The organism is Paenarthrobacter sp. NPDC018779 (assembly GCF_044391085.1).
In the GTDB taxonomy this organism is placed as follows: Bacteria; Actinomycetota; Actinomycetes; order Actinomycetales; family Micrococcaceae; genus Arthrobacter.
Genome location: NZ_JBIRZS010000003.1, coordinates 1 through 220,117, shown reverse-complemented (window position 1 = coordinate 220,117; position 220,117 = coordinate 1). Strand labels below are relative to the sequence as shown.

General features: G+C 61.9%; 197 protein-coding genes, 7 tRNA genes, 6 pseudogenes and 2 riboswitches. Of the genes and pseudogenes, 132 read left to right on the top strand and 78 right to left on the bottom strand.

The window, feature by feature from the left end:
• Positions 1–21 precede the first annotated feature (21 nt).
• The 5 genes from ACH488_RS05505 to ACH488_RS05485 form a co-directional block, all read right to left on the bottom strand.
• A tRNA-Val gene (locus ACH488_RS05505) sits at positions 22–96 on the bottom strand.
• A 24-nt stretch (positions 97–120) separates the two neighbouring features.
• Positions 121–193: transfer RNA gene (locus tag ACH488_RS05500), tRNA-Gly, on the bottom strand.
• Between the two features lie 57 nt (positions 194–250).
• A tRNA-Val gene (locus tag ACH488_RS05495) sits at positions 251–325 on the bottom strand.
• Positions 326–363: 38 nt separating this feature from the next.
• Positions 364–434 (bottom strand) — tRNA-Cys (locus tag ACH488_RS05490).
• Between the two features lie 45 nt (positions 435–479).
• Positions 480–552 (bottom strand) — tRNA-Gly (locus ACH488_RS05485).
• 261 nt (positions 553–813) lie between these two features.
• Between ACH488_RS05485 and ACH488_RS05480 the strand changes: the two genes are divergently transcribed.
• The 15 genes from ACH488_RS05480 to hisF all read left to right on the top strand — a co-directional run bounded on the left by ACH488_RS05480 (position 814) and on the right by hisF (position 12,638).
• Positions 814–888 (top strand) — tRNA-Val (locus tag ACH488_RS05480).
• A 109-nt stretch (positions 889–997) separates the two neighbouring features.
• Positions 998–1,882 (top strand): cytochrome, encoded by an 885-nt coding sequence (locus tag ACH488_RS05475; protein WP_397322769.1) that lies wholly within the window; start codon positions 998–1,000, stop codon positions 1,880–1,882.
• Positions 1,883–1,977: 95 nt separating this feature from the next.
• A complete protein-coding gene (def, locus tag ACH488_RS05470; RefSeq protein ID WP_397322768.1) occupies positions 1,978–2,550 on the top strand; it encodes a peptide deformylase in 573 nt (190 codons plus the stop codon).
• Positions 2,547–3,467: a methionyl-tRNA formyltransferase gene (gene fmt, locus ACH488_RS05465; protein WP_397322767.1), complete on the top strand. Its 921-nt coding sequence runs from the start codon at positions 2,547–2,549 to the stop codon at positions 3,465–3,467. The genes def and fmt overlap by 4 nt, the downstream gene beginning before the upstream one ends.
• Positions 3,464–5,026 carry an RsmB/NOP family class I SAM-dependent RNA methyltransferase gene (locus tag ACH488_RS05460; RefSeq protein WP_397322766.1) on the top strand — a complete coding sequence of 521 codons (1,563 nt, stop codon included), beginning with the start codon at positions 3,464–3,466 and terminating at the stop codon, positions 5,024–5,026. Before fmt ends, ACH488_RS05460 begins: the two co-directional genes overlap by 4 nt.
• 79 nt (positions 5,027–5,105) lie before the next feature.
• Positions 5,106–5,780, top strand: a complete 675-nt coding sequence (gene rpe / locus ACH488_RS05455; RefSeq protein ID WP_397322764.1) for a ribulose-phosphate 3-epimerase — start codon at positions 5,106–5,108, stop codon at positions 5,778–5,780.
• A gap of 79 nt (positions 5,781–5,859) precedes the next feature.
• A riboswitch (FMN riboswitch) is annotated at positions 5,860–6,012 on the top strand.
• 88 nt (positions 6,013–6,100) lie between these two features.
• Positions 6,101–6,793 carry a nicotinamide riboside transporter PnuC gene (pnuC, locus tag ACH488_RS05450; protein WP_397322763.1) on the top strand — a complete coding sequence of 231 codons (693 nt, stop codon included), beginning with the start codon at positions 6,101–6,103 and terminating at the stop codon, positions 6,791–6,793.
• Positions 6,790–7,908: a bifunctional diaminohydroxyphosphoribosylaminopyrimidine deaminase/5-amino-6-(5-phosphoribosylamino)uracil reductase RibD gene (ribD, locus tag ACH488_RS05445; protein ID WP_397322761.1), complete on the top strand. Its 1,119-nt coding sequence runs from the start codon at positions 6,790–6,792 to the stop codon at positions 7,906–7,908. The genes pnuC and ribD overlap by 4 nt, the downstream gene beginning before the upstream one ends.
• Positions 7,908–8,582, top strand: a complete 675-nt coding sequence (locus ACH488_RS05440; protein ID WP_397322760.1) for a riboflavin synthase — start codon at positions 7,908–7,910, stop codon at positions 8,580–8,582. The genes ribD and ACH488_RS05440 overlap by 1 nt, the downstream gene beginning before the upstream one ends.
• Positions 8,579–9,289, top strand: coding sequence for a 3,4-dihydroxy-2-butanone-4-phosphate synthase (gene ribB, locus ACH488_RS05435; protein ID WP_397322758.1), 711 nt, complete (start codon positions 8,579–8,581; stop codon positions 9,287–9,289). Before ACH488_RS05440 ends, ribB begins: the two co-directional genes overlap by 4 nt.
• Positions 9,286–9,984, top strand: coding sequence for a GTP cyclohydrolase II (gene ribA / locus ACH488_RS05430; RefSeq protein WP_397322757.1), 699 nt, complete (start codon positions 9,286–9,288; stop codon positions 9,982–9,984). Before ribB ends, ribA begins: the two co-directional genes overlap by 4 nt.
• A gap of 18 nt (positions 9,985–10,002) precedes the next feature.
• Positions 10,003–10,488 carry a 6,7-dimethyl-8-ribityllumazine synthase gene (gene ribH, locus ACH488_RS05425; RefSeq protein ID WP_397322756.1) on the top strand — a complete coding sequence of 162 codons (486 nt, stop codon included), beginning with the start codon at positions 10,003–10,005 and terminating at the stop codon, positions 10,486–10,488.
• A 109-nt stretch (positions 10,489–10,597) separates the two neighbouring features.
• Positions 10,598–10,861, top strand: coding sequence for a phosphoribosyl-ATP diphosphatase (locus ACH488_RS05420; protein WP_397322755.1), 264 nt, complete (start codon positions 10,598–10,600; stop codon positions 10,859–10,861).
• Positions 10,862–10,972: 111 nt separating this feature from the next.
• Positions 10,973–11,833: an ATP phosphoribosyltransferase gene (gene hisG / locus ACH488_RS05415; protein WP_397322754.1), complete on the top strand. Its 861-nt coding sequence runs from the start codon at positions 10,973–10,975 to the stop codon at positions 11,831–11,833.
• A gap of 28 nt (positions 11,834–11,861) precedes the next feature.
• Positions 11,862–12,638 (top strand): imidazole glycerol phosphate synthase subunit HisF, encoded by a 777-nt coding sequence (hisF, locus tag ACH488_RS05410; RefSeq protein ID WP_364163017.1) that lies wholly within the window; start codon positions 11,862–11,864, stop codon positions 12,636–12,638.
• A gap of 73 nt (positions 12,639–12,711) precedes the next feature.
• Here hisF and ACH488_RS05405 read toward each other — a convergent pair whose 3' ends face one another.
• A complete protein-coding gene (locus ACH488_RS05405; protein WP_397322956.1) occupies positions 12,712–13,356 on the bottom strand; it encodes a TIGR03085 family metal-binding protein in 645 nt (214 codons plus the stop codon).
• Positions 13,357–13,445: 89 nt separating this feature from the next.
• Between ACH488_RS05405 and hisI the strand changes: the two genes are divergently transcribed.
• The 11 genes from hisI to pyk all read left to right on the top strand — a co-directional run bounded on the left by hisI (position 13,446) and on the right by pyk (position 28,685).
• Positions 13,446–13,862, top strand: coding sequence for a phosphoribosyl-AMP cyclohydrolase (gene hisI / locus ACH488_RS05400; protein ID WP_397322752.1), 417 nt, complete (start codon positions 13,446–13,448; stop codon positions 13,860–13,862).
• Between the two features lie 54 nt (positions 13,863–13,916).
• Positions 13,917–15,515: an anthranilate synthase component I gene (locus ACH488_RS05395; RefSeq protein ID WP_397322751.1), complete on the top strand. Its 1,599-nt coding sequence runs from the start codon at positions 13,917–13,919 to the stop codon at positions 15,513–15,515.
• A complete protein-coding gene (locus ACH488_RS05390; protein WP_397322749.1) occupies positions 15,512–16,117 on the top strand; it encodes a Trp biosynthesis-associated membrane protein in 606 nt (201 codons plus the stop codon). Before ACH488_RS05395 ends, ACH488_RS05390 begins: the two co-directional genes overlap by 4 nt.
• A gap of 132 nt (positions 16,118–16,249) precedes the next feature.
• Positions 16,250–16,522, top strand: coding sequence for an HGxxPAAW family protein (locus ACH488_RS05385; RefSeq protein ID WP_397322747.1), 273 nt, complete (start codon positions 16,250–16,252; stop codon positions 16,520–16,522).
• A gap of 2 nt (positions 16,523–16,524) precedes the next feature.
• The gene (gene trpC, locus ACH488_RS05380; RefSeq protein WP_397322746.1) at positions 16,525–17,343 is read left to right on the top strand and encodes an indole-3-glycerol phosphate synthase TrpC; all 819 of its coding nucleotides are present in this window, start codon (positions 16,525–16,527) and stop codon (positions 17,341–17,343) included.
• 108 nt (positions 17,344–17,451) lie between these two features.
• The gene (trpB, locus tag ACH488_RS05375) at positions 17,452–18,828 is read left to right on the top strand and encodes a tryptophan synthase subunit beta (protein WP_397322955.1); all 1,377 of its coding nucleotides are present in this window, start codon (positions 17,452–17,454) and stop codon (positions 18,826–18,828) included.
• The gene (gene trpA / locus ACH488_RS05370; RefSeq protein ID WP_397322744.1) at positions 18,828–19,640 is read left to right on the top strand and encodes a tryptophan synthase subunit alpha; all 813 of its coding nucleotides are present in this window, start codon (positions 18,828–18,830) and stop codon (positions 19,638–19,640) included. Before trpB ends, trpA begins: the two co-directional genes overlap by 1 nt.
• A gap of 21 nt (positions 19,641–19,661) precedes the next feature.
• Positions 19,662–20,816, top strand: coding sequence for a prolipoprotein diacylglyceryl transferase (lgt, locus tag ACH488_RS05365; protein ID WP_397322743.1), 1,155 nt, complete (start codon positions 19,662–19,664; stop codon positions 20,814–20,816).
• A 259-nt stretch (positions 20,817–21,075) separates the two neighbouring features.
• The gene (gene gltB / locus ACH488_RS05360) at positions 21,076–25,689 is read left to right on the top strand and encodes a glutamate synthase large subunit (RefSeq protein ID WP_397322741.1); all 4,614 of its coding nucleotides are present in this window, start codon (positions 21,076–21,078) and stop codon (positions 25,687–25,689) included.
• Positions 25,682–27,139, top strand: coding sequence for a glutamate synthase subunit beta (locus ACH488_RS05355; protein WP_397322739.1), 1,458 nt, complete (start codon positions 25,682–25,684; stop codon positions 27,137–27,139). The genes gltB and ACH488_RS05355 overlap by 8 nt, the downstream gene beginning before the upstream one ends.
• A 55-nt stretch (positions 27,140–27,194) precedes the next feature.
• The gene (gene pyk / locus ACH488_RS05350; RefSeq protein WP_397322738.1) at positions 27,195–28,685 is read left to right on the top strand and encodes a pyruvate kinase; all 1,491 of its coding nucleotides are present in this window, start codon (positions 27,195–27,197) and stop codon (positions 28,683–28,685) included.
• Positions 28,686–28,889: 204 nt separating this feature from the next.
• Here pyk and ACH488_RS05345 read toward each other — a convergent pair whose 3' ends face one another.
• On the bottom strand, positions 28,890–29,495 hold the full coding sequence (locus ACH488_RS05345) for an ANTAR domain-containing response regulator (RefSeq protein WP_397322737.1): 606 nt from the start codon (positions 29,493–29,495) through the stop codon (positions 28,890–28,892).
• A gap of 188 nt (positions 29,496–29,683) precedes the next feature.
• Between ACH488_RS05345 and ACH488_RS05340 the strand changes: the two genes are divergently transcribed.
• Positions 29,684–29,765 (top strand) — tRNA-Leu (locus ACH488_RS05340).
• Between the two features lie 87 nt (positions 29,766–29,852).
• The gene (locus ACH488_RS05335; RefSeq protein ID WP_397322736.1) at positions 29,853–30,983 is read left to right on the top strand and encodes a tyrosine-type recombinase/integrase; all 1,131 of its coding nucleotides are present in this window, start codon (positions 29,853–29,855) and stop codon (positions 30,981–30,983) included.
• 1,006 nt (positions 30,984–31,989) lie between these two features.
• Here ACH488_RS05335 and ACH488_RS05330 read toward each other — a convergent pair.
• Positions 31,990–32,700: a hypothetical protein gene (locus ACH488_RS05330; protein WP_397322735.1), complete on the bottom strand. Its 711-nt coding sequence runs from the start codon at positions 32,698–32,700 to the stop codon at positions 31,990–31,992.
• A 555-nt stretch (positions 32,701–33,255) separates the two neighbouring features.
• On the opposite strand from ACH488_RS05330, the gene ACH488_RS05325 reads away from it, so the two are divergent.
• From ACH488_RS05325 to ACH488_RS05315, 3 genes are read left to right on the top strand one after another with little or no spacing between them, the layout of a single operon-like run.
• A complete protein-coding gene (locus ACH488_RS05325; protein ID WP_397322734.1) occupies positions 33,256–34,098 on the top strand; it encodes a hypothetical protein in 843 nt (280 codons plus the stop codon).
• 7 nt (positions 34,099–34,105) lie between these two features.
• Positions 34,106–35,686 carry an RNA-directed DNA polymerase gene (locus ACH488_RS05320; RefSeq protein WP_397322732.1) on the top strand — a complete coding sequence of 527 codons (1,581 nt, stop codon included), beginning with the start codon at positions 34,106–34,108 and terminating at the stop codon, positions 35,684–35,686.
• Positions 35,683–36,285, top strand: coding sequence for a hypothetical protein (locus ACH488_RS05315; RefSeq protein ID WP_397322731.1), 603 nt, complete (start codon positions 35,683–35,685; stop codon positions 36,283–36,285). The genes ACH488_RS05320 and ACH488_RS05315 overlap by 4 nt, the downstream gene beginning before the upstream one ends.
• 147 nt (positions 36,286–36,432) lie before the next feature.
• Here ACH488_RS05315 and ACH488_RS05310 read toward each other — a convergent pair whose 3' ends face one another.
• Positions 36,433–37,539: a hypothetical protein gene (locus ACH488_RS05310; protein ID WP_397322730.1), complete on the bottom strand. Its 1,107-nt coding sequence runs from the start codon at positions 37,537–37,539 to the stop codon at positions 36,433–36,435.
• 250 nt (positions 37,540–37,789) lie between these two features.
• On the opposite strand from ACH488_RS05310, the gene ACH488_RS05305 reads away from it, so the two are divergent.
• The 7 genes from ACH488_RS05305 (at position 37,790) to ACH488_RS05275 (ending at position 45,577) form a co-directional block, all read left to right on the top strand.
• Positions 37,790–38,479 carry a hypothetical protein gene (locus ACH488_RS05305; RefSeq protein WP_397322728.1) on the top strand — a complete coding sequence of 230 codons (690 nt, stop codon included), beginning with the start codon at positions 37,790–37,792 and terminating at the stop codon, positions 38,477–38,479.
• 852 nt (positions 38,480–39,331) lie between these two features.
• Positions 39,332–40,858: an IS21 family transposase gene (gene istA / locus ACH488_RS05300; RefSeq protein ID WP_397322726.1), complete on the top strand. Its 1,527-nt coding sequence runs from the start codon at positions 39,332–39,334 to the stop codon at positions 40,856–40,858.
• The gene (istB, locus tag ACH488_RS05295) at positions 40,855–41,643 is read left to right on the top strand and encodes an IS21-like element helper ATPase IstB (protein WP_166187864.1); all 789 of its coding nucleotides are present in this window, start codon (positions 40,855–40,857) and stop codon (positions 41,641–41,643) included. The genes istA (ACH488_RS05300) and istB (ACH488_RS05295) overlap by 4 nt, the downstream gene beginning before the upstream one ends.
• A 785-nt stretch (positions 41,644–42,428) precedes the next feature.
• Entirely contained in the window at positions 42,429–42,920 is a 492-nt protein-coding gene (locus ACH488_RS05290) for a hypothetical protein (protein WP_397322724.1), read from the top strand.
• Entirely contained in the window at positions 42,917–43,930 is a 1,014-nt protein-coding gene (locus ACH488_RS05285; protein ID WP_397322723.1) for a hypothetical protein, read from the top strand. Before ACH488_RS05290 ends, ACH488_RS05285 begins: the two co-directional genes overlap by 4 nt.
• On the top strand, positions 43,927–44,382 hold the full coding sequence (locus ACH488_RS05280; protein ID WP_397322721.1) for a hypothetical protein: 456 nt from the start codon (positions 43,927–43,929) through the stop codon (positions 44,380–44,382). Before ACH488_RS05285 ends, ACH488_RS05280 begins: the two co-directional genes overlap by 4 nt.
• 253 nt (positions 44,383–44,635) lie before the next feature.
• Positions 44,636–45,577, top strand: a complete 942-nt coding sequence (locus tag ACH488_RS05275; protein ID WP_397322720.1) for an alpha/beta hydrolase family protein — start codon at positions 44,636–44,638, stop codon at positions 45,575–45,577.
• Here the strand turns inward: ACH488_RS05275 and ACH488_RS05270 are convergent.
• Positions 45,549–45,812, bottom strand: coding sequence for a helix-turn-helix domain-containing protein (locus ACH488_RS05270; RefSeq protein ID WP_397322954.1), 264 nt, complete (start codon positions 45,810–45,812; stop codon positions 45,549–45,551). The genes ACH488_RS05275 and ACH488_RS05270 overlap by 29 nt on opposite strands.
• Before the next feature lie 200 nt (positions 45,813–46,012).
• Here ACH488_RS05270 and ACH488_RS05265 point away from each other — a divergent pair, with 200 nt between their 5' ends.
• On the top strand, positions 46,013–46,516 hold the full coding sequence (locus ACH488_RS05265) for a hypothetical protein (RefSeq protein WP_397322718.1): 504 nt from the start codon (positions 46,013–46,015) through the stop codon (positions 46,514–46,516).
• On the opposite strand, the gene ACH488_RS05260 is transcribed toward ACH488_RS05265, so the two are convergent.
• The gene (locus tag ACH488_RS05260) at positions 46,470–46,793 is read right to left on the bottom strand and encodes a helix-turn-helix transcriptional regulator (protein ID WP_128397298.1); all 324 of its coding nucleotides are present in this window, start codon (positions 46,791–46,793) and stop codon (positions 46,470–46,472) included. The genes ACH488_RS05265 and ACH488_RS05260 overlap by 47 nt on opposite strands.
• Positions 46,794–46,973: 180 nt before the next feature.
• Between ACH488_RS05260 and ACH488_RS05255 the strand changes: the two genes are divergently transcribed.
• Positions 46,974–47,867, top strand: a complete 894-nt coding sequence (locus tag ACH488_RS05255; protein ID WP_397322716.1) for a hypothetical protein — start codon at positions 46,974–46,976, stop codon at positions 47,865–47,867.
• Between the two features lie 760 nt (positions 47,868–48,627).
• A complete protein-coding gene (locus tag ACH488_RS05250) occupies positions 48,628–49,734 on the top strand; it encodes a C40 family peptidase (RefSeq protein WP_397322714.1) in 1,107 nt (368 codons plus the stop codon).
• A gap of 295 nt (positions 49,735–50,029) precedes the next feature.
• Here the strand turns inward: ACH488_RS05250 and ACH488_RS05245 are convergent, their stop codons facing one another.
• Both ACH488_RS05245 and ACH488_RS05240 read right to left on the bottom strand, forming a co-directional pair.
• Positions 50,030–50,689 carry an MAE_28990/MAE_18760 family HEPN-like nuclease gene (locus ACH488_RS05245; RefSeq protein WP_397322713.1) on the bottom strand — a complete coding sequence of 220 codons (660 nt, stop codon included), beginning with the start codon at positions 50,687–50,689 and terminating at the stop codon, positions 50,030–50,032.
• Positions 50,689–51,780 carry a DUF262 domain-containing protein gene (locus ACH488_RS05240; RefSeq protein WP_397322712.1) on the bottom strand — a complete coding sequence of 364 codons (1,092 nt, stop codon included), beginning with the start codon at positions 51,778–51,780 and terminating at the stop codon, positions 50,689–50,691. Before ACH488_RS05240 ends, ACH488_RS05245 begins: the two co-directional genes overlap by 1 nt.
• A gap of 629 nt (positions 51,781–52,409) precedes the next feature.
• Here ACH488_RS05240 and ACH488_RS05235 point away from each other — a divergent pair.
• The 10 genes from ACH488_RS05235 to ACH488_RS05190 all read left to right on the top strand — a co-directional run bounded on the left by ACH488_RS05235 (position 52,410) and on the right by ACH488_RS05190 (position 62,760).
• Complete coding sequence (locus tag ACH488_RS05235) at positions 52,410–53,456, top strand: CBS domain-containing protein (RefSeq protein WP_397322710.1); 1,047 nt, start codon at positions 52,410–52,412, stop codon at positions 53,454–53,456.
• Positions 53,457–53,641: 185 nt separating this feature from the next.
• Positions 53,642–53,956, top strand: a complete 315-nt coding sequence (locus ACH488_RS05230) for a hypothetical protein (protein WP_062096305.1) — start codon at positions 53,642–53,644, stop codon at positions 53,954–53,956.
• 6 nt (positions 53,957–53,962) lie between these two features.
• Positions 53,963–55,372, top strand: a complete 1,410-nt coding sequence (locus ACH488_RS05225) for a type IV secretion system protein (protein ID WP_397322709.1) — start codon at positions 53,963–53,965, stop codon at positions 55,370–55,372.
• Positions 55,365–56,843, top strand: a complete 1,479-nt coding sequence (locus ACH488_RS05220) for an SCO6880 family protein (RefSeq protein ID WP_397322708.1) — start codon at positions 55,365–55,367, stop codon at positions 56,841–56,843. The genes ACH488_RS05225 and ACH488_RS05220 overlap by 8 nt, the downstream gene beginning before the upstream one ends.
• On the top strand, positions 56,840–58,300 hold the full coding sequence (locus ACH488_RS05215; protein WP_397322707.1) for an ATP-binding protein: 1,461 nt from the start codon (positions 56,840–56,842) through the stop codon (positions 58,298–58,300). The genes ACH488_RS05220 and ACH488_RS05215 overlap by 4 nt, the downstream gene beginning before the upstream one ends.
• 11 nt (positions 58,301–58,311) lie before the next feature.
• Positions 58,312–60,090, top strand: a complete 1,779-nt coding sequence (locus tag ACH488_RS05210; protein ID WP_397322706.1) for a type IV secretory system conjugative DNA transfer family protein — start codon at positions 58,312–58,314, stop codon at positions 60,088–60,090.
• The gene (locus tag ACH488_RS05205; RefSeq protein WP_397322705.1) at positions 60,087–60,587 is read left to right on the top strand and encodes a hypothetical protein; all 501 of its coding nucleotides are present in this window, start codon (positions 60,087–60,089) and stop codon (positions 60,585–60,587) included. The genes ACH488_RS05210 and ACH488_RS05205 overlap by 4 nt, the downstream gene beginning before the upstream one ends.
• 85 nt (positions 60,588–60,672) lie before the next feature.
• Entirely contained in the window at positions 60,673–61,818 is a 1,146-nt protein-coding gene (locus ACH488_RS05200) for an ArdC-like ssDNA-binding domain-containing protein (RefSeq protein ID WP_397322704.1), read from the top strand.
• A 52-nt stretch (positions 61,819–61,870) separates the two neighbouring features.
• Positions 61,871–62,374, top strand: a complete 504-nt coding sequence (locus tag ACH488_RS05195) for a single-stranded DNA-binding protein (protein WP_397322703.1) — start codon at positions 61,871–61,873, stop codon at positions 62,372–62,374.
• Positions 62,375–62,478: 104 nt separating this feature from the next.
• Positions 62,479–62,760 (top strand): hypothetical protein, encoded by a 282-nt coding sequence (locus ACH488_RS05190; RefSeq protein ID WP_397322702.1) that lies wholly within the window; start codon positions 62,479–62,481, stop codon positions 62,758–62,760.
• A gap of 69 nt (positions 62,761–62,829) precedes the next feature.
• Here the strand turns inward: ACH488_RS05190 and ACH488_RS05185 are convergent, their stop codons facing one another.
• The 5 genes from ACH488_RS05185 to ACH488_RS05165 all read right to left on the bottom strand — a co-directional run bounded on the left by ACH488_RS05185 (position 62,830) and on the right by ACH488_RS05165 (position 69,879).
• Positions 62,830–63,138 carry a hypothetical protein gene (locus ACH488_RS05185; protein ID WP_397322701.1) on the bottom strand — a complete coding sequence of 103 codons (309 nt, stop codon included), beginning with the start codon at positions 63,136–63,138 and terminating at the stop codon, positions 62,830–62,832.
• Positions 63,139–63,357: 219 nt separating this feature from the next.
• On the bottom strand, positions 63,358–66,918 hold the full coding sequence (mobF, locus tag ACH488_RS05180) for a MobF family relaxase (protein ID WP_397322700.1): 3,561 nt from the start codon (positions 66,916–66,918) through the stop codon (positions 63,358–63,360).
• Positions 66,915–67,235: a hypothetical protein gene (locus ACH488_RS05175; protein WP_397322698.1), complete on the bottom strand. Its 321-nt coding sequence runs from the start codon at positions 67,233–67,235 to the stop codon at positions 66,915–66,917. Before ACH488_RS05175 ends, mobF begins: the two co-directional genes overlap by 4 nt.
• A gap of 191 nt (positions 67,236–67,426) precedes the next feature.
• Positions 67,427–67,654, bottom strand: coding sequence for a hypothetical protein (locus ACH488_RS05170; protein ID WP_397322971.1), 228 nt, complete (start codon positions 67,652–67,654; stop codon positions 67,427–67,429).
• Positions 67,655–69,204: 1,550 nt separating this feature from the next.
• A complete protein-coding gene (locus ACH488_RS05165) occupies positions 69,205–69,879 on the bottom strand; it encodes a metal-dependent transcriptional regulator (protein WP_397322697.1) in 675 nt (224 codons plus the stop codon).
• An 81-nt stretch (positions 69,880–69,960) separates the two neighbouring features.
• On the opposite strand from ACH488_RS05165, the gene ACH488_RS05160 reads away from it, so the two are divergent.
• From ACH488_RS05160 to ACH488_RS05105, 12 genes are all read left to right on the top strand, one after another.
• Positions 69,961–71,061: a multicopper oxidase domain-containing protein gene (locus ACH488_RS05160; RefSeq protein WP_397322696.1), complete on the top strand. Its 1,101-nt coding sequence runs from the start codon at positions 69,961–69,963 to the stop codon at positions 71,059–71,061.
• Complete coding sequence (locus tag ACH488_RS05155) at positions 71,058–72,287, top strand: ZIP family metal transporter (protein WP_397322695.1); 1,230 nt, start codon at positions 71,058–71,060, stop codon at positions 72,285–72,287. The genes ACH488_RS05160 and ACH488_RS05155 overlap by 4 nt, the downstream gene beginning before the upstream one ends.
• An 88-nt stretch (positions 72,288–72,375) precedes the next feature.
• Positions 72,376–72,702 (top strand): ArsR/SmtB family transcription factor, encoded by a 327-nt coding sequence (locus ACH488_RS05150; protein ID WP_397322694.1) that lies wholly within the window; start codon positions 72,376–72,378, stop codon positions 72,700–72,702.
• Positions 72,699–73,541, top strand: a complete 843-nt coding sequence (locus tag ACH488_RS05145; RefSeq protein ID WP_397322693.1) for a cation diffusion facilitator family transporter — start codon at positions 72,699–72,701, stop codon at positions 73,539–73,541. The genes ACH488_RS05150 and ACH488_RS05145 overlap by 4 nt, the downstream gene beginning before the upstream one ends.
• Positions 73,542–73,775: 234 nt before the next feature.
• Entirely contained in the window at positions 73,776–74,471 is a 696-nt protein-coding gene (locus ACH488_RS05140) for a DsbA family protein (protein ID WP_397322691.1), read from the top strand.
• Positions 74,472–74,525: 54 nt separating this feature from the next.
• Positions 74,526–74,792 (top strand): hypothetical protein, encoded by a 267-nt coding sequence (locus ACH488_RS05135; protein ID WP_397322690.1) that lies wholly within the window; start codon positions 74,526–74,528, stop codon positions 74,790–74,792.
• 838 nt (positions 74,793–75,630) lie between these two features.
• Positions 75,631–75,843, top strand: coding sequence for a heavy-metal-associated domain-containing protein (locus ACH488_RS05130; protein ID WP_397322689.1), 213 nt, complete (start codon positions 75,631–75,633; stop codon positions 75,841–75,843).
• Between the two features lie 8 nt (positions 75,844–75,851).
• Complete coding sequence (locus ACH488_RS05125) at positions 75,852–76,811, top strand: heavy-metal-associated domain-containing protein (protein ID WP_397322688.1); 960 nt, start codon at positions 75,852–75,854, stop codon at positions 76,809–76,811.
• Positions 76,812–76,867: 56 nt separating this feature from the next.
• On the top strand, positions 76,868–79,186 hold the full coding sequence (locus tag ACH488_RS05120) for a heavy metal translocating P-type ATPase (protein WP_397322687.1): 2,319 nt from the start codon (positions 76,868–76,870) through the stop codon (positions 79,184–79,186).
• A gap of 87 nt (positions 79,187–79,273) precedes the next feature.
• Positions 79,274–79,552 carry a hypothetical protein gene (locus ACH488_RS05115; protein ID WP_397322686.1) on the top strand — a complete coding sequence of 93 codons (279 nt, stop codon included), beginning with the start codon at positions 79,274–79,276 and terminating at the stop codon, positions 79,550–79,552.
• A 143-nt stretch (positions 79,553–79,695) separates the two neighbouring features.
• Complete coding sequence (locus ACH488_RS05110; protein WP_397322685.1) at positions 79,696–79,956, top strand: YHS domain-containing protein; 261 nt, start codon at positions 79,696–79,698, stop codon at positions 79,954–79,956.
• Positions 79,957–80,339: 383 nt separating this feature from the next.
• On the top strand, positions 80,340–80,669 hold the full coding sequence (locus tag ACH488_RS05105; RefSeq protein ID WP_397322684.1) for a metal-sensitive transcriptional regulator: 330 nt from the start codon (positions 80,340–80,342) through the stop codon (positions 80,667–80,669).
• Positions 80,670–81,051: 382 nt separating this feature from the next.
• On the opposite strand, the gene ACH488_RS05100 is transcribed toward ACH488_RS05105, so the two are convergent.
• Genes ACH488_RS05100 through ACH488_RS05090 form a run of 3 tightly spaced genes read right to left on the bottom strand, consistent with a single transcriptional unit; the run spans position 81,052 to position 86,081 of the window.
• Complete coding sequence (locus ACH488_RS05100) at positions 81,052–82,863, bottom strand: ABC transporter permease subunit (protein WP_397322683.1); 1,812 nt, start codon at positions 82,861–82,863, stop codon at positions 81,052–81,054.
• Positions 82,864–82,872: 9 nt separating this feature from the next.
• Positions 82,873–84,372: an ABC transporter substrate-binding protein gene (locus tag ACH488_RS05095; RefSeq protein ID WP_397322682.1), complete on the bottom strand. Its 1,500-nt coding sequence runs from the start codon at positions 84,370–84,372 to the stop codon at positions 82,873–82,875.
• Positions 84,373–84,401: 29 nt separating this feature from the next.
• On the bottom strand, positions 84,402–86,081 hold the full coding sequence (locus ACH488_RS05090) for an ATP-binding cassette domain-containing protein (protein ID WP_397322681.1): 1,680 nt from the start codon (positions 86,079–86,081) through the stop codon (positions 84,402–84,404).
• Between the two features lie 295 nt (positions 86,082–86,376).
• Here ACH488_RS05090 and ACH488_RS05085 point away from each other — a divergent pair, with 295 nt between their 5' ends.
• Complete coding sequence (locus ACH488_RS05085; RefSeq protein WP_397322680.1) at positions 86,377–87,633, top strand: MFS transporter; 1,257 nt, start codon at positions 86,377–86,379, stop codon at positions 87,631–87,633.
• Positions 87,630–88,040, top strand: coding sequence for an ArsR/SmtB family transcription factor (locus ACH488_RS05080; protein ID WP_397322679.1), 411 nt, complete (start codon positions 87,630–87,632; stop codon positions 88,038–88,040). The genes ACH488_RS05085 and ACH488_RS05080 overlap by 4 nt, the downstream gene beginning before the upstream one ends.
• A gap of 38 nt (positions 88,041–88,078) precedes the next feature.
• Here the strand turns inward: ACH488_RS05080 and ACH488_RS05075 are convergent, their stop codons facing one another.
• The 3 genes from ACH488_RS05075 to ACH488_RS05065 form a co-directional block, all read right to left on the bottom strand.
• A complete protein-coding gene (locus tag ACH488_RS05075; RefSeq protein ID WP_397322678.1) occupies positions 88,079–88,795 on the bottom strand; it encodes a GntR family transcriptional regulator in 717 nt (238 codons plus the stop codon).
• 183 nt (positions 88,796–88,978) lie between these two features.
• Positions 88,979–89,698 carry a GntR family transcriptional regulator gene (locus ACH488_RS05070; RefSeq protein WP_397322676.1) on the bottom strand — a complete coding sequence of 240 codons (720 nt, stop codon included), beginning with the start codon at positions 89,696–89,698 and terminating at the stop codon, positions 88,979–88,981.
• Positions 89,699–89,876: 178 nt separating this feature from the next.
• Complete coding sequence (locus ACH488_RS05065) at positions 89,877–90,962, bottom strand: cation diffusion facilitator family transporter (protein WP_397322675.1); 1,086 nt, start codon at positions 90,960–90,962, stop codon at positions 89,877–89,879.
• A 420-nt stretch (positions 90,963–91,382) separates the two neighbouring features.
• On the opposite strand from ACH488_RS05065, the gene ACH488_RS05060 reads away from it, so the two are divergent.
• The 4 genes and pseudogenes from ACH488_RS05060 to ACH488_RS05045 form a co-directional block, all read left to right on the top strand.
• Positions 91,383–91,553 carry a hypothetical protein gene (locus ACH488_RS05060; RefSeq protein ID WP_397322673.1) on the top strand — a complete coding sequence of 57 codons (171 nt, stop codon included), beginning with the start codon at positions 91,383–91,385 and terminating at the stop codon, positions 91,551–91,553.
• Positions 91,526–92,275, top strand: coding sequence for a hypothetical protein (locus ACH488_RS05055; RefSeq protein WP_397322672.1), 750 nt, complete (start codon positions 91,526–91,528; stop codon positions 92,273–92,275). Before ACH488_RS05060 ends, ACH488_RS05055 begins: the two co-directional genes overlap by 28 nt.
• Positions 92,272–93,306: pseudogene (dmpG, locus tag ACH488_RS05050) on the top strand (4-hydroxy-2-oxovalerate aldolase). Before ACH488_RS05055 ends, dmpG begins: the two are co-directional and overlap by 4 nt.
• Before the next feature lie 114 nt (positions 93,307–93,420).
• A pseudogene (locus ACH488_RS05045) lies at positions 93,421–93,585 on the top strand (alcohol dehydrogenase catalytic domain-containing protein); the annotation flags it as partial.
• Here the strand turns inward: ACH488_RS05045 and ACH488_RS05040 are convergent.
• Positions 93,517–93,663, bottom strand: coding sequence for a hypothetical protein (locus ACH488_RS05040; protein ID WP_397322970.1), 147 nt, complete (start codon positions 93,661–93,663; stop codon positions 93,517–93,519). The pseudogene ACH488_RS05045 and the gene ACH488_RS05040 sit on opposite strands and share 69 nt — an antisense overlap.
• An 88-nt stretch (positions 93,664–93,751) precedes the next feature.
• On the opposite strand from ACH488_RS05040, the gene ACH488_RS05035 reads away from it, so the two are divergent.
• The 3 genes from ACH488_RS05035 (at position 93,752) to ACH488_RS05025 (ending at position 95,556) form a co-directional block, all read left to right on the top strand.
• Positions 93,752–94,333 (top strand): PepSY-associated TM helix domain-containing protein, encoded by a 582-nt coding sequence (locus ACH488_RS05035; RefSeq protein WP_397322670.1) that lies wholly within the window; start codon positions 93,752–93,754, stop codon positions 94,331–94,333.
• A 93-nt stretch (positions 94,334–94,426) separates the two neighbouring features.
• Positions 94,427–94,600, top strand: a complete 174-nt coding sequence (locus tag ACH488_RS05030; protein WP_397322668.1) for a hypothetical protein — start codon at positions 94,427–94,429, stop codon at positions 94,598–94,600.
• 626 nt (positions 94,601–95,226) lie between these two features.
• A complete protein-coding gene (locus tag ACH488_RS05025; RefSeq protein WP_397322667.1) occupies positions 95,227–95,556 on the top strand; it encodes a cupin domain-containing protein in 330 nt (109 codons plus the stop codon).
• 339 nt (positions 95,557–95,895) lie between these two features.
• Here the strand turns inward: ACH488_RS05025 and ACH488_RS05020 are convergent, their stop codons facing one another.
• The 16 genes from ACH488_RS05020 to ACH488_RS04945 form a co-directional block, all read right to left on the bottom strand.
• The gene (locus ACH488_RS05020) at positions 95,896–96,825 is read right to left on the bottom strand and encodes an ABC transporter substrate-binding protein (protein WP_397322665.1); all 930 of its coding nucleotides are present in this window, start codon (positions 96,823–96,825) and stop codon (positions 95,896–95,898) included.
• A 365-nt stretch (positions 96,826–97,190) separates the two neighbouring features.
• Positions 97,191–98,549 (bottom strand): MFS transporter, encoded by a 1,359-nt coding sequence (locus tag ACH488_RS05015; RefSeq protein WP_397322664.1) that lies wholly within the window; start codon positions 98,547–98,549, stop codon positions 97,191–97,193.
• Positions 98,550–98,732: 183 nt separating this feature from the next.
• Entirely contained in the window at positions 98,733–100,094 is a 1,362-nt protein-coding gene (locus tag ACH488_RS05010; protein ID WP_397322663.1) for an aspartate aminotransferase family protein, read from the bottom strand.
• A 26-nt stretch (positions 100,095–100,120) separates the two neighbouring features.
• The gene (locus tag ACH488_RS05005; RefSeq protein WP_397322662.1) at positions 100,121–101,179 is read right to left on the bottom strand and encodes a phosphotransferase; all 1,059 of its coding nucleotides are present in this window, start codon (positions 101,177–101,179) and stop codon (positions 100,121–100,123) included.
• A gap of 97 nt (positions 101,180–101,276) precedes the next feature.
• Entirely contained in the window at positions 101,277–101,951 is a 675-nt protein-coding gene (locus tag ACH488_RS05000) for a GntR family transcriptional regulator (RefSeq protein WP_397322660.1), read from the bottom strand.
• Between the two features lie 47 nt (positions 101,952–101,998).
• Positions 101,999–104,167: a glycogen debranching N-terminal domain-containing protein gene (locus tag ACH488_RS04995; RefSeq protein WP_397322659.1), complete on the bottom strand. Its 2,169-nt coding sequence runs from the start codon at positions 104,165–104,167 to the stop codon at positions 101,999–102,001.
• A gap of 503 nt (positions 104,168–104,670) precedes the next feature.
• The gene (locus tag ACH488_RS04990; protein ID WP_397322657.1) at positions 104,671–105,444 is read right to left on the bottom strand and encodes an amino acid ABC transporter ATP-binding protein; all 774 of its coding nucleotides are present in this window, start codon (positions 105,442–105,444) and stop codon (positions 104,671–104,673) included.
• A complete protein-coding gene (locus ACH488_RS04985; RefSeq protein ID WP_397322655.1) occupies positions 105,441–106,388 on the bottom strand; it encodes an amino acid ABC transporter permease in 948 nt (315 codons plus the stop codon). Before ACH488_RS04985 ends, ACH488_RS04990 begins: the two co-directional genes overlap by 4 nt.
• Before the next feature lie 277 nt (positions 106,389–106,665).
• Complete coding sequence (locus ACH488_RS04980; RefSeq protein WP_397322653.1) at positions 106,666–106,929, bottom strand: hypothetical protein; 264 nt, start codon at positions 106,927–106,929, stop codon at positions 106,666–106,668.
• A gap of 180 nt (positions 106,930–107,109) precedes the next feature.
• On the bottom strand, positions 107,110–107,802 hold the full coding sequence (locus ACH488_RS04975; protein ID WP_397322652.1) for a GntR family transcriptional regulator: 693 nt from the start codon (positions 107,800–107,802) through the stop codon (positions 107,110–107,112).
• Positions 107,803–107,841: 39 nt separating this feature from the next.
• On the bottom strand, positions 107,842–109,296 hold the full coding sequence (locus tag ACH488_RS04970; RefSeq protein ID WP_397322651.1) for an NAD-dependent succinate-semialdehyde dehydrogenase: 1,455 nt from the start codon (positions 109,294–109,296) through the stop codon (positions 107,842–107,844).
• Positions 109,297–109,321: 25 nt separating this feature from the next.
• On the bottom strand, positions 109,322–110,575 hold the full coding sequence (locus ACH488_RS04965) for an aspartate aminotransferase family protein (RefSeq protein WP_397322649.1): 1,254 nt from the start codon (positions 110,573–110,575) through the stop codon (positions 109,322–109,324).
• Positions 110,576–110,654: 79 nt separating this feature from the next.
• A complete protein-coding gene (gene solA, locus ACH488_RS04960; RefSeq protein ID WP_397322648.1) occupies positions 110,655–111,788 on the bottom strand; it encodes an N-methyl-L-tryptophan oxidase in 1,134 nt (377 codons plus the stop codon).
• Positions 111,789–111,792: 4 nt separating this feature from the next.
• Positions 111,793–112,560, bottom strand: coding sequence for an amino acid ABC transporter ATP-binding protein (locus tag ACH488_RS04955; RefSeq protein WP_397322646.1), 768 nt, complete (start codon positions 112,558–112,560; stop codon positions 111,793–111,795).
• Positions 112,557–113,453, bottom strand: a complete 897-nt coding sequence (locus ACH488_RS04950; RefSeq protein WP_397322645.1) for an amino acid ABC transporter permease — start codon at positions 113,451–113,453, stop codon at positions 112,557–112,559. The genes ACH488_RS04955 and ACH488_RS04950 overlap by 4 nt, the downstream gene beginning before the upstream one ends.
• Positions 113,454–113,498: 45 nt before the next feature.
• Entirely contained in the window at positions 113,499–114,419 is a 921-nt protein-coding gene (locus ACH488_RS04945; RefSeq protein WP_397322644.1) for an ABC transporter substrate-binding protein, read from the bottom strand.
• A gap of 343 nt (positions 114,420–114,762) precedes the next feature.
• Between ACH488_RS04945 and ACH488_RS04940 the strand changes: the two genes are divergently transcribed.
• Genes ACH488_RS04940 through ACH488_RS04910 form a run of 7 tightly spaced genes read left to right on the top strand, consistent with a single transcriptional unit; the run spans position 114,763 to position 123,074 of the window.
• Positions 114,763–115,437, top strand: coding sequence for a haloacid dehalogenase type II (locus tag ACH488_RS04940; RefSeq protein WP_364166033.1), 675 nt, complete (start codon positions 114,763–114,765; stop codon positions 115,435–115,437).
• A 25-nt stretch (positions 115,438–115,462) separates the two neighbouring features.
• Positions 115,463–116,740: an NAD(P)/FAD-dependent oxidoreductase gene (locus ACH488_RS04935; RefSeq protein ID WP_397322642.1), complete on the top strand. Its 1,278-nt coding sequence runs from the start codon at positions 115,463–115,465 to the stop codon at positions 116,738–116,740.
• Positions 116,741–116,776: 36 nt separating this feature from the next.
• Positions 116,777–118,309 carry an aldehyde dehydrogenase family protein gene (locus tag ACH488_RS04930; RefSeq protein WP_397322641.1) on the top strand — a complete coding sequence of 511 codons (1,533 nt, stop codon included), beginning with the start codon at positions 116,777–116,779 and terminating at the stop codon, positions 118,307–118,309.
• Positions 118,306–119,439, top strand: coding sequence for a tartrate dehydrogenase (locus tag ACH488_RS04925; protein WP_397322639.1), 1,134 nt, complete (start codon positions 118,306–118,308; stop codon positions 119,437–119,439). Before ACH488_RS04930 ends, ACH488_RS04925 begins: the two co-directional genes overlap by 4 nt.
• Positions 119,436–120,419, top strand: a complete 984-nt coding sequence (locus tag ACH488_RS04920; RefSeq protein WP_397322638.1) for a D-2-hydroxyacid dehydrogenase — start codon at positions 119,436–119,438, stop codon at positions 120,417–120,419. The genes ACH488_RS04925 and ACH488_RS04920 overlap by 4 nt, the downstream gene beginning before the upstream one ends.
• Positions 120,420–120,479: 60 nt before the next feature.
• The gene (locus tag ACH488_RS04915) at positions 120,480–121,994 is read left to right on the top strand and encodes a CoA-acylating methylmalonate-semialdehyde dehydrogenase (protein WP_397322636.1); all 1,515 of its coding nucleotides are present in this window, start codon (positions 120,480–120,482) and stop codon (positions 121,992–121,994) included.
• Between the two features lie 36 nt (positions 121,995–122,030).
• Positions 122,031–123,074, top strand: a complete 1,044-nt coding sequence (locus tag ACH488_RS04910; protein ID WP_397322634.1) for an NAD(P)-dependent alcohol dehydrogenase — start codon at positions 122,031–122,033, stop codon at positions 123,072–123,074.
• Positions 123,075–123,550: 476 nt separating this feature from the next.
• Here the strand turns inward: ACH488_RS04910 and ACH488_RS04905 are convergent, their stop codons facing one another.
• The 8 genes from ACH488_RS04905 to ACH488_RS04870 all read right to left on the bottom strand — a co-directional run bounded on the left by ACH488_RS04905 (position 123,551) and on the right by ACH488_RS04870 (position 131,943).
• Positions 123,551–124,231, bottom strand: coding sequence for a GntR family transcriptional regulator (locus ACH488_RS04905; protein WP_397322633.1), 681 nt, complete (start codon positions 124,229–124,231; stop codon positions 123,551–123,553).
• 96 nt (positions 124,232–124,327) lie between these two features.
• The gene (locus ACH488_RS04900) at positions 124,328–125,464 is read right to left on the bottom strand and encodes an FAD-dependent oxidoreductase (protein WP_397322632.1); all 1,137 of its coding nucleotides are present in this window, start codon (positions 125,462–125,464) and stop codon (positions 124,328–124,330) included.
• A 48-nt stretch (positions 125,465–125,512) separates the two neighbouring features.
• Positions 125,513–126,919: an NAD(P)/FAD-dependent oxidoreductase gene (locus ACH488_RS04895; protein WP_397322631.1), complete on the bottom strand. Its 1,407-nt coding sequence runs from the start codon at positions 126,917–126,919 to the stop codon at positions 125,513–125,515.
• Between the two features lie 28 nt (positions 126,920–126,947).
• Positions 126,948–127,682 carry an SDR family NAD(P)-dependent oxidoreductase gene (locus ACH488_RS04890; protein WP_397322630.1) on the bottom strand — a complete coding sequence of 245 codons (735 nt, stop codon included), beginning with the start codon at positions 127,680–127,682 and terminating at the stop codon, positions 126,948–126,950.
• 61 nt (positions 127,683–127,743) lie between these two features.
• Positions 127,744–128,847: an alanine racemase gene (locus ACH488_RS04885; RefSeq protein ID WP_397322629.1), complete on the bottom strand. Its 1,104-nt coding sequence runs from the start codon at positions 128,845–128,847 to the stop codon at positions 127,744–127,746.
• Between the two features lie 112 nt (positions 128,848–128,959).
• Complete coding sequence (locus tag ACH488_RS04880) at positions 128,960–129,448, bottom strand: RidA family protein (protein WP_397322628.1); 489 nt, start codon at positions 129,446–129,448, stop codon at positions 128,960–128,962.
• 41 nt (positions 129,449–129,489) lie between these two features.
• On the bottom strand, positions 129,490–130,221 hold the full coding sequence (locus ACH488_RS04875) for a haloacid dehalogenase type II (RefSeq protein ID WP_397322627.1): 732 nt from the start codon (positions 130,219–130,221) through the stop codon (positions 129,490–129,492).
• A gap of 234 nt (positions 130,222–130,455) precedes the next feature.
• Positions 130,456–131,943, bottom strand: coding sequence for an NAD-dependent succinate-semialdehyde dehydrogenase (locus ACH488_RS04870; protein ID WP_397322626.1), 1,488 nt, complete (start codon positions 131,941–131,943; stop codon positions 130,456–130,458).
• A gap of 487 nt (positions 131,944–132,430) precedes the next feature.
• On the opposite strand from ACH488_RS04870, the gene ACH488_RS04865 reads away from it, so the two are divergent.
• From ACH488_RS04865 to ACH488_RS04850, 4 genes are read left to right on the top strand one after another with little or no spacing between them, the layout of a single operon-like run.
• Positions 132,431–133,879, top strand: coding sequence for an ABC transporter substrate-binding protein (locus ACH488_RS04865; protein ID WP_397322625.1), 1,449 nt, complete (start codon positions 132,431–132,433; stop codon positions 133,877–133,879).
• A 30-nt stretch (positions 133,880–133,909) separates the two neighbouring features.
• Complete coding sequence (locus ACH488_RS04860) at positions 133,910–134,851, top strand: ABC transporter permease (RefSeq protein WP_397322624.1); 942 nt, start codon at positions 133,910–133,912, stop codon at positions 134,849–134,851.
• Positions 134,835–135,680 carry an ABC transporter permease gene (locus ACH488_RS04855; protein ID WP_397322622.1) on the top strand — a complete coding sequence of 282 codons (846 nt, stop codon included), beginning with the start codon at positions 134,835–134,837 and terminating at the stop codon, positions 135,678–135,680. Before ACH488_RS04860 ends, ACH488_RS04855 begins: the two co-directional genes overlap by 17 nt.
• Entirely contained in the window at positions 135,673–137,250 is a 1,578-nt protein-coding gene (locus ACH488_RS04850) for an ATP-binding cassette domain-containing protein (RefSeq protein WP_397322621.1), read from the top strand. Before ACH488_RS04855 ends, ACH488_RS04850 begins: the two co-directional genes overlap by 8 nt.
• A 66-nt stretch (positions 137,251–137,316) precedes the next feature.
• Here ACH488_RS04850 and ACH488_RS04845 read toward each other — a convergent pair.
• Together ACH488_RS04845 and ACH488_RS04840 are read right to left on the bottom strand one after the other, a co-directional pair.
• A pseudogene (locus ACH488_RS04845) lies at positions 137,317–138,348 on the bottom strand (DUF4192 domain-containing protein).
• A 649-nt stretch (positions 138,349–138,997) separates the two neighbouring features.
• A complete protein-coding gene (locus tag ACH488_RS04840) occupies positions 138,998–140,074 on the bottom strand; it encodes a DUF4062 domain-containing protein (protein ID WP_397322620.1) in 1,077 nt (358 codons plus the stop codon).
• Positions 140,075–141,050: 976 nt separating this feature from the next.
• On the opposite strand from ACH488_RS04840, the gene ACH488_RS04835 reads away from it, so the two are divergent.
• Positions 141,051–141,197 (top strand): hypothetical protein, encoded by a 147-nt coding sequence (locus ACH488_RS04835; RefSeq protein ID WP_397322619.1) that lies wholly within the window; start codon positions 141,051–141,053, stop codon positions 141,195–141,197.
• Positions 141,198–141,253: 56 nt separating this feature from the next.
• On the opposite strand, the gene istB (ACH488_RS04830) is transcribed toward ACH488_RS04835, so the two are convergent.
• The 3 genes from istB (ACH488_RS04830) to ACH488_RS04820 form a co-directional block, all read right to left on the bottom strand.
• On the bottom strand, positions 141,254–142,042 hold the full coding sequence (gene istB, locus ACH488_RS04830; RefSeq protein WP_217377015.1) for an IS21-like element helper ATPase IstB: 789 nt from the start codon (positions 142,040–142,042) through the stop codon (positions 141,254–141,256).
• The gene (gene istA, locus ACH488_RS04825; protein WP_397322618.1) at positions 142,039–143,568 is read right to left on the bottom strand and encodes an IS21 family transposase; all 1,530 of its coding nucleotides are present in this window, start codon (positions 143,566–143,568) and stop codon (positions 142,039–142,041) included. The genes istB (ACH488_RS04830) and istA (ACH488_RS04825) overlap by 4 nt, the downstream gene beginning before the upstream one ends.
• Before the next feature lie 423 nt (positions 143,569–143,991).
• The gene (locus ACH488_RS04820) at positions 143,992–145,227 is read right to left on the bottom strand and encodes a PucR family transcriptional regulator (protein WP_397322617.1); all 1,236 of its coding nucleotides are present in this window, start codon (positions 145,225–145,227) and stop codon (positions 143,992–143,994) included.
• Positions 145,228–145,400: 173 nt separating this feature from the next.
• On the opposite strand from ACH488_RS04820, the gene ACH488_RS04815 reads away from it, so the two are divergent.
• From ACH488_RS04815 to ACH488_RS04735, 17 genes and pseudogenes are all read left to right on the top strand, one after another.
• Positions 145,401–146,933, top strand: a complete 1,533-nt coding sequence (locus ACH488_RS04815) for a flavin-containing monooxygenase (RefSeq protein WP_397322616.1) — start codon at positions 145,401–145,403, stop codon at positions 146,931–146,933.
• On the top strand, positions 146,926–147,858 hold the full coding sequence (locus tag ACH488_RS04810; RefSeq protein ID WP_397322614.1) for an alpha/beta fold hydrolase: 933 nt from the start codon (positions 146,926–146,928) through the stop codon (positions 147,856–147,858). The genes ACH488_RS04815 and ACH488_RS04810 overlap by 8 nt, the downstream gene beginning before the upstream one ends.
• Complete coding sequence (locus tag ACH488_RS04805) at positions 147,842–149,221, top strand: flavin monoamine oxidase family protein (RefSeq protein WP_397322613.1); 1,380 nt, start codon at positions 147,842–147,844, stop codon at positions 149,219–149,221. The genes ACH488_RS04810 and ACH488_RS04805 overlap by 17 nt, the downstream gene beginning before the upstream one ends.
• On the top strand, positions 149,218–149,916 hold the full coding sequence (locus ACH488_RS04800; RefSeq protein WP_397322612.1) for a hypothetical protein: 699 nt from the start codon (positions 149,218–149,220) through the stop codon (positions 149,914–149,916). The genes ACH488_RS04805 and ACH488_RS04800 overlap by 4 nt, the downstream gene beginning before the upstream one ends.
• On the top strand, positions 149,913–151,256 hold the full coding sequence (locus ACH488_RS04795; RefSeq protein WP_397322611.1) for an NAD(P)/FAD-dependent oxidoreductase: 1,344 nt from the start codon (positions 149,913–149,915) through the stop codon (positions 151,254–151,256). Before ACH488_RS04800 ends, ACH488_RS04795 begins: the two co-directional genes overlap by 4 nt.
• 43 nt (positions 151,257–151,299) lie before the next feature.
• Positions 151,300–152,676, top strand: a complete 1,377-nt coding sequence (locus tag ACH488_RS04790; RefSeq protein ID WP_397322609.1) for an aldehyde dehydrogenase family protein — start codon at positions 151,300–151,302, stop codon at positions 152,674–152,676.
• Positions 152,677–152,797: 121 nt separating this feature from the next.
• Positions 152,798–153,910 (top strand): zinc-binding dehydrogenase, encoded by a 1,113-nt coding sequence (locus ACH488_RS04785; protein ID WP_397322608.1) that lies wholly within the window; start codon positions 152,798–152,800, stop codon positions 153,908–153,910.
• A 53-nt stretch (positions 153,911–153,963) separates the two neighbouring features.
• On the top strand, positions 153,964–155,391 hold the full coding sequence (locus tag ACH488_RS04780) for an APC family permease (protein ID WP_397322607.1): 1,428 nt from the start codon (positions 153,964–153,966) through the stop codon (positions 155,389–155,391).
• A gap of 50 nt (positions 155,392–155,441) precedes the next feature.
• Positions 155,442–156,479 (top strand): hypothetical protein, encoded by a 1,038-nt coding sequence (locus ACH488_RS04775; protein WP_397322606.1) that lies wholly within the window; start codon positions 155,442–155,444, stop codon positions 156,477–156,479.
• 49 nt (positions 156,480–156,528) lie between these two features.
• The gene (locus ACH488_RS04770) at positions 156,529–158,058 is read left to right on the top strand and encodes a pyruvate carboxylase subunit B (protein ID WP_397322604.1); all 1,530 of its coding nucleotides are present in this window, start codon (positions 156,529–156,531) and stop codon (positions 158,056–158,058) included.
• A gap of 1 nt (position 158,059) precedes the next feature.
• Entirely contained in the window at positions 158,060–158,608 is a 549-nt protein-coding gene (accB, locus tag ACH488_RS04765; protein WP_397322603.1) for an acetyl-CoA carboxylase biotin carboxyl carrier protein, read from the top strand.
• Entirely contained in the window at positions 158,605–159,960 is a 1,356-nt protein-coding gene (gene accC / locus ACH488_RS04760) for an acetyl-CoA carboxylase biotin carboxylase subunit (RefSeq protein WP_397322601.1), read from the top strand. The genes accB and accC overlap by 4 nt, the downstream gene beginning before the upstream one ends.
• Complete coding sequence (locus ACH488_RS04755; RefSeq protein ID WP_397322599.1) at positions 159,957–161,372, top strand: aminotransferase class III-fold pyridoxal phosphate-dependent enzyme; 1,416 nt, start codon at positions 159,957–159,959, stop codon at positions 161,370–161,372. The genes accC and ACH488_RS04755 overlap by 4 nt, the downstream gene beginning before the upstream one ends.
• Positions 161,373–161,730: 358 nt before the next feature.
• Complete coding sequence (locus tag ACH488_RS04750; protein WP_397322598.1) at positions 161,731–162,927, top strand: acetyl-CoA C-acyltransferase; 1,197 nt, start codon at positions 161,731–161,733, stop codon at positions 162,925–162,927.
• Between the two features lie 31 nt (positions 162,928–162,958).
• Positions 162,959–164,554: a long-chain fatty acid--CoA ligase gene (locus ACH488_RS04745; protein WP_397322596.1), complete on the top strand. Its 1,596-nt coding sequence runs from the start codon at positions 162,959–162,961 to the stop codon at positions 164,552–164,554.
• A gap of 266 nt (positions 164,555–164,820) precedes the next feature.
• Positions 164,821–166,212: pseudogene (locus ACH488_RS04740) on the top strand (flavin monoamine oxidase family protein); the annotation flags it as partial.
• 75 nt (positions 166,213–166,287) lie between these two features.
• Positions 166,288–166,737: a DUF1345 domain-containing protein gene (locus ACH488_RS04735; RefSeq protein ID WP_397322594.1), complete on the top strand. Its 450-nt coding sequence runs from the start codon at positions 166,288–166,290 to the stop codon at positions 166,735–166,737.
• 521 nt (positions 166,738–167,258) lie between these two features.
• Here the strand turns inward: ACH488_RS04735 and ACH488_RS04730 are convergent.
• Positions 167,259–167,726, bottom strand: a complete 468-nt coding sequence (locus ACH488_RS04730; RefSeq protein ID WP_397322953.1) for a DUF4192 family protein — start codon at positions 167,724–167,726, stop codon at positions 167,259–167,261.
• 129 nt (positions 167,727–167,855) lie between these two features.
• On the opposite strand from ACH488_RS04730, the gene ACH488_RS04725 reads away from it, so the two are divergent.
• The 3 genes from ACH488_RS04725 (at position 167,856) to ACH488_RS04715 (ending at position 169,209) form a co-directional block, all read left to right on the top strand.
• Positions 167,856–168,086 (top strand): hypothetical protein, encoded by a 231-nt coding sequence (locus ACH488_RS04725; RefSeq protein WP_397322968.1) that lies wholly within the window; start codon positions 167,856–167,858, stop codon positions 168,084–168,086.
• Entirely contained in the window at positions 168,083–168,808 is a 726-nt protein-coding gene (locus ACH488_RS04720; RefSeq protein ID WP_397322593.1) for a Fic/DOC family protein, read from the top strand. The genes ACH488_RS04725 and ACH488_RS04720 overlap by 4 nt, the downstream gene beginning before the upstream one ends.
• Before the next feature lie 173 nt (positions 168,809–168,981).
• Positions 168,982–169,209 carry a hypothetical protein gene (locus tag ACH488_RS04715; protein WP_397322592.1) on the top strand — a complete coding sequence of 76 codons (228 nt, stop codon included), beginning with the start codon at positions 168,982–168,984 and terminating at the stop codon, positions 169,207–169,209.
• 572 nt (positions 169,210–169,781) lie between these two features.
• Here ACH488_RS04715 and ACH488_RS04710 read toward each other — a convergent pair.
• On the bottom strand, positions 169,782–170,534 hold the full coding sequence (locus ACH488_RS04710) for an AraC family transcriptional regulator (RefSeq protein WP_397322591.1): 753 nt from the start codon (positions 170,532–170,534) through the stop codon (positions 169,782–169,784).
• A gap of 54 nt (positions 170,535–170,588) precedes the next feature.
• Between ACH488_RS04710 and ACH488_RS04705 the strand changes: the two genes are divergently transcribed.
• Positions 170,589–171,791, top strand: a complete 1,203-nt coding sequence (locus tag ACH488_RS04705) for an MFS transporter (protein WP_397322589.1) — start codon at positions 170,589–170,591, stop codon at positions 171,789–171,791.
• Positions 171,792–171,945: 154 nt separating this feature from the next.
• Here the strand turns inward: ACH488_RS04705 and ACH488_RS04700 are convergent, their stop codons facing one another.
• From ACH488_RS04700 to ACH488_RS04680, 5 genes are all read right to left on the bottom strand, one after another.
• Positions 171,946–172,986 (bottom strand): LLM class flavin-dependent oxidoreductase, encoded by a 1,041-nt coding sequence (locus tag ACH488_RS04700; RefSeq protein ID WP_397322588.1) that lies wholly within the window; start codon positions 172,984–172,986, stop codon positions 171,946–171,948.
• Complete coding sequence (locus tag ACH488_RS04695) at positions 172,983–174,380, bottom strand: NtaA/DmoA family FMN-dependent monooxygenase (protein WP_397322587.1); 1,398 nt, start codon at positions 174,378–174,380, stop codon at positions 172,983–172,985. Before ACH488_RS04695 ends, ACH488_RS04700 begins: the two co-directional genes overlap by 4 nt.
• Positions 174,377–175,468 carry an LLM class flavin-dependent oxidoreductase gene (locus tag ACH488_RS04690; RefSeq protein ID WP_397322586.1) on the bottom strand — a complete coding sequence of 364 codons (1,092 nt, stop codon included), beginning with the start codon at positions 175,466–175,468 and terminating at the stop codon, positions 174,377–174,379. Before ACH488_RS04690 ends, ACH488_RS04695 begins: the two co-directional genes overlap by 4 nt.
• A gap of 9 nt (positions 175,469–175,477) precedes the next feature.
• A complete protein-coding gene (locus ACH488_RS04685; RefSeq protein WP_397322585.1) occupies positions 175,478–176,587 on the bottom strand; it encodes an NADH:flavin oxidoreductase/NADH oxidase in 1,110 nt (369 codons plus the stop codon).
• A 39-nt stretch (positions 176,588–176,626) separates the two neighbouring features.
• Positions 176,627–176,737, bottom strand: a riboswitch (SAM riboswitch).
• A gap of 232 nt (positions 176,738–176,969) precedes the next feature.
• A complete protein-coding gene (locus tag ACH488_RS04680; RefSeq protein ID WP_397322584.1) occupies positions 176,970–177,092 on the bottom strand; it encodes a hypothetical protein in 123 nt (40 codons plus the stop codon).
• 343 nt (positions 177,093–177,435) lie between these two features.
• Between ACH488_RS04680 and ACH488_RS04675 the strand changes: the two genes are divergently transcribed.
• Entirely contained in the window at positions 177,436–177,825 is a 390-nt protein-coding gene (locus ACH488_RS04675) for a MerR family transcriptional regulator (RefSeq protein ID WP_397322583.1), read from the top strand.
• Positions 177,826–177,870: 45 nt separating this feature from the next.
• Positions 177,871–178,704, top strand: a complete 834-nt coding sequence (locus ACH488_RS04670; RefSeq protein ID WP_397322582.1) for an NAD(P)-dependent oxidoreductase — start codon at positions 177,871–177,873, stop codon at positions 178,702–178,704.
• Here ACH488_RS04670 and ACH488_RS04665 read toward each other — a convergent pair.
• Positions 178,701–178,955 (bottom strand): annotated as a pseudogene (locus ACH488_RS04665) (hypothetical protein); the annotation flags it as partial. The gene ACH488_RS04670 and the pseudogene ACH488_RS04665 sit on opposite strands and share 4 nt — an antisense overlap.
• A gap of 309 nt (positions 178,956–179,264) precedes the next feature.
• On the opposite strand from ACH488_RS04665, the gene ACH488_RS04660 reads away from it, so the two are divergent.
• Positions 179,265–179,750 carry a DUF805 domain-containing protein gene (locus ACH488_RS04660; RefSeq protein ID WP_397322581.1) on the top strand — a complete coding sequence of 162 codons (486 nt, stop codon included), beginning with the start codon at positions 179,265–179,267 and terminating at the stop codon, positions 179,748–179,750.
• 435 nt (positions 179,751–180,185) lie between these two features.
• Complete coding sequence (locus ACH488_RS04655; protein ID WP_397322580.1) at positions 180,186–181,862, top strand: hypothetical protein; 1,677 nt, start codon at positions 180,186–180,188, stop codon at positions 181,860–181,862.
• An 81-nt stretch (positions 181,863–181,943) separates the two neighbouring features.
• Here ACH488_RS04655 and ACH488_RS04650 read toward each other — a convergent pair whose 3' ends face one another.
• Positions 181,944–182,408 (bottom strand): MarR family winged helix-turn-helix transcriptional regulator, encoded by a 465-nt coding sequence (locus ACH488_RS04650; RefSeq protein WP_397322579.1) that lies wholly within the window; start codon positions 182,406–182,408, stop codon positions 181,944–181,946.
• 78 nt (positions 182,409–182,486) lie between these two features.
• On the opposite strand from ACH488_RS04650, the gene ACH488_RS04645 reads away from it, so the two are divergent.
• On the top strand, positions 182,487–183,662 hold the full coding sequence (locus ACH488_RS04645) for a hypothetical protein (protein ID WP_397322578.1): 1,176 nt from the start codon (positions 182,487–182,489) through the stop codon (positions 183,660–183,662).
• A 116-nt stretch (positions 183,663–183,778) separates the two neighbouring features.
• On the opposite strand, the gene ACH488_RS04640 is transcribed toward ACH488_RS04645, so the two are convergent.
• From ACH488_RS04640 to ACH488_RS04630, 3 genes are read right to left on the bottom strand one after another with little or no spacing between them, the layout of a single operon-like run.
• Positions 183,779–184,351 (bottom strand): flavin reductase family protein, encoded by a 573-nt coding sequence (locus ACH488_RS04640; protein WP_397322576.1) that lies wholly within the window; start codon positions 184,349–184,351, stop codon positions 183,779–183,781.
• 2 nt (positions 184,352–184,353) lie between these two features.
• Positions 184,354–185,400 carry a methionine synthase gene (locus ACH488_RS04635; RefSeq protein WP_397322575.1) on the bottom strand — a complete coding sequence of 349 codons (1,047 nt, stop codon included), beginning with the start codon at positions 185,398–185,400 and terminating at the stop codon, positions 184,354–184,356.
• A gap of 20 nt (positions 185,401–185,420) precedes the next feature.
• Positions 185,421–186,413, bottom strand: coding sequence for a DUF1852 domain-containing protein (locus ACH488_RS04630; protein ID WP_397322574.1), 993 nt, complete (start codon positions 186,411–186,413; stop codon positions 185,421–185,423).
• A gap of 122 nt (positions 186,414–186,535) precedes the next feature.
• Between ACH488_RS04630 and ACH488_RS04625 the strand changes: the two genes are divergently transcribed.
• The 6 genes from ACH488_RS04625 (at position 186,536) to ACH488_RS04600 (ending at position 192,533) form a co-directional block, all read left to right on the top strand.
• The gene (locus ACH488_RS04625) at positions 186,536–187,477 is read left to right on the top strand and encodes a LysR family transcriptional regulator (protein WP_397322573.1); all 942 of its coding nucleotides are present in this window, start codon (positions 186,536–186,538) and stop codon (positions 187,475–187,477) included.
• Between the two features lie 197 nt (positions 187,478–187,674).
• On the top strand, positions 187,675–188,910 hold the full coding sequence (locus ACH488_RS04620; protein WP_397322572.1) for a glycoside hydrolase family 26 protein: 1,236 nt from the start codon (positions 187,675–187,677) through the stop codon (positions 188,908–188,910).
• 417 nt (positions 188,911–189,327) lie between these two features.
• Entirely contained in the window at positions 189,328–190,044 is a 717-nt protein-coding gene (locus ACH488_RS04615) for a GAF and ANTAR domain-containing protein (protein ID WP_397322571.1), read from the top strand.
• A gap of 8 nt (positions 190,045–190,052) precedes the next feature.
• A complete protein-coding gene (locus tag ACH488_RS04610; RefSeq protein ID WP_397322569.1) occupies positions 190,053–190,352 on the top strand; it encodes a hypothetical protein in 300 nt (99 codons plus the stop codon).
• A 123-nt stretch (positions 190,353–190,475) separates the two neighbouring features.
• The gene (locus ACH488_RS04605) at positions 190,476–190,757 is read left to right on the top strand and encodes a hypothetical protein (RefSeq protein WP_397322568.1); all 282 of its coding nucleotides are present in this window, start codon (positions 190,476–190,478) and stop codon (positions 190,755–190,757) included.
• A gap of 645 nt (positions 190,758–191,402) precedes the next feature.
• Complete coding sequence (locus ACH488_RS04600; RefSeq protein WP_397322566.1) at positions 191,403–192,533, top strand: ABC transporter substrate-binding protein; 1,131 nt, start codon at positions 191,403–191,405, stop codon at positions 192,531–192,533.
• 84 nt (positions 192,534–192,617) lie between these two features.
• Here ACH488_RS04600 and mtr read toward each other — a convergent pair whose 3' ends face one another.
• Positions 192,618–194,063, bottom strand: coding sequence for a mycothione reductase (mtr, locus tag ACH488_RS04595; protein ID WP_397322565.1), 1,446 nt, complete (start codon positions 194,061–194,063; stop codon positions 192,618–192,620).
• A 128-nt stretch (positions 194,064–194,191) separates the two neighbouring features.
• On the opposite strand from mtr, the gene ACH488_RS04590 reads away from it, so the two are divergent.
• Genes ACH488_RS04590 through ACH488_RS04565 form a run of 6 tightly spaced genes read left to right on the top strand, consistent with a single transcriptional unit; the run spans position 194,192 to position 198,799 of the window.
• Positions 194,192–194,638, top strand: a complete 447-nt coding sequence (locus ACH488_RS04590; protein WP_397322564.1) for an SRPBCC family protein — start codon at positions 194,192–194,194, stop codon at positions 194,636–194,638.
• 11 nt (positions 194,639–194,649) lie between these two features.
• The gene (locus tag ACH488_RS04585) at positions 194,650–197,052 is read left to right on the top strand and encodes a molybdopterin oxidoreductase family protein (protein ID WP_397322562.1); all 2,403 of its coding nucleotides are present in this window, start codon (positions 194,650–194,652) and stop codon (positions 197,050–197,052) included.
• The gene (locus tag ACH488_RS04580; RefSeq protein ID WP_397322561.1) at positions 197,049–197,510 is read left to right on the top strand and encodes a hypothetical protein; all 462 of its coding nucleotides are present in this window, start codon (positions 197,049–197,051) and stop codon (positions 197,508–197,510) included. The genes ACH488_RS04585 and ACH488_RS04580 overlap by 4 nt, the downstream gene beginning before the upstream one ends.
• 43 nt (positions 197,511–197,553) lie before the next feature.
• The gene (locus tag ACH488_RS04575; protein ID WP_397322560.1) at positions 197,554–197,958 is read left to right on the top strand and encodes a VOC family protein; all 405 of its coding nucleotides are present in this window, start codon (positions 197,554–197,556) and stop codon (positions 197,956–197,958) included.
• Positions 197,955–198,233 carry a winged helix-turn-helix transcriptional regulator gene (locus ACH488_RS04570; RefSeq protein WP_397322559.1) on the top strand — a complete coding sequence of 93 codons (279 nt, stop codon included), beginning with the start codon at positions 197,955–197,957 and terminating at the stop codon, positions 198,231–198,233. Before ACH488_RS04575 ends, ACH488_RS04570 begins: the two co-directional genes overlap by 4 nt.
• A gap of 38 nt (positions 198,234–198,271) precedes the next feature.
• Positions 198,272–198,799: a DUF427 domain-containing protein gene (locus ACH488_RS04565; protein ID WP_397322558.1), complete on the top strand. Its 528-nt coding sequence runs from the start codon at positions 198,272–198,274 to the stop codon at positions 198,797–198,799.
• A 13-nt stretch (positions 198,800–198,812) separates the two neighbouring features.
• Here the strand turns inward: ACH488_RS04565 and ACH488_RS04560 are convergent, their stop codons facing one another.
• Together ACH488_RS04560 and ACH488_RS04555 are read right to left on the bottom strand one after the other, a co-directional pair.
• Positions 198,813–199,562, bottom strand: a complete 750-nt coding sequence (locus ACH488_RS04560; RefSeq protein WP_397322557.1) for an SDR family oxidoreductase — start codon at positions 199,560–199,562, stop codon at positions 198,813–198,815.
• Positions 199,563–199,638: 76 nt separating this feature from the next.
• On the bottom strand, positions 199,639–201,033 hold the full coding sequence (locus ACH488_RS04555) for an MFS transporter (RefSeq protein ID WP_397322556.1): 1,395 nt from the start codon (positions 201,031–201,033) through the stop codon (positions 199,639–199,641).
• A gap of 381 nt (positions 201,034–201,414) precedes the next feature.
• Between ACH488_RS04555 and ACH488_RS04550 the strand changes: the two genes are divergently transcribed.
• Positions 201,415–201,624 (top strand): hypothetical protein, encoded by a 210-nt coding sequence (locus ACH488_RS04550; protein WP_397322554.1) that lies wholly within the window; start codon positions 201,415–201,417, stop codon positions 201,622–201,624.
• A gap of 43 nt (positions 201,625–201,667) precedes the next feature.
• On the opposite strand, the gene ACH488_RS04545 is transcribed toward ACH488_RS04550, so the two are convergent.
• The 5 genes from ACH488_RS04545 to ACH488_RS04525 all read right to left on the bottom strand — a co-directional run bounded on the left by ACH488_RS04545 (position 201,668) and on the right by ACH488_RS04525 (position 206,218).
• Positions 201,668–202,435 (bottom strand): SCO1664 family protein, encoded by a 768-nt coding sequence (locus tag ACH488_RS04545; RefSeq protein ID WP_397322553.1) that lies wholly within the window; start codon positions 202,433–202,435, stop codon positions 201,668–201,670.
• Positions 202,435–202,983 (bottom strand): DUF3090 domain-containing protein, encoded by a 549-nt coding sequence (locus ACH488_RS04540; protein WP_397322552.1) that lies wholly within the window; start codon positions 202,981–202,983, stop codon positions 202,435–202,437. The genes ACH488_RS04545 and ACH488_RS04540 overlap by 1 nt, the downstream gene beginning before the upstream one ends.
• Before the next feature lie 24 nt (positions 202,984–203,007).
• The gene (locus ACH488_RS04535; RefSeq protein WP_397322551.1) at positions 203,008–203,700 is read right to left on the bottom strand and encodes a histidine phosphatase family protein; all 693 of its coding nucleotides are present in this window, start codon (positions 203,698–203,700) and stop codon (positions 203,008–203,010) included.
• 95 nt (positions 203,701–203,795) lie between these two features.
• Positions 203,796–205,070 (bottom strand): allantoate amidohydrolase, encoded by a 1,275-nt coding sequence (locus ACH488_RS04530; RefSeq protein WP_397322549.1) that lies wholly within the window; start codon positions 205,068–205,070, stop codon positions 203,796–203,798.
• Positions 205,067–206,218, bottom strand: a complete 1,152-nt coding sequence (locus ACH488_RS04525) for an FAD-dependent oxidoreductase (RefSeq protein ID WP_397322548.1) — start codon at positions 206,216–206,218, stop codon at positions 205,067–205,069. The genes ACH488_RS04530 and ACH488_RS04525 overlap by 4 nt, the downstream gene beginning before the upstream one ends.
• Positions 206,219–206,338: 120 nt before the next feature.
• Between ACH488_RS04525 and ACH488_RS04520 the strand changes: the two genes are divergently transcribed.
• Complete coding sequence (locus ACH488_RS04520) at positions 206,339–207,223, top strand: LysR substrate-binding domain-containing protein (RefSeq protein WP_397322547.1); 885 nt, start codon at positions 206,339–206,341, stop codon at positions 207,221–207,223.
• A gap of 115 nt (positions 207,224–207,338) precedes the next feature.
• Entirely contained in the window at positions 207,339–207,776 is a 438-nt protein-coding gene (locus tag ACH488_RS04515; RefSeq protein ID WP_397322545.1) for a hypothetical protein, read from the top strand.
• Positions 207,777–207,883: 107 nt separating this feature from the next.
• Here the strand turns inward: ACH488_RS04515 and ACH488_RS04510 are convergent, their stop codons facing one another.
• From ACH488_RS04510 to ACH488_RS04500, 3 genes are all read right to left on the bottom strand, one after another.
• The gene (locus ACH488_RS04510; protein WP_397322544.1) at positions 207,884–208,471 is read right to left on the bottom strand and encodes a dihydrofolate reductase family protein; all 588 of its coding nucleotides are present in this window, start codon (positions 208,469–208,471) and stop codon (positions 207,884–207,886) included.
• 99 nt (positions 208,472–208,570) lie between these two features.
• The gene (locus ACH488_RS04505) at positions 208,571–209,329 is read right to left on the bottom strand and encodes an SDR family NAD(P)-dependent oxidoreductase (protein WP_397322542.1); all 759 of its coding nucleotides are present in this window, start codon (positions 209,327–209,329) and stop codon (positions 208,571–208,573) included.
• 11 nt (positions 209,330–209,340) lie between these two features.
• On the bottom strand, positions 209,341–210,075 hold the full coding sequence (locus ACH488_RS04500; protein WP_397322540.1) for a fumarylacetoacetate hydrolase family protein: 735 nt from the start codon (positions 210,073–210,075) through the stop codon (positions 209,341–209,343).
• A gap of 137 nt (positions 210,076–210,212) precedes the next feature.
• On the opposite strand from ACH488_RS04500, the gene ACH488_RS04495 reads away from it, so the two are divergent.
• Positions 210,213–210,878 carry a GntR family transcriptional regulator gene (locus ACH488_RS04495; RefSeq protein ID WP_397322539.1) on the top strand — a complete coding sequence of 222 codons (666 nt, stop codon included), beginning with the start codon at positions 210,213–210,215 and terminating at the stop codon, positions 210,876–210,878.
• Between the two features lie 46 nt (positions 210,879–210,924).
• Here ACH488_RS04495 and ACH488_RS04490 read toward each other — a convergent pair whose 3' ends face one another.
• A complete protein-coding gene (locus ACH488_RS04490) occupies positions 210,925–211,581 on the bottom strand; it encodes a nucleoside/nucleotide kinase family protein (protein WP_397322538.1) in 657 nt (218 codons plus the stop codon).
• A 328-nt stretch (positions 211,582–211,909) separates the two neighbouring features.
• Between ACH488_RS04490 and ACH488_RS04485 the strand changes: the two genes are divergently transcribed.
• The 6 genes and pseudogenes from ACH488_RS04485 to ACH488_RS04460 form a co-directional block, all read left to right on the top strand.
• A complete protein-coding gene (locus tag ACH488_RS04485) occupies positions 211,910–212,167 on the top strand; it encodes a hypothetical protein (protein ID WP_397322537.1) in 258 nt (85 codons plus the stop codon).
• A gap of 190 nt (positions 212,168–212,357) precedes the next feature.
• Positions 212,358–212,696 carry a DUF1801 domain-containing protein gene (locus tag ACH488_RS04480; RefSeq protein WP_397322535.1) on the top strand — a complete coding sequence of 113 codons (339 nt, stop codon included), beginning with the start codon at positions 212,358–212,360 and terminating at the stop codon, positions 212,694–212,696.
• Positions 212,697–212,961: 265 nt separating this feature from the next.
• Entirely contained in the window at positions 212,962–215,364 is a 2,403-nt protein-coding gene (gene ppsA / locus ACH488_RS04475) for a phosphoenolpyruvate synthase (protein ID WP_397322534.1), read from the top strand.
• 1 nt (position 215,365) lies between these two features.
• Positions 215,366–216,208: a pyruvate, water dikinase regulatory protein gene (locus ACH488_RS04470; RefSeq protein ID WP_397322533.1), complete on the top strand. Its 843-nt coding sequence runs from the start codon at positions 215,366–215,368 to the stop codon at positions 216,206–216,208.
• Between the two features lie 620 nt (positions 216,209–216,828).
• Positions 216,829–218,316 (top strand): APC family permease, encoded by a 1,488-nt coding sequence (locus ACH488_RS04465; protein ID WP_397322531.1) that lies wholly within the window; start codon positions 216,829–216,831, stop codon positions 218,314–218,316.
• A 643-nt stretch (positions 218,317–218,959) separates the two neighbouring features.
• Positions 218,960–220,117 (top strand): annotated as a pseudogene (locus ACH488_RS04460) (tyramine oxidase); the annotation flags it as partial.

Sequence of the window (220,117 nt, the reverse complement as noted above, 5' to 3'; positions counted from 1 at the left end):
AACAAACAAGTTGCCTTGTTTTGGTGGGCGATACTGGGATCGAACCAGTGACCTCTTCCGTGTCAGGGAAGCGCGCTACCGCTGCGCCAATCGCCCGTTGCCGGGTCCTTTGATAAGGAGAGCGGACGACGAGATTCGAACTCGCGACATCCACCTTGGCAAGGTGGTGCTCTACCAGCTGAGCTACGTCCGCACATGTTGTATGCCTGGTTGCTACCGGGCTTCCAACAACAAACAAGTTGCCTTGTTTTGGTGGGCGATACTGGGATCGAACCAGTGACCTCTTCCGTGTCAGGGAAGCGCGCTACCGCTGCGCCAATCGCCCATGCATCCAGAATGACCTGGAAGGCATGGTTTTCACCGAGGTGGGTACGGGATTCGAACCCGTGTATACGGCTTTGCAGGCCGCTGCCTCGCCTCTCGGCCAACCCACCGTGTAAGCAGGATTCCGGGGAATTCATGCCTGACAGTGCCTTGCGAGCGGACGACGAGATTCGAACTCGCGACATCCACCTTGGCAAGGTGGTGCTCTACCAGCTGAGCTACGTCCGCATTGTGGTTCGCTCCGGACCGCCCTTCAGGCATTCCGTCGCTTTCCGACGAGTAAAGACTCTATAGGAGGTTCCAGCAAACTCCAAATCGAGCTCGCCGATTTCCCGGCAATGGGGGCTGGATCCTTGAATTTGCGGGGAATATTGGGACTTTCACTGCTGTAATTCCACGCATGTAGTTCGAACCGGCCAACCCGTTTTGCATTCCCGGCAGCGTGGGCTAGTCTTCTATATGCACCGGGCAGTTGATGCACGAGCACCCGGGCGATTGGCGCAGTGGTAGCGCGCTTCGTTCACACCGAAGAGGTCACTGGTTCGAACCCAGTATCGCCCACCAACGGAACCCCGCCGGACTGGTATCCAGTCCGGCGGGGTTCTTTCGTTCCTCCGGGCGGGTTCCGGGAGTGGGCGCGCATTCTGTCGGTGCTCTGTGTCAGAGTCTTTGTATGACCGCTCCACTGCTTGCCCACGCTACTGACTACGGCCGAATGTACGCCCGTTCCACTACGGAACAGTTTTCGGTGCCTTCCATAACAACTGTCATTGCGCAGCAGGCGCATTCCCTTGACGGCTGGTTCAGTTTCATGGGAGCAAGCAGCCTGGCGGCCGATCCGGAATTGCCTGCGCTCATCGGGAGCCCCGCCCGGATCAGGCAGGCAGTGAACAAGGCATCGAAGGCCGCGGAAACATACCGGGACGAGGCTGCCGCACGTGGGGACCGTGTCCATACGTATTGTGAGCAGGTGGCATTGCGCGCCCTGGGACGCCCGCACCGCATGCAGGAGTGCAGGGACGAACTCGCGGCCAATGGTGAGCAGGCCTTTGCCGCAAGGTTCGACGAATGGTGGGAGCTGTACGGCGTTGAGCCCCTTGCGCCGGAAATAACGGTGTGGAACAAGAGCGTGGGCTACGCCGGGACACTGGACCTGGTGGCCCGGATCAACGGCCGCATTTGCCTGATTGACTACAAGACCAAGGGAACCTCCCGGGACGGCACCGTCAAAGCCCTCGATGACAAGGTAGTCATGCAGTTGGTGGCGGGCATGAAGGCCGAGGAAAGCCTGGTGGATCCCGTGGCGGGGGAGTGGGAGCAATGGAAATTTGGTGAGAATCCCATGCTCCTGGCCGTCGCAATCGGCGAAACGGAGGTCCGACCGCAGCGGGCCAACCCTGAGGTCCTCAAACACCACTGGTGGAAGTTCTGTGCTTTGCGGCGGGTGTGGGAAATGTCCGCCGATGTCTCGGCCGCCGGGCAGGCCCTCCTGCCGATCGCCCCGCCACCCCTTGCCGCCTCCGGCGTCAGGATCGGTGCCGGCGCCGCAGGCAACTAAACCGGACCAAGCTCCTGATCCTTCCTCTCAACTAAACTGGCTAAGGCTCCGCAGCATCCGGACCAGAGGCAGACGATCGTGAGGACAGACAGCAGATGGCAATTTTGAGTATCCGAATCATCGGGGATCCGGTGTTGCGCACCGTGGCGGATCCCGTCACCGACTTCGGACCGGAACTCGCCAAGCTGGTGGCCGACATGATGGACACGATGGAAGATGTTGACGGCGCAGGCCTGGCAGCCCCGCAAGTAGGCGTAAGCCAGCGGGTGTTCACCTACCGCATCGGCGGGGCGGAGGGACACATCATCAATCCTGTCCTGGACAACAGCGAAGACTTCCAACCGGATGAGGTTGAGGGTTGCCTGTCCATTCCAGGACTTGGCTTCCCGGTTCGCCGCCACCGCGCCACCACGGTCACTGGCGTGGACCTCAACGGCAATCCGGTCACGGTGGAGGCCGAGGGAATGCTGGCGCGGTGTTTCCAGCATGAGAACGATCATTTGGACGGAGTCCTGTACACCGATCGTTTGGAAGGTGAGGACCGCAAGGCGGCACTGCGGGCCATCCGCAACGGCAACTACCACGCGGTTACTGAGCAGACCGCTTCCAAGCGGGCCACGTCAGTGGGTTCCAGCTTTGGTGGCGGCAGCTTCGGGATTCCGGAGTGAGGGTACTGTTCGCCGGAACGCCGGCGGTTGCTGTTCCTTCCCTCAATGCTTTGGTCAACACGGGGTTCGATGTTGTGGCCGTACTGACCCGGCCGGACGCTCCGCTGGGACGCAAGCGGGTGCTGACCCCCTCGCCCGTGGCGGCCCGCGCTGAAGAACTGGGCATCGAAGTCATCCGTGCGGCAAAAGTGGACGCCGAGGTCACGGCGAAAATTGCGGCCATCGCACCGGACGTGGCCGCCATTGTGGCCTACGGCGGCATCGTTCCGCGCGCAGCCCTTGACGTTCCAACCCATGGTTGGGTGAACCTCCACTTCTCACTGCTCCCTGCCTGGCGGGGCGCGGCGCCGGTACAGCGCTCCATCATCGCGGGCGACGATGTCACGGGTGCCGCTACCTTCCGCTTGGAAGAGGGTCTGGACACCGGCCCGGTCTTCGGAACCCTGACCGAAACGGTTCGCGACGACGATACTGCCGGTGATCTCCTGGGCCGGCTTTCCGACAGCGGTGCTGTGCTGTTATGCCAGACCCTGTCCGCTATCGACGCCGGCCAAGCCGCTCCACAGGCTCAGTCAGGCGACATCTCCCTGGCACCAAAGCTCAGCCTGGAGGACGGCAAACTGGACTGGCAGCAGCCAGCTCTTGCTTTGCAGCGACGGTCCCGTGGGGTCACCCCCGAGCCGGGCGCATGGACCACCTTGGACGGCCAGCGGATCAAGCTGGAACCGGTGTCCTTGCGTCCCGACGTCAAGGACCTGGATCCCGGCGTGGTCCGGGCTGAAGGTAAGTCTGTCCTGGTAGGTACGGGCTCCCATGCCGTTGAACTGGGCCGCATCCAGCCCGCAGGAAAGAAAATGATGCCGCCGGCCGACTGGGCCCGCGGCTTGGCAGCAGCCGGGAAAGTGGTTTTCGAATGAGTGAGTCAGGCCGCCGAGGCCCCAACAGCGGCGGAAACCGGGATGGCCGCCGGAGCCAAGCCGCCTCCGGGAAACAAGGTCCCCGCGGCGACAGCAAGCGCAACGCCCAAGGCAGGGAACGGAACAGGGGCCCGCAGAAAGGGTTCTCCTCCAGTGCCCCGTCGCAGCGCACCAGACGGGCGGATCCTGCCCGTTTGGTTGCCTTCGAGGTGCTTCGGGCGGTTGCTTCGGAGGACGCCTACGCCAACCTGGTCCTCCCGGCGCGCATCCGCGAGCACCGGCTGGACCGCAGGGATGCCGGCTTCGCTACCGAACTGAGTTACGGGGCCTTGCGGGGCCAAGGCACCTACGACGCCATCCTGGCCCGTTGCGTCGACCGTCCCCTGGAGCAACTCGACCCCGCCATCCTTGATGCCCTCCGGATCGGTGCCCACCAGTTGCTGTCCATGCGTGTCCCGGCCCATGCGGCCCTGGACCAGACGGTGGGCCTGGCCCGTGCCGTGATCGGCGCCGGACCGTCGTCGCTCATTAACGCCGTCCTTCGAAAAGTGACGGCCCGCTCGCTCCAGGAGTGGCTGGACGTGCTGCTGGACCAGGAGGACGATGCGACCAAGGTCGCCGCATTGCGCCATGCCCACCCGGAGTGGATTGTCCGGGCGTTGCGCCAGTCCTTGGTGAACCACGGCCGGCCCGTATCCGAGATCGAATCCCTGCTGGAGGCGGACAACGCCGCGCCGGTGGTAAACCTCGTCGCGCTGCCTGGCGTAGGCAGCCTGGACGAAGCACTTGAACTGGGCGCCACCCCGGGTGAACTGGTGGAAGGCTCCGCGCTTTCGTCCGGTGGCGACCTCGGCAGGCTCGAATCCGTCCGTGCGGGGACCACGCGGGTCCAGGACGTTGGATCACAACTGGTTGCCCGTGCTGTGGCGGACGCCGTTGTGGACACAGGAACGGCCGGGGGCGAGCGTTGGCTGGACCTCTGCGCAGGACCAGGTGGCAAGGCAGCGTTGTTGGCGGCATTGGCCCACCAAGGTGGAGCAACCCTCCTGGCGAACGAACCCGCGCCGCACCGCGCCAAGTTGGTCCAACAGGCTTTGTCCGCCGTTCCCCAGGACTCGTGGACCGTCCGGACCGGCGACGGCAGGGAAGTGGGCTCCGAACAGCCCGGGTCCTTTGACCGGGTGTTGGTGGACGTTCCCTGCAGCGGACTGGGGGCCCTTCGCCGGCGCCCCGAGTCCCGCTGGCGCCGTGCCCCCAAGGATGTGGCCGATTTGGGTCCGCTCCAGCGGGAACTCTTGAACTCGGCCATCGACGCCGTGAAGCCCGGCGGAGTGGTGGGATACGTCACGTGCTCGCCGCACCCTGCGGAAACAACCGCCGTCGTCGGGGACGTCCTGGCCAAGCGCGCGGACCTTGAGTTGCTCGACGCCGGCAGCGCACTTGACGCTGTCAGCCTCACCGGCCACTTGGACGCCGGTCACGAACTGACGGCGCAACTTTGGCCGCATGTACACCAGACCGACGCCATGTTCCTGGCGTTGATCCGCAAGAAGCCGTAGCCGGTTGCTGCAGGCTGCGGACCTCACCGGGTCCGCTGCCCGCACGCGCCCGTCCATTCCTAAATGAAGGGGAAATTCCTTGTCCCAGTGCTGTATCAACCCGAGCATCCTCTCCGCGGACTTCGTCAACCTCGAGGCCGAACTCCAGCGCATCAGCACTGCGGACGCGGTGCACGTGGATGTCATGGACAACCATTTTGTCCCCAACCTCACACTCGGCCTGCCCGTCGTGCAGCGGATCCAGGCCGTCAGCCCGGTGCCGCTGGACGCGCACCTGATGATTTCCGACGCCGACCGCTGGGCACCTGCCTACGCCGACGCCGGTGTTGCCTCGGTGACCTTCCACGCCGAGGCAGCGATGGCCCCGGTGAAGCTCGCGCGCGAACTGCGGGCACGCGGAGCAAAGGCAGGCATGGCGCTGCGGCCCGCTACGCCGGTTGAGCCGTACCTGGACATGCTCAGTGAACTCGACATGCTCCTGATCATGACCGTGGAACCGGGGTTTGGCGGCCAGGCTTTCCTGGATGTCACCCTGCCGAAGATCCGCAGGGCCCGCGCGGCCGTGGACGGCTCGGGCCTCGGCGTAGCCATCCAGGTGGATGGCGGCATCACGGAGGAGACCATTGTGCGCGCTGCCGAAGCGGGCGCCAACGTCTTCGTAGCCGGCTCGGCCGTCTACGGCCACGAAGATCCGGAGGCCGCCATTGACCGGCTCCGGACAGCCGGCTCGAAAGCCGGCCAAGCCACCCGGTGACGTCCGCTTCCGCATGTTACGAAGATGGCCGGGAATAGTCCGGCCATCTTCAAGGTTGTGGCACAATATCAACACACATATACGTGCTCCGGGGTCGGTGTAAGTCCGAACCGGCGGTCATAGTCCGCGACCCGCGCGCCAAGGGAATCCAGCAATGGATACCGGAGGCAGACGGTTGAACCGGTGGAATTCCGGTACCGACAGTTAAAGTCTGGATGGGAGAAGCACGTACAGTCACGCCGTGTGCGTCCAAGGGGACGTTCCGGTCGTGCTCTGTCGTACACCCCCGGAGCCATCGCGGCTGACTGGGAAGGAACGGCATGGATTTCCTGCGATGGCTCTTCGAAGCACAGATACCTGTTGGAGGATCTGCGCTTGTTCTACGCGAAGTGCTTGGCAATATTTTTGGGCTCGCAAGCGCCCTCGGCGGAATGCGCCGTAAAGTCTGGGCCTGGCCCGTGGGCATTCTTGGCAACATCCTGCTGCTGACCGTGTTCCTGGGCAACGTCTTCGGCGCCGCCGCGCCGGCCACCCTCTGGGGGCAGGCTGGCCGCCAACTGATGTTCATCGGCGTCGCCGTTTATGGCTGGTACCGGTGGCAGCAAGGCCGCAACTCCGGCACTGCCGGACGCGCCATTGTCCCCGGATGGGCAAGCCCCAAGGTCCGCATCGCCCTGGTGGGCGCCATGGTGGCCGGTACGGCAGCGTTGACTCCCTTGTTCGACGCCCTGGGTTCGTACCCGCCTGTTTGGGCCGATGCCTGGACGTTCATGGGATCGCTCCTGGCTACCTATGGCATGGCCCGCGGCTGGACCGAGTTCTGGTTGATCTGGGTTGCGGTGGACATTGTAGGGGTGCCCCTGCTGTTCAGCGCGGGTTACTACGCAAGCGCCGTGATGTACCTGTTCTATGGCTTCTTCACCCTGGCCGGATTCTTCGTCTGGTGGCGGGCTGACAAGCGCGAACGCTCAGTAACGCCAAAGATCCAGTCGACGGCAGGAGCGGTGTCATGACCGGTTCCCTTGAATTCAGCGAGGCTGAGCGCACGGCAATGGACGCCGCCCTGGCCGCGGCCTTGGAAGGCCCCCGGGGCGCCAATCCCTTGGTGGGTGCCGTCATCCTCAGCCCGGCGGGAGAGCAACTGGCTGTTGGCTACCACCGGGGCGCGGGGACCGCGCATGCCGAGGCGGATGCCATCCATGAAGCCCGAAAGCAGGGAGTTGACCTGGCCGGGACCACCATGGTGGTCACCCTGGAACCGTGCAACCACGTAGGACGTACCGGACCGTGCGCCCAGGCGATCATCGCGGCGGGCATTGCCCGGGTCATCTATGCCGTCGACGATCCCCATGATCCCGCCGCCGGCGGCGCCCGGACACTTCGCTCCGCCGGAGTGGAGGTTGACTCCGGGCTGGCAGGAGCCGAGGCGCTCCAGCTCAACAGGGAATGGTTCGACGCCGTTGCCGCCAAGCGTCCGTTCGTCACCCTGCACATCGCACAGACATTGGACAGCCGCATTGCGGCGGTGGACGGAACCAGCCAGTGGATTTCGAGCCCGGAATCCCTGGCCGACAACCACGGCTTGCGGGGCCTGATCGATGCAATCCTGGTGGGCACAGGCACGGTCCTGATCGACAACCCCCGCCTCACCGCCCGCGATCCCGACGGTGGCCTCTCCGGCCGCCAACCGCTGCGGGTGGTCATGGGCCAACGGGATGTTCCTGACGACGCAGCGGTCCGGGGCGCCGATGGACGGTTTCTCCACCTGCCCACCCGCGACCCCGCCGAAGCCCTCTCCCTGTTGTTCGAACAAGGCGTGCGGCACGTCATGGTGGAAGGCGGATCGAGCATCCTGAGCACCTTCCTGGCGGCGGGACTGGTGGACGAGCTGATCGTCTATCTGGCCCCCACCCTGCTGGGTTCCGGAACGCCGGCCCTCCACGACCTGGGCATCTCCACACTGGCCGACGCCCAGCACTGGGCCTGGGACGAAGCCGGACGCGGCTCCGTCCGCACCTTGGGCAACGACCTGCGGCTGCACTTGCGGCCAACCCGGCCTGAAGCCAACACCACCCCGAATTTCCGTCCCGGCAGTGAAGCCGCGGAATATGTCTCAGGAGGACACTGATGTTTACCGGAATCGTCGCCGAGCAGGGCACTGTCCTGGCCATCGAACACGAGGGCGAAACCAGCGCCACCCTGCGCTTGAAAGCGCCAAGCACCGCCGAGGGCCTGCCGTTGGGCGGCTCCATCGCCGTCAACGGCGTGTGCCTCACTGCTACGCAGATTGAGGGCCAGGAGTTCAGCGTGGACGTCATGGGGGAGACCCTGGTCCGTACCACGATCGGGCAACTTGTGCCGGGCGACTCCGTCAACCTTGAACGCTGCGTGCCTGCAGGGGGCCGCCTGGACGGACACGTTGTCCAAGGGCACGTGGACGGCGTCGGGGAACTCCGGGAACGGGAAGCCCAAGGCAATTGGGACCGCCTGCGTTTTGGCGTCCCGGCCCCGCTGGCACGGTATATCGCCGAAAAGGGTTCGATCGCCGTCGACGGTGTTTCGCTGACCGTCACCGCTGTCAGCCCTGCCGCGGCGCCGGAACCATGGTTCGAAGTGGGGCTGATCCCCACCACTCTTGAGGAAACCGGCCTCGGCGCGAAGGCCCTCGGAGCGAACGTGAACCTGGAAGTGGACGTGCTGGCCAAGTACACCGAACGCCTGCTCTCCTTCGCCCCGCAGGGGAACCCCGCGCACCGTGCAGGAGACGACACCACAGCAGCAACACAGGAGGCAGCGCGATGAGCACGCCAGCCAAGACCACCCCGGACACCATCCACCGCCAGGGCCTGGATCCGGTCGAAGCAGCCATCGAGGCCATGGCCGCGGGCAAGGCCGTGATCGTGGTGGACAACGAAGACCGCGAGAACGAAGGCGACATCATCTTCGCGGCACAGCACGCCACTCCTGCCCTCATGGGATGGACCATCCGCTATTCGTCCGGGGTGATCTGCGTGCCGCTCGAAGGCGCGCGGGCCGATGCTCTGGCGCTTCCGCAGATGGTGGCCGTCAACGAGGATGCGAAGGGTACCGCGTACACCGTTTCGTGCGATGCCGCCCAAGGCGTGAGCACCGGTATTTCTGCCACGGACCGCGCGTTGACTGCCAGGATCCTCGCAGATCCGGGCAGCACTCCGGCCGCCATCACCCGTCCCGGGCATATTTTCCCCCTCCGTGCGGTTAAGGGAGGAGTGCGTGAACGCCCCGGCCACACGGAAGCGGCAGTGGACTTGTGCCGCCTGGCCGGCCTGGCTCCCGTGGGTGTGATCGCTGAGTTGGTACACGACGATGGCGAAATGATGCGCTTGGACAGCCTGCGCGACTTCGCCGCCGAGCACGGATGTCCCCTCATTTCGATCGAGGACCTGGTGGCATTCGTGGAGGCGGTAGAGTCCGAAGGGGCACTGAATCCCAACGCACACATTTCGGTGGCAGACGAGGAGAAGCGATGACGGCATCCACGACGCGACGCAGCAGCGATTCGGAGCGCGCACCCCATCCGGTGTCCGGTGGGCCCATTGTGCAATTGCCCACCGCTTTCGGTGATTTCGTAGCCCAGGCATGGACGGACCACGAAACCGGTGTTGAGCACCTTGCGGTCAGCTCGCCCAACCCTCCCGCGGACGGGCGTGCGCCCTTGGTCCGGTTGCATTCGGAATGCCTGACCGGTGACGTGTTCGGATCCTACCGCTGCGATTGCGGGGAGCAATTGGCGTTTGCCCTGGAGCTGATCCATGCCGAAGGCGGCACGCTCCTGTACCTGCGCGGCCAGGAAGGCCGTGGCATCGGCCTGGCCAACAAGATCAAGGCCTACGCCCTGCAGGAAGCCGGATTCGACACTGTGGAGGCCAATGAACAGCTGGGCCTTCCCGTTGACGCCCGCTCCTACAACGCTGCCGGCCAGATCCTGGCAGAAATGGGCCTCCACGAGGTCCGGCTGCTCAGCAACAACCCGGACAAGCAGAACCGGCTGGCCCAGGCCGGCGTCACGGTGGTGGAAATGGTGCCTACCGAGGTGCCGTCCCGCGAGCAGAACCTGCGCTACCTGCAGACCAAGAAAGACCGGATGGACCACCTGCTGACGCTCGAAACCGAGCCCGCAGGCAATGGCAAAAACCCCCACGCTTTCGACAACAAACAAGACTGAACGGATTTACGGTAAACAATGAGCGGACACGGCGCGCCCACCATCGACCTCACAACCCTCAACCCCGAGGAAACCTCGCAACTGAAGCTGGCCATTGTTGCGGCCAGTTGGCATACCCAGATCATGGATGGCCTCCTGGACGGCGCCCTCCGCGCCGCCAAGGAAGCCGGGATCGCCGAACCCACGGTGCTCCGGGTTCCCGGGAGTTTCGAACTCCCTGTGGCAGCAGCCAGGCTGGCTCCGCATTTTGACGCCGTAGTTGCCCTCGGTGTGGTCATCCGCGGTGGCACGCCGCACTTCGACTACGTCTGCCAGGCGGCCACTTCCGGACTGACCGACGTGAGCGTCCGCACCGGCGTGCCGGTAGGTTTCGGCGTCCTCACGTGCGACACCGAACAGCAGGGCCTGGACCGTGCCGGGCTTCCCGGTTCCTCCGAGGACAAGGGCCACGAAGCAGTCACTGCCGCCCTGGCCACGGCGGTCACCCTCAAGCAGTTCAGCTAGTTTTGTTTGCTGGCCGGTAGGGGATGTGGGTGTGTGTTCACTCACATCCCCTTCGTCATGCAACGCCCCAACAAGCGGGGCCAGCCACGAAGCAAGTAGTCTGTAGGGCGTGAAGAATTTCGAGACGCTGTTCGCAGAACTGAGTGAGAAAGCAGCGACCCGCCCGGCAGGTTCGCGCACGGTCGCTGAACTGGACTCCGGAATCCATGGCATCGGCAAGAAAGTCGTTGAAGAAGCCGCCGAAGTCTGGATGGCCGCGGAGCACGAATCCGACGAAGCTGCTGCCGAGGAAATCTCCCAGTTGCTGTACCACCTGCAGGTCCTCATGCTCGCCAAGGGCCTCAGCCTGGAGGACGTTTACAAGCATCTCTAGCCACGCCACTCCGCCTGCTTCGCCACCCCTCAACGGGTGGGATACCCCAGCCGGAGCCTCCCGCGTGGCCCATGTGCCTGAAACCTCCCTTCCAAACAGAAAGTCTTTCCCATGCTCCGTGTAGCAGTCCCGAACAAGGGATCCCTGTCAGAAGCCGCTTCCGCCATGTTGTCCGAGGCAGGCTACCGCCAGCGCCGCGACAGCCGCGAATTGGTGATGGTTGATCCCGACAACGACATCGAGTTCTTCTTCCTTCGCCCCCGCGACATCGCGGTATACGTGGGACAGGGAACCCTGGATGTAGGCATTACCGGCCGCGACCTCCTGCTGGATGCCAAGGTGGAAGCCGAAGAGCTGCTTCCTTTGGGCTTTGCCCCTTCCACGTTCCGGTTCGCCGGTCCCGTCGGTGACTTTTCCGGCGTCGAGCAGCTCGAAGGCAAGCGCCTGGCCACCAGCTATGACGGCCTCCTGCGCGACTACCTCGCCGAACGCGGCGTCAACGCCACAGTGGTCCGCCTCGACGGCGCCGTTGAATCTTCGGTACGCCTCGGTGTGGCCGATGCGATCGCTGACGTCGTGGAAACGGGGAACACCCTTAAGGCTGCGGGCATGGAAATCTTCGGCGATCCGATCCTGCGTTCCGAGGCTGTCCTGATCCGCCGCACCGGACCCGGTGGCGCCGCCAACGGCACCGCGAAGGAAATCGACGTCCTTATTCGTCGCCTGCAGGGTGTCCTCGTGGCACGCCAGTACGTGCTGATGGATTACGACATCCGCAAGGACCTGGTGGAAGACGCCGCTGCGCTGACCCCCGGACTGGAATCGCCCACCGTTTCGCCGTTGCGCGACTCCGAATGGGTTGCCGTACGGTCCATGGTTCCGAAGAAGGAAACCAACCGCATCATGGACGAGCTCTACGACCTCGGCGCGCGCGCCATCCTGGTCAGCAGCATCCACGCCTGCCGCATCTGACCCGGCCCGATCACCAGAGGAGCAGCACATGGCTGTAGCCGTACGCGTTATTCCCTGCCTCGACGTTGACGCCGGCCGCGTGGTCAAGGGAGTCAACTTCGAAGGCCTGCGCGACGCCGGGGACCCGGTTGAACTGGCCCACCGCTACGACAATGGGGGAGCGGACGAGCTGACGTTCCTCGACGTCACCGCCTCCTCCGGCAACCGCGAAACGACGTTCGATGTTGTGCGCAGGACCGCCGAGGAAGTCTTCATTCCGCTCACCGTCGGTGGCGGCGTACGTGGCGTGGCCGAAGTGGACAAGCTGCTTCGCTTCGGTGCGGACAAGGCGTCCATCAACACCGCTGCCGTTGCACGCCCGGAAGTCATTGACGAGATCACCCGCCACTTTGGTTCGCAGGTGCTTGTGTTGTCCGTGGATGCGCGCCGTACCCGCGAAGGCGACGCCCCGACGTCGTCCGGTTTTGAGGTGACCACCCACGGCGGGCGTACCGGGACCGGAATCGACGCCATCGCCTGGGCCAAGGAAGCCGCCGACCGTGGAGTCGGCGAGATCCTGTTGAACTCGATCGATGCGGACGGTACCAAGGACGGCTTCGACCTGGAGCTCATCCGCCTGGTCCGCGCCGCGGTCAATATTCCGATCATCGCTTCCGGCGGTGCCGGCGAGCCGGCGCACTTCCCGCCCGCCGTGGAAGCCGGCGCCGACGCCGTCCTGGCCGCCTCCGTTTTCCACTTCGGTCCGGATGACATGATTGCCCAGGTCAAGACCGCCATCCGCGAAGCGGGTTTCGAAGTACGCTAGGCAACAGACAGCAACGCGGGGTCACTTCCGGCCCATCGTCCCTGATGGGCCGGAAGTGACCCCGCGTTGGTGTCTAAAGTCCGATGTCAGCCGACTGCAAGAGGGCGACGGCGTCCGGCTGGCCTTCGAAAGTGACCAGGGCTTGGTTGGTCCTGCCGTGGGCGTGCATCAGCAACTCGCCTGGATCGCCGACGATCGCCACCGAAACGGGTGCCCGCTTGGCAACGTGCCGGGGTCCCGTGGGGCGGACAAGGACGATGCCAAGGTCCACGCCGCGGTACAAGTAGGCAGCCCGCTTGATCAGTTCATCCCACAGCGCATCCGAGTAGGCCTCATCCAGGGCGCGGGGTGCCCAGCGGTCCCCGGCACGGCGGATGTCCTCCGTGTGCACGAAATATTCGATCAGGTTGGAAGTCTCGTCGAGGGCCTTGATCTTCAGGGGGGAGAGTGCCGGCGGGCCTGCCCTGAAGGTCTTCACCAGTTCGGCGTAATCATCAGTGGTTTTAAGCCTTGCCGCCAGTTTGGACGTGGCCTTGTCCGAGGCCTTGCCGAGGCTGGGAATCAGCAGGCCCAGCCCTACTGCCGCCTTGCGTTCGCGCAGGTAAAGGTGCGCGGCGAGATCCCGGGTGAGCCACCCTTCGCAGAGCGTGGGGGAGTCAGGCCCGGCCGCCAGCAGGGTTTCGGCCAGTACTTCACGGGAAGGATCGACGAAATGCATCACTTGTGAAACTAGCACGATCAGGGCTCTGTTGCGCAGTGGAACCGCCGCAGAAACCGGGGTCTCCCAAAGGCACTAGACTTGATCTGATGTCAGAGCAGCCCGCACCCAGTCCAACTCCTGCCGTGGAGTTCCCCAGCGACCCCGCAGGGACCCTTCCAGAGTCGATCTCAGGCGCCCTTAAGCGCGATTCCGCCGGCCTTGTAGCCGCCATCATCCAGCAGCACGACACCAACGAGGTCCTCATGCTGGGCTGGATGGATGACGAAGCACTCCGCCGCACCATGACCACGGGAAGGGTGACGTTCTACTCCCGTTCGCGCCAGGAGTACTGGCGCAAGGGCGACACTTCCGGACACGTTCAGTTCGTGAAGTCAGTCGCCCTTGACTGCGACGGCGATGCCCTGCTGGTCCGCGTGGACCAAGTTGGCGCTGCCTGCCACACCGGGACCCGGACCTGCTTCGACGGGCGCGACTTCACGGTCGTCACGGGTCACCGCGACTAGGCACCCACCCTTTTACTGACGAACCACCTCATACCGAAGGCGGAAAGAATAGCCATGCAGGACCTTGGAATCATCAGCCCGGGCCTGGAAGAGTTCCGCGAACTCGCCGTCCACAGCCGTGTCATCCCCGTCCGACTCAAAGTCCTGGCCGATGCCGAGACGCCGATCGGGCTGTACCGCAAGCTGGCCAAGGGCCAGCCGGGTACCTTCCTCCTGGAATCCGCAGCTGTGGGAGGTGCCTGGTCCCGGTACTCGTTTATCGGCGCCCAGTCGCGTGCCACCCTGACCACCAAGGACGGACAGGCGCACTGGATCGGCGAACCGCCCGTTGGCGTCCCCGTGGGCGGTAATCCCGTTGAAGCGGTGCGGGACACCATCGCCGCCCTGCAGACCGACCGTTTCGAAGGCCTTCCCCCCTTCACGTCCGGCCTGGTTGGATTCCTGGGCTGGGAGGCCGTGCGCCACTGGGAACGACTGACAACGCCGCCGGAAGACGACCTGCACCTGCCTGAAATGGCCCTGAACCTCGTCACGGACATGGCCGTCCATGACAACGTGGACGGCACGGTGCTGCTCATTGCCAACGCCATCAACTTCGACAACAGCACCGAGCGCGTGGATGAGGCGTGGCATGACGCCGTGGCACGCGTGAAGTCCTTGTTGGAACAGGTCAGCACGCCCGTGGCCCAGCCTGTCTCCGTCCTGGAAGCAGCTGCGTTGGACTTCGCGTCCAGCGTGCAGGAACGCTGGGACGAGAACCAGTACCTGGAGGCGATCGACCGAGGCAAGGAAGCGATCGTTGACGGGGAAGTGTTCCAGGTGGTGATTTCGCGCCGTTTCGAAATGGAATGTGCCGCAGATCCGCTGGATGTCTACCGGGTACTCCGGAACACCAACCCGAGCCCTTACATGTACGTCTTCAGCCTGGCAGACGCCGATGGCAGGGAATACTCGATCGTCGGGTCCTCCCCGGAGGCCCTGGTTACCGTCACCGGCGGCGAAGTCATTACCCACCCCATCGCGGGGTCCCGCCCGCGTGGCAAGACTGTGGAAGCGGACAAGGCCTTGGCCACTGAGCTCCTCGCGGACCAGAAGGAACGCGCCGAGCACCTGATGCTCGTGGATCTTTCCCGCAACGACCTCTCCAAGGTCTGCGTTGCGGGAACGGTGGACGTCACCCAGTTCATGGAAGTTGAGCGCTTCAGCCACATCATGCACCTGGTCTCCACGGTGGTTGGTGAATTGGCGCCTGATGCGAAGGCGTACGACGTCCTTAAGGCGACCTTCCCCGCGGGCACCCTGTCCGGCGCTCCCAAGCCGCGGGCCCTGCGCCTGCTGGATGAACTCGAACCGCACCGCCGCGGCATCTACGGCGGCGTGGTGGGTTACCTGGACTTTGCCGGCGACATGGATATGGCTATCGCCATCCGTTCCGCGCTCCTGCGTGAGGGTCGCGCCTATGTACAGGCCGGCGGCGGGATCGTGGCCGATTCCCACAAGCCATCCGAAGCCCTGGAAACTGTCAACAAGGCCGCTGCCCCGCTGCGTGCGGTGCACACGGCCGGGTCGCTGCAGAACATCACAGCGGAAACCGTCCCGGACGCCGGAACAACAGACGCCGGAACCTTCGACGACGGGACGCCCGCCTCATGACGGCCAAGGCACCCGTCAAGGCGGCATCCACCCAACCACGGTGGGCCAGGAAATCCACGCTGGTGCTGGCGACGACAATCCTGGCCTTCGCAGTGTTTGGAACCACCACGCAGACCTGGATCACTGTCCACCTGGATCCCGCCACGGCCTCCACTGCCGATCTCCAGGTGCAGGGGAACAAAGCTGCCACGGCCGTGACTGCGCTTGCGCTGGTCTCCCTGGCGGGTGGGCTGGCGGCGTCCATCGCGGGCCGCATTGCCCGCTGGATCATTGCTGCCATCATCGCGTTGTCTGCCGTGGGCATCATCCTGGCCGCCGTCACCGTATTGGGCGACCCCCTCGGTGCCGCGCAAGGATCCATCGCCGGCGCAACAGGTGTGTCGGGCGGTCAGGCAGAGGTGGCCACGACGTTGTTCCCGGTGGTGGCGATCGTAGCCGGGGCCTTCCTGGGGGTGTGCGCCGTGATGCTGCCCTTGGCCGGACGTTACTGGAAGAGCCGCACCAAGTATGACAAGGCGGGCAGCGGCGTAGCCGGTGGCAGCGGGCCGGTTGACGAGATCGACAGTTGGGACAGCCTCTCCCGTGGGGAAGACCCCACGTAAGCCGCCCAACCCGCTCGCGGACCGGCGTCGTGCAATAAAAGGGCACACGCTCCGCCCTGACGTCGGACGATGTCCCGGCCGCCGTCAATAAATGGCAGAATGTAAGCAGTATTCATCCCGAGGAGATTCCACATGAGCAAAACCACTGTGTCCGCAAACCAAGCAGAGTCCAAGATGGCCAGCCACGCCGACGCCATCGGTCACGGCAACAGCCCGGCTGCCTGGACCTGCGTCATTGTGATGCTCGTTGGCGCCCTGATTTCTTCCATCGCCTTCGTGATCGCCAACACCCCGATCTTCATTGGCGGAATCGTGGTCATGGTCATCGGCCTCATTGTTGGTTGGGCCATGCGCAAAGCCGGCTACGGAGTGGGCGGCAGCAAGCTGCAGAACAACGGCCACTGATCGTGACCGTTCTTGATGACATCATTGTCGGCGTCAAGGAGGACATGGAGGCCCGCCGCCGTCTTGTGTCCCCGGTAGAGCTCAAGGACCGCATCGCAGCAGCGAGCCCGGCCCGTGACGCATGGGCCGCCCTGGGTGGTCCGTCTGCCAGCCGCGATGAACTCAAGGTCATCGCGGAGATCAAGCGCCGCAGTCCCTCCAAGGGTGACCTGGCGCCGATCTCCGATCCCGCATCCCTTGCCGTCCAGTACGCGGATGGCGGAGCCTCCGTGATCAGCGTGCTGACCGAGCAGCGCCGCTTCGGCGGTTCCCTGGCCGACCTCGATGCTGTCCGGGCCGCCGTCGATGTCCCGCTGTTGCGCAAGGACTTCACGGTGGACGAGTACCAGATCCACGAAGCCCGGGCACACGGCGCGGACCTCATCCTGCTGATCGTTGCTGCGCTGTCCGATGCCCAACTGGCGGACTACAGCGCCCTGAGCCACGAACTCGGCATGAACGTGCTCGTGGAGACGCATACGGAACAGGAAATCGAGCGTGCCATCGCGGCTGAGGCACGGATCATCGGGGTCAACGTCCGCAACCTCAAGACGCTCGACGTCGACCGTTCGGTTTTCGGGACGCTGGCAGGACTGATCCCGGCTGAGGCGGTTGTGGTCGCCGAATCCGGCGTGCGCACCGCGGACGACGTCAGCCACTACGCCGCCAGCGGCGCGAACGCCATCCTGGTGGGCGAGGCTTTGGTCAGCGACCAGACGCCCCGCGAACGCATCTCTGAATTCAAGGCAGCTGGAGCTGCCGCCATCGCCGTCAGGAACTGAGGCAGTACCTGAAGCAAGGCGACAGCCATGAGGCAGCCCGGGCAATCGCCCGAGGCTGCCTTGTGGCACGTGAACTACCCAACTAACTGGAACAGGACGGTGAGACTGATGGTGGACGCGCCAACAGCCGGCTCGGAGCAGAATGCGGCCGACGCATTCCTGGCAGGTGGCACCTCGCTGCGCAATGCCGCGGGACCCTACTTCGGCAAGTACGGTGGCCGTTGGATGCCCGAGTCCCTCATCGCCGCCCTTGACGAAGTCCAGGACACGTTCGAGAAGGCAAAGGCCGATCCCGAGTTCCTCGCCCAGCTGAAGGACCTCAACAAGAACTACTCCGGCCGTCCGTCGCTGCTCACCGAGGCCAGGAACTTCTCGAAGCACGCCGGTGGGGCCAGGATCTTCCTGAAGCGCGAAGACCTCAACCACACCGGATCCCACAAGATCAACAACGTCCTTGGCCAGGCGCTCCTGGCCAAGCGCATGGGCAAGACCCGGGTCATTGCCGAGACCGGCGCCGGACAGCACGGCGTAGCCAGTGCCACTGCAGCGGCCCTCCTTGGCCTCGAATGCGTCGTCTACATGGGAGCCGAGGACTGCCGCCGCCAGGCGCTCAACGTTGCCCGCATGCAGCTTCTTGGTGCAACCGTGGTGCCCGTAACCAACGGTTCCCAGACGCTGAAGGACGCCATCAACGACGCCCTCCGCGACTGGGTCTCCAACGTGGAGAACACCCACTACCTCCTCGGCACAGCCGCTGGAGCCCACCCGTTCCCGGCCATGGTCCGGTTCTTCCACGAGGTGATCGGCGAAGAGGCCCGCGCCCAGATCCTGGAGCAGACCGGGAAGCTCCCGGACGCCATCTGCGCTTGCATCGGCGGTGGATCCAACGCAATAGGCCTGTTCCACAGCTTCCTGGATGACGCCTCCGTGAAGATCTACGGCTTCGAAGCCGGCGGCGAGGGCGTGGAAACCGGCCGGCATGCAGCAGCTATTTCCCTTGGCCGCCCGGGTGTGCTCCACGGTGCCCGCTCCTACCTCATGCAGGACGAGGACGGACAGACGATCGAATCCCATTCCATCTCGGCAGGCCTGGACTACCCAAGCGTTGGCCCGGAACACTCCTACCTTGCCGACATCGGACGGGTCACCTACGAGCCCATTACCGATACCGAAGCAATGGACGCCTTCAGCCTCTTGTGCCGCACCGAAGGCATCATCCCTGCCATCGAGTCCTCCCACGCCCTGGCCGGCGCCATCAAGGTGGGGCAGCGTCTCACTGAGGGCAAGGACAATCCTGCCGAGGTTTCCGTGATCGTCAACCTGTCCGGTCGTGGCGACAAGGATGTGGAAACCGCGGCGGCCTGGTTCAACATGCTCGACGATGAGGGGCACGTGCGGGGGACCACCCTGTCCACGCGCAAGCCCAAAGGCCCATCGGAGCGATCTTCCGAGGCAGCCGCAGACGTGAACGGGGACCAGGACTAATGACTGAACAATTCGCCAGCAAATCTGCTGCCGCCATCGACCGTGCCAAGGCCGAAGGACGTGCCGCCCTGATCGGCTACCTGCCCGCCGGATACCCGACCGTGCAGGAAAGCATCGACGCCGGCATTGCCCTGGCGCGCAACGGCGCCGACCTCATCGAGATCGGCATTCCGTACTCTGACCCCGTGATGGACGGCCCCGTTATCCAGGCAGCCACCACGGAAGCCATTGCCAACGGGTTCCGCGTTTCCAACGTCTTCGACGTCGTTGCCGGCATCACCGCGGTTACGGACGCGGCAGTGTTGGTCATGACCTACTGGAACCCGGTGATGCGCATGGGCGTGGACGAGTTCTCGCGGCGCCTCGCTGAAGCCGGGGGAGCGGGCCTCATCACGCCGGACCTCATCCCGGACGAGGCTGACGAATGGTTCGAAGCATCGGACAAGTACGGTCTGGACCGGGTATTTCTGGTGGCGCCCTCCTCGACGCCTGAACGCCTGGACATGACTGTGAAGGCCAGCCGTGGATTCGTTTACGGTGTGTCCATCATGGGTGTCACCGGTGCCCGCCAGTCGGTCAGCAGCAGTGCCGAAGACGTTGTTGCCCGTGCACACGCCGCAGGAGCCGAGCGGGTATGCGTCGGCCTGGGTGTTTCCAACCCGGACCACGTCCGCGAAATCGCCGCTTACGCCGACGGTGTGATCGTTGGAACCGCCTTGGTGGCGGCCCTCCGCGATGGCGGCGTCGACGCCGTCGGGCAACTCACCAAGAACCTCAGCGCCGGTTTGGGCCGCGCAGCTGCAGACGCCTAGGAAAAGGAACAGCAAAGCCCCATGCAGACCGTCCTCCACGCAGCGGCAATGGTCCCCTTGAGTATCCCGAGTCCCTCGTGGTCCGGTTTCGATATTCCGCTGCCGTGGGGGACGTTGCGCATCCATGCGTATGCGCTCTGCATCCTTGCGGGCATCATCGTTGGCCTATGGCTGACGTCCGTCCGCTGGAAGCGTCGCGGCGCTCCCGAGGGCAGCCTGTGGGACATTGCCATCTGGGCCATTCCGTTTGGCATTATCGGCGGGCGCCTGTACCACGTGTTTTCGTCACCGGATGCATACTTCGGTCCTGGCTTCGACGGCACCGGTGACCTTTCCCTGATCCCACAGATCCAGCGCGGCGGCCTCGGTATTTGGGGTGCTGTGGTGTTGGGGGCAGTAGGTGCCTGGATTGGCTGCCGTCGTGCCGGGCTGAAGCTGACGGCGTTCCTCGACGTGGCGGCTCCGGGCCTCTTGCTCGCCCAGGCGATCGGACGGTGGGGCAACTGGTTCAACCAGGAGCTGTTCGGGGCGCCCACCACGCTTCCGTGGGGGCTGCAGATCGATCCTGCCAATGCGAACTTCCCGGCCGGAATGCCTGCCGATACCCTGTTCCACCCCACGTTCCTCTATGAGTCCTTGTGGAACTTGTTGGGCGTTGGGCTGCTCCTGGTCCTGGACCGCAGGTTCCACTTCCGCCGTGGACGCCTGTTCTGGCTTTACGCCATGTACTACACCGTTGGCCGCGTGTGGATCGAAGCGCTAAGGATAGACGACGCCGAGCAAATCACCCTCTTCGGGATCACCACCCGGCTTAATGTTTGGACGAGCATCCTGGTGTTCGTCGTGGCCATGGTGATCTTCCTGATCCTCGGACGCGGTGGCCGACCGGTGCCTGATACCCCGTATTTGGCGGGACGGGAGCCCGAGGCGGCACCCGCCAAAGATGCCGCTTCGGTGACGAGCGTCACCAGTCATGATGTGGAACGATCTGTCTCAGATAGTGGTTCCCGTGATAATCTCCCTGATAACCAAAGCGATCCGGGCCACGTTGACGAGCCGCAGGAAGCAGCAGGGGATTCCGGTAAGGCGGCTCAGGCCACGCCGGGCTCCGAAACTGCCGCGACTGCCGCAAGGAAGGCCCCCGGATCTACGCCGAAGGCTGACGACACCAAGTAGTCGCTTTCGGTAAAGGGGCAACAGAGTCACCGCTCGTAGGGCCCAGTCCACAGCGTCGTGGCACCCCGGAATCCGGATCGCAACATACCGATGTTCACCGGTCTCGCCGGGGCCAGTGGTCTGCGTAACTGTTAGTTTCGCAAGGCTGGCTGGCCTACAATTTCCAATAACTAGCGCTTTGTTGTGCCCATCACAGGCAAGCAAGGTGGGGCCAACGTTGTCCCTTCCATACGCACGATCACGAGGAAGGACGTCTCCCATGACCCATCTTCATAACCCCGGTTGGTCCGAAAACATCGAACCCCAGGGTGCCATGTCTCCGTTCAAGCGCTTCGCTGCGCTTCCGGAGGCCCAGGGGCTTTACAACCCCGATGCGGAGAAGGACGCCTGCGGCCTGGCCATTATTGCCACGCTCCGCGGGGAACCGGGATACGACATCGTGGAAGCGGCACTGACTGCGCTCCGCAATCTCGAACACCGCGGTGCCGTTGGCGCCGATGAGGGCACCGGTGACGGCGCAGGCCTGCTCATGCAGGTACCGGACGAGTTCTTCCGGGCCGTCACCGAATTCGAACTCCCGGCTCCCGGACAGTACGTGGTTGGAACGGCGTTCCTCCCCGCCGAGTCGCGCGAAGCAGCAACAGCAAAGGCCGGCATCGAGTCGTTGGCTGCCGACGAGGGCCTGACCGTCCTGGGCTGGCGCGAAGTTCCTGTGGTGGCCGACCTGGTTGGTGCCATGGCCCGCGCCTGCATGCCTTACTTCTCCCAGCCGTTCTTTGCTTCGGCCACTGGCGAGCAGCTTGAGCGCAACGAACTCGACTCCCGCGCCTGGCGGATCCGCAAGCGTGCCCAGAACAAGTTCGGCGTGTACTTCCCGTCGCTGTCCTCCCGCACCATTGTGTACAAGGGCATGCTGACCACCGCCCAGCTGGAGCCGTTCTACCCGGACCTCTCGGACAAGCGCTTCAAGACCAAGCTTGCGATCGTCCACTCGCGCTTCTCCACCAACACCTTCCCCTCCTGGCCGTTGGCCCAGCCTTTCCGCACCATCGCCCACAACGGCGAGATCAACACGGTCAAGGGCAACCGGAACTGGATGCGGGCACGGCAGTCGCAACTCGCCAGCCCGCTGCTCGGCGACACCCCGGAAGAGCTGTACCCGATCTGTACGCCGGGCGCTTCCGACTCTGCGTCCTTCGACGAAGTAGCCGAGCTCCTCTGGCTCTCCGGACGGCCCATCACGCACTCGATCATGATGATGATCCCGGAGGCGTGGGAGAACCACGCCACCATGGATCCGGCACGCCGCGCCTTCTACGAATACCACTCGCTGCTCATGGAGCCGTGGGACGGTCCCGCAGCTGTTTCCTTCACCGACGGCAACCTCGTTGGCGCCACCCTGGACCGCAACGGCCTGCGCCCGGGACGCTACTGGATCACTGAAGACGGCCTGATCGTTTTCGCCTCCGAAGTCGGCGTCATCGAGGTGGAGCCGTCCAACGTGGTCAAGAAGGGCCGTGTTGCCCCCGGCAAGATGTTCCTGGTGGACACCGAAGCCGGCCGCATCATCGACGACGCCGAGGTCAAAGCCGAGGTTGCTGCCGCCAACCCGTGGGCCGAGTGGCTCAAGGACAACCTGATCGACATCAACGAGCTCCCCGAGCGTGAGCACGTGCTGCATACCGCGGCGTCGGTCAACATCCGCCAGCGGACCTTCGGCTACACCACCGAGGAACTGAAGATCCTGCTTGGACCGATGGCCCGTACCGGAGCCGAGCCCTTGGGCGCCATGGGATCCGACACCCCTGTTGCGGTGCTCTCCAAGCGACCCCGCCTGCTGTTCGACTACTTCGTGCAGTCCTTCGCCCAGGTCACCAACCCACCGTTGGATGCCATCCGCGAAGAGCTGGTCACGTCGCTGAAGTGCGCCATCGGTCCCAACGGCAACCTTCTGGACGGCAAGCAGGTCCGCCAGCCGCAGATCTCGCTGCCGTTCCCCGTGATCAACAACGACCAGCTCGCCAAGATCGCGAACATCGAAAACGCCGACGGCGACCGCATCGCCATGAAGGTGCGCGGTCTCTACCGCCCCGAGGGTGGAGAAGCAGCCCTGCGTGCCCGCCTGACCGAAATCTGCGAGCAGGTTTCCGGCGCCATCAACCGCGGCGTGCAGTACATTGTGCTCTCCGATCGTGACTCCAACGCGCAGTGGGCACCGATCCCATCGCTCCTGCTGGTCAGCGCCGTGCACCACCACCTGCTCCGCAGCGCCAACCGCACCAAGACCGCTTTGGTGGTTGAGGCCGGAGACGTCCGCGAGACGCACCACGTGGCAGTGCTGATTGGTTACGGCGCTTCCGCCGTCAACCCGTACCTTGCCATGGAGTCCGTGGAACAGCTGATCTCCAACGGCGATGTTGTGGGCGTGACTCCCGAAGACGGTGTCTACAACCTCATCAAGGGCCTGGGTAAGGGCGTCCTGAAGATCATGTCCAAGATGGGCATCTCGACGGTTGCTTCCTACACCGGCGCACAAACGTTCGAAGCCCTGGGCCTGTCCCAGGAACTCGTGGACGAATTCTTCTCCGGCACGCACTCCCAGTTGGGCGGCGTGGGCCTGGAAGTCATCGCTGCAGAAGTCTCGGCGCGCCACCAGATGGCCTACCCCGAGGGTGGCATCGAGCACCCGCACCGCCCGCTCCTGGGTGGCGGCGAGTACCAGTGGCGCCGCGACGGCGAGCCGCACCTCTTCAACCCGGAGACGGTGTTCCGCCTGCAGCACGCCACGCGCGAACGCCGCTACGACATCTTCAAGCAGTACACCAAGGGTGTTGACGACCAGTCCGAAAACCTGATGACCTTGCGCGGCCTGCTTAAGTTCAAGGACGGTATCCGCCCTGCGGTCCCGCTCGAGGAAGTGGAGCCGGTCTCCAGCATCGTCAAGCGTTTCTCCACTGGAGCCATGAGCTACGGCTCCATCTCCAAGGAAGCGCACGAGACCCTCGCCATTGCCATGAACCGTTTGGGCGCCAAGTCCAACACGGGTGAAGGCGGCGAAGATGTGGACCGCCTGCTGGATCCGGAGCGCCGCTCCGCCATCAAGCAGATCGCGTCCGGCCGCTTCGGTGTGACCAGCCTGTACCTGACCAACGCCGACGACATCCAGATCAAGATGGCCCAGGGTGCCAAGCCCGGCGAAGGTGGCCAGCTGATGGCGCAGAAGGTCTACCCCTGGGTGGCCCGGACCCGTCACTCGACCCCCGGCGTGGGCCTTATTTCCCCACCGCCGCACCACGACATCTACTCGATCGAAGACCTCGCGCAGCTCATCTACGATGCCAAGCGCGCCAACCCTTCGGCACGGGTGCATGTGAAGCTGGTTTCGGAAGTCGGGATCGGCACCGTGGCGTCCGGCGTGACCAAGGCGAAGGCCGACGTCGTGCTTGTGTCAGGTCACGACGGCGGTACCGGCGCCTCGCCGCTGAACTCGCTCAAGCATGCGGGTGTGCCGTGGGAACTCGGTCTCGCCGAGACGCAGCAGACCCTGATGCTCAATGGCCTGCGCGACCGTGTGGTGGTCCAGGTTGACGGCCAGCTCAAGACCGGCCGCGACGTTGTCATTGCCGCGCTGCTCGGTGGCGAAGAGTTCGGTTTCGCTACGGCTCCGCTGGTGGTTGAAGGCTGCATCATGATGCGCGTCTGCCACCTGGACACCTGCCCGGTGGGTGTGGCCACGCAGAACCCCGAGCTTCGCGCCCGGTTCTCCGGCAAGCCCGAATTCGTGGTCAACTTCTTCGAGTTCCTCGCAGAGGAAGTCCGCGAAATCCTTGCCGAGCTTGGTTTCCGCAGCATCGAAGAGGCAATTGGCCACGCCGAGGTGCTGGACACCCGCGACGCGATCGACCACTGGAAGGCCGACGGCCTGGATCTCGATCCGATCCTGCACGGCCTTGAGTTCGACGACGACGTGCCGCTGCGCAATATGGTGGGCCAGAACCACGAGCTGGACAAGCACTTCGACCAGCGGCTCATCACCATGGCCCAGGAAGCACTCAGCGACCGCATGCCCGTCAAGATCACCCTGGACGTCATCAACACGGACCGTTCCGTGGGTACCATGCTGGGCCATGTGGTGACCAAGACGTTCGGCACCGATGTTCTTGCGACCGACACGATCGACGTCACGCTCAACGGCACGGCCGGTCAGTCCCTGGGCGCCTTCCTGCCCGCAGGCATCACCCTGCGCATGTTCGGCGACTCCAACGACTACGTTGGCAAGGGCCTCTCCGGTGGACGCATCATTGTCCGCCCGGACCGCACCAACGTGTTCCAGGCAGAGCGCAACGTCATTGCAGGCAACGTCATCGGTTACGGTGCAACGAGCGGTGAGCTCTTCCTCCGTGGCCAGGTGGGCGAACGCTTCCTGGTCCGCAACTCCGGTGCCACAGCCGTCGTCGAAGGTATTGGCGACCACGGTTGCGAGTACATGACCGGTGGCCAGACACTCATCATTGGCCGCACGGGCCGCAACTTCGGTGCAGGCATGTCCGGCGGTACGGCCTACGTGCTGGACCTGCAGCCTGAGCGCGTCAACAAGGACGCACTGGACTCCGGCGAGCTCCAGCTCCTTGAACTTGACGCCGAAGACCGCGACATTGTCCACGGCCTGCTCATCAAGCACGTTGAGGAGACCGAATCCGTCCTTGCCGGCCGGTTGCTCGAAAACTTCGACGACACCGCTGCCCGCATCACCAAGGTACTGCCGCGCGACTACGCTGCAGTCCTGCAAACCCGCCTCAACGCCATCGAAGAGGGCCTCGACCCCGACGGCGAAGAAGTATGGTCCCGAATCCTGGAGGTAACCGGTGGCTGATCCACGCGGATTTCTGAAAGTCCGGCAGCGCGAGACGCAGCCACGCCGTCCCGTTCCGGTCCGCATCATGGACTGGAAGGAAGTCTACGAGGCCCAGGAAAAGGGCGTCCTGAAGAGCCAGGCCGGCCGCTGCATGGACTGTGGCGTTCCGTTCTGCCACCAGGGGTGTCCGCTGGGCAACCTCATTCCCGAGTGGAACGACCTCGTCTGGCGGGACAAGGGTGAAGAGGCCATTGAGCGCCTCCACGCCACAAACAACTTCCCCGAATGGACCGGGCGCCTTTGCCCGGCTCCGTGTGAAGCTTCCTGCGTGCTGGGCATCAACCAGCCTGCCGTGACCATCAAGCAGGTTGAGGTTTCCATCATCGATGAAGCCTTCGACAACGACTGGGTCCAGCCGCTGCCGCCGACGCGCCTCACCGGCAAGACGGTAGCCGTGGTTGGCTCCGGCCCTGCCGGCCTTGCGGCCGCTCAGCAGCTGACACGCGTGGGTCACACGGTTGCCGTGTACGAACGCGATGACAAGATTGGCGGCCTGCTCCGCTACGGCATCCCCGACTTCAAGATGGAGAAGGACCAAGTGGATCGCCGCCTGGAGCAAATGAAGGCCGAAGGCACCCGCTTCCGCACCGGCGTCGCCGTCGGTACGGACGTGACGTGGGAGCAGTTGCGTCGCCGCTACGACGCCGTGGTGATTGCCACCGGCGCCACCGTGCCGCGCGACCTCCCCATCCCCGGCCGCGACCTCGACGGCGTGCATTTCGCCATGGATTACTTGGTGCCGTCCAACCGTGTGGTGGCGGGGGAGAACCCCGAAAACCACATCGACGCCCGTGGCAAGCACGTGGTCATCCTCGGTGGCGGCGACACCGGTGCGGACTGCATCGGTACCGCGCACCGCCACCAGGCAGCCTCGGTGACCACCCTGGCGATCGGCAAGCAGCCGCCGCTGGAACGTGCGTCGCACCAACCGTGGCCGACGTTCCCCACCCTCTTCGAGGTGGCCAGCGCCCACGAAGAAGGCGGCGAGCGTACCTACCTTGCGTCCACCGTTGAGTTTGTTGGCGAAAACGGCAAGCTGACCGGTGTCAAGGTTGCCGAAACGGAGTTCGTGGACGGCAAGCGCCTCCCCAAGGCCGGAACCGAGCGCGTCATCCCCGCGGACCTCGTGTTCCTCAGCCTCGGCTTCACCGGCGCCGAGCCGGCAGGCATCACCGAACAAGTAAGTGCAGAGTTTGACGCCCGTGGCAACGTTGCCCGTGATGGCTACTACATGACGAATACCGAAGGCGTGTTCGTTGCCGGCGATGCCGGACGTGGCCAGTCTCTGATTGTGTGGGCCATCGCCGAGGGCCGTGCGTGCGCGGCCGCCGTCGATAAGTTCCTCATGGGAAGCACGATCCTCCCGGCACCGGTCGCCCCCACCGACCGGGCAATCGCGGTCTTATAGCGCCGGCAGGAATGTTCTTTTACTCAATCAGCAGAACACTACTTAGGGTAGGTATATGAGACGCGCGAAAATTGTGGCAACTTTCGGCCCGGCTATCTCCAGCTATGACAACACCCTCGCGGTGCTGGAGGCCGGCGTCGACGTTGCGCGTATGAACATGAGCCACGGGGACTACTCCGTGCACGACAACACCTACGAGAACGTCCGCAAGGCTTCCGCCCAGTTGCAGAAGCCCGTGGCCATCATGGCCGACCTGCAGGGACCCAAGATCCGTCTGGGCCGCTTCGTTGACGGACCGCACGAGCTGGCCGTTGGCGACACCTTCACCATCACCACCGAAGACGTCCCCGGTACCAAGGACATCTGCTCCACCACGCTCAAGAGCCTCACCGAGGACGTCAACGTTGGCGACGCTTTGCTCATCGACGACGGCAAGGTAGCCCTGCGCGCCATTGAAGTTGACGACGTCAAAGTTGTTGCCACCGTTACCGTTGGCGGCAAGGTCTCCAACAACAAGGGCATCAACCTTCCCGGTGTTGCCGTCAACGTTCCCGCGCTGAGCGAAAAGGACGAGGACGACCTCCGTTGGGCCCTCAAGCGCGGCGTTGACCTGGTTGCCCTCTCCTTCGTCCGCGACGCAGCCGACATCAAGCGCGTCCACGAAATCATGGACGAAGAAGGCCGCCGCGTACCGGTCATCGCCAAGATCGAAAAGCCCCAGGCCGTGGACCAGCTCCACGAAATCATCGACGCGTTCGACGCCATCATGGTTGCCCGTGGCGACCTCGGTGTTGAACTGCCGCTCGAAGAGGTGCCGATCGTCCAGAAGCGCGCCATCGAACTGGCCCGCCGCTGGGCCAAGCCGGTCATCGTGGCCACCCAGGTCCTCGAATCCATGATCGACAACCCCCGCCCGACCCGTGCAGAGGCTTCCGACTGCGCCAACGCAGTGCTCGACGGCGCCGACGCAGTAATGCTCTCCGGCGAAACCTCGGTGGGGCAGTACCCGATCGAAACCGTCAAGACCATGGCCCGGATCATCGAATCCACCGAAGAGCACGGCCTGGAGCGCGTACCCCCGCTGGGCACCAAGCCCCGCACCCGTGGTGGCGCCATCACCCGTGCCGCAGTGGAAATCGCCGACCAATTGGACGCCAAGTACATCTGTGCGTTCACCCAGTCCGGTGACTCCGCCCGCCGTCTGTCCCGCCTGCGTCCGGTCAAGCCGGTCTTCGCGTTCACTCCGGTTGAGCACGTGTGGAACCAGCTGGCACTGACCTGGGGCATCCGTCCGGTGCTCGTCTCCATGGTGGGACACACCGACGAAATGACCGCCCAGGTGGACAAGAGCCTGCTGGACATGAAGCTCGTTGAGGAAGGCGACCTGGTGGTCATCGCAGCCGGTTCCCCTCCAGGACAGGCCGGATCCACCAACTCGCTCAAGGTCCACAAGGTAGGCGACCTCGCCGACACCTCGGCCCCCGACTCCTCCCGCAAGGAGCCTGTTGGTCCTTGGCCTGAGAAGAAGTCCAAAGCGAAGGCGTAGTCTTCGTTTTCGATGGGCAGGTCCCGCCGGTTGGCGGGGCCTGCTTTTCGTTTAAGCGTGACGTCCGTTCAGTACGACGGCGGGTGGTTCGCTTTTGTGGGCTGCGCTTCGGTGCGTGGGGCGCACCGGCGAGTTCCGGCGTCGTGGTTTTTGAACGCAGAAGGGCGGCTTCCGAACCGGAAGCCGCCCTTCGTTGGCTTGGTGCTAGTTGACCTGGTTGATGATGGTCTCGGCGACCTCGCGCATGCTGAGGCGGCGGTCCATGGAGGTCTTCTGGATCCAGCGGAAGGCCTCGGGCTCGGTGAGGCCCATCTTGGTGGTCAGGAGGCTCTTGGCGCGTTCCACGAGCTTTCGGGTGGCGAACTGCTCCTGGAGGTCCGAAACCTCGTTCTCGAGGGCCTTGATCTCCTCGTGGCGGGAGAGGGCGATCTCGATGGCGGGGACGAGGTCGGCCGGGGTGAAGGGCTTAACGACGTACGCCATGGCGCCGGCGTCGCGGGCACGCTCAACGAGTTCCTTCTGGCTGAAAGCCGTGAGGAGCACAACCGGAGCGATGCGTGCCTTCACGATCTTCTCAGCGGCGGAGATGCCATCCATGACGGGCATCTTGACGTCCATCAGGACAAGATCGGGCTTCAGCTCTTCGGCCAGTTCAACAGCCTTTTCGCCGTTATCGGCCTCGCCGACGACGTCGTAACCCTCGCCCTTCAGGATCTCGATAATGTCCAGGCGGATGAGCGTCTCATCCTCGGCGACGACAACGCGTCGGGCCGGCTGGGCTGCGGGTGCGGACTCCGTCTGTTCGGTCACGGGATCTCCTTGCAAAGGTTCGGCGGGTTCAAGTCCATCTTAGTGTGGACGCATCCGGGGCAGGTTTTGTTGCAACCGGCGCGCCCGGTTCTTTGAAACAGCCTATCTGCATGTAGAGTAGTTTCGCGTGCTGGGAACGGATCGCGTTGCTCACAGAAATGTAGCTGGTTTCCACCCAGTATCTCCGCGCCCGAGTGGCGGAATTGGCAGACGCGCCGCACTCAAAATGCGGTATCGAAAGGTGTGTGGGTTCGAGTCCCACCTCGGGCACGATGTTGTCGCAGGTCAGGGGCCTATATGGCCCCTGACTGTGTACAAAACCCCTAAAAGTGTGTACAGCGGCGTAGCGTTTTATGCATGGCCAGCATCTCTACACGCACCAAGAAGGACGGTTCTCAGTCCTTTATGGTCCGCTGGCGGGACCCTAAAACTCGTAAGGCGCAGGGGCTGACTTTTGCCTCTCATTCTGAAGCAGAGACCCTCAAACGGTTGCTCGACGCCAACGGCCAGAACTTCGAAGTAGCCCAACACGCGATCCTCGAAAACGCCGAGCGAGTGCCGACTGTTGCCGAGGTGATCCAAGAGCACATCGACCTTCTGGTTCGACCATCCAGCGGCACCGTGAAGACTTACCAGACCATGCTCGACCTTCATGTGAAGAAGGTCATCGGCGGACTGCCCGTCGACAAGCTCGACTACCGGGCCATTGCCTTCTGGGTGAAGTCCATGATGGCCAAAGGCCGATCGCCGAAGACGATCAAGAACGTGCATGGCCTGATCTCGGCGTCCATGAACACCGCGGAGATGCTTGGGTATATCACGCGTAATCCTTGCCGTGGCGTGCAGCTGCCGAGCGTGGAGAAGGCCGAGGACGAAATGATGTTCCTCACCCACGCGGAGTTCGGCCTGATTATGGAAAACATGGGGGAGCGGTACAGGGACTTCACGAACTTTCTGGTGATGACCGGGACTCGCTTCGGGGAAGCGACTGCCTTGACCGTGGCAGACATCGATTTGCTGGGAAAGCCGGCGACCGCACGCATCAACAAGGCGTGGAAGCGAGACGGACAGAATCAGTTCTACATAGGGCCGACGAAGACAGGCGCGGGTAAACGGACGATCGGGCTGAATCCTGCGCTGGTGGAGTTGTTGATTCCGTTGGTGGCAGGTCGGCCAAGCAGCGATCTGCTGTTCACGACGCCTAAAGGGGAGCGGATCGTGCACAAGCTTTACTGGCACCACTACTGGGTGCCCGCGGTGAAGGCAGCCCAGCTTCGGGGCTTGCGAAAGGACCCACGGATTCACGACCTGCGGCACACTCATGCGTCCTGGCTGATCCAGGATGGTGTGCCGATCTTTACGATCTCCCGGCGACTTGGGCACGCGTCCATCAAGACTACTGAGCAGGTCTACGGGCACTTGATGCCAGAGGCGTTGCAGGTTGGAGCGGATGCTACGGAACGGCAGGTCGCAGCGTTCATGCGCTGATGCTGTTCTTGTCTCTTAGGAGACGAGGCGGTTGCGTGCCCTTGTTCCGATAAGTCTCGTGCTGGTGGGATTGTGGAGAGCCTCTGGCGTCGGGTGCGAGGCCGGCAAGATCTCGCTCAGCCGGGCTATCTCTGCGATGTGCTCTGACGTGAAGACGATCTTGCCTTTGCCCCAGCAAACATGCGGAAAGCGACCCGCCGCAGCGCCATCTCGCAGCCATCCTTCACTGCATCGCATGAGTGCTGCAGCTTCCGCAGGTTCAAAAAATGCCAAGTTCATTTCGTTCCGATCTAGGATTATCCCTTGGCAGTTCATGCGCATTTCCCAGTAGGGTACATGACGCCGTGTGGAAACCGTGCTCCTTCCCCGCATGGGCCTAGACTATCCGACTTGCCTGCTCGAACCGTGGGACCGTTCCAGCGGCCGTCGACACTTGAATTATCACCGGACAGACAAAGGCGCATTTCTTTCATGCCTCGCTCCGCGATGGCCACACTTGTCAGGACTCCGTGGTGCCTGAAGTGCTGTTTTGATGGGCCGGTCCCTCTGCAGAAACCATTCGAGAAGGTGACGCGACTCCGTTACGGTGCCTTCCTGCGGAATGCTTTGAAACAGTAATATTGGGAGAGCCTCCGCGTGGGGGAGTGCATAAAAGGATCCTATACCGCGGGCTGAGTTGGCTCACGACGTCGGTTCAGTGTTCCTCGCCGGACTCACCCTCGAGCCACAGTGGGCGGGGCTTAGGCGCTTGATTTGATCACGCGCACCAGGCTCCGGTAGACCGCGTATCCTGAGTCCTTCTCAGTGTTCCTGGCTCGATAGGTTGGTTTAGGGGACTTCTTTCTGGAACTCATACAGACAGCTTCGCAAGGACTCAGCGCTAGCTGGGGGACGAAGGCTGGTGTCGCCTGGGGAGATTCGGCATAGTGTGTTGCGGTCTCGGCCAGGCGCTTAGCGCGATGAGTGGCTGGAATCGTCTAGGCCGTTGTCATGACGACGCCCTTCCTTACTGGCGACCCACGGCACTTGGATGGACCTCAAATCCAAATGTGGTTCCAGCCTCCCCGAGTGCGTGGTTTCGTCCGCAGACGGCAATCATTGTCCACAGGCGTTCGACCGAATCAGCGATGCGTTGGTTGATTGACGTATGAAGGTGTTCCCAGAGTGCGCTATCTAATGGGGACTCTGTAGCGGCCGTGAAAGCGGCTGCTATATGTGGCTCTTGGAGCACTACGTCCTCCATGCGCTGCCAGTATTCCGTCGGGCTCTCCCATGGTTGAGGAGTGGCTCCCAGCCGGTCAAGGTGGTAAAAGCGCCCGGACTGTCCGTATCTTCCTAGCGTGTCAATAAGAGGCACAACTACGGCATCAGCCTCAACCTCCGCCAGTAGGCCCCGCACATATTCGGAGCTGACGGCAGTACGTTTTGAGAGTTCTGTCATGACCATTGAGTGCATGTCGACAAGGTTGTGGCCGAAGTCCTTCATCTGTCTTTTTGTTGGCCAACTCTGGCTGCTGTCCAGGGAGGAAAGCCCGAGCGTAAGCTTGTAAAGCTTCTCGACCCCGATTGAAAGCATCGTAAGGATGGGATCGCGTGTTGTGTCAATGAACGCCGCCGTGCGCACAACTCTTGTGCCATAAGCCAAAAGGTTTCTGGCGGAACTCATCTCTTCGATTAGGGCGAATGCTTTTTCGCGGTCTAAGTGGGGGATCGACATGAGGCCACCCTATCGGCGGACACCGTATGTGCTTTCTTAGCAGCAACCGTGAGTACGTGAGTACAGAGAGCCAGGGAACGGGATATGCCTTCCGACGTGCCGGACGCCCGGCCCCTCATCGTAGTTAGATCTGTCCGGCGAGGAGCACATCGCCTGTCAGCAGTGGCCTGTCTGGACGCTGCTGCGTGGCGGGGCTTGGGCGGAGGGGCGGCTCGGGGAGCACCTTAAGCCGGATTATCATTGGGCCTCTGCCTACAGGCCAGCGCCGCCACAATCGGCGCACAGGTAGGACAGGATTTGTCTGTAGTTAAGTGCTCTGGAGAGGCGGGAGGGCCCGAGTTTCGCCAATGATCGGAGAGGGGGGGTGATCCTTTCGGCAGTTCTTGTGCAGTTTGCAACGAGATGGGACACGCGAATATCCAGTAGTTCCCATATGATCGAGCCATGTCCCTTACGCGCCACCTTCGCGACAAGCAATCGCCGATCCGGCAGTTTGTCTATGACTGCGCCCCAGAGCTCGCTTTAGCGGGCACCCGCGGACGAGAAGGTCAATTGATGGCGTCGGAATTCGGCTTTGACGAAGTTACTGCGCTTAATACTCAGCTTCCCATTCCCGAGGGAGTGAACGAACGCAAGTCGCACGCCATCACGGCAGGCATGGCACTCGACTACCGCATAAGAATGGAGCTGCCGGATTTTGACTTCGCTGACACAATGGCTCAGGCAGGTTTAGACATCCTCGGCATGGATCCGGGTGTCATCCATAGAGGAAAACACATACATAAAACGCTGGAGATGGCTAGTGGCTTCGCCTACCTGACATGGAAAGAGAAGTCTCCCCACCCGCTCAGCCTCGACAGGGCCTCGATTCCATTGGCGTGGTGCGAGAGTATCGCACGAGCGGGACCACAGATAGCACTTTCCGGTGAACTGGGGAAGCGAATCAAACGCGCGAAGGACGCGGTCGAGCTAATGATGGGCATTGATGAGTCGCTTCTTTTTGACGTTTCCTGCATGCGAAACGCAGTGGAGCCGCTCATAGCTGAATGGAACAATGATCTGGAATCCGGCAACATTGACTATGTGCCCAACCCTGACTTTCTTGGAAGCTCTGCAGTAGGAGGGGCAGACGCTGATTGGGTTGTTGGCGACATGCTCATTGAGCTAAAAACGCGGGAGGTAATCACTAACGCTTGGCTTAGGGACGTGCTCTTTCAATTGCTTGGTTATGTACTTCTCGATCTAGATGATTCCTTCGGCATCCAGAGAGTTGGCATCTTGCTCCCCCGACAGCCCTATTTTGCCGTTTGGAGCATCCCTGACCTCCTTCGGCAAGACTCACAAGAGGCCCTTCAAAGTCTTCGAAACGACTTCGCCTCACTGCTAGTTAGGCAATGATGAGAAGGTGAACCTTGCGCCAGAGTTACTTAAACGACTAAATCTGAAGAGTGCTGCGGAGTCGGAGCTGTCAATGTCGAACCGGCTAATGCCGCGGCGCCCGGATCGCATCGCTCTCGCTGGGCAGGCGAGTGAGGTTGTCCGGCTGTTCCGCCCCAAGTATGCCAAGGGCCAGTTCGGTGATCTGGCGGATATCGTATTCGTCGAAAAGAATCGAAGGGGACGACGCCCTATCAGCGAGATGACTCTGAGGGACAAAGTGTTGCTCCGGGCGCTGGTCGATCTCATCGCTGAGTCTCTGCCGGCGCACCTCGTTACCAGGGCATCGCATGACGACTTCAAGAAGTCACCTCTTGTAGGAGACGAGGTGCAATACGTCAGCAAGACCGACGTCACCTCCTACTATGAGTATGTCGATCACGATAGGTTGGCGGACGAACTGGAAGCCCAGACTGGGGAAGCTCCGGCCATTGCTGCGCTCATGGAACTTTTATTAAGGGTGATGGGCCGCCGAGTGGGCCTTCCTCAGGTCCATCGGTCGAGCGACATCCTCGGCGATGCCTATATCGATCCCGTACGACGGCGAATGCGACGCGCTGGTTATCAGGTAACCACATACTCAGATGACTTCCGCATCGCGTCGCCAACGCTTGCTCATGCACGGCAAGCACTCGAAACGTGCGCCCGGGAGGTTCGACAGTTAGGCCTCACTCTAAATGAAGCGAAAACCTACACCTACAGCACGCCAAATTACATAGCCTCTCTCAGCGCTTTCACTGAAGCAGAAAAGCACCTTTTTGAAGAGGGGAGTGGTTCCTCCGAGGATTTACGCCTCTTGTTCCTGGACGGCTATGCAGACGAGATTGACGAGGGTGCATCAGAATCGCCACAGGCTCTGGCCGCCTCGACAGTGCAGCCTGTCCTCGAGGAAGACGCGCTATTTTCTACACCGACCGACGAAGTGGTCATCGATAACCCAGAGCAGATGCGGGCCGCCAAGAAGGCCTGGGACATCTGGGTGAACGAAGCCGAGTCTGACGCGAAGCAGTCAACCACCGATGCCGCCATTACAGAGACTCTTCTTGGACGGGCTCTTCCTATCTTGGGTCGCTCGGGTGTAGTTGAACCCGTCGCTTATCTCTCAAAACTCTTGCGCTTCGAGCCGGCACTAACGCCTCAAATTAGCGCATACATCACCGAGTTGGCGGCCACCGGTCCAGCGGCTAGAACCAAGCTTCGACGCACACTGGATCTACTTGTCGAAGAACAGAACTTCAGTGTTTGGCAAAAAGTTTGGTTGGCTGAAGCTGCTGGGAACATTCGTCCAGCTAAGACCGAGTATAAGCACTATGCATGGCTGCAAGAGTGTGTAACCGGTCAGAACCCGGCCCTGGCAGCGACGTCGGCTGCTGCCGTCGGTAGGCTGAGTCGGGGCGACGTCGGCAAGCTAACCGCTGCGCTAGATCGGGTTGGGCCATCTTGGCGGTCGTTGGTGATATGGGGAATCGCGAAAACGGACCTCCCGACTGCCGAATCGGTGGCCGAAGATCAGTTGGAGCGAGTCTTACTGAAGACGTTCGAATCGTGAGCCTACCAATTGTCCTGGGAGCGCGTGCGGAAGCGGCTTGCCGGCTTCTGAATCAGACACTCGGTCTTCACCGTACCCAAACCATCGATACCCAAAGGGCTAAACCCCTGGCCCGTCTGGCAACCCCGACCTTTGACGGAGTTCAGGTGCAACGCCAAGCGACGTTTCTACGGATGATTTCGATCACCGAGGCTTTCTGTGTGGATCGGCTACTCGATCTGGCCGAAACTGAATTCTCTCCGACAGGAAATAACATCCGTACTCTTGTATGGGACAAAGCGTCAACGTCGGCTGTGAGCACTTGGTCAGGCACGCAGGATGCCTATAAGAGCTGGTATGACATCAGACCAAGTTGGACTCAAATCAACCAGTTGATCGAGGTTCGTAATGCCATAGCCCACGGTCTTGGTAAACTCACTCGCATTCAGCGTGCCAAACGTGCTTCCATCTCAAATAAGATCACGACGGCAAAAATCCGCCTCAGCGGTGACTACATAGTTCTCGAAGAGGCTAACCTCCAGAGCGTCAGAGATGTGTGCGTGGATCTAATTTCTGAAATTGACGGGCTCGTCCAAGGTAAAACCGGCGATGTCAACTAAGGCGGGGTTCCAAAATGCTCAACTCGGCGTATAGACCTGATGTCTCATTTTCGGCAGGTGCCCTAGCGCTGGGCAAAGGAATGGACGCTAGGGAGCCAACTCTGGGGGAACTGACTACTGTGTGGAGGACACTAGCCCTGTGGCCATCTATTTCTGCTGCTGGTCGGCTGCTTCACGGAGTTCTTGCAGGGCGCACAGCACGGACGCCATAAGCATCGCTGCTAGAAGTGCGTTATCGGATGTGTAGTGTTCCGTGCTGGCAACGTGCACTGTGATGTGACGTGATAGTTCGGCAGGTTTTGGTTTATTCCAGTGGGCATACCAGGCAGTGTAAAACAGGCCGATTGGGGCTAACGCGGCTTGGACGCGAACCTTTGTGAAAGGGATGTCGTCGAAGTTGAGATGAACGTCCTTCTTTACCTTGCTGTAGTTGCCACTCATCGTCGCCGCGACAGCTGTTTCTGTGACGGTGACGGCCAGAGCTTGGGCTGGCTCGTCGAAGCCTGCTTCTAGAGCCGAGATAACTCTTCGTGCCAGAGGAAGTTGGTCTTGAAAGCTGGTGTTGGTGATCCGCTTGAGAGCTTCGCTGCAATCTGCCAGCACGGTATCACGATTTTCGATAAGTATCTTTATTCGGGCGGTGCGGTCGGGAGCCTGAAGTAAGAGAGAAACAATTTCCTCTCGGGGTATCCAGACGAGAGGGATTCCTTCTTCATTGAGTATGGATTCGATAAGGTCCAGATCTACTTTGGCCGGCCAATTTGGGGGAAGGACTTGTTCAAGCTTTATGTGTACATCCAGGAGATCTGAGATCCATCCGAAGTCCACTTTGGGCATGTCGAAGAGGCCAGACACACCTGTAAATGCCATCGGATCCGGAGTCTGATTGAAAACTTTAACGATGTCCGGGCTGGGTGCATAGCCCAAATTGGCAATATTCACCTTAGGAAAGATAAAACCAGTGAACCTGGGTATTTCCACTGCAGGAAATATTCTCGAGATATCTGGGGGATCAAATTTGGGGAACAGGCCTGAGAAGTCGGGGAGATCGAATTTAGGGAACAGGGTTGAGAAGTCGAAACCAGGGTAATTGGGCAGGACGAACGCCGTTGGCTGTTCGAGTTCTTCTGCATTATGCCCGGCGTTATCCGGCAAGGACGGTTCCTCTTGCCCGTCACCCTCACGGCCACCGTGCGCCGGATCTTCCCCAGATCCGTTGTCGTCACTGGAAGCGTCGTACTTGCCATCGTTCATGCCATAACCTCATCAGCCGAGTACGGGGTTACTGACAACTTATCTCATGGAAGATGACGGGACCGTGAGGTCCCGTAAGGGTTTCCTATCCGATGACTCTGAGGATTTCGATGGTTGGATGTTCTCCCCATACGGATTTCGCTCGGATGGGTTTAGTGAGGCAGCCGTCACCCAAGGGATGGCATGCCTATTCTGTCCGATCGGCTTGTTATGATGTGGATAGAACGCTAATGGTTGGAGAAAGATTTTGATGAACCCCGCACATGAACTGCTGGAATTGTTTGAGCAGTGGGGGGAGCAACCAGATGGGAATCCCTTGAAGGGTCGTGGATTCCACAAAAATGAGGACGAAGCAGTTGACGACCACCTCCATGCGATGTGCCTGCTGGCAGCGATGAAGAACTGCGTTGATGACCTCGAACGCGGAGGTTACCGCGTCAAGTCATTCAGGCGCAGCTTCCGTCTCTGGACCAAGGCCGTGATGAATTACCCTCACGCCTGGAACACCAACTCCAATAGCGCCATCTTCAGTGTGCACGCTATGGACACGTTGGAGAACCTGGCTGCGGCTATTGACGGGCATCTTCCGACACCGACTCCGGAGCGTATTGCTGAGATTATGTCGTACTTGGACGATGTCGTCTCGTTGCTGGGGGACGACGAATCATTGTCTCCCGAACTTCGACTTCACGTGTCGAAAATCGTCCAGATGATTCGGGGATGCATCGCCGAGGAGAAAGCCTTTGGTGAAACCGACCTGAAGCAGGCCCTGTATGACCTTTGGGTTGCCCTTTACGCGGCGGCAGGCCAATCGGAAGGGGAGGAGCAACGTAGCCGTTGGACTGCGATGGCCGAGGCGATCTACAAGCCGGCTGCCGCTGGCTTTATCGGTTCGATTCCGGGCCTCGCCATTGGTGCTGCTCAACTCGTTCAGGGATAACCCTTCTCCGGTACCCCCGCAGTTATCTGTGGTGACCCACACGCACGTTATGCGTGGGCTACATGTTCGCTGAGGATGCAAACATGGACTGCATGACGAAGCACGGCAGTACTCCACGGTCCGATCTGAAAATCTGGTCGGAAGGGCTCATGTGGGTCGAGGCCGCCGAGATGCAGTGTGCCCGCCTCCGGCGGGCGTCCGCCTTCAACTCCATTGCGCAGATGGACGCGGCGCAACGGTTGTTAACTGGAAAGCAACCACAGATGTGCGGGGATGCGGACGTACCCGCGCTCGTACCCACCGTGGCTCTACAGACGCAGCAGAGAGCTGAACGGACGTTCCTTCTATCGGCGATCAACAATGTGTTCCGTTCTCAGGACCGCCTGACCGAGCTTCCAAAGACCGCCTTTGAAGAAGAGCTAGTGCTGAAGCATCTACGGAACATCTCTGAACATTGGGATGAGTATGGGCGATCGGCGCGGAGCATTATGGAAACAGAGCACGCACGCGAACTCAGAAGATCGCCATCCAGCACAACAGTTGGAGGGCGATCTCCTTTTAAAGCCTTACACGGAAGACTTCGTGCCCCTGCGTTTTGCGGTTCATGCGAATTTTAGTGACTATTAGAGCACCTGGCGGCCGAGGCCGATGGCGATTGTTAGCGGCCATGAAAAACTGCCCATAGGCGGCCACGGAAATGCCCACTGACGGCCAGTAAAACTGCCCAGCGGTGGCCATGAGATCTGCCCACTTCCTTACTGAACCTGCCGCGTCTTAAGCGGCGGGGGCCTCTCCCCGGGATTTGATGACGGTGTCTAGACGCACCAAGTCACCCCCGGGAAGAGGCCCTGTATGAAGCATGACGGAGAAATCATGGAAATTCTTGCTGCCTACGATCTGACCGGATCGTTACGCGCCACCGCCGAACTCACGGGCTGCTCGCACCACACTGTAGCCAGGCATGTCGCCGCCCGGGACGCCGGCCGGCCGATCGCCGAACCCGCGACCCGGCCCCGAGTCACCGATGCCTACCTGCCCAAGATCGAAGAATGGATCGAGGCGTCCAAAGGCAGGATCCGGGCCGACAAGGCCCACGAGAGGCTCATCGCTCTGGGCTATGCGGGTTCGGAGCGGTCCACCCGCCGGGCGATCGCGCAGGTCAAGGCGGCCTGGCGGCTGGGCCACACCCGCGTGCATCGGCCATGGATCACCGAGCCCGGGATGTGGCTGCAGTACGACTTCGGCGACGGACCACGGATCGACGGGGTAAAGACCATCCTGTTCGTGGCCTGGCTGGCGTTCTCGAGGTTCCGGATCGTAATCCCGTTGCGGGACCGGACCGCGCCGAGCGTGTTCGCCGCACCGGACCGGTGCTTCCGGATCCTGGGAGGCGCACCGACCTATGTCCTCACGGATAACGAGAAAACCGTCACCACCGGCCACGTCGCCGGGGTGCCGGTGCGGAACCAGCAAACCCTCGACTTCGCCCGGCATTACGGGATCAGCGTGCTGACCTGCCAGCCGGCGGACCCCGCCACGAAAGGCGGAGTCGAAGCGTCCGTAAAACTGGCCAAGGCAGACCTCGTGCCCACAGACACCAACCTCCGGTCCGACTACAGTTCCTTTGCCGAGCTCGAGGCCGCCTGCCAGGTCTTCATGGACGAGGTCAACAACCGGGAACACCGGGCGACACGGCGTAAACCCGCCGCGGTCCTGGCCGAGGAGCAGCCCCGCCTGCACCCGATCCCGGAGACCGCGCACACGGTCGCGTTCGGACTGGCCCGCACGGTCCCGGAGAACACCCCGATGGTCACCTTCGAGAACGCCCAATACTCCGTGCCCGCGCAGCTGCTCGGAACCCGCGTGTTCGTCCGCGCCCACGGCACCGGACCAGACGAACACGTCATCATCGTCCACCATGGCGACGCCGGTCCCGTCGAGGTCGCCCGCCATCACCGGGCCCGGCCCGGCAGCCCCGCCATCAACGATGAGCACTTCCCCGGGACCAGGAGCAGGATCCCGGGCGACTACCCAGTGAAGGCACGCAACGCCGGTGAGGCCGAGTTCCTGGCCATCGGCGAGGGCGCCAGGACCTGGCTGCTGGAGGCCGCGGCGGCCGGGACGGGGCGGATGAACGTGAAAATGGCTGAGTCCGTGACCCTGGCCAAAATCGCCGGCGCCGAGGCGGTGGACCGGGCCTTGGGCGACGCGGCACTCTACGGCCGCTTCGCCCACGGCGATCTGGCCTCGATCCTGAACGCCAACGTCAAGCGCATCACCACCCACTCCGCAGACGAGACGAGGTCACTGACCCAGGGCACCGGCGCCTGGGCAGGCCTGGGTGCCGGATCCGGAGCTGCGAAGGAGCAGAGCCGATGAGCCCGGTCAGCACCACGAACACCACCGCCCCGCCCTTGCCGGCCGAACTTGAAGCGCTGATGCGGCAGCTGAAAATGCCCCACGCCCGCGCCTTGGCACCGGAACTCATCGCGACCGCCCGCGCCCAGCGCTGGGAACCAGCAGAGATCATCAAGGCCCTGTTCACCGAAGAAGCAGCGGGCCGGGCCCGGTCCATGCTCGCCACCCGACGCAAAGCAGCAGGCTTCCCGACCGGGAAAACCTTCGACGCCTGGGACCCCGGGGTCTCGTCCATTCCCGCGCCGACCCAGCAGGCACTGCGGACCTTGGAATGGATCGGACGGCGGGAGAACCTGGTCGTCTGCGGACCGTCCGGCACCGGGAAAACGTTCTTCCTCGAAGCGCTCGGCCAACAAGCCGTAGAAGCCGGCATGCGCGTGGCCTGGTTCCGGCTCGAGGACCTCGGCGCCCTGATCCGGGCCCACCGCACCGACGACAGCGTCACCCGGGCAGTGGCCAGGATCCTGCGCGCCGAACTCGTCGTGATCGATGACATCGGGCTCCTGCCGGTGGCCACCGACGCCGCCGAAGGCCTCTACAGGGTCGTGGATGCAGCCTACGAAAAGCGCTCCGTCGCGATCTCCTCGAACCTGCACCCGGCCGGCTTTGACGAACTCATGCCCAAAACCCTCGCCACCGCCACCGTGGACCGGCTTCTGCACCACGCCCACGTCTGCCAAACGAGCGGCGATTCCATCCGCCTCACCCAGGCCCTCGCCGGAAAAGGAGTCACCCAACTGAACTGACACGACCCGACGATGGCCAACCCCGCCGAAACCTTCAGTGGGCAGATCTGTTGGCCATCACCGGGCAGTTTTACTGGCCACCAGCGGGCACATTAACTGGCCGCCGGTGGGCAGAAACTAATGGCCATTGACAGGCGATGTCAGTTGTGAAGAACAACGCCATCCACGTCTCCGAAGGCAAAGGGTCCCGACCTCGAGGCTCGCTTCGCTGCCGCGCCCACGAAGTCGACGGCCTGCCAGGCTTCGAAGGGTTCCAGCTCCTGCGCCCGGTTTAAGAGCGAGGAACGCTACTTCCTCGTCACCACCTGAGCCAGCGAGAAGGACTACGAGAACTGGTACGGCGGCCAAGCCGGCGAACACCGCGGCGGTGACCGTGCCCCTGTAGCCACCGGAGCGGACCTCCTCGAATTCGAAACCGACGCGCTGTACACGCGCTTCTGGGAGCCACTGATGGCGGCCACGACCAAAGGAATGGCCGCCACGAGTGCCTCAAAAGGATCGTATGAAACCGAACGCGGCCTGAATCCGAAACGGCCGTTCACGACACAACACCATGGCCCGTGTCCGGGAGCTATGTTCTGCCACGGTCGTTAGTGGATCATCCGTATTTTGGAATGCTAAGAAATTCCAACGGAGTGGCACTTCTATTGAGCCATCCCCTCACGCTCTGGACATGTCCAGAGCACAGGAGTTCAATTGATTCAAGGGTTCGTGCTGCGATCAGAACGTGGCATTTGCCTCTGGCGCGGCCGAACCGAGGGTGATCGGACTACTCGGGATGGCCCATGAACAACAACAGTATCCGCTCGGGTCAATCGCCGGCGAAACGCGCGGTGAGTGCTTTCGACTCCTTGGCCCTCCCGTCCCACCTGAGCCTGGAGCGACTGGTCAAGGTCGTGGAAGATGTCCGGCATCGTCCTATCGAAATTGAGGCCGCGGGATTTCTGAACGATGGGTCGGTGTGCGGACTATGGCTTTCTTCGGACGAAGTCGAAGTCATCTTGCATGCAGTCAGCCCGTCTGGGCTGCACCGGCAGCAGTTCGTGCTTCACGAACTGGGGCATATGGTGTTGCGGCACGATGAGGTCGTCGTTCCGGTGGATTATGTCGGCGTTCTTTTCCCGAACCTTCCGGCAGGTTTCGTCCGTCGTGTTCTGGCGCGTACCAGCTTTAGTGATGAGCTCGAAGCGGCTGCGGAATGTCTCGCAGACCTCTTCGCCGCAGCGATCAGGAACAGCGCGAGAGAGCCAAGGTCCTTCGAGAAGGTATTCGGATGATCCAGGTTGTGGCCGCGGTTGTGATGTGGCTTCTCGTCATTTCTCTATTGCCAGCAACAAGACGGCGGGACCACAGCGTTTTAACTGCCGCCGTCACGATCGCCGTGGCAATGACCCTCAACATCGACCCGCTCTACACGAGCCTTGACGCGGCTTCTGCCGGACGGAACTACGTTGACCTCTTGGCCAATGTCTCCATGGTGGTGGGCATCTACTTTCTCTCGAAGGCGATTATCCGAGCAGCCACCCCAGAAGACGCTGGAGAGCGACGAGACACTCTGGGAGCCGTATTCCTGGGCGTTGTGATCCTTGGACTGGCCTCCAGCTTTAGCTTCATCACCACGCACGGAAGCTCGACGCGTTTCATGCTTGAATACGGCGATCAGTTCCCAGCTGCGTTGTACTCAGCCATCCAGTTCGTGTACATCGGTTACGTGGTCAGTGTCACTGGAGCTACGTGCTTTCGATTCCGTGCCGGCATGTCGACACCCTATTACCGCGTGTCATTCACGTTCATTGGAGTCGGCTGCGCGCTGGCCGTGCTGCTTGTAGCGCTTGTCCTTGTCATGGACACACTGCACTTGCAAGGCCATCTCCATGCTATGCATGCGATATCGCCCGCGTACGACGCTACAGTGATCGCAGCCATGGCGTTCCTTTGCGTGGGCCTGGCGATCCCGCCCGTTGCACGGCGTATTCTTCGTCGCAATAGGGCGGCGACTGAGGACGACTTGGTCCATGGCCTCCGAGGAGTCTGGGACAAGACCGCCGGGTTGCGGCAGGACGTTCGCCTCCCGCTTGGCGTTGAGGCGCTAACTCAGCAGGATCCGGGACTGAAGCTCCATCGGATGCTAGTGGAGGTGCAGGACGCTCTTCTCGTTGAGCCAGGATTAGCGATTTCCTTGGATATCCGCGAGCTTAGAGTATTGAGCGCTGCAGAGAATTATCTGGCTGGACCAACTGACCATGGAACAAGGGCGCGGAAGAGAAGGGGCGAGGGGACGTCATGACGGATAATGGCGCCAACGTCTCCGAGACGCCGCAGTCCAAGTTGGCCCGGAAGCTCAACTTGCTCCTCGATCTCTATGAAGCAGGTAGCACAGAGACCCTGACCTACCCAAAGATCAGTAGGCACATGAGTCAGCGGGGAACCCCTCTATCGCGATCTCGTTGGGCTTACATGCGCAGCGGAGATAGTTCACTGGCTACCGATGCCGCACTGTTAAGAAATCTGGCTGAGTTCTTCGGGGTTGACCGCAACTACCTCCTTGACGATGCTGGGGAGATTCCGCGGCTAGTGGATGCGCAGTTGGAGCTTCTTCGGGCCTTGCGGGAGTCGCGCGTGCGCAATTTCGCCGCCAGACAGCTGCAAGGGATTTCTCCCGAAACATTGGAGAAGCTCCGCCAGGTGATTGACGACCGAAGGAAGCAGAACGGGGAGAACGGTGTCGGCGGCTTATAGGCGGCCGTCCATCGGTGCCGGGCTGACGATGGGTTTGGTCGCGTTGCTTGCGGGTCTCGGTGGATCTGCATACTTTGCGCGCAGAGTAGTCGTACCCAAATTCAGCCGGCGCGAGGACCTTTACATTCGGTCTGTGTATCTCGGTAGCGATGGGCAGCTTTTCATTGAACTGCCGGCAACCACCCACACCAAGGCTGCTGGACGACACAGCTTATGGTTTGCGCAGGGGACCGGCCATGCATGCTTGGGTCCAGTGGTTGAAACCAGCGAGGGCACAGGCTCACTCACCCGCGTGGTGGAGCGCGTGGACTCCGGAAACCTTGCACAAGCGGCGGCAGGGATCTGGAGTGGTTACGTGTACTCCGAACCCGAACAACTAGGCCTGCCATACCGAAACGTTGAGATTACAGTCGACGACGGGGTGGCTCCGGCCTGGAGGTTCGACTCGCCCCATTCTGACAGGGCTGGGACGTGGGCGATCCATATCCACGGAATGGGGGGCCGGAGAGCTGGTTGTCTTCGAGGCATACCAGTCGCCAGACGTCTGGGACTGACCTCGCTGGTTGTCTCGTTCCGAAACGACGGCGACGCATCGCCGTCGTCCGATAAGCGGTACCGACTCGGCGAAACCGAGTGGCGCGACGTCGAAGCGGCTATCAATTATGCCGTTGCCGAAGGCGCAAAGCGCATTGTGATCTTCGGGTGGTCGTTGGGTGCGGCCATAGCACTGCAAGCGGCAGCCCTATCAGCGCACGCTCCTCGAGTAGTAGGGATGGTTCTCGACGCCCCTGTCCTTGACTGGCGCACGACGCTGCGTGCTAATGCAAAGGCGGCTGGGCTGCCTCAGCCTCTCGTGCAGTTGGGCTTCGGCATTCTGGAGTCGAAAACGCTTCGGTGTGTGACAGGGCTCTCCGAGCCGATACGCCTGGACGCCCTTGATTGGCTGGCACGGGCGGAAGAGCTGAAGAAGCCGATCCTCATCCTCCATGGCAGGAAGGATGACACCACCCCATTCGAAGCATCCAAAAGGGCTGCGACGGTGCGGCCCGACCTCGTCAGCTTGGTGGAATTTGAGTCCGTGGGCCACTCACTCGAGTGGAATTTCGACCCCGATGAGTGGGAGCACTCCGTTGAGGACTGGTTCCACGGCCTCGCGTTGGCTGACGCTAGTCCTGAACAAACGGTGGCGTCGTAGGAGGCATTTGCACTGAGTATTGCTCGGCCAACTCGATGAGTTGGCTCTCAATGACCGAGGGCTGGGCGGAGAAGCGCTCGCCGTCCAAATCATTAACGAGGCCGGCTGACTCGAGGAGCTTGAGATGGCGTCGAATGTTGTTTTTGGAAGTCTGGAGCTCGGACGCCAAAACCGTACGGCTGGCCGGCCCGCTCCTTATCAAGATGCGAAGTATCTGGGTGCGTGTTCGGTTCATCAGGACGGATGTCGACATGCAAACCACGGCTCGGGGTGAGAAGGTTAACAGACTGTAGACGGGTCTACAGCAATAGGATACGCCTGCAATCATCCGCACAACAGATTCAGGCTGCGATTGATTGTGTCGGTACCGCGCTCGCGGAATACTGATGGCGAAGGAGCCATATTTTGCGGAGATAGGCGATCGGAAGGTGGAGCATGTCGGCGAAAGACGCTAGCCGCAAGGGCGAGCTACCGCAGGCAACGCTCGCGCGGCGATTAAACCTCCTGTTGGACGTGGTTGTTGCCGAGAGGGGATCGCCGGTTACTTTCAGGGAAATTGAGGCCGGGCTCCAGGCTCGGGGTGTCAAGATCTCACGCGCCAGGTGGTTCTACATGAAGGATGGAACTGGACGTCTGGTCAGCGATCCTCAGTTGCTCACCGCCATCTGTGAGATGTTCGACGTCGATCCTTCCTACCTGCTCAACGGCGTGGAAGGCGACATTCCAGAACGCATCGATTCACAGCTGGAGTTTGTGAAGTCGTTGAGGGCGGCCAGAGTGAAGTCGTTTGCCGTCAGGACGCTGGGGGATGTCTCCCCGGAGACGTTGCGCGCTATCTCCGAGTATCTAAACAAGGACATCGACCTTCACCCGCGTGGAGAAAGGGCAGCAGCTATTCCTCCAGGACATAGCGAAGGTGAGCATCCAGCAGCTCTTTGATGCGAGCCGGATTCGCTGAGTACCGCGGGGAACGGCCGTGGCGGCGCCCGGCCGGAACGTCGACGACGATCGCCCCCACCTGCTCCAGGGCGACCAGATGCTTTGCGACACTTGGTTCGCCAGCGCTCACGGAATCCACGATGTCGCCGCGCGTCGCAGGGCCGAAAGTCGTCAGAAACCTCAGTATCTCGTTCCTAGCCCTGTTTCCAAAGGTGGCCACCGCTGCCTCGACGTCGGGTGACCAGGCGTCGTCGTGAGGCTGCGTAATCCGTGGCATGGCTCAATTCTTGCCGAACAACATGAAAAAAGTAAGAACCGGACTCTTGACGATACTTAAAGTATCTTTGACAATAAATTTTAGATGCTTTGGTTTGTGGCTGAGTCGGCTCGGCCGCGATAACGTCGCCACTCTGCGGCGAACGTTCGAGAACAGTAGCTATGCGAAGCGGTGAGGGCGATGAGCCTAAACGACAAGATTGAGCAGGCCGAACAACTGCAGTCACGTCCCGGAACGGTGGACATCTCGCTGACTGATCCACCGGAGCCGATGTTGTCCGTGTCCATTGACCAGATGATGGGAGCGGTTGAAGGGGTGCGGCGCTACGTCGTTTCGCACTTGGCTCATATCGGGCGGTCATGCGATGTTGACGACGTCCTGCAGGACATCCGTGTGGCTGTCTGGAATGGCGTAGCAAGGGGGAGCTACCGCGCATTGCCTGGTGTCCCTTTTGAAGCATGGGTCCAGGGCGTGACGTCGAACATCTGCGCCGCCCACACCCGCCGCGAGCTCAACCACAAGACGCTGCCTCTGTTGCTCGACCCCACGGGCGACGAGGTTTCGGGTTCATGGGGACGCCTCTCAGCCATCCTCATAGCGCAGGATAATCCCGAAAACCAAGAGATCATCGACCATGAGTGGGCGGTTATGGTCCTGCAGTTGACTCGAGAAGCTGTGCCGGCACCGACGTGGCGGATGGCCGTTGAGAGCCTCACGGGGCCTCGCCAATATGCGCTCCCGACGCCGCGCGACCGCCGTCGTTGGAACGCTGTGACTGCTGTGCGTCAGACGGCGAAGACAGTCAGCCTGGCACTGGATGTCACCCCGGGCAGTGTTGGCGATATTGGTCAGCTCTGTCAGCGTGCGGTTGAGTGCCTCCCAAGTGTCCTCCTTCGTGAGGTCGCCAACGCAATAGTTCTCCCCGACATCCACGGATTGGAACGGCAGGCAGCGATTGCTCGACTGGCCCGGAAACTGGGCGTCACCGATCGCTACGTTGCTGTGCAGATCGGCACGGCGCGGCGGCTCTACCAAACGGCTTGGCGCGTGGTCCGCAGGGCGGCCTCCTTCTAACCAGCTTCCATCCGCAGCTGGCAAACAATGCCTAAGAGGTGGTGATCATGAGCATCCGCAAGGCCAAGGGGGTTCGGGCTCGTTTAGACCGATGGGTCTTGGGGCTGACGATACTTCTCTTTGTTGGCTCATTAGCTCTGCTCATCGCACTGCCGTCCAAGGGGCCAACCACGGGGCCGCCGGCGGCTACTCCCGTAGCTTCGGCCCCCGCGCGGAGCACATCTGCTGCGGCGCCGCGGCCGTCGGCTAAATCTTCTGGAACAACGAAACCGTCGACTGTTTTGCCTGCGCCTAAGCCGACCGACTTTCGCGCAGTTGCCTCTGCCTCTGCAGAGGCTATCTACACCTGGGATACAAGGACCTCGTCCTACTCAGAGGTCTACGGCCAGATGCGCGACCTTTGGGTTTTGCTTCCGGATGGTTCCAATCCTTGGACCGTTCTGGTTCAGCAGTTTGAAGCTACGGGCGTAAACGCTGGATCGTTCGTGGCCTTGGCGGGCCAAGGGGCCTTTCGTGAGGCGAAGTCGGAGTCATTGATGTGCGACGAACAGCTGGTCAAGGTGCGCGAACGGCCCGCTCCGTGGCCAGGGCTGCATGTCTGCACCGTGCGACTCTCTGTCGCGGACCACACATCGACAAGTACCAACTCGTACTCCGCACCCGTCAGTGTCATGGTTAACTGTCCTCCGGCTCCGACAGCACCTGCTGATCGTTGCGTGATGGTCGCGTTCTACGCGTCATCCGACCGAATCGTTTACTGATGCCTCATCCCGGACTTGCGGTCCTTCTCGTGCGACGACGCACCTTTTTTAGGTTGGTCGGGGCTTTCGTGGCGGTGGTCGCGCTCGCATTTGCTGTGGTTGCCAGCGCGGTGGCGGTTGTTTTGGTGGGGGATCGTCCGACGGCGTCTGTCGCCTGTGTCCCTAGCGCTGAGGCTGGTGCTCGTGGCGACCCCGAAGTGCTCGACCTGCCAACCGGCGTTGGAGTCGCCGGCCTGTCGGCGGCCCAGGTGAATGTCGCCAAGGGGTACGTCTTGGTCGGCAAAGGACTCGGCTTGCCGCGAGAGGCACTGGTCATCGCCATCATGATGTCTTTGCAAGAGTCCAGTCTCCGGATGCTTGCCAATACCAACGTCCCCGATTCCTTTAACTACCCACACGATGGAGTCGGCAGTGATCACGACTCCGTCGGCTCGGCTCAGCAACGGCCTGCCGCTGGGTGGGGGAGTGTCCAAGAGCTGATGAACATCTCTTACAATGCTCGAGCCTTTTACGGCGGTCCGACGGGGCCGAACCATGGAAGCCCTCGAGGGTTGTTGGACATCCCTGGGTGGGCCTCCATGAGTAAGGGGCAGGCTGCACAGGCGGTCCAGGTTTCAGCTTTTCCGGAATTGTACGACCGATGGGAGCCGCAGGCGTCGACGATTGTGGATGCACTTAGTGGGAGCCCGCCAGGTCCCTCATGTTCGGACGCCCCCTCTGTGATCACCGACGTCGTCTCGGCTGACGGTCTAAGCCAGATCCGCCAGGACATTCTTCGCTTCACCAAGCTGGGGGTCGGTGGCGCCTACGTTTGGGGCGGTACGGCGTTTAAGGCGTGGGACTGTTCTGGCTTCGTTCAGTGGATCTACCAGCAGGTCGGAATAGAGCTTCCGCGGGTCGAACAGTGGCGAGTGGGGCGAATGACGGAGAACCCGCAGATTGGCGATTTGGTCGTCCAGAATCCTCAGGGGCCAGACAATTGGGGACATGTGGGTATCTACGCCGGCGATGGGCTGATGTACAGTGCGCTGAATCCGTCCGTTGGGACTCTCCTGCACCCTATCGAATGGAACTCGGGAACCGCCTACTTCGACCTCCTGGAATGAAGCGGAAAAGGTGACCTGGTTGACGGACGCTTTCGGCCAAGAGGCTGTTGCAGAGCGAACTTCGCTGCTCGGCTGACTTTGGGCAGCAGCGTTCTCTTACACACAATCAACAGTTTTGTGGATCGCGCGGTTGCTAGCGAAGTCGAAAAGATGTCCCGGATTGTTACGTCATCTGCATGGACGCAGGACAGTGCTGCTCCCTTGTACTCATCAAACTGCCGGTTCTGGCCCGAGTGATTCATTCCGGGCCGCGCGATGGGTTCGAGAAGCCAGTCCACTCCTGAGATTGTCGGGCCTAGTTGCCTTTGACAGCCCCCGTCAGGTGGGCGCTTGTGGAGGCTGCGTTCTTAATATCGTCAGTGAAGAGCTGCAGCAGAGACAACACATTCTCATGAAGTATCAAGAAGTCGTCGGCTCTAAGCTCCATGAACTGTCCGTGGGCGATGGTATTTCGACGATTGACGAGCTCCTCGTCAATCATTTTGGATCGCGTCGAGTACTCCGAACGTAACGGGAGGCCAAGCCGTCCAATCACATCGGACAACACTTTTGAAGAGAGGTTGCTTTGGGTTTGGACAAGATCCTCGGAAAGGCGAGCTTTTCCCTCGAAACCCTCAATAATGAACTTAGCAAACTCGTTATGAACCGCAGGCGTTGAGGCTTGTTCCATGGAAGAAATCTTGGTTTTTAGGGCGTTGCCAAGGAACGCTGCGCTTAGCTCAGAGTAGGTAGGATGCTGCGTGTTCACGTACCTTATGTACAGCTGTGCGACGTTCTTTACCCAGCCCTCCCAGTGGGCGTAAAGAAGGAGCACGCCCGACCTCAGGTTGGCGGTCTGGGTTGACCCAGTTGATTGCTGGACGAGCTTTCGGGCGGTGGTGAGTTCGTGCTTCCGCCATGCCGTTTCTTCCGAAATTGCGTCTTCTAACGCCTCAATCGTGCGTATCTTTGCCATTACGAACTGAGGATCTCGCGTCCTTTGGGAACCATCAACCGCAAGCGAGCTTCAGTAGATTTGCCTGTTGCGAACTTCTTGATCATCTCCGGTTCGTTCCAAAATTCGATCGCTGCGTCGCGTAGATCCGACCTAGACGGCGTGCCTTCCCTGAGTAGGTAGCCGAGGGCGATCGCTAGCGCCTCAAAGGACGTGTTCAGGAAACCTCCTGTGAACTTCTCCTTCTGCGCATCCCATCGTCGGAGGATGTCCTCATCTGCGCTCTGGAGGCGATCGAATGTCTCCGCGAAGGACGCACCAAGTTGATCTTTGACATCATCAGAGAAGGATTGGGCCAAGTCGGCAGAGAACTCCTCTAGCTCGTCTTGGAAGTTCCGGATAGCAAAAATTTCTTCGTTTGACTTTGTGTGCAAAAACAAGAATCGGAGCGCAAGTTCCTCATCATATTTTTTTGCTTTATCAGCGTCGGGCAACCGCAATAGGGAGACGAATGATTCGCGGTTGGCGAGCTCACTTAGCCATGCAACAAAAGTAGGATTTACGCCGACCAGCTGGGCATTGCGTATCTCTTGGTTTGACAGCTTGGATCCGAACGAGTTTAGCCGTTGGAACAGATCGAACTTGGTTTTCGGATCCGAACCTCGCTGTACGATCTTGAGATCAATTTTTGCACGCTTAATATCAAGCCTCTGCGCTGAAGTCAGGGAGGGGCGACTATCCGAATCCCATACTGCACCCTCTAGCGACGGCAGATACTTTGTAGCGCTCAGTTCGAGCGGTGGAAACTCATTAGCGTCGAGTAGGCCTTGGAGCTGCAGAAGAGTACTCACTCGTTGTAACCCGTCGACGAGTTCCCACTTCCCACCTTCATCCTGGACTACGAATATCGATGGCAGCGGTATGCCGATAAGTATGCTCTCGATCAGTCGTGACTTTTGGGAATCGTCCCAGCGAAAGAGCCGCTGGAACGGCGGACTGATGACCAACTCGCCGTCCCGGTACAGATTCGTGAGCTCACCGATGCTCATTGGATAGCCATCCGTGTGAATGGTACGACGGGCGGCCTCGAGTTCCGTATCAAGATTTGTCATTTGAGATGGCTTGCCAATCTTTGACCCAAGTGTCTCTCGGGAGGGGATGAGATGCCTTCGATGCTATCTCACTCCTCGCTGTATGCCGTTGCGTGTGATCGGCCTGCTGCCAGCCTTCGGGCAACGCCGCAGCATCGAGCGTTCACTGCAATGTTTGTCGACATGAGAGGCCATCGCATCCATGGCTGTTGTTTCCGGGGCTGAGTAGCCCCATCCACTTTCTTCGTGGCGGCTAGGAAGACCTGGAAGTGGGGTCGTTACGCGTTCCATGCCATTGTTCTCACGACTAACCCTCTGAATCGGTGAATGACGCATTAGCTCAGCCCGGCAGCACGTTACCCCTGCTTCTCCTGCCAGCCCTGCCGTGTATCTTGGCCGCCGGCATGGTTGCACTCAGGTCGTATTCGTGCACCGTGAGGAGGCCGTCCTTCAGGCGCCAATTAGTCCAGCGTCGAGCTTGCACTCGCCTGCAATGCGACGCGAGTTCCAAGCGTGCACGTTATCTGCCCCATGCGGTTCGACTCGAGGCTTTTCTCCGTTGAGTTGACGCTTGACGAGGTACCGGTCAAGATCGAGTCGGAGGCGCCAAGTAAACCGTCGAAGTGCGCACCAACTTTTAAGGATGGACTATGACCGGGACCCCCGCTTTCGTTGAACCTCAAGAATTTACTGTGGATAAGCTGGAGTCCGGTGAGGTGGGCGGCCTGAATGACTTCTTGGCGCTAGTCAAAAAAGGTACCCCTTGGCGTATTTCGACCGAGCACCTCATACGATTGAATGGCAACAGTAGGCGCGGTAAGATCGTGAATCAGGATATCAATGAGAAATTGAAAAACCGCGGTCTAGTTTGCAAGCCAGCGGTGGATAACGCCGACTACTATGGTCATGTGTTTATTTCAGATCCAAGGGATGAATTACCTGAGCCTGAAACGGTGGCCTCGCTTCCAATTTCCGCATTTCGTGGCGATTGGCCAACCCTGATCTCGTGTGGTCCTGAAATGTCGGCCAAGAAAACACAAACATTTATGATTAGCGATGATCTTTCGCAAATCCCTGTTCTATCCCAGGATAAGAAGACATTGCACGGCGTCGTGACGTGGCGCAGTATCGCGCAGTACCGGGGAAATCTGGACGATGCGAAAGCTAAGGATGTGATGGGTCCACGGAGTCATGTTGCATCTTCATCCGACGATTTCTTGGACCTTGTTGACACCATCATTGCCCAAGAATTCGTCTTATATCGAGCACCAGACGGTTGCGTCGACGGCATCGTGACTGCTAGTGACCTTGCACAAGCTTTCAATGGAACGGCTGGGATATATATCCAGCTGCAGGAGCTTGAAAGTCGGATACGAATTCTCTTGGACAAGTCACCCATTCCGCAACTCAGGGGATACCTCGAGCCCAGGCGGCGAGATATGAGTAAATTCCGCGGGGCGACTGACATGATGTTTGGAGAGTACCTTGCCGCGCTTGAAGACAAAAACATATGGAACGCGACCGGCATTGAACTTGACCAAGGAGTATGCATCAATCTACTCAAAAAAGTCCGCGATGTTCGAAACGGAGTCATGCACTTCAGCTCGGGGCCGGACGACGAGACCGACTTGGAGTCCAGCAATAAGCATGCAGTTACACGAGCCCTCCGTATCCTGAGGGCAACACCGCTCAGCTGACCCACCGAGGTTGGCGATGCCTATGTTGGCGTTTCACCCACACCCCAGAAGAGGAGTTTGCTGTTTTCGCCCCTCATTCCGAGTCATAGGTCGGTTCTTTTCACGAAGCCGCGGGACGAAGGCCACCGTCATGTCGTTGCCGCATTCACCACCCATGAAGTCGTGAGCTCAATCAGCTCATTCCATTGGAAGACGACTGGATGGAGCACCAGATGTTTCTGGCAGCGGTGGATCCTGGGATCACACCAAACGCGAATTTCCCTTTTCTTGAGTCGTTGAAGCAGATCGGCGGGGGCATTCTCGTCGGTGCCTTCATCGTGATCGCTATCGTGGCGATCATCGGAGCCGCGATGCTCCTGGCCGGCAAGCTAAGTCAATCTTCGCGGCTTGCATCCGGCGGTGGTGTGATCCTGCTGTGGACTGGTCCGGTTGCGGCCATCCTCGGTGGGATCAACGGTTACATCCTCTGGTCGCAGACGGCATTCCCGCTCGGTTTCTGAGCAGCCATGCCTGTCGACTGCGACCTCAATGGCTGGTGGCCGCCAGGATGCGGACTTGTTTCCCAAGCGAACGACGGCATCCAAGGCTCCATCACATCCATCTTCGCCAACGTCCTGCAGAACATCGCCTCATGGATGTGGGGCTTCATCACGGGCGCCTTCACCGTCTCCGAGGTTGACGACTCCCAATGGACCGCCATCGGAGGACTGACCAACTGGTGGGTCATCGTCATGATGACCCCGCTCGTCGTGGTGATGATCATTCAGCTCCTGTCTGGGCTGCTCAGCCAACAACCGCGACGACTCTTGCGTGCTCTTGTCGGGGGAGCGGCAGCGGTCCCGCTCGTGGCCGCGGCCGTGTACGTCGTCCGTCAGCTCACCCGAGCCAGCGACCAAGCTTCCGCTGCACTCCTGGAATCGATCGGCACAGACCCCTACGTCGTGTTCATGCGCCTGTTCGGCTTTGAAAGAGCCGCTGCCGGCTCTGACCGTGAATGGAATGTCGTCTCTCTCGCTCCGGGTAATCAGGGCGGCGCCGTCGGCGGAGCCGTAGTCACGGTCATGGCAGTCGTCGTGGTGTGGGTACTGGCGTTCATCCTCATGTGCTCGATGATTTTCCGCACCTTCGCACTCGCAGTCCTCGCCGCAGTAGCGCCCGTCGCCCTCATGATGCTGCCGTGGGAGAAATCCAAGGTGTGGGCCGGACGTTGGTGCGAAATCGTCGTTGCACTTCTCCTGGCTAAACCATTGGCCGCGACTGTTCTGGCAACCGCCATCAAGTTGTTCGCGGACTCGACATCGTTCGCGGGACTCGCTGCTGGCACCGTTGGCATGGTCCTTGCCTGTGGTGCTCCGTTGATGGCGCTCCGGCTCGTCAGCTTCGCGGGTGGGGAACTCGCCGCAGCAGCCCAGACCGCTGGCGGCGGACACGTCCTGTCTCGCGGCAACAACTTTGCCTCGCGACAAGTCAGTCGACAACTCGGTGGGAGAATGACGATCGCATCCATGATGGCCCGCTCCGCAATCTCACGGCCAGTTCCGTCGAGCCGTCGGGACATCCCCACTAGAGCCCTTCCGCCATCCGTGCCGCTGCCGCGGAGTCATTCAAGCACGACGCCGGTACACCGCTCGGGCGGCGATGTCGCCCTTCTGGAGGGGTCGCCGTCGGGCAGTTCCGACTCCAGCACCTCAGTCGTAAGGGGACAGGTGGTCCCTGACTCAAGTGGCTCCGCACCGTCGGCACCCACCAACCGCACTTCCGGGGGCACGGGAAAAGCACCATTCGCCGGTCAACGGCCAACCCCACGGGCGCCCGAAGTGAGGACTCCGAATAGCGCCTTGCCAGCGACAGAGCTGCCGCCGGTCAAGCACAAGGACGCCTACAGGCCACTACCTCCGGACAAGTCCAATGAGTGATGAATCGCGGGCACTGGAACCCGTCAAATTTCCCAGGTACGAACGGCGCGGAATCTTCATGGGGTTGAAGTGGTACCAGCTAGGACTGGTAGCCACAGGCGTTCTCGTGGCGATTATTGCCTCGGCCGCGGGCGGTCCCGGCGGCCTTGTAGTGACAGCGCCGATGTGGGTCTCGTTGGTCCTGATCGGTGTGCTCCAGTACTCACGGATTCCGTACCCGATTTGGGGCAGCCTTATCGTCTTGTTCTTCGTGCGGAGTGTTCTAGGGCAGACTCGCTATCTGGCGCGGCCAGAGCGCCCGGTCAAAGCCGGAAAGCTTGCTCTGCCCGGGGGTCTGGGCAACCTCAAAGTTCAGCCGCTTTCACGTGGGGAATGCGTGATCCTGGATGCCCCGGGCAAGGAGGCCGTTGTCGTGCTCCGTTGTAGTACCCGTTCCTTTGCTCTTCTCGACGACGATGACAAAGCTTGGGCTGCTCAAGCGTGGTCCCGAGTGCAAGCGGGGCTGGCCCAACGATCTGACATCGCCCGGATCGCTGTTCAGGACTATACGGTGCCGTACCCGTCGTCAGCGCTTCAAGATTTCTACGATCGGACAGTCACAGTTGCAGACGGCGAGCGCAGCTCGTGGGGGCAAGTTGCGTACCAAGATCTGATCTCTGCGGCCGGGTCTGCGATGAGTCACGATGTGTTGCTGTCGCTGGTAATTGATACGTCCAAGTCGCGACGACGTATCAAGGAGTCGGGCGGCGGGAAGAACGGGCTCGAACGCTTGCTGCGTCTTGAGGTCGGTGCGATCACGACGTCCTTGGCGACCCACGGTGTCAGGGTTGAGGAATGGTTGTCTGAGCCGAGGCTCCTCGACGTTTTCCGTGGAGCCTTCGATCCCGAGACCATCGCACGCGGGTCCTCGAAGTCCGAGCGTCAGCCCAGAGATGAGATACAGCCACTGCGTCAGAGTTCCGGCCCCATGGCTGTCGAGGAACACTGGACCTATCTCCGAAGCGACTCCGGATTCCACCAGACGTTCTGGGTCGCTGAATGGCCGCGACAAAAGGTGTATCCGGGCTTCCTTCACCCGCTCGTCTACGTTGGCGACTTCCGGCACACGGTAACGCAGGTCATCAGAACCGTGCCGACCATCGAAGCCCTGCGAGACATTCGCTCCGCCCAGGAGGCACACGAAACACGACGGCGGATCAACACACGTTTCGATCGACCCACGACGCGGGAGCAGCGTGCGGAGGAAGAAGAGGTCTCCCAACGGGAAGAAGAGATTGTCGCGGGACACGGTGATGTTCGGCCTACGGCTTTCGTCACCATAACCGCCGAGTCGTTGGAAGACCTGGCCCGGCATCGGCATGAACTCGAATCAGCGGCGGCTGGTGCGTTCGTTGAACTGCGGTTGCTTGCGGGCCAGCAGTGGGCCGCTTTCATCGCTGGGGGACTTCCCTTAGGGCGAGGACTGCGATGAGCCTCAAGAACCAAGAGGTGACCTATACGCCGTCGGGCACTCGGTCGGAGCGGAAGCTTGCCAAACAGGCCGCGGCTGCCGAGGCGACTCCACAGAGAAGGCGTCTGTTCCATAGCGATGAGGACAAGCGGGCGGAGCACCCGGACCGCGAGCGCCTTCGCGGCGACTGGGGCAGCAGGGAGAGCCATTCCCTTTGGGGGCCACATCGACTACGTCCGGCTCCGCACCGCGCATCGACCATGACGTTCGCGGCCGCATACCCCTTCATCACTGAGTCCGGCCTAGGCCATGAAGGAACCTACATCGGAACTGATGTCTTTGGCTCCGGCGCTTTCTCCTATGATCCATGGATTCTTTACGACAAGGGGATCATCAGTGGTCCGTCGATTGTCGTCATTGGGACCGTAGGCACCGGTAAGTCGATGTGCGGCAAGTCGCTGGTTGCAAGATCCATAACCTTGGGTAGAAAGGCTGCTGTTGCCTCGGATCCCAAGGGTGAGTGGGTTTCCGTGGCCAATGCCGTGGGCGGCAAGGTCATTTCTGTCGGCCCGGGCCGATCGGCGCGTGTTAACCCGCTCGATGCCGGACCGAGGCCAAGCTCGCTGACAGACACGCAGTGGAAGGCCGTCGTGCGGCAGCGGCGCCGGCAACTGCTCGTGGCTCTCGTGTCTCTCATGCGGCAGGGCACGCCGCTACATCCGGTTGAACACACGGCTTTGGACATGGCGCTGATGGAGACGACTGCGGAGAACTCGACGCCGACACTCCCCATGGTGCTGGACCATCTGCTCAACCCGTCCCCGGAAACCCTGGCTTTGGTTGGTAGGGATGGCGGCGTCGCTGTTAGCCACTCCCTGCGAAGGACCGTGTCGGGCGACCTGGAAGGTATGTTCGATGCTCCGTCCACGGTGGCGTTCGATGCCGACGCACCAATGATGGTGATGGACACATCAGCGCTGATCGGGGCATCGGAGCAGGCGTTGTCTTTGGCTGCCGCTTGCAGCGCAACGTGGCTTGAGGCCGCGGTGACGAACCCCGACGGCGGTAAGCGGCTTGTGGTGTACGACGAGGGTTGGCGGATGCTCGCCGATCCTTACATGTTGGCCAAGATGAGCGAGCAGTGGAGGCTCGCTCGCACGTACGGGATCGCCAACCTTCTGATCATGCACAAGGTGGCAGACCTCAACGAGATCGGTGACAGCACCAGCGGTCACCGGCAGAAGGCGCTTGGGCTGCTGACGGAAGCGGATACGCGCATCATCTATCGGCAGAAGCATGATGCCATGCGGCTGACCAAGGAAGCTTTGGGTTTGACGGAGGCGGAGTGCGACCACGTCGAGAACCTTCCGAAAGGGGTTGGTCTGTGGAAGGTGGGCAACCGCTCGTTCATCGTTGCAAACCGGGTGACCACAGATGAGCTTGAGGTCTTCGGTACTGATGATCGGATGCACCTGTGAGGACACGATCAGTGAGTACGAATCCGATGGTGTCCGTTGGTCTGTGGGCGATTGCTGGCTACGTGGTCTTTTGCTTTATTGTCGTGACCGCAGCCTCTGCGGTGACGCCTCGGCCGTGTGGCGGTAAGCCGCCGTCGTTCTTCAATCCGGTGGCCGGCGTCGGACTGTTGGTCGGCCGCTCTGACTGGATCTCGCGAGAGTGTGCGCCCGACCTGGCTGCAGTCTGGTGGATCGTGAGTGGTGTGCTAGTCGCGGTCGCGGCGCTCGCCGTCGGGGGAGTGCTCGGCTGGAAGATGTGGAAACAATCTGGTGCATGGCTCCGGCAAGACATCCTCAGCAGGGACGGCGTGGCCGGAAGGGCGGAAATTGTTCGCGACTTTGGTTCCCGAGCCGTCCGACGTCGTGGCCTGTACACGCGTCCAGGGCTCAGTCGACCGAGTATCCAAGACGTCTCATGGACGCTCGGGCGCTCGCGGGGTGTGACCATCCACGTCTCAACGGAAGAGTCGATGGTTATTCAAGGTGCGCCGCGGTCGGGCAAGGGCCTGTATGTGGTCATCAATGCGATCCTCGATGCGCCAGGGGCGGTGGTCACGACGTCAACGCGTGCCGACAACTTGGTGGTGACCATGCGGGCCCGGATGAGTGACGGGCGACCTGTGACGGTGTTTGATCCGCAGGGCATGTCGGGGCTGCCGTCCACGCTTCGGTGGTCGCCTGTCCGTGGGTGTGGGGATCCAGATATCGCAACCCGTCGAGCCCTGGTGATTACTGCAGATACCGAGATGAAGGGTGAGAACGCGGCGTGGCAGAAGCGCTCGCTGATCGTCTTGCAGTGTCTCCTCCACGCAGCGGCTCTGTCCGGGGAGGGTATTGCTGCTTTCCGCCGTTGGTCTTCCAGCCCGGTCCTGGCACGCGAGGCATTGGACGTCCTCGGACGTACGGGAGCGGCCCTCGGTTGGCAGTCGGACTTGATGGGGATACTGGAGGACGATCCGCGCAATACCTCGAACTCTTGGATTGGAGTCTCTGCGGCGGTCGCACCGTTGTCCTCGCCACGGGTATTGGCGGCGCTGAATCCCCAGGACGAAGCCCAGGAGTTCGACCCGAAAGCCTTTATCAGACAGCGGGGGACCCTGTATCTGATCGGCACCCGCTCCGGAGCTGCCGCAGCGGGTCCGTATTTATCCGCGCTGATTGACGACATCGACAATGCTGCCCGCGAGATGGCGTTCGTCTCGGCCGGCGGGCGGCTTGATCCACCGTTGTCACTGATCCTGGATGAGATTGCCAACCTGTCTCCTTGGCCGGGGCTTCCAGTGGTGCTCTCTGATGGCGGAGGGATTGGTATTTCGACTCTAGTGGTCCTTCAGTCCTTGTCTCAGGCACGTAGCGGTTGGTCGATTGAGGAAGCGGCGACTATTTGGGATTCCGCGATCATCAAGGTCATCTTCGGCGGTGGGTCTGACGAGCGTGACCTGCGCTCGCTGGCGGGTCTGCTGGGGGAGCGCAGCCTCATCATGAACACCCGCTCCTGGTCCGCTCAAGGCCGCCAGGACGGCGAACAGATCCGGGATACTCCGGTGATCCGCCTGGACGAGATCCGTCGTCTTCCTGTTGGTACTGCCCTCATGCTTGGTCGACGGACTCGACCCATACTTCTTGACCTGCGCGATTGGCACAAACGCAAGGACGCTGCTGAACTGGGCCGTTCGAAAGCTGAAACGGAGAGGGAGTTGGCTGCTGGTCACCTGACCCGGCAGGAATCCAACACTGGGGATGAATCATGAGCACCCATGCCGACGATGCCGACTTCGAAGTTGGCCGCGTCTCGGACCTCGACGATGAGCTGACGGCTGAGCTGTTTCGCTCGTCGTTTCAGCCCTCGCCCCGCACGGTGGGCCTCACTCGCCGGTGGCGGGATATGTCATCTGAACAGGCTGAGTTTGTTTGGCAGAGCCTCTTTGAATGGGTTCGATGGTTCGTCGCCACCTATCAGCTGACCACCTCTGTGGTGCCGGATTGCTGGTGGCGGCATTCGGAGGTGGTGGCCGAGCTGTACGCGCTGCAGCGAGCTGAGATGGCTTCTTTCACTGCCGATGACTCGGGCTTCGGGCCGTTGGCGTTCCACGAAAGGCTCCCACACGCCGTCGAGCGTCTCCGAACCCACACGAGAACCGCAGGGTGCGTTGGTCTGCAGAGCCACAAGGAACCGGTCACCAGGATTGTGCCAGCGGAACCGGCTTTCGATGACTGGAAGTTTAGCGCTCATCAGTTTGGTTCCTGATCCGGTCATGGCGTCCTGGCTCGGGCCGGACATGGATAGGTGATCCCTTCTCAGGGCTGACTCAGAAGTACGAAGGATGGCTGCCGTGACCGCTGCACCTGAATCGAACGCTCACCTGCCTGGCGGGACGGACGACGTCGGCCTTCCACCGACCGTTCGAATGTCGCCTGAGGAGCGCATCGCGAGTCTTACGGAAGGACTTCACGCTGCACTTGAACAAGCGATTGAGTCACCGGCGCGGTGGCAGATCTTGCTCGACGCTTCGGCGACTCTGTGGCGTTATTCAGGGGGCAACGTCGCCCTGCTAATGGCGCAGATGGCGCAGCGTGGTACCGAGGAGCCGACGCTGGTGGCCGGCTACAAAGAGTGGGCGCGTCATGGGCGGACGGTGCTGCGGGGCGAGCACGCGCTCTGGGTGATTGCGCCGCGGACTGCTTCCATGCAGGAGTTGAAGATGGCCGATGGTCAGCGGAAGCTGCTGCCCGTGGCCCAGGCAGCCCCGGTTGATGCCGTCAGCCTTGGCAAAAAGAACGTCGTCACGGGTTGGCGAGGCCAAGCAGTCTTTGACGTTACCCAAACGGAAGGAACACCGATCCTGGTGCCGCGCGGGGGCGTTGAAACCGGGGAGAATCTGGATGAACTGTGGCGGTCCCTGTGTGAAGTCGCGAAGGAACGCAGCTTCCGGGTGGAGGTCTCAGGTGTCCAATACGGTTATACGAGTGGCTACACCGATTTCGACGCTCGTCGGATTCAAGTTGGCCTTTGGATGAGCAGCGAGGAGCGCGTGGCGGTCCTTGCCCACGAACTAGGGCACGTCCTGTTGCACGGTCCGGATGACAGTGTTGGGCGGCTCTATGGCAGCAGCGCGAATCACCGCGGCTTGGCTGAAGTGGAGGCCGAATCGGTTGCTTACACCGTCCTCAGGGCTCATGGCATTGATCGTGGGCCACAGTCGGCCACCTACTTGGCCGGGTGGGCTGACGCGGTCATCAGAACCGAGAAGGAACTGCAGGAGGGGCGTGCTCCGACGTCGCGCGTGGAGATCGCCAAATCCGTGCTGGGGCGGGTAACGGCGGCAACCAAAGGCATTCTCGCTATTTCGGATCCTCCTGGCTTTGGTGGGAAGTTTGCTTCTGTCAGTGCCTCGCCTGCTGTGACGGCTGCTGCCTCATACGCCGGCGTGCCCGGTCCGGGTGCCTCGATGCCTGGCCCCGAGCTTGCTGGTCCCTGAACGAATCAGTTGTCCGATGGGAGAGGCCCGTTGGCGAAGAAAGGTACCAACCATGAACACGAAAATTCCCATCACCATTGCGGGAAACCTTGTCGCAGACCCCGAGCTCACTATCGGGGAGTCCGGTACGCCGCATGCAAAGATCCGGGTCGCTGTGAATCAGCGCATCCAGAATCCGGATGGCACATGGCGTGACGGTGAGCCGGTCTTCCACAACGTGTCGGCGTTCCGAATGCTGGCCGAAAACGCCGCAAGCTCACTCAAGAAGGGTGATCCGGTGACCGTCTCGGGCGAACTGGAATTCCGGTCGTACGACAAGGACGGTGAGCGCCGCGAGGCTCGACGCATCATTGCTGACACCATCGGTCCTGATCTGCGCTTTGGGACAGCTACGTACCAGCGCTCTGCCCGTGCCGTCACGGAATCGGAAGTCACAGTAGAGGTAACTGGCCCGGAGGCAACCACCGCGACGGGCTGGCCCGCCTACAACGTGACGACCAAAAGCCCGGTGGTGTCGTCCCCTTTTGGCGGGGCGGGGACTGACATGTCCATCTGATCCGCTCCTGCAACTCGCTGCCCACGTTGCATGTCGGTGACGTGGGCAGCTCTCTGTCTGCGTTCGAATCTCTCGCATTCGAATATGTGTTCTAATCTAGTTCTATGAGACCGAAGCAAGACTCCATCGCTTTCGCACGCATGATGGCCCAGATCGAGGCCGACGGCAATCACCCGAAGCCGGACGACGGGAAGATCATCGAGCTCGACCTTGGCAAGCAGCCATTGGTTCGAGTGGGAGAAATCTATGGGCGGGCGATCAAGTACACGAGGTCGTTTGGGTTGGTGGAGTGGGTGGATGACCGGCGGGCCTATCAGGTGGAGTGGTTCCCGGCTGGGCAGATCAAGAGGGTGGACCAGGAAGCGTGGCGGGGGCGGCCGCTCTAAAGAGCACCCTGCCCTTGTGCTGGAGCTGACAGATACGCGCCCTTTACGGTTGCGGGTAGCTTTTACCGATCAGAGCTGCGGCGCCCACGTGAGGACGTGGTCAGCTGCTATCGAGTAGGTTGGGGGCCACGGCGTGCCGGGACGCACCTGTTCAGGGTCCGGGCGGATGAGGAGCACTGATCCGGGCCAGATCGGTTCGGAGAGTGCTTCGATCCAAGCGGGCTGGATGTAGTCGAAGCGGTTCCAGCGGATTGTGATCCAAGCTCCCGTTGGCTGTGGAGAGTCAACGCTGAGTACGGTCACCTCGGTGGTGGTCACGGCGGTGGTCTTCACGGATTCCAGTACCTGCCATTGCGCGTGGCTTGCAGTCTTCCACACGCGATTGTCATGGATCCGCCTGTACCAGACGAAGGACAAGATGAGACCTGCCGCTGCGACTACTGCCAGGGCCCAGCTGCTAGTGGGAAACGAAAAACTCATCGCTGCCAGCGGGATAGCAAGTGCCAGTGTCACCGCGCTTATGACGATCAGAGCGGGTGTCGCAACTTTCGGTTTGAGTACTGGATTTACCTGCATGCCCTTTCTCTACTTCCCAGTTTAAAGCTGCCAACCCGTACTGATAAGGCGTTGCTGAGTTTGCATTTCGTTGAAGCCGACGACGGCTGTCGGCTCAAGACGTGACTGGGATGCCTTTTGGACTGCCACTTGGAGGCGTTCCCATTGCGATCGCTGTTCCCACTCCCAGGCGGCCGGAGCAGTACCGAGCGGGAGCAGGGAGTGGTGAATACCCCAATGGTCTCTATAGACGGCAACTTCGCGCACCAGAGCAGCAATCGAGTACGAATCCACTTGAGCCCCGAGTTCATCGAAAAGGGCTGTCTCCCAGTCAGGTTCCTCAAGTAGTGCAGCCCTGGCGACCAGTTCCGTACGGTTCCCGATCCGCCGTCGTACTTGATCCAGAGTCTCTTTCAAATCGTCGCGCTCGACGACGAGCTGTTCTGTCATGGGATCGATGGTTGTGTGGGGCATCGCGGAGCAGTAGCGGCGAAGGCGTGAGTGGATCACTGCCGTGAGGTCATTGGCCGTGGCGGCGGACTCCAGGGATTCTGAGAGCACGCGATGGGCCCCTGGCCGACTGGTGTTTGTCCCCTGGCGCCATGCAGCTACTGCCGGTCCCCAGGCGGGTGAGGCTCGTAGTGTGTCAGCCATGCCGGGTGAAAGGGCTTTAAGACAGCTTGCCAGATCGGCGCTCGCCGCTATCTGAGCCAGATAGTCGTACTCGCGGTTCAGCCGTTCAAGGCTGTCCGCGTGGGCGCGCTCACGGTCGCGAATCTCGTGGGCCGTTCGCTCAGCGCCCTCCGAGGCCAGGACTTCGCAAAGTACCGCCCGCCAGCTGGATCGCGCGCTCGGGTCAAGGATCTCGTCCTCGTCGGGATCGTTCTCACTGACATAGACCGTATTGGAGAGTCGTCCACGGGTCATGCTGACGTACAGGAGTTCCCGGGTGAGTCGGCCAGGTGTGACTACGACGTGGGCGGAGTCCACGGTGATGCCCTGGGATCGGTGGGCCGTGGTGGCGTATCCGAGCTCAACGGATGCCTCCAGATACGAGGCGCCGAGTTCGACCGTCGCGCCGGTATCCGTCCGCCGAGCACGTAAGGATCGGTGGCGTGCGTTGACACCGAGTACTTCCAGGAGTGTCCCGTTCCGAATGAACGCACCCTGGTCGTCCACAAGAGATCGATCATTTCGACGGGCAATGACGATGTCGCCGCGACCCGCCTGCAGCCCATCCCTCAGTATGAGTGTCTGTTCTGCGTCGGCGACGCCCAGGATCACCCTGTCAGCTTGGGCCCGCTGGTTGAGCATGTTGACCGTCTCGTTATCAGGGGCAATGAGCACCGAAGCCTGCCCTGAAAGGACATCGGAGTGCCAAGCCGCGTACGCGCGATCCATCATGTCCAGATACGAGCCGTGAGTTATCCGCCTATGATGCTCGTATTCCTTGAGCACGGACATGTCGCCATCACGAAGACCGACGGAAGCAGACCCCTCCCATGCGTGCTGGAAGCGCCAAATGGAACTCAACCTGGCAGCTTTGCCTTGCCGGTCGAGCCAGCCAAGAACTCCGCCGGCGTCGATGGAATCAAGCTGAGCCGGATCGCCGACCAGCAACACCTTCGCCTGGGCCTGTTGGGCTTGCGCCACGATGGCCGCGAGCTGCTGGGTCGAGACCATTGACGCCTCGTCGACCACCACAAGCTGATTCGCCCTGAAGGTCCATTGAGTCTGCTCCGCCGCCAACCGGGTGATCCGTTGCTCAAGAAGAGACTTCGCAGCGGTCGTAGTCCCGCGTGAGGTGAGCTGAGACTCCGCATCAAAGAAAGCCGAACTCCTTTGCGCTGCTCCGCTACCCACAGACTCGTAGAGCCACTTAGAGACATTCTCAGCAACGATAGCCAACTCCGAGCCAAGAACCTCGGCGCTCGCAGCCGCCGGAGCCAATCCGACAACGCTGCCCGGCCCGAACTGCGCTTCCCAAGCCGCCTTGATTGCGCCGAGGGTTGTGGTCTTGCCCGTACCGGCTGGGCCAACGATGGCGTCCAGTCGATGTGAGCTCAGCAGGACTTCGGCGGCGGCAGCCCTTTGGTCATCGTGCAGCTCCGACGTGCCGTCCTTTCTGTACGAGGCAAGTGACGCCATGGCGACATTCGCGCTGACAGCCAGGCCGCCGTCGTCGTTCCTTGCCGCAAGAATCTGGTCCTCGAAGGCGAGGGTCGCCTCATCCGTGTAGAGACGCGATCCGTGAAAATCGAAGACGCTCCGGTTTGCGAAACGTAGATCGTCGGCAGCCTCGGCAGGGAGGCTGTAGCGGTGTTCGTTGAGCGGCACCGACTGGATCTCCGCAGCTGTGGCGACGGCGTCGATCATCGCGTGACGGTCCTCCGGCGAGGCACACCGGATCTCGGTGCAAACGCGCTCGGCTTCCGCAATTAGGTTCCAGCGATTCCAGGTGGAGCGCTTTTCAGCCACATGCTGCCGGGTGACATGCCCGACGGCGGCAATCCAGTCAGGGGCGAAGTCGCCTATGCGGAAGGGTCGGTAGTGCGATCGGCGGACGGTAGAAGCGACGACCCGCTCGGGGTCGAAGCCTTTGGTCCGTGAGCGATCGCGCCAGATGGCGGAAAGCTCGCGTAGGGGAGTGGGGGCGGCTTCTTTGGGGGTTCTTGTGGAAAGCGTCGCTTGTTGCCGCAACTTGACGGTGGTGGTTGCAGATGGGCGGGTGCCGTGCTCGGCGATCCAGTCGTTGACAAGGCGGTCGGTTTCGGCGTCGATGAGCCTTGCTCGGTTGGAGAATTCGCGGATGAGGGCGTCGTCGATACCGGTGAGCTGTTGGCTCGGGTTGTGGGTGTTTTGAGCTGGTGCGCGGATGTCCGTGTCGGTTCCGAGGTTCCGTTTGAGGGCGTCGAAGAGCAGGCCGTTGTAGTGTTCGCTCGCAGCGACGACTGCCCTGTAAAGGCTCCGCGAGTCGAGTGTGGTCCAGGCGTCGTCGGTGATGCGCTGGACGCGGTTGGCGATCACGACGTGGGTGTGGAGTTGCGGGTCGCCGGCTCGTGATTCCCAATGGTCGAAGGCGGCGGCGATGACACCACGTGTGCCGAGGTGGGTTATGCCGTTTCGTCCGGCTCGAGTGTTGATGACGAGGTCCTCCAGCCAACGGATCGTTGCTTCGACCGCGTCGTGGTGGGATTGCAGGACCTGTTCTTGGAGTTGGCGTGGGCTGAGGGCCCAGAGTGCCGAGACGGATTTGGGGACGCTGAAGGTGAGGTCGAAGCCGGCGACGGCGTGGTTGGTGGTTTGTCCGCGCTTCTTTTGGGTGATGGTGGCTTCGCCATTAGCGCGGCCGAGAGGCGCCGTTGTGTCAGGGTGCTGGGCGCCTTGGAAAATCGACCTTGCGTCGGATTCCGTGACCAACTGTCCGTGTGTCCGGTTGATGCCGTCGAGTCCGCGACCGATCCAGCGGCCCTGGGGTGTGCCGGCGGCCATGTAGTAGCTGATGGTGTCCGCGGGAGTGGGACGGGTGTCGTCGAGCATTGTCGTCTTGAAGAGGTACTTCAGCCCGGACTTTACGGACAAACGAGCGATCGACATCGTCATGCACGAAGCGCCCCGGTTCTGCTCTTGTTGGGGAGCCAGCCTCGACGGCGGAGGATGCCGACGGTGGTTGGGTCGAGGGCGACACCTTTCACCTTCGACACGTGGACCAGCGCTGCCGCCACGTGCGCAAGGTCTTGGACGTTGGTGCGCTGGGCTCGTTTCAGACGGAGAACCTCGTTGTGCAGGAGGCCGTTTCTTGCGTCGAGCTCGTCGTAGATGGCGTGGAGACGCTCGAGTTCGGTCGATTGGGACCTTAGTTCGGTGGTTAGGCGATCGATGTGGTGCTGACAATCCCTGTTGTTTTCTGTTCCTGGCACTGCAGGATTCTTCGTGTTCACGACCGTTCATGGTGACGGATTCGAGCGCGTGCATGACGATTCCCCTCAAATTCGAAGCGCCGGCCTTGGATGCCAGAGGTGTGGAGAGAACGGCTGCTCGTGCAGTGAGACCGTCATTTATGGTAAGTGGGGAGCTTGTCAAGTTTTTTGTGTAAGTGATGGTGCGGTGGTTAGCCCAGATAGGTTTCGATTCGTTCGGGGTAGTTCAGTGCGAGGATCCCGAGTGCTTCGTTCCATCCGGCGCTTTGGGATCCTGAGATTAGTGTGTGGACGGTTTTGCTCTTGTTCTCGTTGGCCTGGCCGTGGAGTTTCTCTCGGTCCCTGTTGCGTTTGTCTTCGATGTTGCAGATAGCCAGCCAGAGGAGTTTGACTGCTGCGGCAAGAGATAATTTGTGCATCCACCGTTTGTGGTGTCCTGGGCGCAGGAATTGGCTGGCCACGTCAAAGGGGCATAGAACCGGGAATGTGATGGGTTGTCTGAGAATCAGGTGTTACTGAGGGTTCCGGCGATGACACCCGTGGAGGTTTTGCGGGCATGGCCAACCCGGCCCGTTTGTTGTGGAAGTGTTTCGTCCTTTTATCGGGGCGTTGACCCCCGACATGAGCGCCTGGTCGGGACCCTCGCTGGTAAAACGATGAGCGGCACGATCGCCACTGGGGCATCCTGCTGGCCGTTACTGACGCTGGTTTTGGCAGCGGCCGGGATTTACGCAGCGGGAGCGTACCAGCGCTCCGAGGAGAGCCGCAGGGCAGGATCAGCTGTGGGGATCAAGGAGACGAAGTCGCTGCCGGATACGCCCTACGTACTGTTCCGCAAAACTGCAGACGGGCAGGGTCATGGAAATGCTGCCACCGTCTCGTTGTCCGCCCCGGAGGGCACTCGAGCTGTGCGCGAGCAGCCCTGCGACCGAGTTACGGTACCCCCGGCAAGGTCGTAGATCTTCGGACGAACCGGGTCTGGTGACAACATTTTAGGCCGCGGTCCCGGATCACAATTGGCAGCAAGAACGCTCTGGCCCCTTCCCGGCATCCCAAGCCGGACTCGGGTGAGGCCGGGTCCATAATTTCCACGACGGGTCTTCGTGTCGTGTCATTCCTATACGACGGCCGGTTTCTTTACGGCCACGGAGGTAAGCCTGCCCGCAGGCGTTTCGGGGAACCTGGAAGATCTTGCGCTCATGGTGAACGGTGAAAGGGTTGCTGGCAGCGGACAAGAACATATGGGGGTGTGACGTTCGCGCCCGATAAGAGTGATATTTTCTACGCGACGGCGGCATCGTCCGGGCGTCTCTGGCTGGTCCGGGGAACCATCAGCGGCCATACCTTGACGGCTGTTCATGAAAATGTTGAGTGTCCTTCGATGTCGCCGAACGGCACCAGGGTTGCGTGCAAGTAGAACGTCGCCGGAGCATTGAGCGCGCATTGGAACTTGGCACTGCCGGATCTGGCAAGGGGCAAGGAAGCGGCCCTTTCGGAGAAGCACAGTGTCGATGATCAGATCGAATGGTTGGATGATTGGACTTTGCTGTACGGTCTCGCCGACGGGCGACCGCGGGGGACACGCACATCTTAAAGCTGCGGACGGATCCAGACTCGCAGCCCAGCTTTGTCATTGAACGTGGCTGCCCGCCCCAGCGTGGTCCGCAGGTAGCTGGCCCGGGTTAACGGGTGCTCGGAGCCACCTGCGCAGAGCACCAAGAAGTCACTGGAGTTCTGGAATTGGCTGGCGCCTCCCACCGGACGATGTCGGGCTCGGTGAGGGATCGGGCGGGGCCGCCGGCCGTGAGAGTCGATACAGATGTGAATACGCCGGATCCGTAAAGATAGCCGCCGTTGTTCAGGCCCACCCGCCGTGAACAATCCGCTGACCCATGTGTCGGCGAAGAATGCTGGAGGGCAATTCTGGAGTTCTGTGACTCTGAGTCCATCGAGGTCTCCAGCTCCGAGCTCAGGCGGTGATGACCCAGATTGCGTCGGAGGCGGCCAAGCCAAGGTCGATGTCGGTGTTGTGTCCCCGGAGCCGGATCGTTGTGAGGTCCGCGTACGGGCGCCTTTCGAGGACGTCTAGTTCGGTATCCGGGGCCAGACCCAGCTCGGTAAAATACCGCAGCATGTGGGGGTCTGCGTCGGATATGCGGGTGACCGTCACGGTGGCGCCGGCAGTCGCGGCTGTGAGTTGGGTTGCGGCGGGCAGTTCAGCCCTGCCTTCCGGGGAAGGGATGGGGTCCCCGTGAGGGTCCCTGGCCGGACGGCCGAGCCTGTCGTCGATGCGGGTGATGAGTTTGTCCGAGACAACATGTTCAAGGATTTCGGCCTCCTCGTGCACTTCATCCCAGCCGAATCCGAGCACCTCGACAAGAAATGTTTCCAACAGGCGGTGCCGCCGGACCATGGACAAGGCGTGTGCGCGTCCTTCAGCGGTCAGTTCGATGCTCCCATAGGGTGCGTGAGTGACCATGCCTTGCGTGGCCAGCCGCTTAATGCCATCAGATACGGTCGACGGCCGAACGCCCAAGCGCTCAGCCATGACCTTAATGGTGATCGGATTATCTGCCCATTCGGTCGCGGACCAGATCAGCTTTAGGTAGTCCTGAGCGGCTGGGGAGAGATCTGTAACAAGCATGACTTCATCTTACCGAGTCATCCGTCAGATGTTAGGCTGAACGAACAATATTGTTTTCAATGATGATCTCTAGGAGTCGGTGTGCCGAAATTCAGTTTGGAGCGGCTGCTTAGCCGGCGGTCGATGCTTACAGGAGCCGCGGCGCTGGCCGCCGTGCCGACCCTGCAAGCCTCCGGCGGCCATGACCATTCCGGGACTGCTGGAGGTGCCCAGTCCCCTGCGGTGACAGGCTCCATGGCGACACAGCCGAGCCGTACGGGCGGCATCAGCCCTGCGGCCGCGAACAACCATGCGGGGCACGCAGGATTTGCGGGCGGTTCAGTCCCGGTTGAACGTGCGGGCATCGATCCCACAGCCATCCTCCGCGACTTCGACCGCGGCAAGACCAGCACACTGCCTGATGGGCGGACGCTGCGTGAATGGGACATCGTCGCCGTGGACCAAGACTTCGAGATTGCCCCGGGAGTGGTGTTTCCGGGGTGGAGCTACAACGGTCGTATCCCGGGGCCTACCCTGTGGGCGCGGGAGGGGGACCTACTGAGGATCCACTTCACAAACGCCGGTGCGCACCCGCACACCATGCACTTCCACGGCGTCCACCGCGCCGAGATGGACGGCACACCCGGCATCGGGGCAGGGTCCATCGCGCCTGGCCAGTCCTTCACTTATGAGTTCGACGCCACACCCTTCGGCACGCACCTTTATCACTGCCACCAATCACCCCTGGCGCCGCACATTGCCAAGGGGCTTTACGGCGGGTTCATCATTGAACCAAGGGAGGGTCGCCCGAAGGCCGATGACGAGATGGTCATGGTGATGAACGGCTACAACACCGACGGCGGGGACGACAATGAGTTCTATTCCGTCAACGGCTTGCCCTTCCACTTCATGGACTTTCCGGTGCAGGTGAAGCAGAACGCACTGGTCCGGATCCACGTGATCAACGTGCTCGAGTACGACCCGATCAACTCCTTCCATGTGCACGGGAACTTCTTCCATTACTACCCGACCGGAACGATGCTGACGCCCAGTGAGTTCACTGACACCATCTCCCAAGTGCAGGGCCAACGCGGGATTGTGGAAATCCGCTTCCCATACCCCGGCAAGTACATGTTCCATGCCCACAAGACCGAATTTGCCGAACTCGGATGGATGGGCTTCTTCGAGGTGACCGCAGCATGAGCATCGACGAAAAGACCGCCACCACTACCGTGTCACTGCAGCCCAGGGCCCCCAAACCCAGGTGGCTGCTCGGCCTGGCCCCGCTGGCCCTGATTGCCGTCCTGGCCGGCCTGTTTGCCCTGCTGAACGGTCCCGGCCTGGTGAAACTCGCTGACGGCGTCCCTCCCAAGGAAGACGTCGCCGTTGAAGACGTACGCTTCCTACCCGGACAGATAGAGATCACAGCCCGCAACGAAGGCCCCGACCCGGTCGCGATCGCCCAGGTCAACGTCTCGGACTACTACGCCCCGTTCACACAGACCCGCCAAACCATGAACCCGCTGGAGTCCACCACCCTGACCATCAGCTACCACTGGGTTGACGGGGACCCCTACGAAATTGCCCTGGTCACCTCCATCGGCGGTAAAATCGCGGCCACCGTCGACGCCGCTGCGGCCAGCCCGGAGCGAGGCGCGTCCTTTTTCGGCCTCATGGCCCTGCTGGGAATTTACGTGGGCGTAATTCCGGTTGCCTTGGGCATGCTCTGGATGCCGTTCATCCGCCGCTCCTCCGCCGCGTGGACCCGCCTGTTGCTCGGCGTCACGGTCGGACTTTTGGCTTTCCTGGCCGTCGATGCCACGTTTGAGGGCCTGGAGCTGGCAACAGGAAGCGCAGCCTTCGGAGGGCCACTACTGGTCTTCATGGGAGCCCTCGTCGCCTACCTGATCCTGGAGGGGTCCGATGCGTGGATGCGCAGGCACCAAGACGTCAGCAGCATGGGCCTGCCCACGGCGTTACCGCCTCGCCGACTGGCGCTGCTCATCGCCATCGGCATCGGCCTGCACAACCTCGGCGAAGGGCTGGCCATCGGATCTGCCTACGCCGTCGGCTCCCTGGCCCTTGGGGCAACCCTGATCGTCGGCTTCGCGCTCCACAACACCACAGAGGGCCTGGCCATCGTCACACCCTTGGCGAAGGAACCCGCACGCCTGGGCAGGCTAGCCCTGCTGGGCCTGATCGCAGGCGCACCCGCCATCGCCGGGGCTCTCATCGGCGCCACCGTCGTCCAGCCCGCGCTCTCGGCCTTCCTGCTCGGACTCGGAGCCGGAGCCGTCGCCCAAGTCGCCATCAGGATCCTGCCCCTGATGAAAAACCGGAACGGAAAAGTCCTCACCCCGCTAACCGCCGCCGGCATCATCGCCGGGCTCGGCATCATGTTCACCACCGGACTGCTCGTCCTGGCCTGATGGTCAGTGCCCCCGGCTTCTTGGCCGGGGGCACTGACACTTGAGTACATGTTTGCCTGAATACAGGCCTGACTGTATTCTAGAGCCCATGGAAACCCTTACGCAGGCACCGGTGCTGGCCCGATTTGGCTACGCCGTCTCGGATCCCACGAGGGCGCAGGTATTGCTATCCCTGGCGGAGGCACCGTCCTATCCTTCTGATTTGGCGGACTCGATCGGGGTGTCCAGACAGAGCATGTCCAACCACCTGACGTGCCTGCGTGGCTGTGGGCTGGTGGTTGCTGTTCCAGACGGGCGGCGGACCCGGTATGAACTCACCGACGAACGCCTCGGCCATGCCATCAAAGACCTGCTCGGGGTCGTCCTGGCAGTTGATCCTGCGTGCTGCGCTCCTGACGGGACGTGCCTGGTATGAGCACTGCACTGCAGGCACCTGCACCGGAGCGCCGGCTCGTTCTCATGCGCCGCATCCGGCTGTTCGCGGCCGCCACCATCACCTACAACGTCGTCGAAGCCGTGGTGGCCCTCTGGGCGGGCGGCGCCGCTGACTCCTCGGCGCTGATTGGATTCGGTCTTGACTCGGTGATTGAGGTAGCCTCCGCGGTGGCCCTGTCCTGGCAGTTCTCCGCCAAGGACCCCGAACGCCGGGAACACCTGACCTTGCGGATCATCGCGCTGTCCTTCTTCGCTCTGGCCGCGTTCGTCACCATCGACGCTGTCCGGTCACTGACCGGCGGGGGAGAGGCCCAGCATTCAACCCCGGGCATCATCATTGCCTCCCTTAGTCTGGCAATCATGCCAATCCTGTCTTGGGCGCAGCGCCGCGCCGGGCGTGAGCTCGGTTCCAAAACTGCGGTTGCAGATTCCAAGCAGACGCTGCTGTGCACCTACCTGTCCGCTGTCCTGCTGATCGGACTGGTCTTGAACAGCACTCTGGGCTGGTGGTGGGCTGACGCCGGAGCCGCCCTGGTCATCGCCGCCATCGCGGTCCGCGAAGGCATCAACGCCTGGAAGGGTGACGTCTGCTGCACCGTACCTGGAGCCAGCGAGGCCGACGCAGCCCCGAAATCCCACGGCACCGCTACTGATGACTGCTGTGGACCTGATAGTCCGGAACCTGCCCCGGCACAGACTCTTGTCGCCCCTTCGTTCGAGACCAGTGCTGAGGAAACGCAGTGCTGCGCCGGATGCAGCACCGAAGAGAACACGCTGCCGCACGTCGTAGCGACCCCCGGCCCAAAAGAACCGAGGTAAGGGTCGTCCAGTATCCTACCTATCCTTACGAGAGTTGCCCCTTAAGCTCGAGCTCTACCCCGGCAGCGGTTGTGCCGGAGCAAGCGGCAAGCAGTTGTTCGGCCAGCCGCACCTGGGTAACCCATCCTCGCGGACCATCAACGCGGCGTGGCCGAACCCATCCTCGCGGACCATCAACGCCGCTGGCCGAACCCTTCATCCCGGACCCACACGCAACGAAAGCATCCAGCACCCATGACACAGGCACCACCGAAGTCCCGACCGCCAGCCGATACCGCCAAAAAGGTCCGCACCGTCATATGGATCCTGATCGCTGCCGTCGTCGCTGCCGGGGTGATCTGGTTCGCCGTTTTCACGGCGACCAAACCAGCCCCCGCGCCAGTGGTCGCACCAGCGGGCGGGGGACAACTCGTGCGTGAGGACAGCCACCGCGTCACGGCCCCGGTCACCGAGAAAGCCCAACTCGTGGAGTTCCTGGACTTCGAGTGCGAAGCTTGCCGGGCGGCCCACCCGCTGGTGGAGGAACTGAAAAAGGAATACGGGGACCGGATCACCTTCGTGCACCGCTACTTCCCGCTGCCCGGACACCGGAATTCCGGCACGTCCGCCCTCGCTGTCGAAGCCGCGGCCCAGCAGGGCAAGTACGAACAGATGGTCAACAGAATGTTCGAGACCCAGGCTCAATGGGGCGAAAAGCAGGACTCCCAGGCTGCCCTGTTCCGCAGCTACGCGCAGGAACTCGGCCTGGACATGGCCCGCTACGACGCCGATGTCGCGGACGAAAAGACCAGGGAACGAATCCGCAAGGATGTCTCAGATGGCACCGCCCTTGGCGTCACCGGCACCCCGACGTTCTTCCTCAACGGAAAGCAACTAACACTGAACAGTGAAGAACAATTCCGCCAGCTCCTTGACGACGCAGCCAACTAGATCTTTCCGGCCAAGGCCGGCAGGACCTCATAGACCCCAGGAGGAACCTTGCCCATGACCGCATCCAGAAGCATGACCAAAGCCCGCCGGTTCCGGCTCGTCATGATCGTTGTGGCAGCGGCCATGCCGCAGGCCCTTGCCACGCCGTCGAATGCCCAAGCGTCGTCGCAGGCTACTGTACCAACACAGCCGGCGGCACCTGGAAGCGTCCGTCCTGATGACAGCAACGGTCCACTGGTTGCCGGTCTCGCGGCAGCAGTCGTCGCTATCGTCGCCGCTGGTTTCTTCTTCTCCCAGAGGTCCCGGCGGAACCAGCCATAGGGTGGGGGCGAGGAGGCAGCAGCATCGCAGCAAGAGCGGTGTCAAGCGCGGATTGGACCTCACGGCTGTCGCCCTTAAGCGATGTGAAGCTGATCCTGTTCCATTTGCGACGGACCGACGATATGGTCACCATCGGTGGCCTGGACGTCAGCGCACCCATCCTGCCCCGAACGGATCCGGAAGCACCTGACAGAAGGCTTGATCCCACGCGTGCACTCTTGGAGGGCGGAATTACCGCTGCGGGAGGAGAATCACGCGGTGACCATGGTCCGCAGGCACAGGCTTTTCTGACAACCTCATTGACCGGATCAATGAATCGCCCAGTCGCCCACAGAAACCGAATCCGGTCACGCTGTCCGACGAAGGGCGCACGCGCTCTGGCCGAACCTGAACACGTGGCGGCTGCCGCTCGGGAGTCCCGGTGTCCAGGACCACCCCTTCACACGGCCCGGCCTGGCCCGCAGCAGCACCCACACCGCCACTGGCCGTAACTCACGACCGCTGTCGGATTCGCAGCCACACTCGCCTTGTTCACAGATGGACGCCGTGGAGCGGGACGTGGCAGACCAGACGTTACAACCCCTTCCGGGTGCACGGTGGAGAACTTGGAGCCACGGCCAGTCCCGACGTTGTGGCCTTTTGGACTGGACCCTTTGAATACGAGCACGGAAAGTTGGCAGCGCCCGGAACAGAGAGTTCGTCGGCCTTGCGAGCTGTTACAGGGCGGGCGGCCTGCGTTAAGCAGATAGCTGCCCATCACTGGACACCGATACCCCTTGGGGGTATCCTCAACTACGTCAGAATACCCCATGGGGGTATGAGGTTTGAGGAGGATACGTTGACCACCAGCACATACCACGTGACCGGAATGACGTGCGGGCACTGCGAGAGTTCGATCCGTGAAGAAGTAGTGAAAGTGGCGGGCATCGAAACGCTTACCGTCAGCGCCAAGACCGGAACGCTCACCGTAACGAGCCCTACCGGGGCGGACGACGCAGCGGTTATCGCAGCCGTCGTGGAGGCCGGCTACTGGGCGGTGCGTGCACGATGAAGGTCCCGATGAAGCTTGGCCTTTTTGGGGCGGGGCTGGCGGCAGTGTTCGCGGCCTCCTTTGCTGCCGCGGGCGCCGTGGGTCCCGTCCAGAGCCCATCGACCCCGACGCAGTCAACCGCCGGGCCTGCAAAGGACGACGGAGCCGCACAAGCTGCCTCAGCGGTCACCGGGCTGTCCATGGAGGAGGGCGGTTTCATCTTGAAAGATGTCTCCTCGCCCGGCTCAGCAGGTCAACAAGGGACGCTGTCATTCACCATCGCTGATGCTGACGGCAATCCGGTCACCGCTTTCGAGACTTCCCACGACAAGAAGCTGCACCTGATCGTGGTTCGCACCGACGGGACCCAATTCCGTCACGTCCATCCCACGATGGATGACACCGGCACGTGGTCGCTGCCTTGGGAGTGGAAGACCGCCGGGACCTACCGGGTTTATGCAGACGTCGTCCCGACAGCCACCGCCAGCAACATCACCCTGACCCGGACGGTGCAGGCCGCAGGTGAATTCACTCCCGTCCAGCCGGCTCCTGTCTCCACAACGGACGAAGTAGGCGGCTTTGACGTGGCACTCACCGGCTCGCTGAGCGCCAGCGAAGAAACGATGCTCAAGGTCACCGTGACCCGTGACGGACAGCCCGTCACCACACTGCAGCCCTACCTGGGTTCTTATGGTCACCTTGTCGCCCTTCGTGAGGGTGACCTAGCCTACCTCCACGTCCACCCCCAGGGGAGAGAGCCCCAACCCGGAGCCTCATCAGGCCCAGACGTGGAATTCATGACCGAAGCGCCAACCCCGGGACCGTATCTGCTCTACCTGGACTTTCAGGTGGAGGGGAAGGTGCAGACGGCAGAATTCGTCCTCAACGCGACCGGAACCTCATCTGCCACGACGGCAATGCCCGCAGACTCTGCCGTTCCGACTGACTCTGCGCAACCGGGCAAATCGGCTGACCATTCCGGCCACTGATCACCGCGCACGCATGCCTGAACGTGCCTGTTGGCGCAACAACCAAGGAGGACCCCATGTCCGCACCATCGGCCCGGCCCGACGCAAGCGGCAACATCATCGAGTTGGAGATCGGCGGGATGACCTGCGCCTCCTGCGCGATGCGGATTGAAAAGAAGCTGAACAAGCTTGACGGCGTGAGCGCGACTGTAAATTATGCCACCGAAAAGGCGAAGATCATCAACCCTGCCGGCCTTGATCCGTTGAAATTGATTGCCGAGATCCAAAATGCAGGTTACTCAGCGGCGCTGCCGGCACCCGACATAGACACGCAGACCGGCTCCCAGGCGGGGCAGCCTGACGCGGAACTAACGTCGCTACGGAACCGGATGATCGCGTCCATCACACTGTCCGTGCCGGTCATTGCGATGGCGATGGTCCCGGCGCTGCAATTCACTTACTGGCAGTGGGCTTCCCTAACGCTGGCGGCCCCGGTGATCGTTTGGGGGGCGTGGCCCTTCCACAAAGCCGCTTGGACAAACCTACGCCACGGCACCGCCACGATGGACACGCTTGTTTCGGTCGGCACATCCGCTGCACTGCTGTGGTCGATCTTTGCGCTGTTCTTCGGAACCGCGGGGACTCCGGGCATGAAGCATGGGTTCTCCTTCACCATCGGCCCCTCCGATGGAACCGGAAACATCTACCTGGAGGTCGCGGCGGGTGTCACCATGTTCATCCTCACTGGCCGCTATTTCGAAAGGCGGTCCAAGCGCCGGGCCGGTGCAGCGCTGCAAGCACTGCTGCAGTTGGGCGCAAAGGAAGTCGCGGTGCTCCGCGAGGGAACCGAAACCCGGATCCCGGTCGAGCAGCTCGCCGTCGGTGATGAGTTCGTTGTCCGCCCTGGTGAAAAGATCGCCATGGACGGAGTGATCGTCTCGGGCACCTCGGCGGTGGATGCCAGCTTGCTCACCGGCGAGTCAGTCCCGGTGGAGGTCGGAGAGGGCGATAACGTCACCGGCGCGACAGTTAATGCCGGCGGCCGACTGGTCGTTCGCGCCACGCGGGTTGGTTCTGACACCCAGCTGGCACAGATGACCAGGCTTGTTGAGGACGCCCAGTCGGGCAAGGCCGAGATCCAGCGACTTGCCGACAAGGTCTCCGGGATCTTCGTCCCGATCGTCATCGCAGCAGCCGTAACCGTGTTGGGCGCCTGGACCGGCGCCGGTTTCCCGCCCAGCGCCGGGTTCACCGCCGCCGTCGCGGTCCTCATTATTGCCTGCCCCTGCGCCCTTGGGTTGGCAACGCCGACGGCGCTGCTGGTCGGTACCGGCCGTGGCGCCCAGCTGGGCATCCTGATCAAGGGACCCGAAATACTCGAATCCACCCGCAAGATCGACACGATCGTCCTCGACAAGACAGGAACGGTCACGACCGGCAAGATGACCCTGCTTGACGTGTTCCCCGCCAATGGAAACTCCCTTGAGGATGTGCTTCGCCTGGCAGGGGCACTGGAGGACGCCTCCGAACACCCGATCGCCCAAGCAGTCGCCAAGGGCGCAACCCGGCAAGTTGGCCCGCTTCCTGTTCCGGAGTCGTTCACGAACGTCGAAGGCAAAGGCGTTCACGGCATCGTGGAAGGACATGCCGTGATCGTCGGGCGTGAAAGCCTGCTGGCGGACTGGTCCCAGCCCCTTCCTGCTGCTCTGGCCCTCGCCAAGACCGCAGCGGAATCCGAAGGCAAAACCGCGGTCACGGTCGGCTGGGACGGCGAAGCCCGCGGTGTGCTCGTCGTTGCTGACGCTGTCAGGACCACGAGCGCCCAGGCCATCGCGCAGTTCAAGGAACTCGGGTTGACGCCGGTGCTCCTGACCGGTGACAACAGGGCGGCTGCCGAGCAGGTAGCAGCCGAGGTGGGAATCACCGAAGTCTTTGCCGAGGTAATGCCAAAAGACAAAGTCGACGTCGTCACCCGTCTGCAGTCCGAAGGCAAGATCGTTGCCATGGTCGGCGACGGCGTCAACGACGCCGCGGCCCTCGCGCAGGCGGACCTTGGCCTGGCCATGGGAACCGGGACGGACGTCGCGATCGAGGCCGCGGACATCACCCTGGTGCGCGGAGATCTCCGCTCCGCAGCGGACGCCATCCGGCTCTCCCGCAAAACCCTCGGCACGATCAAGACAAACCTGTTCTGGGCCTTCGCCTACAACATCGCCACCATCCCCTTGGCCGCGTTGGGACTACTGAACCCGATGCTCGCAGGAGCCGCCATGGCGTTTTCCAGCGTGTTCGTGGTCAGCAACAGCCTTCGCCTCAGGTCCTTCAAGTCCAAAGCCACCACCGCGTCAGCCACCACGGCGCCGCAGACACCCATACCGCAATTGCAGGGCGCGTGACCAGAAACGTGCCGAACCCACCGGGCCCGCGCCCCACACTGTCCAGCAACCGCCACCTGGCATAAACCCAACCAAGAAGGAGAACCAATGTGCACCGCCCACAACCATGATCAGGCCACAGCCGGACAAGCCGCTGGTCAAAGCCATAAAGACACCCACACCCACAGCCACGACGCGGTGAAGCTGGAGCACGAGCCGGACGACCTCGCCGAATGCCCCGTCATGCCCGGCAACATGGTCGTCAAATCCGATGCGGACGCCGACGGCATGTACCGCGACTACAACGGGACCCGGTACTACCTCTGCTGCGAAACGTGCGTGGCACTTATGGACGCCGATCCTTCACAGTACGCAAAAGTACGCTAGCAGCCCGAAAACCATGCCCTGCAGCACCAGCCGGCGCGCAACCCAAAGACTTCCCGGTCACGCGCCGTCGAGTTAGCCGGGATGCCGTGAAAACCATCGCGGCACGATCCACATCCCGTTCCATTTGAAAGGAAACACATTCCATGAGCAACAGTTGCTGCGGCACCAACGCCGGCAAAGACATGACTCTCACCTCCACCGTATCCCCATCGATTGAGACCCTTCCAGGCTCCGAAACTGCCGATCTGGTTGAGTGCCCGGTCATGACCGGAACCCAGGTGGTCAAAGCCGACGCCGAAGCGGCCGGCTTATTCCGCGACTACGAGGGCAACCGCTACTGGTTTTGCTGCCCCGGCTGCGGTCCGGTATTCGATGCCGACCCGACACGATACGCCATCGTCTGAGTAACCGTGGTGGTGCCGGCTCCGGTCGGCACCACCCCAAACTTTTGGGCAGGCGGCCTCTGGGAGATACGCCGAGCCCCGTGGAAAAAGACACGAACTCAGCCCTGGAGGCCGTGTGGCGTCAGGCGCAGGCAAGGAGGCTCTCAGCCCCCTGTTCGCAGTAACATCTGAGCATGCGCCTAGGGTAATGCCCCGGACTACCATCACAGCGCGCACCGCCGGGCGAACGTGTCGATCGCCCGTTTTACACCACTCAGGCAGCGTGCGCTGTAGCTTCCCGTCTCCGGCAGCGCGTCGGGGCACCTTTGCCTGATGAGGCATTGAAAGATGGACTCTGCCACCATCGATTGTGGAAGCACTGAAAATACAACCGCAAGGACGTCATGGAAACCGCACCCGCCATTGAGGCCACCGCCGACTCATGCCACAGCGCCCATGGATACATTGGTGACAAAAGCAAATACCTCGCCCGCCTTAAACGCATCGAAGGCCAGGCTCGCGGCATCCACCGCATGGTTGACCAGGAAACCTACTGCATCGACATCCTTACCCAGATCTCGGCGCTCACCAAGGCGCTGGAAGGGCTCGCGCTCGGGCTCCTTGACGACCACCTCCGGCACTGCGTCATCGATGCGGCCAAGCTCGGCGGTGAAGAGGCAGAAATCAGAATCAAGGAAGCCTCCGACGCCATCGCCAGGCTCGTCCGCTCCTAAGGTTTCCACATCCGTCGGTTGCTCCATCGACAAGCCAGAGCAGCGGCTGCCGCAATACCCGCCAGACGGCCCGGCAACTGCGCGAACTCAAGGGACATGAAGAAAACCGCCACGGAGAACCTCTCGTTTGAGAGGCCCACCCGCGGCGGCCTTCTGTGTCTTTCCTATCATTCCGGCGGTGAGAAAAACCTAGTCAGTCTCCGGCCCGGTGCAGAACTCGCAGTCGTCCTGGCAGACGAACGCAGGAGACACACTGCGCAGTGTCAACATGACAACCTCCTTCCGTGTCCCATGTTCTCGTTGCATGACCTTGTTCTGTTGGTCGTGGGCCGGGAACACGTCGCCGGGTCCGGGTCTCAACGCGTTACTGTCGGCCAGGCCGTTATTGGGCTGACCGGCGCCGCTTGAGCCATCCGCGGGTGTCCACGGAGAGGCTTGAGAGGGAGACGGAAAGTACGGAAAGGAGCACGAGGGCGAACCCGGGCACCAGGACCGCCAGGGGCGACCGCTCCACATAGGGCATGGCCTCTGCCAGGACCAAGCCCCATTCGGGGTGCGGTGGTTGCGCTCCGAGGCCCAGGAACCCGAGGGCCGCAAGTGCCAAGGCAACACCGGGAAGGCGCAGCATGGCGTGCCGGAATACCGGGCCGAAGACACCGGGGAGGACATAACGCAGCATGACGCGGGTGGGGCTGACTCCCAAGACGGGGGCGATCTTGACATGCGCCTGGGCCTTGACTTCGGTGACCAGGGCTGCGGTGTGTGCCGCAAGGGGCGACCAACTCACCACGGCAACAGCGATCGCGGCGCCAATCGTGGATGTGCCCAGGATCGAGGCGACGATCATGCCGGCGATGATTGGCGGTGCGGCGTTCGTGATCTCGGTGGGACCGGTGGCAAGGTTGGGAAACATCCCGATGGCCAGGCCAAGCACAAGGCACACAATGACCACCAGAAGTGCGATACCGATGGTTGACATGGCGCCGTGCGAGATACGCGCCAATACGTCCCGGCCACTGGCGTCAGCACCCAGTGGGATAGCCAGCGAGGGGAGAGCAAGCCGCCCGTGTGCTGTCGCGAACGGATCGCGCGGTAGCCCGGCAAGAACGATTACCAGCAGCAGGCCCAGGGCTGTTGCCGGAACAATCCAGGCACTCCGCCGACTCGCCGCGGCGGGAACAGGGGTGGGAACGGACTTGGCACGCAGCGCCGGGCCAAGGAGCAGCTTTCGGAGCATACCGGCCCCCACCCCCATGACCGCTGCGAGCAGCATCAGGATAATGACACCGGCCTGCAGCGTCGGCATGTCCTGAGATTCGGCGGCAGCGAGAGTTGCCCGACCGATTCCGGGGATGGCAAACACCTGTTCCACGGCGACGGCGCCGCCGACGGTTCCCACCAGCACCAGGCCCAGCTGGGGTGCGATCGAAGGCAGGCTCCGCCTGGTGACGGCCAATGCGATGCGCCTCCGCGAGAAACCGGACACCGACCAGGTTGCCACCCAACGTTCGGTGAAGGTGGCTGAAACCGCGTCGGAGAAGAGCCGCCCCAGGTAGCCACCGCCTGGCAGGCCCATGGCAAGGGCTGGCAGGACCACGTAGGAGAGGCCATTCCACCCGTAGGGAGGGAACCACCGCAGGATTACCGCACCCAGGACCAAGAGCAGGGCCGCAAGGAGGAATTCGGGGAGGGATGTGAAGACGGCGGCGAGGGCACCGGACGTCCGGTCACCGCGCCCATTGAGCCCGCGCCTGAAGGTGGGAATGCTCAGCAGCACCGCCATGATGATGGCCACGGTCAAAGCAAAAGCCATCAGGGTCACGGACACTGACAGGGCGTTCAGCATGCCGGGCAGCACGGGCGTGCCGTCGGTCCAGGAGTTTCCCCAGTTGCCGACAACGACGCCGCTGAGCCAGTTCCAGAACAGGACGAGGGGTCCGTCGGCGAGCCCGAGTTCCTCGCGGATCGAGTTCAGCGCCTCCGGGGTGGGTTCCATCTCCGAATAGCGCGAACGCAGGATGGTCAGGGCTATGTCCCGGTTGGAGAGCGAGGGCAGGACGCCGAGCATGAAGACGACCAGAGCGAACGTGAGGAACCGGGAGGCACCCGGGATCCAGGCCGGGGTTCTGCGATCGCCGTGGCTATTGCGCCGGCTACGGCGCAGCGTCTGGGTAACAGAGACTGGTGCAACCATGATGCGGGCCTACTCCTTGGTGGTTTCAGCGGTAATCAGAGTGCGTTCACGAGGATCCTGGACCACACCGGAGACTTTGGTCGAGGTACCCAGAATCACCCGTTCATGCAGCAACGGGAGGGCAGCGTCCTTCTTCAGGATTATTGCCTCTGCCGCCATGACTGCCTCGCGCCGCTTGTCGCCAAGTTCGGTTGTTGCGGCCTCGCGGATTGCTTCCTCAATCTCCGGGTCACAGACCTGGCCGATGTTGTAGGCCCCCTTGCAGGAGAAGTCGCTGGTGAAGTAGCTCACCGGATCTGCGGTTTCCTGGACGGTCGACCTGGAGACGAGGACCATGTCGAAGGCTCCGGCAAGCATGTCTTTTTCAATGTTTGCGTATTCGCGCACGTCCTGCTCCACGACGAACCCGGCGGCCTCCAGCTGCTGCTCCAAAAGAACCACAGCCTCGGGAAGTTCGGGCCGTGCCGTGTAGGTGGCTAATGTAATCTTCTGCCCGGCCGGGTTGGCGGGCCGTGCAGCGGAGCCCACATCCTTACGGAGGTCCGCAGTCCACTTCAGCGCTGGCCCCAGCAGGCCCTTGGCCTCGTCGGCCCGGCTCTCGTAAACATTCTGGACGATGTCCGCCTTCTTGAGGGCGGCGCGGGCTGCAGACCGGAGGGCCGGGTCGGCGAAGGCGCCCTTCTTGTTGTTCAGGTACAGCGTGCTGGTCCGAGGCATCGGCACCTCGTTCACTACTTCCTGGGGAAGCAGGCTTACCTGCGAGACCGGGACGGCTTCCACGACGTCGGTTGTCCCGGTCCGCACTGCTGCCGCGCGGGCCGCGCCGTCCGGAACGTAGGAGACGTCAATGCCTGCCAATTTGGCCTTTTCGCCCCAGTAGTCCTCGAATCGGTCCAGGGTTGCCGATGATGAGCCGTTGGTGCTGACGATCTTGAACGGGCCGGTGCCCATCCCGACCGATGTCACCGAACCATCGGCCCCGTACGCCGCCGGGGCGAGGATGGCCAACTGCGGAGCGGTGAGCCTTTGAAGCAAGAGCGGGTCCGGCGCCGCGCTGGTGATGGTCACTTCCAGAGCGCCCGTTGCCTCGAATTGCACGTCGACCCCGGAAAGGACACGCAACTTGGGGGACGCATTCTGCGCACGCTTGAGCGAGTTGACTACGGTCTCTGCGGTGAGCGCCGTGCCGTCGTGGAACTTGACCCCTTCGCGGAGGGTCAGGATCCATTTGAGATCCCCGTCCTTCTTCCATTCCGTGGCAAGCTTTGGCTCAGGGTCGCCGTTGGCATTGAGTACGATCAGTGTTTCTGCTGCGCTCCAGCGCGAGAGTTTGAAGGCGTCTTCGGAGTAGGGGCTCAGGTTGGCCATCGGAGCTGCGAGCATGGCCAGGCTGATCCGGTTGCTGGAGGCCTGGGCCGACGGCGCTTCCCCGGCGAAGCATCCGGTCAGGGTCAGGGCTGCACCCATTGTCAGGGCGCCGGCAGCAAGGAGGTGGCGGGTGCGGGGCATAAGTGAACGCATTTTTCTGGGGATACCTTTCAATTGGCGAGCGTTGCGAGTGTGGGGTCGTCCGACGCCCCGGGGGTATCCGGGACGGGCAGGACGGGGATGGCACCGACAAGTTCCTGGGTTCGGGGGTGCTCCGGGTCGGCAAGCAGCACCAGCGTGGCGCGGTCTTCAATGACCGCGCCGTCGTGCATGACGACCGTGCGGTCGCACAGGCTGGCGACCATGGACAGGTCGTGGGAAACGATGAGGAGCCCGGTGCCGCGTTCGTCGGCAATGGAGCGGAGCAGCTCGATGATCTGTTCGCGCATGGGAAGGTCAAGGCCGGACACAGGCTCATCGGCGAGTAGGAAATCGGGGCGGGTGGCAATGGCACGGGCCAAAGCAACGCGCTGGGCCTGGCCGCCGGATAACTCGCTGGCGCGCCGATCCAGGTATTCCGGTCCCAGGCCGACAGACTCCAAGGCCTCACGGACGGCCTGTTTGTGATCGACCTGGACGTTCAACCGTAGCAGCGGCTCTGCGATCAGATCCCTGACAACCATCCGGGGGTCCAGCGACCCGGCCGGGTCCTGCGGCACGTACTGCACCCTGCGCCGGTACCACCGCAGCTCCTTCAAGGAACCGGGCCGTACGTCCTTGCCGGCGCAGCTGATGGCTCCGGTGTCGCTGCTTTCCAACGCCAGGATCAGGCGAAGCAGAGTTGTCTTTCCTGAACCTGACACACCGACAATGCCTACCCGCTCGCCCGAGCCGATCTTGAGAGTCGTCTGCCCGAGGGCCGTGCGCACAGGTCTGGCAGCGAAACGCGAGGGCCGCGGCATTTGGAAAGACCGGCTGACCCGGTCGATTTCGAAGAACGGCGGCACCGCGGCTTGGGAGGCCTCCTCAACCGCGCTCGTCGCCACACCTTCCGGGGTTGGGGCGGCCTGCAGGTAGGGTTCGATGGTGGCGGCCCGGGCGGCCCGGATGAGATTCCTGGAGTAGGGATCGCGAGGATTTGCCAGGACATCGTGGAGCGGTCCGTCTTCGACGATATGCCCGTCGCGGAGGACGACCGCATCGGTGCAAAGCTCAGATGCGACCGCGAAATCGTGGGTGATGAACAGCAGTGCGGGCGAATTTTCGCCGGCGGTAAATTTGTTCAATACCTTTAGGACCTTGGCCTGTGTTACGACATCGAGGGCTGTGGTGGGTTCATCGGCCACCATCAACCGGGTGTTGCACGCCAATGCCAAGGCAATACAAACTCGCTGACGCTGACCTCCGGACAGTTCGGAAGGGTAGGCGTCAATGAGCATGGACGGGTTCGGCAAGCCGACAGCTTCCGCGAGCTCTACCGCAGCTGAGGTTGCTTCCGCCGCCCGCAGCCCGCGGTGCCTGCGAAGGGGCACCGTCAACTGGTCGCGCAGCTTCACAAGGGGATTGAGCGCTACGGCTGAATCCTGGAAGACCATCGCCACACGCGCATTCTCGGGACGCTTCGGGGCCGGCACGCCAAGAACCTCGTGACCGTTGATCCGGATGCTTCCGCTGGCAACAGCGTTGGAGGGCAGCCGCCCAAGAACTGCACTGGCGGTCATGGATTTCCCCGACCCGGAGGCGCCAAGCAGGCAAAGACGCTGGCCGGCCTCGACATTGAAGCTGAGCCCGTCGACGATGGTTCTTCCGCGGATGCTGATCCGCAGGTTGTTGATTTCTAGACTTGCCACGTTAAATCCTTCACTGGGATTTCGTAGTGACGCGCGTCACGCGCGTTCGTTTGAAGCGAGCATATGGCGCGTATGTAGGATTGTCAACAATCTGACGATTACGGCTTTTGTTTTACTTTCAGAGCGGCACGCTGGATGAACATGGTTCGTGAACAATCAAGGCGCGAAGGGCTCGGAGCCTCACGCCCGGAAGGGTTTGGCTGGGCCCCGGCCGTTCGGCTAAGAAGTTCTGTGGCGGAGACCCGCTGATTGTTCATTAGTTGCATAGTTATGCAACTAATGAGACTCTGGTGGCATGTTCATAATCCTGCGACACCCGATCTTCCGGCGCCTGCTCCTTTCCCACATCCTTGCCCTCCTGGGCACGGGGCTGGCTACCATCGCGCTTGGTTTTGTGGCGTTCGATCTGGCCGGTGATCGGTCCGGTTCGGTGCTCGGCACCGTCCTCGCCATCAAAATGCTCTGCTTCATGGTTGTTGCGCCTGTGGCCGCCGCGGTTTTGGTCCGCGTCTCGCCCCGGGCTGTGCTGGTGGGATCCGATGTGCTGCGGGCCGGGGTCGCCGTCGTGCTTCCTTTCGTCTCGGATGTGTGGCACGTCTACGCTCTTATCGTGGTGCTGCACGTCGCATCAGCTGTCTTCACACCGACCTTTCAAGCCGCCGTCCCGCGGGTCCTCCCGGATGACCGGGACTACGGAAACGCCCTAGCATTGTCCCGGCTGGCATATGATGTCGAGGCACTTGTTTCCCCCATGTTGACCGGAATTCTGCTCTTACTCGTTCCGGCCCAACACTTGTTCTTCGGCACCGCACTGGGTTTCGCCGCATCCGCCGCGCTCCTCGCCTCTCTGGCCCTGCCCAAAGCCCTGCCTTCGGACAGCCATAACGAACCGTTCATGAAGCGCCTGACGTTGGGCAGCAGGCTCTTGTTCACCACACCGGCCCTGCGGGGCATCTTCGCCCTGCAACTGGCCGTGGCCGGCAGCGGCAGCTTTGCGATGGTTCAAACTGTTGCCATGGTCCGGGGCCCTCTGGGCGCGGATGAAGCCGCCGTCGCATTCGCCCTTGGCGCCATGGGCGCGGGCTCCATCTGCGGCGCACTCAGCGCACCGCGCCTGGTGACACGCCTGGGAACACGCCGCGTACTGCTCTTCGGTGGAGTCCTTGTGAGCCTCCCGCCGTTCGGCATACCTCTGGCACTGTCACATAGCGGCACGCCCGGCCTTGCCCTGCTGGCGGCCCTGTGGTTTGCCCTGGGCATCGGATACTCAGGGGTCTTGACGCCGATCGGCCAGGTGATCAGGGCTACCGTACCCGAACCCGAACTCCCGGCAGTCTTCGCTGCGCAATTTTCCCTTGCCCATGGATGGTGGCTTGTCTGCTACCCCTTGGCCGGATGGCTCGGTGCACTGACCTCCCTAGGGGTTGCTGCTGTCGCCTTGGCCGGCCTTTCCCTGGCGGCCACTGTTGCCGCGTCATTCATCTGGCCACATGTGACTGCGACGGACCCTGTGCGCAATGATGGCAGGATGACAGAGGACGCCCACCTGTGAGCCACACGAAGAATCCGGCCGTCAACGCAAACGGAACCACCGCCGGGGCCAGGCCCTTGGCGGAGGTTTCTCTGCCCTCGGACGCCGACCTCGATGGGGCTGCCGAGCTGGCCCGGCTCGTCGCCGACCGGACACGCCTGGCGATTCTGGCGCTGCTGGCGCAACGCGAACTCTCAGTGGGGGAGATCGCCCAAAAGCTGCACCGCCCCGTGGCCGCCGTTTCACAGCACCTGGCCAAGCTACGCATCGGACGCCTCGTGAGCTCACGGCGGGCCGGCACCACCATTTACTGCGCGCTGGCCAATGAACATGTCGGAGCCCTTGTCACAAATATTCTGGAACAGAGCGAGCACACACTCTATGACCGCCCACCCCATCACGAAAGGGCTCCTGAGACCAAAGGCTGAAAACTCGCCGCGCTTTAGGGATTGCCCTGCCGCCGGAATTAGGCGGTAGTAGCGACCGGCCCGTGGTGGTCCCTGTGCCGTGCTTCGAGAGTTGCCGCCATGTGGTCTTCAGAGCCCGAGAGGTGCCGGTGGAAGGCGGAGTGGATCTCGCTCATGGAGCCCTTTGCGATCAGTTCCGCCATTGCCATGTGGTCGTGGCTCAGTGTGCTTGGTGTGGGGTAGGCCTGTTCGAGATTGACCATGCTGATCAGCGATTCGGTTGCCAGGGTGGTATAGGCCCGAAGCAGCCTCGAATTGCCGGCGCTGGCGATGAGGGTGGTGTGGAATTCAAGGTCCAGCCGGGACACCCGCGACCAGTCCCCGGCAGCAATGGCTGCCGGGAGCTGCGAGGCGATCCTGACGAGCGCATCGGAGACTTCCTGGCGCCGTTGCGTCGTCTGGGCAGTGATGATCTCGGCAGCGCCGAGTTCCAGGATCTCACGGACGCCGTATATTTCATCGACGTCCTCGTTCGTCATTTCGATCACGAAGACTCCGCGGTTGAGCCTGCTGACGAGCAGTCCCTCCTGGCACAAACGCTGCAGCGCTTCACGCACCGGGCCGCGGGATACGCTGAGCTGTTTCGCCAGCAGGCCCTCATTGATCTGTTCTCCCGGGGCGAAAGCCCCATCGACGATCAGATCCCGAAGCTGATCCGCAATCCTCACCGCGGTCGTTGTGGGCGGGATGGGGGACAGGTCGGATACTTTCATCATCTCTACTTACCCCTACGCGTTGATAGCCGAGAATCCGCCAGGACTCGTGGTGGGCTGTCTAAACAATCCCATACCCGCCAAGTCCAGTTGCGGACCCTTTCCATCGAGTCTAAATGCCAGGCGCCCGTCAGTGATGCTCGACCGCGAGAACTCCCATGTCCAAGCCAGGCCGGAGGGCGGGCGTCAACTGCCCGCCGCACCCCCCGCTCGATGGTCCGGGGACCGGGCTTCGAAGCCGGCAACCAACTCGTCGCCGGAAGCTGTGAGGTGCTGGTCGAAAGCTGAACGGATCTCGGCCAAGGAACCCTTCGCGATCAGCTCGGCCATTGCCAGATGGTCATGCCTGGGAGTTCTTGGGGATGCAGAGGTTTGCTCGATGTTTGCCATGCATATGAGCGTTTCAGCGGCCAAGGTGCTGTAGGCGCGAAGGAGCCTGGAGTTGCCGGCGGCCGCAACAAGGGCTGTATGGAATTGAAGATCCAAACGGGAAGCGCTTATCCAACCGTCGGGCATCAGGCTGCTATCGGGCAGGTGCAACGCGATATCGACCAGACGGTCGCGCACTTCCTCCCGGCGCCCGGCTCGCTGCGAGATGATGGCCTCCACCGCGGTGAGTTCCAGCGTCTTGCGGATGCCGTAGATCTCGTTGACATCAGCCTTCGTCAGCTCGACCATGAACATGCCGTGGTTGCGTTTGGCTGTGAGCAGCCCCTCCTGGGCCAGGCGCTGCAGTGCTTCCCGCAGCGGTGTCCGGGAAACCCCTAACTGCTTCACCAGAAGGGACTCGTTGATCTGTTCCCCGGGCGGGAAGCAACCCCTGAGGATATGTTCTCGCAAGTGCTCGGCGAGCCCGACGGAGCTTGTTAGTGGTTCGATCGAGGACAGCAATTTGCCTTTCGTCATCTCACTCCTTTGTCTCTGCACCCCGGTAGAGGCATCCTCATCGCCAGTTCCCTTGTTCGAACCAGTTAACGCCATCGGTGGCATCGGCCATTGATCCGGAGCCCGGCCACGGAAGGGGCCTAGATCTATCGGCTGGAGCGCTTTTGGATCCTCTCGGACCGGCTGAGAATGACAGTCATCAGGCGTGCACTTCCTGCTCGTGGGCCTGGTGGTCCCGGGATTCGATCTGCAGTGTGCTGTGGGCCGTGTCGAAGTGCTCTCCGAGGCATGCGAGGAGCTCGTCCAGTATCGGTTCGGATCCCTTCGAACTAATCGTTTCGTCATCGACGACGACGTGGGCGGAGAAGACGGGAACGCCTGAGGTGATAGTCCAAGCGTGCATGTCGTGGACATTCAACACACCGGGGACACTGAGCAGGTGGGCGCGCGTCTCTTCGAGGTCCATATCCTTGGGTGTTGCTTCCATCAGCACATTCAGAACGTCCTTAAGCAGACTCCACGCCCTGGGCAGGATCAGCAGCGCAATGGCAATGGAGGCGATCTGGTCAGCTAGCATCCAGCCGGTCAGCCAGATGATAATGCCGGCGATGATGACCGCGACAGAACCCAGCAGGTCGCCCAGTACCTCAAGGTAGGCGCCCCGTACATTCAGACTTTCCTTCTGGCCCGACTGGAGAATCAGCAGCGAGATAAGGTTCGCAACGGCACCGATGATCGCCGCGAACAACATCGGACCTGATTCCACCTCAACTTCCGTCCCGATGCGCTTAATCGCCTCGACGAAGATCAGGACGGCGATCGCCGCAATCGCGACTCCGTTCAGCAGAGCTGCAAGCACCTCAATGCGCTGATAGCCGAAGGTCCGCTTCGCCGAGGCGGGCCGTGTCGCGATGACGCTGGCGATCAGGGCAATGAACACTCCCGTAGCATCCGTGAGCATGTGTCCTGCGTCCGCCAGCAGCGCCAGAGAGTTGGAAATCATTGCCCCGACAACCTGGACCAGGAAGATCGAAGCGGTGATGCACAGGACGATGATCAGCTTCTTGCGGTGTTTTCCAGTGGCCGTTGTGTGATCGCCCAAGCCATGGCTGTGCCCGTGATGGCCATGCTCATCCTCTTTGACACGAGGTGCGCGGTGGCCAACACTAAACGCCCAACGACGATGGTCATGGTCATGGTCATGGTCATGGTGCTCTCCATGGTCGGAAGGCGCCGGACGGGCACCAGCCTCTGGCAGCGGGTTATTTCGAGAAGAAGTAGTCATACGGAAAAAGATAGCAGCATCGTCGGATTGTTGACAATCCTTATATTTGCTGCGCCTCCGCGTTCGTGGCTCGGTCCGCATGCGGCGGGCAGGTGAAATGCGGTGAGGTCCAAGGAGTACTCCCAAGGTCGGCTCTGAGTTCCACGCCGTGCTGACCGCCGAGTAGGCCCAGGCCTAACAAGCCCTCGCTACCAGGCCTTCGAGTACATGCTGGACACCTTGAACGACAGGGCGGACGACGTCCGGCACATCGACTCGCACGCCCGGTATGACGTAACCTCTGGGCGCTGGCCCACGGCGACCACATCTCCGAGGGCTATGATTACAACACCGTGAAGTCCTAGGACGAGGTCAACAGGCACCTTGGTGTAAACGCGGTTGCTAAAAGCAATGCGTCTGGGAAGACGAAAAGTGGTCTGAATGACCGATGACGGACACATCGGCCTTGGACAGGCCTACGAGCTTGTGCCCATAAGATTCCGCGGAGCCGGAACGCCGTCGTGGGCGCACCGTCAACGCGCCAAGGACCAGGACTTCCAGCACGAGTGCCGCACCCACCGGCCATGGTCGAACGGTCCATCGCTTGGCTGACCCGCGGCAACCGCCGTGTCAGGCACCGCGGCATCAGCCGGAACAACGTCTGGCTCCAACTACGGATCGCCGGGCTGAACCTGGGGCGCCTACTTAACCTCGGACTGACGGAAGCGGAGCGGTATCCGACGATTCGTTCGACCTGCGCCGGTCAAGCGACGACGCCGATCGTCGCCGCGATCTCGTCGATAGTCCCAGTGGATTATGCGGAAATTGTGGCATCCATAGCGTCGAAGTCTGCCGGCCCCGGCACACGGGCCAACGTCGATGAGTTCACGGAAACTACCGCGGAGGCGCTCCAGGTCGTCGGTGGTGCCAAGCAAGGCAAGGCAATCATCATCATCAACCCGGTTGAACCGCCCATGATCATGAGGAACACCATCTACTGCGCCATACCGGCAGAAGCGGCCGAACCGGGTCCAACCCGGGAGCGGATCCGGGCTGCGATCGCCGAGGCTGTCGAAAGAACACGCGAATACGTTCCTGGTTACGAACTGCGTGTCGAACCACAGTTCGATAGCTCCCGCGACGATTGGAATGGTGCCGGAAGAGTGGGCGTGTGGGTCCAGGTCAAAGGTGCCGCGGACTACCTTCCCGAATATGCCGGCAACCTGGACATTATCACCGCGGCAGCAACACGCACTGCAGACCTGCTTGCCGAGAAGATGGACGAGTCTGAGCTCGTCACAGCCTCCACCGAGAACACCGGGAGCCAGTCATGAGCCCTACCGAAAACAGCGGTTCCAGCATCCGTCTGACAGATACCACCCTGCGCGATGGTTCACACGCAATGAGTCACCGATTCACCGAAGCGCACGTACGAAGCGTGGTCCGGGCACTCGACGATGCCCATGTCGAAGTGATCGAGGTGACCCACGGAGACGGCCTGGGTGGCTCGTCCTTCAACTACGGGTTTTCCCTGACGCCGGAACTGCAGCTCATCAAGGCCGCCGTCGATGAAGCCGAACGCGCCAGGATCGCCGTGCTCATGCTTCCGGGCCTGGGCACCATTCACGACCTCAACCAGGCATACGACGTCGGCGCAACAGTTGCGCGGATCGCGACCCACTGCACCGAAGCAGACATCTGCACCCAGCACTTCTCCCACGCACGGGATTTAGGTATGGAAACCGTAGGGTTCCTCATGCTCTCCCATCGCGCCAGTCCTGAGGAGCTCGCCAAGTAGGCCCGCATCATGGCGGATTCCGGCTGCCAGTGTGTCTACGTCGTCGACTCAGCCGGTGCCCTAATTCTTGAAGATGTCGCGGATCGGGTCGCCGCCGTGGTGACCGAACTCGGAGGCGATGCGCAGGTAGGGTTCCATGGCCACCAAAACCTGAGCTTCGGCGTCGCCAATTCGGTCTTCGCTGTACGCGCCGGTGCGCGGCAGATCGACGGCACTCTTGTTGCCTTGGGGGCAGGGGCAGGCAATTCGCCCACGGAAGTACTTGCTGCAGCATTCGATCGGCTCAATATCTCGACGGGCGTAGACACCCAGGGTCTGATGGCCGCAGCGGAAGACATTGTGAAACCCATCATTACCCGCATGCCCGTCATGGATCGTGCTTCAATCATGCAAGGCTACGCCGGGGTCTATTTCTCATTCCTTATCCATGCAGAGCGGGCAGCAGAACGCTACGGGGTGCCGGCGTGGCAGATCCTCCAGGAAGTGGGCAAAGCCGGCTACGTAGGAGGACAGGAAGACATGATTGTCGATGTGGCGTTGAACCTACAGGCGGCCGGAACCAACTGAAACTCACACCAAGGACGCTATGCCACACGCAATCGTTGCCACCCGCGCCGGCGGGCCCGAAGTGTCGAACTATCTAACGGTTCCACGCCCTATCCCTCAGCGGGGGAGTTGCTGGTGCGGGTGGCCGCTGCTGGGATCGACTTCAGAGACACCTTTGAACGCATAGGCACGCGCCAGACCCCTTATCCCCACATACCCGGCACGGAAGCCTCAGGCACTGTTGTAGAAGCGGCGGAAGGGGCTAAGGAATTCAACGAAGGCGATCGCATTGCCACCGAAGAAAGCATCGGCTGCTACGCGGAGTACGTACTTGTCGACGTGGAAAGGGCTTTGCCAGTACTGGATGACGTCGACCATGTGACCGCGGCCGCATTAACTTTACAGGGGGCTGACTGCCCACTATTTGATCAATTCCTCGTTTGCTGTCGCTGGCCACCACACGGCGGTGGTCAACACAGACGGGGACGAATTGGGCTTGCTCCTTATTCAACTGTTCGTCGATCCCGGAACCGCACAACTACGCGAAGACCTCACGAGACCTCACCACCTACGGCAGCAGCGGCCCACTGCCCGTCCGTACCTGGATCTCCAACCTCCACCACTCCCTGAACCTCGGCGAGCCGGACGCGTCTACAGTGAACTGGCCGCATCATGGCTATGGGGCATCGCACTGCGTGGCCTGCTCTTCTGGATCGACACGGTCCGTAAGCAGCGCAAAAGATTCGCGGCCAAAGCTGACGCTACCAAAACGCCGCGGCGCACTTCACCACGCTCACGCACCGTTTGGCTGCACGGCACCACCGGTACCGTCATGTTCGTCGCCTTCATGTTCCTCTCCGTCGCCGCCCTGACCTGGCCAGCGAACGCCGGAGCCAACATCAACACCCTGCGCACCGCACTGGACTGGACCACTCCCACCCTGAAACAGCACTCACCGGGTCGGCTCCAGCAGCAGGCGGGACCAGGCCGGGCTGCGTCGCCGGGCCGGAGCCCGTTCCGGGCGAGGCTGCGGTATTCCATCCGCTGATGTTCGACACCGTCATCAAAACCGCACGGGCAGACATCGTCACCGCGCCGGTGATCGACATCAAACCCCGCCAGGGCAGGTACGGCATGGTCAGTGAGCGAAGTCGGAAGGGAATGGCCCGCCACATCCGACGCCGTGGCAGTCGACCCCACCAGCGGGAGCACCACCAGCGGTTTGGACGTCGACGACTTCAATCTCGCCGTCAAACTCACCAACTTGGGTATTGCGGCACATTTAGGATGCTGTTCGGCCTCGCAAACCAGCTGATCCTGCTCGCGGTCGCCTTGGCTCTGTCTTCATGGTGGTATTGGACTACAAATGTGGTGGCAGCGCCGCCCAACTCGCCGCAGCTCCTGGTCCCCGGGCGGCCGCCCCCGGTGGGGCGTTCCTGCGTGCACACTGGGCCTGGGTTCTGACGGCGATCACCGTGATGGTCGCAGTCGGGTTCTTCCTGCCACTGCTGGGATACAGCCTGCTCGCCTTCGTCATCCGAGACGCTATCGGTGGCGCGATCATGCACCACCGCCGGGTGGCCGTCGCGAAGCAACGGCGTCGGAACGCGGCGTTCATGCATCCCTGCGGTCGGCGCCGCGGGCTCCGGGTAGGTTACTTTAGCCGAGCGTTGGCTGCTTCCGCGTCTCGTCGTGGGGCAGAGCTAGAGTCGCTCGGCCCAACGAATTAGTCGGTCGCAGGGGGTGGCTTGGTTCGGCGCCTGGGAAAGAGGGCACTGACAAAGGACCCACACATGTGGATGGGTCCGTAGTCGCTTCGTGAACTGCGCAAGCCGTGCCGGCGCGCTGCTACGCGCGTCCTAGACAACATATTAGATGCCGTCTAGAATTGTAGACAATTGACAGTACTACAGAAGGAAGCTCATGCAACAGTATCTACACGTGCCCGCCGCCACCCTGCTCGGGGAATTGGAGCCTAATGGTCCTCGGCCGGGCTTCGATACGGGGAACCCTGAAACATCGATCCTCAAGTTCGACACTTCGATCAAGACCGGCATCTGGGAATGTGAACCTGGTGGTTGGGATGTGGCCCCGCGGGAGGACACTGAGGTGTGTTACATCCTTAGTGGCCAGGCGACGATTACTGACGCGTCCACGGGTAGGCGTTTCGAGATTTCTGGGGGCGACGTGATCGTGCAGCCTAAGGACTGGTCCGGCCGCTGGGAGGTCACGGAAACCATTCGAAAGTTCTACTGCCACGATTTCGACTGATCTTGATGGATTTTTGAGTCAGGTATGAGAGGCCAGCATCCCGTGGATGCTGGCCTTTCTCTCGAATCGGCGCAAGTCGTGGCCTGCCTATCCAGACATGCTTTCGTTGACTGCATAGGGTTCCGTGCCCGGCCACCCGGCCACTTGGCGAATTTGCTCTGGCCAGGGGAGTAGTAGACCCTATGTTGGCTGCCGGCGGTTACTGCATTCGAAGGGTCGTTTGCGGGTGCTGTAACTATTTGCATGTTCGAGGTCGGACTGTGGAGGTTGAAGGTCCCCGGTGAACGAACGGAGGCCAGATCCAAACAGATCTGGCCTCCATTGCTGTGCCCTAAGGGTTTAGTTGAGTTTCGCGTCGGTGATGGCTCCGGAGTCGAGACCCCACGTTTCGAGCGACTTTTTGTACTCGGGCGTTTCGAGGACTGACTGGATGGCCTTCTGCATGGCCGGGGTCAGTGGCGAGCCCTTCTTCATGCCGATGGCGGTCAGGTCGCTGGATCCAACGTTGACGCGGCCGAGCATGGTGAAGGAGTCAGGCTGCTGCTTGGCTGCCCAGCCGAGGGAGGTGGTGTCATAGAGGATGCCGTCGATCCGCTTGGAGTGGAGCTGGGTGAGGGCTTCCTGGATATTCGGGAGCGTCACGGCGTTGATCGCGGGCTGTCCCTTCGTCGTGCAGCTCTGTTCGTTCAGGGCAGGGAGGCGCTTGAGCTGTCCGGTGGAGCCCTGGGTGACGGCGATGTTCTTCCCGCACAGGGTCTCAACGGTGAGCTTCTGCGGGTTGCCCGCTGCAGCAACAACGGAAGAGCCGGCCTTGAAGTAGTCGATCATGTCCAGGACCTTGAGTCGTTCTTCGGTCTTGGACATTGTGGTGGCGGTGAAGTCGTAGCGTCCGCCGTCCAGGCCCGGGATGATGGTGTCGAACTTGGTGTCCACGAATTTCAGTTTGAGGTCCAGCTTCTTGGCGATGAGCCGGGCGACGTCGGGGTTCAGTCCGATTGGGGTGGTGTTGTCCTCGGCAAGAAAGGTGGTGGGCGGGTAGTGCAGGTCCATGGCCACCGTGAGTTCACCCTTGGCCTTGAAGGACTCCGGCAGCAACGCTACCGCGGCAGCATCAGGCTGCACACCCTCGGAGATATCGGTGGTGTTGTTGGTCTTTGACGCTTCCGTTGCCCCTGCTTGGCTGCCAGTGGCCGTACCGCCACAGGCGCTAAGGGCCAACAGAACGGCAAGCCCGGCGGCCGCGGTCTGGATTCTGCCGATGGTCTTCATGGTGCTTCCCTTCAAAGGGTTCGGCTAGGTGCTTTGCCGAACGGATGCGTTATGTGGAGAGTTCCGCGCCTAACCCGTCGCGTAAGAGATGGGTTGTTTGCGTGATGACGACCGACGATCGCAAAGTGCGTTGCTGTGATCTGGATCTCATTGCCTCTACTCATATAGAACTCCACAACTGCTCAACTGTCAACAATTGAGCAAAGGGAATTCTCAATATTCGCATAGGGGCCGATGCGGTTGCCGGTGGTCAGTCTGCCGTGCGCTACAGATGACCCTGATGCTAGCCAAGGAAGTCAAATGTTTCCGACATCAATTCGCGGTCCATCGGGAATACCAGCCCCCGGGCGTGACTTATGCGGTGGTTACCGTGATGAACTCGAGGCAGTCCGTGCCGCGACGATCCCCGACGGTTTGGGGATGAACTTGCCAATGAACACTGCTGATGTCACCCCGAGAAGGGCCAACAGAAGCCAAGGGGCGGCGGCCATGCTGGACGGCTCCGTCGCCTCTTCATAGAGAGGTGCCAGGGCCGTGTTGCCTATGACAACGGCTAGCCCTCCGGCGCTGGCGAGCAGTCCGTAGTAGGCGCCGGTCGGCCGGCCCGCGGAGAACTCCAGCACCAACCCCATTGCCATGGGCAACACGCACATATTTCCGAGCGCAAGCCCCGTTACCAGCAGCATGGCGGGGAGGGTGGGGAGAGCGCCTGGCGGCGGGAAGAGAGCCAATACCGCGAGGGAAGCGAAGCCTGAGGCTTGAAGGGAAAACCCGAGCGGTAGCGCTGTTCCCGGTCCCGCCTTGCGCATCAGCCTCGCGATCGGCCACTGAAGTGTGATGGTGAGGAGGGAAGCGTATGCAAAGACGACGGCCAGACTGCTACTGCCGGCGCCGCTGCGCTCCATTTCCACCGGAAGGCCAAAATACAGCTGATTGGCGGCCAGGAGGTTCACGCTGTAGAAGGCTGCGAACCCAATGAATCCTTTCTCCCGCAAGCAAGACCAAAGCCCTGACGGCGGAGCCGCGGCAGGCAGCTTGGCGGCGGTTCCGGGGTGTTGGGCTGGGGTCTTGGGCAGAAAGACCCAGAAGACTACGGCCATCAACGCAAAGACTGCCGCTGCCGTCAGGAGGGAGGTGTCAAATCCGGTATGGAGAAGGAGTGAACCCAGAAGGGGCCCGACGACGGCGCCGACTTCACCGCAGACCACTACCAGGGCAAAGAGCGAGGATCCTTTGTTATCTTTGCCCGTGTCGCGGTTGCCGGGGCCGTCCTGAGCGGCGCCCGGAATGGAATCCCGGGCCGCGGCTGTGCCAACAAGGCTTTGCAGGGCAGGGGAAAAGAGCGCTCCGCCAATGCCGGTGACTATGGCTCCGATGAGAAACATCGGAAAGTCTGTCGCCCAGGCGAGAGTAAGAAAGCCGGCGATTCGTACCAGGCAGCCCACGATCATTGACTGCCGAGCTCCCCATTTGTCGGAGAGCACGCCGCCGAAGAGGAAGAGGCCCTGTTGGGCGAAAGTACGCGCACCAAGTACGACCCCAATGGCCATGGCCCCCATGCCGAAGTCCTCCCGCATGGCGACGGCGAGGAAAGGCACCACAGCGTAGAAGCCGATGTTGAAAATGAGCTGGCTGGACAGCAGCAGCGGTGGAGCGGGTTCGGCGCTCTGGCCTCGACGCTGGACGCGTTTTGCTGACGAGCGCCGCACAGTTGCCGCTTTCATCTCAGGCTCACGAAGTAGTGCACGGGCAGGTCCTTTCACTGGATTAGCTCAAAAAGTTATCAAGAATCATTCGCATTAACAATGGAGGGGCCACCATGTGAGACGGGTACTAAGGTATGCAAAAGGGAGTGCCTTCTGCGTGGAAGGCACTCCCTGGCTACGCGTCCGCAGAGATGGCTGAACTCAGTGCATGACCTTGAAGGCCCGATCCAAGGCCTCGATCAGGCGGTCCGCGTCCGACATGGAGAACGGCATCGGGGGGCGCAATTTCAGGACATTGCCTTGAGCGCCCGAGGCTGAAATGAGGATGCGCTCTTGCCGAAGCCTGTTCACAATGGCAGATGCCGTGTCGCCATCCGGTGTCAGCGTCGCACGGTCAGTGACAAGGTCAACGCCCACGAACAGCCCACTGCCCCGGACTTCCGCAACTTGCTCGAGGTCTTGCGTGAGCTGCTTTAGTTCGGTTAGGATTTTTCCGCCGACTTTGAGGGAGTTTTCCATCAAAGACTCTTCGCGGAGAACGTCCAGGACTGCCTGAGCCGCGGCAATGGCAACGGAGTTGCCGCCGAACGTGTTGAAGTAGCGGATATTTTTGCCGAACTGCTCCAAAAGTTCGGGCCTGAAGACGGCTGCCGCGATGGGGATGCCGTTACCCATGGGCTTGCCCATGGTGACAATATCGGGAACGATTCCGTGACGTTGGAAGCCCCACCATTCCGCGCCTGTGCGGCCAAAGCCCGGTTGGACTTCGTCGGCGATGTAAAGCCCGCCTGCTGCATGGACCTCTTCAATAATGGGGCGCAGGAATCCTGTGGGTTCGGCGAAGATGCCATCCGAGGAAAAGATGCTGTCCGCAATAAAAGCGGCTAGGCCAATTCCGTGACGGTGCAGGTCGGCGATGGCGCCGCGAACTTGTGTCCGCAGGTGTTCGTCCAGGGTCTCGTTGTCTGAGGAGAAGCGCAGAGCATCGGGTGCGTCGATGACCCTGACGTTGGCACCCAAAGGCACGCCGACACCCAATGAAGGGGAGAAGGATGCTACTTCTGCGGTCAGGCCGTGATACGCCCCGGACGTAACGATGATGCCTTGGTGGCCTGTCGCATACTTGGCCACTCGCATGGCCAGGTCATTCGCTTCGGAACCCGTGCACGTGTACATGACATGGCCAAGCTGCGAGGGGAACGTGGAAAGGAGTTGCTCCGAGTAATCGAGGATGGATTCCTGGATGTAGCGGGTATTGGTGTTCAGGGTTTGCATTTGCTCGTGGACGGCAGCGATGACGCGGGGGTGGGCATGACCCACGCAGGGGACATTGTTGTAAACGTCCAAATAGTCGTTTCCGTCGCGGTCAAACAGAGTGACGCCTTTGGCCCGAACCACTTCCACCGGCTCGTTGTAAAAGAGCCGGTAACCGGGCCCGAGACTCTTGTCCCGGCGTCGAATGCTTTTCTGCACGTCATCCGGAAGGTTGCCGACGCTGGCGGGATCAAAGCCGTTGACCATCGGTTTGGACGGTTTGCGGATGGTCTCCGAAGAGATTGCCATGGTAACTCCTGGGCTAGGTAGCGGTTTCAGAGTGTAAAGGGGATACGTGGCGCAGTCGCTGCTGCTGTTGAAGCAAGCCGGTCCCAGTCCGCCTTGGAGTGGGAGAGGAGGTAGTCGCGGGTCTCGGGGCGTAGGATTGCCCGCCATTGCGAGATCAATGCCCTCAGTAGAAGTCTCGCTGGGGCCGTGACAGTCAGGGCTTCGACCTCGTGGAGAGGCAGGGGTCTGGCTCTCTGGTAACCGTCCATAATGCCAAGTGCGTGCTCCCATGGGTGGTAGGGGTCTGTGCCCAAATTGTTGGCCATGGCAACACTGATGTCGAAGATCACTGGCGTTCGAACTACGTCACCGAAATCAATAATCCCGGTTACAAAATGAGGAGCCTGGGGATCAACCAGCACGTTGAACGGGCTGAAGTCGCCGTGGACAACTTGTGCGGTAAGTGTGTCGAGGAGCGGAACCACCTTGGCCTCGAACTGGTCGAAAATGCATTCGGCCAGGTCGCGCTTTTGCGCTTCCTCAACGTATTCCAGAAGCGGGCGCATTCGGTGGAAATGCTTTAGGTCCCAGAGGAGCATTCGGTCGGCGCGTGGATGTTCGAAGTTCTGCAGTGCTTGTCCCAGGTGCGCGAGAGTTGATCCGCAAAGTTGGAGCTGAGCCGGTGATGCTGAGTGATTGGCCAGAAGGTTTCCAGGCATGTAGCGCATGACCCGGAGGACCCGGTCGTAAGGCCCCGCAAAAGTCGGCAGGTGAACCTCGGGGCGTCCTTCGAGGTTCTTTACGAGTCGTTGCACAGGTAGGTTTGGGGCTGTGTGTTCCACGTGCTCCATGCACGCCGTTTGAAGGTGGACGATGGACGGGTCTTCGTCAGGGGAGGAAATCTTGACCAAGAAGATTTCATCTCCACTGCGCAGGCGGAATGTTTCATCCTTTTCTGTGGGAATCCGAGACAAAGTTCCCCGCAAGCCGTAGAAGGTTTCAAGGAGCTGCAGCACGGCTGGATCCGGAAGCTCAATCTGCTGGGCCAGAAGCCCGCTTTCGTAGGCGACGGCGTCGATAAATTCCGAATCAGTTCTGACGTCCATGTCACAAGCTCCACTCAATTTTGTTCTACTGTTCAACAGTAGACAGTATGACAGCTTGGCCTAGGTCTTGCAACGAACTGGTTGGGGTCGGGTGTCGTCAGGCGCCGGAATGCCTCTTGGCGATGATCTGGCGGATGACGTCGCGGTATTCGATGATGGTTTCTGAGACCACTTTTTCCGCCAGCACGGGATCCCGAGTCTCCAGTGCCGCGATGATGTTCTCGTGCTCTGCTTCCAGGGCGTCCGGATCCTCATATTCGTGCCTGGCTGTGGAGAGTACATACATGAAGTACCGAAGTTCGGTGACGAGTTGCTGGTAAAAAGTCACTAGCTTCCGGCTTCCGAGAAGCCCGACAATCGCCGTGTGGATCGCAAGGTCCTTCTCGACGATTATGAAGGGGTCGCCGCTTCTCAGGACTGCCCTGAATTCCTCCATGGCCGCATGGACTTCGGCCAGGGAGGTACTTGCGCTAACGCTGCGGGCAGCAGTGGTCTCCAAGTGATAGCGGGCGTTGTAAACGTCCATGATTTCGGCGTCAGTGGGGTCCCACACTATGGCGCCATGGTTCGTCCGGTGGCGGATAAGACCGCCGGCCTGGACAATACGGACAGCTTCGCGAACCGTATTGCGGGAAAGTTGGAGATTTTCCGCCAGGACGCTCTCCCGAAGCCTTTCGCCGGGCTTCAATTTTCCGTTCAGGATCATGGCAGTGAGACCGTCGGCCACCTGTTGGACGGTGGACGATTGATAAATCTCAATTTGCTGGACCATTGCCCAATTCTACACGGATCGTCGACTGTAGGGCAGTTGATCACGCTCTAGGTCCAGTTGTTCCCGCGCTGGCCCGCCTCTTCCACAAGTTCAGCTAGATATGGCCTCTGCCCCTTGTGGAACACCATTCCCTCCGGGAGGCCCTGGACGATCGGCATGGAGTTGACGATATCGATGGTGATCCGGCCACCAGCCATGGGGGCGTTGCTGAGGTGCAGGTCGCCGTAGGATTCGGGAAGGGCAGGATCCATCCAGAATCCGCCACGCGAAACGTGGGTGTCGTACCGCATCAGGCTCGTTATGAGCTGCAGGGGAGTGGTTGCTGCCCACGCCTGGGGAGAGCAGGCTGTCGGGTAGGCCACGGGCTCGGCGAACTGTTCACGGCTGAAGCCACAGAATAACTCCGGGAGGCGGCCTCCCGAGTAGTCGGCGGCTTCGAGTAAAGCAGTGGAGATCCGTTGTGCCTGCTCCACGAACCCGTAGCGAAGCAAGCCGGCGACTATCACGGCATTGTCATGCGGCCAGACCGATCCGTTGTGGTAGCTCGCAGGATTGTAGGCGCCCATGTCGCTGGCCAGTGTCCGGATGCCCCAACCGCTGAACATTTCCGGAGACATAAGATGTTCGGCAACCGAAGCAGCCTTATTCTGATCGACGAGACCCGTCCACAGGCAATGGCCCATGTTCGATGCCCGCGCATCGACCTGCCGCTTCTTTCCGTCCAGTGCGATGGCGAAGTAGCCCCGTTCCGGGATCCAAAACTGCTCGTTAAAGCGCTTCTTGAGCTGGGCCGCTTCATTCGCGAGTCTTGCACCCAAAGCCGTGTCACCGGCGTCGTAAGCTATCCAGGCCCGCGCCATGAAGGCGTCGTAGACATAAGCCTGGACCTCGCAGAGTGCGATGGGGCCTTGCGCCAGCGTGCCGTCAGCGAAATTGATGCCGTCCCAGGAGTCCTTCCATCCTTGGTTGATGAGGCCTCTCGGATTGAGGCGTTCGTATTCGACGAAGCCGTCGCCGTCACGGTCGCCGTAGTTGCGGATCCAGTCGAGAGCGCGGTCGGCGTGGGGGAGCAGGGCAGCAATGGTGTCGTTTGCAAAGCCCCAACGGCTCACAGTTCCAAGGATGGTCACGAACAGCGGGGTGGCATCGACGCTGCCATAGTAAATGTGCTTACCGCCAAGCGAGAGGCCGCTGGAGACATCGAGCCTGACTTCGTGGAGAATTTTGCCCGGCTCTTCCTCGCTAATGGGATCCACCACCCTGCCTTGGCGGTCTGCGAGGGTTTGAAGGGTGCCAAGAGCCAGCGAGGGGTCCACGACTACGGCCATCTCTGAGGCCCACAATGAGTCGCGGCCGAACAAGGTCATGAACCAAGGTGCCCCGGCGGCTACGACTACACGCTCGGGATGGTCTGGATCCTCGATTCGAAGGGCGCCAAGGTCGTCATAACTTCGCCGGAGGGTCCGTTCGATCGAGTGGTTTCCCATATGAATCTTGGGGATCTTTGCCACCCACTCCAGATGTCGTCGGTCGCGCGGTGAGAGACTCCCTTTTTCCGTTGGATGCATGAACGTCGGCGGACGGGGGCCTGCGGCATCACTGCTGGGAACAACCGTGAGGATGGTGCTCCATTGGCTGCGTGCTCCGAGTGATACGTGGTACGACAAAGTTTCCTGTGTGACGTCGGCGCCGGGAGCCTGCACCAGGATGCCCTTGCTGATGTCCTTCCACGTTCCGTTGATCGCCAACGAATCGCCGTCAACGCTGCGCTTTTGCTCCCACCGGTGCTGTATGCGGGCCTCCTTGACTTCGAAAAGATCGGCAAAATCCGCTTCGGGCCGTATTGTGATCACGCATTCGGCGGGCTCCAGAGAATAGTTTCGAACCGTGATTTGTTCCTGAATGCCGGCACCCACTTCGCGAAGCCGCTCCACGATCAGCGGGCTGTCGGCGTAGCCATCCGATCTGATGACCCGTCCAGCAAACAGCGCACGGTACGGTTCCTTGATTTCAGCGGCGAGCGGCTCAAGCGGTACGTCGTCCACCGTTAGGCTCCAGCGAGACAGGATACGTGTGTCTTGATAGAAAGTTCCGTGCGGCGATTCCGGGTGCATGTCTCCATTCGGCAGGGAGATGCAGAACGAGGAACCTTCGACCAATGTGACGGTCCCAGGGCCAGGCGGCCCGGCCGCCGTGTCTGCATTCCACCCAGCCATGCCGGCCTCCTCGAAGAAACCAAGCCGCCCCGCGGATCACCCACGCGCTGCGGTCATGTTCTCTCGACGCTACTCTTGCTTGGCTCGGGATTCTACAGGTCATTGTGGGCCAACGGTTGAATCCGGACGTACGTAGGAGTCTCTCTCTTGGAATACTGCGTCTCTTGCGTCAGTGCTGGAGGCGGCCTAACTCCAGGTTGACGACAGCCAGGACGGAGGTCAGGGCAAACAAACCGGCACAAAGTTGCAGTATCGACGGTCCGTGGGGTTTCTTCCGATGGCCCGTTCGGGCCGAACGGCTGGGCGCCTGCACGAAGCTGAGGGAACTCGTTAGGAGCCCAGCCGCGATGAGCGTTATCAGACTAAGCATTGAGTCTTCTTTGGGGAGCAGGTGAGAGTGGAGCGCAGCTGCTGCGGGTTGCCCGCAGCAGCTGCCGCCAGAATGCCTCTATGGGCAATCTTCATGGACGCTTCCGGCAATTCTTGCGGGTCACGTCCATGGTTTAGAGGACCTTTTCGAGGAAGGCTTGGGTGCGGGGTTCTTGGGGGTTGGTGAGGATTTGGCGGGCGTCGCCGCGTTCGACGATGATGCCTTCGTCCATGAAGAGCAGGGTGTTGGCGACTTCGCGGGCGAAGCCCATTTCGTGGGTGACGACGACCATGGTCATGCCTTTTTTGGCGAGGTCTTGCATGACGTTGAGGACTTCGCCGACTTTTTCGGGGTCGAGGGCGGAGGTGGGTTCGTCGAAGAGGATGATGTCGGGGTCCATGGCCAGGGAGCGGGCGATGGCGACGCGTTGTTGTTGGCCGCCGGAGAGTTCGGCGGGGTAGCGGTCTCCGAAGGGGCCGAGTCCGACGCTGGTGAGTAGTTCCTGGGCGCGTTTGGCGGTTTGTTTTTTGTCGGCGCCTTTGACAAGTACGGGTCCGGCCATGACGTTTTCGCGGGCGGTCATGTTGGGGAAGAGGTTGAAGGACTGGAAGACCATGCCGACGTGGGTGCGTTGTTGGGCGAGTTTTTTTGGTGGGAGGGCGTGGTAGGCGGTGTTGGTTTCGTAGTAGCCGAAGTTCTCGCCGTTGACTTTCAGGACGCCGGTGTCGACGGTTTCGAGGCCGTTGATGCAGCGTAGGAGGGTGGATTTGCCGGAGCCTGAGGGGCCGATGATGCAGCAGATTTCGCCGCTGGCGATGTCCAGGCTGATGTTTTTCAGGACGGCTTTGGGGCCGAAGGATTTGCGGATGCCGCGGGCGTGGATGGTGCCGTTGCCGTTGTTGCTCATCGTGCGATGCCTTCCGGTGCTGTCAGCTGGACCTTGCGGGACTTGCGGGGGATCCGGGCCGAGGTGTGGGAGTATTTTTCTTCGAGTTTGGACTGGGGGTAGCTCAGCAGCAGGGTCATGACCAGGTACCAGAGGCTCGCCACGATGAGCAGGGGGATGGTTTCGTAGGTGCGGGCGTAGATCAGTTGGGCGCTTTGGAGCAGTTCGGCTACGCCCAGGACGCTGACCAACGAGGTTTCCTTGAACATGCCGATGACCTGGTTGCCGGTGGCGGGGATGATGGAGGGCATGGCTTGGGGGATGATGACTTTGCGCATTTTCATGGCCCCGGACATGCCCAGGGAGTCGGCGGCTTCGATTTGGCCTTTGCCGACGGCGGAGAAGCCGCCGCGGATGATTTCGGCCATGTAGGCCGCTTCGTTCAGGGTCAGGCCGACCAGGGCTGCGGTGATGGGGCCCATCAGGGCGTTGACGTCGATGGCGGTGCCGATGTCGGTGAAGGGGATCCCGATGGTGAGGTTCGGGTAGAGGGCTGCGATGTTGAACCAGAAGATCAGCTGGACCAGGACCGGGGTGCCGCGGAAGATCGTGATGTAGACCGCTGCGGTCGCGGCGAGGGGTTTGATGGTCGAGGCGCGCATGACGGCCAGGCCAAGGCCCAGCAGGGTGCCCATGGCCATCGAGGCGATCGTGAGGAAGATCGTGAGCATCAATCCGCGCAGGATTGACTCATGCGTGAAGTACTTCGCGACCACGTCCCACTTGAAGTTCGGGTTCGTGGAGACCGAGAACAACACGCCCGCGGCCAGGAGCACGAACGCGACCCACGCCCCGAACTCAAACACACTCCGCCGCCGCAACCGCGGCTTCAACGCCGAATCCAACCCGCTCCCCCCATTGGCCTTTGCTTCAACGGTGTTCTGCTGCAAGAGCGGCGCCTTCACGAGAATCTCCTAGTGGCTGTCGTCGGGCGGGAGTTTCTGCTCTTCATGATGCATTCCTTCAGATGGGGTTCAGTCGGATGGATCCGCTGAGTCTGGGTGTCACCCGGCTGCTTGGAGGCTCGTCCTGCAAGTTAGGTCGAGGGTCGCTTGAGCGGGCACGCGAGACCACTGTGATCCGGATCTCGTTGTATTCACGAAGCAATACAACTCCATTGGGGCATGATTGTCAACAATTGAACATAATGTAAACTGATGGCTCCCGTAGATTCTTGACCGGTCAAGCGGGCCAAAGCCAGGCGCGCTCTGCACTTTCGGTGCCAAGAAACAGTTCATACTCATCGTCGATGTGGAAGAGTCTGCGGTCTCCGATGGCGTCAAGTACCCAGATGGTTCTTCCGTCCGCAGTGCGATCATCCACCACGCCCGAGTGATGGAGGAAGCCCTGCAGGGCCAAAATAACCTCGTCCCCCTCCTCCAGTGAACTCCACAAGGAGAGGCGATTACTCTTCACGCTGCTGCCGATGGCAGTTAAGTTCTTCATATGTTCTTCCAGTTCGCCATAAGTTGGTTCTGCTGGGTTTGCCCGCCAGTGACAATGGCCGGGTTCCCGGCAGCAAATGCTGCACCATTTTATCGTCGATTGTTGACAATTGCTAGGCTAATTTGGATACAACAGTAGGGCCCGGTTCACTTGAACCGGGCCCTACTGACTGTTCAATTGCTAGGCGATGATGCCCGTCACTTCAGGCTCGGAAGTGAGGTCTTCGACCGCTTTACTCATGTGGCCCTTGATGGCCTCTTGAAGTCCGTCGCGGTCGCCGGCCTCAAGCAGGTCCAAAATGCCTTGGTGTTCATCCACGAGGGCGTCTATGCGTGGATACTTCACTTCGAGGCTGAGGATGCACATGCGGGTCTCTGCGGCGAGTGTCTCGTAGATACGGATGAGGCGCGTATTTCCAGTGCCGGAAACGAATGCCGTGTGGAACTGCATGTCGAGCCGGGCGATGGCCTGCCAGTCCGACGCGGCTACCTGCTTGGCCATGTCCTTGATGATGCCCTTGAGCTCCCGTACGGTATCCGCAACCTGCTCCCGCCCCAAGTCGAGGAGGGTGTTGGCGGCAGCGAGCTCCACGGCCTCACGCACGGCATAGATCTCTTTGACGTCTGCCGTGGTCAGTTCAAGGACAAAGACCCCGCGATTCCGCTTGCTGACCAGGATGCCCTCCTGGCACAGCCGCTGCAGCGCCTCCCGGAGTGGACCCCGGGAGGTATTGAGCTGGCTCGCCAAGGCGGACTCGTTGACCTGCTGTCCCGGGCTGAAGCCACCCTGGACGATCATTTCGCGTAACTGGTCAGCTATCAATTGCGCTGTAGGACGCCCCTCCAGTACGAACATTGCCTCCGGTGCCGCCATTGACATCCCCTCATTTCATGCTCGGCAAATTTGAATCCATTAGATCGCAATTGCTGTGTACTTGTACTCCAGGAACTCATCAATACCGACTTTTCCGCCCTCGCGTCCCAGCCCGGACTGCTTAACCCCTCCAAAAGGGGCAGCCGGATTGGACACGATGCCGGTGTTGAGGCCGACCATTCCAACCTCCAACTCCGCCGAGAACCGCGTGGCTTTATCCATGCTCTCCGTGAACACGTAGCCAACCAGGCCCCATTCGGTGTCATTGGCCAAGCGAAGCACCTCGTCCTCGCTGTCGAAGGCAGCGATTGCTGCTACCGGGCCGAAAATCTCGGTCGACATCAACTCGGAGTCCAGCGCCACGTCCGTCAGCACGGTAGGCCGGTAAAAGTAACCCGGTCCTTCAGGACGACTCCCGCCCGTGAGTACGCGCGCACCCTTGGAAACAGCATCCGCAACAAGGCTCTCGACTTTGTCGAGACCCTTTTGTTCGATGAGGGGTCCGACGTCGGTGCCCGCCACGGCGCCGTTGCCTACCTGCAATTCTGACATCTTTTTAGACAACTTCTCACCAAACTCCTCCACCACCGAGCGGTGGACGAAGAACCGGTTCGCAGCCGTGCAGGCTTCACCCATGTTGCGCATCTTCGCCTTCATGGCACCATCGACGGCCTTTTCGATGTCGGCGTCAGCCAGGACGATGAACGGTGCGTTGCCGCCGAGTTCCATCGAGGAGCGCATCACGTTGTCTGCCGCCTGGCGCAGGAGGATCTTGCCGACTCCAGTCGAGCCCGTGAAGCTGATCTTCCGGGCGATGCCGCTATCCGTCCAGGTTCTGACCACATTGGATGCTGCCGAAGTAGTCACGACGTTGAGGACGCCGTCGGGAAGGCCCGCTTCCCTGAAGATCTGGACCAGCGCGAGGGACGTCAGGGGCGTCAGCTCGGCAGGTTTGAACACCATGGTGCAACCCGCGGCGACAGCAGGAGCGATTTTGCGTGCCCCCATGGCGAGCGGGAAGTTCCACGGGGTGACCAGTACGGAGGGACCAACCGGTTCCTTGGTGATGAGGATGCGCGTATTTCCATCGACCGAGAGCGCGCTGTCGCCACCAATCCTGACGGCTTCTTCGGAGAACCAACGGAGCATCTCGGCGCCGTAAGCCACCTCACCCTTGGCTTCGCCGAGGGGCTTGCCCATTTCCGCGGTCATAATCGCAGCGAGCCGGTCCGTGTTGGCGATGACCAACTCGAAGGCGCGACGGAGGATGTCCGCTCGTTCACGCGGAGTGGATTTGCCCCATGCCACCTGTGCCTTGCCGGCGGCTTCGATGGCCTTCAAGGCGTCTTCGGGTCCGCCGTCGGCCACGTTGGCAATGACTTCGTTGGTGGCAGGATTCTCAACTGCGAACGTTGCGCCGTTCGCAGCCTTTTGCCAGACACCATCAATGAAGAGGTCCGTGAGGAGGGTGGTGGGATCCAAGGAGGAAGTCATGTCGCTCTTTCAGTGGTCAGAGGAATCAGGAGGTGGCAGTTTTTAGTGCCTGGCTGAACCGGGCAAGGCCTGTCTGGATTTCGTCACTGGTGACGTTCAGTGCCGGGATGAGGCGGATGACGTTGCCGTGAGGGCCGCAGGTGAGGAGGAGTAGTTCCTCCTTGATCGCGGCCTGCTGTACGGCGAGGGCAAGTTCCGCGTCGGGGGTGTTGTCCGCCGTAGTGAATTCCACGCCCTGCATGAGGCCGCGTCCACGGACGTTGCCGATTCCGGCGAATTGGTCCTGGAGGGCATCGAGCCCGGCCCGCAGTTCATTCCCGCGCAGCAATGCATTTTCCACCAGGTTCTCGCGCTTGATGACGCCCAAGGTGGCAACTCCGGCCGCTGCGGCTACGGCGTTACCGCCATACGTTCCACCTTGGGAGCCCGGCCACGCCTTGCCCATCAGCTCCGCCGATGCGGCGATCGCGGAAATCGGGAAGCCGCTGGCCAGGCCTTTTGCCGTGATCACAACGTCCGGGCGGATGCCGGCCCAGTCGTGGCCCCAGAACTTGCCCGTTCGCCCGACGCCGGCCTGGACCTCGTCCAGGATGAGCACGATGCCGTACTTGTCAGCGCGTTCGCGCAATCCCTGGAGGAACGCCACGGGTGTGGGGATGTAGCCCCCGTCGCCCAGCACGGGCTCAATGATGAATCCTGCAGTGTCAGCCGGGTTGCTGACGGTTACCAAGAGCTGGTCAAGTTCCTTGAGGGCAAATTCGACGGCGGTGGCCTCGTCCCAGCCGTATCGGTACCAGTGCGGGAATGGAGCAATGTGAACGCCACTCATCAGCGGCGCGAAACCCGAGCGGAACTTTGTCCCTGCCGTGGTGAGGGAGGCCGCAGCAACAGTGCGCCCGTGGAAGCCGCCTTGGAAGGAAATGATGTTCGGCCTGCCCGTGGCCATACGGGCCAAGCGGACGGAGGCCTCCACGGCTTCGGAGCCGGAGGTCGCGTAGAAGACACTGTCCAAGCCCTGGGGAAGGACACCGCCGAGGAGTTCGGTGAGTTCCAGCAAGGGCTTATGCATGACGGTCGTGTACTGGGCGTGGACAATCTTGCCGACCTGCTCGCGGGCTGCGGCCACTACGTCCGGGTGGCAGTGGCCGGTGCTGGTCACACCGATGCCGGTAGTGAAGTCAAGGTACTTCTTGCCGTCGGTAGCGTGGATCCAACTGCCGGACGCGTAGTCGACGACGACGGGCGTCGCCTGCTTCAGGATGGGGCTCAGTGTTGCCATGGCTTAATACTTTCTTGTGAACTGTAGATTGTCAACAATATGAAAATTTTGATAGGGCGTCAAGTTCCGGACGCTTGAATCAACTGACCTTGAACCGCTGCGGTCGCACGAAATCCAAACCGTCAAAGGAGCGCTTTCCAAGCGCCTCGTGTGCCGCGATTTCGCCGAATCCGGTGGCATTCTTGAAGCCGGCTCCGGAGAAGCCCGTGGCGGTGTAGATCCTGCTTGTTTCGTTGACGAAGCCCAACAGTGGCTGGGAATCGCTGGTGAAGAGGTCCGGGAAAGCGTCGTTGCGGACGATCGTGGGGTACAGGCCGGGGAAGAACTCGGTTACTGTCTCGATTGTTTCCGCAGTCTCGGCCTCAGTGAGTTCCCTGGGTACCGCATCCGGGGTGGGGGTGGGTTTGCCCCGGCCGTCGAGGGTTGCTTTGACCGTGGCCCCGTCGACGGCCGGTGCGCCGTACATGGAGCGGTCTTCGTGGATTCTGATGAACACCGGAAACTTCTCCGGGGTGTACTGGGCTGCGTCTTTGGCGACGAACCAGGTCAGGAACACCCGTTTGGTTTGGACGTTGGTCTTGAGGTAATCCGGCATGAGCCGGCGGGACCAGCCCCCGGAGGCAATAATCACGTTCTCGAAGGTCCACGTCCTGTCGGCGGAGGTGACCACAACGCCGTCGGTGGTTTCGGTGATGTCGGTGATGGGGGTGTTTGCGTAGACGGTAGCGCCGTTGTCTTGTGCTGCCGTGATGGCGGCTGTTACAGCCCGATCGGTGCGCAGGGCTCCGGCGTGGGGGTCGTAGATGGCGCTGTCGTCAGGGCGGAGGTTGTGTTGGGGGTAGCGTTCCGCCAATTCCTCGCGGCTGAGGATTTCATGCTCGGCGCCCGTGGCTTTGGTGGTTTCCAGGACAGCACCCAGGTAGGGGCCGTTGGTGGTGCCGATGGAAAGGCCGCCGCAGCGGGTGAGGATCTCCTGGCCCGTTTCGGCTTCGAGCTCGGCCCAGAGATCGCGGGAACGTTGAAGGATAGGGTAGTAGTCGGGGTTGCCGCGGTAGATCATGCGGAACAGGCGGGTATCTCCGCCCACGGCGCTGCGGCCGTGGGCGGGGGTGTGTGCTTCAAAGCCGACCACGGAGTCGGTGAGGCGGGATGCCTGCCAGAGGGCCATCGAGCCGATGCTGCCGAGGCCGATGACGGCGAGTTTTCCGTCCATGGGTTTAGAGGACCTTTTCGAGGAAGGCTTGGGTGCGGGTTTCTTGGGGGTTGGTGAGGATTTGGCGGGCGTCGCCGCGTTCGACGATGTTGCCTTCGTCCATGAAGAGCAGGGTGTTGGCGACTTCTCGGGCGAAGCCCATTTCGTGGGTGACGACGACCATGGTCATGCCTTTTTTGGCGAGGTCTTGCATGACGCCGAGGACTTCGCCGACTTTTTCGGGGTCCAGGGCGGAGGTGGGTTCGTCGAAGAGGATGATGTCGGGGTCCATGGCGAGGGAGCGTGCGATGGCGACGCGTTGTTGTTGTCCGCCGGAGAGTTCTGCGGGGTAGCGGTCTGCGAAGGCGCCGAGTCCGACGCTTTCGAGGAGTTCCTGGGCGCGTTTGGCGGTTTCTTTTTTGTCGGCGCCTTTGACGAGGACTGGTCCGGACATGACGTTTTCGCGGGCGGTCATGTTGGGGAAGAGGTTGAATTGTTGGAAGACCATGCCGACGCGGGTGCGTTGTTGGGCGAGTTTTTTGGGTGGCAGGGCGTGGTAGGCGGTGTCGGTTTCGTAGTAGCCGAAGTTTTCGCCGTTGACTTTCAGGACGCCGGTGTCGACGGTTTCGAGGCCGTTGATGCAGCGTAGGAGGGTGGATTTGCCGGAGCCTGAGGGGCCGATGATGCAGCAGATTTCGCCGCTGGCGATGTCCAGGTCGATGTTTTTCAGGACGGTTTTGGGTCCGAAGGATTTGTGGATGCCGCGGGCGTGGATGGTGCCGTTGTTGCTCATCGTGCGATGCCTTCCGGTGCTGTCAGCTGGACCTTGCGGGACTTGCGGGGGATCCTGACGGAGGTGTGGGAGTACTTTTGCTCGAGTTTGGATTGGGGGTAGCTCAGCAGCAGGGTCATGACCAGGTACCAGAGGCTCGCCACGATCAGCAGGGGGATGGTTTCGTAGGTGCGGGCGTAGATCAGTTGGGCGCTTTGGAGCAGTTCGGCCACGCCCAGGACGCTGACGAGGGAGGTTCCTTTAAACATGCCGATGACTTGGTTGCCGGTGGCGGGGATGATCGAGGGCATGGCTTGGGGGATGATGACTTTGCGCATTTTCATGGCCCCGGACATGCCCAGGGAGTCGGCGGCTTCGATCTGGCCTTTGCCGACGGCGGAGAAGCCGCCGCGGATGATTTCGGCCATGTACGCGGCTTCGTTCAGGGTCAACCCGACCAGGGCGGCGGTGATGGGGCCCATGAGGGCGTTGACGTCGATCGCGGTGCCGATGTCGGTGAAGGGGATTCCGATGGTCAGGTTCGGGTAGAGGGCTGCGATGTTGAACCAGAAGATCAGCTGGACCAGGACCGGGGTGCCGCGGAAGATGGTGATGTAGACCCCGGCGGTCGCGGCGAGAGGCTTGATGCTGGAGGCCCGCATCACGGCCAGGCCAAGGCCCAGCAGGGTGCCCAAGGCCATGGAGGCGACCGTGAGGAAGATCGTGAGCATCAACCCGCGCAGGATCGACTCATGCGTGAAGTACTTCGCGACCACGTCCCACTTGAAGTTCGGGTTCGTGGAGACAGAGAACAACACGCCCGCGGCCAGGAGCACGAACGCGACCCACGCCCCGAACTCAAACACACTCCGCCGCCGCAACCGCGGCTTCAACGCCGAATCCAACCCGTTCATCGGTTTGCTTCTTTCCATAGTTGCTTGCTTCATCAGCGGCACCCGCTAGTTCAACTTGGCGTCGGTGATGGCTCCGGAGTCCAGGCCCCAGGTCTCGAGCGACTTCTTGTACTCCGGCGTTTCGAGGACTGACTGGATGGCCTTTTGCATGGCCGGGGTCAGTGGTGAGTCCTTCTTCAGGCCGACGGCGGTCAGGTCGCTGGAGCCGACGTTGACGCGGCCGAGCATGGTGAAGGAATCCGGCTGCTGCTTGGCTGCCCAGCCGAGGGCAGTTGTGTCGTAGAGGATGCCGTCGATCCGCTTGGAGTGCAGCTGGGTGAGGGCTTCCTGGATGTTGGGAAGCGTCACGGCGTTGATCGCCGGCTGTCCCTTGGAGGTGCAGGTCTGTTCGCTCAGGGCCGGGAGGCGCTTGAGCTGCCCGGTGGAGCCCTGGGTAACAGCGATGTTCTTTCCGCACAGGGTCTCAACGGTGAGGTTCGAGGGGTTGCCGGCGGCGGCAATCACGGAGTTACCGGCTTTGAAGTAGTCGATCATGTCCAGTACCTTGAGGCGTTCCTCGGTCTTGGACATGGTGGTGGCGGTGAAGTCAAAGCGGCCACCGTCCAGGCCGGGGATGATCGTGTCGAACTTCGTGTCCACGAACTTCAGCTTCAGGTCCAGCTTCTTGGCGATGAGCCGGGCGACGTCCGGGTTCAGGCCGATGGGGGTGGTGTTGTCCTCGGCGAGGAAGGTGGTGGGCGGGTAGTGCAGGTCCATGGCGACCGTGAGCTCGCCCTTGGCCTTGACGGACTCGGGCAGCAGCGCCACGGCAGCAGCGTCAGGCTGGACGCCTTCGGAGATATCCGAGGTGTTGTTGGTGCCCGCTGAGTCGGGGGACTGGCTGCTCGCGGCGCCGCCGCACGCACTCAGGGTAAGCAGCAGGGCGATTCCTGCCGCCGTGGTTTGTGCCTTGACTCGGGTCTTCATAGTGCTTTCCCTTCGAGGGTTTGTTGCTGTGGGGTGGAAGTGTTGGGAATCCTGAAAATTGCTGTTTGTGATCCGGATCTCTCCGGCACCTACAGCAATGGAACCTCCCAAACAGTAGATTGTCAACAATTTACAGAAAGTTTTCGGAGGTCCGATCCATTGAGAATGGTTCTAAATTACTACTGCAGAACTGTTGACAATTGACAATTCGCGGATCTAGAGTCGATTTACCGGCTGCCGCTACACGAGCCTGCCGGCGATACTCCCGGCGCAGTCCGCTCGGCGACACTTCCATACCCGCGGGGCCACCCGCTTCCATCTCCAACCAAGAACGGAAACCACCATGGCAGAGACCAACTTCCGTCCGAAGTACATCTCCTTCGATGTCTACGGCACCCTGATCAACTTCGACATCGACCCCACCACCCGTCGGTTGCTCGATGGCCGCATCTCGGAAGAGCAGTGGCCGACGTTCAAGAAGCAGTTCCGTGGATACCGTTTCGACGAGGTCCTCGGCGACTACAAGCCCTACGAGGACATCCTTCAGGATTCCTTTGATCGTGTCTGCAAGCGATGGGGCATCGGGCCCACCCCTGGTGCAGGCGCGGCGTTCGCCGAGGCTGTCCGCGGGTGGGTCGCCCACGAGGACGTGCCCGCCCCCCTGAAGCTCATGGGCGACAACTACAAGCTCGTGGCACTGTCCAACGCGGACACCAGCTTCCTCGATATCAGCATCCCGAAGCTCGGCGCCGACTTCCACGCCGTATACACGGCTGAACAGGCCCAGGCGTACAAGCCGCGCTACCAGGCTTTTGAATACATGCTGGATACCCTCAACGCCAAGCCGGAAGACTTCCTGCACGTTTCCTCGCACACCCGGTACGACATGCATCCGATGCACGACATGGGCTTCCGGAACCTCGTCATGCTGGACCGTGGCTACGATCCCATCACCGAGGGCTACAACCTTTTCACTGTTAAGTCCTTGGATGAACTCAACAAGCACCTCGGTCTCTAATCAGTCCTGAGACGAAAGGTCGACCATGAAACTCGTTCCTTATTGGCTGGACACCGCTGAGGCGTTCGGCGACTACAGAAACACTCCTGTACCCGAGAACGTCGATGTCGCCATCATTGGGGCCGGCTTCACCGGACTGTCCGCAGCCTTGGAATTCGCCAAGCAAGGCGCCAGTGTTGCCGTCTTTGAACGCCACACGGTGGGATGGGGGGCTTCCGGCCGCAACGGCGGGATGGCGACAACCGGGTTGGCCATCAGCTTCAGCACAGCGGTTAAGCGGTACGGCGGCCCTCGGGCGGTAGAGATGTTCCGTGAGTACAACGACGCGATCGACACCATCGAAAAGCTCGTGCACGACAACGGCATCGATTGTGACTACAAGCGTTTCGGGAAGCTCTCACTGGCCTTCCACAAGTCCCACTACGACGGATTCCTGAAGTCCCAGGAGCTGCTGGCGAAGCTGGCGGACCACCATGTCAAGGTCATTCCCAAGTCCGAAATCCACAGTGAAATTGGCACGGACTTCTACCAGGGAGCCATGCTGGACCCAATGGGTGCCGGCCTGCATGTGGGCAAGTTCGCACACGGGCTCGCCAAGGCTGCCCACGATGCCGGTGCGCTGATCTGTGAGAATGCAGGCGTCACGGAACTGAAGAAGGTCTCCGGCACGGTCCATGACGTGCACACAACCCGTGGAATTACCCGGGCCAAGCAGGTCCTGGTGGCCACCAGCGGATACACCGGTGCCGTTACCTCATGGCTGCAGCGACGCGTGATCCCCGTGGGCAGCTTCATCATCTGCACCGAACCCCTGCCGGAAGACGTCGTCAACCGCATCCTGCCCAACCGCCGCATGGCATCGGACTCCAAGATGCTGACCTACTACTTCCGCATCACCCCGGATAACCGTCTTCTGTTTGGCGGTCGCGCCCGGTTTGCCCTCTCCAGCCCGGACTCGGACGTCAAGAGCGCCGAAATCCTGCGCAAGGCCATGCTTGAACTGTTCCCCTATCTCTCCAACACCAAGGTGGACTATATCTGGGGTGGCTTGGTGGACCTGTCCATGGACCAGATGGTCCACGCCGGCGCCCACGACGGGCTCTACTTTTCGCTGTGCTACAGCGGGCACGGCGTGCAAATGGCCGCGCACATGGGCAAGCGGATGGCGCACTACATGTCCGGAGACAAGAGCGCCAACATCTGGGAAGGATTGAAGAATCCGCCCGTGCCGGGTCACTTCGGCCCGCCATGGTTCCTGCCCTTCATCGGCGCAGCAGCAAAAATCATCGACCGAGTCAAGTAGATCAGGTAAGGCTTTCGAATGCCCTCACACACGCCCGTGACTGAAACGCGCCCAAAATCGCTCGAAGACACCGCCTACAGGCGAGCCCGGTTTGCCAACCTCCCTGGCGGGGCGTTTCTTGAGGGGGCATGGCAGAAATCCGAGCTGACGCTCGAGGTGCGGGACCCGGAGGATGGTGTCCTGCTGGGCAGGGTCTGCACCTCCAGTCCCCACCAGGTGCGTGCAGCGGTCGCCCATATTCACCGGCATCTGCTGGAGGATGGTTGGCCGCTGCGCGCCCGTCGTGCCGCGTTGGAGAAAGCCGCAGTGCTTTTGGGCGAGCAGTCCGAACGCTTTGCGAACATCATTGCGGCGGAGAGCAGCAAGACCATCCGTGAGGCTGAGCGTGAGGTTGCACGGTGCATGGAGACGTTGCGACTCTCGGCTGCTGCGTCCGGGGAGCTTGCTGGAGAGACGTTGGCTTTTGACGACAGCATGGCCGGGGCCGGCAAAATCGGCTGGTTCAGCCGGAAGCCTGTGGGCGTTGTCGCGGCGATCACGCCGTTCAACGATCCGCTGAACTTGGTTGCGCATAAGCTGGGCCCGGCGCTCATAGGAGGCAACGGCGTCGTACTTAAACCCTCTGGCCGCACCCCGCTGACGGGACTTGCGTTCGTCGGGTTGCTTCTTGAAGCCGGGGTCCCGGCGGGGCGGATCGCCGCCGTCGTTGCCGGCCCTGGCGTGTCCGAGGCCCTGGTCACGGACCCTCAAGTGGACCTCATTTCCTTCACCGGCGGGCCTGCGACTGCGGACCGGATCGCTGCCGCGGCCGGAGCGAAGAAGATCCTGTCCGAACTCGGCGGGAACAACGCCACGATCATCTGCGCGGACGCAGATCCGGTTAAGGCGGCTGAGGCTGTTGTGGCCGGCGCGTTCGGGGTGGCAGGGCAGAATTGCCTGTCCGTGCAGCGGGTATATGCACATATTTCGGTGTTTGACGAGGTCCTGGAACGGGTGGTGGCAGGTACGCGTGCGTTGCGCACCGGCCCGAAGCTGGACCGTGGCACCGATGTTGGTCCGCTGATCACGGAGGCCGAAGCCCGGCGGGTGGAGGAATGGGTTGAAGAAGCCCGGGCCGCCGGGGCTACGGTTCAGGTGGGCGGGCGGCGTCGTGGTGCGTTCTATGAGCCGACCGTCCTGACCGACGTTCCCACCCAGTGCCGGGTGATCGGGGAAGAAGTGTTCGGTCCCGTGGTCAGTGTTCTTCCGTTCATTGACATCCGGGACGCGATCTTCGCCGCGAACGACACTGAATATGGGCTGCAGGCCGGGGTTTTCACCCAGTCACTGGATATGGCCTTGGCGGTTGCGGAGAAACTGCACGTGGGTGCCGTGGTGATCAACGAAACCAGCGACGTACGGATCGATTCCATGCCCTTTGGTGGTTTCAAGAAGTCCGGGGTCGGCCGGGAGGGCGTCAAACACGCGGTGCGGGAAATGACCGAACCAAAGAACACCATTATCAACCTCACCACAGCAGGTGCCGGCTGGCAGCAGCTGGCCGGCACCACCGAACGGACAAAAGCATGAGCACACCTGAAATGACCGCTAAGCACAGGATCGCAGTAATCGCGGGGGATGGGATCGGCGTTGAAGTCGTTCCTGCCGCCATCGCCTGCCTCGAGCGGATTGCCGAACTGCATTCCCTGGCTCTGGAGTTCACCTACTTTGACTGGGGTTCGGAGTATTACCTTCAGCATGGTCGGATGATGCCCGAGGATGGCCTGGAGCAATTGGCCCGGCACGATGCTGTTTTCCTTGGCGCCGTGGGTTCCCCGGAGGTTCCGGACACGGAGTCGTTGTGGGGCTTGTTGATTCCGATCCGTCGTGAATTCCGCCAGTACATTAACTTGCGTCCGGTGAAAACGCTCGACGGCGTGGCGTCGCCGTTGGCGTCCAAGGAACCGATCGATATACTCATCGTGCGCGAGAACAACGAGGGCGAGTACTCGGAGGTCGGCGGCCGCGCTTACCGTGGCCTCCCGAACGAGACCGCGGTTCAGGAAACCATTTTCACGCGCCTTGGGGTTTCCCGGGCAGCGAATTACGCGGCTTCCCTGGCCTCGGCGCGCACGGGACGGCTGACGTCGGCGACGAAGAGCAACGGGATCATCCACACGATGCCGTTCTGGGACGAAGTAGTGGCTGAGACCGCCGCGAAGTTCCCGGGAGTGACAGTCACCCATGAACTCGTGGATGCGTTGGCCGCGCACCTGGTCTTGAAGCCATGGACGTTGGATGTGATCGTCGCTTCGAACCTTCTGGGCGACATCCTGTCCGACCTGGGAAGTTCCGTGACCGGTTCCATCGGCCTGGCGCCGAGCGCCAACCTGAACCCGGAGGGTGACTTCCCGTCCCTGTTCGAACCGGTCCACGGCTCGGCGCCGGATATCGCGGGCAGGAACCTGGCCAACCCGGTGGGACAGATCTGGTCAGGGGCGATGATGCTTGACCACCTTGGCCACCCCGAAGCGGCCGCGCACCTCCAGTCCGCGTTCGAGTCCGTGCTGCGCGAAGGACTTGGCACCCGCGACGTTGGCGGCCCGTCCACGACCACCGAGTTCACCGCCGCGGTCCTCGCCGCGATCGATGTCATCGACGCTGTCACCGCGATCAACGCGAACCCTGCCGGGAAGCCCGCGGCAGCACCGGCGTCGTGAGCGTCTTCAACGGGCAGAAGCGGCCCGTCGTCGCGGCCCTGTACCGTGAAGCGTTGCCGCCGCGGCTGGCCGAAGTCCAGGAACTCGCGGACGTGCGCCTCACCAAGGCTGATGGCCTGGCCGAAGCGCTGGACGGTGCGGATGTGTTGTATCAGTGGCATTCGTTTTCCCCGGCCCTGCGGGAGAACTGGGATGCGGCGTCGTCGCTGCGCTGGGTGCATGTGTCCGCGGCGGGGGTGAGCCAGTTGATGTTCGACGAGCTCGTCGCAAGCGAGGTGACCTACACGAATTCCCGCGGAGTGCTCTCAAGGGCTATTGCCGAGTTCGCGCTCGGGTTCGTGCTGGACATGGCCAAGGACACCCAAGCCTCGTTCAAACTGCAGCAGGCCCAGCGCTGGCAGCACAGGACCACCCGCAAGATCCAGGGCCAATCCGCCTTAGTGGTCGGCACAGGATCCATTGGACGCGAAATCGCTTCGCTTTTCCAGGCCGTGGGCATGGACGTGGACGGCGCCGGCAGGAGCGCACGTGGCGGGGATGCTGACTTCGGAACCGTCCATGCTTCCAGCTCGCTGGCTTCCGTGGTCCAGGACTACGACTACGTGGTGCTCGCAGCGCCGCTGACCTCGGATACCAAGGGCCTGGTGGACGCGGAGGTGCTGGAGGCGATGAAACCTACTGCGGGGCTCGTCAACGTCGGGCGCGGCGAACTCGTGGACACTGACGCCTTGGTGCATGCCCTCGCCACGGGGGCCATCGCCGGCGTCGCACTCGATGTGGTGCACCCGGAACCTCTGCCTGCAGGCCATCCGCTGTGGGCTTTGGAGAACGTCATCATCACGCCTCACATGTGCGGCGACACCGAGGACTACATCGATGACCTCGGCAAGCTCTTCGTAGAGAACCTCCGGCGCTATAGCAACGGCGAATGCCTGGAGAACATCGTGGACAAGCGCCTCGGGTTCGTCCCGGGCAACTGATCTCGGCCAGACGCTTCACCAACTTCACCCAGCAACGTTCTCGGGCAAAGGAGCCCCCCCATGTCGTCCTCAACGACCACTCTGACAACCATTGGGCACTTCATCAACGGAGCTGAAACCACCGGCGAGGGTGACCGTACCCAGCCGGTGTACAACCCGGCTACCGGCCAGGTCACCGCGGAGCTGCGCCTGGCCAACGAGGACGATTTGAATGCCACGGTTGCCGCGGCCCGGAAGGCTGCTGATTCGTGGGGTGATATTTCCCTGGCCAAGCGCACCGCGGTGTTGTTCAAGTTCCGTGAGCTCGTCGCAGGGCACGTGGATGAGCTCGCCGAGCTGATCACGGCCGAGCACGGCAAGGTCCTTTCCGACGCGAAGGGCGAGATCGGCCGTGGCCTGGAAGTCATCGAATTCGCCTGCGGCATCCCGTCCCTGCTCAAGGGCGACTACTCGGACCAGGTCTCCACCGGCATCGACGTGTTCTCCTTCCGCGAACCCCTCGGCGTGGTGGCCGGTATTACCCCGTTCAACTTCCCGATCATGGTGCCCTTGTGGATGGCCCCGATGGCCATCGCCACCGGTAACGCGTTCATCCTCAAGCCCTCCGAACGGGACCCGTCCCCGTCGCTGCTGCTGGCCAAGCTCTGGAAGGACGCCGGGCTGCCTGATGGGGTGTTCCAGGTCCTGCACGGCGGCAAGGAAACCGTCGACGGGCTGCTGACCCACCCGGACGTGGACGGCATCTCCTTCGTCGGGTCCACCCCGATCGCCCAGTACGTCCACGAAACCGCCACCAAGCACGGCAAAAGGGTCCAGGCATTGGGCGGGGCGAAGAACCACGCGATCGTGCTCCCGGACGCTGACCTGGACAACGCCGCCGACCACCTCGCCGCCGCAGCATTCGGCTCCGCTGGTGAGCGGTGCATGGCCATCTCCGTGGCCGTCGCCGTCGGCGACGCTGCCGATTTGTTGGTGAAGAAGGTCGAAGAGCGTGCCCTGGCCGTGAAGGTCAACAACGGCACCGAACCCGGCGCGGAAATGGGCCCGGTCATCACTCCGGCCTCGAAGGAACGCATCCTCCGGATCGTCACCGAAGCAGAAACGGCGGGTGCGGCGATGGTGGTGGATGGCCGCGACCTCGTCGTGCCGGGCCACGAAGACGGCTTCTGGGTGGGCCCCACCGTGATCGACCACGTCAAGACCGAAATGACCGCCTACACCGAGGAAATCTTCGGACCCGTCCTGGTGGTGGTCCGCGTGGACACCCTGGAGGACGGCATCAAGCTGATCAACTCCAACCCTTACGGCAACGGCACGGCGATCTTCACTTCCTCCGGCGCCGCGGCACGGAAGTTCCAGCGTTCCGTGACCGTGGGCATGATCGGCATCAACGTGCCCCTGCCCGTTCCGGTGGCCTACCACTCCTTCGGTGGCTGGAAGGCCTCGCTCTTCGGCGACAAGCACATCTACGGACCCGAAGGCGTTTCCTTCTATACCCGCGGCAAAGTCATCACCTCCCGCTGGCCCGAAACGCACCACGCCTCCGGCGCGTCGTACAACTTCCCCTCCAACTAGCCATCACCCGCTCAGACTTTACGAAGGATCGTCGTCATGCCAACTGTTGCAAGGGCCTACGTCGCACCATCGCCAGGGACTGACTTAGCGCCCGGCACAGTGGAACGTCGGGACCTTGGGGACTTCGACGTGATGATTGCAAATCGCTTCGTCGGGATTTGCCACTCGGACATTCACACGGCGCGAGGCGATTGGGAATCAGTTAATTACCCTGTGGTTGTTGGGCACGAGATTGCCGGAGTGGTGGAAGCCGTTGGGGACCTTGTGACCCGCTATGCAGTTGGCGATCGCGTCGGCGTTGGTTGCTTTGTTGATTCGTGCAGGGAATGCTCCAGCTGCCGTGCCGGGGAAGAGCAGTACTGCCACAAAGGTGCCACGAGCACGTACAACTCGTTTGGCTGCGACGGACTGCCCACTGCCGGAGGCTATAGCACGCACATCGTGGTAGATCACAACTACGTCTTGAGGATTCCTGACGGAGTCCGGCTCGAGGCAGCGGCCCCGCTATTGTGCGCGGGAATCACTATGTACTCGCCTCTCCGCACCTGGCGCGCGGGGCCCAGGAAGCGAGTAGCAATCGTCGGCATGGGCGGGCTTGGCCACATGGGCGTCAAGCTTGCGTCAGCTATGGGTGCCGAGATCACCGTACTGAGCCAGTCTTTGAAGAAACAGGAAGACGCCCTCAGGTTCGGCGCGACAAGCTACTATGCAACATCCGAACCTGCCACGTTCGAATATTTGAAGGGTCAGTTCGATCTGATCATCAACACCGTGTCAGCGGATATTGAAGTGGACGCCTATCTCTCGCTTCTCGCCTTGGGCGGCACCATGGTTTTGGTAGGCCTGCCCTCGAAGCCGCTGAGTCAACGCGCTTGGTCGCTCATTGAAATGCGACGGAATCTGGCTGGCTCGAAAATGGGCGGGATCCGACAAACGCAGGAAATGCTGGATTTCTGCGGTGCCCATGGACTTGGAGCAGAGGTTGAAATCATTCGAGCTGAGCAGATCAACGAGGCCTTTCAGCAGGTGCTGGCGAGCGATGTTCGTTATCGGTTTGTGATCGATGCCGAGACTTTCTGATTCTTTTCGGACTTGTTTGTGAGGCGATGGACTCACGGGCGTGTCCTTACTTGCTTCATCGAAGACCGCGGTGCCTCATTATTCGAGGAAGCATTTGAGAATGCCCGGCAGTGTCGCCATGGAGCTTTTGATGAGTGGAAACGCCTGGTCCGGAAACAAGGGCCAAGTGGCGCATGTCGAGCAGGCGAACCGGGTTACTACTTGCGCCAGTTCATCGCATAACTCCGATTCAGCACTGTCGCCGGCTCAGGAACAGTCTCAACGTGAAGCCACGGCTTGCCCTGAAAAGGAACCACTGAATCCGGCCGCCATCCGGCGCCAGATTGGTGCAACTTACCTGGGTCCTGACCCTTAGCGACGCAAAACGCGTAGTCAAAGCCAACCATCCATTCGGGCAAAACGATTGATTCCACGGATCACCCCAGACAGGCAACTCACTAGATCCCCCGGGGGCGGCGGGTACGGCCGAGGCCGCGTTAGATATGGGGGTGTATCCCCGGGATGGCTACTTCTTGGGCCCGGAGGGCGTTATGGAACTGGCTCTCCATCTCTCGACGGAAGGCGTCGATGTCACCCTCCAACGCATGCTCGGCCAGCCTCTCGTGCTCAACGGCAATTTCATGGAGGTCGTTGTATGTTGGATGGTCGATTGCAAAGTAGAGGCGCAACTTGTTCTCCCAGCCGTTCCACAGCGCTTGCAACGCGGCGTTTCCCGAAAATTCGTAAAAGAGTCTATGAAAGCGAAGATGAGAGTCGATGCTCGCCGGGATATCGTTGGTGTCCGTGGCGCGGTACAGTTCCTCAATGGTTTGCTTCAACCGAGGCCGCTCCGGGCCGCGCAACGTTGCGGCAGAGAGCTCAGCGGCATATGGCTCTACGAGCATTCGAATCGCTGCGATTTCGGCAATGTCACGCGCACTGACCTCCACAACAAACGATCCTTTGAAGGGGATCTTCACAACTAGTCCCTCTTCTTCGAGGCGTGTCAGTGCCTCACGCAGCGGGGACCGGCTGATCCCTAGGTCTGCAGCAATGTGAGTTTCGCGAAGCTGTTCCCCTGGTGGCACACTTCCATCCAGGATAGCCGTGCGTAACACACGATAAACACCGTCCGGTGTGGTGGTCCGCTGTTCATGCCACGTGAACTTGGTGTCCATCGTGCCGCCTCTCTTGTCGATTGTCGATTATACCGCGTGGCATAGAGGACCTCTGTAGGGGGAACATCCCCATCTTCGTACACGCACTTCCACTGGCTAGCCGGTTTTGAACCGTTCGGGGCGGACGAACTCCAAGCCGTCGAAAGAGCGTTTCCCCAGGGCCTCATGGGCAGCGATTTCACCGAATGCGGTGGCGTTCTTGAAACCGCCTCCGGAGAATCCAGTGGCGCAGTAGATCCGGCTGCCCTCATTCATCCAGCCCACCACCGGATTCCGGTCCTCTGTGTAAAGGTCCGGGTAAGCGTCGGAGCGGACGATGTTCGGGTACAGACCCGGAAAGAATTCCGTGACTGTTTCGGTGGTCTCTGTAATCTCGGCGTGAGTGAGCTCCCGGGGCACTCTTCCCGCGTCCGGGGTTGGTCGGCCGCGGCCGTCCAGGGTTGCCTTGACGGTCACGCCGTCGACTGCGGGTGCACCATACATTGAGCGGTCCTCGTACATTCGGGTGAAGATCGGGAATTTCTCCGGTGCGAATTGTGAACCGTCTCGGGCGACGAACCAGGTCAGAATTATCCGCTTGGTTTGCGTTGCGTCTTTCAGGTACCCGGGCATGAGTTTTCGGGACCACCCGCCGGTTGAGACGATGACGTTTTCGAAGGTCCAGGAGTTCGCGCCTGAGGTGATAACGACGCCGTCGTCCGTTTCAACGACGCTCTCGATCGGGGTGTTGTCACGAACCGTGGCCCCGCCGGCTTTTGCTGCTGCTATGGCAGCCGTGACGGCCCGGTCAGTACGGAGAACGCCGGCCTGGGGGTCGTAGACCGCGATGTCGTCGGGGCGGAGGTTGTGCTGTGGGTATCGTTCTGCCATTTCCTCACGAGTGAGGATTTGATGTTCGGTTCCATTAATACGGGTCGTTTCAAGAACCCTCGAGAGGTACGCCCCGTCCTTTTTGCCGATTGACAGGCCGCCGCAGCGGGCCAGGATATTCTGGCCGCTCTCGGCTTCAATTTCAGCCCAAAGGCTGCGTGAGCGCTTTCGGATGGGGTAGAAGTCCGGGGTCCCGCCGTAGATCATGCTAAAGAGGCGAGTGTCGCCGCCGACGGCACTACGGCCGTGGGCCGGGACCTGCGCTTCGAATCCGGTGACAGAGTCGGTAAGGCGCGAGGCCTGCCAGAGGGCCATGCTGCCGATGCTGCCAAGGCCAATTACGGCCAGTTTTCCATCTGTCATTTTAAGGGGCCTTTTCGAGGAGGGCTGAAATGAGGTGGCTGGTATGCGCTATTCGTGGAGGCCTGCGAGCCTGCTCCCGAATTTGGCCAGTAGTGAGGTCTTAGTGGAGTCCCTGCGTTCTTCCCACTGGTCTGCAAAGCCGAAGAGGCTGTACATGCTGTGAACTCCCAGCCAGCGAAGGGGCTCGGGTTCCCACTTTGGTGCGCGGTATCCCACCCAGGGAAGTGACGTTCGTTCCGTCTTCCGCTCGAAGGCCAATTCCGCCAGAGTCCTGCCACCCAGATAGGCCGCGGTCACGCCGTGCCCGGCGTAACCCGTTGAAGACCCGATTCCGCACGCTGGGTCCCAGTGCACACCCCCGTTCCAGTCGCGGGTAACGCCCAGAACTCCGGACCAGGCATGGTCCACTTCGAAGTTGATGCCTGGGAAGAAGGCACGAAGCTTGGTGGAAAGCAGGTCAATCGTGGACTGGGCAGTCGCACCGGCGCCCCCCGTCCCGGAGCCGAAACGGTAGGGCCTGCCACGGCCACCGATGGCGATCCGGCCATCCGCTGTTCGCTGCGAATAGATGAAGGTGTGCGCGGAGTCGTTGAGGTTCTGCGGCCCGTTCCAGCCGATTTGCTGCCACGCCTCGTCCGACAACGGCTTGGTCACGATCATCGAAGAATTGATCGGAATCAGGCTCCTGCTGCCAAGAAGGGGTCCGGAGTAGCCCTCGGTGCAGATGAAGGTCTTGGCCGCGTGCACCCGCCCGCCATCCAGAGTGAGGGTGTTGCCGTCGATGCCGCTGATACGGCTGCCCTCGTAGATGCTCACTCCCATGGAAGTAATGGTGTCAGCGAGTCCGTAGACGAGTTTGGCCGGATGAATCCGGGCGCAGTGCTTGTAGAACATGCCGCCGTGGACAGTGGATATGTTGATTTCCTTCTGGAACTCTTCACGGTCGAGCAGACGGACGTCGTCGTCGGTCAATCCGTACTTACGCTCGGCGTCACGCCGAACAGCCAGTCGGCCAAGCCCCGCCTCCGTGTGGGCCGCCACCAGCGCACCGCTTTTGATCTGATCCGCATCAATGCCTTCGGCCTGAAGAATGTCCATGACAGCATCGACGGCGGCGATAAACTCCTGCTGCAAGGCGCGGCTCGCATCAATGCCGCCCTCATGAGAGCGGGCGAACTTGGCACGGTTTCCTGCGGGCATCGCTGAGAGCCAGCCGCCGTTCCGGCCGGATGCGCCGTAGCCAATCTGCTCTGCTTCGAAAACCGCAACTGAAAGTGACGGTTCAAGTTTCTTCGCGAAGTACGCCGCCCAAAGTCCGGTGTAACCGCCACCGACAATAGCCAGGTCTACATGTTTGTCCCCGGTGAAGCGGGGGTACGAGGGCTTCTTGTCTGCGAGTCCGGCCATCCAGAAGCCGAGGTCTCCGTTCCGGGGTGCTGCCGCGACGGTTGTCATTGCTGTCCTTGTTATGTCGAAAGGGTGATTAGAAGGCGGTGTAGCCGCCGTCGACTGGCAGTGTGGCGCCGGTGACGTAAGACGACTCAGAAGAGGCGAGGAAGAGGACCGCGTCGGCGACCTCCTCGGGAGTGGCTAAACGCTGGAGCGGAATTTGTCCTTCACGCTGGCGGCGGTAGGCCTCCGGGTCCTGCCTTCGCTGGAACGAAGCTTCAATGATGGGGGTGGCCGTAAGGCCCGGTGCGACGACGTTGACGCGGATGTTCTGTTCGGCCCACTCGATGGCTGCACCCTTTGCGAGCATGATCAGGCCCCCCTTGGCCGCGGAGTACAAGACCTCATCAGGCTTGCCAACCATGCCGAGCCGCGAACTCACCAAGACAAACGATCCACCGGTGGCGGGCATCAACGGGGCGAAGTGCTTCATCACCAGGAACGAGCTGAGCAGGTTACTGTGCAGGACGTTCTTCGCGTCCTCGTAAGTCATCTCTGTCAGTGGACCGCTGACCTGCAGGCCGTGGTTCAGTACGACGACGTCGACGGTGCCATACGTTTCGGCAGCTTGCCGGGCGAGACTTTCGACGAAGGCTTCGTCGTTGAGGTCTCCCGGGACATAGAGGTCCTCTGGTTGTGCGCTGTCGATCTGTGTCTTGCGGCCGGTCAGCAGCAGGCGCGCCCCTTCACGACGGAAATGGGAGCACACCGCTTGCCCGATTCCGCTGTTGGCGCCGGTCACCAGGGCCGTAACTTTATCAAGTCTCATATTTGACACTCCTGCTTGGGATTTTGGTGTGGGCAGACACTGGGAGTCCAGCCCATAGGGGTTAGTTGAGAAAGCCTCGGGCGTCGACGGGCCAGCGCTCCAGGGTGGTGCCCGTACTGTCCGTGACGAGATATTCCTCGAAATTAACCACTACCGGGCAGACGTGGTTCGGCACCACCGGCAGTACGGTGCCGATGCCAGGCTGAAACCCCCCGGGCAACGGGAGGAACCCGTGGTATTCGTTGAGTTTGGAGAGGGTGGCTTTGGTGCCGGCAATACCACCGAAGCCGCGTTCGGGGCTGCCCTCCCGCCCAAGGACCTTCGTGCCAACGTCAAGGATGACCTGGTTGGGCACCCAGTCGCTGACGACGGTTCCGGCGACGAACAGGGCGATCTGATCTTCGGTGCAGGCACCGAGCCGGGTGTTGTTCAAGTCGTTGAATACATACTCGCCAGGACGAATTTCCGTGATGGGACCGTTGGTGGAGAATGCCACTGTGGGCGTGGACCCGGCGCTGACCACGTCCGGGGTGATGCCGACGGCGGCGAGACTCCGCACCGCGGCGATGAGCGCTTTTTCCTGGTCCAGGGCTGCGCCCTGGCGGGCGTCCGGGCTGGAGCTGCCGTGACCGGGATAGGTAAAGACGCCTGCGGGAACCAGCCCGCGGTTGCGGGCTGCGGCGGCCAGTTCGCCTGCGGCGTCCGCAGGCGCGCCAGAACGGCGGGCTCCGCAGTCGACCTCGACCACGACCTCCAGTTGTCCAGCGTCCTCGCCCATCGTGTCAGCGAGGGCATTGATCGCCGTGACATTGTCCACGCCGATCCGCAGCCGGATGGTTTCGGCCAGCTTGCGGATACGGGCACCCTTGGTTCCTGCAGCCCAGACCGGGTAAGCGATGAAGATGTCATTGAACCCTGCCGCAGCGAAGACTTCGGCCTCGCCTACGTTCCCTGCGGTGATGCCGATCGCGCCGGCCTTAATCTGGCGCCGCCCGATCTCGACGCATTTGTGCGTCTTCACGTGCGGGCGGACGTCCAAGGCACGCTCTTTGGCGAAAGCCTGCATGCGGTCGATGTTGTCCTGCATCACGTCGGCCAAGATGATCGGTACAGGGGTATCAATCCTTGCCACCAGAGCGTCCAGGGCCCGTTGAAGCCGGTTCACGATTACTCCTCATGATTCTGTTTGTGAAGGTTCGAGGCTGGTGTTTGATTGGTCCTCGAAGTGGTGTTGTTCGGGACCTGCCTCAGCGGGTCCCGAACAACGGGGGACAGCCCTAGGAAGCGGCCGTGCAAACCATCTGGATCTCGACGGGGGTATTCAAGGGCAACCCGGCGACACCGATCGCGGTGCGGGAGTGCCGCCCGTTCTCGCCCAGAACTTCGATGAGCAATTCACTCGCACCTTCGGCAACCTTGGACTGCAGACCGAAGTCAGGCAGGCTCGCTACGAACACCAGCATCTGCACCACGCGGACCTTGTCAAGGTCGCCCAAGGCCTGGACGGCGGCGGCGAGGCAATTCAGCGCCGCATGACGGGCGAGCTCCTTGCCTGTTTCCAGGTCAACGTCCCGGCCCACGATGCCTTGGCCCAGCAGTACGCCATCCTTGAACGGCAGTTGGCCCGAAATGTAAATGCTTTCCCCGACCTGGTTGTGGTCCACGTAGTAGGCGTTGGCCGCCAACGCGGGGAGTTCCAGGTCCATGTTCGCCAACCTTTCCACAGCAGTCGCACCCTTGACTGTCGGAGGCAACGGAAGGCTCATGATGCAATCGCCTTGGTGTGAATCACCATCTGGGTCCTCCCTTAGGAAGCGTCAGGACGCGGCAGGCCGAAGAGGACTGGGAGGTCCGCGATGTCGGTGATCCGCTCGTAGCCGAGCCAGTGCTCGTCGTGCTCGAAGCCGCGGTCAACGTAAACCTTGTTCTCAATGCCCATGATCGCTGCCGGGCGGTGGTCGTACATCGGGCTGGCGGAGACGTGCACGATCTCGTCCGGGGTCACGTTGAGCTTGTCGAACATGTACTCGAACGCGGCGAGGCGCGGTTTGTAGCAGCCCATCTGCTCGGCGGTGATGATGTCCGCGAACGGGGCTTCGAGGTTCGCCGCAAGCTTCTCGGCAACCGCGGTGTCGCTGTTGGTGATGATGACCAGCGGAACGGCCTCCGCGAGGCGGTTCAGCGCCGCAGTGACGCCCGGGTAGGGGCCCCATGACGGGATCCGGTCGTAGACCTCGCGTGCCTCTTCGGCGCGGAACTCGATGCCGACCTTGCGCGAGGCGCGCTCCATGGAATCGTTGACGATCTGGTGGAAGGGCTTGTACACGCCCATGCACTCGTCGATCCGGTACGCCTTGCAGATCCGCAGGTACTCGTCGGCGACCTCAGCAGGCAGCCGAGCACCCAGAACGTCCCGCATAGTGTCGTTTATCGCGAACCTAATGAGCGTTCCGTTCATGTCGAACGTAGCGAATTTCGGCTTGTTTTCGAATACCACTTTTCCTCCAGTAACTTGAGCTAGTCGATTGTCGACGAGCATTTGTTTCGGATATGTAGACACTTTTCCACATCCCGTCGATTGTCGACAATACGGGAAATTCCGTAGATTGTCAACGATTCTCTATGCCTTGCAATGCTGATTTACGACGCGGGGTCGCCGCCTTCTGCTGCCCTCCGCGACGCGCCAGCGTGGGCAGGTGGCCTGAGCGGCACGATCATGCCTTAACCTGGCACGGTTGAGATCGGCGCCGGTCTCAGCGCAGGCAGCCCGATTCTAGGATGTGGCGCGGCGCGCTACGTTATAGAAGCGAATGTTTTCATACTCTTCAAGGCCTTCAGCGCTTCCTTCACGACCAAGGCCAGACTGCTTGATGCCACCGAAGGGGGCGCCAGCGTTGGACGGGACCCCTTGGTTGATTCCCACGATTCCCGTCTCGAGGCGGTCCGCGACGTTCAGCGCGCGGTCGAGGTTTTCGGTAAAGACGTAACCTGCCAGGCCGAACTCGGTGGCGTTGGCGCGGGTCACCGCTTCGTCCTCTGTCCTGAACCGCTGGATTGCGGCGATGGGACCGAAGATCTCGGACCGGGCAACGTCGGAATTCTCGCTCACATTGTCCAGGACGGTGGGGGCGAAGAAGTTGCCGGGTGATTCGTATCCGTGGCCACCGGTCAGCAGGTTGGCCCCCAAGTCGACGGCGTTGTCCGTGTAGGACTGCATCTGGGCTACTGCCCGGTCGTCGATCAGTGCACCTAGTCCTGTCTGCTGTCCAAGACCGCTTCCCACGGCGACTTCTGCGAAGCGTTCAGTGAGAGCAGCGGCGAAGTCGTCGGCTATCCCGTCCTGGACGTAGATTCGGTTGGCGCCGATGCAGGATTGCCCGCCGTTACGCAGTTTTGCGGCGAAGGTGCCCTCGACGGCGCGTTGAAGGTCAGCGTCGTCGAAGACGATCAGAGGGGCGTTGCCGCCGAGTTCCATGGAACTGCGGAGAACGTTCCGGGCGGCAAGATTAAGTAGGTGTCGTCCTACCGGCGTTGACCCGGTGAATGAAACCTTTCGGACCTTGGGGTCGAGCAGGACGGCTTCGCTGAAGGCCCCTGACCTGGATGTCGTGATGACCTGGATCAGGTCTTGAGGTACACCTGCCTCGATGGCAAGCTGGACGGCGAAGTACGTCGTCAGGGGAGTGAGGGTTGCGGGCTTGATGACAACAGGGCACCCGGCTGCCAAGGCCGGCGCGATTTTCCGGGTAGCCATGGCCAGGGGAAAGTTCCATGGCGTGATCAGTACCGCCAGGCCGACGGGGGAGCGCCGGGTCAGTAGGCTTGCGCCGCCGTCGGCGGTGTCCCGGAAGTTCCCGGCTGGCCGTACCGCCTCTTCGGCGTACCAGCGAACAAAGTCGGTTCCGTACTTGACCTCGCCTCGCGCCTCGGCGAGGGGCTTGCCCATTTCGCGCGAAATGAGGTGAGCCAGCTCCTCGGTGTGCGCAACGAGTTTGTCGTACCACGCGTGCAGTACATCGGCGCGCCGGCGAAGGCTGCTGCGGGCCCAGTCCGATCCTGCTGCGTCGGCCTTGCTCACTGCGATCAGTGCGCTGTCAACATCGGCATCAGGGACATGAGCGATGGTCTCGGCGGTGGCCGGGTCCTGAACGGCAATGCCGTCTATGGGCAGATTGATGGAGCGGATGACCGTATCCGCGTACTTCACGCGGTCTGCGTCCGGCGCCACCAGGGGGGCAGGTAGATCGGTGGTGGTTGTCATCGCTTCTCTCTTTCAGTGTCGTCTTTCGACGTCGGTGGCGAGGGTGTGTACGGGTCGCCGGGGTTCATAGCGGCTGATCGGCACGACCAGCGCCGGTCGGATGGCCGGAATTCCGGGCGGGACTCATTCTAAGTAACACGTCGATTGTCGACGACCTGCAACTGCTGATTGTTGACGATACGGTTGAGAGGTCTGCTCTGTCAATGGTTATCCGCTGCCTGGGTGATCGGCGATTCGATCGGGGAAGGGGTCGGCTGGGTCAGGTTGTGCATATGTTACGAGGCTTCTTCGCAATTTGCTCGTGAAGAGTGCAGGTAAGGCTAACCTAAACTGTCAACAATCCACCATGCCCAACCCGTTCTGGGCATTCCGAGTAGGCGGTTCCCCTTTGCGCACACTTATCCGTTCCACAGTAATGGGGCTCTCAGCCCTCCTCGCCCTTAGCGGTTGCGGTATGAGCGGGGGGCAGACCAATGTCACCGAGAAAGTGGCAGATACTAATCAGCGCATTGTGATCGACAATTTCCGTGCACCGGTGGCCAACTGGGCGCTGGAGTCCGACTCCGCATACATCTTGTCGCTGTCTGGGTGTTTGGAAACGCTGACCAAGTACGACTCCGCGCAGGGAAAGGTAGTGCCATTCCTCGCGACGGAATGGAAGCAAGTTTCGCCTCGCGAGTGGGACTTCACTATCCGCGATGGCGTGAAATTCCAAGACGGTACCGAGCTGAACGCTGAGTCTGTGGCGGCCTCCCTGAATTCTGTACTCAAGGCAAGGGTGCCCGCCAGGGCTTTCGGTCCGAGCACCGTCAGCAGTGTGGTGGCGACTGACGCAAAGACAGTTCGCCTGACCACTCCTGTGGAGAGCCCGCTGGTGCCGTTCCGCTTGGCCAGCGTCAACACGGGTATCCTCTCGCCTGCAGCGTACAAGGGCGAGACCGTCGATCCGTTTGGTCACTGCACGGGACCCTTTGTGCCTGTGTCGGAAAAGGTCAAACAGTCCTTGACGCTGGACCGCAACCCAAACTATTGGGGCGGAGAGGTAAAGCTGGCCGGGGCTGAGGTTCGCTTCATCACCGACGGCGCTACCCGCGCAGCCCAAGTCCAAACGGGCGAGGCTGATATTTCACTTTCCATCCCGGCTTCCTCCGTTTCCTCGCTGGAAAAAGCGTCCGACGTTTCGGTCCTGAAAGCCGATTCTCAACGGACGGCGACGCTGTACATGAACAATGCCCGGGCACCGTTCAACAACGTTGACTTCCGGAGGGCTGTCCGATCAGCACTTGATCTTGATTCCTTGGCTGCCAGCGTCTATGAAGGTGCAGCGCTGCCTTCTACCGGTCCTTTCGCTGCCACCGAGCCGTGGGCGTCGAGTGCATCAAGTTCGCCAAAACAGAACTTCGACGAGGCTAGGAAGCTCCTTGAGCAGGCTGGATACACAGCGGGCAGGCCGTTGGAGATCCTGGCCATCGTTGAACGGGCAGAATTTGCCGACGTCGCGACCGTGATTCAGGACAACCTGAAGTCCATTGGGGTTCCCGTCAGCATCACATCAAAAGAATCTGTTGCCGCGGAAGCGGATGTGCTGGCCGGCAACTACGACATGCTGTTGAGCCAACGCAACAGGCTCATCGATATCGCAGATCCGATCGGTTTCCTCACCGCCGACTACACCTGCAAGGGAACGTACAACCTCAGCCATTTCTGCAACGTCGAGTACGACCAAGTCATCGCCGAGGCGACCACGGCATCCAACACCGAAGAACGATACAAACTCTATGCCCGTGCCGGTGAAATCCTGAACGATCAAGCGGTCAATGCATGGTTGGTCAACCAGCAGGCAACGGACGCGGTCCGCAGCAATGTACTGTCCTATGTGCAGGATCCGTTGTCCCGGTACGTGCTCACGGCCGAGACGGCAAAGTCCGGCTCATAGCAACGAGTTGAGACCCTCGCACCGAAGCGCATGATCACCTTCCTGACCAAGCGGACGGCGACCCTGGTGGCCGCCGTCCTGCTGTCGTCTTTCGCCGTATTCCTGATTCCGTACGTGACACCGGGTGATCCTGTGCGGAAAATCATCCGGTCCCGCGTCTCTGGAGACGTGGTGGATGAGTCCACCGTGCAGGCCTTGGGTCAAAGCCTGGGACTACACGACCCCCTCCCTGTCCAATACTTGCGCTGGTTGGGGGACTTCTTTTCAGGTGACATGGGGTTATCACACGTTAGTCGGACGCCTGTGGTTGATCAGGTGCTGCCTGCTCTCGGGATCACGCTCAGTTTGGTGCTGGTCGCCTTGGGAACCGCTGTGGTGGTGTCACTTACACTGGGGATCGTCGCTGCGCTGAAGCAGGGCGGCAGGACTGACAGGATGATCACCGCAGTTACCCAGGCGTTAATTGCCGTACCCGAATACTGGCTGGCGCCGCTCCTTGTCCTGACTTTCGCGCTCAGGCTGTCTTTACTCCCGTCCGCAGGGTGGAGCACCACCTCATCAATTGTGCTGCCCGCCGCAACGCTGGCCCTGCGGCCTATCAGCTTCTTCACCTCTGCTGTCCGTTCAGGCATGATCTATGCACTTGAAGCCGAGCATATCGACGCCGCGCGGGCACGGGGCCTGAGCCGCGGGCAGACACTCATGCGGCACGTCATTCCCAACGGCCTCGTGCCCTTGTCGACGCTTTTCGCCGTTTGGTTCGCAGGCCTGCTAGGGGGTTCCGTGATCGTGGAGGTGATCTTCGCGATCCCGGGGATGGGCCGGCTACTCTACGACGCCGTCGTCAACAGCGACATCCCCTTGGCCCAAGGCGGAGTTGTGGTGGTGGTGGCTCTTGCGGTTGCGATCACTACCCTTGCCGACTTTCTCCATCGTTTCCTCAGCCCAAAGGTGAGTGCCGCCCTTGCTTAACCGATCAGCGGTGGATCATGCCGCCGTCTTACTCCTTATCCTGATAGTGGCCGCCGTAGCGGTAGCGCCATGGCTGACGCCCTTTCCACCGGACCAGCAAACCCTGGCATCACGTCTCGCGCCGCCCAGCGGCGTCCACTGGTTGGGCACGGATCACCTTGGGCGGGATACGCTGAGTCGCCTGCTCGACGGCGGCCGCTTCTCTTTGGTGGTTGCCGCGCTGGCCACTGTGATGACGGGAGTCATCGGACTGACGATCGGTGTGCTCAGTGCCCGGCGCAAAGGCTGGCTGGATGAGTTCTTTACGCGCACCAACGATGTCCTGCTCGCTCTACCCGAAATGGTGGTGGCACTGTTCATCGTTGCCGCCATGGGCACCGGGTTTACCTCGCTGCTGGTAGCCCTGACTGTGACCGGCTGGACGCCCTTTGCCAGGCTTGCCCGCACGCTGGCGTACGACATATCCGCGCGCGGCTTTGTGGACGCGGCGCGGGTGGTGGGGTGTACGCCGTCGTTCATTGTGTTCCGGCACATACTGCCGCACCTGGCAGCGCCCATGCTGGGGCAGGCGACGCTTCGGTTCGGACATCTCCTGATCAGCGTGGGTGCGTTGTCCTACCTTGGCCTAGGCGTTCAGCCCCCGCAATCAGATTGGGGATCCATGCTGGCCGCAGCACAACCCTACGCAGAGCGGGCGCCGTGGGGGATCATCGCGCCCGGGCTGCTGATCTTCCTGGTGGCCGTCTGCGTAACCCTGATCGGTCAGCGGGCCTCACGGCGGGGACCGGGTGCCGTGAACATCCTGGCAGTGGAGGGTCAGCATGCCTGAGCTGGTGATGGAGAATCTCACCGTTGGCAACTCCTCCACCGGACAACCGATCCTGTCGGGAGTCAGCCTTACGGTCCAGCCCGGGGAGTTCGTGGCGTTGGTGGGTGGTTCAGGCTCCGGCAAGACCATGACCGCCAAATCCATCTTGCAGTTGTTGCCACCGCAAGTCCGGATCCAGTCCGGTTCCATCAGGCTCGGCGGAGTGGAGGTCACCCGCGCGCCGGAAGCCGAGCTGAACCGTCTCCGTGGTGGCCGGCTGGGGCTGCTGTTCCAGCAGCCCAAAAAGATGTTCAACCCGAACAGAACCATCGGTGCGCATCTGAAGGAACCACTAAAAATCCACGGTGGCCTTGGCGGCCGGGCTGCCGACGCCAAAGTGCGTGAACTGCTGGCCGAAGTGGGCTTTCAAGATCCTGCATGGGGTGTTCGGGCCTACCCTCATGAGCTTTCGGGCGGAATGGCACAGAGGGCCATGACTGCCATGGCCTTGGCCGGCCAGCCCGAGATCCTGTTGGCCGATGAGCCGACCTCGGCCCTGGATAAGGTTTTGGAGCAACAAATCCTGGAATTGCTGGACCGCGAACGGATCCAGCGCGGTTTGGGCATCCTTTACATCACGCACAACCTGGCGTCCGTGGCAGCCTTTGCTGACCGGGTCCTGGTCATGGATGACGGAGTGATTGTGGAGTCCGGCACTACTGAGGCCGTTCTGGGAAGCCCGCAGAACCCCTATACGCAGAAGCTCCTCGCGGCATCCAACTTGTTGCCCAGCAGCATTGCGGACGCGCGGACGCAAGACCGCAACGTCCTGACATTGGTGAATGTGGCAAAGGGATTCGGCTCTGGCAAGCGCCAGCGAACGGCTCTGGATTCCATCTCTGTGGAGGTGAAGCGGGGCGAGATTCTGGGTGTCCTGGGCCAATCGGGGTCGGGGAAAAGCACTCTGGCCCGGGCGATTGTGGGGCTGGAAGGCTTCAGTAGCGGAAGCATCACAAGGACGCTCGCCGCGGGCGGTGGCAGGGCCTCAACAGCCGTGCAGTTGGTGTTCCAGGAGCCACACGATTCCTTCGACCCACGGCTGACCCTTCGCACCAGCCTTGAGGCACCGCTTCGATCGGATACTGCGCAGGCTGAGCGGTCCGGCCGTCTTGAGGCAGTCATGAAGGAAGTTGAGCTTGACCCTGTCCTGCTTGATCGACTCCCTGGGCAATGTTCCGGTGGCCAGTTGCAGCGTGCCACTATCGCCAGGGCGCTCCTGTTGGAACCCGAGGTGCTCATTTGCGATGAAGCGACATCTGCATTGGATGCACTCACGCAGCGGACCATTCTGGACCTGCTGCAGCGACTTCATCGCGACCGGGGACTGACCTTGATGATGATCACGCACGACATGGACGTGGTGCGGCACATGTGCCAGCGCGTCGCTGTCTTGTTCCAGGGGCGGCTCGTCGAACTCACCGAGACCAACAGGTTCTTCGCGAACCCTCAACACCAGCACAGTAAAGACCTTGTTTCAGCGGCTATTCCTTGCCGCGGGCTGCATCTGAAGAAGATGCGTACAGAGATCTAGGTTCTTGAAGCTCCGCATTCCGAATGCTAGGGCCGTCTACCACGATCCATGCGGCACCAAGTCGTGTTAAGGCATGTCTAGGTTGTTTTTGTAGGCGGTGTTTTTGTTGGTGTTCCAGCCGGCGATGATGCCGGCTCCGAGCATGTGGTCGGTGAGGCGTGCGAAGGGGCAGCAGGGGTCGGAGTCGAGGGCGAGTTGGAGGTATTGGTGGGCTTTGGATCCTCGGCCTTCCCACCAGTTGATGTAGCCGATGGTGGTGAGGATGGGTGCTGCGTGTTCTGGGGCGGTGAGGGTGTAGGTGTGGGTGAGGAGTTGTTTGGCCCATTCGATGCGTGATCAGTTGGGTGCTGTGGTGGTTTGGGCGAAGAGGATGTGTTCGGGTGGTTCGTTGATGCCGGGGATGTCTGCCATGAGCCGGTCGCGGATGTGGGGGAATTGGTAGTAGGCGATGAGCTTTAGGACGTCCGTGTCGGTGGGGTAGTCCTTGGTCTCGAGCATGGTGGTCCATAGTTGGTGGGCGTCGTGGGTGGCTGTCGCTGGTGGTCTGTTGAGGATGGTTTGTTTGTGGTGTTCGACGGCGGTCGCGTGCTCTTGTTTGTGGGTCGCCGCCGGGAGGGTTACCTGGTTGGTGGGTGCGATGGTGCTGCCGCGGTAGATGAATTCGGCGTTGACTTGGGAGTATTCAGTGGTGCTGAGGGGGATGGCGATGTTGCTGCCTGGCATCGTGTCGTAGGGGGAGTAGGTGGTGTTGGTGACGTAGATGCCGTCGCGGATGGTGATGCCTTCGTGTGCGAGGACGCCGGTGAGGGCTGCGATGGTGGCCCGGTGTGGTCTTGCTTCGCCTGGTTCTGGCGTTTTGGTGGTGTAGAGGGCGAAGACGATGCCGTTGGTTCGTTCGTCGGTGGTGAGGTACGCGGCGACGGTTTGGGCGAAGTGGATTTCGTGGCCTGGGTGCTGGGGGAGGTCGATGCGGAGGGTTGCGCCGACTTTGTCGTTGTTGAGGGTGATGCAGACGAGGCTTTCGGTGGGCCAGAAGCCGACGGTGTGGCCGATGAAGCTGTGCAGGTCGGCGGGGTCTTTGATGGTGAGTGCGTTCATGGTCCTGGCTCCTCGTGCGTCCTGGCTGTTGACGGGGCCCGTTCTGCTGAGGCTCCAGACATCCATGGACGCTTGACGTGCCCTTCACCATGACCGGATCGCGTCGACTTTAGGCTCGAGCGCGAGACGATTGTTGTCCAAGCGTCGAGGACGCAGCCAAACCATGCAGCTGCGGTGCAGTTATTAGGGTCACTTTGACGCGGTCGCTTGCGAAAGGGCCTGCGGGATTGTTGGCGAACGCTATTGCTCTGCCCTCGGGCCTTACCGGCCAGCCGAAACCGAAGTGGAGAGGATTAGAACATCTGCGCCGACATCGGAATTCGCGGGAGTTTGATGTGTCAGCAAGATACGAGGGAAACGTCGATCAGCGAAGCCTCGACTTCGAGTTGGCGACTGGCCCCTGATAATCGGCACAACCGGACCAAGCTCAGGCCCTGCCACATCTCGCGATGCTTCTATCCTACGGGCTAAAACGAGGCGGATTGTGCTGGCGTCATACCTAAACTCAGGCAGTCTCGTTTACGTCCCCTGGATGCGTCGTCTTTGTTCCCACAGGTACTTGGATCACCAAATTGCCTTTAACTGATAGTGAGCCGGCGTTCGAGCAGTTGCGATTGGTTTTCACGGAGGCCAAAGGACAGCTAGGTTCTCAGCGAGCTACGTCCTCACCCTTCCTGATCGCCCGGAGTTTCATCAGTTCGTCCTGACCGAGGGGAGTGAGAGACCAGTACTTGTCCTTATCGGTGGTTGAGCGCTTTTTGACCCCGTGGGTGATGAGGCCTAAAGCAAACAGTTGGACCACGACGTCGTCGAAGCTCTCACTCAGGACGACGGCGCTGTCGGACCGGCCATGGTCTTCGGGGAGCTTTTCCTCTGGACGGTTTACGATACACCCCAGCACAAAGCGATTTAAGACTTTACGTATATCCTCTTCGCTGGCCTCGTTTATAAGCGAGGCGCCAACGTCGTAGAAAATTTCATTCCAGGTCACGATTAAAATTCGCTGCTGCCGGGACTTCGGTGTGCGGGCATAGATTCCCCGCGATACCTCTTCCGTGTCGTAATAGTAGAAGTTCGCATACATCTCGTACTTGTCGTTACCGGAAGCAAGGTCTTCTGGAACACCTGCCTTCTTCGTTTGCGCGGCCGAGAGTTCATTGGTCAACTTAAGTTCACTTATTTGTGCACGAAGGTCTGAAATTTCGGCCTGAGTCTCGGGGGTCATCGCGAAGCGGCCACGCACCCAGCCCTCGGCAGCGGTATTCTTCATGGCCATGTTGAGCGCCCTGGACACTTTGGATCCGAGGTCCTCGGCATTGTTGTACATCTTGACATGCAAAGTCTGTACCTTGGCGCGGAACGCATCCAAGCGATCACGCGCTGCGGCGTCCAATTCAGTCTTGCTGGCGGGAATGCTTCCAGGGTCGGCATGAACGAAGCCGAGAATGGTCTTCCCGGTCTCGACCGCATAGTTGTACTCCATCTCGGTGTAGCTGACGCCTTCAGCCGTGGTGCTGCCATACCTGCCCCCGACGACGACCACGTAGAAGTCGCTTTGGTCGATGACCTTGCGAATGAGCGACCATTGGTCCTCGCTTGCAGCCGGAAACATCTCCATGCCAGCAGGCAGGCAGTCCATCTCCAGCAGGGCCTGAATGACTTCGCGACGTTCATCAACGAGGTCGCGAAAGGTTGAGCTGACGAAGACTTGGTAGCGGCGTTCCATAAGTCATGTTTAGCACAGAGCCAACATTGCCTCGCGGCCTAGGAAGACGAGGTGCTTTGGTATCCCAACCAGGTTGACAGTTTGGTCCACGGGCTGGTCCAATTCCCACTTCGTTGGTGAACGGTCCTGTCCCGAGGCCGGCTCACGCCACGTTCATCTACAGCGGAATGGCTGCAAACCTTCTACATCCTCACTTTCTTCAAGCGGTGAGGTCATGTCGCCTCGTGATCGAACCGCCATGAATGTGTGAAAGGAGGAAATCCAATGAAGGCTTCTTGCTCAAGTCTTACGGGAACTTCCGGTAACTGCCGTGTACCGGGCGCCTCTTCGTTGCGCGTCGGCTGTCCTGGGCCGCGGTCGGCGTCCCGGCTACCATCGACAGCGGCAAAAAATGGAGTGTGGACAATGTCCACACTTTGGGCCTCGGACTGGCCCGTACAGCTGCCGGACTGGGCCGGATTCGGCAGGTTTCCGCGGGTTCCCAGCAATATCAAGGGCGGGAATCGCGTTCGAGTCCCACCTCGGGCACAGCATTTCCCCTCGTCAGAGGGGTTTTTGCTTTAATGTGTGTACATTTCCTGACAAGTCCCTCTGATTGGGAGTCCCGGCTTGTGCCTGGCCGCCGGGTACGGCCTGTTCAGTTTGGGTGGGGAGCGGAGTCAGCGTCCTGGCTGGTGGGCGCTCCGCGTGCTTTGAACTGGGGTCATTCTCGTTCCTTCTTTCGGTTCTGTCCGGTGGGTCCGGAGCGGCCTACGCATGTTCATGGGCCTAGGGATTAGGTACGACATGACTTCCAGCGATTTCTGTTTCGTCGGTCTCAGCCATTGGATCTTCCTCTCCTCACGGCATCGAAGAGTCGCCTTGTCGAGCCAAAGTGGGTGTGTACAGTGTGCACACTTAAGTCTGTTTTGAATCTGACCACGGTTTGCTCTTTTCTTGCCGTCACGTGTTCACTCCGCAGGCAACCAGGGGCGACATGACCGAAGCGGAATCCATGGTGTTCTGCAGGGGCTTCGTATCTCTTGGAGGGCAGCCGCATTCCATCCATGTCAATGGCCATGAGTTTCTGCCCACCGGCGGCCAGCTGATGTGCCCGCTGGTGGCCAGCAAAACTGCCCGGTGATGGCCAACAGATCTGCCTACTTATTGGTTCGGCGGGATTGGCCATCACGAGTCTTGTTAGTTCAGTTGGGTGACTCCTTTTCCGGCGAGGGCTTGGGTGAGGCGGATTGAATCGCCGCTGGTTTGGCAGACGTGGGCGTGGTGCAGGAGCCGGTCTACGGTTGCCGTTGCGAGGGTTTTGGGCATGAGCTCATCGAAACCCGCCGGGTGCAGGTTCGATGAGATCGCGACGGAGCGTTTTTCGTAGGCTGCGTCCACGACCCGGTAGAGGCCTTCGGCGGCGTCGGTCGCGACCGGTAAGAGGCCGATGTCGTCAATGACGACGAGGTCGGCGCGGAGGATTCTGGTCACGGCGCGGGTGACGCTGTCATCGGTGCGGTGGGCCCGGATCAAGGCGCCGAGGTCCTCAAGCCGGAACCAAGCCACGCGCATTCCGGCTTCGACGGCTTGTTGGCCGAGCGCTTCGAGGAAGAACGTTTTCCCGGTTCCGGAAGGGCCGCAGACGACGAGGTTTTCCCGCCGGCTGATCCATTCCAAGGTACGGAGTGCCTGCTGGGTCGGGCCCGGGATGGACGAGACGGCGGGGTCCCAGACGTCGAAGGTTTTACCGGTCGGGAACCCTGCTGCCTTGCGCCGGGTGGCCAGCATCGACCGGGCTCGGCCGGCTGTTTCCTCGACGAAGAGTGCCTTGATGATCTCGGCCGGTTCCCATCGCTGGGCCCGGGCGGTCGCGATCAGTTCCGGGGCCAGGGCTCGGGCGTGGGGCATCTTCAGTTGCCGCATCAACGCTTCCAGCTCTGCCGGCAGTGCCGGGGCGGCGGTGTTGGGCGTGGCGACGGGGCTCATCGGTTCTGCTCCTTCTGCGTGATGGAGTGCGGGGAGCCCATGGCTGCCCAGGCACTGGTTCCCTGGGTCAGCGACCGAGTTTCGTCCGCGGAGTGGGTGGTGGTGCGGGACTTTCCGGCGTTCAGGATCGAAGCCAGATCCCCGTGCGCGAACCGGCCGTGGAAGGCTGCGTTGCCGAGGGCTTTATCGACTTCAGCGGAGCCGGCGATCTTTGCCAGGGTCACGGCTTCAGCCATTTTCACGTTCATCCGGGCCGTGCCGGCCGCGGCGGCTTCGACCAGCCAGGTCCTGGCGCCCTCGCCGATGGCCAGGAACTCGGCCTCGTCCGCGCTGCGTGCCTTCACTGGGTAGTCGCCCGGGATCCTGGTCCTGGTCCCGGGGAAGTGCTCATCGTTGATGGCGGGGCTACCGGGCCGGGCCCGGTGATGGCGGGCGACCTCGACCGGACCCGACGGGCCGTGGTGGACGATGATGACGTGTTCGTCTGGTCCGGTGCCGTGGGCGCGGACGAACACGCGGGTTCCGAGCAGCTGCGCCGGAACGGAGTATTGGGCGTTCTCGAAGGTAATCATCGGGGTGTTCTCCGGAACCGTGCGGGCGAGTCCGAACGCGACCGTATGGGCCGCGTCCGGAACCGGGTGCAGGCGGGGCTGCTCCTCGGCCAACACCACGGCGGGTTTACGCCGGATGGTGCGGTGTTCCCGGCTGTTGACATCGTCCATGAACGCCTCGCAGGCCTCCTCAAGCTCGGCGAAGGAGCCGTAGTCCGTGCGCAGGTTGGTGTCCTTGGGCACGAGGTCTGCCTTGGCCAGCTTCACCGAGGCTTCGACTCCGCCTTTCGTGGCCGGGTCCGCGGGCTGGCAGGTCAGCACGGTGACACCGTAGTGACGGGCGAAGCCCAGGGTCTGTTGGTTCCGGACCGGCACCCCGGCAACATGGGCCGTGGTCACCGTTTTCTCGTTGTCGGTCAGGACATAGGTCGGTGCGCCTCCCAGGATCCGGAAGCACCGGTCCAGTGCGGCGAACACGCTCGGCGCGGTCCGGTCCCGCAAAGGGATTACGATCCGGAACCTCGAGAACGCCAGCCAGGCCACGAACAAGACGGTCTTTACCCCGTCGATGCGCGGTCCGTCGCCGAAGTCGTACTGCAGCCACATCCCCGGCTCCGCGATCCACGGCCGGTGGACCCGCACGTGACCCAGCCGCCACGCGGCCTTGACCTGCGCAATCGCCCGGCGGGTGGACCGTTCGGAACCCGCATAGCCCAGAGCGAGCAGCTTCTCGTGGGCTTTATCGGCGCGGATCCGGCCCTTGGACGCCTCGACCCATTCCTCAATCTTGGGCAGGAACGGGCCGGTCACCCGGTTCCGCGGGGCGGGTTCTCCGATCGGCCGGCCCGCGTCCCGGGCGGCGACATGCCTGGCAACAGTGTGATGCGAGCAGCCCGTGAGTTCGGCCGTGGCGCGTAACGATCCGGTCAGATCGTAGGCAGCAAGAATTTCCATGATTTCTCCGTCATGCTTCATACAGGGCCTCTTCCCGAGTGACTTGGTGCGTCTAGACACCGTCATCAAATCCCGGGGAGAGGCCCCGCCGCTTAAGACGCGGCAGGTAAGTAAGGAAGTGGGCAGATCTCATGGCCACCAATGGGCAGTTTTACTGGCCGTCAGTGGGCATTTCCGTGGCCGCCAATGGGCAGTTTTTCATGGCCGCTAACACATCCACGGGGCGACAGAGCTTGGCTTTCGTGAGTCCGACCGGACTGTCAGGAGGAAGTCTACGAACTGGGGTGTGTGCCGCCAACCATAAGCGAAACAGGTCCTAACCTGAGGCCGAACCCCGCCGGATCTGATGTCAGGTTGGGGTGTACTCCTTAATGACGTAGCGAAGGTGCCTCGAATCCAAGCTGACCTGTCACGGAGTAGACGCGGTTAGTGTCCAGTTCAGCTCTAACTCGACCTCGGGGCAACAATGCCGGGCACGAGGTCCAGTACCAGGAGCGCGGCGGCGACGTGGGCAGGGTTGTCTTCGACCTTCACCACTGAGAGTTCATTGGACCGGGAAACACGCCGCTCCACCGTGTTCCTGTGAAGGTACAGCCGGGATGCGGCCCTGGTGGTGTTGAAGCCGCACTGCACATAAGTCAGCAACGCCTCCTGCAGCGTTGGGTCCGCCTCCGCCAGTGGACCGAGTGTCCGGGCCACGAAGCGCTGTGCGCTGAGGCGGTCCTTCGTGAGGCCGTCAACAAGTTCGACGTCGGCGTATACCGTGAACTGCCGGTCCGATCCCAACCGGGTAAGCATAGCCTGGGCCGCCAGCGCGTCCTGGTGGCTGGCTCTGAAGCCCTCGAGGCCGTGACCGGGCCTGCCCACTGCGCCCCTTACCTGCGTTTCTTTCGCCAAGAGCTTTTCCAGGTGGTGCAGGTCCGGCTGCTCATGCCCGGAGAGCCAAATCCATCGGGACGCTGAACTGGCCCTTGCTACCAGCAGGGCACGTCCAGGCGCAGCCGAGCGCAAGGCGGTTACTGCCTTGTCCAAGGAGCTTCCACTGTGGGGATCATCGGTCCACAGCACAAGGGCGACGTGCTGACGTGCCATGCGGTAGGCCAGGCGCTCCTCGGCAAGGTCCTGCGTCATGGGTGCACCGCCGGCGATCAGCTGGATCATGGCAACAGCCTCCGCATTGGCGTTTCCCATTGAGGCCGTCAGGCTCGCCTCGCGAAGGACCGAGACGGAGTCGAGGGCGTACTGCACCATTGAGTGAGCTGACTTATCCAGGACTTCCACCAGGACGTCTTGGTCGGAGCACTGCGACACGCATTCGGTGAGCCATCCCCGCCACCCCACTGCGAGCGCAGCCCGCCATCCAGATGCGAAATCCGGGGCGATGCCGCGGGACACGAGATCTGCGATGTAGGCGGCGGTTCTGGGTCCCACATAAGGATCCACCCGCATCCCCGGGTGCTGGATGTTTGACGTGAGCCATTGGACAAGATCGGAGCGATTGAGTTCGCGGTCTTCAGCCAACAACGACGCATCCGCGAGGAGAGCGGGGGCGTTGAGTGCAATGACCGCCGGCTCCGAGATCGCCCCTGCGAAGGTGTCGGCTTCGTTCAGGAGCCGTTCGCAGATGGAGCGGATCATGTCAGCGGCCGGCGGGCTGGGGGGTGGCCAAAGTTCTTCCATATTGACAGTTTGCCTTGCCGCGGCGGGTGAGTCACTGCGGATTCAGCCGGACAGAACCCATCATGTGCACGGTGCACCCCGGCCGGTTAAAGCCGGTGCGCGTTGTCGTAGTGGCCGCCCGGTGTGACTGGCGACACTTGATCAACAGCTTTTGGAACAGCAAGGAGCCAACGATGACCAGTGGAGCATCAGGCGGGGTCGAGGAATTCGACATCGTGGTGATTGGAGCAGGAATTTCCGGGATAGGCGCGGCGACGTACTTCAGGCGCGAGCTGCCCGGTAAATCCCTGACCGTGCTCGAAGGTCGGGACAACATCGGCGGTACGTGGGATCTCTTCCGGTACCCGGGCATCCGCTCGGACTCCGATCTGCATACCTTCGGCTACGAGTTCAAGCCGTGGCGCCACGAGAATGCGATCGCCGACGCTCCGTTGATCCTGGACTACCTTCACGAGACGGTCGATGAAAACGCGCTGGCGGGCCTGATCAGGACCGGGCACCGCGTGCAGCGGGCCGAATGGTCCTCCACCGACTCGAAGTGGACGCTGACGGTCTCAATAAGCGATCCGGCCTCCGGAGCCCTCATCACGAAAACGGTTAAGGCGGGGTGGGTATTTGCAGCCACCGGGTACTACAAATACGACGAAGGCTACTCACCATCGTTCGCCGGGAGCGCGGACTTCGAGGGTGTGCTTGTGCATCCGCAGCACTGGCCGGAGAACCTGGACTACAGCGGTAAGAAGGTTGTGATCATCGGCAGCGGTGCCACTGCTGTAACCATGGTTCCCGCTATGGCAAAGGGGCCCGGGGCTGCCGGTCACGTCACCATGCTCCAACGGACCCCGACCTACATCATGCCGTTGCCGCGGGTGGACCGTGTGGCGTTGGCCCTGACGAAGCTCCTCGGCGAGCGCCTGGGATACGCAGCCACGAGGTACAAGAACATCTGGACCGAGCACTTCGTTGTCGAAGGCCTGCGCCGGTTCCCCAGAGCCGGACGCGCCATGGTGCGACGCGAGAACATCAAGCGGCTTGGGAAGGGCTTCGACGTCGACAAGCACTTCAATCCGCCGTACGCACCATGGGACCAGCGCCTGTGCGCGGCGCCTGACGGCGACTTCTTCGACGCCATCAAGTCCGGCGACGCCTCCGTCGTCACGGGGAGCGTTGCACGCTTCAGCAAGCGCGGTGTCGTCCTGGAATCGGGAGAGGAACTTGCCGCCGACATCATTGTGACGGCCACCGGACTGAACCTGCAGCTCTTCGGCGGCATGCCGATCGAGGTAGACGGGCGCCGGGTAGACGTTGCCGACACCGTCGCCTACCGAGGGACCCTCCTCAGCGGTATCCCGAACTGGGCAATGGCCATCGGCTACACGACGTCCTCGTGGACGCTCAAGGTCAGCCTACTGTGCCGGTACTTCATCGACTTGGTGAAGCACATGGACGCGCATGGCTACGACACTGTTGTGCCGGTCGCGGTGCCGGGAATGACCACCAAGCCGGTAATGGACCTGCAGTCCGGATACGCCAAGCGCGGAGAGGGAGTGCTTCCGAGGCAGGGAACCGTGAAGCCCTGGCGGACTATGATGTCCTACCCGGAGGACGCCAAGGCACTGCGCGGACCGGTCACGGATGGGAACCTTGAGTTTGGAGTGCGGTCCGCAGGCCGCCGTGCAACCGGTCAGCAGGTGGCCCATGTCTGAGTTCGCCGCGGCGGACCTGGACCGGTTCGCCGTCGTACCTTCCGGGGTGACCATCTGCTTCCGTGACGCCGGCAGCAAAGCCGACCCCGTGATCCTGCTGATCGCCGGACTGGGCGAAGATCTCACCTTCTGGACCGAACCCGTGGTCGATTCCCTGGTCGCCCACGGTTTCCGGGTGGTCTCCGTGGACAACCGCGACGTCGGCAGGTCCACTTACATGACGACGCCGGCACCGGCGGTTTGGCGCCAGGTCATGGCGCGTCCGCGCCGCGACGGCTACACGCTCGCGGACATGGCCCAGGATTCAGTGGGCGTCCTTGATCATCTGGGGATCGAGAGGGTCCATGTTGTCGGCCGTTCGCTCGGCGGAATGATCGCCCAGACCATCGCCGCAACCGAGCCAGACCGCGTCCTGTCACTGACGTCGATCTACTCCACCACGGGCTCTCGGAAGGTCGGCCAGCCGGCGGCGTCAACGATCCGGCTCCTCATGGGGCCGGACGCCCGCAACCGTACAGAGGCCGTTCGCGCCCATCTGCGGATCACCCGGCACATTGCGGGCAAGGAATACCCGATCGATGATGCCGCCGAAGCTGCCATCGCGGCACGCGGGTGGGACCGCAGCGCCGGGGACCTGGCAGCCGGCTCGGCGCGTCAGATCCAGGCAATCCAGCTCGCCGGAGACAGGACCCCCGAGCTCGCCAGGATCACGGCCCCGACACTGGTCATCAACGGTGACCGTGACCTCATGGTGGCCCAGAGCGGTGGTGAAGCCACTGTGAGCGCCATCCGCAAGGCGCAGCACGTGGTCATCCCCGGGATGGGGCACCACATGCCCCAAGCATTGGTGGACCCCATCACCTACTACGTCTTCCAGCACGCCGAACGTGTTGGTACAGGAGGAAGCCATGTCCAGATCAGTTGAAACACGCACCCGTAGGGAGACTGTGGATGTGGTCATTGTCGGGGCGGGGTTCGCAGGCTTGAGCGCGGCGGACCGGCTTGTGAATACGGGCGCTTCGGTCATGGTAATTGAGGGCCGGGACCGGGTTGGGGGACGTTCCTATACCGGCGAAGTTGCCGGAGTGAAAGTGGATCTGGGCGCTACCTGGGTATCACCGCGGCACACCGCCATCCGTGATCTCGCGGCCAGGGTCGGGTGCACTACGACGAGCCAGTTCGCCACCGGGCGTAACGTTCAGTGGCTGGCGGGGAAGCGCCGTGAATACACGGGGACGATTCCGCCGGTGTCGCCGGCGGGCGTGGTGGACATGGCCCGGGTCCAGATGGCCCTGGAAAAGCTGGTGGGGACCATCGACGTCGAGGCTGCTTGGGAGTCTCCGGACGCGGCCAAGCTGGATTCCATCTCGTTCGGCGAATGGCTCGACCGCAAGCGGGCATTGCCCAGCACACGTGCCTTGATGACACTGGTCAGCAAAGTGCAGTGGGGATCCAGCCCCGGGGATGTGTCGCTTCTGCACGCTCTGCGCTACATCCGCGCCGTGGGGGGAATCAGCCACATGCTGGATGTCGAGAACGGCCAGCAGCAGGACCGGATCGCCGAGACCACGCAGGAGGTCGCGAGGCGCTTGGCCGAACAGCTTGGCGACCGTGTGGTCTTGAATTCACCGGTCCGCCGGATTGTCCAGGATGGACAGGGCGTCACCGTCCACACGGGCACCGCGACGATCCAGGCCAAGCACGCCATCGTGACGGCCGCGCCTGCGCACCGGTCTGACATCGAATTCGAACCCGCGTTGTCGGAGACTGCCGAAGGCCTCACCAAGACCTGGCGCATGGGTGCCCTGAGCAAGGCGCTGGTAGCGTACGAAACGCCATTCTGGCGGGCCGACGGGTTGTCCGGCGAGTCCGTCACCGACACCGGCACGGTGTTCATCACCTTTGATGTCTCGCCCCAGGACGGCCCCGGGATCCTGATGGCTTTCTGCGATCCACGGGTGTTCGATGGTTTCAGCCCGAAGCTTCGTCGCGAGCGTGTCCTTGAGCAGTTGGCAACCCTCTACGGTTCGCAGGCAGAAAGTCCCATCGACTACACAGACCACTGTTGGGGCACGGACACGTTTGCCCCCGGTGGGCCGAACCCGGCAGCGCCTCCCTACGCCACCATGACATACGCAGGCGCGCTCACTGAGCCGCATGGCCGGATCGAATGGGCGGGCACCGAGACCGCCGGCGAATGGGCCGGATGCATGAATGGCGCGGTCCTTACGGGCCAGCGGGCTGCTGAAAGAATCATCGCCCGGCTTCGAAAGGAATCAGCATCATGATCGAATCACTCTTCCTTCTGGCAGACTTGTGGCTGATCTTTGCAGGTTTCTTCTACGGGTGGCGGTTCATTCGGAGGTACAAGAACTATTTCCTTGGCCTCGAGTGGATGGTGGTCGGCACTTCGGCGACCAACTTCCTGTTGTGGTCGGTCTTGAGCGGCGGCGACCCGAACAGCCCGATGTACACGATTGCGTATTTCCTCGACGCGTTTTCGCGCTCATTTGGGTTCACGCTGGTCCTCATCCTCGGCCTGATGATGGTCACCCATCGCTACAAGCCGACCCTCTGGGTGGAGGTGGGTGCCTTCGCACTCGCCATCGCCGGCGGAATCGTCTTGGTGGGGTTCCATGAGGGCGGGGCGTACGGCGTCGCCCCTGCGACGTTCTTCGTCATCATGAACCTGATCACGTCGATCTTCCTGTTCTATTTCGCGCGACGGCTCTGGCGTGCCGACTCGAAGGGCTGGGCCGTCGCCACCGGGATGATCACGATCGTGGCGATGCTGATCGCCATCACTTACGACTTCTTTCCATGGCCGTTCGATGACGCCCACCGCTCCTGGTTCTACACCGCCGCGTTGGCAACATGGGGCACCCAGGGATTCATTTACTTCAAGGGCTACAAGACGCTGTGGGAGCGGAACGCGCGGGAGGACGCCGCGGCCGCCGCGAACAAAGAAGGAGTACTGTCGTGACCGCCAAGTTCAAGAACGTGGAGTACAGCACATTCACGGGATGGATTGACCCACCAACGGAATTCGCGCCGTCGCTGCAGGGAACCCAGGAGTGCGACGTCGCCGTGGTTGGCGGGGGCGTGGGCGGCATGGCAACCGCGCTGTGCCTTGCCGAGCGGGGAGTGGACGTGGCGCTGGTCGAATCCGAGTTCTGCGGCTACGGAGCCAGCTCGCGCAACGGCGGGCAGATAGCCTCCGCTCCCGGCGGAGACCTTCGGATGCTGCAGGTCCTTTCTCCGAAAAAGCTGCCCGGCATGGTGAGGTTCGCGGACAACGCGGCGAACTACGTGGAAGGTCTCATCGAGAGCCACAAGATCGATTGCGACTATGAGGCCAACGGCATGGTGTGGGCAGCTGTGTCCCCCGTCCAGATGTTCCGGGTGAAGACGCTCGCGGCGATCCTCAGGAAGGTTGGAGTCGACGGCCAAGTCGGCACAGCCAAGGAGATCGGCATCCCTGGAGCGTTCGTCGGAGGTATGCGGGAACGTCGCGGTGGAATGCTCAACCCGGGCAAGCTGTGCCGCGGTCTGCGGCGGGCACTGCTCGACTCCCCGGCACGGGTGTTCGAGAAATCCAGGGTCGTTGACGTGCAGCGACGGGGCGGCAAGGTGGTTATGACGACCTCCGGGGGAGAGCTCACCGCGAACAAGGTTGTGTTGTCGACCAACGCCTACTCCGGCGAGTGGGACATCATCCCCAAGCATCTCTCCACCCCTGCCTGGATTATTGAGGTCGAGACGGCTCCGATCGCTCCGGAACGGATCGCTGCACTGGGATGGACCAGCCGCTCGGGCGTGGTCACCCAGCATCAGATCATGGAGAACTTCCGACTCACGGCCCGCAACACCATTGTCTTCGGTGTCCGCCGCCTGGAATCAGGGGCCAACTATCCGCTCCAGCCACGAAGCCCGGACCCGGGGATGATGAGCGAACTGGCGGACAATTTTTACAAGCGCTTCCCATCGCTGTCCGACGTACCCATCGCACGCTGCTGGGGAGGCTGGATCTCGTTCTCCGCGTCGTGGACCACGGTGGCCGGGCGGGTCGGCGACAACGTCTACTACTCCGCCTCCTGCAACGGCCACGGCCTCGCGCAGGCACCCTACCTGGGGACGCTCATCGCCGACCACATCGTCGACGGCAAGCGATCGGCAGACCTTGAGTCGGTCTGGGAGGAAAAAGCGGTTTATGCGCCCTCCCCGGCGATAAATCCATTCGTGCTGCGCGCGGTGTGGCTCTTCGACCGGGTCAGCGACCTGTTCAACGGCAGCCGACGCCGGGCCCGCCTCGCCACCAACTAACCGGCACCGAGCGAATATCTTCAGCAAACAGACAGGAACCACCATGGCCAAGTACCGAGTCCAGAACCCGGCGACCGGTGACATCACGGAATCATTCGAGTCAGCAACCGACGATCAGGTGCAGCAGCAGCTCACAGCTGCCGACGCAGCCTACCGGGAATGGAAGGGCCAGTCTGTGCAGCATCGCGCCGCAGTCGTGCGGCGCGTAGCAGGTCTCTTCACAGAACGCCGTGATGCGCTTGCGCGGATCATCTCCACGGAAATGGGCAAGTCCATCGAAGCTGCCCTTGAAGAAGTCGATTTCGCCGCTGAAATCTTCAATTACTACGGCGTCCACGGACCGGGTCTCGTCACCGAATACGAGATTCCGAGCTCCGTGCCTGGCCGGGCCGTGATCCAGCAGCTTCCGCTGGGTGTCCTGGTCGGGATCATGCCGTGGAACTTCCCATACTACCAGGTTGCCCGCTTCGCAGCCCCGAATCTGGTGCTGGGGAACACGATCCTGCTCAAGCATGCCGATATCTGTCCACGTTCGAACCTCGCCATGCAGGAGATCCTTCAGGAGGCCGGACTTCCGTCCGGAGGCTACCAGGCCCTGTTCACCTCGCATGAGCAGATCGCCGTCATCATCGATGATCCTCGTGTCCAGGGAATCTCACTGACAGGCTCGGAAGCTGCGGGCGCCATCATTGGCGCACAGGCAGGCTCCGCGCTCAAGAAGTGCGTCCTGGAACTCGGTGGCATCGATGCAATGGTGGTCCTCGACTCCGAGGACGTCGCCGGCATTGCCCAGGCCGCGTGGGAGAACCGCATCTACAACGGCGGACAGGTGTGCAATTCCAACAAGCGCCTGATTGTCATGGACGACATCTACGACGAATTCGTTGCCGAACTGGTTTCGCTCGCCGAGGGTCTCAAACCCGGTGACCAATTGAACCTCCAGGCGGGGGAGTACACCCCGCTCTCCACCCGCGCCGCCGCGGAAACGGTTGACGCCCAGGTCAGAACGGCCGTCTCCGAGGGTGCCCGGCTCCTGGCAGGCGGCGAGCTGTCCGATGGGCCCGGCGCTTACTTCTCACCCGCGGTCCTCGTGGACGTACCCCGCGACTCAGGGTCGTACCGCGAAGAAATCTTCGGTCCCGTAGCCACTGTGTACCGGGTACACAGCGACGAGGAGGCGCTGGAGCTGGCCAATGATTGCCCGCTGGGTCTCGGCGGTTCGGTGTTCTCGACTGACACGGCACGCGGTGCACGGCTGGCCTCCCAGCTGGAGGTCGGCATGGCCCACGTAAACATCATTGCCGCGGAAGGAGCGGACATCCCGTTCGGCGGCGTGAAGCGATCTGGATTCGGGCGCGAAATGGGCCCCATAGGCATCGGCGAGTTCGCGAACAAGCGTCTCTACTTCGTCGCCGAATAGGACCATTTCACCCGGACCTTCCGGTTGCATCGGGCAGTGCCGCCAAGCTGCCGCCCACACCCAAACCCCCTTACATGCGAGGCGTTGATTTCGCATGCCCAAAAGTGAAGGAGAAGGAACCATGAAGGCAGTAGTCTTCCGCGATTCCGATACCCGAGTTGCCGTGACCGACGTCGATCTGGCCGCCCCGAAGGCGGGCGAAGTCCGCGTCAAAATCGCGGCCGCCGGCGTCTGCCATTCCGATCTACACGTCCGCCAGGGCGATTGGGACGCCGCCGTTCCGATGGTGATGGGCCACGAGGGCTCCGGAGTCGTCGTCGAACTTGGCGAGGGCGTCACGTCCCTCGCCGTGGGGGACCACGTGGTCCTCAGCTGGGTGCCACCGTGCGGCGAGTGCCGCCATTGCACGCAGGGGCGCGAGGCGCGCTGCCAAAAGGTTGCGACCCTCGTGGCGCCCAAGGGTGTGCTGTTCGACGGCACCCCCCGCATGAGCAAAACCACCGACGACGGCACCGAAGAAACCATCTTCCACTACTTGGGCGTTTCCTCCTTTGCGGAGGAGGTAGTAGTGCCGGCGTCCGGTGCGATCAAAGTCCGCAGCGACGCCCCGCTTGACGTGATTTCGGTGGTCGGCTGTGCAGTGGCCACGGGCGTAGGTGCCGTCACGAACACCGCGGCCGTCGAACCCGGCTCGACAGTTGCCGTGATCGGCTGCGGTGGGGTGGGACTCAACGTAGTCCAGGGGGCCAAAATAGCGGGAGCGGAGCGGATTGTCGCGATCGACGTCGTAAACGAAAAGACGGAGATGGCCCTGGAATTCGGCGCGACTGACCGCATCGACGCCTCGAAGGGCGACGTCGTTGAGCAGCTTCGTGCGTTGATTCCTGACGGCGTCGACTACGCCTTCGATGCGATTGGACGCACCGTCACCACCGAGCAGGCAATCTCAATGTTGGCCCTCGGGGGCGCCGCTGTGATTGTTGGACTGCCGCCCACCGGTGCCAAGGCTTCGTTTGAGCCGTTGGTCCTCGCCGAGGCTGACCAGCGGATCCTCGGCTCCAACTATGGTTCGGTCCGCCCCTCGATCGACATTCCTGCCCTGGTGGACCAATACATGGAAGGCCGGCTCAAACTGGACCCGCTCATCTCCGGACGTCGTCCCCTGACCGAGGCTGCGGAGGCGCTCGATGACCTCGAGGCGGGCGGCGTGCTGCGGACACTGCTCATCCCCTGACCCGGCTAACCCCGGATCCCCCCAACAAATCATTCGCTCGAAGGAGAGCACCCATGTCCACAGTTAAACAGGCACCTCCCCAAGATGCCGGGCTCCGTCGCGGCGTGATGGGGTCAGCCGAGCTCGGCGCCCAGGCCATCGCGAACATCGCCCCGAGCGCGGTCCTGGCGTTCACCGCGGCCGCGATATTCATCAGCGCGGGAAGCGGCACACTGCTGTCGCTCCTGCTCGCGATGATTGTGATCCTGAGTGTCGGCTGGTGCGTCACCATCTTCGCGAGGAAGAACGCCTCGGCCGGGTCCCTTTACACCTACGTCTCGAAATCGCTCGGACCGACGGCCGCTTACATTGCCGGTCTGGCGTTGATCATCGGCTGCTGGGGGGTCACGGCGGGCTCGCTCGGCGGTGGCGTCTCCTACGCGGCCGACCTGCTGCAGGCCTTCGGGGTGCCGGCTGCCAGCACGGTAGGGTACGTCGTCTTGACCCTGATTCTCGGTGCCGTCACGACGTTCTTCACCATCCAAGGGATCCAGATCTCAGCGCGTGTCTCGTTTGTGCTGGAGATCGTGTCTGTGCTGATCATCCTGACGCTGTTCGTCACGGCACTTTTCGCGATCGGACCGGACGCGTGGGATCCCCAGCAGTTCACCCTTGAAGGTGCGCCGCCCCAGGGTATCGCGGCGGGTATGGTGCTGGGCGTTCTAGGCTTCGCGGGTTTCTCCTCGGCCGACGCGCTCGGCCGTGAGGCGAAGAATCCGTACAAGGCCATTCCCCGCGTCATCATGTGGAGCGTCGTCGGCATCGGCCTGATCTACCTCTTCGGGGCGTACACGCAGATCGCGGTGCTCGGCGATGGGCTCGCGGAATCGGCGAACCCGCTGCAGGACATCGCCGACCGGATCGGCATGCCCGTCTGGTTCACGGCCGTACTGCTCTTCGGCGTCGCTGCCTCGTTCTCGGCTGTGTGCATCGCAGCGCTCAACGTGCTCGGACGCATCGTCTACGTCATGGGCAAGGAGGGAGTGGTGCACGAGAGCCTCGGCCGGACCCACCGGAAGCACCTCACTCCACACCGGGTGCTCCTCATCGGCGGCACCTTATCGGTCGTCGTTAACATCGCACTGCTGCTCAACGGAGTACACCCGATGGAGATCGTGGTCTGGCTCGATACGTTCGGGGTGTACGGCTACATGGTCGCCTACGCCCTCGTCTCGTTAGCCTGCGCGGTGTACGTGCGGAAGATGGGCATGCCGCGCACCCTGGTCACGGTGTGTGCGACCATCGCCGTGCTGGCCATGGCGTACATCTTCTTCGCAAACGTCTGGCCGGTGCCGGCGTTCCCGCTGAACCTCATTCCGTATCTCTTCGTGGCGTCGATGCTCGCCGGATTCGCCTGGTTCGCCCGCATCCGGCGGATCCGTCCCGACGTGCTCACCCGGATCGGCAACACCGAGACAGACACTCTGGGCGGCCTCGGCTGACCGCTGATGCCAAGCCGCCATCCTGCCCCCACTCATCCCAAAGGACAATCATGAACTCTACTGACGCACCACGCGTGCTGCTCGTCGGTTTGGGAGCCGTCGGCCGTGCCGTGGGAGCGCTGCTGGTCGATGCCTCGCAATGCCGGCTGGTCGGCGCCGTCGACCCTGCAGCAGGCCCAGGTGACCTCGCCGCCGTCGTTCCCGGAACGGACCCGACCGCACGCATCGTTCCGGCCTTGGCAGATGCGCCCGACGCCGACGTCGCATTCGTCGCCACCACCTCGTTCGTCGGGGAGGTCGAACCGATCATCAACGCGCTCCTGGACCGCGGCATGGACATCGTCACCATCTGCGAACAGCTGGGCTTCGGGTTCTTCGACCACGGTCCCGTTGCCCGGCGCATCGACGCGCGAGCCCGGACCGCGGGCTGCACCGTCCTGGGCACCGGCTGCAACCCCGGAATCCTCCTGGACACCCTCCCAATGCTGCTCAGCAGCCTCACCACGGACGTGACCGGCGTGACGATGCGCAGGACAGCGGAGATGTCCGGGTACGGAGGCATCCTCTCGAAATTCGGCTTCGGGCTCACGGCCACACAGTTTGCCGCCCAGCGTAACGACGGCGGGGTGATCGGGCACGTGGGCTTCCGGGAGTCCGTCGCCGCCCTGGGTGACGGCCTGGGCTGGAGCCTCGACAAGATCGTCGTCGATGAGCCAGAACCTGTGCTCTTCACCGAGCACCCGCGCACAACGCCGCACCTCACCCTTGAGGCGGGAACGATCGCCGTGCTCCGGCACTCCGCAAGGGGACTCGTCGATGGCCGTGTGGTGGTCGATGCAGTCATCGACTTCGGGATCTTCGAGACCTCGGACGGTTTCCCTGAGGGCGACAGCTGGCGGATCGAGAGTGGATTCCAAACATTGCAGTTCTCCAGCAGCCGCATCGACAGCTATGCCTCCACCGTGGCTGTGGCCGCGAACGTCATCCCGTCGATTCCAGGCGCTGCACCTGGCCTGCTGACCATGGCGGACCTGCCGCCGAGGAGGTTCTCGGCGAAGGCCGGCTCGCCGCACCTTGCAACACGCTGACCCGAAACCCGCACACCCCACCAACACACCAGCAAAGGAGCTGAGGCACATGCCAGAGAACTCCTCCGTCAACATCGCGGAAGTCATGAGCCGCGGCGGACGCCCCCCACACAGTCGCCGTGAAGTGAAAATCATCGACACCACGCTGCGCGACGGCCACCAGAGCCTGTGGGCGACGCGCATGCGCACGTCCCACATGATCGAGATGATCGAGGAATTCGACGCTGCCGGGTTCGAGCACGTGGACTTGATGGCGCCCATCCAATTCGATGTCGCCGTCCGGTACCTGAAGGAAGACCCGTGGGAGCGGGTCCGGCTGATGCACAGGCATGCGCCCAACACGACCTTCAGGGCATTGATCCGCTCAAAGAACCTGGCAAGCTTCGATTTCCTGCCCGACGACGTCATTGAGGCGTGGGTTGATCGCCTTGTAGCCAACGGATTCAGGGAGATCGGCGCGTTCGACGGACTCAACGACGTCGACAATATCTCCGCCGCCCTGCTCCGGGCCAAGCAGCTGGGCGCAGAGACCTTCGGTGCAGTGTCTTTCTGTGAGTCGCCGGTGCACACCGACGATCTGTTCGTCGCCAAAGCGAAGGAACTGATCGAAAAAGCTGGCGTGGACCGGATCATGCTCAAGGATGCCGGCGGACTCCTTACTCCGGACCGGGTACGCACCCTGGTTCCGGCGTTGCGGGCTGTCATCGGCACCAGGCCGCTGGAAGTGCACACCCACAGCCTGACGGGCCTCGCGCCCCTGGTCTGCCTGGAAGCGGTGGAACTCGGAGCCGACTCTGTCCACACCTCCATCGCGCCGCTCGCCTCGGGCAACGGTCAGCCCTCCACCCAAGGCACCGTGAGGGATCTGCGGGCTCTTGGTTACGCAGTGAACGTCGACGACGAACGCGTCGCCGCAATTAGCCGGAAACTTACCCGCATCGCCGAAGACGAAGGCAAACCCGTCGGCGTTCCGCACGAATACACCGGAATGCACTACATGCATCAAACACCGGGCGGGATGCTGTCCAACTTCCAGTCGCAGCTCGAGGCAGCGGGCCTGTCCGATCGCTTCGATGAACTCATGCAGGAAGTCGCCCGGGTTCGGGCCGAACTGGCCTATCCGATCATGATCACCCCCTTCGCCCAGCACGTAGGGACGCAGGCGGTCATGAACGTAATGAGCGGCGAGCGCTACCGGGTGGTCCCCAACGAGGTCAAGAAATACGCCTTGGGTTACTACGGCAAGCCGTTGGCGCCCCTCGAACCTGCTGCACTGGAGAAAATCCTGGCCAATGGATCCTCCAACATCGCAGAAACACCGGAACCGCTGGCACCCATGCTTCCGTCCCTCCGGGAGCGTTACCCGGAGGAGGACATGGACCTGTGGCTGCTCCGGGCACAGTTCGCAGGAACACAGGTGGACGAGATGAAGAAGGTCGTGTCAGAGGGGAGCGCCACCGCGGGTCATCCGACTCCAACGCTGGACCTCATCACCACCCTCTACAACAGCACCCGGACCGGCCGACAGGCACTTAAAAGCGGCGATCTGCTGATCACCCTGGAAAAAGGAGAGAATTAACATGGCCAACAGCCTGCCCGACATGAAAGAACTCAAGGCGATTGTCGACTGGGTGAATCTCGCAGAAGACGTCCGGGAACTTTCGCTCAAGTTCGGCGACGTCGAACTGTACGTATCGCGCAACCACGAAACGGTCGGCGTCGATGGCAGTGCACCCGGCACAGTCAACGGTCACTCCGGTGCTCAAGCAGCACCCGCTTCCGCGGCCGCTGCGCCGTCAACGCCGTCGAAGGATGCGGAGCCTGCTCCCGCACCTGTTGTGGGGGAGCCGACAGCAGCAAACGACGCCGGCCGTCTCGCCAACGATGAGGTACTGATTTCAGCGCCGATGCTTGGAACCTTCTATGCATCCCCCCAGCCGGGGGCTCCTGCCTTCGTCGCGGTGGGTGACAGCGTGGTTCCCAACACCGTCCTTGGCATTGTCGAGGTCATGAAGCTCATGAACAACATCGAAGCAGGCGTTGAGGGGACCGTGGCGCGGGTGCTGGTGGAGAACGAATCGATGGTCGAATACGGCCAACCCCTGATCGTGATCCGGAAAACGGCATGACGCTCTCCAGTGTGCTGATCGCCAACCGCGGCGAAATTGCCCTCCGAGTGATCCGCGCCTGCAAGGAACTCGGGATCCGCAGCATCATCGCGCATTCGGAGGCCGACCGGGACTCCCTTCCAGTTAGGCTCGCCGACCAGTCACTCTGCATAGGTCCTGCACCGGCCAAGCTCAGCTACCGCCACGCCGATGCCCTGATTGCCGCGGCACAGGGGAGCGGTGCGGACGCGATCCACCCGGGGTACGGGTTCCTGTCGGAGAACGCCGACTTTGTAGCACTCTGCGAGACCGAAGGGGTGGGTTTCGTTGGACCATCTGCAGAGGTCATACGCCGCATGGGGGACAAGATCGAAGCGAAGAAGATCGCCAGGCGTGCAGGGGTGCCCACCGTCCCCGGCTCCGACGGAGCGATTGCCGATCACGACGAGGCCTTTCGGGTGGCAGAAGAAGTCGGCTTCCCGCTCCTCATCAAGGCGGCGGCCGGTGGTGGAGGCCGCGGCCTGCGCGTCGTGGAGGCTGCCGAGACCCTTGCCGGTGACCTCGCGGAAATCATGGCCGAAGCCGAGGTAGCCTTCGGTGACCCCTCCGTCTACATCGAGCGCTATCTCACCGACATCCGCCACATCGAGATCCAGGTGGTCTCGGACGGCACAACCACCTTGCACCTGGGCGAACGGGACTGCACTGTGCAACGTCGCAACCAGAAACTCGTCGAAGAAGCGCCTTCTCCGGTCATCGACCACGAAACACGGGAAGGCCTGGCGAAGGCAGCCGTAGCACTCTGCGAAGAAGTTGGTTACACCAACGCCGGAACAGTGGAGTTCGTCTTCGACAACGCTACTGGCGAGTACTACTTCATCGAGATGAATACCCGTATCCAGGTTGAGCATCCGGTGACCGAAATGGTGACCGGGATGGACCTGATCAAGCTGCAGCTGCAAATTGCCGGCGGCGGAAAAATCGGCGTCAAACAAGAGGACGTCCGGATACGGGGCCATGCGATCGAATGCCGCATCAACGCAGAAGACGCTGAGCGCAATTTCGCGCCCAACCCCGGAACCATCCGCGAGCTCCGGGCACCTGGAGGATTCGGCGTCCGGCTGGATACGCATATCGAGAGCGGATCGACCATCCCTCCCTTCTACGATTCCATGATCGGCAAGCTCATCTGCTGGGGGCAGGACCGGGATGAAGCGATTGCGCGGACGCTGCGGGCCTTGGATGAGTTCATGATCGAGGGCGTGGTGACCACCGCTGCCTTTCACCGCGAAGTCCTGAACACAGAGACGTTCAGGAGCGGCACATTCAACACAGGCTTCATTGCCGAATACATGGAGGACCGTCGTTCATGAGCTCCGCTAACCAGCTCGTCGTCGTACCGGATGCGGGCCGGACGCTGCCGCCGCTCCCGGCATTGCCGCAGTCAAGGCATCTCGCCACGCAGATTCCCGGCCCGCGCTCGCAGGCAATGATGGTTGAGCGACGTGCCCAGGTATCCAACGGTTTCGGCGCGCAACTGCCGGTTTTCATCGACCGGGCCGACGGCGGCATCCTGCTTGACGTCGACGGGAACCGCATCATCGACCTCGCCTCAGGCTTGGGACCCACCGCGCTTGGAGCCTCGAATGGACGCGTGCGGGAACGTTTGCAGGCCCAACTGGATCGCTTCACACATACCTGCTTCATGACCACCGAGTACCAGAGCTACGTGGAAGTTTGTCGTTGGTTGAACGAACACGCTCCTGGCAGTGTGGAAAAGCGTACCGCCTTGTTCTCCACCGGAGCCGAAGCGAACGAGAACGCCGTGAAGATCGCACGCTACTTCACTGGAAGGTCCAAGATCCTTGCCTTTGAAGGCGCCTACCACGGCCGAACCCACATGACGATGTCCTTGACCTCCAAAGCACACCCCTACAAGACCGGATTCGGGCCATTCTCGAACGACGTCATGCATGTGTCGGTACCGACGTCGTCACGTGGTGCAGCCGATGCCCTCGAGCGTTCACTGGACCGTGTGCGGGGGGTCCTGTGGGAGAACGACCCGGCCACCTTCGCGGCCATGATCATCGAACCGATCCTCGGCGAAGCCGGCTGCCTGATACCGCAGGAGGGCTTTCTTGCCGGTCTGCGGGAGATTGCCGACGAGCATGGCATCCTCCTGATTGCCGACGAGGTCCAGAGCGGCATGGGCCGCACCGGACGGATCTGGGCCATCGAGCACGAAGACGTGGTTCCCGATCTCCTGGTCGCGGCGAAGGCCCTCGCCAACGGTATGCCGTTGAGTTCGGTGACCGGCGCCGCCGGGATCATGAATGCCGTGCACCCAGCCGGCCTGGGCGGAACCTATGCCGGGAACCCGCTCTCCTGCGAAGCCGCCCTTGCCGTGTTCGAGCAGCTGGACTCCGAAGGAGTCCTCGACAAGGCAACGGAACTGGGTCGAATCGCCGTCGACATGCTGCGCCCGCTCGTGGGTGCAGGTCACGGCGTCATCGACGTACGAGTCCGTGGGGCCATGATCGGCATCGAATTCGGCGACGACGACACGCTGGAGCCCGCACCCCGGCGCGCGAAGGCAGTCTCAGCGTATTGCCACGCAAACGGAGTGCTGGCATTGACGAATGGCATTCACGAAAACGTCATACGGTTGCTTCCCCCGATCGTGATCGAGCCAGCCCTGTTCCGGGACGGCTTGCAGGTCATCATCGACGGAATCCAGGAGACTGCGCTGAACGTCTTTGAGGCGAAAGCCGACGCCGGTGGGTGATGAGCACAGTCCAGACAGCCAAGAGGACGGTGTCCCGGATGCCCCCACTTCCTGCGAACAGGGGACTGTGGCCTGGGAGGAATTGTCCGGCCACGAAGTACATGTCCTCAAAGACGGCCAAGTCATTCGGACCGGCTTCGTCGATGGGGTAACGGTGGGCGCGGACGGGCTCTGGATCGCAGCTGAAGGGGTCGAAGCTCGCGCATTCTATGAAAAGGCGCGTGGCCATGTAGTACAGCCAACAACCCAACAGCCTGTGCCGATCGTCCACTACACCGCCTCATTCGTTTAATCCGTACCGCGGCCAAGGCGCAACTCGGTCTCGCCGCACACCCTCGAACCATCCGAAAGGCTCCAGATGTCTACAGATACCCCGGTCCCCGTCATTCTTGGTGGTGCGCGCACTCCCTTCGGCCGTTTCCGCGGAGGACTTTCCTCCCTTTCGGCCAGCGAACTGGGATCCCATGCCATAGTTGCCGCTTTAGAGCGGACAGGCGTTGAGACCGAGCAGATCAGTGCCGTCATTGTCGGCCAGGTGATCCAGGCCGGCGCAGGCCAGGGTCCAGCCCGTCAAGCCGCGTTGGGCGCGGGAATTGGCTGGAACGTCCCCACCGTCACGGTGAACAAACTCTGCTTGTCCGGCCTGACGGCGGTGATCGACGCGGCCCGAATGATCAAGACGGGAGAGGCGGATTTCGTGGTGGCCGTCGGCCAGGAGTCCATGACCAACGCCCCGCATCTGGCCATGGGGCTTCGAACGGGTGTAGCCATTGGCGAGACGCCATTGGTTGACTCGCTGTACTACGACGGACTGCAGGACCCGTTCAGCGGCGACTTGATGGGTACCGCAACTGATGCCGGCAACCCAGGACGCAGCATCAGCCGTGAAGAACAAGACCAAGTCGCGGCACGTTCCCACCAGCGGGCAGAGCGAGCGCGCGCCACAGGCCTCTTCGCCGACGAAATTGCGCCTGTCACCATCGCCCAGCGGAAAGGCCCTGCGATCGTGCTGGGCGCCGACGAGGGCATCCGTCCGGAAACGACGCCGGAGGTTCTGTCACAGCTCAAACCCGCCTTCTCTGCGTCGGAGGACGCCACAATTACTGCCGGTTCCTCTTCCCCGCTCTCGGATGGGGCAGCAGCGGTGGTGATCGCCAGCAAGGCCGTGGCGGAAGCGGCCGGCCTGCAGTGGATCGCCGAAATCGGCGCCCACGGCCAGACCGCCGGGCCGGACGGCGCCCTGCACTCGCAGCCATCCCTCGCCATCGAGCAGGCTCTCAAGCGTGAAGGCGTGACGATCGAGGACGTTGACCTGGTGGAGATCAACGAGGCTTTCGCGTCCGTGGTGATTCAGTCTGCCAGGGACCTTGGCATCGGTACGGACCGTATCAACGCCGAAGGCGGTGCTATCGCGCTCGGTCACCCCGTCGGCGCTTCAGGGGCGCGCTTGGTCCTCCACCAAGCTTTGGCGCTCCAGCGTCGCGGCGGCGGAACCGGCGTCGTAGGACTGTGCGGTGGCGGCGGGCAGGGCGATGCCTTGATCCTCAAAGTCTGAACCGACCGAAAATCCAGCAAGGACATCACACATGACCAACACGCCAAGCAACGTCGCTTTCGGCACCATCAACGTCGCGGCCATCCTGGCCGAATCGGCGGCCCGCAGCCCCGAAGCCGTCGCGCTTCTTGTCAACGGGGAAGAGACCACCTACGGAACCCTGTGGAAGCAGACCCGGGCTTATGCCGGAGCGCTGAGTGCCCGCGGTATCGGACCAGGCGACCGGGTCGCCGTCCTGATTCCGAACGTAGCTGACTTCGCCCGTGCCTACTACGCCATCCTCGCGCTCGGTGGGATCGTCGTACCGCTTCACGCGCTCCTGAAGGCGTCGGAGATCGAGTTTGTACTGCGCGACAGCGGCGCGCAGCTGCTGATCTGCGCTGCGCCGCTGCTGGAAGAAGGCGCCGCTGGAGCCGCGAGGGCGGAAGTCGACGTCGTGAGCGTTATGGCTCCCGGCAGCACCGGAGAGCCTCCACGACTGGAGGTCGAAGCCGCCACTGTCAACCCGATTGCGAGCTATGTGCCGTGCGGACCGGAGGACACAGCAACCATCCTCTACACCTCTGGAACGACGGGTAAGCCCAAGGGCTCCCTCGGCACGCATTTTGCCCTGGTGGAGCAGGTTCATGTTCTTCTGACCGGCACGTTCGATGTCCGGGCCGGCGACAAGGTCTTCGGAGGCCTCCCGCTCTTCCATACCTTCGGACAGACCTGTGTCCTCAACGCAGGACTGCGAGCCGGCGCGACAGTCGTCTTGTGCCCCCGGTTCACCGGAGAGGCCGCGTTGAAACTTCTTCACGAACACGAAATCGACGTGTTTTTCGGGGTACCGACGATGTACGCGGCCTTGTTGGAAGCTGCCAAGTCCAATCCCGCCCGTTCAGGACGCCTCCGGTACGGGATCTCCGGCGGAGCCTCGCTTCCCTTGGCTGTACTGGAGCAGTTTCGCGAGGTGTTTGGCTCGGAAATTCACGAGGGCTACGGACTCACTGAAACCTCGCCCGTGGCCAGCTTCAACCATGTAGGGATCAAACCCAGGCCGGGTACCATCGGCACACCTATCTGGGGCGTGGACATCGAAATTGCACGGCCCGAGGTGTCGGACAGCATCGAGTTGCTCCCAACGGGTGAGCTCGGAGAGCTGGTCATCCGTGGGCACAACCTGTTCAAGGGCTACCTCAACCACCCGGAAGCCACGGCCGAAGCGGTCGTCGATGGATGGTTCCGCACAGGAGATCTGGGCACTAAAGACTCAGACGGGTACCTTCGCATCATCGATCGCAAGAAGGACATGATCATCCGTAATGGCTACAACGTCTACCCCCGTGAAATTGAGGAAGTTATGAGCCAACACCAGGACGTGCTCAGTGTTGCTGTCTTCGGTATTCCCCACGAGACCCATGGGCAGGAGATAGCCGCCGCGGTCATCGCGGCACCCGGAACAACGCCGTCATCCGAGGAACTGACTTCCTACGCCAAAGCCCGGCTCGCCGCCTACAAATACCCGCGGGTCATCACAATGATGCCCGAGCTGCCATTGGGGCCCAGCGGAAAAGTTCTGAAACGTGAGCTCATTGCCCTCCACATGAACAACTCCGGTGCCGCCGCCTTCAATCCGGCGGGCTGAAATTAGGGCAGTGCATCCTGCACTCAACGCTTCTGAAGTTGGTGCGCCCTGTCGTACCCACCGAGGTTCATCTGAAGCGAATATGGAAATACCCCGACGATCCAGCTTCCTCTGGACCGTCGAATCGATCACGAAGCAAGCTCCGTTGAGTTTGCGTGTAACCCCAACTTGGGCTGAGGCAACACCACCGCCTCAGCACAGGCCACCGCCCTTGAGGTACCTGGTCCCGTCATACACGACATGGCGAGGCCAACAAACCTGGAGACCATAGGAGAAGAATCATGGGACACGCATCCGATACCCGTCTCGACGCAGCAAGCGCTGACGTCATCATCGTGGGAGCCGGCTACGCAGGCCTGACCGCCGCAGAGCAGTTGGTCAGCGCAGGAGTCTCCGTGCTGGTTCTCGAAGGCAGAGACAGGGTTGGTGGCCGGTCATTCTCAGGCGAGGTGGCTGGAATAACAGTTGACCTCGGTGCGACGTGGGTCGCTGCCCGACACACCGCAGTGCACGATCTCGCACAAAGAGTAGGCTGCACGACCGCAACGCAATACGACGACGGGGACAACGTCCTGTGGATGGCCGGTGAGCGTTTGACATACACAGGCGCCCTGCCTCTGGGAGGGCCAGTCGACGAGACAGACCTCGGCCGCATCCAGGAGAAGATCGAGGAGTTGCTTGCGACCATCAACATTGACGCTGTCTGGGATTCGCCCGACGCCATTGAGCTGGATGCAATGTCATTCGGCCAGTGGCTCGACCAGAATGACGCCAAGGTCAGCACCCGTGAACTCATGACCGTGGTTGCTAAGGTCCAATGGGGCTGCACTCCGGGGGACGTCTCGCTCCTGCACGCGCTCCGCTACCTCAAAGCGGCCGGGGGACTCGTGCACATGCTCTCCGTCGAAGGCGGCCAACAGCAAGACCGTATCGCCGGTGGAAGCCAACAACTTGCTGAACGGCTCGCAGACCAGCTCGACCATCGGGTCATCCTGAACGCCCCCGTCCAGGGCATCGTTCAGGAAGATGGCGGCGTCATCGTCCACACGGAAGCCGGGACTTTCCGCAGTAAGTACCTCATCTCCACAACCGCTCCGGCCCACCGGAAGGACATCGACTTCGAGCCTGCACTCCCGGAACAAGCAGAAGGACTGATGAATACGTGGCGGATGGGTACGCTCAGCAAGGCCTTCGTTGCCTATGACACTCCTTTCTGGCGTGAACAGGGACTCTCCGGTGAGGCGGTCACCGACACCGGAGTTGTCTTTATTACTTTCGACGTATCCCCAAGCATTGACGGGCCCGGAGTGCTGATGGCGTTCTGCGATCCCCGCGTATACGACGGATTCAACCCGCAGGACCGCCGCCGGCAGGTCGTCCAGCAGTTGGCCAGCCTCTATGGCCCGCAGGCCAACGATCCTGTGGACTACGTTGACCATTGTTGGGGAACCGAGCAGTTTGCGCCCGGCGGCCCGAACCCGTCCGTAGCACCGTTCGCCACGACCAGCTACGGCCCGGCATTGGCAACACCCCACGGTCGTATTCACTGGGCGGGCAGTGAGACGGCTGGCGAGTGGGCCGGAACGCTCAACGGCGCCGTCCTGACTGGCCTGCGAGCAGCCGGTGAAGTTCAGCAACGACTCAATGACCTGATGTAACAACCGGACTGAAGATGTTCGCTGACGCCGGCTCCGCAACCGGTGCCGGCGTCAGCGACCTCTGACCAAACCGGAATGCCCCGCGCGGATGAAGCACGTGCGGTTGTTCGGTGGATGTGGATCCCGCCCGTACTTGCGGCCATTGTGGGTGCCAACTCGGCAATCAGCACGCTCGTTGCACGAAACGACGGAACACACGGCAACGCGGTACTCGTCCTCGTGCTTGCCGCCAGCCTTGGCATCATCCTTTCGTGGATCCTGCTGCAGCTGGGTTTCGCAAATGTCTACCAGGTCATAAAGGCCGCCAGTGACCGCCAGATACTGCGTTTTCCTGAAGATGCAACGCCAACCACGCTGGACTATCTCTACTTTTCCTTCACCATCGGGACTTCCTTCGCTACGTCGGATGTCGAAATCATCGGCTTCCGCCGGGTGGCACTCGTTCACAGCATCGTGGCCTTTTTCTACAACGCCCTTGTGGTTGCCGTGGCGTTCCAAATTCTCCAAGGGCTGATTACTTCCTGAGGATGGTCCACTGTGCAGACCGGAACTATTCCATGCCGGTCGTTGATCGGCCTGGATGCAATTCGGACGCCATACAGGCGCCGGATACAAGTAGAATCGCCGTCGGCACCACGGTATAAGCGATTGCTAGTGCCCTTAAGGATCGGAGATCCAGCTGCCTGGGCAAGACAAAGATGGCAGCCCATCAGCGGAGCTTGCGCTGTAGAGGCCAACAGGTCCGCCGATGCAACTGAGACGGCTTTCGTCGCAGGTTGCCTGTCTTCTCCAACCATTTTCCCGCTCTTGACCGTGATGGTGAATTCAACTGAGCAGAAACCAGCCACAGCTCGGCCGAAGTCACGGTAGCGAATATGAGTCCTGACAAGGAATAACTCCCCAGAATCTGTAGGCGGTAGTACCTCCGTGTTTCCCGAAGACTGAGAACCGTTAGACCAGTTGAGGGACTGTCCATCGCGTAGCTGATGCCCGGCTGTGGTGCCAGAGCCCGCAGAAGACCATGGGGATTGATTGGAAGCGCTATTTCAAGCTCGATCCCCGCAACGGCGAGCGTTCCAGGGGCACGGCATTTCCAGGTTGTCTCGGTATGCGGTGTTCTGATTGGTGTTCCAGCCTGCGATGATGCCGGTGCCGAGCATGTGGTCGGTGAGGCGTGCGAAGCGGTAGCCGGGGTCGGTGTCGAGGGCGAGTTGGAGGTATTGGTGTGCTTTTGAGCCTCTACCTTCCCACCAGTTGATGTAGCCGATGGTGGTGAGGATGGGCGCTGCGTGTTGTGGGGCGGTGAGGGTGTAGGTGTGGGTGAGGAGTTGTTTGGCCCATTCGATGCGGGACCTGTCCGGTGTCTGGGTGGTTTGGGCGAAGAGGATGTGTTCGGGTGGTTCGTGGATGGCGGGGATGTCTGCCATGAGCCGGTCGCGGATGTGGGGGAATTGGTAGTAGGCGATGAGCTTCAGGACGTTCTGGTCGGTGGGGTAGTCCTTGGTGTTGAGTATGGTGGTCCAGAATTGGTGGGCGCCATTCGACGGTATGCTCCCGTTCGGGGGCTGGCACGATAAAATCAGGAATGATTTATTGAACGTGTTTTCGCCGCAATTGAAGTTTCCAAGGAGAAGGAGCCTGAGGTGACATCTGAGAGGATTGACTCGCCTTCCGTGGACCCCGTGGCGGAGCGTCGAGAAGCCATGACGGAGATTCTCGCTAGCTGGGACCTTGAGGGTGCAATGCCCGATGTGACCGGCATGAAAGTGGTACGTGAGTACGTTGTTGGGTGGCTGGAGTTGCCGCTGGCGCTTCGTAAAGTCAGTGAACGCGCGGAGCAGTTCAGGTCGGAAGAGACCCATAGCGCACAATGACCAAATTCGATGACCCGTACTGTTATCCGGGCACCGACGTGCTGAAAAACAAGCAGAGTCTCCGGGACCCTCAGCACGCGCTCGAAATCGAGCGAGAATATTCCTTGCTGCGCCGTCGTGAACTTGAACTGGATCCCGTGCGGGGGAGTTTCGGCTTACCTCACTTGCAGGAGATTCACCGCCGCCTGTACCAGGATGTCTGGGATTGGGCGGGGCAGCTCAGAACCGTAGAAATCACCAAAGGTGACTCGCATTTTCTGCCCGTCCATTTCTTCCTGAACGCGGCAGAAGAGCTTTCCAAATTCCTGCACGACACTGAATTGCTGACCAACCCCGGTATCACTGATGAGGACTTCATCGCACAGTCCGCGGATCTGCTGGAGAAGGTGAACTTCATCCACCCCTTCCGAGAAGGTAACGGCCGCACTCAACGTGCCTACCTCGACCAAATCGCGGAACTCTCAGGGCGTACATTCGCCTGGCGCAACATCAGCAAAATCGACAACGAACGCACCTCCATCCGGGCTTTCAGGAAAGGGTCGGGTGAGCCGTTCAGGGTCCTGCTCGAACAAGCGCTGGAGCCTCCCATGGATGGGCTTTCGATCCTCGATGACGAGTTGTACCAAGTAAGCTCGCCGAGTGCTGTCACCAGTCCGCCAAGTGTCCCGACCGCTTCAAGTGCTCACCCCAATAAGGAAGATGACGACACAAGCACCATGTAGGTGACCATCAGTTCGCAGAGTGTCGTCGATAAAAAGGCTTGCTTGGTTGGTCCCTTGGCCCAGCGTGGCACCGATTTTTGGAGACCCTTCGGCGCCAAATCCTTTCAGAAGGTTCTGCATAGTCATGTCGCCTCCTAATCGAACCGCCATGTATGTGTGGAAGGAGGAATCTGATGAGAGTGACTTGCTCGATGCCGGTCGGCACTTCCTACAACCAATATGCACTCGTCGCCGCCCGCGTAGCCCTATGTTCTGCCCCGCTCGAAGACGTCACTGCGAAGATCTCCCACGCGGGCAAAAAAGAGAGTGTGGACAATGTCCACACTTACCGCGCCGGACTGGCCCGTACAACCACCGGACTGGCCCGGATTCCGCATGTTTCCGCGGGATCCCAGCAATAGCAAGGCCGGGAATCGCGTTCGAGTCCCACCTCGGGCACGGCATAACCCCTCGTCAGAGGGGTTTTTGCTTATAACTGTTGACAAGTCCCTCTGCCTCATCATCCCGGATGGTGCCTGGCCGCCGGTGCGGCCTGTTCAGTTTGGGTGGGGGAGCGGGGTCAGCGCCTTGGCGTGTAGGCGCTCCGCTGGCTCTGGGCTGGGGTCATTCTCGTTCCTTCTTTCTGTTCTGTCCGGTAGGTCTGGAGTGGCCTACACATCTTCATGGACCAGCGGATTAGATACGACATGACTTCGGGCGATTTCTGTTTCGCCGGGTTGAGCCTTGAGATTTCCCTCCCTTCACGGCGCCGAGAAGCGTCTTTGTCCGGCCAAGGGGGTGTGTACGTCGTGCACACTTAAGTCTGCTTCTGACCGCGGCCTGCTCTTTTTCTTGCGGTCACGAGTTCATTCCCCCCGTAACCAGCGACGACATGACCACCGCAGTCTGAATGGTGCTGTGCCGGCGCTTCGTCCCTCTCCTGAGGGCAGCGATGATCAAACCGGTTCGTCCGGGAGGTTGGGGCGGGTGGTTGTCAGGTTGGTCGGTTGTGGGTGCCGGGGGTGTATCCGTAGGCGCGGCGGAAGACGTCGATGAAGGCACTGGTTGAGGACCAGCCGCAGTGGTGGGCGACGGTGGTGACTGCTTTGCCCTCGGCGAGCATTCTGAGGGCGTTGTAGAGGCGCAGTTGGGTGCGCCATTGGGGGAAGGTCATGCCGAATTCTGCTTTGAACAGCCGGCTGAGAGTTCGTTCACCCACGGCCACTGCCGTGCCGAGCTGGGCCAAGGTCCGGCCGTCGGCGGGGTTGGTTTCGAGGAGATGGCAGACTTCGGCGAGCCTGGGATCGGTAGCGGTTGGAAGGTGGATGGGTTCGCGTGGTGAGGCTCGGAGCTGGTCAAGGAGGACATGGAACAGCCGTTCCCGTTCCTCGCTGGTGTCCTGCGGGTTGTGGGTGTAGGCGATGATGAGTTCCCGCAGCAGGGGACTGACACCGACCAGGGTCGGTTCGTCGGTGCCCAGCGGGTTCAGCCCGGCGGGCACTCCGAGCATGTGCAACTCGAGGTGTCCCTGGGCGCGGTGGGCGTGGACCGTGCCGGCAGGGACCCAGATAGCGCTGGTCCCGGGGGTAAACCAAGTCCCGGCCGTGGTCGTGATCGCCAGGACCCCGGCCCCGGCGTAGATGATCTGGTGCTCATCGTGGCTGTGGGCGTCAATGATCCCACCCGCGGCGAGGACCTGGCTCCGGGTCGGGGCCTTCGGCTTATGCTCATGGCGGATAACTGACATATTCAGGCATTTTATCGGAAGCGCGACACCGTGCAGCCTGGCCAGACTGGTGGAGTGAGTAAGACTTCAATTGTTTCCCGCCCCCGCACCATCATCTGGCTGTCCCTCGGCCACGCCTGCGTCGATGTCTATCAAGGTTCGGTCGCCGCGCTGGTGCCATTCTTCGTCATCGAACGCGAATACACCTACGCCGCCGCGTCGGGCATCGTCCTGGCCGCCTCCCTCCTGTCCTCGGTGGTGCAACCCCTGTTCGGCGCCCTCACCGACCGGTGGCCCATGCCCTGGCTGCTGCCGGTCAGCACGCTGCTGGGCGGTGTCGGTGTGGCCCTGAGCGGTATCACCGACTCGTACCTGCTGACCCTGATTGTCATTGCCGTGTCCGGGATCGGCGTCGCTGCCTACCACCCGGAAGCTGCCCGTGCCGCTCGGAACGCCAGCCGCGGTAACCACGCGGGGATGGGCTGGTTCTCCCTCGGCGGGAACCTGGGCTTCGCCGCGGCACCGATCCTGGTCGCGGCCGTGATCGCGACAGGAGGTCTGCACGCCTCCCCGCTGCTCGTGGTTCCGGCCTTGGCCGGGACGGTCCTATGCATCGCCGCGGTCCGCTCAGCCAAACCAGCCCCCGGCGCACCACCCCAAACCCAAGGCAAGGAAGGGAAGGACGACTGGGCTTCGTTCGTCAGACTGTCCGGCGCGATCATCTGCCGGTCCATTGTGTTCGTGGGATTGAGCGCGTTCGCGTCCCTCTACGCCCAGGAACGCACTAACGGCGGCCCCGTCGCAGCGACAGCGGCCCTGTTCATCCTCTACGTCGGCGGGGCCATCGGCACCATCCTCGGGGCCGGGCTGGCGAGCCGCTTTGGCCGGATCAAGGTCATCCGCTGGTCCTACGCCCTCACGATCCTCGCGGTCGCCGGCGTCGTGTTCGTCCCCGGCCCGCTCATCTACCTCTTCATCGCCCTGACCTCGGCCGGTCTCTACGTCCCGTTCTCCCTGCACGTCACCCTCGGACAGGACTACCTCCCACACCGCGTCGGCACCGCCAGCGGAGTCACCCTCGGCCTCACCGTCAGCATCGGCGGCCTGGCAACCCCCGCCATCGGCGCCCTCGCCGACCACTTCACCCTGCAAGCAGCCCTGGCCCCGCTCATCATCCTGCCCGCCATCGGCTGGATCCTCGTCAAAACACTCCACGAACTGACAGACGCGGACACATCCAAAGACGAGCAAGCAGCCCAAGCCATTGCCCGGCCTTAGTCCCACAAGCCGTTCGAGCTCCGTTTCTTGTTGGCGAGGGTAATAATTCAGCCCTTCCCAAACTCCTGAGACGCGGCAGTAAATACTTCGAACATTGCCTCAATGAATGGAAACCGACGGACACAGTGGGAACTGCGGTGTCGTAGTAAGGTGTTCACGCTGTGACCCCCACAGCGGGGGCCTTGACCTGGGGCAGCCATCCCAGTTCAGGGGCAATCCTGTTGGCGAAGTCCGTGATGATCTGCCCATAGTCCTCAATGGAGAACTCGTAGGGCAGGTTGATCTGGAGCTCCGTAGCGTCGGCCACCACGGGGTCGGCCAGGAGTGCCTCGACGATCTGTTGGCTGGTGCCAACGAGGTCCGGGGCAAATAATGTCCGGCGCTCCCCGTGTGGTTGCAGGGTTCGTTCGAAGCGGCTCTCGCCATAGGCGCGGTAGCGCAACCGGGTTCCCACCCCGGCGCTGTCGAGCGGGACCACAACACGCCCGACGACGACGCGCGGCGCCTGGGTGCCCCGGTACCCGGCCAGGTAGCGGGAGATGTTCGCACCTTGGGCTTCGGTGAACACATCGCTGGCTTCCCCGGACACGATGTTGCCCACCACCAGGTTCACGCCCTGCGCCGCGGCCCATTCGGTGGACTTGGCCGATCCCGATCCGTACCAGATCCTGTTCCTCAGGCCGGGGCTATATGGCTGAAGGCGGGGTCGCTGGACGTTCCCGGGGGAGTGGATGACCGTGTCCTCATCGCCAAGGAACTTACCTTCAAGGTTCTCCAGCAGGCGCTCGATCCGGCGGTGCGACCAATCAAAGGTGCGCCAGTCGCCGTCGAACACTTTGTCCCCCAGAAGCTCCGCATGAGGCGGCGTTCCGGCGCTCAGGCCGATCTGGAGCCGGCCGCCGGAGAGGACGTCCGCAGTTGAGATGTCCTCGGCCAGGCGGAAGGGGCTCTCGTAGCCGATGGGAATGACGCCTGTGCCGAGTTCCAAGCGTGAGGTGCGCTGTGAGGCGGCCGCGAGGAATACCGTGGCCGAGGAGATACCGTGTTCCAGATGGCGCTGCCGCACCCACCCGCCGTTGTAGCCGAGCCGCTCGCCGAGTTCGAAAAGCTGGAGGGTTTCTTCCAGGCCGCGGCGGGGATCGTTGTCCGGGTAGTTTCCGGGGGTGAGGAAGCTGATGGATTTGAGGTTGCTCATGAGGCTTCTTCCAGGTTGAGGGCGGCGGCTTCGGGGACGCGGTGGGCCACTGTTTCGGGCAGGCCGAGGTTTTCCCGCAGGGTGCTTCCCGGATATTCGGAAGGGTAGATTCCCCGTTCCTGCAGTGTCGGGACAAGCAGTTCCACAACGTCGTTCAGTCCATCGGGAAAAGCGTGCGGGGTGACGTTGAGGCCATCGAAGGCATCCGAGCGGACGTAGTGGGCCAACTGGTCCGCAACCGTGGATGCCGAGCCGACGAACCCCCGCCGTTCGGACAGGTGGTGGACCAGCTGCCGGACGCTGTAGTTGTCTTCTTCTGCGAGCGCCCGCCATTGCCGCGATTTCACCGTGGGCTCATGTCCGGTGTGGACGATGCCGTGGGTGTGGCTCTGGCGGGAGGCTACGGGATCAAATTCCGGCAGGGGTCCGTCCAAATCAACGGTGGAGAGGTCCGTGCCCCAAACACTCTCGATGGCTTGGCGGACCGCGCGGTCGTTGAGGGCGAATTCCTTGTAATACGCGGCCTTCTCGGCAGCTTCAGCGTCCGTTTCCGCTACGACGAGGTTGGCGCCGGGGAAGATCTTGATGTCGTCTCCAGGCCTGCCGTACGAACGGGCGCGACGCCGGATATCTGCCGTGAAGGCAACGGCGTCGTCGAATTCGATGTGGTGGGTGAAGATTCCTTCGGCCCTCCGTGCGGCAAAGTCGCGGCCTTCGTCCGAGTCTCCGGCCTGGAAGTACACTGGCTGGCCTTGCGGGCTCCCTGGTACTTGCGGTGTGGCGTCGATGCTGCTGAATTTGCCTTGGCGGCGGACCTGCCGTGGTTCCGCGGACCAGGCTGCTGCGTCCGGGGATGAAGCGATCGAGCCTGTCGGGAAACCGTCCCACAGGTCCTCCACGGCGGCCACGTAGTCCTCGGCGTGGGTGTAGCGCTCCGAGTTGGGCAGGAAGCCGCCGCGGCGAAAGTTCTCGCCGGTCCAGGCATTGTCCGTGGTCACGATGTTCCACCCGGCTCTGCCGGCGGTCAGCAGATCAACCGAAGCCAGGCGCCGGGCCAGGTCCACCGGGTCCGAGTAGGTGGTGTTCAACGTGGCCACGAGCCCGATGTGCCTGGTCTTTGCCGCCAGGTAGGCGTAGAGCACCAGGGCGTCGGGCCTGCCTGTGATGGCGATGTCGTTCAGCTTTCCGAGGTGCTCGCGCAGCCTCAGGCTTTCTCCGAGGAAGACGGTGGAGAAGAGACCCCGTTCGGCGCTCTGGACCAGCTCGGCGTACTTGTCGAAGTCGTAGTAGTCCTCCAGGCGGTCCGTTGTGCTCCAGTCGTAGTTGGGGCTGAACGGCTGGAAGAGTGCCAGGTGGATCCGGGCATTCGGACGGGGGTACTCGATGCTGCTCATACTGGCTCCTTGCTGGTCGCGATGGCGTTCACGGGCTCGGGCAGCCCCAGGGATTCCCGCAGCGTGCTTCCGGTCGCCGGCGGGACAAATACTCCAGCGGACACAAGGCCCGGGATCACCTCTGCGGCAAGTACTTCGAGGTCGACGTCCAGTACCGCCGGGTGCAGCCTCACGCCGTCGACGACGCCGGAGAGTTCCGCCAGCAGGGCGCGCAGCTCCCCGGCGTTCCCCACGAACCGCAACACGTCCGGCGAGGCCGGCCAGGGCGAAGCCGCGTCCAAGCGGTCGAGTCGTTCCTGCGCTGGTGAGCCACCGGCGTCGAGCACTACCTCAAGGTCCGCGACGACGCGAAGGACGCCCCGCCGTCGTTCTTCCCCGGCCGCGGCGGCGATGCCCGCGAGGCTGTCGGCACTGACGACGACGGCGTCCGGCAGTTCCGCCGCCAGCTCACCTTGGCGGCCGAACACCACGGGCTGGCCCTGCGGCGGGCGGGAAGTGATGGACGGGCCCTTGATGGAGAAGAACTCGCCTTTGAAGTCCGCGTAATGGAACTTGTCCAGGTCAAGGAAGCGGTTGTTCGCGGCGTCGGCGATGAACACGCCGTCCTCCCACGTGTCCCACAACCGGCGCGTAGCAGCCACTACCTCGGCCCCTTCGCGCTGGACCGCGTGCTGGTCGAGGACCGGCTCAGAACCGTAGGCCGCCGCAATGGCCGGTGATTCCCGCGCTTCAGCCAGCCAGCCCGAGCGGCCCCTGGATGCCCAATCCAGGCTGCTGAGCTGATTGGCCAGGTGGGAAGGCTCAGCATGGATGGTGTTGACGGCTGGAACCAGACCGAGCCGGCCGGTCGACGCCGCGACGAACGCGGCAACTTCCACGGTGTCCAGGCGGCCCGTCACGTTCGGGCTGCCTTGCCCGCTGCTGTCGCGGAACGTGGCGAAGGTGAAACCCGCAGCTTCTGCCGTGGACGCGACGGCGGCGAACCGTTCAGGAGTTAACAGCTCCGTCGGTGGGTGCTTGGCGTGGCGCCACGCGGAGGGATGGGCTCCGTCGCCGTCGAGTTCGATGCCGAGTGCAAACTTGCTCATGGAAATCCCCTACTTCCAGATCGCGCGTACGTATTGCTTCTGCCAGAGTTGCTCTGCCGGTTGGTGGCCTAGTTCGTGCGCGGCCCGCAGTCCGAAGCCTGGGTCCGCCAGCCCCGCGCGCCCGACGAAAACCGCGTCGGCAGTTCCCGAGGCGACGATTTCTTCCGCTTCCTGCGGCGAAGTGATGAGTCCGACGGCGGCAACCGGTACGTCCGCTTTGGCGGCGATGTGCTGGGCGAGCGGGACCTGATACCCGGGGCCCAACGGAATGTCGGCGGGGAGCAGTCCACCGCTCGAGACATCCACCAGATCCACGCCGCGCTCCCGCAACCAAGCAGACACGTCGGCCGTGTCGTGGACCGTCAATCCGTGTTCCAGCCAATCCGTGGCGGAAAGCCGGACGAACAAAGACGGACCCGTGGGGCCCAGGACCTCTTTCACCGCCTCCACGACGTCCAGAAGCAGCTTTGCCCGATTCCGGAGCGAACCGCCGTACTGGTCCGTGCGCTCGTTGGACAGTGGCGAGAGGAAGGAATGGAGCAGGAAGCCGTGCCCTGCCTGGATTTCGACGACGTCGAACCCGGCACCGCGGGCGCGCACGGCGCTGGACGCGAAATCGTCCACGATGCCCTCGAGCTGGGCTCCAGTGGCCTGCGAAGGTTCCGGCGATCCGGGGAAGGCTATGGGGGAGGCAGAAAGCGTTGTCCAGCCGCCTTCCTCGACGGGCAGGGCGCCCGGTTCGGCATCCCACGGAGTGCGCAGGGACGCTTTCCGGCCGGCATGGGACAACTGGATGCCGATTTTGGTGCCACGCTCGTGGACGAAATCAACAATGTTGGCCCAAGCCTGTTCCTGGCGGTCATTCCAGAGGCCGGTGTCGCCGAGCGAGATCCGCGCTTCCGGGGAGATCGCCGTGGCTTCGGCGAAGATCAGCCCGAAACCGCCTTTGGCTCTGGCGCCGAGATGGACCAGGTGCCACTGGCCGGGAACACCGTCTTCGGCGGAGTACTGGCACATTGGCGAGAGCCACAGCCTGTTCTTGAACGTCCGGGCGCCCAAGGTGATGGGCTGGAACAGGCTGACCTTTGCTGGTTCGGCTAGTGTTTGCGGCGCGCTCACGCGGCTCCTCCCGCTTCAGGGGCCGCAGACAGCCGGCTCGACATTGACTTGCCGCAGACGCGGCCAGGTCTGTTTCCGGAGCACCCTGCCACTTCAATGCCTGAGGGTTGCCGCAGCACCAGCCGGACCTTCGCGTGCTGTCTCTTGACCTATGGCACGAATCTAGGGCGGTTCAGTGTGTGCCAACAAACGGAATGTCTTGCGGCGTTACCGGACGAAACCGCACGTCAACGGAGGGCGCACAGCGTAACGATTGCCTCGCCGGCCTGGCCTCTTACCGCCAGCTGTACCAAGAAAGCGCTCCGAGTGCTGTCATCACTTCGCCGGCTGTCCTGGGAGCAACATTTGCTCAACCCGAAAAGGAAGATGACGACACACCGCATCACCCCTCGCAAGCTTTGTCTGGAACGAAACTCGTCCCGATTCTTTTTTTCGCGCGGCGGACACCGACCACCGCGCAGGTCAAAATCACCGCAAGAATAAGTCCGTCGACGAGGTCGATCATTAGACCAGGCTCCGCCATTCTTCCTCCAATCAGAACTGTGTCTCCCATTTCGCGGCTGATGTCTCGCGGGTTGTTAAGGGGCAGCGGTGCGTCAAAAACCCCGAGGCGCCCGCGTCAACTTTGTATGGAAAAAGCGAAGGACTTTGCGGGCCCCAAGTTAGGCAAACCGTCGTCGAAGATCGCTGGGTGCACTGTCGGCCCCAACTGCCAGGCTGGAGTTCCTGTCGTGCGGCAGGGCTTAAGGATTTCAGCTGGCTGCGTCGCGGTGAGGTGGGGCAACCGCTCGCTGCTGCAAAATGGGTCGAGGCTCGCAACGGGAAGCCATTATTGATTGGGGAAAGCCGTGAGCTATTCGATATCCAGTGCCGCGGAGCTGACGGGGCTTACGCGGCACACACTGCGCTACTACGAAAGGGACGGCCTGCTGGTCTTTGATGTGCCGCGGGATTCGGCTGGGCGTCGGCGGTACAGTGACCGGGATATTCGCTGGGTACGTATGCTGAAGCGGTTGCGAGAGACAGGGATGCCCATGCGGGATCTGCGCGCCTACATTGCGCTTGTCCAAGACGGCCATGGCAATGAAGAACAGCGGGTCGGTCTCCTTGAAACGCACCGGAGCCGAGTCGAAGAGCAACTTCGTCGCACCGAACAACACCTCAAGGCGATAGACGCCAAAATTATGCTGTACCGGGGCTCACGGCGGGCTACCGTCGACCGCCAGGCCGCCATTTGAGGTTCCGCTTGTGTTCGAGCGCGCTCTAACTAGTTGACTCAAAGCATGACACAGGAAATCAATCAAATTTTGTCCTCGAACGAGCCGCGGGTCGCTCTCATTGGTCTCGGAGCAATGGGCTCGGCCTTCGCCCGCAGGCTCGTTTCAACGGGTCGGGCTGTTACGGTATGGAACCGGACCAAGGCGAAGACTTCTGGTTTGCAAGGGGTGGCAGTAGCCGACACCGCCGCGGATGCCGTAAGGAATGCCGACATCGTCTTGCTCATGCTCAGTGACGACAACGCCGTGCTCGACGTCGTGAGGTCCATGGCAAGCGATGTGCCTGCCGGCGCTGTTCTTGTTGATCTGTCTACTGTCCACCCTGAGACCAGCTCAGAATTGCACAGCTTGGTGCCTCTTGGTGTGCACGTTATCGATGCCCCCGTCATGGGTAGCTCAGACGCTGCCCTCAAAGGCTCCCTGGGACTGTTGGTCGGCGCAGACGAGTCGGCCTTCGAGCTCGTTCGACCAGTGTTGTCGCTGCTAGGAACGCCGTCACTCGTTGGCGGTCCTGGAGCTGGATCAGCGGCCAAAGTCGCAGTGATGTCCGCCATCATTCCCGGCATTTTGGCAGTGGGCGAGGGACTCGCAGTGGGGCGTTCGTTTGGATTGGATGAGGACACCCTCAGGTCAGTCTTTTCGCATACAACTATTGGAGGCCTGACGCAGCGGGTTTTCGCCGTGGAAGCCGACTATGCCACGCGGCTGGCGGCAAAAGATCTTGAACTTGCTCGGCGCGGCAAGGCGACGGTGCTGGTATCCCAGTCGGTTGGCCTCCTGGAGTCCGCGGGCAATGGGGACGAAGACCTGGGCCGGGCGGCTCTCCGCATCCCGGCTTAGTCAAGGCCTCGTGGGAGAGGATTTCTGGATTCGTCATGCCGACGACAGCGAGTTGAGTAGAACAAGCAGACCGGAGTGTGAGGGGATTCTAATGTGGGCTGCCACTCCTTGGTCCATGATCGACCGTTGCTTACCCAGGCAGTGAAGCACCCGGCCCGCGCACCGGATATGTCTGACTCCACATGATCGCCGACTATCCACGGAGTACCTCCGAAGGATTTCGAGTCCTGCGCCACGGCAAACATGCGCTCATCCGGCTTCTGAAGCGGAGTTCAAATGCAGCGGGGGACTTGAGTTAGCCTATCGAAATGAAAAATTTCAAGACGAGGAGCGTGTCATCCACCCTTCCTCTTCTTGAACCCTTCAACCCACCTTCACTGATCAATACAACATCCGGACTCAATATTTGGGGTGGCTCCGCAGGCCGGCACATCGAACGCCTGGCATCCGCGAGACGCCAAGGCAATGCGGGGGTCAGTCCGCGACACCGACGGCGATGGTCAACGCCTGGCCATCGCCGTTACCAAACAATCACACTCTCTATCTCCGGGAATGCACACATGAGCTATCTGCAACAAGCAAATCCATACCAGGCCCCGACTGGCGAACCCCCGCTGTGGGCTCCCTATTACGGCGCCACTTTCGGAGCAGCCATTAGGCGGTTCTTCACGAAGTACGCCGTCTTCAATGGCCGCGCCAGCCGCAGCGAATATTGGTGGTCTGTTCTCGCTTTGACCATCACTGATTTCCTGGTCTTGATTATTGCGAGTCTTCTCAGCGCCCTTGGCAGCACCGTTTCCGAGTACGGCACCAGTACACCCGGTCCCGGTGGCATTGTTGGGTTGATACTGATGTTCGCGTACTACGCGGCGATCATTGTGCCGTCCATTGCCCTGACGGTCCGGCGCCTGCATGACGGTAACCTCAGCGGCTTCATGATCCTGCTTGGTCTGATTCCAGGCTTCGGAGGAATCATTATCCTGGTGTTCTCGCTCCTGTCTCCTAACCCGGCGGGCCAGCGATTCGACCAGCCAGGTATCGGGTAGCAGGAACGGGAAACCAAACTCCGGCACGGAATTGTCGCCCTTTCATCAGATTGCGCGGGTTGGTCAGCGTCACCGGGCCGGGTAAGGCCAAAAATGTAGTAACTCCTTGCGGATCGAGCCAGGCAGTAAAAAGATCCGCATTCTTCCGTAGTATTCAGCGCTGCTGCCACACATGTTCCTAGGGACAACCGGAAGCTGGTGTGCTCGGGCCACCTCAGCCGTCGTGATTGTCCTTCGGCAACACCAAGAGCGGAAAACTTGTGTGCGGGAGGCTGGAAAATGAGAGTGGATCGACGGGCGTTGATCAGGGGTGGCGGACTTGCTTTGGCTGCCGGGGTGGTAGCGGCACAGCCCGCTGCGGCAGCTACGGCCGTGACGAAGAGTGCGAAACGCACGTATTACGCATCGGACTTCGGGATACTGCCAAGGGCCCACATGCCGACTTATCAGGACGGAGATGATAGTAAGAAGGGCATAGACAGGAAGTACAGCCGGGGTAAGCTCGGGGAGCCCAATGTGCAGGCGGTTGGTAGTGCTCCAGGCACGGCGGCCGTAGATCAATCGGATGAGATCAACGGATTTCTGTCCCAGATTTCAAGCCTTGGTGGGGGCATTGCTATTTTTGAAGGTGACGCGAGTCAGCTCATTGGCTATGGCGTAAAGAAACCCATCGTCATGCTTCCCGACGTGGCCATTTGGGGACTTGGTTGGAATAAGACGACCTTCTTTCTTCTGGACGGCGCCAATTGTTCGGTCTTCGTCAACAGCCCAGGCCCATCGAGCAACTACCAGACTCTCCGCGATCTACGGATCAACGGAAACCGTTGGGGCCAGGACTTTGGCGTCTTGGATTACACGACGCCAGGTGCCGCTATTAGCGATCTCACCAAGCACCCCGCTGATGCCAACAACTGGCAATACAATTCCCACGGCATCCTCATGGTCCCTGACTACAAGGATCCGCTGGCCACCGCCGGTGGCGATACATACGCCCACTTTGAAAACATCTATATCGTCAACCCGTACGGCAGTGCAGCAATGACCAGCAAGATCGGCGGCGAGATCCGGTTCCGCAATATTGTGTCCCAAGGGGCAGGAGGAAACGGATTCCAGACCGGTTTCGACACCTTTCTCAGTGATGTCACTGTCGCTGTCTCTGAGCATCATGGTTTCCTGCAGGCGAACGGTTCCACGCGGTTCAGCAACACCAAGGCCTTTTGGTGCGGTCAGGTGTTCGACCGTTGGCAAGTTGGAGGTGGTTCGATAAACACGCGTCGGGCTTCGGCCGGTTACAAGATCGTGTACGGCAGCTGTGAGTTTGCTTCCTCGGAGGCGCAGAACTGCGGCGGAGAGGGCTTCCTGTTCGTGGACGCAGAGAGCGTCAACGGACAAATCTCGGCCTTTGCCAACAACATGCTCGCCGACAGCGACACCAGGTCCAATCCGGCAAGGCTACCTGGCATTCCCGACAAGTACGTCAACGATACTGTTTGGATCGATAAAGCGTCCAAGCCCGCTCCAACGCCTGAGAGCTATCCCGGTGTTCGTCTGAGTGCTAAGAGCAAATACAACAACCTGGTGATCACTTCGCGGACTGCCGGCTCACAGGGAAGTGGTCCTCTCGGCCAGCAAGCGTATGCCCTGGGACTTGACGCAGCCAATGGCACGGTGAAGAACAATATCTCAGTTACACATTCTGATGGAAATGACGGCAAGAGGATCAAAGGAATCCTCACACCCGTACTGGAGGGTGATACGGGGAAAAGTATCCAGCCCCGTGATATTCATTCAGCGATCGTCAACAACTGGATCGTTGCCGACGGAAAAGCAATGAGCGACGTCGTTCGCCAAGCCCCCGACGACCTCTTCACCATCGATGTACCGGGAACCTACATTGCCATGGGCTCAGGCGACATGCAGGGGACGGTTGCCAACGCCAAGTATAAGAACCATCCGTTCGCTGGCGGGATGGTCAGGGTCATTTGTACTGAATACAACGGGCATCTTGCCATGGAAGCCACCAGGCTTGATGAGGCCGTGGCGCCGTTCACCAGCATCAGGTTCGTTACCGACACGAATTGGCAGGTGTGGACCAAGCGCAGCCGTGCGTGATTTTGGTGGGGCGCTTACGCGCGGGGTGCAACGTCATGCGCCTCAAAGAAAGGGCGTCTCGCTCACATATCGACCGGCACCTTAATGCTGGACGTCAGTGCCCGTTGCCCCCGGGGTGCTTGCAATCTCGAACAGTGCTTGCCGTAGTTCGCGGTAGCGTTCGGCACCCAGTGCCTGGGCCCAGCGTTCTTCGGTGGCGGCGATGATGTGCAGCGAGACGTCAACGGCAGCACGGCCCTGCTGGGTCAGGGTCACAATTTTCGCGCGCTTGTCCGCCGGGTCACCGGCGAAGCTGACATAGCCCTCGCGTTCCAAGTAGTTCATGAATTGGCCAATTCCAGCCTTGGTGATGGTGGCGCGCTCGGCCAGCTCGGTCAGGCGGATTCCCTCAGCCGGGATCAACGACATCACACGGTAATGGGAGGGTCGCAGTCCAGGGATGGCCCGGGCCTGGATCGCAGATCTCAAGTTCCCGAAGGCGCCGCCCAACAGCGCCGCAATGTGTGGCAAGGAATCCGCGGGGGCTGAAGCATTGACCTCGGTCATAAACCAACTTTACCATCTAGTTAGTAAAGCTAGTTTACTGTTGGCTCAACCGCATCCACTAGTCAGAGGGACAAACCCATGAAGACTGCCGCACTCAACAACATGGACGCACTTGGTCCCGCAGCCCTGGACTCCAGCGCGCTGGAAGGCATCGCAGCCGCCGCGTTGGATGCGCCATCGGTGGAATTGCTGTCGGCCAGCGCATCGGAGATCACTTTCCCGATGTTCAACATGACCACCGGGGGCCTTTGGCGGGTCGAAGGAACCGCCCGGATCGGATCCGCCGAAGACCCCGCCCCTTTCAGTGCGGTAGTAAAGCTTGTCCAATCACCCCTGCTTTGGGGCGGCATCGAGCAGGTCCCACCGCACATGCGCCAAGACTTCGTGCGCTACTACCCGTGGCGTACCGAGCCAGAGGTATATGCCTCGGAGTTGGCCGACGCCATGCCTGCAGGTAGCCGGCTCCCCAAGATCTACAGCATCCAGGACACGGACGCACAGCGGACGGCGATCTGGATGGAGGACGTCACCGAAAGCCCCGGCGCTGAATGGGACGACGCGAGATTCCGTGACGCGGCCACGTTGCTCGGCAGGCTCGCCGGAAGCACGGCGGTCAAAGACCGTGGCCCGGTCCTGAGCGCGGAAAAGGACGCGGAAAGGATGCGCTTGTTCCTCAAAGGAGTCGGCGCGATGCTCCTCATACCGGGTATCCAAGGCGATGACCTGTGGAAAATCCCCGCCGTGGCCGAAGCCGCGGATCCGCAGCTGATTGCCGGACTACGCTCGCTCACCCTGCGGGCGGCCGAACTCATGGAGGAGATCATCGCCCTTCCGGCGCTGCCCGCACACGGCGACGCCAGCCCACAAAACCTCCTGATTGAGAACACAGGCGGCGGGTCTACTGACTTCGCGGTCATCGACTGGGGCCTGCACGGAGGAGCCTGCGCCGGATTTGACCTTGGCCAGTTGCTGGCCGGTCTGGTCAACCAAGGCACCATGAGCGGGGAAGAGCTGTACCGGCTGGAACCGTTGTGCCTTAGGGCCTACTGCGAGGGCCTGGCCGACGCCGGCGTCGAGACTCCTGAAGCCGAAGTGCGTCGAGGCCACGCGGCATCCATGGCCCTCTTCACAGGACTCTCGGCAGTAGCTACCCAGCGCCTGGCCGAACCCGACTCCGATGAACTCCGCACCTTTGTCGCAGGACGCGTGCACATGGCCCGCTTCGTACTCGACCTGCTGGCGTCCACGGACTGAACCGGCAGAGGCCCCTCAGGGAAGTCGCTCCGATGTTAAACGAGGACGACGGCGGGAGTCACCTCCCGCCGTCGTGAGCTGTATCGCTTGCCGCCAAGCATTATTTGAGGCGGCGCTCAGCCTTCAAGCTTGGAATGCTCGCCCAGACGGTGCCATGAACGGTTGTGGTAGACCAGGGCGTCGCCGGGTTCGCCCGCTTGGACGTCACGCATCACGCGGGACTCCAGGGCGTGAACGGCAATGATGGTGGAAGTTCCCACCTCCATGCGATCGATGACGGCGCAACGCACCCAGGCGCGGACGTCGTCATACACCGCTTCGCCGGTCGGAAGGGCCGACCAGCGGTGAGTCTGGTCAAAGCGGTCGGCGCCGGGGGTTGCCCCAAACTTCGCCAGGTCGACGTCGTGCGCGTCCAGAAGGTGCACGACGACGGTCTCGGCGCGCGAAAGCACCTTGGACGAAGAGGACAGTGCGGAGACCGAGAAAATCAGCAACGGTGGTTCCGCACTCACTGAGACAACCGACGATACCGTCAGTGCCACGGGCCCTTCGCCGGCATCAGCCGTGACGACGGCGACACCTCCCGGGTGCCCACGGAACAGTGACTTGAATTCGTCAGCCGAGAGGGAGGACGGGAAGCCTTGCTTCGGATCCGCAAGCCATGTGTCCGTGGGGTAGGCGTGAAACATCGTTATGACACCGTGGGGGCGGAGCCGGCGAGTTCCTCGCGAATGATGTTCGTCCCTGCGCTGAGAGCACTCAGCTTGGCCAGCGCGATGTCCCGGGGGAACGGTGCCATGCCACAGTTGGAGCTGGGGATGAGCTTGTCCGCATCGACGAACTGAAGAGCCTTGCGGAGGGTGTCGGCCACCTCCTCCGGGGTCTCGATTGTCTCGCTTGCGACGTCGATTGCCCCGAGCATGACTTTCTTGCCGCGGAGGAGCTCAATGAGGTCCATGGGCACGTGGGAGTTCTGGGATTCCAGGGAGATGATGTCGATGCTGGAGCTCTGCAGCAACGGGAATGTTTCCTCGTACTGCCGCCACTGTGAGCCGAGCGTCGCCTTCCAGTCATTGTTCGCCTTGATCCCGTAGCCGTAACAGATATGCACGGCGGTCTCAGCGCGCAGTCCTTCTGCGGCCCTCTCAAGCGCAGCCACGCCCCAATCCTTGACCTCATCGAGGAAGACATTGAACGCAGGCTCGTCGAACTGGATGATGTCCACGCCGGCGGACTCGAGTTCCTTGGCCTCCTGGTTCAGGATCGCGGCGAACTCCCAGGCCAGCTTCTCGCGGCTCTTGTAGTGGTCATCGAAGAGCGTGTCCACCATGGTCATTGGACCGGGAAGGGTCCATTTGATCGGTCGGTCGGTCGCCGCGCGCAGGAACTTTGCGTCTTCGACGAATACGGGGCGTTCGCGGCGCACCGGTCCGACGACGGTCGGCACGCTGGCGTCGTAGCGATCGCGGATGCGCACGGTCTTACGCTGTTCAAAGTCGACCCCGCTGAGGTGCTCGATGAAGGTCGTGACGAAGTGCTGGCGGGTTTGCTCGCCGTCGCTGACGATGTCGATTCCGCGTCGGCTCTGCTCGTGGAGCGCGATGCGCAGCGCATCCTGCTTGCCCTCGAGCAGCGCATCTCCCTCCAGCTTCCACGGGGACCAAAGAGTCTCCGGCTGTGCGAGCCACGATGGTTTCGGAAGGCTTCCGACAACGGTGGTAGGCAAAAGTGTGTTCATGATTGACGATTCTCCGTGAGTCAGTTGACGAGAGCGGGGTAGTTGGCGGTCCACTGGTCCAGCAGGTCCTTGTGGGGCGTGATGAAGTGCTCCTCCGTGTACTTCGCCTGCTTGACCGCCAGCTGACTGCGCTCGACGCGGTCGTAGGCGATCTGCGTCCGCGAGAAGTCCTGCTCTCCCAGGCTGGGCTGATAGACGACGGCGGCGGCGGAGTTCGCGTTGTAAACTTCCGGGCGGTAGATCTTCTGGAACGTCTCCATGGTGCTGATCGTGCCGATCAGTTGCAGGTTGGAGTAGTCATTGAGCAGGTCGCCGCGGAAATAGAAGGCGAGAGGTGCCACGCTGCCGCGTGGCATGAAGTAGCGCACCTGCAGTCCCATTTTTGCGAAGTACGCGTCCGTCAGCGAGAACTCGTCCTGCTGGTACTCGACGCCCAGCACCGGGTGGTGGTTCTCCGTTCGCCGGTACGTCTTGGTGGTTGAGACGCTGATGCACACCACCGGCGGCTGCGGGAAGCGTTCCTGGCACGCCGGGGAATCGAGGAATTGCTGGAACAGTTTGCCGTGAAGATCGCCGAAGTTCTCGGGAACGGTGGGCTTGCCGGCTTCCGCTGTTGCCGCCGGCAGTACCACGCTGAAGTCGAAGTCACGGACGTAGGAGGAGAAGTTGTTCCCGACGATCCCTTGGTGACGGACGCCGTTCAGTTGGTCGACGATCTGGATGTCGAGAACCTCGAAGAGGGGGAACTGCTGATCCGTACCTTCGGCAGTGAACTGGATCTGCACGGAAACGATCTCAAGCTCGAGCGTGTAGCGGTCCCGGTCCGGGTTGTCCCAGTCTGCGAGATCGTTGAAGCGGCGGCGGATCATGGTTAGGGCGTTGCGGAGGTTCTCCTGGCGGTGCTCGCCCCGTGCGAGGTTGGCGAAGTTCGTCGTGATCCGGGAGCCTTCTGACGGGGAGTAGTCCTCGTCAAAGCGGGTGGTGGTGATATTGAAGGTGAAGTCGTCTGCCATTGCTGCCAATCCGTTGATGATGGGCCGGAGACGGCCTTTCAGAAGGGGACGTATCCATGGTGCAGCTTTTCGAGGGGTATCAGGTAACTCGTGGTTGCTATGCATTCATATAGAATTTCCCTATGGCCCAGATTTCGAGCGGATTGACCCTGCAGCAGCTCCGCTACTTCATAGAAGTTGCGGCCGAGGGGTCGATCTCCGCGGCGGCAGATCTGCTCTACGTAGCGCAGCCGACAATGTCCGCAGCGATGAAGGACCTCGAGGCCCGGGTAGGCCGTGCGCTCCTTGTTCGTTCCGCCCGCGGGGTAACCCTCACCGAGGACGGGGCAGAGTTCCTCGGCTATGCGAGGCAGGTGGTCGAGCAGTTCGCCCTCCTCGAGCAGCGCTACCTCGGCAGGCCACCGACGCGACGTCTGCTCGGGGTCTCAACGCAGCACTACTCGTTCGCGGTGGACGCCTTCGTCCGGATGGTCAAGGCCACTGACGTGGCCGAATACGAGTTCTCGCTCCGTGAGTCCCGCACCTGGGACATCATCGAGGATGTCCGGACACTCCGCAGCGAGATAGGCATCCTGTACCGGAACGATTTCAACCGGAAAGTCATTGACAAGCTGCTCCGGGAATCTGGGCTGGCGTTCACACCCCTTTTCCTCGCGGATCCACACATTTTCATTTCACGGAAGAACCCGCTCGCCGCAAAAGAGCGAGCGACACTCGCCGACCTCGCCGGCATGCCGCGGCTGACCTTCGACCAAGGTGCGAACAACTCCTTCTACTTCGCCGAGGAGATCCTCTCCACCTTGTCCAGCAAGCAGGAGATCCGGGTCTCTGACCGTGCCACGATCTTCAACCTCATGATCGGCCTCCACGGCTACACGATCTCCACGGGCATCATCAGCGGGCAACTCGACCCGGAGATTGTCGCCATCCCTCTCGACGTTGACGAACGCATCGAGATCGGCTGGATCGGTCACGCTGCAATCCCGCTTACCGACCAAGCGCAGCGCTACCTCGGGGAATTGCGGGCCGTCGTAGCAGAGTTCGGCGTAGCGCTACTCGACTGACTGCAATCCGGGCGGTGCCGTTCTGGCCGCCACCCGTGGACGCCGTTGAGCAGTTGGCCGAGATTTCAGCCCGCCCCTCCGGGAAGTTGGCGAAGCTTCGCCAGGCTTGGTGTAGAGATTGACTGGACCGGCTTCGTAGGATGGGGGCAGGCGCAAACGGGGGGAAGGGCTGGGTGTTGGACGTGGGGGATCAACCCGTGGATGAGCGTGAGGACCGCAAGCAGAACCGGGCGGAGCTGCGCCGGGCATTCGTGATTCCGGCAGTGATCGGGTTGGTGGTACTCGGGGTTGCCGGAGTGAACTTTGCCAACGGCCTGGCCACGAAACAAAATCAGGAAGCGGCATTGACTCTGTCGGCCTGCCAGGTGACACCACGGGCTGACCTTGTCCCCGCGGACGGGGCGTTGTTCGGGGTGAACCTGGACTGGCACCACAAACCCTTGGCGACGTACGCCAACGACCTCGGCCACAAACCCGCCATCAGTGTCTCCTTCACAGGGTTCCCGCTCACGGCCAAAGACGAGGCCGACCTGGCCGGGGCGGTGGAGCAAATCCGTGCCGACGGGCACATGATGCTCCTGACCCTCGAACCCCACAACGGCCTCGGGGAGGTCACCGAGGACACCGCCGCAGCTCTTGCAAAAGACCTGAACCAGTTCAACGAGGCCGGAGTTCCTGTGATCGTGCGGTTCGCACACGAAATGAACGGCTCCTGGTACGCCTGGTCCCAACAGCCCCGGAAGTACATCGCCGCGTTCAAGACCATCGCAGAAGCCGTCCACACCCACGCGCCCGGGTCGGCGATGATGTGGGCGCCGAACTACGGCGGCGGGTACCCGTTCGCCGGCGGCACCTATGAAGCCAAGCCCGGCAGCGAAGAGTTCCTTGCCCTGGACACCAACGGCGACGGCGCCCTGACCATGAACGACGACGCCTATTCGCCCTATTATCCCGGGGATGAGGCCGTGGACTGGGTGGGCATGTCCCTGTACCGCTGGGGTGCGAAATACCCCTGGGGTGAGAACGAACTCCCCGAACCGGACAAACTCGCCCAGCAGCTCACCGGCACCTACAACGGGGCCAACGGCGATGACAGCCTGTTACCCGACTTCTACACCGTTTACGGAGTCGATCACGGCAAACCCGTCGCCATCCCCGAAACAGCTGCCCTCTACGCACCGGGCGTTGGCGGGGAGCAGGAACTGGCCATCAAACAAGACTGGTGGAAACAACTTTTTGCCGCGGAAACGCACGCGCGGTTCCCGCAGGTGAAGATGATCAACTGGTTCGAATGGGACAAAACCGAGGTGGAAGTCAAAGGCCGCGTCGACTGGACCACCACCAACACCCCCACCATCCGCGAAACGTTTACCACGGCCCTGCCGGACTGGCTGCGTTACGGACCAGACCAAACCTGCCAGCCCCAGCGCTAGAAAGCCCAGCGCTGGAAAGGCCGGCCCAGACCTCACCAACGCCCGGCGACGCCGCCAGGCCCGGTAACTGCATCCGGTTTCGTCCGCGACGGCCGCGGACCCCGTAAGCCCACGGCTTCCCCGGGCGAGGATCAGGGGAGGGTGGCGGCGATCCGCCTCAGCAATAACGCCCAAACCAAAGTCATCGATCCCGCAGCTCAGCTGGCCGCATTGAATTTTGCGTCGCGGACCGGCATATGACGTCGAAAACCGGCCACCAAGTAATCAGGAGCCTTATGATTGTAGTGTGACGATGTTCGTTGGCTTGGGTCTTCTCACAACTCCGATCCAACTGATTGCGATGGGCAGGGGCTTTGGTTTGGTCGAGGCCGAATACGGGTAAGTAAGAACCAAACGCGATGAAAACGGGAGCTGGCCATGAATGATTTCCTGCCCCTGGTCAATGAACTTGCCGCCCTGGCTGGCACAGCTTCCGGCGGTTTCCTTACACCGGATAGCGCCAGCAAGGCCGTGCAGTCGCTGGCGTACATCCTAAGGGATGTAGTTCCTGGCTCGGTGGGTGCCGGGGCATCGCTGATCAACGCCCGCGGACGGCGGGAAAGCTCGGGGGCAACTGACCTTGTAGTCCTGCAGGCAGACCAGTTGCAGTACGAGCTGGGGCAGGGACATTGCCTAAGCGCTTGGGCTGAACAGCGGCCTATCCTCATCGATGACACGCAGGCCGATACCCGATGGCCGGCTTGGTCGGCCGCCGTCGCTGACTTGCCCATCCGGTCCGTCCTCAGCGCTCCGCTGACCACGAACGGCCAGCGCATCGGGGCATTGAAGGTCTACTCGCCAATTCACTCTGCCTTCGACAACGAAACCCTGTTCTTGATCGAACGCCTGGCTGCCCCCGCCGCAGTGCTGCTTGGCAATGCCCGGGACCACGAAACGACCCTCAGGCTTAGTGGCGAACTGATGGAGGCACTGACCAGACGTGACGCGATTACCAGGGCACAAGGCATCCTGATGGAACGTCACGGAGTCAACGCAAGGGACGCGTTGGACACCCTGCTCACTGCCTCCCGGGACCAAGGGCGGCCACTGCATCAGATCGCCGAACTCATTGTCCACGAAATCGACGGCGAGTAGGGGAGCGCGTGGACGACCTCAATGTACCCGATGGCCAGGCCCGCGGAACCAGGGAGGCCATGGACGAAGCCGGGTTGAGCCTCGGCAACGTCTGGATGCGGTACTTCAGCCTTACCGGCGCCGCCGGCGAGTGGGAAATCGACGCTTATCTCAACGGCTCGCTCGAACTGCCCGAAACCGAACGCGACCTCCTGGCTCACGCTGTCAACGAACTTATCCAAGAACTCCCACCCCGCCGCAGGGCGCCCTACAGCCACAACGGCAGGAAACAGGACCCTGGCACAACCGCCGGGAAGACCCTGAAGTGAACGCAAGCTCGCACGTAGTCCATCAATGATGCGATGCGTTTGACAGTCTGTATGGGGGCTGGAAGAGTGGGCAGTTCGCTGATGCAACCGGCGGCTATTTCCCAGAGGCCGGAGGCCTTCGCAATGACCGATATCCACATCAGCGCTTTCCTGGACGAACGCGTAGTCCAGGACCCAACCCTTGATGACAGCTTGGACCTCGGCACCCTTTACGGGTTGTACGTGAGCTGGTGCCTGACCGCCGGCCAGCACCCCGCAGCGCAGGATGTGTTCTGCACGGCACTGCGACACCATGGCGTGGCCCACGACGACGAGCAAGGCCTGATCCGCGTCTACCCGGGTCTGCGGATCCTCGATCCTTTTACTGACAGTGATGCCATCGCCGGGGCCGCTGCCTCGCCGTAGGGCCCGAGCCGCCCTGCTGGTTTGCCTGTTTCAGGTCCTGGCGGCAGTGGGGTTTTGAAGCCGGCGGCGGCTGGGGGGAGAGTCTCGGTCTCAGAAGACTCTGTCGCCGCCGGCTTCGTTCAGGGCCGGACCGCCTTTCGACGGCCGGAGCACCGGTTGGATGAGACCACCGATGCGATGCGGTGGAAGTCCGGCGATGCTTGGGGCTAACCGTCCTTCCATGAACCAGTCAACAGTTCAGCGGGCTGGGGAACACGAGTAGTTTGTACTCGTTTTACGGCAACCAGCCGGGGCGTTCTGGGGACTTGTACTCACAAACAACGTCCCGACTACTTGGAATCCGGGCCGCGGACGCCGGCTTCAATGACGAAATCGGACGCTGGGTAACGCCATATTGCGGTCCATGAAGGTGCACGACTTCCAGTGACCGAAGGTGTCTTTTTTCATTGTCTGGGGTCACACGGCAACCGTAATCTCAATGCAGCCAAGGCCGCAGGGCAGTAATTCCTGCAGCCGCCGCCTCCCGACCCGGACCGTACGTTCACGGACCTGTCCCGGGTTGCAGGCTAACCCGCATCTGCATCACCATCTCCGTTCCAGGCTTGGACCCAGCAAGCCTGCCCTCTCCCCGAAGGAACACGTCCCGTGTCGTCACCCCAAGACAACTCCTCTACCCGCATCGTTGCCGGTGAATCCGCCAAGCCCAAACACCGCGCCCTCAAGATCGGCATTGCAGCAGGCGTGGTCCTGTTGATCGGTGCGGGCGCTGCCGTGGCGTCGGTTGTTTCGAATAACAACCAGGCAGCCCCGGCCGTTACCACGTCGCCGGCGGCTGAGCTGAAGCTCGGTTACTTCAGCAACGTCACCCACGGCCCCGCCCTGGTGGGTACCAGCAAGGGCTTCATCGCCAAGGAACTCGGCAGCACCAAGCTCAGCACCCAGGTGTTCAACGCCGGCCCGGCCGCGATCGAGGCCCTGAACGCCGGTGCGATCGATGCCACGTACATTGGCCCGAACCCGGCCATCAATTCCTTCGTCAAGAGCAACGGGGAGTCGATCAGCATCATCGCCGGCGCGGCGGCCGGTGGTGCCCAGTTGGTGGTCAAGCCGGAGATCAACTCCGCAGCTGACCTCAAGGGCAAGGTTGTGGCGTCCCCGCAGCTCGGCGGCACCCAGGACGTGGCGCTGCGTGCCTGGTTGGGTCACCAGGGGTACAAGACCAATCCTGATGGCAGCGGTGATGTGACCATCAACCCCACCGAGAACGCCCAGACGTTGAAGTTGTTCCAGGACGGAAAGCTCGACGGCGCGTGGTTGCCTGAGCCGTGGGCCTCGCGTTTGGTGCTCGAGGCCGGGGCGAAGGTCCTGGTGGATGAGAAGGACCTGTGGGAGAAGGGTGATTTCACCACCACCATCCTGATCGTGAACAAGAAGTTCGCCGCCGAACACCCCGAGACGGTCAAGGCGTTGTTGAAGGGCCATGTTGAGTCGGTGAACTGGTTGAACTCGGCTTCGGCTGAGGAGAAGGCATCCACCATCAACGCAGTGTTGAAGGACACCGCGGGCAAGCCGCTCCCGGTCAATGTGATCGACAGGGCGTTGCAGAACATCAAGTTCACTACCGACCCGCTGGCCGGGACCTACAAGAAGCTGCTCCAGGACGGCGTGGACGCAGGCACCACCAAGACCGCCGACATCAACGGCATCTTCGACCTCCGCGCGCTGAACGAAGTGGAAGGCAAGAAAACCTCCGCCGCAGGACTCGGCCAGGAATAGCAAGGCACGCAACGCAGAAGGTGCCCGGGCAAATCAGCCCGGGCACCGTCCCTTTTAAGATCCGGCTCGCCGGGGGATAAGTGCTCAGGGCCGCCCGGTGATCGTCCCATCTTGGTCGGTCCTGTCGAATTCGAGGCCGAGCAGGGCGTTTTCCGTTACTTCGGGCAGGGCGGGGTGTATCCAGTATTGCTTGGTGGCGAAGTCGCGGACGTCCAGGTCAAAAGCCAGCACCGTGATCATTTGCTGTATGAGGGTGGATGCCTGCGGGCCCATGTAGTGGGCACCGAGGAGTTTTCCAGTCTCATGGTCCGCGATGAGCTTACAGATCCCGGTGGTGTCTTCCAGGGCCCAGCCGTAGGCTACGTCTCCGTAGTCCTGCACTTTCACGGTGACCTTGTGGCCGTGTTCGCGGGCCTGGTCCTCGGTCATGCCCACGGTGGCTATCTGGGGGTGGGTGAACGTGGCTGCGGGGACGTGCTGGTGCGGCATCCGCTGCAGGTCGTGGGGGTTCAGCAGATTGTGGCGTACGGCGCGCATTTCGGCATTCGCGACGTGTTTGAGCATGTAGGGGGAGGACACGTCTCCGAGGGCCCAGACACCACGGGCGGAGGTCGACCTTCCATATTCATCAACCTCGACGCGCCCGGCCTCCGTCATCGCGATTCCGGCGGATGGCAGGTCCAGCAGGTCGCCGTTGGGAATGCGTCCGGTGGCTACAAGCAGTACATCCCCCGTCGCGGAGGTCCCGTCGTCGAGCCTGACCGTAACGCCTTGGGCTGTCTGCTCAGCGTCAACCGCGGTTCGGCCAGACCGGATGTCGAAGCGTTTTGCCGCCAGGGCGTTGAACCGGTCGTGGAGGTCGTGGTCGAGGTGGCGCAGGAGCGACGAACGGGGGATGACCGTGACGTCGGTACCGAGAGCATCGAAGACGTGGGCGAACTCCATGGCGATGTAGCCTCCGCCGATGATCACCACGGACTTGGGCTGCTCGGTCAGCCGCATGATGTCCTCATTGGTGTAGTACCGCACGCCGGAGGCGGCGATGGCCTCAGGGATGGAGGGGCGGGAACCGGCGGCGATGACGATCTGATCACCGGAGATGGTCTTCCGGTCCGTGCCTTGGCCGGTGCGTAGGGTCCGTTCTCCGACGAACACAGCATGCTGGTCGTAGACGTCGATATTCGGGGTCCGTGGGCCTCGGCGGTACTCCTCACCTGAGGCGGCGATGGGGTCGATGCGGTTCCCGAAGATGCGGTCGCCCAAGCCCGGCCAGTCAACGGAGCTCACTGTGGCTTCCAGGCCCAATCGTCCCGACTCAGCGATTTCAAGTGCCGTGTCTGCGGTATGGACGTACATCTTGGACGGGATGCAGCCGGCATTGAGGCAAGTGCCGCCGAAGGAGCCTTCCTCGATGATCGCGATCGACTGGTCCTCGAACCCGGGTCCGGGGATGGAGTTCCCGGACCCCGTACCGATGATGATCAGGTCGTAATGTCGATCCACGGCGGTGCCGCTGGCAACAGTGTGCATGGGGGTCCTCACTCTGGCGTTTCTCCAACCCTAGTGAACCGAAGGCCGAAGTGCCGGGCTTGGCGCGAAGTAATAAGCATGCTTAGCTTAATTCATGACTGTTAGTCGCCATCCTGGAAAGGAAGCACATGTCTACCGTGACTAAGGTCTTCGACACCACAGCCGCCCAGGTGTGGGACGTCATCGCGGACGGTTGGCTCTACTCAGGTTGGGTGGTGGGTGCGTCAAGGATCCGTGGGGTGGAGGACCAGTGGCCAAAGGCCGGATCCAGACTCCACCATTCCGTAGGTTCGTGGCCTTTCCTCATTGACGACAGCACCAGCGTCACGGCGGCAAAGCCGGGACAATCACTTGGGCTCCTGGCCCGGGGATGGCCTATGGGTGAAGCCACAGTGTTGATCACGCTCGAGGATGTTGGTGAAGGGAGATGCTGTGTTTCCCTTTCCGAGGATGCTGTCAAAGGGCCGGGGAAGCTGATCCCGGCAGCGTTGCGCAATCTGGTGATCGGCTTCCGGAACCGTGAGACCCTCAGGCGCCTGGAGTTGATGGCGGCGGGTAGGGTGGGGGACCGATAGGTGAGTGCGCCATGACAGACCGGATCAAGGACATCTGGGGTATCCGCGCGCCCTATGCCCGCGACGAAGAATGGGCCGCCCGCGTGGACTATGCCTTGGCGGACGGTGTACGGGAAGAGGACGTGGACCGGTGGGTCCAATCTGCCTGCGTCCTGTGCAGCAACGGGTGCGGCTGCGATATCGCCGTCAAGGATGGCGTGATGGTCGGCATTCGCGGCCGTGCCGTGGACGTGGTCAACAAAGGCAGGCTCGGACCGAAGGGGCTGTTTGCCAGCTGGCAGGGTGTAGCCAGCAAGGACCGTCTCACCAAGCCCTTGATCCGCGAAAACGGGCAACTGGTGGAGACGGACTGGGACACCGCGATGAACAGGATCGTGGAACGCAGCACCCAGCTGCTGAAGGACAAAGGCCCGCTCAGCCACGGCTTTTACACCAGCGGGCAACTTTTCCTCGAGGAATACTACGCGCTGGCAGTCCTGGGCAAGGCCGGCGTTGGCACGCCGCACATGGACGGCAACACCCGGTTGTGTACCGCAACTGCAGCCGCCGCACTCAAGGAGACCTTCGGCGCCGATGGGCAACCCGGGTGCTACGAGGACATCGACAGTTGTGACGCCGTCTTCCTGTATGGCCACAATATGGCCGAGACACAGACGGTCCTCTGGTCCCGCATCCTGGATCGCCTGGCCGGCCCCAATCCGCCGAGGCTGGTATGCGTGGACCCCCGTAATACCGAGGTTGCGCGGCACGCAGAAGTCCACCTTCCTATCAAGCCTGGAACCAACCTCGCGCTGATGCATGCACTGATCCGTGAAGTCCTGCACAACAACTGGTACGACGCTCAGTACGTGCAGCAACACACCCTCGGCTTTGACGAACTCAAGGCCACTGCGGAGCAATGGACTCCGGAAGCCGCAGCTGACGTGTGCGGGGTCGACGCGGAGGACATCCGCAAAGCTGCAAGGATCTTCGGCACCACGGACCGTGTCCTGTCCACTGTGCTGCAGGGCTTCTACCAATCGAACCAGGCGACGGCCTCGGCCTGCCAGATCAACAACCTCCATCTGCTGCGCGGGATGCTCGGCCAGCCGGGCGCCGGATTGCTGCAGATGAACGGCCAACCCACCGCACAGAACAACAGGGAATGCGGGGCCGACGGCGATCTTCCGGGCTTCCGTAACTGGCACAACCCCGAGCACATCGAGCAACTGGCGGGCCTGTGGAACGTGGATCCAGCAATCATCCCGCACTGGTCGCCACCCACGCATGCCATGCAGATCTTCCGCTACGCCGAGCAGGGGTCCATCAACTTCCTGTGGATCTCGGCCACCAACCCGGCCGTTTCCCTGCCTGAACTGCCGAGGATCCGCAGGATCCTTGCCAAGCCCGAACTTTTCCTGGTTGTCCAGGACCTTTACCTGACGGAAACAGCCGCAGTTGCCGACGTCGTACTTCCCGCGGCGGCGTGGGGAGAGAAGACCGGAACCTTCACCAACGCGTCCCGTGTGGTGCACCTTTCGGACCAAGCCGTGGACCCGCCGGGGGAGGCGCGCAGCGACCTGGACATCTTCCTGGACTACTCCCGACGGATGGCCTTCACCAACCTGGACGGTCAACCGCTGTTGGCGTGGTCCGGTCCGGAGGATGCCTTCGAAGCATGGAAGGAAGCCTCGAAAGGGCGGCCCTGCGACTACTCGGGGCTCAGCTACACGAAGCTCCGCGGCGGCAGCGGCATCCCGTGGCCCTGCACGGAGGACCGTCCCGAAGGAACCACGCGCCTGTACACGGATGCCCACTTCCCGTCCGATGCCGGGTACTGCGAGAATTTCGGCCACGACCTTCTGACCGGCGCGGAAGTGGAAGTGGAGAGCTATAAGGCCAAGGAGCCCCGGGGCCGCGCCTGGCTCAAGACAACACAGTTTCATCCGCCGCACAAGGAACCGGACGACGAATATCCGCTGGTCTATTCCACCGGCCGTACCGCCTACCATTTCCACACCCGTACCAAAACCGCGCGATCGAAGCCCCTCAACGCGGCAGCTCCGCGGATGTGGGTTGAGCTTTCGGTGGATGACGCGGCCCGGCTGGGGATTTCAGAGGGCGACGTCGTTCGCGTCACCTCCCGTCGTGGCGTGGTTGAGGCGCCCGCCCGGGTCAGTGGAATCCGCCCTGGAACGGTGTTCGCTCCGTTCCACTACGGCTACTGGGACAACCCTGACGCAGACGGCAACAAGCCCGAAGAGGACACGTTCCATACGGCCGCCAACGAGTTGACCCTCACCGAGTGGGACCCCATTTCAAAGCAACCCGTGTTCAAGAACGCGGCAGTCAGGGTGGAAAAGATCCGCGACGGCGCAGGAATGGCCCCGGCACCCACAACCACCGCTTCCCGACCGGCAGGGCAGGACCAATGAACCTCCACCTCTACCTCGGCCTCCTCCACAAGGGAGAGCAAACCCTCGCGGAATCGTTCCGGCAGGTTTCGGAGGGCCACGGCGCCGAGCCGGACATCCACTTCCTTTGCCAGACGCTCGCCAAGCAGTGCGACCACCACGAGGACGTACTTCGCCCCTTGGCCGAGAGATACGGGGAGGATTCCCCGGACAACGAGCCCGAACGGCTGCACGCGGACGGCCTCTCGAAAACAAGGAGTGGACCGGTGGGCCTGCTGCGGGATCTCCAGGATGTCTATGTCCTGGCGAGCCTTGTGGACATGACCTGGACGGTGGTCGCGCAGGCGGGATCCGCACTCCGCGACGAAGAGCTGCTCGCCGCCGTCGAAAGCTGCCAAAAGGAGACCCAGACGCAACTGGCCTGGCTGAAGACCCGGATGAAGCAGGCCGCCCCGCAGGCCTTGCTGGTGGCTGAGTAGCGGGGCCCTTGACGCCGCACTTGCATTTTGCAAGTATGGCCGCATGAGCCTATTCATCACCTGCCCTGTTGAGAACGTTGAGCGTTCCACCGCGTTTTACACCGCCCTCGGGTGGACCCTGAACACCGAGATGTCCGATCACAACGTGTCCTGTTTCGCGATCGCTCCCGAGCAATACGTCATGCTCGGCAGCCGCGAGATGTACGCGAGCGTCGGTGGCTCCGAAGAGCTGATCGGCGGGCCCGACACCCCCTCGAAAGTCACGGTCTCGTTCGACCTCGGCAGCCGTGAGGCGGTTGACGAACTCACCGAACGCGCCGGCGCTGTCGGCGGTCGGATCGGTGACACCGACGACTACCCCTTCATGTACCAGCGCCAATTCGACGATCCCGATGGTTACCACTACTCGCCGTTCTGGATGAAGCCGGACGCCGATCCGACCGCGTGAGCAACCTCGCCGCTGCCCTCGACATCGTCGGAGCACGGTGGGCCCTGCTGATCGTGGAACGGCTGCTCGACGGGCCACAGCGCTACGGCGACCTGCAGCGTGACCTCGGAATTCCGACCAACATACTCGCCACCCGGCTGCGCGAGCTCGAGACCGCGGGAGTACTGTCGCGACTACCGCTGCGGCACAACACCCGGGCCTACGCGCTGACCGATCGCGGGATCGCTTTGAGCGAGGCCATCGCAGCCCTGGCGCGCTGGGGCAGCGAGGAATGACATGACGTTGGTTGCTTCGGCAGTGGGATCATGGACCCATGGTTTCCGCTCAACGCTTTTTCGCCGGCAGGCCCCGCCCGCGACCCATCAAGCCCGGTCCCGGCCAGGAATCAGTGTGGGACTACCCCCGGCCGCCCAGGGTCGAGAACCGTAAGGAACGAATTGAGGTCCATCTGGGCGGGCAGGTCATCGTGGACACCACCGATGCTGTGCGCGTCTTGGAAACCAGCCATCCGCCGGTTTACTACGTGCCGTTGGCTGCGTTCCCGGCAGGTGTCTTGGTCCCCGTTGATGGCGCGAGTTTCTGTGAGTTCAAGGGGCAAGCGGACTACTTCGACGTGGTGGCCGGCGGTAGCCGGGTCCTGCGGGGCGGCTGGACCTACAGGGACCCAAAGCCTGATTACGAGGCGCTGCAGGACCGCGTGGCACTCTACCCGGACCACATGGAACAGTGCCGGGTGAACGGCGAACAGGTGGGGTTCCAGGAAGGCGGCTTCTACGGCGGCTGGATTACCCGGGGGATCGTTGGCCCGTTCAAGGGTGGTCCCGGCACTTCAGGATGGTGAGACCCCGGCGTCGTCAGCGGCGGTCGAAGGTGAGTCCGCCGGGGACCTGGAAGGTGGGCATGAGTTCGAGCATGCCCACGTTGACGTGGCGCGGGGTTTCGATTGCGTAGTCCAGGGCGTTGACGATGTCGTCGGTGGTGAGGGATTCGTAGCCTTCGTAGTAGGTCTTCCAGGCCTCTTCCATGGCCTCCGGGGAGCCGCCCATGTTCCGGCCGAAGATCTCCGTCTCCACCCGGCCCGGGCAGATCTCGGTGACGCGGATGCGTTTGCCCACGGTGTCGTTGCGCAACTGGCGGGAGATCTGGTGCACGGCGGCCTTGGTTGCGTGGTAGACCGTGTGGCCGTAGAAGTTGTACAGCCCGGCGATGGAGCTGATGTTGACCACGTGGCCCAGGTCCCGTTCCACCATGCCCGGCAGGACCAGGCGGGTGAGCTGGAGCAGCCCGCGCAGGTTCACGTCCACCAGTTCGTCGATGTCCTGTTCGGAGGAATCCAGGATGTTCCCGGGACGGGACACCCCGGCGCAGTTGACCAGCACGTCCACTTTGAGGTCCCCGACGGCGGCGGTCAGCGCGGCGGTGTCGGTCAGGTCCACCACGTGCGGGACAGCGCCGGTGCGCTCGGCCAGTTCGGCCAGGCGTTCCTCGTTCCGGGCCACGGCGTGGACCGTGAGGCCGCGCTTGGCCAGGCGCTCAGCGATCGCGGCGCCCATACCGGTGGACGCACCCGTGACCAGGGCGGTGGTGTAGTCGGAAAATGACATGGGATCCTCCAAAAAGGTGGGAAAAGGGGCGGGCACCATCAACCAACTGACAGCACCCGCCCTCCGAGGTGGACCGCTACTTCTCGGCGCCGGACTGGGCGGCGAGGTTGCGGGCGATGTCGCGCTTTTCCGTAGCGGCGGCGACGAGCGCCTTTTCCTGGTCGCTCTGCTGGACGTCGTCGAGCTCAGCGAGTGTGTACTTGGTGGTTTCCTTGGCGGTGAGCGCTGATGCGCCGGCGATGATCATGAATCCGAGGGCGATGATGGACGGGCCTACCCAGCCCTTGAGGTCCGGGCCTGCGAGGGCCGTGGAGAGAACCGGGCCGATGACGCCCGAGACGGCGAAACCGATCTGGGTGCCAAGGGCGAGACCGGAGACGCGCAGTCGGCTGGGGAACATCTCGGAGAAGAAGGACGGCCAGGAGGCGTTCACCATCGAGTAGAAGAGCGAGTAGTTGATGATCCCGAAAATGAAGATCAGCGCCCAGTTGCCGGTGGTGATGGCCCAGAGATAGGGCGCCATGGTGATGCCTACGCCAACCGTCCCCAGGAGGAACATGGTCTTGCGGCCGATCTTGTCGACCAGGAAGCCGGCCACGGGAGTGATGGCGAGGGCGACTACGGCCGAGACGGTGGTGGTCAGGAGCATGGTCGGTTTGTCCAGCCCGTATCCGGTGGTTCCGAAGGCGACCGAGAAGGTCTGCATCATGTAGCTGGTGCCCGCGATGATCGCGCAGAAGACGATCCGGAGAACGGCGCGCCAGTGAAAGCGCAGGAGGTGCTTGAGCGGAGACGAGTTCACGTTGCGCGACTGGTTCTTGACGAACTCCGGCGGCTCCTGGACATGGCGGCGGATCAGGAAGGCCACCACTACCACCAGCGCGGAGAGCCAGAAGGGGATGCGCCAGCCCCAGGTCAGCAGCTGCTCTTTAGGCATGGCGGCGATCGGGATGAAGACCAGCAACGTCAAGAGCGTGCCGGTGGAGGCTCCCAGCGTGGTGAAGCTGGTGATGAACCCGCGACGGCGCTCGGAAGAGTGTTCCAGGCTCATGCTGATGGCACTGGCCTGCTCACCGGAAAGGCAGAGACCTTGGATGACGCGGATGAGTACCAGCAGGATCGGCGCGAGGGCTCCGACCTGCGCGAACGTCGGCAGGCAGCCGATCAGGAAGGTGCAACCGCCGATCCCGAACAGGGTGATCATCATGACGAACTTACGGCCGAAGCGGTCACCCATCGGACCCAGGATGAGGGAACCGAGGGGACGTACCGCGTAGCCGACAGCGAAGGTGACCATCGCAAGCAGCACGCTGATGCCCTGCGGCAGCTCAGGGGAGAAGAAGAGGACGTTGAAGATCAGCGCCGATGAGGTGCCGTACACGGCGAAGTCGTAGTACTCCAGCGTGGTTCCGATCCAGGCGGCGATCGCCGCCCTGGCCGGTGTCTTCTTAGGAAGAGTGGTATTTGTCATTTCGTCTCCATGGCGATGGGTGAGAAGCGGTCTTCCGGATCTGTACGAGCTGGGAAAGGGAGCTCGAGTTGTCTGACCGGCAGGACCTGCTTGAGCTGTTGTGCACGAGCGTTGTCTGTTCGTGCAGCTCTGCCGACTGGCCTCTGAGATCAAACTAATCCGTGAGGTGTGGGTCACACAAAGACAGCTTTTATGTAGCTACATAGCAATAAGTTATGGATGCTGCCTGCCTGGGAGCAGGGCCTTCATTCATAAGCAAGCGCTATCGGGGCATCCTGATTTTGTCTTACGCGGCGATCGCTTGCGGTGCCTAGCATTGAGCTGCCGGCCGATGTTCCTAGGCCGCCGGACACGCCAATTCTTCGGCCGGGGGAGTCTGATATGGACAACAACAACAGGAACCACAAGGAACGCGGCGGATGCCGGGATTCGCTGGTGGCCTGTACTGGATCTCCCTGCCCTGCGAACGGCTGGTGGCAGCCTCGTGAACCGCTGGCCGAGGCTACTTTCGTCTTCGAAGGCACCATCATGCCCTCGCACCACGATGCAAGCACCGAGTGGACCCTGGTGGAAGACGCAGACCGACTCTGAGCAGGAAAGGCCCGGCTGTGACCCTGGAACAGCCGTCAACCCACTAGAACAGCGGCCAGGGAACCGCGGACATCTCTCCACTCGGGGCGGGGAATTGCCCTGCCAGGAGCAAGCGTTCGCAGCGTGCCGAGAGCGCTTCGATCTCGTCGCTGCTGAGCAGTTCCGCGAGGTCCTGGCCCAGGCCGCCGGCGAGTCCTTCGCTGACACGGCCAATGCCATCCCGCTCCTCGGGGGTCAGGGAGTCACCCAACCATCCCCAAAGCACTGTGCGCAGCTTGTGCTCGCTGTGAAAGGTGAGCCCGTGGTCCACACCGTGCCTGTGTCCATCCGTCATGGCCAGGACGTGGTTGCCCTTGCGGTCCGCGTTGTTGACCACAATGTCGAACACGGCCATCCGTCTGAGCGCCGGCGTGTCCTCATGAACCAGTGCCACCATCTTGCCGGTCCCGTCCTGCCCTTCGAGGACTTGTTTCCAGCCGGTTTCAGGCACTTGGTCGGAAGCCACCAGGTCAACGGCGGGGTGGTCTGGGTCCTGCTCCTGCCAGAGCTGCACCATGCCTTCGCCCAAAGGGCCCTCGCGCAGCCACGTGTGCGGAACGATGTCCCAGCCGAAGGCCTCCGAGACGAGGAATGCCGCCACCTCCCTGTGGGCGAGGGTGCCATGCGGGAAATCCCACAGCGGACTTTCGCCTGCAACGGGTTTGTAAACCACCTGGACGTCGCCGATGCTGCCCAGGAAGGTAGCGTTCGATGCGGTGGTGATGCGGCCAGTGAGCGTCAGCTCACCGGCCAGCAGGTCCTGATCCGGCATCAGGCCTCGGGAGGCGTGCAGGTGTGACCCTCGGGGTCAATGGGGTACCCGCACAGCTCGCACATCGGGCGTCCGGCGGCGACGATTTCGCGGGTGCGCTTGGCAAATGCGCGCGCCGCGCCAACCGGCATTCGTACCACCATCATCTCGGCGAACTCAGCGGCTTCCGCCTCGAGGGGTTCCTCGTCGGGATCGTCGTCGGCCATAGGGTAGGCCTCGATGACCACCTGAGCAGTTGAGGGATCCCAGCCCAAACTCATGGCGCCGGTTCGGAATTGCTCGTGCGGTTCCTCCAGCGGCTCGTTGTCCACGAGTTCAACCGGCGTTCCCTTGGGAACACTGAAGGGGTTGCCCTCCACTGTGATGAGTTGGTCGAGAATCTCGTCGATCTTTTCGGCGAGCAGGGAAGACTGCTGCTTTTCAAGGGCGATGCTCACCATCTGCTTCCCGGCGCGCACCTGGAGGTAGAACGTGCGTGCCCCTGGGAGGCCAACGGTGCCAATGACAACCCGGTCAGGCCAATCGAACTCGTGAACGCGCGTAGGCATGTGAGTATTTTATGCACATGGAGTTCAGGGAGTCTTCTGCCCGGCGCCACCGCCCACCGGAGCATCGCTGCTCAGGATGCCTTTGGAGAGCCAGGACAGATCGCCCGCCTCCGTGTTGGTGGCATGAACGCTTGGCCTGGTGGCTCCGTAGTGGACAATCGACACGGAGGCAGGACCAACGTTGATGCGCTGGAACAAATCAAGGTGCATGCCCAGCGCGTCCGCGAGGATGGACTTGATGATGTCGCCGTGGCTGACGGCCACCCACACGGCCCCGGCACCGTGCTCGGCCTCGAAGGCTGCATCGTGTCGACGGATCGCTGCCACCGAGCGCGCCTGCATCGCGGCCATGGATTCGCCGCTGGGGAACACGACGGCGGACGGGTGCGATTGCACCACCGGCCATAAAGCCTCATTCGCAAGCTCACTGAGCGCACGTCCCTGCCACTGGCCGTAGTCGCATTCGGTGAGGTCCGGATCGATGGGTGCATGCGGCGTGCCGGGCTGGCGGTCGAGGATGTGTTGAGTGGTCTGCAGGCAGCGTTCCAGGGGACTGGATACCACCCCAACCACCGGAACAGCCGCGAGCCGCTCGCCGGTCAGGGCGGCCTGTTCGTGCCCGGTCTGGTCCAGGCTGATTCCCGGAGCCCGGCCTGCCAACAAGCCCGTGGCATTGGCTGTGGTGCGTCCGTGCCGCACGAGGATAACTGTCGCCATCCAACCAGCCTAGCCACCCGACCGACCACTTTGCTTCCAGAAACTATGGAAACGCACCCGCGCCGATCGGATCGGCGCGGGTGCTGGCATGTGAGTTAGTTGAGGAGTGCTTGGAGCGTGTCGGCGAGGGCGTGGGCTCCGGTTTCGGCGTCTTCGTCCACTACGTGTTCCTCGGGGGAGTGGGAGATGCCGCTGGGGTTCCGGACGAACACCATGGCTGTGGGGATGTAGGGGGAGAGGACGCCTGCGTCGTGTCCGGCGCCGGTGTCCAGGATGGGGGCGTCCGGGAGGGCGAGTTGGAGTTGTTTCTGGAGTCCGGGGTCGAAGTGGACGGTGGGGGAGAGGGATTCCTCGGTGAGGGTGACGGTGCAGCCTTCTTCGGGGGCAATCAGTTGCGCTTGGGTGTGGATGGCTTCCACCACTGCGGCGGTGACGGCGTCGTCGGGGTGGCGGACGTCGAGCCAGAAGTCCACGCGGGAGGCGATGACGTTGGTTCCGCCGGGCACGGGTTGGATCCTGCCCACGGTGGCCCGGGCGTGTGGTTGTTCGCGTGCGGTGTCGCGGATCGCGACGACGGTGCGGGACGCGGCGATCATGGGGTCGTGCCGGTCGGTCATGAGGGTGGTGCCGGCGTGGTTGCCTTGGCCGTTGATGCTCAGTTTCCAGCGTCCGTGGCCGAGGATGGAGGAGGCGATGGCGATGGGCTGGTTGAGGTCGATCAGGCCGCGGCCTTGTTCGACGTGGAGTTCCACGAACGCACCGATCTGGCCCAGCAGTTTCTCGTCGCGGCCGACGAACCGTGGGTCCAGTCCGTTGGCGGTGGCGATGTCGGCGAAGGTGTTGCCGTCGGGGTCGCGGAGGTTGCGGGCTTTGTCGGGGTCGATTGCGCCGGTCATGAGGCGGGAGCCGAGGCAGGCGACGCCGAAGCGGGAGCCTTCTTCTTCGGGGAAAACCACGACGGCGAGTGGCCGGGTCGGGGTGGTCCCACGGGTTTTGAGGATATCTACGGCGACGAGGGCGGAGGCGACGCCGAGGGGCCCGTCGAAGGGGCCTCCGCCGGGGACGGAGTCGAGGTGGCTTCCGGTGACCAGGGCGTTGGTCCGGTCCTTGCTGGGGGTGTCCCACCAGGCCCAGATGGCGCCGTTCCGGTCGGTTTCGACGGACAGTCCGCGCTGGGTGGCTTGGTCGATGAACCAGCTTCGCAAGTCGAGTTCGGCGGTGGAGTAGACGGGCCGGGTGTAACCGCCGCGGATCGGGTCGGTGCCCAGGTGGGCGATGTCGGACATCAATCCGGTGACTGTTGCCGCCGTCGTGCCTGTCCGGTTGCTGGGGCTTGGCTGGTTGGTGAGGCTGCCGGTGGTGTTGGTCATGCGAGGGCTCCTGCTGCTGTGGCCTGGGTGGCCAGGTGGAACTGGTCGGGGACGGATCCGGTGCCGGTGGCGAGGTCCGCGCCGAGTTGGCCGATCAAGGGTGCGAACTTGGCGCCGTGGCCTGAACAGGGGGAGAGGATGGTGACACCCTCGGCGCGGTCGATGATGAAGTCCTCGGTCGGGGTGTTGGTGAACAGGCAGGTCGTCTCCGCGTACGGTTCGGGGACGACGCCGGGCAGGTACTTTTCGACGTAGTCGATGACGCGGCGGCGGTTCTCGGCGCTGATCTGTCCGTCCTGGTCCGCGGCTGAGGGCAGGATTTTGCCGCCGTTGTATTCAGCGACTTTCTGGCCACGGAAGCCGGCGTCCCGGCCGCCGGGAAGACCGTACGCTTGCCAGCCTTCGCGTTTGTGGATGAACGTGGGCCAGGTAGCCGGGTCGGTGCCGTCGATGTAGGGGAAGTGGTAGGCCTGTTCCTGCCGGACCTCGAAGGCAGGCATGTCCGCGAGGAACCCCGCGGGCAGGGCCAGGGAGCCCAGGAGCTGGGGGAGCCAGCCGCCGGCGGCGACGATCACGTTGCCTGCCTTGACGGTGCGGTTGTCCTCGGAGGTCAGGGTGTAGTTCCCGGCGGTTCCGGTGATGGAGGCCAAAGCCCAGTTGGTCTGCGGGACAGCCCCGTGGGCCACAGCCTGATCCACCATCGCGGTCACGGATTCGTGGGCGTCGATCACGCCCGCGCCGGGGTGCCAGAGGACGTCGGTGTCGAAGGCGATCTGGCCCCACCGGTCCTGGGCTTGCTTCGCGGTCAGGAGTTCGTGGTCGATGCCTCGTACTTCCAGGACAGCCGCGAGACGCTCGGGTTGGCGGATGGACCCGTAGTCCACTGCGCCGTGCGGGGTGATGAGCTGTTTGCCGGAGAGGCGGGCGAGTTCGTCCCAGCCGGTTTTGGCTTCCTGGACAAGTCCCGTGTAGAAGGCGTCCGGGTAGGCGTAGCGGAAAATCCGGGCAGAACCGTGCGAGCTGCCGGCGTCATTTGCGGGTGTGGTCCGTTCGAGCAGGGCCACGTCATGGGCCCGGGAGGCCAGCTGCCAGGCCGTGGCCGCGCCGGACAGCCCGGCCCCAACAACGACGTATTCGAACGATTCCATGGAGTGCTCCCTGCGGTTCGGCTTGATGTTTGATGCGGTGAATCCAGTTACTCATCCGTTAGAGGGCTGCGTCTAATATCATTTTTGAAGGAATTATTATTGTGAATCGAAAGAATGCTCATGGAACTTCGACAGCTTCGTTACTTCTTGGTGGTAGCCGATGAACTGCATTTCGGCCGTGCCGCCGAGCGCCTGCACATTACCCAACCACCACTGACAGTGGCTATCAGGCGGTTGGAGAGTGAGTTGGGCGTCCAACTCTTTGACCGGACCACCCGCCGCGTCACCCTGACGGTGGCGGGTGAGTCTTTCCGGAGCCGAATCCAAGGAGCCGTGTCGGAACTGGACGATGCTGCCGGAGACCTCCCCATGGTGGCCGCGGGACATAGCGGGCGCATCAGGGTGGGATTTGTCAGTTCGGCCAGCTACACCACCATCCCGCAAGCAATCAGACTCTTCAGGGAACGCCGGCCCCGCGTCGAGTTGGTGCTGAGTCCGCTCACCAGCGGTGAACAGATAGAGCAACTGCTCGACGGCGGGTTGGACCTTGGCTTGGTCCGTGACCCTGGTGAAGTACCCGGCCTGGGCCTGGAACCAGTCAGCGCCGAGGACCTGGTAGTCGTGCTGCCGGAAACCCACCCTTTGACCGCTCACCCGGAGATTGCGGCACAGCAACTCGAAGGCGAGCCCATGATCCTCTTTCCCTACCGGCTCATGCCCGGATTCGTGGCTCGCGTGTTGCGCTTGTTCGACCCCGGGGGCTCCTCCCCGCAAGTGGTCCAACAGGCGATCCACCAGGAAACCGTGCTTGGGCTGGTGGCGGCAGGAATCGGATTGTCGATCCTTCCGGAGTCAGTGCAGCGCTTCCAGATGCCAGGCGTCGTTACGCGGCCCATTTCCGGGCGCCCCCAGACGGCCCTCTATGCTGCCCGGGGCACCAATGCCTCTCCGGCGGTGGACGAGTTCCTGGATTGCCTGAAGGGGCTGGAATGCCAATCCAAATAACCGAAACAGGGTATTGCTAAGTAGGCTTAGTAATGGTGTCCTTGTATTGGGACGAAGAGATCGTCCTGCTGCCAGACCCTGAACCGGACAGCCCCGCCGAGCCCTCGGAGCCAGCATGTTTGGGATTAATGGACCTCACCTCACCCGGCTCACGCAGGATTCCCGGCCTTTGGGATGCCTGCACTGCGGATCCGATGAAAACGTAGCGATCGAGTCGATAGAGTCGTTGCCTCCGCACCCGGGAGAACTGCAGGTCCAGGTTGGCTATGTTTGCCGTAAATGCCAAGGCAACTACCGGCACCGCGCCCGCTTCCGGGACGTGGCCGCCGTCCTGAACCGAAACCAGACGTTGGAAGGACTGCTTCGCTTCGCCGGCGAATACTTCCACTGCGGGGAGGCCATGCGGATTGTTGGCTCGAACACCAAGAACATCTACGCTCCACTTTCCACGGACGATCTTCCCGCGGAGGCGCCACCGGAAACGCCCGCTGTAAGCGTCGGCACTTCCGTGCTCCGCTGCCGATGCGGCTTCCAACTGGAGGTGCCGGACTAGACACATGGAGTCGCGACACCACTGCCCTTGGATGTCCACGGGGCAGGCGGGAGGTTAGGCCCTGCAGCGTGCGCCAGTAGATCAGTTGCTGCGTGGAAACGAAGCGGTTATCGCGGCCTCCTGACCGTGTACTCGGCAATGATGACGCCCGTAGTAGTAACAAGGCTGCGCGCGAGTTCAAGGTCAGCACGGGTCGAGTCGGAGAAGAGCCGGGTTCCTGATCCGAGGACAATCGGGTGGATCAGCAGGCTGTAGCGGTCCACCAGTCCGGCTGCATGGAGTTGCCGCACCAGGTCGCCGCTGCCCATGATCATGAGTTCGGCTGAGTATCGCTCCTTAAGTGATGCCACACCCTGCACGGCGTCGCCCGCCAGGAGTTCGCTGTTTTCGTAGGGCAGCGTGGCCTCTTGATTCCGGGAGGCAACGAACTTGTCCGAGCCAAGCAGCACGTCAACAAAGGGGTTGGGCCCTATGGACGTCCAGTGCCCCAGCACGTCGTCGTAAGTGCGGTGCCCAAAAAGCAGGCCCCCGCCGGCGCTCATGCCCTCGCCTGCGTAGCTCATGGACACGTCGTCCTGAAATCCGTTCGCCCAGCCACCACGGGTAAAACCGTTCCGTGTGTCTTCATCGGCGCGGCCCGGGCCCTGCATGACGCCGTCCAGGGTGACGCTTTCAAACACGGTGATGGTGGACATTGCTTCCTCCTGGCCGCGTGAGCGGGCTTTCAGCAGGTGGCTGGGGGACAGGTTCACCAGTCTTTGCCAACGCAAGCAGCGAGTCAATGCCCTGCGGGCCTAGAACGGCAGTGGAAGCTTCGCCATCCGTCCTCCGTCCAGGACCAGCACCTCACCTGTCATGAATCCCGCGCGGTCGCTGGCCAGGAACACGGCGAGGTCGCCCACGTCCCCCGGTTGCCCGATGCGGCCGGCCGGGTGCAAGGCTTGCAGCCCCGCGCGGGCAGCGTCCGGGTCCGTTTGGGCGTCGAGGTACTTTTCGCTGAATTCGGAAGCGATCCACCCCGGGGCAATGGCACTGCAACGGATGGCGTCTGCACCCAAATCAACAGCCAACGCCTTCGTCATTCCGTGGATGCCTGCTTTGGAGGCCGAGTAGGCAGAGTGCCCAGGGTTGGCGGCGAGTCCCTCGATCGAGCCGATGTTGATGATGCTTGCGCTGCTGCTGCGCCGGAGGTGGGGTAGGGCTGCCTGGATCAGGAAGCGCGGGGCCCGCAAATTCAGGGCCATCATGAGTTCCCATTCGCCGGGCTGGATGTCCTCCACGCCACGCTCGAACATGATGCCGGCGTTGTTGACCAGGACATCGATGGCACCGAGGTGTCCAACTGCCAGTTCGACGGCGGTTGGGATCGCCGCCATGTCGGTCAGGTCCGCCTGGATCAAGTGCACTTTCGGGTGGCTGGCCAGGGGTTCCTCAAGGGGCCGGCGTTGTATGACGGCGACGCTCGCGCCCTCCTCGAGGAACCGCCGGGTGATTCCGCAGCCGATTCCTTGGCCGCCGCCGGTTACGATGGCAGCTTTTCCGTTGAGTTGCATGGGAGGTTCCTTCAGTCGCGCTGGCCAGCGGCCGCCGTCGAACGTTGAACAGACTTAACGCGGTTGGTGAGTTTGCCGATGCTTTCGATTTCCACGGTGACAACGTCGCCGTCTTTCAAGCCGACAGGAGGGTTGCGGAAGACGCCCACGCCGGCGGGCGTGCCAGTCAGGATGATGTCACCCGGCTCCAACGTGGCTGTCTGCGAGACGAAGCTGACAATGTCGGCAACGCTGAAGATCATGTTGGCTGTGGTGGAGTCCTGCATGAGGATTCCGTTCAACCAGAGCTTGATCCCCAGGTTCTGCGGGTCCGGGACCTGGTCAGCCGGGACCATGGCCGGGCCTATGGGGCAGAACGTGTCCAGGCTCTTGCCGCGGACCCACTGGCCGTCGTCGAACTGCAGCTCCCTTGCGGAAACGTCGTTGGCGCAAAGGTAGCCGGCCACGTAGTCCAGGGCTTCGTCGCTTGAGATGTTCCGCGCCCGCCGGCCGATGACAACGGCCAGTTCTGCCTCGTAGTCGGTGCGCAGGCCTTCGGGCACCAGGATCTCGCCGCCATGGCCCACAAGCGTATTGGGCCACTTGGCAAAGAGCAGCGGGCGGGTTGGGGCGTCGAGTCCTGCCTCGGTGGCGTGGTCGCGGTAGTTCAATCCGACGCAGATGATTTTCGACGGCGGCCCTATCGGCAGGCCGTCTCCGGCACCAGAGGCGGCGGGAACGGTGGGGGACTGGGTGTAGGTGGTCATGTCAGGACTCTTTCCGGTGGGTGTTTGTGCGGACGGTCTTGCCCAGGCGCCAAACTGACAATATGCATATTTTATCTTGAGGTCAATGTCGAATATGCATATTGTCGCAAGCAATGATTGCCTGCGATACTTGGCCCATGTCCACACCCACCGGTCAGCTCCGCTCAACCACCATTGCGGGGGCCATCGCGGCCGAACTCCGAGCCGAGATTGCCGTTGGGCGCATCGCGCCGGGGGAGAAGCTGCGCCAGAACGAACTCGCCGCCCGTTTTGGCGTGAGCACCACCCCGGTGCGCGAAGCCATTGCCATCCTTCGGCATGAGGGATTGGTGCGTCATTCCCCGCAGCGGGGGGCTACGGTCTTCGCCCCCTCGGTTGCGGAGTTGCGCGAGCAGTACGCCATCCGGACAGAGTTGGAAGCACTCGCAGTCAGGCATGCTGCCGGCAACTTCCACGAAGGCAACGCCGCACCCCTCCAGGCGATCATCGATGAAATGAAACAGTGCACGGATCCGGACCGGTACGTGGAATTGAACCACCAGTTCCACATGGGTCTCTACCGGCTGTCGGGCATGGAGCAGCTGGTGGAATTGATCGACAACCTGCGGGGATCCTCATCGGCGTACCTGCAGATCTATGCCACGACCAGCAGCCCTTCGCCCCAGTTGGATGACGAGCACAGCCGTATTCTGGAGGCTTGCAAAGCCGGTGACGTAGCAGCAGCTGACAAAGCCATTCGGGACCATTTGCAGACCAGCGTTCAGAGCATCCTCAGCACACTCCCGGAAGACACCGCCACATAACCCACTGGTGGTCGCCCCGGGAATCCGGCCCGGCCGATTGCGAACCCTAACGGCGCCTGACGATGAGGTCGGCGAAGCTCCTTGTTGATTCGATGAACCGTGCATTGGCTTCATCAGGGCCATTAGCCCAGGCTTCAGCATCGGCCTGCGCCATTCCCGAGGTTACGTGTCGCTGGATGAGCTGGGCGACGCGGATCTCCTGTGGGGTCTCCACGAACCAGACTTCATCCAGGTAACCGCGGACTTCGCTCCAGCGTCCCTGCCGGGCCAGGAGATAGTTGCCTTCCGTCAGCACGAAAGTCGTCGACTTTGGAACAGCAATGGATGCCGCGACGGGCTCTTCAAGGCCGCGGCGGTAGGCGGGCGCGTAGATGACCTCCTCGTCGTTGCGCCGCAGCCGCTGAAGCAGGGATAGGTACCCGCCGACGTCGAACGTGTCGATTGCGCCTTTCCGTTCCCTCAGCGGCGTCCCATCGATGATGGAGTTCGCCAAGTGGAATCCATCCATGGGGACTACGGCGCCGTCGGGGCCAAATTGCCCGGCGAGGCGTTCGGCAAGAGTGCTTTTGCCCGCGCCCGGAGCCCCCACCAAGCCGATGATCAGCCGTCCACCCGGGCTGGCTGCGCCACGAAGACGCCGTGCAAGGCGGGCGATATCGCAGGGAACAGCAGGCACTGTTTGTTTGGCGCCGGAGGAATTCATCCTCCGAGCGCTCCATCCAGAAGGGCACGCAGCTCCTGGAAGTGCCGCTCGGCGTCGCCGTCGGAGGCGGGAAGGGGGATGACCATGGGGATTACCCTATACCCGAGATACAACCTTTAAACCTAATTCGCTCTTGAACTGTGACCTTAAAGGTTTGTAAACTCTTAACATCAGAGGGACTGCGAGGGGGGCGGTTCCATAGAATTCCAGAGAATCGAGGGTCACCGTGGACCACGAGGATACAGTCACCATTTGGCGGCGGGCCGGCAATCAAACGCCACCCCGTCAGCTGAGTCTCTACGCTCAGGCGCTTGTGAGGGAGTGCCCCGTGGGCATTTACCGGGCCCTGAACGACGCCCAGGAAGACCAGGCGCTGCTTGCCCTGTTCCGTGTGGACAGGCCGCAGGCGACCTTGGCTTCCCTGCACCAGCTTCCGGCTCTTGCCCTCTCCAGTTACCACCAACTGCTCCACGACCTCGCGCGAGAAGGACTGGGGCCCGGGGGTTTCGACGGCGAAGTCCCCATCTGTCCGTCGCTGCCGGCACGGTCGAACCCGCCGGACCACCCTTGGAGGAGCCATGTGTGACAACTGCCTCCGCGCCCTGTACGAGTTGAACCTCCAGTGGGGCAACCAGTCATTGGACATCGCAAGGATCCGGCGCATCCTCGACGGCAAGGAAGACGAGGCAGCGTAGCTTCGCCGGGCCATTTACCCAGCGGCTATCCTTTCTGTACTGCCCATTGACCAGCAATCCGCCCCAAGGAGACCTGACACCATGTTTACGAAGAAAGGCGACGCAGCAGTCCTCGCCAAACTCGGCGAAGCTCCCGCACCGTACCGGGAGATCGGCGAACGCCTGCATCGGATCATCCGGGACAACGCGCCCTCCTTGGAGCCCATCGTCCGCTGGGGACTGCCGTTCTATGTGAAGGACGGCCAGGATGTGTGCTACATCAAGCCGGACAAGGACTACATCGTCTTCGGCTTTGGGGAAGTGGTGAATCCTGCCCAGGAGGAGGGAGCCCACATGCATCCGGTCGCCTGGAACATCACTTCGCTCGACGACGCCACCGAAGCCAGGATCAAGGCCCTGGTGGAAAAGGCGGCCAGCTGACCTCCGCCACTGGCGGACAGAGGAAAGCGCGAACGACGGCGGCTGGCCCGTTTCGGTTCCCCGGGAACCAAAGCGGCCTGCCGCCGTCGTGCTTTATGGCCCTTAAGGGGGTTAGTGCCCATTCGCAAAGTCACGGGTCTTTCATGACGACTGCGTTAAGTTGTGCTGGTCACATCCGTTTGCTTCTTCACGGGTGATCCGCCCACTCTTGCATCACCCTATATTTCAGCGCTTGTCAGCGCGTGCCCAACGAAGGACACCATTTATGACTGACGTTCTCTGGTTTTCCGATCTTGGCCTGTCCGACCTTGACCAGGTTGGCGGCAAGAACGCTTCTCTTGGCGAGATGGTTCAAAGCCTCGCCTCTGCAGGGGTGAAGGTTCCGGACGGTTTTGCTACCACGGCCGATGCTTATCGGCGGTTTTTGAGCGGATCCGGGCTGGATGCCCGGATCGAGAATATTCTGGAAGGCCTGGACAGCGGCGATGTGGCCGCTTTGGCCAGTGTCGGCCAGCAGATCCGGGATTTGATTCGTGAGACTGCTTTTCCTGCGGGTTTCGAAGATGAAATCCGTGCCGCGTATGCCCGGCTGACGGCTGAGCATGGCGATGATGTTTCCTGGGCGGTGCGTTCGTCGGCCACGGCTGAGGACTTGCCGGATGCTTCCTTTGCCGGCCAGCAGGAAACGTTCCTGAACATCCACGGCATTGAGAACATCCTGGTGGCGATCAAGGATGTCTTTGCCTCGCTGTACAACGACCGGGCCATTGCGTACCGCGTCCACCACGGCTTCACGCACTCCGAGGTTGCTTTGTCGGCGGGCGTGCAGCGCATGGTCCGTTCCGACGTCGGCGCCTCCGGGGTGATGTTCACCATGGACACCGAGACCGGTTTCCAGGATGCCGTGTTCATTACCTCCTCGTACGGTCTGGGTGAGGCTGTGGTCCAGGGTGCGGTTAACCCGGATGAGTTCTATGTCCACAAGCCTGCGCTGGTGGCCGGGCGTCCGGCGGTGCTCAAGCGCGGGCTGGGGGAGAAGGCCATCCAGATGGTCTACACGCAGTCCCGTGAGGTGGGCCGCACCGTGGACTTCATCCCGGTGGCTCCGGAGCTGCGGAAGCGTTTCAGCCTGACCGATGCCGAGGTGGAGCAGTTGGGCCGGCACGCGCTGGCTATCGAGGCGCATTACGGCCGTCCGATGGATATCGAGTGGGGCAAGGACGGGGTGGACGGGGAACTGTACATCCTGCAGGCCCGCCCGGAAACGGTCGAGTCGCGGAAGGCCGCGGGATCGGTTTCGCGTTACCGGCTTGCCGAGCGGTCCACGGTGTTGGTCGAAGGCCGGGCGATCGGCCAGCGGATCGGTGCCGGGCAGGTGCGGGTGTTGTCCTCGATCGATCAGATGGCCTCGTTCCAGGAGGGCGACGTGCTGGTGGCGAACATGACGGACCCTGACTGGGAACCGATCATGAAGAAGGCCGCCGCGATCGTCACCGACCGGGGTGGACGGACCTGCCACGCGGCGATCATCGCCCGTGAACTGGGCATCCCCGCCGTCGTCGGAACCGGATACGCTTCCCAGATCCTCAAGGACGGCACGCCCGTCACTGTCTCCTGCGCCGAAGGCGAAGCGGGTCTGGTGTACGAGGGTTTGCTGGAGTACACGCTGCAGGAAACGTCCCTGGAGACCATGCCCGAGGCTCCAGTGAAGATTATGATGAACGTCGGAACCCCGGAACAGGCCTTCAGTTTCGCCAAGCTCCCCAACCACGGGGTGGGCCTGGCACGGCTGGAATTCATCATCAACCGCCAGATCGGCATCCACCCCAACGCGCTGCTCGCCGTGGCCGGTGAAGTGGCCCGCCCTGCCACCCTGGATGACTTCACGGTCCGGCAGATCCGGGAGAAGACCGCCGCTTACGACGGTCCCCGGGACTTCTACATCCGCCGCCTGGCCGAGGGCATCTCCACCATCGCCGCCGCGTTCGCGCCCGAACCGGTGATCATCCGGCTCTCGGACTTCAAGTCCAACGAATACGCCAACCTGATCGGCGGTCCGGCGTTCGAACCCGAGGAAGAAAACCCGATGATCGGCTACCGGGGCGCGTCCCGGTACCTGTCCGAGTCCTTCCGGCAGGCGTTCGAACTCGAATGCGAAGCCCTGAAATACGTCCGCAACGAGATGGGCCTGGACAACATCAAGCTCATGGTCCCGTTCGTCCGGACCCTGGACGAAGCCCGCGGCGTCATCGAGCTGCTCGCAGCCAACGGCCTGCGCCGCGGCGAGAACGGCCTGGAGATCGTGATGATGTGCGAACTGCCGGCCAACGCGCTGCTGGCCGATGAGTTCCTGGAATACTTCGACGGGTTCTCCATCGGCTCCAACGACCTCACCCAGCTCACCCTGGGCCTGGACCGCGACTCAGCCCTCGTGGCCGAAGCCTTCGATGAGCGCAACCCCGCCGTGACCAAACTCCTGGAAATGGCCATCAGCGCGTGCCGGGCCAAGGGCCGGTACGTCGGCATCTGCGGCCAGGGTCCCAGCGACCACCCGGACTTCGCCGAATGGCTCCTGGCACAGGGAATCAGCTCCATCTCCCTGAACCCGGACGCCGTCACGGAAACCTGGCTCCGCCTGGCCCGCACCAGCAACCACGCCACCGTCTAAAATGGTCGACCATCATGCCGTGGGGGCGGGCACCCAGCCCGCCCCCACGGTGTTCTTCCTTTCCGACAGCACCGGAATCACCGCCGAGACCCTCGGCAACACGTTGCTGACCCAGTTCCCGGCGCAACGCCTGGAGCGACGCACCATTCCCTTCATCACTACGGTGGAGCAGGCCTACGACGTCGTATCAGTCATCGACCGGGTGGCTGCTGCCGGGCCCCGGCCCCTTGTCTTCTCGACGACGGTGAGCCCCGATGTCCGCGCCGTCCTGTCGCAAAGCACAGGCCACTTCTTCGATTTGTTTGGCGCCCATATCGGCCAGCTGGAGCAAGCACTCGGATCCTCAGCCAATGGCCTCCCCGGCCAGGCGCATGGCGTCGGTGACGCCGTCCGGTATCAGTCCCGGATGGCCGCCGTCGAATACGCCATAGAGCACGACGACGGCCAGTCGCTTCGGGCACTGGAACGCGCAGAGTTGATCCTGATCGCCCCCTCCCGCTGCGGTAAGACTCCCACCACGATGTATCTGGCGCTGCAGCATGGGATCCTCGCCGCCAACTTCCCGTTGGTGGAAGAAGACTTTGACACCCTTACATTGCCCAAGCCGTTGCTCCCGTTCGCAACCAAATGTTTCGGCCTCACGTCGCAGCCGGTCCGGTTGAGCCAGATACGGCAGGAACGACGTCCAGGGAGCAACTACGCCTCGCTCCCGCAGTGCACCTTCGAACTCCGCAACGCCGAGGACATGTACAGGGCCAACAACATTCCCTACGTGAACTCGGCTTCCATGTCCGTCGAAGAGATCTCCGCGACGGTGCTTCAGAAGATGCAACTGCACCACTGACAGCTTCTTTGACGTCGCTTAGCCGCAGTTGATTCCCGGCACGCGGGCGCCGTATTTGTTTCCTGCCGCACCGTCCCGACCGCCTTCGCCACCCACAGAAGGCGCTCTGATGTGTTTCCGCAATGTTTCCAGCATGTTAACTGGGCTGAGAAAATGCGCCATCTAATTTCTCACTTAATTCTTCATAAACGCCTCGCGAAATTGCTTTCAACGGCGTAGTTTTGCTCCATCAATGAATGCAAGTGACCCGCATCACACTGGCTGTGTTCGTAGTTGAACCGGCCAAATCCGCTGGAGCAGAGTGTGCCGGGTTTGCCGGTGGTTTCCTTCCACCCCCACCGGGGTTGAGGCGATCTCCGGCCGGCACCACCTGCAGATTCCGGGGCCGTTACCGCTGGCGAAGCGGTGACTTCCCGGCCTGTCTCAAAGCCGGGGTCCGGGAGCCCGACCGTTGTTTCACCGCCCCCGGGATCCCACCGATTGTGACCATTTCGCGCCTCCCTGCCTGGGATTCCCCTTCCCGCGGACTCTTTAGCGTGTCCGCGGATGTTTTCCGCGCTTCCACCGGGCCGGGATCGATGCCGCGCGGCCACCTGCTGTCAGTACATCAAGGAGATGTTATGAGTGAAAATCGTGTAGATGGCGTCGACCATCTGAAGAGGTCGATCAACTGGAAACAGGGCATGGCCATTGCCCTGGGCGTGCCCCTGCTGATCCTGCCCTCCCTGGGCTACCTGCCGATGTATGTGTCTGCCGCGGCCATCCTCATCTGGGCGATTTCGGTGCTTCAGGGCTTCCTGCAAAACGCCGCCTACGCCGAGATGGCCACCACTTTTCCCAAGGCCTCAGGACTGCCTGGGTTCGCACAGCTGGTCTTCCGCAATGAAAACTTCAAGGGCAAGTACGACATCGGCAAGCTCATTGGCGGTTTCACTGCCTGGAGCTACTGGTTCGGATGGAATCCTATCCTTGCCATCTTCGCCATCCTGGTGGGCGGCTACCTGCACGGCCTGTTCCCGGTGCTGGGGGAGACCTTCAGCGAATACCAGCTTGCCCTGATCTCCGGCGTCGTGATTTTTGGTGGCCTGTATGTGGTGAACTGGTTCGGGCTGAAGGATGGCGCCATCCTCGGGTACATCCTGGCTGCCATCTCCTTGATTCCGCTGGTAGTCCTGGCGGTTGCACCGTTCGCCACGGGCCACGTGGACATGGCCAACATCACCGGAAACTGGTGGCCGTCCGATTGGGGCTGGGACCTGCACCATATCCTGATGCTTTTCGGCATCTTCGCGATCTCCCAGTGGAGCGCCTGTGCCTGGGAAACGGCGGCAATCTACGGGCCTGAATACAAGAACCCCGCCAAGGACGTCCCAAAGGCGCTGCTTGCCTGCGGACTGATCTGCCTGGTGCTCTACGTCCTCCTGCAAACCGCCGTCATTGGTGTCCTTGGTGTTGATGGCGTGCAGGCCCAGGCTGTTTCGCCGCTGATCCCGGTAGCCCAGGCAGTCTTTGGCCAGGCTGGTTCGATCGTCACGATCATCATGCTGGTTGCCGCAATGGTCCTGATCATCCAAACGGCCTATCTGGGTTCATCCCGCGCCATGCATTCAATGTCAACAGAAGGAAACCTGCCGGCCTTCATCGGAAAGACCAACCGCCAGGGAACGCCGTTCGTGGCCATGCTCATCATCGGTGCGTTCAACCTGGTCCTCATCTCCATGGGCAACGCGGCCGCCATCCTCGCAGCCTCGGCCATCGGCTACACGCTCGCCAACGGCATCAGCCTGCTGGCCTACGTCAGGGCCAAGAAGCACCCGGCCTTTGCCAACTTGGAGCGTCCGTTCAAGGCCCCGAAGGGCTGGAAGCATGTGTCCCTGGTTTTCGGTCTGTTCAACGTGCCGTTCTGCGTGGTGGGCGTGGTCTACCTGAACAGCTTGGAGATTGGTTGGACGTCAACCTGGGTAGGCTTCCTGGTCCTTGCCCCGTACGTGCCCATCTGGCTGTACTCCCAGCGTGAGAAGCGACGTCCCAACGGCGGATCCGCCGAGGAAACGGTGCAGCGACTCGATGCAGCGGAGCCGGAGAAGGTACTGGATCCCACCCCTTAGGAAGCGGGCGTTCGGGGGACGCGTGGCGCGGCGCGGGAAAGACTCTCCCTGGCTCCGTGCGCGGCTCCCACTGAGGCCAGATGGCCCAACAAATCCAGCTGAAGGCCCTGACGGCACATGACCACATGAAGTGGCATGTGACCGTCAGGGCCTTCAGCTGTCTTCGTATTGTGGCGGGCCGCATGACGTTTCCCCGGCACGCCAGGATGTTTCGCTTATGTTTCCAGTATGTTAACTCGACTGGGAATTAATGCCGAAGAATTTCTCAGGTAATTCTCGATAAATCGCTCGCATCAAAGAAATTCATGGCGTAGTTCTGCTGCATGAAAGGAATGCGGGTGACTGGCATCACAGCAGGTGTGCTCATCGCAGAGCTTCTCTGAGTCCCTGGAAACCAGGGCATGCCAGGCAGTCGTACGGCCACCTGCCGGCCCCACCGGACCAAAGGTGCTCGTACGCTCCGTTCCGTCGGCCTTGATGGCCATTTCCGGACAATGTTGAACGGTTCCGGCACATCAAAGGCCCGTTATGTACGTTTCGCCCTGATGAGCAATACCGGGCCCTGCGGGATATAGACACATCGCTTCCCGGGGCCTGAGCGCCGTCAGCAGGCGTCCCTTCCCAGGAAACAAAGGAGTTAGTTGTGACTTTGAATGCTGATACTGAGGTTTTGGTGGGTGTTTCGCATCCGTTGGATCCGTTGTCGCGGGTGGAGATCGCGCGTGCGGTGGCGGTGTTGAAGGAGGGTCCGGCTGCGGCTGAGTCGTTCCGGTTTATTAGTGTGGAGTTGCGTGAGCCGTCCAAGGAGGATCTGCGCGCGGGTGTTGCGGTGGCGCGTGAGGCTGACGCGGTGTTGGTGGACCGTGCGGTAGCTAGGTCTTTTGAGGCTGTGGTTGATCTTGAGGCCGGGACGGTGGATTCGTGGAAGATGTTGGCGGAGAATGTCCAGCCGCCGTTCATGCTGGATGAGTTCGCTGAGTGTGAGGACGCGTGCCGGAAGGACCCGGACGTGATCGCGGCGTTGGCCAAGCGTGGCCTGACGGACCTGGATTTGGTGTGTTTCGAGCCGTGGTCGGTGGGGTATTTCGGTGAGGATAACGAGGGCCGGCGCCTGATGCGGGCGTTGGTGTTCGTCCGTGATGAGGCTGATGATTCCCCGTACGCGCACCCGATCGAGAACTTCATTGTTTTCTATGACCTCAACGCCGGCAAGGTGGTCCGCCTCGAGGATGACCAGGCCATCCCGGTCCCCTCAGCCCGCGGTAATTACCTGCCCAAGTACGTCGGCGAGCCCCGCACGGACTTGAAGCCGTTGAACATCACCCAACCCGAAGGCGCGTCCTTCCAGGTCACGGGCAATCATGTGCGGTGGGCTGACTGGTCCTTCCGGGTCGGGTTCACCCCGCGTGAGGGCCTGGTGCTGCACCAGCTCAAATTCCGTGACAACGACGTGGACCGTCCGGTGATCAACCGTGCCTCGCTCTCGGAAATGGTCGTCCCCTATGGTGACACGGCCCCGGTGCAGGCGAAGAAGAACGCGTTCGACTCGGGCGAGTACAACATCGGCAACATGGCCAACTCCCTGACCCTGGGTTGTGATTGCCTGGGTGAGATCAAGTACTTCGACGGGCACTCGGTCGATTCGCACGGCAACCCGTGGACGATCGAGAACGCGATCTGCATGCACGAAGAAGACGACTCCATCCTGTGGAAGCACTTCGATTTCCGTGAAGGCACCGCCGAGACCCGCCGGTCCCGGAAACTGGTCATTTCCTTCATCGCCACGGTCGCGAACTACGAA

Excerpts from the sequence above, each read along its gene's own strand:
- ACH488_RS04850 (WP_397322621.1), top strand. The coding sequence starts at position 135,673 with ATGCCTGAGCTGGTGATGGAGAATCTCACCGTTGGCAACTCCTCCACC.
- ACH488_RS04660 (WP_397322581.1), top strand. The coding sequence starts at position 179,265 with ATGAGCTATCTGCAACAAGCAAATCCATACCAGGCCCCGACTGGCGAA.
- accC (WP_397322601.1), top strand. The coding sequence starts at position 158,605 with ATGACGCTCTCCAGTGTGCTGATCGCCAACCGCGGCGAAATTGCCCTC.
- ACH488_RS04535 (WP_397322551.1), bottom strand. The coding sequence starts at position 203,700 with ATGGCGACAGTTATCCTCGTGCGGCACGGACGCACCACAGCCAATGCC.
- ACH488_RS04800 (WP_397322612.1), top strand. The coding sequence starts at position 149,218 with ATGATCGAATCACTCTTCCTTCTGGCAGACTTGTGGCTGATCTTTGCA.
- ACH488_RS04810 (WP_397322614.1), top strand. The coding sequence starts at position 146,926 with ATGTCTGAGTTCGCCGCGGCGGACCTGGACCGGTTCGCCGTCGTACCT.
- ACH488_RS05390 (WP_397322749.1), top strand. The coding sequence starts at position 15,512 with ATGACGGCCAAGGCACCCGTCAAGGCGGCATCCACCCAACCACGGTGG.
- ACH488_RS04640 (WP_397322576.1), bottom strand. The coding sequence starts at position 184,351 with ATGTTTCACGCCTACCCCACGGACACATGGCTTGCGGATCCGAAGCAA.
- ACH488_RS05330 (WP_397322735.1), bottom strand. The coding sequence starts at position 32,700 with ATGTCGATCCCCCACTTAGACCGCGAAAAAGCATTCGCCCTAATCGAA.
- ACH488_RS05395 (WP_397322751.1), top strand. The coding sequence starts at position 13,917 with ATGCAGGACCTTGGAATCATCAGCCCGGGCCTGGAAGAGTTCCGCGAA.
- ACH488_RS05040 (WP_397322970.1), bottom strand. The coding sequence starts at position 93,663 with ATGGTCGACGTCATCCAGTACTGGCAAAGCCCTTTCCACGTCGACAAG.
- istA (WP_397322726.1), top strand. The coding sequence starts at position 39,332 with ATGAAGCATGACGGAGAAATCATGGAAATTCTTGCTGCCTACGATCTG.
- ACH488_RS05460 (WP_397322766.1), top strand. The coding sequence starts at position 3,464 with ATGAGTGAGTCAGGCCGCCGAGGCCCCAACAGCGGCGGAAACCGGGAT.
- istB (WP_217377015.1), bottom strand. The coding sequence starts at position 142,042 with ATGAGCCCCGTCGCCACGCCCAACACCGCCGCCCCGGCACTGCCGGCA.
- ACH488_RS04555 (WP_397322556.1), bottom strand. The coding sequence starts at position 201,033 with ATGACAAATACCACTCTTCCTAAGAAGACACCGGCCAGGGCGGCGATC.
- ACH488_RS04815 (WP_397322616.1), top strand. The coding sequence starts at position 145,401 with ATGACCAGTGGAGCATCAGGCGGGGTCGAGGAATTCGACATCGTGGTG.
- ACH488_RS05405 (WP_397322956.1), bottom strand. The coding sequence starts at position 13,356 with ATGCATTTCGTCGATCCTTCCCGTGAAGTACTGGCCGAAACCCTGCTG.
- ACH488_RS04550 (WP_397322554.1), top strand. The coding sequence starts at position 201,415 with ATGGACAACAACAACAGGAACCACAAGGAACGCGGCGGATGCCGGGAT.
- ACH488_RS04890 (WP_397322630.1), bottom strand. The coding sequence starts at position 127,682 with ATGAGACTTGATAAAGTTACGGCCCTGGTGACCGGCGCCAACAGCGGA.
- ACH488_RS04500 (WP_397322540.1), bottom strand. The coding sequence starts at position 210,075 with ATGACCACCTACACCCAGTCCCCCACCGTTCCCGCCGCCTCTGGTGCC.
- ACH488_RS05115 (WP_397322686.1), top strand. The coding sequence starts at position 79,274 with ATGTGCACCGCCCACAACCATGATCAGGCCACAGCCGGACAAGCCGCT.
- ACH488_RS04785 (WP_397322608.1), top strand. The coding sequence starts at position 152,798 with ATGAAGGCAGTAGTCTTCCGCGATTCCGATACCCGAGTTGCCGTGACC.
- ACH488_RS04520 (WP_397322547.1), top strand. The coding sequence starts at position 206,339 with ATGGAACTTCGACAGCTTCGTTACTTCTTGGTGGTAGCCGATGAACTG.
- ACH488_RS04580 (WP_397322561.1), top strand. The coding sequence starts at position 197,049 with ATGAACCTCCACCTCTACCTCGGCCTCCTCCACAAGGGAGAGCAAACC.
- ACH488_RS04925 (WP_397322639.1), top strand. The coding sequence starts at position 118,306 with ATGAGCACACCTGAAATGACCGCTAAGCACAGGATCGCAGTAATCGCG.
- ACH488_RS04605 (WP_397322568.1), top strand. The coding sequence starts at position 190,476 with ATGACCGATATCCACATCAGCGCTTTCCTGGACGAACGCGTAGTCCAG.
- ACH488_RS05150 (WP_397322694.1), top strand. The coding sequence starts at position 72,376 with ATGGAAACCCTTACGCAGGCACCGGTGCTGGCCCGATTTGGCTACGCC.
- ACH488_RS04635 (WP_397322575.1), bottom strand. The coding sequence starts at position 185,400 with ATGAACACACTTTTGCCTACCACCGTTGTCGGAAGCCTTCCGAAACCA.
- ACH488_RS04790 (WP_397322609.1), top strand. The coding sequence starts at position 151,300 with ATGGCCAAGTACCGAGTCCAGAACCCGGCGACCGGTGACATCACGGAA.
- ACH488_RS04965 (WP_397322649.1), bottom strand. The coding sequence starts at position 110,575 with ATGGCAACACTGAGCCCCATCCTGAAGCAGGCGACGCCCGTCGTCGTC.
- ACH488_RS04995 (WP_397322659.1), bottom strand. The coding sequence starts at position 104,167 with ATGGCTGGGTGGAATGCAGACACGGCGGCCGGGCCGCCTGGCCCTGGG.
- ACH488_RS04990 (WP_397322657.1), bottom strand. The coding sequence starts at position 105,444 with ATGAGCAACAACGGCAACGGCACCATCCACGCCCGCGGCATCCGCAAA.
- ACH488_RS04480 (WP_397322535.1), top strand. The coding sequence starts at position 212,358 with ATGTTTACGAAGAAAGGCGACGCAGCAGTCCTCGCCAAACTCGGCGAA.
- ACH488_RS04565 (WP_397322558.1), top strand. The coding sequence starts at position 198,272 with ATGGTTTCCGCTCAACGCTTTTTCGCCGGCAGGCCCCGCCCGCGACCC.
- gltB (WP_397322741.1), top strand. The coding sequence starts at position 21,076 with ATGACCCATCTTCATAACCCCGGTTGGTCCGAAAACATCGAACCCCAG.
- ACH488_RS05265 (WP_397322718.1), top strand. The coding sequence starts at position 46,013 with ATGTCGGCGAAAGACGCTAGCCGCAAGGGCGAGCTACCGCAGGCAACG.
- ACH488_RS04905 (WP_397322633.1), bottom strand. The coding sequence starts at position 124,231 with ATGGACACCAAGTTCACGTGGCATGAACAGCGGACCACCACACCGGAC.
- ACH488_RS04540 (WP_397322552.1), bottom strand. The coding sequence starts at position 202,983 with ATGCCTACGCGCGTTCACGAGTTCGATTGGCCTGACCGGGTTGTCATT.
- ACH488_RS04465 (WP_397322531.1), top strand. The coding sequence starts at position 216,829 with ATGAGTGAAAATCGTGTAGATGGCGTCGACCATCTGAAGAGGTCGATC.
- ACH488_RS04880 (WP_397322628.1), bottom strand. The coding sequence starts at position 129,448 with ATGAGCCTTCCGTTGCCTCCGACAGTCAAGGGTGCGACTGCTGTGGAA.
- ACH488_RS04590 (WP_397322564.1), top strand. The coding sequence starts at position 194,192 with ATGTCTACCGTGACTAAGGTCTTCGACACCACAGCCGCCCAGGTGTGG.
- ACH488_RS04720 (WP_397322593.1), top strand. The coding sequence starts at position 168,083 with ATGACCAAATTCGATGACCCGTACTGTTATCCGGGCACCGACGTGCTG.
- ACH488_RS05305 (WP_397322728.1), top strand. The coding sequence starts at position 37,790 with ATGAACCCCGCACATGAACTGCTGGAATTGTTTGAGCAGTGGGGGGAG.
- ACH488_RS04495 (WP_397322539.1), top strand. The coding sequence starts at position 210,213 with ATGTCCACACCCACCGGTCAGCTCCGCTCAACCACCATTGCGGGGGCC.
- ACH488_RS04910 (WP_397322634.1), top strand. The coding sequence starts at position 122,031 with ATGCCAACTGTTGCAAGGGCCTACGTCGCACCATCGCCAGGGACTGAC.
- ACH488_RS04975 (WP_397322652.1), bottom strand. The coding sequence starts at position 107,802 with ATGGCGGCACCGGAGGCAATGTTCGTACTGGAGGGGCGTCCTACAGCG.
- ACH488_RS05205 (WP_397322705.1), top strand. The coding sequence starts at position 60,087 with ATGAGCACCCATGCCGACGATGCCGACTTCGAAGTTGGCCGCGTCTCG.
- ACH488_RS04835 (WP_397322619.1), top strand. The coding sequence starts at position 141,051 with ATGACCGAAGCGGAATCCATGGTGTTCTGCAGGGGCTTCGTATCTCTT.
- ACH488_RS04525 (WP_397322548.1), bottom strand. The coding sequence starts at position 206,218 with ATGGAATCGTTCGAATACGTCGTTGTTGGGGCCGGGCTGTCCGGCGCG.
- ACH488_RS05255 (WP_397322716.1), top strand. The coding sequence starts at position 46,974 with ATGAGCCTAAACGACAAGATTGAGCAGGCCGAACAACTGCAGTCACGT.
- ACH488_RS05240 (WP_397322712.1), bottom strand. The coding sequence starts at position 51,780 with ATGACAAATCTTGATACGGAACTCGAGGCCGCCCGTCGTACCATTCAC.
- ACH488_RS05310 (WP_397322730.1), bottom strand. The coding sequence starts at position 37,539 with ATGAACGATGGCAAGTACGACGCTTCCAGTGACGACAACGGATCTGGG.
- accB (WP_397322603.1), top strand. The coding sequence starts at position 158,060 with ATGGCCAACAGCCTGCCCGACATGAAAGAACTCAAGGCGATTGTCGAC.
- ACH488_RS04680 (WP_397322584.1), bottom strand. The coding sequence starts at position 177,092 with ATGATCGACCTCGTCGACGGACTTATTCTTGCGGTGATTTTGACCTGC.
- hisF (WP_364163017.1), top strand. The coding sequence starts at position 11,862 with ATGGCTGTAGCCGTACGCGTTATTCCCTGCCTCGACGTTGACGCCGGC.
- istA (WP_397322618.1), bottom strand. The coding sequence starts at position 143,568 with ATGAAGCATGACGGAGAAATCATGGAAATTCTTGCTGCCTACGATCTG.
- ACH488_RS05325 (WP_397322734.1), top strand. The coding sequence starts at position 33,256 with ATGGCGTCGGAATTCGGCTTTGACGAAGTTACTGCGCTTAATACTCAG.
- ACH488_RS05020 (WP_397322665.1), bottom strand. The coding sequence starts at position 96,825 with ATGAAGACCATCGGCAGAATCCAGACCGCGGCCGCCGGGCTTGCCGTT.
- ACH488_RS04750 (WP_397322598.1), top strand. The coding sequence starts at position 161,731 with ATGTCTACAGATACCCCGGTCCCCGTCATTCTTGGTGGTGCGCGCACT.
- ACH488_RS04625 (WP_397322573.1), top strand. The coding sequence starts at position 186,536 with ATGGCCCAGATTTCGAGCGGATTGACCCTGCAGCAGCTCCGCTACTTC.
- ACH488_RS04860 (WP_397322624.1), top strand. The coding sequence starts at position 133,910 with ATGATCACCTTCCTGACCAAGCGGACGGCGACCCTGGTGGCCGCCGTC.
- ACH488_RS04515 (WP_397322545.1), top strand. The coding sequence starts at position 207,339 with ATGTTTGGGATTAATGGACCTCACCTCACCCGGCTCACGCAGGATTCC.
- ACH488_RS05085 (WP_397322680.1), top strand. The coding sequence starts at position 86,377 with ATGTTCATAATCCTGCGACACCCGATCTTCCGGCGCCTGCTCCTTTCC.
- ACH488_RS05135 (WP_397322690.1), top strand. The coding sequence starts at position 74,526 with ATGACCGCATCCAGAAGCATGACCAAAGCCCGCCGGTTCCGGCTCGTC.
- ribA (WP_397322757.1), top strand. The coding sequence starts at position 9,286 with ATGACGGCATCCACGACGCGACGCAGCAGCGATTCGGAGCGCGCACCC.
- istB (WP_166187864.1), top strand. The coding sequence starts at position 40,855 with ATGAGCCCGGTCAGCACCACGAACACCACCGCCCCGCCCTTGCCGGCC.
- ACH488_RS05290 (WP_397322724.1), top strand. The coding sequence starts at position 42,429 with ATGAACAACAACAGTATCCGCTCGGGTCAATCGCCGGCGAAACGCGCG.
- ribB (WP_397322758.1), top strand. The coding sequence starts at position 8,579 with ATGAGCACGCCAGCCAAGACCACCCCGGACACCATCCACCGCCAGGGC.
- ACH488_RS05075 (WP_397322678.1), bottom strand. The coding sequence starts at position 88,795 with ATGATGAAAGTATCCGACCTGTCCCCCATCCCGCCCACAACGACCGCG.
- ACH488_RS05250 (WP_397322714.1), top strand. The coding sequence starts at position 48,628 with ATGCCTCATCCCGGACTTGCGGTCCTTCTCGTGCGACGACGCACCTTT.
- ACH488_RS05055 (WP_397322672.1), top strand. The coding sequence starts at position 91,526 with ATGGTCGAACGGTCCATCGCTTGGCTGACCCGCGGCAACCGCCGTGTC.
- ACH488_RS05225 (WP_397322709.1), top strand. The coding sequence starts at position 53,963 with ATGCCTGTCGACTGCGACCTCAATGGCTGGTGGCCGCCAGGATGCGGA.
- ACH488_RS05440 (WP_397322760.1), top strand. The coding sequence starts at position 7,908 with ATGTTTACCGGAATCGTCGCCGAGCAGGGCACTGTCCTGGCCATCGAA.
- ACH488_RS05145 (WP_397322693.1), top strand. The coding sequence starts at position 72,699 with ATGAGCACTGCACTGCAGGCACCTGCACCGGAGCGCCGGCTCGTTCTC.
- ACH488_RS04735 (WP_397322594.1), top strand. The coding sequence starts at position 166,288 with ATGCCCCGCGCGGATGAAGCACGTGCGGTTGTTCGGTGGATGTGGATC.
- ACH488_RS04585 (WP_397322562.1), top strand. The coding sequence starts at position 194,650 with ATGACAGACCGGATCAAGGACATCTGGGGTATCCGCGCGCCCTATGCC.
- ACH488_RS04805 (WP_397322613.1), top strand. The coding sequence starts at position 147,842 with ATGTCCAGATCAGTTGAAACACGCACCCGTAGGGAGACTGTGGATGTG.
- ppsA (WP_397322534.1), top strand. The coding sequence starts at position 212,962 with ATGACTGACGTTCTCTGGTTTTCCGATCTTGGCCTGTCCGACCTTGAC.
- ACH488_RS04840 (WP_397322620.1), bottom strand. The coding sequence starts at position 140,074 with ATGGAACGCCGCTACCAAGTCTTCGTCAGCTCAACCTTTCGCGACCTC.
- ACH488_RS04695 (WP_397322587.1), bottom strand. The coding sequence starts at position 174,380 with ATGAGCAGCATCGAGTACCCCCGTCCGAATGCCCGGATCCACCTGGCA.
- hisG (WP_397322754.1), top strand. The coding sequence starts at position 10,973 with ATGCTCCGTGTAGCAGTCCCGAACAAGGGATCCCTGTCAGAAGCCGCT.
- ACH488_RS05190 (WP_397322702.1), top strand. The coding sequence starts at position 62,479 with ATGAGACCGAAGCAAGACTCCATCGCTTTCGCACGCATGATGGCCCAG.
- ACH488_RS04950 (WP_397322645.1), bottom strand. The coding sequence starts at position 113,453 with ATGAACGGGTTGGATTCGGCGTTGAAGCCGCGGTTGCGGCGGCGGAGT.
- ACH488_RS05125 (WP_397322688.1), top strand. The coding sequence starts at position 75,852 with ATGAAGCTTGGCCTTTTTGGGGCGGGGCTGGCGGCAGTGTTCGCGGCC.
- ACH488_RS05195 (WP_397322703.1), top strand. The coding sequence starts at position 61,871 with ATGAACACGAAAATTCCCATCACCATTGCGGGAAACCTTGTCGCAGAC.
- ACH488_RS04945 (WP_397322644.1), bottom strand. The coding sequence starts at position 114,419 with ATGAAGACCCGAGTCAAGGCACAAACCACGGCGGCAGGAATCGCCCTG.
- ACH488_RS05095 (WP_397322682.1), bottom strand. The coding sequence starts at position 84,372 with ATGCCCCGCACCCGCCACCTCCTTGCTGCCGGCGCCCTGACAATGGGT.
- ACH488_RS04510 (WP_397322544.1), bottom strand. The coding sequence starts at position 208,471 with ATGTCCACCATCACCGTGTTTGAAAGCGTCACCCTGGACGGCGTCATG.
- ACH488_RS05170 (WP_397322971.1), bottom strand. The coding sequence starts at position 67,654 with ATGCACAAATTATCTCTTGCCGCAGCAGTCAAACTCCTCTGGCTGGCT.
- ACH488_RS04490 (WP_397322538.1), bottom strand. The coding sequence starts at position 211,581 with ATGAATTCCTCCGGCGCCAAACAAACAGTGCCTGCTGTTCCCTGCGAT.
- ACH488_RS05385 (WP_397322747.1), top strand. The coding sequence starts at position 16,250 with ATGAGCAAAACCACTGTGTCCGCAAACCAAGCAGAGTCCAAGATGGCC.
- ACH488_RS05010 (WP_397322663.1), bottom strand. The coding sequence starts at position 100,094 with ATGGCAATCTCTTCGGAGACCATCCGCAAACCGTCCAAACCGATGGTC.
- pnuC (WP_397322763.1), top strand. The coding sequence starts at position 6,101 with ATGGATTTCCTGCGATGGCTCTTCGAAGCACAGATACCTGTTGGAGGA.
- ACH488_RS04655 (WP_397322580.1), top strand. The coding sequence starts at position 180,186 with ATGCCGACTTATCAGGACGGAGATGATAGTAAGAAGGGCATAGACAGG.
- ACH488_RS04745 (WP_397322596.1), top strand. The coding sequence starts at position 162,959 with ATGACCAACACGCCAAGCAACGTCGCTTTCGGCACCATCAACGTCGCG.
- ACH488_RS05475 (WP_397322769.1), top strand. The coding sequence starts at position 998 with ATGACCGCTCCACTGCTTGCCCACGCTACTGACTACGGCCGAATGTAC.
- ACH488_RS04545 (WP_397322553.1), bottom strand. The coding sequence starts at position 202,435 with ATGCCGGATCAGGACCTGCTGGCCGGTGAGCTGACGCTCACTGGCCGC.
- ACH488_RS04560 (WP_397322557.1), bottom strand. The coding sequence starts at position 199,562 with ATGTCATTTTCCGACTACACCACCGCCCTGGTCACGGGTGCGTCCACC.
- ACH488_RS04650 (WP_397322579.1), bottom strand. The coding sequence starts at position 182,408 with ATGACCGAGGTCAATGCTTCAGCCCCCGCGGATTCCTTGCCACACATT.
- ACH488_RS04575 (WP_397322560.1), top strand. The coding sequence starts at position 197,554 with ATGAGCCTATTCATCACCTGCCCTGTTGAGAACGTTGAGCGTTCCACC.
- ACH488_RS05000 (WP_397322660.1), bottom strand. The coding sequence starts at position 101,951 with ATGGTCCAGCAAATTGAGATTTATCAATCGTCCACCGTCCAACAGGTG.
- ACH488_RS04715 (WP_397322592.1), top strand. The coding sequence starts at position 168,982 with ATGAGAGTGACTTGCTCGATGCCGGTCGGCACTTCCTACAACCAATAT.
- ACH488_RS04895 (WP_397322631.1), bottom strand. The coding sequence starts at position 126,919 with ATGACAACCGTCGCGGCAGCACCCCGGAACGGAGACCTCGGCTTCTGG.
- ACH488_RS04645 (WP_397322578.1), top strand. The coding sequence starts at position 182,487 with ATGAAGACTGCCGCACTCAACAACATGGACGCACTTGGTCCCGCAGCC.
- ACH488_RS05110 (WP_397322685.1), top strand. The coding sequence starts at position 79,696 with ATGAGCAACAGTTGCTGCGGCACCAACGCCGGCAAAGACATGACTCTC.
- ACH488_RS05005 (WP_397322662.1), bottom strand. The coding sequence starts at position 101,179 with ATGGACGTCAGAACTGATTCGGAATTTATCGACGCCGTCGCCTACGAA.
- trpA (WP_397322744.1), top strand. The coding sequence starts at position 18,828 with ATGACTGAACAATTCGCCAGCAAATCTGCTGCCGCCATCGACCGTGCC.
- ACH488_RS05245 (WP_397322713.1), bottom strand. The coding sequence starts at position 50,689 with ATGGCAAAGATACGCACGATTGAGGCGTTAGAAGACGCAATTTCGGAA.
- ACH488_RS04955 (WP_397322646.1), bottom strand. The coding sequence starts at position 112,560 with ATGAGCAACAACGGCACCATCCACGCCCGCGGCATCCACAAATCCTTC.
- ACH488_RS04970 (WP_397322651.1), bottom strand. The coding sequence starts at position 109,296 with ATGACTTCCTCCTTGGATCCCACCACCCTCCTCACGGACCTCTTCATT.
- trpB (WP_397322955.1), top strand. The coding sequence starts at position 17,452 with ATGGTGGACGCGCCAACAGCCGGCTCGGAGCAGAATGCGGCCGACGCA.
- ACH488_RS05280 (WP_397322721.1), top strand. The coding sequence starts at position 43,927 with ATGACGGATAATGGCGCCAACGTCTCCGAGACGCCGCAGTCCAAGTTG.
- ACH488_RS04755 (WP_397322599.1), top strand. The coding sequence starts at position 159,957 with ATGAGCTCCGCTAACCAGCTCGTCGTCGTACCGGATGCGGGCCGGACG.
- ACH488_RS05260 (WP_128397298.1), bottom strand. The coding sequence starts at position 46,793 with ATGCCACGGATTACGCAGCCTCACGACGACGCCTGGTCACCCGACGTC.
- ACH488_RS04915 (WP_397322636.1), top strand. The coding sequence starts at position 120,480 with ATGTCGTCCTCAACGACCACTCTGACAACCATTGGGCACTTCATCAAC.
- ACH488_RS05285 (WP_397322723.1), top strand. The coding sequence starts at position 42,917 with ATGATCCAGGTTGTGGCCGCGGTTGTGATGTGGCTTCTCGTCATTTCT.
- def (WP_397322768.1), top strand. The coding sequence starts at position 1,978 with ATGGCAATTTTGAGTATCCGAATCATCGGGGATCCGGTGTTGCGCACC.
- ACH488_RS05215 (WP_397322707.1), top strand. The coding sequence starts at position 56,840 with ATGAGCCTCAAGAACCAAGAGGTGACCTATACGCCGTCGGGCACTCGG.
- ACH488_RS05060 (WP_397322673.1), top strand. The coding sequence starts at position 91,383 with ATGACCGATGACGGACACATCGGCCTTGGACAGGCCTACGAGCTTGTG.
- ACH488_RS04770 (WP_397322604.1), top strand. The coding sequence starts at position 156,529 with ATGCCAGAGAACTCCTCCGTCAACATCGCGGAAGTCATGAGCCGCGGC.
- ACH488_RS04870 (WP_397322626.1), bottom strand. The coding sequence starts at position 131,943 with ATGACAACCACCACCGATCTACCTGCCCCCCTGGTGGCGCCGGACGCA.
- ACH488_RS05120 (WP_397322687.1), top strand. The coding sequence starts at position 76,868 with ATGTCCGCACCATCGGCCCGGCCCGACGCAAGCGGCAACATCATCGAG.
- ACH488_RS04775 (WP_397322606.1), top strand. The coding sequence starts at position 155,442 with ATGAACTCTACTGACGCACCACGCGTGCTGCTCGTCGGTTTGGGAGCC.
- ACH488_RS05165 (WP_397322697.1), bottom strand. The coding sequence starts at position 69,879 with ATGCTTGTTACAGATCTCTCCCCAGCCGCTCAGGACTACCTAAAGCTG.
- ribH (WP_397322756.1), top strand. The coding sequence starts at position 10,003 with ATGAGCGGACACGGCGCGCCCACCATCGACCTCACAACCCTCAACCCC.
- ACH488_RS05270 (WP_397322954.1), bottom strand. The coding sequence starts at position 45,812 with ATGAACCGAACACGCACCCAGATACTTCGCATCTTGATAAGGAGCGGG.
- ACH488_RS05105 (WP_397322684.1), top strand. The coding sequence starts at position 80,340 with ATGGAAACCGCACCCGCCATTGAGGCCACCGCCGACTCATGCCACAGC.
- mtr (WP_397322565.1), bottom strand. The coding sequence starts at position 194,063 with ATGCACACTGTTGCCAGCGGCACCGCCGTGGATCGACATTACGACCTG.
- solA (WP_397322648.1), bottom strand. The coding sequence starts at position 111,788 with ATGGACGGAAAACTCGCCGTCATCGGCCTCGGCAGCATCGGCTCGATG.
- mobF (WP_397322700.1), bottom strand. The coding sequence starts at position 66,918 with ATGACGATGTCGATCGCTCGTTTGTCCGTAAAGTCCGGGCTGAAGTAC.
- ribD (WP_397322761.1), top strand. The coding sequence starts at position 6,790 with ATGACCGGTTCCCTTGAATTCAGCGAGGCTGAGCGCACGGCAATGGAC.
- ACH488_RS04690 (WP_397322586.1), bottom strand. The coding sequence starts at position 175,468 with ATGAGCAAGTTTGCACTCGGCATCGAACTCGACGGCGACGGAGCCCAT.
- ACH488_RS04940 (WP_364166033.1), top strand. The coding sequence starts at position 114,763 with ATGGCAGAGACCAACTTCCGTCCGAAGTACATCTCCTTCGATGTCTAC.
- ACH488_RS05070 (WP_397322676.1), bottom strand. The coding sequence starts at position 89,698 with ATGACGAAAGGCAAATTGCTGTCCTCGATCGAACCACTAACAAGCTCC.
- ACH488_RS04875 (WP_397322627.1), bottom strand. The coding sequence starts at position 130,221 with ATGCTCGTCGACAATCGACTAGCTCAAGTTACTGGAGGAAAAGTGGTA.
- ACH488_RS05015 (WP_397322664.1), bottom strand. The coding sequence starts at position 98,549 with ATGAAAGCGGCAACTGTGCGGCGCTCGTCAGCAAAACGCGTCCAGCGT.
- ACH488_RS04470 (WP_397322533.1), top strand. The coding sequence starts at position 215,366 with ATGGTCGACCATCATGCCGTGGGGGCGGGCACCCAGCCCGCCCCCACG.
- ACH488_RS05220 (WP_397322708.1), top strand. The coding sequence starts at position 55,365 with ATGAGTGATGAATCGCGGGCACTGGAACCCGTCAAATTTCCCAGGTAC.
- ACH488_RS05335 (WP_397322736.1), top strand. The coding sequence starts at position 29,853 with ATGGCCAGCATCTCTACACGCACCAAGAAGGACGGTTCTCAGTCCTTT.
- ACH488_RS04505 (WP_397322542.1), bottom strand. The coding sequence starts at position 209,329 with ATGCAACTCAACGGAAAAGCTGCCATCGTAACCGGCGGCGGCCAAGGA.
- ACH488_RS04700 (WP_397322588.1), bottom strand. The coding sequence starts at position 172,986 with ATGAGCAACCTCAAATCCATCAGCTTCCTCACCCCCGGAAACTACCCG.
- ACH488_RS05235 (WP_397322710.1), top strand. The coding sequence starts at position 52,410 with ATGACCGGGACCCCCGCTTTCGTTGAACCTCAAGAATTTACTGTGGAT.
- ACH488_RS04615 (WP_397322571.1), top strand. The coding sequence starts at position 189,328 with ATGAATGATTTCCTGCCCCTGGTCAATGAACTTGCCGCCCTGGCTGGC.
- ACH488_RS05155 (WP_397322695.1), top strand. The coding sequence starts at position 71,058 with ATGAGCATCGACGAAAAGACCGCCACCACTACCGTGTCACTGCAGCCC.
- ACH488_RS04670 (WP_397322582.1), top strand. The coding sequence starts at position 177,871 with ATGACACAGGAAATCAATCAAATTTTGTCCTCGAACGAGCCGCGGGTC.
- ACH488_RS04630 (WP_397322574.1), bottom strand. The coding sequence starts at position 186,413 with ATGGCAGACGACTTCACCTTCAATATCACCACCACCCGCTTTGACGAG.
- ACH488_RS04780 (WP_397322607.1), top strand. The coding sequence starts at position 153,964 with ATGTCCACAGTTAAACAGGCACCTCCCCAAGATGCCGGGCTCCGTCGC.
- lgt (WP_397322743.1), top strand. The coding sequence starts at position 19,662 with ATGCAGACCGTCCTCCACGCAGCGGCAATGGTCCCCTTGAGTATCCCG.
- hisI (WP_397322752.1), top strand. The coding sequence starts at position 13,446 with ATGTCAGAGCAGCCCGCACCCAGTCCAACTCCTGCCGTGGAGTTCCCC.
- ACH488_RS05065 (WP_397322675.1), bottom strand. The coding sequence starts at position 90,962 with ATGACTACTTCTTCTCGAAATAACCCGCTGCCAGAGGCTGGTGCCCGT.
- ACH488_RS05140 (WP_397322691.1), top strand. The coding sequence starts at position 73,776 with ATGACACAGGCACCACCGAAGTCCCGACCGCCAGCCGATACCGCCAAA.
- ACH488_RS05100 (WP_397322683.1), bottom strand. The coding sequence starts at position 82,863 with ATGGTTGCACCAGTCTCTGTTACCCAGACGCTGCGCCGTAGCCGGCGC.
- ACH488_RS04710 (WP_397322591.1), bottom strand. The coding sequence starts at position 170,534 with ATGTCAGTTATCCGCCATGAGCATAAGCCGAAGGCCCCGACCCGGAGC.
- ACH488_RS04820 (WP_397322617.1), bottom strand. The coding sequence starts at position 145,227 with ATGGAAGAACTTTGGCCACCCCCCAGCCCGCCGGCCGCTGACATGATC.
- ACH488_RS04935 (WP_397322642.1), top strand. The coding sequence starts at position 115,463 with ATGAAACTCGTTCCTTATTGGCTGGACACCGCTGAGGCGTTCGGCGAC.
- ACH488_RS04980 (WP_397322653.1), bottom strand. The coding sequence starts at position 106,929 with ATGAAGAACTTAACTGCCATCGGCAGCAGCGTGAAGAGTAATCGCCTC.
- pyk (WP_397322738.1), top strand. The coding sequence starts at position 27,195 with ATGAGACGCGCGAAAATTGTGGCAACTTTCGGCCCGGCTATCTCCAGC.
- ACH488_RS04900 (WP_397322632.1), bottom strand. The coding sequence starts at position 125,464 with ATGACAGATGGAAAACTGGCCGTAATTGGCCTTGGCAGCATCGGCAGC.
- ACH488_RS04530 (WP_397322549.1), bottom strand. The coding sequence starts at position 205,070 with ATGACCAACACCACCGGCAGCCTCACCAACCAGCCAAGCCCCAGCAAC.